Annotated in this window: 216 protein-coding genes, 8 tRNA genes and 1 riboswitch (1 of these 225 only partly in view); of the genes, 107 read left to right on the top strand and 117 right to left on the bottom strand. The window is 69.1% G+C overall.

Going from position 1 to position 225989, the window contains the following annotated elements; genetic code table 11:
* Window positions 1–221 precede the first annotated feature (221 nt).
* Entirely contained in the window at window positions 222–518 is a 297-nt protein-coding gene (locus tag ABZ434_RS03490; protein ID WP_073736427.1) for a type II toxin-antitoxin system VapB family antitoxin, read from the top strand.
* A gap of 144 nt (window positions 519–662) precedes the next feature.
* Window positions 663–1259: a LytR C-terminal domain-containing protein gene (locus tag ABZ434_RS03485; protein WP_359131878.1), complete on the top strand. Its 597-nt coding sequence runs from the start codon at window positions 663–665 to the stop codon at window positions 1257–1259.
* Window positions 1260–1418: 159 nt separating this feature from the next.
* On the opposite strand, the gene upp is transcribed toward ABZ434_RS03485, so the two are convergent.
* Window positions 1419–2054, bottom strand: coding sequence for a uracil phosphoribosyltransferase (gene upp, locus ABZ434_RS03480; RefSeq protein ID WP_359131778.1), 636 nt, complete (start codon window positions 2052–2054; stop codon window positions 1419–1421).
* Window positions 2055–2156: 102 nt separating this feature from the next.
* On the opposite strand from upp, the gene ABZ434_RS03475 reads away from it, so the two are divergent.
* From ABZ434_RS03475 to ABZ434_RS03455, 5 genes are all read left to right on the top strand, one after another.
* Window positions 2157–2366, top strand: coding sequence for a hypothetical protein (locus tag ABZ434_RS03475; RefSeq protein ID WP_359131776.1), 210 nt, complete (start codon window positions 2157–2159; stop codon window positions 2364–2366).
* Between the two features lie 248 nt (window positions 2367–2614).
* Entirely contained in the window at window positions 2615–3166 is a 552-nt protein-coding gene (locus ABZ434_RS03470; RefSeq protein ID WP_359131775.1) for a hypothetical protein, read from the top strand.
* Between the two features lie 93 nt (window positions 3167–3259).
* Window positions 3260–3688, top strand: coding sequence for a tRNA adenosine(34) deaminase TadA (gene tadA / locus ABZ434_RS03465; RefSeq protein WP_359131877.1), 429 nt, complete (start codon window positions 3260–3262; stop codon window positions 3686–3688).
* Window positions 3689–3766: 78 nt separating this feature from the next.
* A tRNA-Ser gene (locus ABZ434_RS03460) sits at window positions 3767–3851 on the top strand.
* 174 nt (window positions 3852–4025) lie between these two features.
* Window positions 4026–4742, top strand: coding sequence for a DUF4145 domain-containing protein (locus ABZ434_RS03455; protein WP_359131773.1), 717 nt, complete (start codon window positions 4026–4028; stop codon window positions 4740–4742).
* Between the two features lie 50 nt (window positions 4743–4792).
* On the opposite strand, the gene ABZ434_RS03450 is transcribed toward ABZ434_RS03455, so the two are convergent.
* The 10 genes from ABZ434_RS03450 to ABZ434_RS03405 all read right to left on the bottom strand — a co-directional run bounded on the left by ABZ434_RS03450 (window position 4793) and on the right by ABZ434_RS03405 (window position 13866).
* On the bottom strand, window positions 4793–6040 hold the full coding sequence (locus tag ABZ434_RS03450) for a site-specific integrase (protein WP_359131771.1): 1248 nt from the start codon (window positions 6038–6040) through the stop codon (window positions 4793–4795).
* An 11-nt stretch (window positions 6041–6051) separates the two neighbouring features.
* Entirely contained in the window at window positions 6052–6276 is a 225-nt protein-coding gene (locus ABZ434_RS03445; protein WP_359131770.1) for an excisionase family DNA-binding protein, read from the bottom strand.
* A gap of 182 nt (window positions 6277–6458) precedes the next feature.
* A complete protein-coding gene (locus ABZ434_RS03440; RefSeq protein WP_359131769.1) occupies window positions 6459–7664 on the bottom strand; it encodes a DUF3631 domain-containing protein in 1206 nt (401 codons plus the stop codon).
* 346 nt (window positions 7665–8010) lie between these two features.
* Window positions 8011–8904: a bifunctional DNA primase/polymerase gene (locus ABZ434_RS03435; RefSeq protein WP_359131768.1), complete on the bottom strand. Its 894-nt coding sequence runs from the start codon at window positions 8902–8904 to the stop codon at window positions 8011–8013.
* 202 nt (window positions 8905–9106) lie between these two features.
* Window positions 9107–10999: an FtsK/SpoIIIE domain-containing protein gene (locus ABZ434_RS03430; RefSeq protein WP_359131767.1), complete on the bottom strand. Its 1893-nt coding sequence runs from the start codon at window positions 10997–10999 to the stop codon at window positions 9107–9109.
* Between the two features lie 310 nt (window positions 11000–11309).
* Window positions 11310–11780 (bottom strand): hypothetical protein, encoded by a 471-nt coding sequence (locus ABZ434_RS03425; RefSeq protein ID WP_359131766.1) that lies wholly within the window; start codon window positions 11778–11780, stop codon window positions 11310–11312.
* Complete coding sequence (locus ABZ434_RS03420) at window positions 11777–12118, bottom strand: RRQRL motif-containing zinc-binding protein (RefSeq protein WP_359131764.1); 342 nt, start codon at window positions 12116–12118, stop codon at window positions 11777–11779. Before ABZ434_RS03420 ends, ABZ434_RS03425 begins: the two co-directional genes overlap by 4 nt.
* Window positions 12118–12975, bottom strand: a complete 858-nt coding sequence (locus tag ABZ434_RS03415; RefSeq protein WP_359131763.1) for a DUF2637 domain-containing protein — start codon at window positions 12973–12975, stop codon at window positions 12118–12120. The genes ABZ434_RS03420 and ABZ434_RS03415 overlap by 1 nt, the downstream gene beginning before the upstream one ends.
* The gene (locus ABZ434_RS03410; protein WP_359131761.1) at window positions 12972–13238 is read right to left on the bottom strand and encodes a DUF6284 family protein; all 267 of its coding nucleotides are present in this window, start codon (window positions 13236–13238) and stop codon (window positions 12972–12974) included. The genes ABZ434_RS03415 and ABZ434_RS03410 overlap by 4 nt, the downstream gene beginning before the upstream one ends.
* A 205-nt stretch (window positions 13239–13443) precedes the next feature.
* Window positions 13444–13866 (bottom strand): NUDIX hydrolase, encoded by a 423-nt coding sequence (locus ABZ434_RS03405; protein WP_359131759.1) that lies wholly within the window; start codon window positions 13864–13866, stop codon window positions 13444–13446.
* 535 nt (window positions 13867–14401) lie between these two features.
* On the opposite strand from ABZ434_RS03405, the gene ABZ434_RS03400 reads away from it, so the two are divergent.
* From ABZ434_RS03400 to ABZ434_RS03370, 7 genes are all read left to right on the top strand, one after another.
* The gene (locus tag ABZ434_RS03400) at window positions 14402–15268 is read left to right on the top strand and encodes a GntR family transcriptional regulator (protein WP_359131758.1); all 867 of its coding nucleotides are present in this window, start codon (window positions 14402–14404) and stop codon (window positions 15266–15268) included.
* The gene (locus ABZ434_RS03395) at window positions 15258–15971 is read left to right on the top strand and encodes an HAD family hydrolase (RefSeq protein WP_359131757.1); all 714 of its coding nucleotides are present in this window, start codon (window positions 15258–15260) and stop codon (window positions 15969–15971) included. The genes ABZ434_RS03400 and ABZ434_RS03395 overlap by 11 nt, the downstream gene beginning before the upstream one ends.
* Before the next feature lie 793 nt (window positions 15972–16764).
* On the top strand, window positions 16765–16929 hold the full coding sequence (locus ABZ434_RS03390) for a hypothetical protein (RefSeq protein WP_187285206.1): 165 nt from the start codon (window positions 16765–16767) through the stop codon (window positions 16927–16929).
* Between the two features lie 10 nt (window positions 16930–16939).
* The gene (locus ABZ434_RS03385) at window positions 16940–17233 is read left to right on the top strand and encodes a Dabb family protein (RefSeq protein WP_326737522.1); all 294 of its coding nucleotides are present in this window, start codon (window positions 16940–16942) and stop codon (window positions 17231–17233) included.
* 179 nt (window positions 17234–17412) lie between these two features.
* The gene (locus ABZ434_RS03380) at window positions 17413–18375 is read left to right on the top strand and encodes an RNA polymerase sigma factor SigF (protein WP_359131755.1); all 963 of its coding nucleotides are present in this window, start codon (window positions 17413–17415) and stop codon (window positions 18373–18375) included.
* Window positions 18376–18609: 234 nt separating this feature from the next.
* On the top strand, window positions 18610–19476 hold the full coding sequence (locus tag ABZ434_RS03375; RefSeq protein WP_359131753.1) for an RNA polymerase sigma factor SigF: 867 nt from the start codon (window positions 18610–18612) through the stop codon (window positions 19474–19476).
* 57 nt (window positions 19477–19533) lie between these two features.
* The gene (locus ABZ434_RS03370) at window positions 19534–20382 is read left to right on the top strand and encodes a hypothetical protein (protein ID WP_359131752.1); all 849 of its coding nucleotides are present in this window, start codon (window positions 19534–19536) and stop codon (window positions 20380–20382) included.
* 189 nt (window positions 20383–20571) lie between these two features.
* Here the strand turns inward: ABZ434_RS03370 and ABZ434_RS03365 are convergent, their stop codons facing one another.
* Entirely contained in the window at window positions 20572–20784 is a 213-nt protein-coding gene (locus ABZ434_RS03365; RefSeq protein ID WP_326737519.1) for a hypothetical protein, read from the bottom strand.
* A gap of 490 nt (window positions 20785–21274) precedes the next feature.
* Between ABZ434_RS03365 and ABZ434_RS03360 the strand changes: the two genes are divergently transcribed.
* The 5 genes from ABZ434_RS03360 to ABZ434_RS03340 all read left to right on the top strand — a co-directional run bounded on the left by ABZ434_RS03360 (window position 21275) and on the right by ABZ434_RS03340 (window position 26773).
* Window positions 21275–21796: a MarR family winged helix-turn-helix transcriptional regulator gene (locus tag ABZ434_RS03360; protein WP_359131751.1), complete on the top strand. Its 522-nt coding sequence runs from the start codon at window positions 21275–21277 to the stop codon at window positions 21794–21796.
* 23 nt (window positions 21797–21819) lie between these two features.
* Window positions 21820–24309 (top strand): MFS transporter, encoded by a 2490-nt coding sequence (locus ABZ434_RS03355; RefSeq protein ID WP_359131750.1) that lies wholly within the window; start codon window positions 21820–21822, stop codon window positions 24307–24309.
* 210 nt (window positions 24310–24519) lie between these two features.
* On the top strand, window positions 24520–25338 hold the full coding sequence (locus ABZ434_RS03350) for a YceI family protein (protein ID WP_359131749.1): 819 nt from the start codon (window positions 24520–24522) through the stop codon (window positions 25336–25338).
* Between the two features lie 26 nt (window positions 25339–25364).
* Window positions 25365–25835: a PPOX class F420-dependent oxidoreductase gene (locus tag ABZ434_RS03345; protein ID WP_359131748.1), complete on the top strand. Its 471-nt coding sequence runs from the start codon at window positions 25365–25367 to the stop codon at window positions 25833–25835.
* Window positions 25781–26773 (top strand): NAD(P)-dependent oxidoreductase, encoded by a 993-nt coding sequence (locus ABZ434_RS03340; protein WP_359131747.1) that lies wholly within the window; start codon window positions 25781–25783, stop codon window positions 26771–26773. The genes ABZ434_RS03345 and ABZ434_RS03340 overlap by 55 nt, the downstream gene beginning before the upstream one ends.
* Before the next feature lie 176 nt (window positions 26774–26949).
* Here the strand turns inward: ABZ434_RS03340 and ABZ434_RS03335 are convergent, their stop codons facing one another.
* A complete protein-coding gene (locus tag ABZ434_RS03335) occupies window positions 26950–27726 on the bottom strand; it encodes a TetR/AcrR family transcriptional regulator (protein WP_359131746.1) in 777 nt (258 codons plus the stop codon).
* 93 nt (window positions 27727–27819) lie between these two features.
* On the bottom strand, window positions 27820–29343 hold the full coding sequence (locus tag ABZ434_RS03330; RefSeq protein WP_359131745.1) for an MFS transporter: 1524 nt from the start codon (window positions 29341–29343) through the stop codon (window positions 27820–27822).
* Between the two features lie 140 nt (window positions 29344–29483).
* On the opposite strand from ABZ434_RS03330, the gene ABZ434_RS03325 reads away from it, so the two are divergent.
* Complete coding sequence (locus tag ABZ434_RS03325) at window positions 29484–30347, top strand: endonuclease/exonuclease/phosphatase family protein (protein WP_359131744.1); 864 nt, start codon at window positions 29484–29486, stop codon at window positions 30345–30347.
* Window positions 30348–30350: 3 nt separating this feature from the next.
* Here ABZ434_RS03325 and ABZ434_RS03320 read toward each other — a convergent pair whose 3' ends face one another.
* From ABZ434_RS03320 to ABZ434_RS03295, 6 genes are all read right to left on the bottom strand, one after another.
* The gene (locus ABZ434_RS03320; protein WP_359131741.1) at window positions 30351–32525 is read right to left on the bottom strand and encodes a glycosyltransferase family 39 protein; all 2175 of its coding nucleotides are present in this window, start codon (window positions 32523–32525) and stop codon (window positions 30351–30353) included.
* Window positions 32522–33868, bottom strand: coding sequence for a bifunctional glycosyltransferase family 2/GtrA family protein (locus ABZ434_RS03315; RefSeq protein WP_359131740.1), 1347 nt, complete (start codon window positions 33866–33868; stop codon window positions 32522–32524). The genes ABZ434_RS03320 and ABZ434_RS03315 overlap by 4 nt, the downstream gene beginning before the upstream one ends.
* A gap of 26 nt (window positions 33869–33894) precedes the next feature.
* Window positions 33895–35484: a HAMP domain-containing sensor histidine kinase gene (locus ABZ434_RS03310; protein WP_359131739.1), complete on the bottom strand. Its 1590-nt coding sequence runs from the start codon at window positions 35482–35484 to the stop codon at window positions 33895–33897.
* Window positions 35485–35488: 4 nt separating this feature from the next.
* A complete protein-coding gene (locus tag ABZ434_RS03305; RefSeq protein ID WP_136329682.1) occupies window positions 35489–36229 on the bottom strand; it encodes a response regulator transcription factor in 741 nt (246 codons plus the stop codon).
* A gap of 89 nt (window positions 36230–36318) precedes the next feature.
* Entirely contained in the window at window positions 36319–37194 is an 876-nt protein-coding gene (locus ABZ434_RS03300; protein WP_359131738.1) for an amidohydrolase family protein, read from the bottom strand.
* A 34-nt stretch (window positions 37195–37228) separates the two neighbouring features.
* Window positions 37229–38137 (bottom strand): DUF2797 domain-containing protein, encoded by a 909-nt coding sequence (locus tag ABZ434_RS03295; RefSeq protein WP_359131737.1) that lies wholly within the window; start codon window positions 38135–38137, stop codon window positions 37229–37231.
* 136 nt (window positions 38138–38273) lie between these two features.
* Here ABZ434_RS03295 and ABZ434_RS03290 point away from each other — a divergent pair, with 136 nt between their 5' ends.
* The 3 genes from ABZ434_RS03290 to ABZ434_RS03280 all read left to right on the top strand — a co-directional run bounded on the left by ABZ434_RS03290 (window position 38274) and on the right by ABZ434_RS03280 (window position 41987).
* On the top strand, window positions 38274–39671 hold the full coding sequence (locus ABZ434_RS03290; protein WP_359131734.1) for an FAD-binding oxidoreductase: 1398 nt from the start codon (window positions 38274–38276) through the stop codon (window positions 39669–39671).
* A 69-nt stretch (window positions 39672–39740) separates the two neighbouring features.
* Window positions 39741–40685 carry an RNA polymerase sigma-70 factor gene (locus tag ABZ434_RS03285; RefSeq protein WP_359131733.1) on the top strand — a complete coding sequence of 315 codons (945 nt, stop codon included), beginning with the start codon at window positions 39741–39743 and terminating at the stop codon, window positions 40683–40685.
* A 93-nt stretch (window positions 40686–40778) separates the two neighbouring features.
* Window positions 40779–41987: an FAD-dependent oxidoreductase gene (locus tag ABZ434_RS03280; RefSeq protein WP_359131732.1), complete on the top strand. Its 1209-nt coding sequence runs from the start codon at window positions 40779–40781 to the stop codon at window positions 41985–41987.
* Between the two features lie 190 nt (window positions 41988–42177).
* On the opposite strand, the gene ABZ434_RS03275 is transcribed toward ABZ434_RS03280, so the two are convergent.
* The 3 genes from ABZ434_RS03275 to ABZ434_RS03265 form a co-directional block, all read right to left on the bottom strand.
* Window positions 42178–42447 (bottom strand): hypothetical protein, encoded by a 270-nt coding sequence (locus tag ABZ434_RS03275; RefSeq protein WP_359131731.1) that lies wholly within the window; start codon window positions 42445–42447, stop codon window positions 42178–42180.
* 70 nt (window positions 42448–42517) lie between these two features.
* The gene (locus tag ABZ434_RS03270; RefSeq protein WP_359131730.1) at window positions 42518–43621 is read right to left on the bottom strand and encodes a cell wall protein; all 1104 of its coding nucleotides are present in this window, start codon (window positions 43619–43621) and stop codon (window positions 42518–42520) included.
* A gap of 371 nt (window positions 43622–43992) precedes the next feature.
* The gene (locus ABZ434_RS03265) at window positions 43993–44319 is read right to left on the bottom strand and encodes a helix-turn-helix domain-containing protein (protein ID WP_359131729.1); all 327 of its coding nucleotides are present in this window, start codon (window positions 44317–44319) and stop codon (window positions 43993–43995) included.
* Window positions 44320–44483: 164 nt separating this feature from the next.
* On the opposite strand from ABZ434_RS03265, the gene ABZ434_RS03260 reads away from it, so the two are divergent.
* From ABZ434_RS03260 to ABZ434_RS03245, 4 genes are all read left to right on the top strand, one after another.
* Complete coding sequence (locus tag ABZ434_RS03260; RefSeq protein WP_359131728.1) at window positions 44484–44864, top strand: hypothetical protein; 381 nt, start codon at window positions 44484–44486, stop codon at window positions 44862–44864.
* Between the two features lie 92 nt (window positions 44865–44956).
* A complete protein-coding gene (locus tag ABZ434_RS03255; RefSeq protein ID WP_359131726.1) occupies window positions 44957–45676 on the top strand; it encodes a hypothetical protein in 720 nt (239 codons plus the stop codon).
* A 23-nt stretch (window positions 45677–45699) separates the two neighbouring features.
* Window positions 45700–46734, top strand: a complete 1035-nt coding sequence (locus ABZ434_RS03250; RefSeq protein WP_359131725.1) for a VCBS repeat-containing protein — start codon at window positions 45700–45702, stop codon at window positions 46732–46734.
* Between the two features lie 174 nt (window positions 46735–46908).
* Window positions 46909–47346, top strand: a complete 438-nt coding sequence (locus ABZ434_RS03245) for a glutaredoxin domain-containing protein (protein ID WP_359131724.1) — start codon at window positions 46909–46911, stop codon at window positions 47344–47346.
* A 28-nt stretch (window positions 47347–47374) separates the two neighbouring features.
* On the opposite strand, the gene ABZ434_RS03240 is transcribed toward ABZ434_RS03245, so the two are convergent.
* Window positions 47375–47623: a hypothetical protein gene (locus ABZ434_RS03240; protein ID WP_359131723.1), complete on the bottom strand. Its 249-nt coding sequence runs from the start codon at window positions 47621–47623 to the stop codon at window positions 47375–47377.
* Between the two features lie 171 nt (window positions 47624–47794).
* Here ABZ434_RS03240 and ABZ434_RS03235 point away from each other — a divergent pair, with 171 nt between their 5' ends.
* On the top strand, window positions 47795–48235 hold the full coding sequence (locus ABZ434_RS03235) for a VOC family protein (protein ID WP_359131721.1): 441 nt from the start codon (window positions 47795–47797) through the stop codon (window positions 48233–48235).
* Between the two features lie 84 nt (window positions 48236–48319).
* On the opposite strand, the gene ABZ434_RS03230 is transcribed toward ABZ434_RS03235, so the two are convergent.
* From ABZ434_RS03230 to ABZ434_RS03220, 3 genes are all read right to left on the bottom strand, one after another.
* Window positions 48320–48760 (bottom strand): hypothetical protein, encoded by a 441-nt coding sequence (locus ABZ434_RS03230; RefSeq protein ID WP_359131719.1) that lies wholly within the window; start codon window positions 48758–48760, stop codon window positions 48320–48322.
* 238 nt (window positions 48761–48998) lie between these two features.
* Window positions 48999–49071 (bottom strand) — tRNA-Arg (locus tag ABZ434_RS03225).
* Window positions 49072–49312: 241 nt separating this feature from the next.
* Window positions 49313–49403, bottom strand: a tRNA-Ser gene (locus ABZ434_RS03220).
* 223 nt (window positions 49404–49626) lie between these two features.
* On the opposite strand from ABZ434_RS03220, the gene ABZ434_RS03215 reads away from it, so the two are divergent.
* Both ABZ434_RS03215 and ABZ434_RS03210 read left to right on the top strand, forming a co-directional pair.
* Window positions 49627–50085, top strand: coding sequence for an SSI family serine proteinase inhibitor (locus ABZ434_RS03215; protein ID WP_359131718.1), 459 nt, complete (start codon window positions 49627–49629; stop codon window positions 50083–50085).
* 213 nt (window positions 50086–50298) lie between these two features.
* Window positions 50299–54480: a PAS domain-containing protein gene (locus tag ABZ434_RS03210; protein WP_359131717.1), complete on the top strand. Its 4182-nt coding sequence runs from the start codon at window positions 50299–50301 to the stop codon at window positions 54478–54480.
* An 84-nt stretch (window positions 54481–54564) separates the two neighbouring features.
* Here ABZ434_RS03210 and ABZ434_RS03205 read toward each other — a convergent pair whose 3' ends face one another.
* From ABZ434_RS03205 to ABZ434_RS03170, 8 genes are all read right to left on the bottom strand, one after another.
* On the bottom strand, window positions 54565–56214 hold the full coding sequence (locus tag ABZ434_RS03205; RefSeq protein WP_359131715.1) for a long-chain fatty acid--CoA ligase: 1650 nt from the start codon (window positions 56212–56214) through the stop codon (window positions 54565–54567).
* 352 nt (window positions 56215–56566) lie between these two features.
* The gene (locus tag ABZ434_RS03200; protein ID WP_359131714.1) at window positions 56567–57211 is read right to left on the bottom strand and encodes a SigE family RNA polymerase sigma factor; all 645 of its coding nucleotides are present in this window, start codon (window positions 57209–57211) and stop codon (window positions 56567–56569) included.
* Window positions 57212–57406: 195 nt separating this feature from the next.
* On the bottom strand, window positions 57407–58573 hold the full coding sequence (locus tag ABZ434_RS03195) for a lipid-transfer protein (RefSeq protein ID WP_359131713.1): 1167 nt from the start codon (window positions 58571–58573) through the stop codon (window positions 57407–57409).
* Window positions 58570–58965 (bottom strand): MaoC family dehydratase, encoded by a 396-nt coding sequence (locus tag ABZ434_RS03190; RefSeq protein WP_359131711.1) that lies wholly within the window; start codon window positions 58963–58965, stop codon window positions 58570–58572. The genes ABZ434_RS03195 and ABZ434_RS03190 overlap by 4 nt, the downstream gene beginning before the upstream one ends.
* A complete protein-coding gene (locus ABZ434_RS03185) occupies window positions 58962–60248 on the bottom strand; it encodes an acyl-CoA dehydrogenase family protein (protein WP_359131709.1) in 1287 nt (428 codons plus the stop codon). The genes ABZ434_RS03190 and ABZ434_RS03185 overlap by 4 nt, the downstream gene beginning before the upstream one ends.
* Before the next feature lies 1 nt (window position 60249).
* On the bottom strand, window positions 60250–61248 hold the full coding sequence (locus ABZ434_RS03180) for a bifunctional MaoC family dehydratase N-terminal/OB-fold nucleic acid binding domain-containing protein (RefSeq protein WP_359131707.1): 999 nt from the start codon (window positions 61246–61248) through the stop codon (window positions 60250–60252).
* Window positions 61245–62420, bottom strand: coding sequence for an acyl-CoA dehydrogenase family protein (locus ABZ434_RS03175; RefSeq protein ID WP_359131705.1), 1176 nt, complete (start codon window positions 62418–62420; stop codon window positions 61245–61247). Before ABZ434_RS03175 ends, ABZ434_RS03180 begins: the two co-directional genes overlap by 4 nt.
* A 382-nt stretch (window positions 62421–62802) precedes the next feature.
* Window positions 62803–63114 carry a hypothetical protein gene (locus ABZ434_RS03170; RefSeq protein WP_359131703.1) on the bottom strand — a complete coding sequence of 104 codons (312 nt, stop codon included), beginning with the start codon at window positions 63112–63114 and terminating at the stop codon, window positions 62803–62805.
* Between the two features lie 304 nt (window positions 63115–63418).
* Between ABZ434_RS03170 and ABZ434_RS03165 the strand changes: the two genes are divergently transcribed.
* Window positions 63419–64297: a bifunctional DNA primase/polymerase gene (locus ABZ434_RS03165; protein WP_359131702.1), complete on the top strand. Its 879-nt coding sequence runs from the start codon at window positions 63419–63421 to the stop codon at window positions 64295–64297.
* Window positions 64298–64548: 251 nt separating this feature from the next.
* A complete protein-coding gene (locus ABZ434_RS03160; protein ID WP_359131701.1) occupies window positions 64549–65028 on the top strand; it encodes a hypothetical protein in 480 nt (159 codons plus the stop codon).
* 456 nt (window positions 65029–65484) lie between these two features.
* Here the strand turns inward: ABZ434_RS03160 and ABZ434_RS03155 are convergent.
* The 13 genes from ABZ434_RS03155 to ABZ434_RS03095 form a co-directional block, all read right to left on the bottom strand.
* Window positions 65485–65569, bottom strand: a tRNA-Ser gene (locus ABZ434_RS03155).
* A gap of 712 nt (window positions 65570–66281) precedes the next feature.
* A complete protein-coding gene (locus tag ABZ434_RS03150; RefSeq protein WP_359131699.1) occupies window positions 66282–67421 on the bottom strand; it encodes a tyrosine-type recombinase/integrase in 1140 nt (379 codons plus the stop codon).
* Window positions 67421–67642: a helix-turn-helix domain-containing protein gene (locus ABZ434_RS03145; protein WP_359131697.1), complete on the bottom strand. Its 222-nt coding sequence runs from the start codon at window positions 67640–67642 to the stop codon at window positions 67421–67423. The genes ABZ434_RS03150 and ABZ434_RS03145 overlap by 1 nt, the downstream gene beginning before the upstream one ends.
* Window positions 67636–69051: a replication initiator protein RepSA gene (gene repSA / locus ABZ434_RS03140; protein ID WP_359131695.1), complete on the bottom strand. Its 1416-nt coding sequence runs from the start codon at window positions 69049–69051 to the stop codon at window positions 67636–67638. The genes ABZ434_RS03145 and repSA overlap by 7 nt, the downstream gene beginning before the upstream one ends.
* A 91-nt stretch (window positions 69052–69142) precedes the next feature.
* Window positions 69143–69457, bottom strand: coding sequence for a SpdD-like protein (locus ABZ434_RS03135; RefSeq protein WP_359131693.1), 315 nt, complete (start codon window positions 69455–69457; stop codon window positions 69143–69145).
* Between the two features lie 27 nt (window positions 69458–69484).
* Window positions 69485–69640, bottom strand: coding sequence for a hypothetical protein (locus tag ABZ434_RS03130; protein ID WP_328895177.1), 156 nt, complete (start codon window positions 69638–69640; stop codon window positions 69485–69487).
* 12 nt (window positions 69641–69652) lie between these two features.
* Window positions 69653–69844, bottom strand: a complete 192-nt coding sequence (locus tag ABZ434_RS03125) for a mobile element transfer protein (RefSeq protein WP_003967784.1) — start codon at window positions 69842–69844, stop codon at window positions 69653–69655.
* Window positions 69845–69849: 5 nt separating this feature from the next.
* A complete protein-coding gene (locus tag ABZ434_RS03120; RefSeq protein ID WP_359131691.1) occupies window positions 69850–70035 on the bottom strand; it encodes a hypothetical protein in 186 nt (61 codons plus the stop codon).
* Window positions 70036–70053: 18 nt separating this feature from the next.
* The gene (locus ABZ434_RS03115) at window positions 70054–70707 is read right to left on the bottom strand and encodes a DUF2637 domain-containing protein (RefSeq protein WP_359131689.1); all 654 of its coding nucleotides are present in this window, start codon (window positions 70705–70707) and stop codon (window positions 70054–70056) included.
* Complete coding sequence (locus tag ABZ434_RS03110; RefSeq protein ID WP_359131688.1) at window positions 70707–70892, bottom strand: hypothetical protein; 186 nt, start codon at window positions 70890–70892, stop codon at window positions 70707–70709. Before ABZ434_RS03110 ends, ABZ434_RS03115 begins: the two co-directional genes overlap by 1 nt.
* A gap of 83 nt (window positions 70893–70975) precedes the next feature.
* A complete protein-coding gene (locus ABZ434_RS03105; protein ID WP_359131686.1) occupies window positions 70976–72331 on the bottom strand; it encodes an FtsK/SpoIIIE domain-containing protein in 1356 nt (451 codons plus the stop codon).
* A gap of 2 nt (window positions 72332–72333) precedes the next feature.
* Entirely contained in the window at window positions 72334–72693 is a 360-nt protein-coding gene (locus ABZ434_RS03100) for a hypothetical protein (RefSeq protein WP_359131684.1), read from the bottom strand.
* A 139-nt stretch (window positions 72694–72832) separates the two neighbouring features.
* The gene (locus ABZ434_RS03095) at window positions 72833–73612 is read right to left on the bottom strand and encodes a GntR family transcriptional regulator (protein ID WP_359131683.1); all 780 of its coding nucleotides are present in this window, start codon (window positions 73610–73612) and stop codon (window positions 72833–72835) included.
* Window positions 73613–73630: 18 nt separating this feature from the next.
* Here ABZ434_RS03095 and ABZ434_RS03090 point away from each other — a divergent pair, with 18 nt between their 5' ends.
* From ABZ434_RS03090 to ABZ434_RS03080, 3 genes are all read left to right on the top strand, one after another.
* Window positions 73631–74095 (top strand): NUDIX domain-containing protein, encoded by a 465-nt coding sequence (locus ABZ434_RS03090; protein ID WP_359131682.1) that lies wholly within the window; start codon window positions 73631–73633, stop codon window positions 74093–74095.
* Between the two features lie 399 nt (window positions 74096–74494).
* Complete coding sequence (locus ABZ434_RS03085) at window positions 74495–77164, top strand: tetratricopeptide repeat protein (RefSeq protein WP_359131875.1); 2670 nt, start codon at window positions 74495–74497, stop codon at window positions 77162–77164.
* Between the two features lie 44 nt (window positions 77165–77208).
* Entirely contained in the window at window positions 77209–77589 is a 381-nt protein-coding gene (locus ABZ434_RS03080; protein WP_359131681.1) for a hypothetical protein, read from the top strand.
* Window positions 77590–77909: 320 nt separating this feature from the next.
* On the opposite strand, the gene ABZ434_RS03075 is transcribed toward ABZ434_RS03080, so the two are convergent.
* From ABZ434_RS03075 to ABZ434_RS03055, 5 genes are all read right to left on the bottom strand, one after another.
* The gene (locus tag ABZ434_RS03075) at window positions 77910–78218 is read right to left on the bottom strand and encodes a hypothetical protein (RefSeq protein ID WP_359131680.1); all 309 of its coding nucleotides are present in this window, start codon (window positions 78216–78218) and stop codon (window positions 77910–77912) included.
* Complete coding sequence (locus ABZ434_RS03070; RefSeq protein ID WP_359131679.1) at window positions 78215–78958, bottom strand: GntR family transcriptional regulator; 744 nt, start codon at window positions 78956–78958, stop codon at window positions 78215–78217. Before ABZ434_RS03070 ends, ABZ434_RS03075 begins: the two co-directional genes overlap by 4 nt.
* Window positions 78955–79179, bottom strand: a complete 225-nt coding sequence (locus ABZ434_RS03065) for a hypothetical protein (protein ID WP_359131677.1) — start codon at window positions 79177–79179, stop codon at window positions 78955–78957. The genes ABZ434_RS03070 and ABZ434_RS03065 overlap by 4 nt, the downstream gene beginning before the upstream one ends.
* Complete coding sequence (locus ABZ434_RS03060; RefSeq protein ID WP_359131676.1) at window positions 79176–79379, bottom strand: hypothetical protein; 204 nt, start codon at window positions 79377–79379, stop codon at window positions 79176–79178. The genes ABZ434_RS03065 and ABZ434_RS03060 overlap by 4 nt, the downstream gene beginning before the upstream one ends.
* Before the next feature lie 323 nt (window positions 79380–79702).
* The gene (locus ABZ434_RS03055) at window positions 79703–79981 is read right to left on the bottom strand and encodes a hypothetical protein (protein ID WP_359131674.1); all 279 of its coding nucleotides are present in this window, start codon (window positions 79979–79981) and stop codon (window positions 79703–79705) included.
* Between the two features lie 78 nt (window positions 79982–80059).
* Between ABZ434_RS03055 and ABZ434_RS03050 the strand changes: the two genes are divergently transcribed.
* Window positions 80060–80815: a GntR family transcriptional regulator gene (locus tag ABZ434_RS03050; protein WP_359131673.1), complete on the top strand. Its 756-nt coding sequence runs from the start codon at window positions 80060–80062 to the stop codon at window positions 80813–80815.
* 165 nt (window positions 80816–80980) lie between these two features.
* On the opposite strand, the gene ABZ434_RS03045 is transcribed toward ABZ434_RS03050, so the two are convergent.
* Together ABZ434_RS03045 and ABZ434_RS03040 are read right to left on the bottom strand one after the other, a co-directional pair.
* Window positions 80981–81067, bottom strand: a tRNA-Ser gene (locus tag ABZ434_RS03045).
* A gap of 53 nt (window positions 81068–81120) precedes the next feature.
* The gene (locus ABZ434_RS03040) at window positions 81121–82605 is read right to left on the bottom strand and encodes a trypsin-like peptidase domain-containing protein (RefSeq protein ID WP_359131672.1); all 1485 of its coding nucleotides are present in this window, start codon (window positions 82603–82605) and stop codon (window positions 81121–81123) included.
* Between the two features lie 190 nt (window positions 82606–82795).
* Here ABZ434_RS03040 and ABZ434_RS03035 point away from each other — a divergent pair, with 190 nt between their 5' ends.
* The 3 genes from ABZ434_RS03035 (at window position 82796) to ABZ434_RS03025 (ending at window position 85509) form a co-directional block, all read left to right on the top strand.
* Window positions 82796–83641, top strand: a complete 846-nt coding sequence (locus ABZ434_RS03035) for a glycerophosphodiester phosphodiesterase (RefSeq protein ID WP_359131671.1) — start codon at window positions 82796–82798, stop codon at window positions 83639–83641.
* 175 nt (window positions 83642–83816) lie between these two features.
* Entirely contained in the window at window positions 83817–84401 is a 585-nt protein-coding gene (locus ABZ434_RS03030) for an ATP-binding protein (RefSeq protein ID WP_359131669.1), read from the top strand.
* A 142-nt stretch (window positions 84402–84543) separates the two neighbouring features.
* On the top strand, window positions 84544–85509 hold the full coding sequence (locus ABZ434_RS03025; protein ID WP_359131667.1) for a DUF5926 family protein: 966 nt from the start codon (window positions 84544–84546) through the stop codon (window positions 85507–85509).
* An 809-nt stretch (window positions 85510–86318) separates the two neighbouring features.
* Here ABZ434_RS03025 and ABZ434_RS03020 read toward each other — a convergent pair.
* On the bottom strand, window positions 86319–87041 hold the full coding sequence (locus ABZ434_RS03020) for a bifunctional DNA primase/polymerase (protein ID WP_359131665.1): 723 nt from the start codon (window positions 87039–87041) through the stop codon (window positions 86319–86321).
* A gap of 599 nt (window positions 87042–87640) precedes the next feature.
* Between ABZ434_RS03020 and ABZ434_RS03015 the strand changes: the two genes are divergently transcribed.
* Window positions 87641–89011: a PP2C family protein-serine/threonine phosphatase gene (locus ABZ434_RS03015; RefSeq protein WP_359131664.1), complete on the top strand. Its 1371-nt coding sequence runs from the start codon at window positions 87641–87643 to the stop codon at window positions 89009–89011.
* A 164-nt stretch (window positions 89012–89175) separates the two neighbouring features.
* Window positions 89176–90639, top strand: coding sequence for an aminopeptidase P family protein (locus ABZ434_RS03010; RefSeq protein ID WP_359131663.1), 1464 nt, complete (start codon window positions 89176–89178; stop codon window positions 90637–90639).
* Between the two features lie 41 nt (window positions 90640–90680).
* On the opposite strand, the gene ABZ434_RS03005 is transcribed toward ABZ434_RS03010, so the two are convergent.
* Window positions 90681–91244: an ATP-binding protein gene (locus tag ABZ434_RS03005; protein WP_359131662.1), complete on the bottom strand. Its 564-nt coding sequence runs from the start codon at window positions 91242–91244 to the stop codon at window positions 90681–90683.
* Window positions 91245–91501: 257 nt separating this feature from the next.
* Between ABZ434_RS03005 and ABZ434_RS03000 the strand changes: the two genes are divergently transcribed.
* The 9 genes from ABZ434_RS03000 to ABZ434_RS02960 all read left to right on the top strand — a co-directional run bounded on the left by ABZ434_RS03000 (window position 91502) and on the right by ABZ434_RS02960 (window position 101608).
* Complete coding sequence (locus ABZ434_RS03000) at window positions 91502–92305, top strand: hypothetical protein (protein WP_359131661.1); 804 nt, start codon at window positions 91502–91504, stop codon at window positions 92303–92305.
* Window positions 92306–92470: 165 nt separating this feature from the next.
* The gene (locus tag ABZ434_RS02995) at window positions 92471–93214 is read left to right on the top strand and encodes a YcnI family protein (protein WP_359131659.1); all 744 of its coding nucleotides are present in this window, start codon (window positions 92471–92473) and stop codon (window positions 93212–93214) included.
* 50 nt (window positions 93215–93264) lie between these two features.
* Window positions 93265–93918 (top strand): SCO family protein, encoded by a 654-nt coding sequence (locus ABZ434_RS02990; RefSeq protein WP_359131658.1) that lies wholly within the window; start codon window positions 93265–93267, stop codon window positions 93916–93918.
* A complete protein-coding gene (locus tag ABZ434_RS02985) occupies window positions 93915–94364 on the top strand; it encodes a copper chaperone PCu(A)C (RefSeq protein WP_359131656.1) in 450 nt (149 codons plus the stop codon). The genes ABZ434_RS02990 and ABZ434_RS02985 overlap by 4 nt, the downstream gene beginning before the upstream one ends.
* Before the next feature lie 14 nt (window positions 94365–94378).
* Window positions 94379–96334: a copper resistance protein CopC gene (locus tag ABZ434_RS02980; RefSeq protein WP_359131655.1), complete on the top strand. Its 1956-nt coding sequence runs from the start codon at window positions 94379–94381 to the stop codon at window positions 96332–96334.
* Between the two features lie 107 nt (window positions 96335–96441).
* On the top strand, window positions 96442–97689 hold the full coding sequence (gene efeB, locus ABZ434_RS02975; RefSeq protein WP_359131874.1) for an iron uptake transporter deferrochelatase/peroxidase subunit: 1248 nt from the start codon (window positions 96442–96444) through the stop codon (window positions 97687–97689).
* Window positions 97690–97834: 145 nt separating this feature from the next.
* Complete coding sequence (gene pheA / locus ABZ434_RS02970; RefSeq protein ID WP_359131653.1) at window positions 97835–98770, top strand: prephenate dehydratase; 936 nt, start codon at window positions 97835–97837, stop codon at window positions 98768–98770.
* Between the two features lie 754 nt (window positions 98771–99524).
* Window positions 99525–100814, top strand: coding sequence for a serine--tRNA ligase (gene serS, locus ABZ434_RS02965; RefSeq protein ID WP_359131652.1), 1290 nt, complete (start codon window positions 99525–99527; stop codon window positions 100812–100814).
* Window positions 100811–101608, top strand: a complete 798-nt coding sequence (locus tag ABZ434_RS02960; RefSeq protein ID WP_359131651.1) for an HAD family hydrolase — start codon at window positions 100811–100813, stop codon at window positions 101606–101608. Before serS ends, ABZ434_RS02960 begins: the two co-directional genes overlap by 4 nt.
* A gap of 86 nt (window positions 101609–101694) precedes the next feature.
* Here ABZ434_RS02960 and ABZ434_RS02955 read toward each other — a convergent pair.
* The 5 genes from ABZ434_RS02955 to ABZ434_RS02935 form a co-directional block, all read right to left on the bottom strand.
* Window positions 101695–101781: transfer RNA gene (locus tag ABZ434_RS02955), tRNA-Ser, on the bottom strand.
* A gap of 384 nt (window positions 101782–102165) precedes the next feature.
* Window positions 102166–102885 (bottom strand): ABC transporter permease, encoded by a 720-nt coding sequence (locus ABZ434_RS02950; protein ID WP_359131650.1) that lies wholly within the window; start codon window positions 102883–102885, stop codon window positions 102166–102168.
* Window positions 102886–102913: 28 nt separating this feature from the next.
* Window positions 102914–103825: an ABC transporter ATP-binding protein gene (locus tag ABZ434_RS02945; RefSeq protein WP_359131648.1), complete on the bottom strand. Its 912-nt coding sequence runs from the start codon at window positions 103823–103825 to the stop codon at window positions 102914–102916.
* On the bottom strand, window positions 103822–104730 hold the full coding sequence (locus ABZ434_RS02940; RefSeq protein WP_359131647.1) for an ABC transporter permease subunit: 909 nt from the start codon (window positions 104728–104730) through the stop codon (window positions 103822–103824). The genes ABZ434_RS02945 and ABZ434_RS02940 overlap by 4 nt, the downstream gene beginning before the upstream one ends.
* Complete coding sequence (locus tag ABZ434_RS02935) at window positions 104720–105754, bottom strand: ABC transporter ATP-binding protein (RefSeq protein WP_359131646.1); 1035 nt, start codon at window positions 105752–105754, stop codon at window positions 104720–104722. The genes ABZ434_RS02940 and ABZ434_RS02935 overlap by 11 nt, the downstream gene beginning before the upstream one ends.
* 253 nt (window positions 105755–106007) lie before the next feature.
* On the opposite strand from ABZ434_RS02935, the gene ABZ434_RS02930 reads away from it, so the two are divergent.
* From ABZ434_RS02930 to ABZ434_RS02915, 4 genes are all read left to right on the top strand, one after another.
* Window positions 106008–106859 carry a M24 family metallopeptidase gene (locus ABZ434_RS02930; protein WP_359131645.1) on the top strand — a complete coding sequence of 284 codons (852 nt, stop codon included), beginning with the start codon at window positions 106008–106010 and terminating at the stop codon, window positions 106857–106859.
* Entirely contained in the window at window positions 106856–108637 is a 1782-nt protein-coding gene (locus ABZ434_RS02925; protein ID WP_359131644.1) for an SDR family oxidoreductase, read from the top strand. Before ABZ434_RS02930 ends, ABZ434_RS02925 begins: the two co-directional genes overlap by 4 nt.
* On the top strand, window positions 108634–109605 hold the full coding sequence (locus ABZ434_RS02920) for a MerR family transcriptional regulator (protein ID WP_359131641.1): 972 nt from the start codon (window positions 108634–108636) through the stop codon (window positions 109603–109605). The genes ABZ434_RS02925 and ABZ434_RS02920 overlap by 4 nt, the downstream gene beginning before the upstream one ends.
* Window positions 109606–109755: 150 nt before the next feature.
* Window positions 109756–110298 (top strand): RNA 2'-phosphotransferase, encoded by a 543-nt coding sequence (locus ABZ434_RS02915; protein WP_359131640.1) that lies wholly within the window; start codon window positions 109756–109758, stop codon window positions 110296–110298.
* A gap of 215 nt (window positions 110299–110513) precedes the next feature.
* Here ABZ434_RS02915 and ABZ434_RS02910 read toward each other — a convergent pair whose 3' ends face one another.
* On the bottom strand, window positions 110514–111476 hold the full coding sequence (locus ABZ434_RS02910) for an LLM class flavin-dependent oxidoreductase (RefSeq protein WP_359131639.1): 963 nt from the start codon (window positions 111474–111476) through the stop codon (window positions 110514–110516).
* A 249-nt stretch (window positions 111477–111725) separates the two neighbouring features.
* On the opposite strand from ABZ434_RS02910, the gene ABZ434_RS02905 reads away from it, so the two are divergent.
* Entirely contained in the window at window positions 111726–112592 is an 867-nt protein-coding gene (locus ABZ434_RS02905; RefSeq protein ID WP_359131638.1) for an HAD hydrolase family protein, read from the top strand.
* A 138-nt stretch (window positions 112593–112730) separates the two neighbouring features.
* Here ABZ434_RS02905 and ABZ434_RS02900 read toward each other — a convergent pair whose 3' ends face one another.
* The 5 genes from ABZ434_RS02900 to hisC all read right to left on the bottom strand — a co-directional run bounded on the left by ABZ434_RS02900 (window position 112731) and on the right by hisC (window position 122057).
* The gene (locus ABZ434_RS02900; protein WP_359131635.1) at window positions 112731–114500 is read right to left on the bottom strand and encodes a GAF domain-containing protein; all 1770 of its coding nucleotides are present in this window, start codon (window positions 114498–114500) and stop codon (window positions 112731–112733) included.
* 62 nt (window positions 114501–114562) lie between these two features.
* Window positions 114563–118111, bottom strand: a complete 3549-nt coding sequence (gene cydD / locus ABZ434_RS02895; protein WP_359131634.1) for a thiol reductant ABC exporter subunit CydD — start codon at window positions 118109–118111, stop codon at window positions 114563–114565.
* A 46-nt stretch (window positions 118112–118157) separates the two neighbouring features.
* A complete protein-coding gene (gene cydB, locus ABZ434_RS02890; RefSeq protein ID WP_359131631.1) occupies window positions 118158–119159 on the bottom strand; it encodes a cytochrome d ubiquinol oxidase subunit II in 1002 nt (333 codons plus the stop codon).
* Between the two features lie 19 nt (window positions 119160–119178).
* The gene (locus ABZ434_RS02885; protein WP_359131630.1) at window positions 119179–120687 is read right to left on the bottom strand and encodes a cytochrome ubiquinol oxidase subunit I; all 1509 of its coding nucleotides are present in this window, start codon (window positions 120685–120687) and stop codon (window positions 119179–119181) included.
* Window positions 120688–120977: 290 nt separating this feature from the next.
* Entirely contained in the window at window positions 120978–122057 is a 1080-nt protein-coding gene (hisC, locus tag ABZ434_RS02880) for a histidinol-phosphate transaminase (RefSeq protein WP_359131629.1), read from the bottom strand.
* 370 nt (window positions 122058–122427) lie between these two features.
* On the opposite strand from hisC, the gene ABZ434_RS02875 reads away from it, so the two are divergent.
* From ABZ434_RS02875 to ABZ434_RS02865, 3 genes are all read left to right on the top strand, one after another.
* Window positions 122428–123540 (top strand): LacI family DNA-binding transcriptional regulator, encoded by a 1113-nt coding sequence (locus ABZ434_RS02875; RefSeq protein ID WP_219567042.1) that lies wholly within the window; start codon window positions 122428–122430, stop codon window positions 123538–123540.
* A gap of 173 nt (window positions 123541–123713) precedes the next feature.
* A complete protein-coding gene (locus ABZ434_RS02870; RefSeq protein ID WP_359131628.1) occupies window positions 123714–124772 on the top strand; it encodes a metallophosphoesterase in 1059 nt (352 codons plus the stop codon).
* 181 nt (window positions 124773–124953) lie between these two features.
* Window positions 124954–125778: a hypothetical protein gene (locus ABZ434_RS02865; RefSeq protein WP_359131627.1), complete on the top strand. Its 825-nt coding sequence runs from the start codon at window positions 124954–124956 to the stop codon at window positions 125776–125778.
* 50 nt (window positions 125779–125828) lie between these two features.
* Here ABZ434_RS02865 and thiC read toward each other — a convergent pair whose 3' ends face one another.
* Window positions 125829–127604 carry a phosphomethylpyrimidine synthase ThiC gene (gene thiC, locus ABZ434_RS02860; RefSeq protein ID WP_359131626.1) on the bottom strand — a complete coding sequence of 592 codons (1776 nt, stop codon included), beginning with the start codon at window positions 127602–127604 and terminating at the stop codon, window positions 125829–125831.
* Window positions 127597–127730, bottom strand: a riboswitch (TPP riboswitch). It overlaps the preceding gene by 8 nt.
* 71 nt (window positions 127731–127801) lie before the next feature.
* Here thiC and ABZ434_RS02855 point away from each other — a divergent pair.
* Window positions 127802–129142, top strand: a complete 1341-nt coding sequence (locus ABZ434_RS02855; protein ID WP_359131624.1) for a YibE/F family protein — start codon at window positions 127802–127804, stop codon at window positions 129140–129142.
* Window positions 129143–129222: 80 nt separating this feature from the next.
* On the opposite strand, the gene ABZ434_RS02850 is transcribed toward ABZ434_RS02855, so the two are convergent.
* From ABZ434_RS02850 to ABZ434_RS02835, 4 genes are all read right to left on the bottom strand, one after another.
* Window positions 129223–129660 (bottom strand): SsgA family sporulation/cell division regulator, encoded by a 438-nt coding sequence (locus ABZ434_RS02850; RefSeq protein ID WP_114245561.1) that lies wholly within the window; start codon window positions 129658–129660, stop codon window positions 129223–129225.
* Window positions 129661–129761: 101 nt separating this feature from the next.
* Window positions 129762–130532 carry a helix-turn-helix domain-containing protein gene (locus ABZ434_RS02845; RefSeq protein ID WP_359131623.1) on the bottom strand — a complete coding sequence of 257 codons (771 nt, stop codon included), beginning with the start codon at window positions 130530–130532 and terminating at the stop codon, window positions 129762–129764.
* 241 nt (window positions 130533–130773) lie between these two features.
* A complete protein-coding gene (locus ABZ434_RS02840; protein WP_359131621.1) occupies window positions 130774–130995 on the bottom strand; it encodes a DUF5326 family protein in 222 nt (73 codons plus the stop codon).
* 180 nt (window positions 130996–131175) lie between these two features.
* A complete protein-coding gene (locus ABZ434_RS02835; RefSeq protein WP_359131619.1) occupies window positions 131176–131493 on the bottom strand; it encodes a cupin domain-containing protein in 318 nt (105 codons plus the stop codon).
* A gap of 68 nt (window positions 131494–131561) precedes the next feature.
* Between ABZ434_RS02835 and ABZ434_RS02830 the strand changes: the two genes are divergently transcribed.
* The 6 genes from ABZ434_RS02830 (at window position 131562) to ABZ434_RS02805 (ending at window position 136311) form a co-directional block, all read left to right on the top strand.
* Window positions 131562–131939, top strand: a complete 378-nt coding sequence (locus ABZ434_RS02830) for a phage holin family protein (RefSeq protein ID WP_359131618.1) — start codon at window positions 131562–131564, stop codon at window positions 131937–131939.
* Between the two features lie 67 nt (window positions 131940–132006).
* Window positions 132007–133137: a cystathionine gamma-lyase gene (locus ABZ434_RS02825; RefSeq protein ID WP_359131616.1), complete on the top strand. Its 1131-nt coding sequence runs from the start codon at window positions 132007–132009 to the stop codon at window positions 133135–133137.
* Window positions 133138–133342: 205 nt separating this feature from the next.
* The gene (locus tag ABZ434_RS02820) at window positions 133343–134239 is read left to right on the top strand and encodes a LysR family transcriptional regulator (RefSeq protein WP_359131615.1); all 897 of its coding nucleotides are present in this window, start codon (window positions 133343–133345) and stop codon (window positions 134237–134239) included.
* Between the two features lie 63 nt (window positions 134240–134302).
* A complete protein-coding gene (locus ABZ434_RS02815) occupies window positions 134303–134782 on the top strand; it encodes an NUDIX hydrolase (protein ID WP_359131613.1) in 480 nt (159 codons plus the stop codon).
* A gap of 87 nt (window positions 134783–134869) precedes the next feature.
* Window positions 134870–135397: a DUF2269 domain-containing protein gene (locus ABZ434_RS02810; protein ID WP_359131611.1), complete on the top strand. Its 528-nt coding sequence runs from the start codon at window positions 134870–134872 to the stop codon at window positions 135395–135397.
* Between the two features lie 5 nt (window positions 135398–135402).
* Window positions 135403–136311 (top strand): GNAT family N-acetyltransferase, encoded by a 909-nt coding sequence (locus ABZ434_RS02805; RefSeq protein ID WP_359131609.1) that lies wholly within the window; start codon window positions 135403–135405, stop codon window positions 136309–136311.
* Window positions 136312–136393: 82 nt separating this feature from the next.
* Here the strand turns inward: ABZ434_RS02805 and ABZ434_RS02800 are convergent, their stop codons facing one another.
* The 3 genes from ABZ434_RS02800 to ABZ434_RS02790 form a co-directional block, all read right to left on the bottom strand.
* Entirely contained in the window at window positions 136394–137023 is a 630-nt protein-coding gene (locus ABZ434_RS02800; protein ID WP_359131606.1) for a hypothetical protein, read from the bottom strand.
* Window positions 137024–137096: 73 nt separating this feature from the next.
* On the bottom strand, window positions 137097–137522 hold the full coding sequence (locus ABZ434_RS02795) for a heme-binding protein (RefSeq protein WP_359131605.1): 426 nt from the start codon (window positions 137520–137522) through the stop codon (window positions 137097–137099).
* Between the two features lie 55 nt (window positions 137523–137577).
* Window positions 137578–138792 (bottom strand): MFS transporter, encoded by a 1215-nt coding sequence (locus ABZ434_RS02790; protein ID WP_359131603.1) that lies wholly within the window; start codon window positions 138790–138792, stop codon window positions 137578–137580.
* A 139-nt stretch (window positions 138793–138931) separates the two neighbouring features.
* Between ABZ434_RS02790 and ABZ434_RS02785 the strand changes: the two genes are divergently transcribed.
* Genes ABZ434_RS02785 through ABZ434_RS02775 form a run of 3 tightly spaced genes read left to right on the top strand, consistent with a single transcriptional unit; the run spans window position 138932 to window position 141073 of the window.
* Entirely contained in the window at window positions 138932–139390 is a 459-nt protein-coding gene (locus tag ABZ434_RS02785; protein ID WP_359131600.1) for a MarR family transcriptional regulator, read from the top strand.
* Between the two features lie 38 nt (window positions 139391–139428).
* Window positions 139429–139881: a GNAT family N-acetyltransferase gene (locus tag ABZ434_RS02780; protein ID WP_359131599.1), complete on the top strand. Its 453-nt coding sequence runs from the start codon at window positions 139429–139431 to the stop codon at window positions 139879–139881.
* A gap of 28 nt (window positions 139882–139909) precedes the next feature.
* Entirely contained in the window at window positions 139910–141073 is a 1164-nt protein-coding gene (locus tag ABZ434_RS02775) for a winged helix DNA-binding domain-containing protein (RefSeq protein ID WP_359131597.1), read from the top strand.
* Between the two features lie 76 nt (window positions 141074–141149).
* Here ABZ434_RS02775 and ABZ434_RS02770 read toward each other — a convergent pair whose 3' ends face one another.
* The 3 genes from ABZ434_RS02770 to ABZ434_RS02760 all read right to left on the bottom strand — a co-directional run bounded on the left by ABZ434_RS02770 (window position 141150) and on the right by ABZ434_RS02760 (window position 144645).
* The gene (locus ABZ434_RS02770) at window positions 141150–142532 is read right to left on the bottom strand and encodes a serine hydrolase domain-containing protein (RefSeq protein ID WP_359131596.1); all 1383 of its coding nucleotides are present in this window, start codon (window positions 142530–142532) and stop codon (window positions 141150–141152) included.
* 70 nt (window positions 142533–142602) lie between these two features.
* On the bottom strand, window positions 142603–143121 hold the full coding sequence (locus ABZ434_RS02765) for a pyridoxamine 5'-phosphate oxidase family protein (RefSeq protein ID WP_359131594.1): 519 nt from the start codon (window positions 143119–143121) through the stop codon (window positions 142603–142605).
* 57 nt (window positions 143122–143178) lie between these two features.
* The gene (locus tag ABZ434_RS02760; protein WP_359131592.1) at window positions 143179–144645 is read right to left on the bottom strand and encodes an MFS transporter; all 1467 of its coding nucleotides are present in this window, start codon (window positions 144643–144645) and stop codon (window positions 143179–143181) included.
* 141 nt (window positions 144646–144786) lie between these two features.
* Between ABZ434_RS02760 and ABZ434_RS02755 the strand changes: the two genes are divergently transcribed.
* Window positions 144787–145710 (top strand): LysR family transcriptional regulator, encoded by a 924-nt coding sequence (locus tag ABZ434_RS02755; protein WP_359131591.1) that lies wholly within the window; start codon window positions 144787–144789, stop codon window positions 145708–145710.
* Window positions 145711–145765: 55 nt separating this feature from the next.
* Here the strand turns inward: ABZ434_RS02755 and dnaB are convergent, their stop codons facing one another.
* Window positions 145766–147244 carry a replicative DNA helicase gene (gene dnaB, locus ABZ434_RS02750; protein ID WP_148019636.1) on the bottom strand — a complete coding sequence of 493 codons (1479 nt, stop codon included), beginning with the start codon at window positions 147242–147244 and terminating at the stop codon, window positions 145766–145768.
* Window positions 147245–147703: 459 nt separating this feature from the next.
* Here dnaB and ABZ434_RS02745 point away from each other — a divergent pair, with 459 nt between their 5' ends.
* Complete coding sequence (locus ABZ434_RS02745) at window positions 147704–149041, top strand: MATE family efflux transporter (protein ID WP_359131590.1); 1338 nt, start codon at window positions 147704–147706, stop codon at window positions 149039–149041.
* Between the two features lie 105 nt (window positions 149042–149146).
* On the opposite strand, the gene rplI is transcribed toward ABZ434_RS02745, so the two are convergent.
* The 4 genes from rplI to rpsF all read right to left on the bottom strand — a co-directional run bounded on the left by rplI (window position 149147) and on the right by rpsF (window position 150874).
* Window positions 149147–149593 (bottom strand): 50S ribosomal protein L9, encoded by a 447-nt coding sequence (gene rplI / locus ABZ434_RS02740; protein ID WP_311311380.1) that lies wholly within the window; start codon window positions 149591–149593, stop codon window positions 149147–149149.
* 18 nt (window positions 149594–149611) lie between these two features.
* Complete coding sequence (rpsR, locus tag ABZ434_RS02735; RefSeq protein ID WP_003967857.1) at window positions 149612–149848, bottom strand: 30S ribosomal protein S18; 237 nt, start codon at window positions 149846–149848, stop codon at window positions 149612–149614.
* 43 nt (window positions 149849–149891) lie between these two features.
* Window positions 149892–150509: a single-stranded DNA-binding protein gene (locus ABZ434_RS02730; protein WP_359131589.1), complete on the bottom strand. Its 618-nt coding sequence runs from the start codon at window positions 150507–150509 to the stop codon at window positions 149892–149894.
* Window positions 150510–150583: 74 nt separating this feature from the next.
* Window positions 150584–150874, bottom strand: a complete 291-nt coding sequence (rpsF, locus tag ABZ434_RS02725; RefSeq protein ID WP_359131588.1) for a 30S ribosomal protein S6 — start codon at window positions 150872–150874, stop codon at window positions 150584–150586.
* Between the two features lie 279 nt (window positions 150875–151153).
* Between rpsF and ABZ434_RS02720 the strand changes: the two genes are divergently transcribed.
* From ABZ434_RS02720 to ABZ434_RS02710, 3 genes are all read left to right on the top strand, one after another.
* Window positions 151154–151474 carry a hypothetical protein gene (locus tag ABZ434_RS02720; protein WP_359131587.1) on the top strand — a complete coding sequence of 107 codons (321 nt, stop codon included), beginning with the start codon at window positions 151154–151156 and terminating at the stop codon, window positions 151472–151474.
* Window positions 151475–151661: 187 nt separating this feature from the next.
* Complete coding sequence (locus tag ABZ434_RS02715; RefSeq protein WP_219569104.1) at window positions 151662–152780, top strand: peptidoglycan bridge formation glycyltransferase FemA/FemB family protein; 1119 nt, start codon at window positions 151662–151664, stop codon at window positions 152778–152780.
* Window positions 152781–152914: 134 nt separating this feature from the next.
* On the top strand, window positions 152915–153946 hold the full coding sequence (locus tag ABZ434_RS02710) for an alanine racemase (RefSeq protein WP_136330867.1): 1032 nt from the start codon (window positions 152915–152917) through the stop codon (window positions 153944–153946).
* Window positions 153947–153968: 22 nt separating this feature from the next.
* Here the strand turns inward: ABZ434_RS02710 and ABZ434_RS02705 are convergent, their stop codons facing one another.
* Both ABZ434_RS02705 and ABZ434_RS02700 read right to left on the bottom strand, forming a co-directional pair.
* Window positions 153969–155453 (bottom strand): glycosyltransferase 87 family protein, encoded by a 1485-nt coding sequence (locus ABZ434_RS02705; RefSeq protein ID WP_359131586.1) that lies wholly within the window; start codon window positions 155451–155453, stop codon window positions 153969–153971.
* Window positions 155454–155588: 135 nt separating this feature from the next.
* On the bottom strand, window positions 155589–158324 hold the full coding sequence (locus ABZ434_RS02700) for a transglycosylase domain-containing protein (protein WP_359131584.1): 2736 nt from the start codon (window positions 158322–158324) through the stop codon (window positions 155589–155591).
* 402 nt (window positions 158325–158726) lie between these two features.
* Between ABZ434_RS02700 and ABZ434_RS02695 the strand changes: the two genes are divergently transcribed.
* From ABZ434_RS02695 to ABZ434_RS02685, 3 genes are all read left to right on the top strand, one after another.
* The gene (locus ABZ434_RS02695; protein WP_359131582.1) at window positions 158727–159431 is read left to right on the top strand and encodes a PadR family transcriptional regulator; all 705 of its coding nucleotides are present in this window, start codon (window positions 158727–158729) and stop codon (window positions 159429–159431) included.
* Window positions 159432–159492: 61 nt separating this feature from the next.
* Window positions 159493–160575: an inositol-3-phosphate synthase gene (locus ABZ434_RS02690; protein WP_359131581.1), complete on the top strand. Its 1083-nt coding sequence runs from the start codon at window positions 159493–159495 to the stop codon at window positions 160573–160575.
* 123 nt (window positions 160576–160698) lie between these two features.
* Complete coding sequence (locus ABZ434_RS02685) at window positions 160699–161976, top strand: MFS transporter (protein WP_359131580.1); 1278 nt, start codon at window positions 160699–160701, stop codon at window positions 161974–161976.
* 87 nt (window positions 161977–162063) lie between these two features.
* Here the strand turns inward: ABZ434_RS02685 and ABZ434_RS02680 are convergent, their stop codons facing one another.
* Window positions 162064–163506 carry a CCA tRNA nucleotidyltransferase gene (locus tag ABZ434_RS02680; RefSeq protein ID WP_359131579.1) on the bottom strand — a complete coding sequence of 481 codons (1443 nt, stop codon included), beginning with the start codon at window positions 163504–163506 and terminating at the stop codon, window positions 162064–162066.
* 181 nt (window positions 163507–163687) lie between these two features.
* Here ABZ434_RS02680 and ABZ434_RS02675 point away from each other — a divergent pair, with 181 nt between their 5' ends.
* The 7 genes from ABZ434_RS02675 (at window position 163688) to trxA (ending at window position 173197) form a co-directional block, all read left to right on the top strand.
* Entirely contained in the window at window positions 163688–165982 is a 2295-nt protein-coding gene (locus ABZ434_RS02675; protein WP_359131873.1) for a DUF6049 family protein, read from the top strand.
* Window positions 165983–166031: 49 nt separating this feature from the next.
* Window positions 166032–168185 carry a murein biosynthesis integral membrane protein MurJ gene (murJ, locus tag ABZ434_RS02670; RefSeq protein ID WP_359131578.1) on the top strand — a complete coding sequence of 718 codons (2154 nt, stop codon included), beginning with the start codon at window positions 166032–166034 and terminating at the stop codon, window positions 168183–168185.
* Window positions 168186–168313: 128 nt separating this feature from the next.
* Window positions 168314–170029, top strand: coding sequence for a serine/threonine protein kinase (locus ABZ434_RS02665; protein ID WP_359131577.1), 1716 nt, complete (start codon window positions 168314–168316; stop codon window positions 170027–170029).
* Between the two features lie 72 nt (window positions 170030–170101).
* Window positions 170102–170812, top strand: coding sequence for an RNA polymerase sigma factor SigM (sigM, locus tag ABZ434_RS02660; RefSeq protein WP_359131575.1), 711 nt, complete (start codon window positions 170102–170104; stop codon window positions 170810–170812).
* A complete protein-coding gene (locus ABZ434_RS02655) occupies window positions 170809–171729 on the top strand; it encodes a hypothetical protein (RefSeq protein WP_359131573.1) in 921 nt (306 codons plus the stop codon). The genes sigM and ABZ434_RS02655 overlap by 4 nt, the downstream gene beginning before the upstream one ends.
* Window positions 171730–171862: 133 nt before the next feature.
* Window positions 171863–172825 (top strand): thioredoxin-disulfide reductase, encoded by a 963-nt coding sequence (gene trxB / locus ABZ434_RS02650; protein ID WP_148019650.1) that lies wholly within the window; start codon window positions 171863–171865, stop codon window positions 172823–172825.
* A gap of 42 nt (window positions 172826–172867) precedes the next feature.
* Window positions 172868–173197, top strand: a complete 330-nt coding sequence (gene trxA / locus ABZ434_RS02645; RefSeq protein WP_219569130.1) for a thioredoxin — start codon at window positions 172868–172870, stop codon at window positions 173195–173197.
* Between the two features lie 75 nt (window positions 173198–173272).
* Here trxA and ABZ434_RS02640 read toward each other — a convergent pair whose 3' ends face one another.
* The 9 genes from ABZ434_RS02640 to rpmH form a co-directional block, all read right to left on the bottom strand.
* Window positions 173273–173890 carry a GNAT family N-acetyltransferase gene (locus tag ABZ434_RS02640; RefSeq protein WP_359131571.1) on the bottom strand — a complete coding sequence of 206 codons (618 nt, stop codon included), beginning with the start codon at window positions 173888–173890 and terminating at the stop codon, window positions 173273–173275.
* 263 nt (window positions 173891–174153) lie between these two features.
* Entirely contained in the window at window positions 174154–175257 is a 1104-nt protein-coding gene (locus tag ABZ434_RS02635; protein ID WP_359131569.1) for a ParB/RepB/Spo0J family partition protein, read from the bottom strand.
* Entirely contained in the window at window positions 175254–176330 is a 1077-nt protein-coding gene (locus ABZ434_RS02630; protein ID WP_359131872.1) for a ParA family protein, read from the bottom strand. The genes ABZ434_RS02635 and ABZ434_RS02630 overlap by 4 nt, the downstream gene beginning before the upstream one ends.
* A gap of 291 nt (window positions 176331–176621) precedes the next feature.
* Window positions 176622–177338, bottom strand: coding sequence for a 16S rRNA (guanine(527)-N(7))-methyltransferase RsmG (gene rsmG, locus ABZ434_RS02625; RefSeq protein ID WP_359131567.1), 717 nt, complete (start codon window positions 177336–177338; stop codon window positions 176622–176624).
* A gap of 108 nt (window positions 177339–177446) precedes the next feature.
* Window positions 177447–177956, bottom strand: a complete 510-nt coding sequence (locus ABZ434_RS02620; RefSeq protein WP_148019656.1) for a R3H domain-containing nucleic acid-binding protein — start codon at window positions 177954–177956, stop codon at window positions 177447–177449.
* Between the two features lie 14 nt (window positions 177957–177970).
* Window positions 177971–179233, bottom strand: coding sequence for a membrane protein insertase YidC (yidC, locus tag ABZ434_RS02615; protein WP_359131566.1), 1263 nt, complete (start codon window positions 179231–179233; stop codon window positions 177971–177973).
* 3 nt (window positions 179234–179236) lie between these two features.
* Window positions 179237–179596, bottom strand: coding sequence for a membrane protein insertion efficiency factor YidD (gene yidD / locus ABZ434_RS02610; protein WP_359131565.1), 360 nt, complete (start codon window positions 179594–179596; stop codon window positions 179237–179239).
* The gene (gene rnpA, locus ABZ434_RS02605) at window positions 179593–179964 is read right to left on the bottom strand and encodes a ribonuclease P protein component (protein ID WP_359131564.1); all 372 of its coding nucleotides are present in this window, start codon (window positions 179962–179964) and stop codon (window positions 179593–179595) included. The genes yidD and rnpA overlap by 4 nt, the downstream gene beginning before the upstream one ends.
* A 21-nt stretch (window positions 179965–179985) precedes the next feature.
* Entirely contained in the window at window positions 179986–180123 is a 138-nt protein-coding gene (gene rpmH / locus ABZ434_RS02600; protein WP_010985740.1) for a 50S ribosomal protein L34, read from the bottom strand.
* A gap of 380 nt (window positions 180124–180503) precedes the next feature.
* Here rpmH and dnaA point away from each other — a divergent pair, with 380 nt between their 5' ends.
* The 9 genes from dnaA to ABZ434_RS02555 all read left to right on the top strand — a co-directional run bounded on the left by dnaA (window position 180504) and on the right by ABZ434_RS02555 (window position 193265).
* Window positions 180504–182306 carry a chromosomal replication initiator protein DnaA gene (gene dnaA, locus ABZ434_RS02595; protein ID WP_359131563.1) on the top strand — a complete coding sequence of 601 codons (1803 nt, stop codon included), beginning with the start codon at window positions 180504–180506 and terminating at the stop codon, window positions 182304–182306.
* Between the two features lie 976 nt (window positions 182307–183282).
* Entirely contained in the window at window positions 183283–184413 is a 1131-nt protein-coding gene (dnaN, locus tag ABZ434_RS02590) for a DNA polymerase III subunit beta (protein WP_148022051.1), read from the top strand.
* A 146-nt stretch (window positions 184414–184559) separates the two neighbouring features.
* Entirely contained in the window at window positions 184560–185438 is an 879-nt protein-coding gene (gene gnd, locus ABZ434_RS02585; protein WP_359131562.1) for a phosphogluconate dehydrogenase (NAD(+)-dependent, decarboxylating), read from the top strand.
* 86 nt (window positions 185439–185524) lie between these two features.
* Complete coding sequence (recF, locus tag ABZ434_RS02580; RefSeq protein WP_359131560.1) at window positions 185525–186655, top strand: DNA replication/repair protein RecF; 1131 nt, start codon at window positions 185525–185527, stop codon at window positions 186653–186655.
* Entirely contained in the window at window positions 186652–187200 is a 549-nt protein-coding gene (locus ABZ434_RS02575) for a DciA family protein (RefSeq protein WP_359131558.1), read from the top strand. The genes recF and ABZ434_RS02575 overlap by 4 nt, the downstream gene beginning before the upstream one ends.
* A 403-nt stretch (window positions 187201–187603) precedes the next feature.
* Entirely contained in the window at window positions 187604–189709 is a 2106-nt protein-coding gene (gyrB, locus tag ABZ434_RS02570; RefSeq protein ID WP_359131557.1) for a DNA topoisomerase (ATP-hydrolyzing) subunit B, read from the top strand.
* Between the two features lie 46 nt (window positions 189710–189755).
* Window positions 189756–192419 (top strand): DNA gyrase subunit A, encoded by a 2664-nt coding sequence (gene gyrA, locus ABZ434_RS02565; RefSeq protein WP_359131555.1) that lies wholly within the window; start codon window positions 189756–189758, stop codon window positions 192417–192419.
* Window positions 192420–192512: 93 nt separating this feature from the next.
* Window positions 192513–193112 (top strand): DUF3566 domain-containing protein, encoded by a 600-nt coding sequence (locus ABZ434_RS02560; protein ID WP_359131554.1) that lies wholly within the window; start codon window positions 192513–192515, stop codon window positions 193110–193112.
* Between the two features lie 76 nt (window positions 193113–193188).
* Window positions 193189–193265 (top strand) — tRNA-Ile (locus ABZ434_RS02555).
* A 429-nt stretch (window positions 193266–193694) separates the two neighbouring features.
* Here ABZ434_RS02555 and ABZ434_RS02550 read toward each other — a convergent pair.
* A complete protein-coding gene (locus ABZ434_RS02550; protein ID WP_359131553.1) occupies window positions 193695–194069 on the bottom strand; it encodes a DUF6344 domain-containing protein in 375 nt (124 codons plus the stop codon).
* A gap of 318 nt (window positions 194070–194387) precedes the next feature.
* On the opposite strand from ABZ434_RS02550, the gene ABZ434_RS02545 reads away from it, so the two are divergent.
* The 3 genes from ABZ434_RS02545 (at window position 194388) to ABZ434_RS02535 (ending at window position 197929) form a co-directional block, all read left to right on the top strand.
* Complete coding sequence (locus ABZ434_RS02545) at window positions 194388–194522, top strand: DLW-39 family protein (protein WP_003958712.1); 135 nt, start codon at window positions 194388–194390, stop codon at window positions 194520–194522.
* Between the two features lie 150 nt (window positions 194523–194672).
* Window positions 194673–196592, top strand: coding sequence for a VWA domain-containing protein (locus ABZ434_RS02540; RefSeq protein WP_359131551.1), 1920 nt, complete (start codon window positions 194673–194675; stop codon window positions 196590–196592).
* Window positions 196592–197929 carry a hypothetical protein gene (locus ABZ434_RS02535; protein WP_359131550.1) on the top strand — a complete coding sequence of 446 codons (1338 nt, stop codon included), beginning with the start codon at window positions 196592–196594 and terminating at the stop codon, window positions 197927–197929. Before ABZ434_RS02540 ends, ABZ434_RS02535 begins: the two co-directional genes overlap by 1 nt.
* A gap of 5 nt (window positions 197930–197934) precedes the next feature.
* Here the strand turns inward: ABZ434_RS02535 and ABZ434_RS02530 are convergent, their stop codons facing one another.
* The gene (locus ABZ434_RS02530; RefSeq protein WP_359131549.1) at window positions 197935–199242 is read right to left on the bottom strand and encodes a serine/threonine-protein kinase; all 1308 of its coding nucleotides are present in this window, start codon (window positions 199240–199242) and stop codon (window positions 197935–197937) included.
* A gap of 61 nt (window positions 199243–199303) precedes the next feature.
* Complete coding sequence (locus ABZ434_RS02525) at window positions 199304–199852, bottom strand: DNA-binding protein (protein WP_359131547.1); 549 nt, start codon at window positions 199850–199852, stop codon at window positions 199304–199306.
* Window positions 199853–200021: 169 nt separating this feature from the next.
* Here ABZ434_RS02525 and ABZ434_RS02520 point away from each other — a divergent pair.
* Window positions 200022–200094, top strand: a tRNA-Ala gene (locus ABZ434_RS02520).
* 77 nt (window positions 200095–200171) lie between these two features.
* On the opposite strand, the gene ABZ434_RS02515 is transcribed toward ABZ434_RS02520, so the two are convergent.
* From ABZ434_RS02515 to ABZ434_RS02460, 12 genes are all read right to left on the bottom strand, one after another.
* A complete protein-coding gene (locus tag ABZ434_RS02515; RefSeq protein WP_359131546.1) occupies window positions 200172–200339 on the bottom strand; it encodes a hypothetical protein in 168 nt (55 codons plus the stop codon).
* Complete coding sequence (locus ABZ434_RS02510) at window positions 200332–201117, bottom strand: aspartyl/asparaginyl beta-hydroxylase domain-containing protein (RefSeq protein ID WP_359131544.1); 786 nt, start codon at window positions 201115–201117, stop codon at window positions 200332–200334. Before ABZ434_RS02510 ends, ABZ434_RS02515 begins: the two co-directional genes overlap by 8 nt.
* Window positions 201118–201160: 43 nt before the next feature.
* Window positions 201161–201874 (bottom strand): 2OG-Fe(II) oxygenase, encoded by a 714-nt coding sequence (locus tag ABZ434_RS02505; protein ID WP_359131543.1) that lies wholly within the window; start codon window positions 201872–201874, stop codon window positions 201161–201163.
* Complete coding sequence (locus tag ABZ434_RS02500) at window positions 201871–202215, bottom strand: acyl carrier protein (RefSeq protein WP_359131542.1); 345 nt, start codon at window positions 202213–202215, stop codon at window positions 201871–201873. The genes ABZ434_RS02505 and ABZ434_RS02500 overlap by 4 nt, the downstream gene beginning before the upstream one ends.
* Window positions 202212–203522 carry an AMP-binding protein gene (locus tag ABZ434_RS02495; protein ID WP_359131541.1) on the bottom strand — a complete coding sequence of 437 codons (1311 nt, stop codon included), beginning with the start codon at window positions 203520–203522 and terminating at the stop codon, window positions 202212–202214. The genes ABZ434_RS02500 and ABZ434_RS02495 overlap by 4 nt, the downstream gene beginning before the upstream one ends.
* Window positions 203519–204790, bottom strand: a complete 1272-nt coding sequence (locus ABZ434_RS02490) for an MFS transporter (protein ID WP_359131539.1) — start codon at window positions 204788–204790, stop codon at window positions 203519–203521. Before ABZ434_RS02490 ends, ABZ434_RS02495 begins: the two co-directional genes overlap by 4 nt.
* Window positions 204787–205797 (bottom strand): radical SAM protein, encoded by a 1011-nt coding sequence (locus ABZ434_RS02485; RefSeq protein WP_359131537.1) that lies wholly within the window; start codon window positions 205795–205797, stop codon window positions 204787–204789. Before ABZ434_RS02485 ends, ABZ434_RS02490 begins: the two co-directional genes overlap by 4 nt.
* 30 nt (window positions 205798–205827) lie before the next feature.
* Window positions 205828–207036, bottom strand: a complete 1209-nt coding sequence (locus ABZ434_RS02480; protein ID WP_359131536.1) for a hypothetical protein — start codon at window positions 207034–207036, stop codon at window positions 205828–205830.
* Window positions 207033–207854, bottom strand: a complete 822-nt coding sequence (locus tag ABZ434_RS02475) for a hypothetical protein (protein WP_359131533.1) — start codon at window positions 207852–207854, stop codon at window positions 207033–207035. Before ABZ434_RS02475 ends, ABZ434_RS02480 begins: the two co-directional genes overlap by 4 nt.
* Before the next feature lie 30 nt (window positions 207855–207884).
* The gene (locus ABZ434_RS02470; RefSeq protein WP_359131531.1) at window positions 207885–209255 is read right to left on the bottom strand and encodes a radical SAM protein; all 1371 of its coding nucleotides are present in this window, start codon (window positions 209253–209255) and stop codon (window positions 207885–207887) included.
* A 151-nt stretch (window positions 209256–209406) separates the two neighbouring features.
* Window positions 209407–209697 carry an Os1348 family NHLP clan protein gene (locus tag ABZ434_RS02465; RefSeq protein WP_359131529.1) on the bottom strand — a complete coding sequence of 97 codons (291 nt, stop codon included), beginning with the start codon at window positions 209695–209697 and terminating at the stop codon, window positions 209407–209409.
* A 294-nt stretch (window positions 209698–209991) separates the two neighbouring features.
* Window positions 209992–211038 (bottom strand): LuxR C-terminal-related transcriptional regulator, encoded by a 1047-nt coding sequence (locus tag ABZ434_RS02460; RefSeq protein ID WP_359131528.1) that lies wholly within the window; start codon window positions 211036–211038, stop codon window positions 209992–209994.
* A gap of 71 nt (window positions 211039–211109) precedes the next feature.
* On the opposite strand from ABZ434_RS02460, the gene ABZ434_RS02455 reads away from it, so the two are divergent.
* The 3 genes from ABZ434_RS02455 to ABZ434_RS02445 all read left to right on the top strand — a co-directional run bounded on the left by ABZ434_RS02455 (window position 211110) and on the right by ABZ434_RS02445 (window position 212765).
* Window positions 211110–211379, top strand: a complete 270-nt coding sequence (locus tag ABZ434_RS02455) for a hypothetical protein (protein ID WP_359131526.1) — start codon at window positions 211110–211112, stop codon at window positions 211377–211379.
* 130 nt (window positions 211380–211509) lie between these two features.
* Complete coding sequence (locus ABZ434_RS02450; protein WP_359131523.1) at window positions 211510–211713, top strand: hypothetical protein; 204 nt, start codon at window positions 211510–211512, stop codon at window positions 211711–211713.
* 11 nt (window positions 211714–211724) lie between these two features.
* Entirely contained in the window at window positions 211725–212765 is a 1041-nt protein-coding gene (locus ABZ434_RS02445; RefSeq protein WP_359131522.1) for a ParB N-terminal domain-containing protein, read from the top strand.
* 108 nt (window positions 212766–212873) lie between these two features.
* On the opposite strand, the gene ABZ434_RS02440 is transcribed toward ABZ434_RS02445, so the two are convergent.
* Window positions 212874–213587: a DUF5324 family protein gene (locus tag ABZ434_RS02440; protein WP_359131521.1), complete on the bottom strand. Its 714-nt coding sequence runs from the start codon at window positions 213585–213587 to the stop codon at window positions 212874–212876.
* A gap of 380 nt (window positions 213588–213967) precedes the next feature.
* On the opposite strand from ABZ434_RS02440, the gene ABZ434_RS02435 reads away from it, so the two are divergent.
* Both ABZ434_RS02435 and ABZ434_RS02430 read left to right on the top strand, forming a co-directional pair.
* Window positions 213968–214495 (top strand): peptidylprolyl isomerase, encoded by a 528-nt coding sequence (locus tag ABZ434_RS02435; RefSeq protein ID WP_359131520.1) that lies wholly within the window; start codon window positions 213968–213970, stop codon window positions 214493–214495.
* 149 nt (window positions 214496–214644) lie between these two features.
* On the top strand, window positions 214645–215544 hold the full coding sequence (locus ABZ434_RS02430; protein WP_359131517.1) for a rhomboid family intramembrane serine protease: 900 nt from the start codon (window positions 214645–214647) through the stop codon (window positions 215542–215544).
* A 311-nt stretch (window positions 215545–215855) separates the two neighbouring features.
* Here ABZ434_RS02430 and crgA read toward each other — a convergent pair whose 3' ends face one another.
* Window positions 215856–216110: a cell division protein CrgA gene (gene crgA, locus ABZ434_RS02425; protein ID WP_136326732.1), complete on the bottom strand. Its 255-nt coding sequence runs from the start codon at window positions 216108–216110 to the stop codon at window positions 215856–215858.
* A 141-nt stretch (window positions 216111–216251) separates the two neighbouring features.
* Between crgA and ABZ434_RS02420 the strand changes: the two genes are divergently transcribed.
* The 6 genes from ABZ434_RS02420 to ABZ434_RS02395 are packed head-to-tail and all read left to right on the top strand — an operon-like array spanning window position 216252 to window position 220774.
* Window positions 216252–217019, top strand: a complete 768-nt coding sequence (locus ABZ434_RS02420; RefSeq protein ID WP_359131515.1) for a DUF881 domain-containing protein — start codon at window positions 216252–216254, stop codon at window positions 217017–217019.
* A gap of 25 nt (window positions 217020–217044) precedes the next feature.
* Complete coding sequence (locus ABZ434_RS02415; RefSeq protein WP_359131514.1) at window positions 217045–217755, top strand: class E sortase; 711 nt, start codon at window positions 217045–217047, stop codon at window positions 217753–217755.
* 56 nt (window positions 217756–217811) lie between these two features.
* Entirely contained in the window at window positions 217812–218000 is a 189-nt protein-coding gene (locus ABZ434_RS02410; protein ID WP_148019760.1) for a hypothetical protein, read from the top strand.
* Window positions 217997–218635, top strand: coding sequence for an aminodeoxychorismate/anthranilate synthase component II (locus tag ABZ434_RS02405; protein ID WP_359131512.1), 639 nt, complete (start codon window positions 217997–217999; stop codon window positions 218633–218635). Before ABZ434_RS02410 ends, ABZ434_RS02405 begins: the two co-directional genes overlap by 4 nt.
* The gene (locus ABZ434_RS02400) at window positions 218632–220011 is read left to right on the top strand and encodes a class E sortase (protein WP_359131511.1); all 1380 of its coding nucleotides are present in this window, start codon (window positions 218632–218634) and stop codon (window positions 220009–220011) included. The genes ABZ434_RS02405 and ABZ434_RS02400 overlap by 4 nt, the downstream gene beginning before the upstream one ends.
* A gap of 34 nt (window positions 220012–220045) precedes the next feature.
* Window positions 220046–220774, top strand: coding sequence for a class E sortase (locus tag ABZ434_RS02395; protein WP_359131510.1), 729 nt, complete (start codon window positions 220046–220048; stop codon window positions 220772–220774).
* Window positions 220775–220848: 74 nt separating this feature from the next.
* On the opposite strand, the gene pknB is transcribed toward ABZ434_RS02395, so the two are convergent.
* The 4 genes from pknB to ABZ434_RS02375 all read right to left on the bottom strand — a co-directional run.
* Window positions 220849–222837, bottom strand: a complete 1989-nt coding sequence (gene pknB / locus ABZ434_RS02390) for a Stk1 family PASTA domain-containing Ser/Thr kinase (protein WP_359131507.1) — start codon at window positions 222835–222837, stop codon at window positions 220849–220851.
* Between the two features lie 167 nt (window positions 222838–223004).
* Window positions 223005–224468, bottom strand: coding sequence for a penicillin-binding transpeptidase domain-containing protein (locus ABZ434_RS02385; RefSeq protein ID WP_359131505.1), 1464 nt, complete (start codon window positions 224466–224468; stop codon window positions 223005–223007).
* Complete coding sequence (locus tag ABZ434_RS02380; protein ID WP_359131503.1) at window positions 224465–225877, bottom strand: FtsW/RodA/SpoVE family cell cycle protein; 1413 nt, start codon at window positions 225875–225877, stop codon at window positions 224465–224467. Before ABZ434_RS02380 ends, ABZ434_RS02385 begins: the two co-directional genes overlap by 4 nt.
* Before the next feature lie 23 nt (window positions 225878–225900).
* On the bottom strand, window positions 225901–225989 hold the 3' end of the coding sequence (locus tag ABZ434_RS02375) for a Stp1/IreP family PP2C-type Ser/Thr phosphatase (RefSeq protein ID WP_359131502.1). Its footprint extends 1405 nt past the window's final position; only the last 89 of its 1494 coding nucleotides appear in the window; its start codon lies off the right edge, out of view; the stop codon is at window positions 225901–225903.

Raw genomic sequence — 225989 nt, 5'->3', positions numbered from 1 at the left:
TGCCGGCGCGCCCAGCGCTCAGCACGGCGATCACCGCCTCGCCGGTGCCGGTACCACCGCTCGCACCACCCGTTGCGCCTCCGGACGCGCCCGCGCCGGTGCTGTCACTCTCGTGCGTCACGGCCCCAATTCCGGAATGGACGCTTATATGCTTCCTTGATCAGCGTTGCAGTCGCGTTCCATGGCTGCGCCCGGAGGGTCTTGACCGGTAGGCTTTCCGTGTGATCTTCAAGCGCATCGGAAATGGGCAGCCCTATCCCGACCACGGCCGGGAAAGCACCCGGCAGTGGGCGGATGTCGCGCCGCGCCCGGTCCGCCTCGACCAGCTCGTGACCACCAAGGGCCAGCTGGACCTCGAAACGCTGCTCGCCGAAGACTCCACGTTCTACGGCGACCTGTTCGCGCACGTCGTGAAGTGGCAGGGCGACCTCTACCTGGAGGACGGACTGCACCGCGCGGTGCGCGCCGCGCTCCAGCAGCGCCAGGTTCTGCACGCCCGCGTACTCGAACTCGGCTGAGTCGCCGACGCACTCGCGTTCGACTCCGACGGGGTTCGTTCGGGTGCTTTCGTACCCGGACGGGTGCGATCCGTCGATCATCAAATAGTCATCATCTCCGGGTCGCACTACGCTGCGCCCATGAGCATGCTCACTCCCCCCGGCATGGGCGGAAAGTACCGCATCACGGGTGACAAGTACCCGCGCATGCGGCGCCCCCGCCGCCGCAGCAAACTGGTCCTCGCGGCCATCGCCTCCGTGGTCGCCCTCGGGCTCGCCGGATGGGGCACGCTGCAGCTCATCGATGTCTTCACGGGCGGCGACAAACAGGCCAGCGCCGCCGACCGCAAGGCGGACTGTCCGACCGCCAAGCCGTCCGCGCCCGCGAAGGCCCTGCCGAAGCCGGCGAAGATCACGGTCAACGTCTACAACGCGACACCGCGGGGCGGACTGGCCAAGGCGGCGGCCGACGAGCTGAAGAAGCGCGGCTTCACCATCGGCAAGGTGGGCAACGCCACCGCCGCGTACGACAAGAAGGTCGCCGGGACCGCGCTGCTGCTGGGCGCTCCGGCCGCGGCCAACGGCACCTTCCCGGTGCTCGGCACGCAGGTGCCCGGTGCCGCGACGAAGACCGATGCCCGCAAGGGCGCGGAGGTCGATCTGATCATCGGTACGAAGTTCAAGGCGTTCAGCACGCCGCAGGCGGCCGCCACCGCGCTGACCGCCCTGACGAAGCCGGCCCCGGCGCCGTCCTCCTGCTGAGGAACGCCCCGGGGCGGGCGGAACGCGACGGCCGGGGTGCTCGAGAGCGCCCCGGCCGTCGCCGTCCCACGTTCTGATTCCTGGGGCCCGTACGGTCCCGGAGTCCTCCACTCGGATCGGACCGGCTCCGTGAGCCCGGCACAGTCCGAGGAAGAGGTCCTAGTCGACGGTGCCGTACATGCGGTCCCCGGCATCACCGAGGCCGGGCACGATGTAGCCGTTCTCGTTGAGGCGCTCGTCGACCGAGGCGGTGACCACGGTGACCGGCGTCCCCGCCAGCTCGCGCTCCATCACCTCGACGCCCTCGGGCGCCGCGAGCAGTACGACCGCGGTGACGTCGTCCGCACCCCGCTTGATCAGCTCCTGGATGGCCGCGACCAGCGTGCCGCCGGTGGCGAGCATCGGGTCCAGGACGTACACCTGGCGGCCCGAGAGGTCCTCCGGCATGCGGGTCGCGTACGTGGACGCCTGGAGCGTCTCCTCGTCGCGGATCATGCCCAGGAAGCCCACCTCGGCGGTCGGCAGCAGCCGGACCATGCCGTCGAGCATGCCGAGGCCGGCCCGCAGGATCGGTACGACCAGGGGCCGCGGGTACGACAGCTTCACTCCGGTGGTGGGTGTCACCGGGGTCTCGATGTCGACCTGTTCGGTGCGCACATCGCGGGTGGCCTCGTACGCGAGCAGGGTGACCAGCTCGTCGGCGAGGCGCCGGAAGGTCGGGGAGTCGGTGCGCTTGTCGCGCAGGGTGGTGAGTTTGTGCGCGACCAGCGGGTGGTCGACGACGTGGATCCGCATGGCACCAACAGTAACCGCGCCTCCCGTACCCGTGCGCTGGCATCAACCGCACGTTCGGGGGGAAGGTGGGGGCATACGGACCCAGCTGGGGGTGAAGAGCCGATGCCGGACGGGGCGAAGCCGAAGCGGGACGGCCCTGACCCGCAGGACATGCAGGACGCGCCGGAGACCGACGCGCAGCGCCGCAGGCGCCGCGCCCAGTTCCTCCGCGAGCTTCACGAGGCCAAGGCGCTCCGCGACCGGGTCCAGCCGCGCCGGGTCAAGGCCGCCAGAATGCGCCAGGCCATGCGGATGCGCACCTTCCGCTGGTAGCCGTCCATCCGCCGGAGAGACCCCCAGGTGGCGGCGTCGGAGAGAACTGATGGCCGACGCAACGGCGGAACTGCTCTCGCGGAGCCCTCCTTTCTGCCACGATTCCGATGGGCGGGACGCAGGGCAGCCGGACCACCGACTGCCTCCCGCCGGACCGACACACCCAGGGTCTCTCGTTGGGATCGGATCCCGCTTCCTGATCCGCCCTGATCCGAACGAGGGCCTCCAAGACCAGTGGGAGAGTCACGGTGTATTTCGCCGCACTGCTCGCGCGCACCGAAGACGGGTGGGAAGCGAGCGACACGGAGCTGGACGATGTGGAGACCCTGTCCGATCTGACGGATCTCGCCCGTGAGGCCTCGGTGGACGAGGACACGGTGCTCGTCTTCATCGAGCAGGAGGACGCCTGGTTCGGCGTCGTCCGGGTGGACGGTGAGGAGGATCCGCGCATCTTCGTCTCCAACGCCTCCGCCGCCGCCCGCTCCTCGTACGGAGAGATCCTGCTCACCGATGAACTGCTCGGCCGCGAACCCGGGGCCGAGGACTCGATTGCCGCCCTCGAAGAGCTCGTCGGCCTCGACGGTACGGAGGACGGCGAACCCGAAACCCCCGACAATTCCACCGACGATGACGACGACGGGCCGGACCCCGACGCCGTACCGGCGGGTCCGCTCGGCGACACCGGGGTGCTGTCCGACCTCGGGCTCCCCGAGGCGGAACTGCTGATGCTGCGGACGGACGCCATGGCCGAGATCGCGGACGCCCTGGGAGCGGCCGAGGTCCTGGAGACCGTCCGCTAGGGTCCGCGGGTGACCGAAGCACCGCACGCGCACGACCCGTCCCCGGGGCAGCACCCCCTGCACGATCCCGTACGGGACCCGTGGCGGGCATCCATGCGCCGCGCCCTGGACGAGGCCGGGCTGGCGGCGGCGGCCGGCGATGTGCCGGTCGGCGCCGTCGTCCTCGCCCCGGACGGCGCCCTGCTGGCCACGGGCCACAACGAACGCGAGGCGACCGGCGACCCGACCGCGCACGCCGAGGTCCTCGCCCTGCGCCGGGCCGCCGCCGCCCTCGGCGAATGGCGGCTGTCCGGATGCACTCTCGTCGTCACGCTGGAGCCCTGCACCATGTGCGCGGGCGCCCTGGTGCAGTCACGCGTGGGCCGGGTCGTCTACGGCGCCCGGGACGAGAAGGCCGGAGCGGCCGGTTCCCTCTGGGACGTCGTCCGGGACCGCCGGCTCAACCACCGACCCGAGGTGATCCACGGCGTCCTGGAGACGGACTGTGCGGCCCTCCTGACGGCCTTCTTCCGGGACCGCTGACCTGCGTTCCCCGCCTGTGCGCGGCCGTGGCGGGAATCGGATTTCGACGGACGGCCGAGATGGTCTAAGCTCTCTCTCGGTAGCGTGTCCGAGCGGCCGAAGGAGCTCGCCTCGAAAGCGAGTGTGGGGAAACTCACCGAGGGTTCAAATCCCTCCGCTACCGCAGGTAGACGAAGGGACCGACCCATCTGGGTCGGTCCCTTCGCTGCGTTCCGTCTCAGTTTCCGTCTCAGTCGACCGGCCGGCGTGGTGGACGAACTCCCATCGAGGCTCGTGAGCCAAGCGGCCCTAGCAAAACACGGCGACGCACGAGCCAGCCCAGCGATACGGTCCACCCGTGACGAGTCGCTTCGCAAACCTCAATGGCTACCACCCCTCGAACCGTACGATCGGCGGAGAGTGCCCCCATTGCTTGCGCCATGCAACCTTTACTGTTAGCTCGCATGCGGACCTGAGCGGCAGCAGCCGCAAGGAAGAGGAATCGGACGGCATAGTCAGTAAATATCTGATGATCCTCCTCTGCCAGTGGTGTCGAAAGAACAGCGTGTACCTCCGCGAAGCCGTGTGTAGGCAGGTACCGACCGCACAAGGCACGCGCGAGGTCTTCACCACAATCGACATCGAGCAGGTCTGGCCTGGCAAGGCACCACGCGAACTGGCTTCGGAAGCACCGGAGGTCGTTCGGGAGGTGTTCGCAGAAGCCGCACTAGCCGAAACTGCGGGCGCCAACCGACTCGCTGGCATCGGATACAGGGCGACTGTCGAACAGATAGTCAAGGAGCGAGGTGCTTCCGGCAAAAATCTCTTCGAGCGCATCAGCGATCTGAAGAGCGTAGGAGCGACCGATGAGATCGTGGCTGCGTTCCACGAGGCGCGCTTCGTCGGGAACGACGCGGCGCATGACGCCCTCGCATACTCCACCGACGAAATCGCAGACGTCGCTGAACTCATCAACGAGGCGGTGCTCGTGCTGTACGTTCAGCCAGCCCAGCGAGCCAAGATGGCCGCTCAGCGTGCCGCACGACGGGCGGCGGCGAAGCAGTCATCCCCGTGAGTCCCAGCCGGGGGCAGAAGCGAAGTGCCTACCCCCGGCGCGACTACGTCCTAGCCTTCGGCCTCCTCGCGTCCGCTCCGCTCCCAGATGAGCCCGTCCACTTGTCGTGCCACGTCAGTGCGGACTGAGTCGACCATGTGCTGATACCGAGCCGCCATGGCGGTACTCGACCAGCCCATCAACCCCATTACTGCCCGCTCCGAGACTCCGAGAATAAGGAGGACCGTCGCGGCGGTATGGCGGGCATCGTGCAGGCGGCCGTCCCGTACCTTCGCGGCCTGCAACAGCTCCTTCCAGTCGTCGTAGTCCGTACGGGGGGACATGCCCCGGCCCGTCGCCGTGGCGAACAGCCAGCCCTCTTCCGTCCACTCGTCTCCGGCGGCGGCCTTTTCCACCTCTTGCCGCTTCCCGTGCGTACGGAGCAGGTCCACAAGCTGCTGCGGAAGTCCGACAGCCCGGCGGCCGGCACGGGACTTGGTGTCGGCCGTCTCCGGGTTGGTCCGCTGCCGCTGAGGGCAGTACCCGGCCTTGCGCCCGCACGTCTTGGCGTCCGCACAGCCGTGGGCGTACTGCGGTCGGCGTCGGCTACGCCGGACCATGAGAACGCCACGCCCAAGGTCTACGTCGGTCCACTTGAGTCCCAGCGCCTCGCCCTGCCGCAGTCCGAGCGCCAGCGCGACGGCCCAGCGGGCCGAGTTCCTCCGATCATCGGCGGCCCGCAGAAGCCGCTGCACCTCGTCAACGGTGAAGGGTTCGATCTCTTCTTCCCGCACCCGTGGCGCCTTGGCCAGGCGTACGGGGTTCTGTCCGAGGTGCCCCCGCCGCACCGCCTCGTTCAGGGCGGTGCGGAAGGTGCGGTGCACCTGATGTGCGGTCCCCGGCTTGCTGCCGGCCGCCATCATGCGGCTGTACAGGTGCTCGATGTGTTCGGGCCGGAGCTTGTCCAGCTTGTGCGCTCCGAGGCCGGGAATCAGGTGCTTCCTCACCGCAACCCCGTAGCCGACCATCGTGTTCTCGTTGACTCCAAGCGGGGCAATGTCCTCCACCCAGTGAGTCAGCCACGTGGTCACCGTCCAGGCCCGGCCCGGCTTGCGCAGCGTCTTGGCGTCGCGCTCCCGCTCCAGCGTCTTCACGGCTTCGGCCGCCTCGGTGCGGGTCTTTCGTTCGACGTGCCGGCGGTCCGGCTTGCCGTCGTCTCGGATGCCGACGGTCACGCGGCCGTGCCACTTGCCGTCCTTACCCAGGTAGATCGAGGATCGGCCATTCGGCTGGCGGGTCCGCTTCTTGTACTCATCCATGTGGTGGCCTCTCAGGCAGCGCTGGCGACAGGCCGGTTGGCCGTGCGGAGTCGGGTGACGTAGTCCTGAATGGCGTCGGCGGGAACCCTCCGCAGACGCCCAACGGGGACAGATTCGAGCTGACCGGTGCGGATCAGGCGGAAGCAGAGCGTTCGGCCGATCCCGAGGCGACGGGCTGCCTCTTCGACGGTGAGGAGCACCAGAGTCGAGTCAAAGAGTTCTGTGGCGGTACTCATGGCGTGCCTTCCTGGGGCAGCGAGGGGCCCGGGGCCCCTTCCTGTCAGGTCCGCTACCTCCGCTACCTCCGCTACCGCCCTGGTCAGGGGCATGATCGAGGTAGCGGCAGGGGTAGCGGTAGCGGATGGAATCCGCTACCGGCCCCGCCCCTGTCGGGCGCGGGGCCGGTAGCGGGTAGCGCTCAGGTAGCGGACGGGAAGAGCGTTGCCGCTACCTTTTCCGGGCCGCTGACCTGCGAGGTAGCGGAGGTAGCGGAGGTAGCGGCTCCTGAGGGGGGTGGGGGGCAGTACCGCTCCCATGCGTCGTGGAGATCGAGGGCGTAGTAGCCCTTGAGGACGGTCCCGGCGGTCTTGATGTTGCGTGCCTTGACCGGGGTGTTGTCGAGAGTCATGTACTCCCCGAGCATCTTGGCCAGGCCCCTGGAGTCGAGCGGCCGGCCACTCATCTCCGCCCACGGTGCTTCGTCCAGCGCGCACAGCCGGTCCAGGATCGCGACGGTCGGCATCCGGTCGATGCCCGCCATGACGTGATCGCGCAGATCGGTCAGCAGGCGGATACCGAGACTGCCCTTGTCGTCGGCCCTGGCCGCGTTAACCAGCTCCATGCACGCGGTGCGGGCCCGCTCGGGCCAGTCGCCACCGGCCGCGTCCGCGACGGACAACAGGGGCTCCCACACATCCGCCGGACGGTCGGTGACCCCGTCAGGCATCTGCGGCCACCGGCCCGCGATGTCGTCGCGGACCTGCTCGGCCCACTGCGCGAGCCGCTCTCGTAGTTCGTGGCCCTCGGCTTCGTGGAGCCTGGCCCGGAACGGCTCGGCTTTCTCGTTCCTGGCCCGGCGCCGCATGCGGATGATGACGGAACGGGTGGTGATGGTGTCCGGCAGGTAGCCGAGCCCGGCAACGGCAACGGCGGTGTAGGAAGGGAACTCGACGACCGTCTGATTCCCTCCGTCACCAACGCATCGGTAGGTGACTCCGGAGCGGCGGTGGCCGGCGTTCAGGAAGCCGCGCAGTTCCTCATTGTCCCCGGCCTTGGGACCGAAGACGGTATCGATCTCGTCGAAGAGGATCGTGGGCCGTCCGGCCGGGTCGGAGACGGACCGGAAGAGGGCGGCGGCCCGCGCGTTCACCGCCAGCATCGGGCGCGGCACCAGGGTCTCCACCACCTCCAGGGCCCGGGACTTGCCCGAGCCCGGTTCCGGGGAGAGGAACGCGAGACGCGGGGTGGAGTCGAACGCGTCCAGGAGGTGCGCGTGCGCGTCCCACAACACGACAGCCACGTAGGCGGCCTCGCGGGGGAACACGTTGAACCTGCGGTGGAACTGCTCCACCTCGTTGAGCAGGGCCGCACCGTCGATCGGGTCAGTGGTCTGCTGCGTGCTCATGCGGCGTTCCTCCTGTGCTCTACGGGGGCGCTGTGCGGGCAGTGCCCAACGCGTACGCGGGTGGTTAGTTCGGTGACGGCTTTGCGACCCCGGGCGCGTTCGTGGTGGCCGCAGGAGCACAGCCAGTCGGCGACGGGGAACCCACCGCGTTCCAGTCCCCGGATGTGAAGCCCGGGGTGGAAGCCGGGGGTGTGCGTGCGCGGGTCAGGGAGAACAGCAAAGGGGGCGGCCTTTCGGCCGACGACCTTCGGCGCTCCACTGCCGGATGCGCCCGGGGCCGGTTTGGCGATGCCGGGCCCGGTATGGGTGGCAGGAAGGCTTTTCAGGCCCCGGCGTTGCTGGGGGCTCATGCGGCGGTCGCCCTCGGCCGGCAGGTCCGGATGGACCAGTTGAGGGCGCTGCACACGGTGGAGCGGCACTCGGCAGCCGACAGTCCGGCCGACTCACCCGCGACCTGAAAAGCCTGCTCCACCACCTGCCGGGGGAGATCGCCCCATGCGACGAACCGGCCCACGGCGCGGGCGCTCCTGAGCAGTTGTGCGTTGCGGTCACCCTCCGGCGCAGTGGCGGCGGCCACGATCTCGCGTTCCAGGGCAACTTCAGCGGCCCGGCTCCCGCACCGGGGCAGATGGATGCGTACCGGTTGTGCGGGCTGCGGGGCGGGCTTGAGAGCGTCCAACAGCCATGCAGGGAGGTCGGCGACGGGGGCAGGGTCGGTGACCTCGTATGCCTGGCCGTTGACGATGCTGCCGGGGGCGACGACGTTGCCGCCCCATGCCCGGGTGTCGATCCGTTTCGCCAGCTTCCCTTTGCTGCTGGGGAGCCGGGCCGTGGTGGGGGCGGTGAAGTACAGGTGTGCTCCCCCGCTGGGAGTCCGCACCCGGTAGGTGGTGGGGACGGCCTGGCCGGCGCGCTCGCAGAGCGCTGTGAAGGAATCCACACCGGAAGGTGTGTCCGCATCGTCTTCAGGCTTGGGCAGGTCGAGGTCGACGACGACCAGCCCGGACGGGCCCGGCGCGATCCCGACGTTGAACTCCCGCACGGCCCACGCACCGCGAATGCGGTTCGCGTCCAGCGTGGCGCGCTGCTCCCACTTCAGGTGACCGGCAGAGCAGGCACCGGAGCGGGTGCATCGGTCCTCTCCGTGCAGCGCGGGGGCCTTGCCGCCAGGTCGCAGGGGGTGGACGTACCAACCGCGCTCAGCCGCGCTCAATGCGGCGGTCAAGAGATGGGCGCTCATGCCGCCACCGCGCCGCCGGCGCAGGAGAAGAGATCCAGTAAGGCGGGTCGGTGGTCGGCTGCTCGCCGGATGGGGGTGAGTTGGGACATGCTGGGTGTCTCCAGTTCTGTGTTGAGTGCTGGCAGGCGAGGGCGGCCCCGGACTTTGGCGAGACGGGGGCCGCCCTTGTCGTGCTGGTGAGGGCTTGGTCAGGGCGGGATGTTCAGGCGGCTTCCTGGCCGGTGTGGAGCATGCCGTCACCGGTCCTGCGGAGGGTTCCGGCGTTGGTGAGGGCTTTGATCTCGCGGGAGACGGTGCCCTTGTTGATGCCGGTCCGCTCGGTGATGTCGCGGGCGGTGCGGGCCCCGTCGTTGACGGCCTGCAGGACCCGTTCGCGGTTCGTCTCCGACCCGGCGGACGCCGTAGCGGCGGCCGGGTCCTTGACCAGACGGAGCGGGCTTGCGGCCGGGGTGGACTGTTCGCGGTGCCAGATCGGGCGGTCGGGCAGGGCGATCACGTCGGCCGGGGAAAACGCCCGGGTCATGATCGGGTGAGGCTTGGCCTTCGGCGCGGAGCGGAGCATGGCGACGCCGGGCATCGGCAGGTCGTGGGCGTGCCAGCCGCGCTCGGTGGCGTCCTCACCGAACACGACGCGGCTCTCGCCGGACGTGCTCAGCGCGAGCGCCGCGCGGTAGGTGATCTGCGCGCTGATCTGCGGGTCGATGCCGCCCTTGGCGTCCATGGTCGGCTTCTGCGTGGCCCAGATCAGGATGATCTCTGCCGCACGGGCCATGCGGGCGAGGGTGCCCAGGTTCTCCATGATCCGGGACCACTCCGGGCCTGCGGGCGACTCCTTGGTGGCCCGCTCCTGCTTCTTGCGCGCCATGGTGATGACCTCTGCGCCCTCGTCGATGAACACAGTGATCCGGGGGCGGCGGGTGCTGATCTCGATGGTGTCCCGGCCGCGCGGGACCTCCTTCAGCCGGTCGTGCATCTCGGCAACCAGCTCGTCGGTCAGGTCGAGGACGTCCTCGGCGTAGATGGCGACGCGGGCGCGGTGCTCCCAGTTGATGCCCTCCACGCGCTTGGGGTCGATGACGGCCAGGCGGTGGTCGGGCGACTCGGACGCCTCGGCCAGCAGGGCGCGGGTCGACCAGGACTTGCCCGATCCGGAGGTGCCCGCGATGAGCATCCGGCGCCCGAGCGGGACCATGACCGGTTCGCCGGTGACCGTGTCGACGCCCCACGGATCGCCGGGCTTCCAGCCGTTCAGGTCGATGCCGTCTGCGGCGCTGCGGGTCCGCAGCGTGATCGTGGCGCGGTCGCCATGAGTGCCGGGGCCGATCTCGATCCGCAGATCGGTCCGCGCCCCGAGCAGGGCCCGGACCTCGTCCGCCTTCGCCCGGAACGTCTTCGGGTTCCACCGCCCGTCCAGGCGCACGTGTGAAACGAGCCCGGCCGGGGTGAGCTTGGCCGGCGTCGGGACGGTCCCGGACAAGCCGCGGGCTTCCGCGTTCTGCACCCAGAACGACGGGTCCAGCCGCGATGCCAGGCGCCGTTCCTCGGCACTCATCGCGTCATCGAGCCGCACCGATGCCTGACGACGGCCCAGCCACAGACCGGCAATGTTCAACCCGATCAGCCCGGCAGACACGGACGCCGGCCACACCGTGAGCGTGTTGCCTGCCTCCGACAGCAGCCACGACGCGAGTCCGCCCGGAACCGCGTGCGCGGCGTGTGCCTGTACCGCACGGGCCACGAGCGTGGCGGGGTAGTTTTTGCGCGCCGCCTTCATGCCGGCACGCGCCTGACTGTGATGCTGGCGGGCCGCCTTGTCCGCAGTCCGTGCGGCACGGCGGTTGCCGGACAACGGGTTCTTCGACGCCTTGCGGGCAGCGCTGCGCTGATTACGTGCCATCGCGGCGGTGGAGCGGGCGGAGTTGTGTTCACGCTGCGCCGCCATGAGCGTCTTCAGGTTCTCCGGTGTCCGCAGCTGTGTACGCCGCTCCACGTCCCTGTCCCAGCGGTCCGCGAACGGTGCGCACAGCGGTGCGAGCGCATCGAAGGCTGTGTTGGTCGTAGTGGTGGTGGTCGCCCATGCTTGCTTCCAGTCCACGAAAGGGTCCTCCAAGACCGTGGATAGGGCCGGTGCGCCGTTGCGTGGCGCACCGGCCCGCTCGTAAGTGCCGTGGTTGCACTGCCGGTTGCGTCGGCAGCGCGGGTTGAGCCCCCGCAACCGCATGTGACCTGCGAAGTTGCAGAGTTGCGCCGTTCCTGGGGAGGGGGCCCTACGCGCACGCGCGCGTAGAGCGCCGGAAAACAGGCCCGTACAACCCCCTGACGGGGCCGTGGCGGGCCGTTCACGCCCCGGGGGGTCTCGACCCACACGTAAGGGGGGTCGGGGACTCTGAGGGGCGTTGGGCGATTCAGTGGATGGAGCGGCCGAACCACCGGTTGTTGACCGTGGTGTGGTTCACCGTGGCGGGCCGCCCCGTACCGAACACGGCCGGAGCTAGCCGGGAGGCGACCACCGCGATCGCGGCCCACATCACGACCGAGCCGAGACCGGCAAACGCGCTGACCACCTGGCCAGCGCCGATGAGGAGCTGACCGGCACCGAAACCGGCACCCCCTGCCAGCAGTCCGCCGGCCGCGAGGCGCTGGGCGCGCGGGTCGAACAGGGGCTGCGGCGTCAAGTCCCGGGGCTGGTAGACGGCCGGGGCGGTGGGCAGGTGCTCGCGCAGCACCGCGACCATCCGCCCGTCCGGCCCGGGAACGTAGACCACGGCCCCCTGCTCGCCGTGCAGCCTCACGGCGCCGGAGAGAGGCAAGTCCGGGACGGTCGGCCACCCGGGGAGGGGCGCCGCCGTGGTTTCGCGATAGTCGGGGGCGGTCACGGTGCAGTCCTCTCGTCGGTGGAGTCGTGGCAGGTCACACACATGCCGAGCGAACGCGGGATGCAGTACCCGGCGTCCGTGCGGCAGTTGGGGCAGGTTCGGCGGGCCCGCATGGCCTTGGCGAGCGCTTCCGCTCGGCCCGGTGTCATGGGGCGTACGGGCTTGGCGTCGTCGATGCGGTAGAGGTAGGCGACCAGCGGTTCCCGCCGGCGTCGCGGGCGGTGAAGCACGGCGACGACGTCCTGTCCGCCCGGCCGCAACCCCAACGCCCGCAACTGCCTGCGAGTGGCGTATCCGTCCGGGGCAAGGCGCCACCGGTATTCGGGGAGCCCGGCCACTACGCCACCGCGTCAACGGATGCGGCCGACCGCTCCGCGCGCAGGGTCTCGCGCAGCACGCGGGCCTTGGCGGGAGAGGTGCGGACTTCCTTGCGGATCGCCTCGGCCGTCAGGTCCCCGGCGGGCCAGTCGGCCGTAGCCGATCGGGCTTGGTCGAGCAGTTGTTCAGCGGTGCGGACCGGTCGGGGCGATCGGGCGGCATCCGGCACGCGGCCGATCACCGCACGCGGTCGGGGTGACTCGGCAGCAACCGCCCCCACGGGGATCGGCTCGATCCGCTTGACCAGGTCGACAACCACCGGGGCGGGCAGCGCCGCAGGGGGCTCGGCAGCTGGCACCGGGGCGGGGGTCGACTCTCCCAGGTCAGGAGTAGACCGTTTTGTTGCGGTATCGACCGGTGCGGCGATCGGGGCGGGATCGATCGGTCGGTGGTGGAGCACCTTGGCGACCAGGTCGGAGCCGAAGTAGATTGAGCCGACCGGCAGCGACGTGGCGAGCAGCACCAGCGCCCAGTTGGCGGGGTCCCAGTCGGCCAGTCGACCCCAGTCGACCGACCCGCCGTGCAGCTCGGGAACGAGCCCGTGCACGTAGTTCAGGACCAGCGACGCGAGCGTGTAGGCGGCCAGGACCCGCAGCGCGAACCGCTTGTCCGCACGGTCGGTCAGCACCAGCGTGGCGACCAGCGCCAGCGCCATCAGCCCATCGACGACGAACGGGTAGAGCAACGCGGCCGTGCTGTCCGCGCCGATCGCCCGGGCGACATCCCGCAGCGCGTTCCACGAGACGCGGAACGCCATGCCGACCACGGCGACCAGGGCCAGCACCAGGGCGGCGCGCCCCTTGCGGTGAAGGCTCATGCCGCACCACCCGTCCGGGGAGTCGTGGCGCGGTTGGTGAGGTCCCGCCGTGCGGCCATGACCCGGTTGCGGGCCCGGCGCACGCGTCGTACGTCCAGCTCGTTTGCCGGCCGGTCGATGGTCATGATCTGCGCGTCCAGCAGCTCAACTTCCGCCCGGATGAGCGGCATCTCCAGCTCGATCGCGTCCAGCTCGGCGGCCGACGGCTCGAAGTCGAGCGAGGCGGCCGTAACAAGGGTCTGAAGTGCAGCGATGGTCTTCATGGGTCGTTGTCTCCCTGGTAGGTGGAACGGCCCGAACAGCGGCCCCGGTGTTCCAGCACCGGGGCCGCGCGCCGTTCAGGGGATGGGCCACCACGCGGTGGTGGGCCCGGCCGCCAGAGCAGGCGGCGAGTGCCCCGGGCCGGATTCGATCCGGCGCCGTCACGACCCCGCCGGCAGGCGGCGGGACCGGGGCGAAGCGGGTAGGTCAGACGGTCGACGCCGCGACGGCGGCGATGATCTCGGCGTGGTCGAACGCCAGCGGCGGAAGGTCGGCCAGCGGCCACCAGCGGACGTTGACCGCGTCGTCACCGGCTTCGGCGGGCGTGCCGGAGATGACGGTGAGCTGATAGGCGACGGTGACGTACCGGCCGCGAGGGTCGCGGCCGGGGGCGTCCCAAGTTCCGACCTGGGTCAGCTCCTCCGGCGCCGCGTACACACCGGTCTCTTCGGCCAACTCGCGGGCAGCGGCGGCCCGGCTGGTCTCGCCGGGGTCGACGTGCCCGCCGGGCAGCGCCCACTGGCCGGCGTGCGGGTCCCAGCCTCGCTCGATCAGCAGGACGTACCCGTCGGTCGTAGTGACGACAACGTCAGCGGTGTAGCGGATGGTCTCGAACGTCTCGGTGCTCATGTCTCTCCCTTGGGCCACGGTTCCGGACCGCCCGGCTCCCCTCTGCCTCGCCCGTACGACCCCGAAAGGCCGGACGGGCGAGGGAGGCAACCGGCCGCAGCATGAGCTGCGGAAAGTGGGGCGCCATCTCTCTGCCTGGCGCTCAGCAGGGCAGTTCACTGCGGGTGGCACCGTGGGGTGTTCTCCAGTGCCGCAGGATCGTGCGTACCGCGCCGACGCGCCGTACCACTGCCGACGACTAGCCCGGTCGTCACGGGAGCGAGGGCTCTCACCTCGCTTCATTTCACTGTTCAGTTCTCAAGGAACGACCAGCTCAGGGCCCGCAGCGTGCGACCGAAGCCGCCTTCAAACGAGCGATCCCGAACCAGCCCACGCAGCGCCTGAGCTGCAACCACTGGGCACACCTCGCCCGACCTAGCCTGACTTACTTGGCTAGCCCGGTGGGCACAGGAACAACATAGCCAGCCTGGCTAGTCACGTCAAGACATGGATAGCCAGGCTGCTCAAATAGTCAGGTTGGGCGTAGCATCGAGGGATGACGTTCGCTCTTGAGCCCCTGGACCCGGACGACGACCGTCCGCCCTACGAGCAGGTGGCGCGCAGCCTCGGCGCAGCCATCCGAACCAGGAAGCTGGCCCCCGGCGAGAAGCTGCCGTCGCACGCGAAACTGACGGATCACTTCGGCTTCGCCAGGGCGACCATCCAGCGCGCTCTACGAGACCTTGAAGACGAAGGTCTCGTCGTGTCTCGCAAGGGCAGCGGCGTCTTCGTGCGCAATCGCACTGAGCGGCCGGCGGGTCTCCGTCCCTACGTCGAGCAAGCTTTCGCGAGCCGACACGTCTCCATCGACTTCGCCGGATTCTCCAGCGAGACCCTGCACGGAGCCCTACAGGAACCGCTCGACAAGATTCGGATTGGCCGCCTCACTCCGACGAGCATCAACATCCGAATCCTCGTGCCGGACATGGATGTGCCGCAGGCCGCGCCTGTACGCAGAGAAGACTGCTCGGACGATCCTCGGCTTCGCTCACGGATGCACAGCATCATGGTCAGCTACGCGCGCAGCATCTCCGATGCCATAAACGAACTGAGTCACCTCGGGCTCGTCCAGGAAAGCAACGTCAGCGTCCGCGTCCACAGCGGCACTCAGTTCTTCAAGCTCTACGTCATCAACAACGAAGACGCGTTCTTCGGCTACTACCCCATCCGCCCGAACAAGGTCGTGGCCCAGGGAGAAGCCATCGAGATTTACGACCTCGTCGGCAAGGACGCCACTCTCTTCCACTACTCGCTGAATGAGGGCGACGCGTCGAGCGGAGCACAACAGGTCGAACAGGCCCGTATGTGGTTCGACAGCGTCTGGGACACCATCGGAAGGGACTTCAATCCTGATGGTCACTGACCCGCTCGTCGCACTCATCGCGAACACCTGGGCCGTCCAGTTCGACTTCGACGGTCCCATCTGCGACGTCTTTGCCGGGATGCCTGCCCCCGGCGTTGCGCGAGAACTGGCGGAGATCGTCACACTGCGGGCCCCTGATCTCGCCCAGCAGGCAAAAACGACAGACGACCCCATGGAGATCCATCGCCTATCCCAGCTCGGCGGACCGTCCCTGCTCGCGGCTGTTGAGGGTGCCTTGACGGCAGCGGAGGTGGCAGCTGTTGCCGTCGCCGGCCCTCCCATCGCAGGCGCCGCCCATGCGCTCAGGGCGGCCCATTCCACACGGCGGAAGGTCGCCATCGTCAGCAACAACTCAGCCGAGTGCGTCAATGCGTTCCTTGCTCTGCACGGCTTGGAAGGGTTCGTGCACGAGGTAGTCGGCCGGCCCAAACTGAATCCCACGCTCATGAAGCCGTCCGCGCACCCCCTGCTGCTCGCGTCGGCCGCACTCGGCGTCGCCCCTGAGCGCTCAGTCCTCGTCGGCGATTCAGTGACGGACGTGGAGGCAGCCAAAGCCGCGGGCATGGAAGTCATCGGCTTCGCCAACAAGGTGCCCAAGCGCACTGCGCTGCCCGCTGCCGGGGCTCACATCGTGATCGCATGCATGGAGGTCCTCGCCAATGCCTTGGCCCGCCGGAGCCCCTGGCAGGCCGAAGCGCGCTAGTCAGGTCGACCTGTCGGTCGTCTCAGTTTCCGTCTCATTCACCGACGTACGCCACCGTTCACGGCCGTGCAACAGTCCCTCACCACTCAAGGTCAGGCCCCGCCCTGAACGGTTATGAACTGTGGCGCACAAGCCCCCGACCAGCAGGAACAGACCTCGAAAGCGAGTGTGGGGAAACTCACCGAGGGTTCAAATCCCTCCGCTACCGCTCTCACACCCTCCTGATCAGCGGAAACGCGGTCAGGGGGGTGTTTTGCGTGCGACACGGAAGCGTCGGCGAGGGCTGCCTCCGGGGTTCGGCCTGCGGACATGCCTCACCGAGCCGCTCCGGGACACGGCCTTCGGCGCGGAGGCGCGGGGCCCGTTCGTGAGGCGACCGACGCGTCCCTGCTGCCCCGGACACGGCAGCAGGCAGACAGCACAGCGGCCCCGGGCCCGACGGAGGCCGGGGGCGGGTGTGCGGTGTGGGTCGGGGGAAGCGGCATCGGGGGGACAAGCCGCTCCCCCCGATGAGAACAGGGCCTCCTGGCTCTCGCCGCGATCGGGGGAAGGCCGTGGCGAGAACCCCACAGACGAGGTCCTGTTCCTCGCCCCTCGGATTCCTGCCGGATCCGCTGGGCTCGTCCACCATCCTGCCGCTCCGCAGAAGCCGCGAGGGCGGGCAAAGGACCCCGATCGCCGGGTCCTTGGTCCTTAAAGACCGCATGAGTGATCGGAATCAGCAGGCCGATACGACCATGTGTGCGGATAGACTCGCCCGACTGCGCAGGGATCGAAGGGGAGTCAGGGGCTGATGGTGCAAGCAAAGAAGATCGCTCTCTACTTGATAGTCGTCTTCGTGCTCTACACGATCATCACGTCCCCCGCCCGGGCCGCGGATCTCGTCCAGGTAGGGTTCGAGGGCGTTTCGGACGCCGCACAGGGCGTCGGCGACTTCATGTCCGAGCTCGTGAAGTAGGAGTACCCCCATGATCCGCCATCTGGTCCTGTTCAAGCTGAACGACGGCGTCGAGCGGGACGATCCCCGGGTCGTGGCGGGCGCCGAGGCCTTCCGGGGACTGGCGGACAAGGTGCCCGGGCTGGAGTTCTGGGAGTGCGCCTGGAACATCACCGACCGGCCGATCGCCTACGACTTCGCCATCAACTCCGCGGTGGCCGACGAGGCCGCGCTGAAGAGCTACATCGAGCATCCGGCCCACCAGGCGGCTGCCGGTCAATGGCGTGAATTCGCCACCTGGGTGATCGCCGACTACCCGTTCTGACGCCTTCGGCCCTGCGAGCCCCTCACCACGACGGTGAGGGGCTTTTCTTTGTGTTTAAACCGATTCGAGGTCAACACGGCGCTATGGGGTGCTTGCACATAGTGGACATGTCTTGTGATGCTATGACCGCTTTTGACGGATGAGTTGACCGAAGTTGACCGCGAAGGGGTGGCGTCACCGTGCCGGCCAGTACAGCGCCTCAAGTGCCTCCCCAGACCGTCCAGGCCGTCCAGGCCGCCCGGACGACACCGGCGGCACAGACGCCCGCGGCGTCCCAGTCGTCCCAGTCACCCCAAGCGATCCAGACCGCCCAGGCGACCCAGGCGGTCCAGACGATCGAGACCGAGACACCCGACGACACCGTCACGCCCGCCAGGACCCGGGGCGCCGACACCAGGGCGCTCACCCAGGTGCTCTTCGGCCGCCTCCAGGGCCTGGAGCCGGGCACCACGGAGCACGGCCGGGTCCGGGCAGCACTGATCGAGGCGAACCTGCCTCTCGTGCGGTACGCCGCCGCGCGGTTCCGCAGCCGCAACGAACCGATGGAGGACGTCGTCCAGGTCGGCACGATCGGCCTGATCAACGCCATCGACCGGTTCGATCCCGAACGCGGGGTCCAGTTCCCCACCTTCGCGATGCCGACCGTCGTCGGCGAGATCAAGCGGTACTTCCGCGACAACGTGCGGACCGTCCACGTACCGCGGCGGCTGCACGAACTATGGGTCCAGGTCACCGGCGCCACCGAGGACCTGACGACCGCTCACGGCCGTTCCCCCACCACCGCGGAGATCGCCGCGCGGCTGAAGATCTCCGAGGACGAGGTGCTGGCCTGCATCGAGGCGGGCCGCTCGTACCACGCGACCTCGCTCGAAGCCGCCCAGGAGGGTGACGGGCTGCCCGGCCTGCTGGACCGGCTCGGGTACGAGGATCCGGCCCTGGCGGGCGTCGAACACCGCGATCTGGTCCGGCACCTGCTCGTACAACTGCCCGAACGCGAACAGCGGATCCTGTTGCTGCGGTACTACAGCAACCTGACGCAGTCCCAGATCAGCGCGGAACTCGGAGTCTCACAGATGCATGTGTCAAGACTCCTGGCCCGAAGTTTCGCTCGACTTCGATCCGCAAACAGGATCGAAGCGTAACCGGATCGGGTAGACCGGTCCTGAGGCGTTCCCCGCGGACCAAAAGCCGTACACCCCTTGTTAACTGGGCAGACTCCCCAGGAACTTGTCGACAAGTCACTACAGCGTGTTGCCGACATGTGACATTCTGCGGGAACCGCGTTTGCCGCAGCCTCCCCTCCGGTATTCAGGTGGAGGCTGCGTTCCTCCGATGGTCGCGGCCACCGCGACCGTCCGCGACCTCAAGGGGGTGGCATGTCCGCAGAACAGGGCAGCTCGAAGGTGCTCACGCTCACCAAGAGCGCACCCGCACCCGTTGTGCTCACCAGCTCGTCGGAAGCCATCGACACCCGCACGCTGTCCCGCTCCCTGTTCCTGCGGCTCGCCGCGCTGGGCCCCGCACCGGGTCCCGAAGGAACGGAAAGTCCGGAGCGCGCCTATGTGCGGGACACACTCATCGAGCTCAACCTGCCGCTGGTGCGTTACGCCGCGGCGCGGTTCCGCAGCCGCAACGAACCCATGGAGGACATCGTCCAGGTCGGCACGATCGGCCTGATCAAGGCGATCGACCGGTTCGACTGCGAACGCGGCGTGGAGTTCCCCACGTTCGCGATGCCCACCGTCGTCGGCGAGATCAAGCGCTTCTTCCGCGACACCTCGTGGTCGGTGCGGGTGCCGCGCCGGCTGCAGGAGCTGCGGCTCGCCCTCACCAAGACCAGTGACGAGCTCGCCCAGAAGCTGGACCGCTCGCCCACCGTTCCGGAGCTCGCCAAGGCACTCGGGGTCTCCGAGGAGGACGTCGTCGACGGCCTGGCCGTAGGCAACGCCTACACCGCCTCCTCGCTGGACTCCCCCTCGCCGGAGGAGGACGGCGGCGAGGGATCGCTGGCCGACCGGCTGGGGTACGAGGACTCGGCGCTGGAGGGCGTCGAGTACCGCGAGTCGCTCAAGCCGCTGCTGGCCAAACTCCCGCCGCGCGAGCGCCAGATCATCATGCTCCGGTTCTTCGCCAACATGACCCAGTCACAGATCGGCGAGGAGGTCGGCATCTCGCAGATGCACGTCTCCCGGCTGCTGACCCGCACGCTCGCCCAGCTCAGGGAGGGGCTCATCGCCGACTGACCCGGACTCCCGATCCCGGGGGTTCCGATATGACGGTCCGTCAGACACACTGTCGCGATGCGACGTCAGACATTCGGCCGGTCCGGCCGCCGGGGCACAGCGATCGCCGCCTCGGCGGCCGTGCTGTGTCTGGGCGGGGCCCTGGCGGGCTGCGGAGGCGCGGCGGGCGGCGACGGCGGCTACACGGCGGTCGGCGCGGCCGCCACGGGCCCGGGGAAGGCGCCCTCCGGGGCCGTCGCACCCTCGGGCAAGGTCACGCTGGTCCCGCTGGACGGGGCCGGGAATCCGGGCGGGAGCGGCGCCGGGGGTCCTTCGGACGCCTCGGGCACCTCGCCCTCTCCCGGCGTCCCGGATGCGACGCACGGGCCCGGCGGCACGGGCACCGCGGGCGGCTCCGGCACGGACGCGCGTCCCGGTGCCTCCGGGGGCGCGGCAGGGACCTCGGGAGGTCCGGGCGGCGCGGGCACCGGCGGCGCCCCGTCGAACGGCTCCGGTCCGGGCCCGGCGGGCGGCTCCACAGGGGCCACTGCCCCTTCGGGTTCCTCGGGCGCCACCGGCCCCGCATCGCCGTCCGCACCCGGCTCCACCGCCCCCACCGGGCCCGCCGTCATCGCGGTCGGCGCCCCTGTGCGCGCGGCGGCGGACGAGCGGTGGTGCGAGAAGGTGACCGTGGAGTTCCGTAACACCGGTGGCTCACCCGCGCGTTCGGGCACCGTCACCTTCGCCACGCACATCATCGGCGGGTTGGGGATCGACTGGGCGACCCGGGAATCGACAGCGCCGCTGCCCGTGCCCATCGGCGCGGGAGCGGCGCGGAAGATGACGTACACCGTCTGTGTGGACGCCTGGCGGGTGCCCTTGGGCATGCATGTCGATACCCAGGACGTGACCGCCGTCTGGAAGTGACGGGGGACCAGGGCCTTCCGTTCGGTCGGACCGGATCAGGAAGCGGGCTCCGGTGCCGTGCACCGCACGGCGGCGGAGGGTCGAGGGGCAGCCCCGACGACCGACGGCTACGCCGCGATGAGCGGCACCGGACCCCGTGAGCCCGGCCCGATACGGACGAGAGGCCCTGCGCGAACGCCGGAGGCCCGGTCAGCCGAGGGCGAGCCAGGCGACCGCACCGAGCACGACGATCACCGCGACGACGGCGGCGATCAGCCCGGTCCTCGGTCCGGAGGACACGGCGGCGGGCTGCTGCCGGCGCTGCGGCTCGCCCTCGTCGACGAAGGCGCGGAACATCTGGGTGTTGCCTGCCGGGTCGCTGTTGCCCTCGGGACCCTGCGGAGCGTGGGGATTGTGTGCCATGTCGCAGGACCCTAGCGAACATGGCGGAAGGGCCCAACCCCCGGGCGGTGAAGGGCCGCGGCCATACCCGGGGAACCGGTGAAGGCGGAGTGGGGAAGCCGCCCGGACAATCGCACGCCACACGTGCCCCGCGACGAGGCCCGCGCCCCAACATCCATGACCTGAACGTGTGTTGGCTGGCGCACCTCCTCACCCCGCGCACGCGCTCCCGTATGTACGTGCGAAGGGCGACCGCCCGCCCTCCCGAAGGAGCGAAGGCGCGGGTGTCCGCCCCGGGTGTGATCCGGAGCGCCGCCCACCTCCGCCCCCGAAGTGGCACAGGACACATCCGTCCCGCGCACACCGCACACGCTGGGCGTTTGACCCGCGCCCTACGCAGCCTTTTGTTTTCCTTTACTTCTGCAAGCCCCTTTTAGTTTGCCTGCAGCAACCAACGGCTTCTATGGTTGCCCTAAGCAACAAGATGACCGGTGAGATGTCTGGGGGTCCCGTGGCCGCGCGGAGTCAGTACGAAGAACTGGCCCGGCAGCTCAGCGCAGTCGGCGCCGTCAAACGGGGCCTGGCCCGCATCCTCCCGCCCGAATGCCCCGGCGGCTCGGCTGCCGTGCTGGCTCTGCTGAGTCAGCACGGGGAGATACGGATCAGCAGACTGGCCGAGCTCCTCGCCGTCGACATGTCGGTGACCAGCCGACACGTCGCTCACGTGGCGGAACGCGGCTGGATCGAGCGGTCCCCGGATCCGGCGGACAAGCGCTCCCGCATCCTGCGGCTGACTCCCGCGGGCGAGGGTGTGCTCGAGGAACTGAACTGCCGGACGACCGAAATGTTCGCCCACCATCTTCAGGATTGGTCCGACGACGAGGTCGGTCAGCTCAACACGTTGCTGGCCCGGCTGCGCGACAGCTTCTCCTGTCGCAGCTCCGGCGGGTGCGCCCCCGGAAAGCACAGCGGCGACTGCCGCTCCCGGTCCACCGACGGCCACGACGGCTCGTACACCCGTACACCCGTGTAACAGAAGCAAAGAGAAGGAATTAAATGGCTACGACCACACCAACCGGTGTGCGGGGCGGCCACGCCAAGCACGGAGGGCACGAGCCCTCCGGCGGCGCGCCGATGACACACCGGCAGATCATGGAAGCGCTCACCGGGCTGATGCTCGGCATGTTCGTCGCCATCCTGTCGTCCACCGTCGTCACCAACGCCCTGCCGGAGATCATCTCCGACCTCGGCGGCGGCCAGAGCGCCTACACCTGGGTCGTCACGGCCTCGCTGCTGGCCATGACGGCGACCACCCCCCTGTGGGGCAAGCTCTCCGACCTGTTCAGCAAGAAGCTGCTGGTCCAGATAGCACTCGTCATCTACGTCGCCGGATCGGTCGTCGCCGGTCTCTCGAACAGCGCCGGCATGCTGATCGTCTGCCGTGTGGTGCAGGGCATCGGCGTCGGCGGTCTCTCCGCCCTCGCGCAGATCGTGATGGCCGCGATGATCGCCCCGCGCGAGCGCGGCCGCTACAGCGGCTACCTCGGCGCCGTCTTCGCCGTCGCCACCGTCGGCGGCCCGCTGCTCGGCGGTGTCATCACCGACACCAGCTGGATGGGCTGGCGCTGGTGCTTCTACGTCGGCGTGCCGTTCGCGGCCATCGCCCTCGTGGTGCTCCAGAAGACCCTGAAGCTCCCGGTCGTCAAGCGTGAGGTCAAGGTCGACTGGACCGGCGCCTTCTTCATCAGCGCCGCCGTCTCGCTGCTGCTCCTCTGGGTGACCTTCGCGGGCGACAAGTACGACTGGATGTCCTGGCAGACCGGCGCGATGCTCGCGGGTTCCGTGGTGCTCGGGCTGCTCTTCGTCTTCACCGAGTCCCGGGCCAGTGAGCCGATCATCCCGCTGCGGCTGTTCCGTAACCGGACCATCACGCTCGCCTCGCTCGCCTCGCTGTTCGTGGGTGTCGCGATGTTCGCGGGCACCGTCTTCTTCAGCCAGTACTTCCAGCTGGCGCGCGGCAAGTCGCCGACGATGTCGGGTGTGATGACGATCCCGATGATCGCGGGTCTCTTCCTCTCCTCGACCATCTCGGGCCAGGTCATCACCAAGACGGGCCGCTGGAAGGCCTGGCTGGTCACCGGTGGCTTCCTGGTCACGGCGGGCCTCGGCCTGCTCGGCACCATCCGGTACGACACCGCCTACTGGCACATCGCGATCTTCATGTTCCTGATGGGTCTCGGCGTCGGCATGATGATGCAGAACCTGGTGCTGGCCACCCAGAACCAGGTCGACCCCAAGGACCTCGGTTCGGCCAGCTCCGTCGTCACGTTCTTCCGTTCGCTCGGTGGCGCCATCGGTGTCTCGGCACTGGGCGCCGTCATGGCGAACCGCGTCACGCACTACGTGAAGGACGGCCTGGCGGACCTCGGTCCCCAGGGCGCGGCCCTGGGCCACGGCGGGACCGGCGGCGGGGGCATCCCCGACCTGGAGACCCTGCCCGCACCGTTCCGCACGGTCGTGGAGTCCGCCTACGGGCACGGCGTCGGTGACGTCTTCCTGTACGCCGCCCCGGCCGCGCTGGTCGCCTTCCTGATCACGATCTTCATCAAGGAGGTCGCGCTGAAGACGAACGCGGCCAACGACGCCCCGGTTCCGGCCGAGGCCGTGGAGCTCGCCAAGGACCCGTCCGGCACGGCCGGCCAGGTCTCCGAGGCAGCCGCCGGCATCACCGCCGTCGACACCCTGGAGGACGCCCCGGCAGCCCCGGAGCCGACCGTGCAGGGCACCGCGGTCCGCGGTGTGGTGCGCGGCGCCGAGGGCGCACCCGTCGCCCGGGCCGCCGTCACGCTGATCTCGCTGGGCGGCCGGCAGCTGGGCATCTCGGCCGCACAGGCCGACGGCTCCTACGTGCTGGACGCCCCGGGCGCCGGTTCGTACGTGCTGATCGCGTCGGCCGACGGTTTCCAGCCGCAGGCGTCGACCGTGGTCGTCGGCGACCAGCCGCTCACGTACGACATCCTGCTCGCCGGTACGAGCGGTCTGGCCGGAGCCGTACGGGCCGCGGAAGGCGGCGCGACGGTCGAGGGCGCCATGGTCATCGTGACCGATGTCCGCGGCGACGTCCTGGCCACCGGCAAGTCCGGTGCGACGGGCGAGTTCGCCTTCGGTGAGCTGGTCCCCGGTGCGGTGACCGTCGCGGTCAACGCGGCCGGCTTCCGTCCGCTGGCGCTGCCGGTGGAGATCGGCGGCCAGGGTGTCACCCGCGTCGACGTCGCACTGCAGTCCGGTGCGCTGGTGCAGGGCGTCGTCCGGGCCGGTTCCGGCCGGCGGCCGCTGCCCGACGCCCGCGTGACGCTGGTCGACGCGGCCGGCAACGTGGTCGCCACCTCGACGACCGGGGAGGACGGGGCGTACGCCTTCGCCGACCTGGACGCGGGCGAGTACTCGGTCATCGCGACCGGCTACCCGCCGGTGGCCGGCGCCCTGACCGTGGCCGGTCGCGGCATCGACGGCCACGACATCGAGCTCGCCCACCCCGGCGAGTAATCGGTCCGGGTACACCCCGGACACGTAAGACCCCTGGCGGGACGGCACTTCGAGCGGAGAGTCTGTCCAGGCCGGCGGAAAATGGGCCCCGGCGGTGGGGACGGCAGGCAGGGGACGGCCTGCCGTCCCCGCCCCGGGGCCCGACTCATCGAGTGACCCGTTCCGGGAGCGGACGGGCCATTCAGCAAGGACGCAAGGAGAGAAAACGGGATGGGACTTCGCGCACAGGTACGCACGCGGGACGGCTGGGCCGTCCAGCACGCGGTCGTGACGGTCACCGACATGACCGGTACGCAGGTGCTGCGGGCCGCCGCCGACGAGGACGGCACGGTGCGGACCGACGCACTGCTGTCCGCCGGCGCGTACACCGTGATCGTGACGGCGGTCGGGTACGCCCCCGCCGCCTCCACCGCGCTCGTCACGGCGAGCGGCCGGGTCGAGGCCGGAACGGTGATACTGGCCCGGCAGGGGGGCGTGGAGCTTCCGCCGCCGGGTGCCTGGTCGCTGGATCCGGCGCACTCCTCGGTGGGCGCGGTCGCGCAGCACCTGGGCATCTCCAGCGTGCACGGCCGGTTCACCGACTTCGGCGGCCGGATCGAGATCACCGAGGACGTCCAGCACTCCCGCGTGGACGCGGTCATCAACGCGGCGAGCATCGACACCGGCAACGGCATGCGCGACAAGCACCTGCGGTCGCCCGACTTCCTGGACACCGACCGCTTCCCGGAGATCACCTACCGCTCCGGCGGACTGACTCCGGCGGGCCCCGACCGCTGGACCGTGCACGGCGAGCTGTCGCTGCACGGTGTGAACCGTCCGGTCGACCTGGACCTGAGCTACCTCGGCACCGGTCCGGACCCGTGGGGCGGCGTCCGTGCGGCGTTCAGCGCCACGGCCGAACTGCGCCGCGAGGACTTCGCCATGAACTACAACCAGGTCGTCCAGGCGGGCATCTCGGCGATCGGCACGACGCTGCGGATCGAACTCGACATCCAGGCGGTACAGGGCGATTCCCTGCCCGCCACCTGACGGCCCGCGGTCGTAGGGTCGGTTCCATGGCAACCAACATCGCGACCAACACCGCCGTGGAACTCGACGACTTGCTGGCGTTCGTACGGCCCCGGCACCGGGCGATCCTGCTGACCACCCGGTCCGACGGCCGCCCCCAGGGCTCGCCGCTCACCTGCGGCGTCGACGACGCCGGCCGGATCGTCGTCTCGACGTACCCCGAACGGGCCAAGACCCGCAACGCCAAGCGGGACGAGCGGGTGAGCGTGATCGTCCTGTCGGACGAGTGGAACGGGCCGTGGGTCCAGATCGACGGCTCGGCCGAGGTGATCGCCTCACCGGATTCGGTCGAGCCGCTCGTCGAGTACTTCCGGAACATCTCGGGGGAGCACCCCGACTGGGACGAGTACCGGGCGGCGATGGTCAAGCAGGGCAAGTCGATCATCCGGATCACCCCCGAGCGATGGGGGCCGATCGCCACGGGCGGCTTCCCCGCACACCTGGCCTCGGACAGCTGACCGGGGTGGCGGTCTCCCTGCCCCGGCCCGAACCGCTCGCCCGGGCCCGGCTGCTGGCCGGCCCCGAAGTGAGCCCCTCGGCGGCCGAGGCCCTGGGGCGGGCGGCCGGGCGGCCCGTGGAGCGCGACGGTTCGGCCGACGGCGGTCCCTTCGTGTACGTGGGGGCCTCGCTGCCCGACGCGCTGCGCGGGGACGGCCTGCTGTGGTTCCACAGCGTGAACGCCGGTACGGATGCCCTGCTGGGCGCCGGGCCGTGGCACGCCGGGGCGCTGCTCACCCGGACGGTGGGCCGGATGGGCGAGCGGATCGCGCAGTACGTGCTGGCCTGGGTGCTGGCCGAGTGCCAGTCCGTCCCGGAGTTCGCCGCGCAGCACGCCCGCGCCGAGTGGTGCCGCATCCCTTCGGAACTCGTCGCCGGACAGACGGCCGTGGTGCACGGCACCGGCCGGATCGGTTCGGCCGTCGCCGGGCTGCTGCGGTCGTGCGGCATCCGGACGGTGGGCGTGGCCCGCACCCGGCGCGCGGTGCCGCCGGGCTTCGACGCGCTGGCCGTGGCGGACGAGCCGGTGGCCGCCCGCTGGGTGGTCTCCGCGCTCCCGCTGACCGGGGCGACGGCCGGGTACTTCGGGGCGGCCCGGTTCGCCGGCATGGGCGGGGCCACGTTCCTCAACGTGGGCCGGGGTGCGACCGTCGACCTGGTGGCGCTGGAGGCGGCGCTGCACGCGGGATCGGTGGGGCGCGCGGTGCTCGACGTGCTGCCCGACGAGCCGGCCGCGCCCGGCGACGCCTGCTGGCGCCTGCCCCGTACGGTGATCACCTCGCACTCCGCGGGCATCACGGCGGACGAGGACATCGTCGCGGACTTCGCCGCCTGCCTGCGGGAACTGACGGCGGGCCGGGTTCCCGCGCTCACCGTGGACACGGACCGCGGCTACTGACGGGGACAGCTCCTAAGGGCTGTCCCGCAATTCCTGGTGGATCAGCGCGCGGCGTCAGATGCGGTGCATCGCAAGGCGGAGAGGCGCCCGCATGCTGGATGTATTCGGGCGTTTCGACAACGCGGCGAGGTGCCGTAGCTGTCGTCGTGCGCCCGCCAGGAATTGCGGGACAGCCCTTAGGCGTCCGCGGACCGCTCCCGCTCGCGCATCGCGTCGATGCCCGCGATGAGCAGGTCGAGCGCGAACGTGAAGTCCCGCTCGTACATCTCGTCCACGGTGTCGGCGCCCCGCGCCGTGATGAGGTCCTGCGAGGTCTCCACGATCCGGCCCAGCTGCGGCTGGCCCCGGATGGCCGACATCGCCTGCTGGAAGTACTCGTCCTGGGTGAGCCCCGCCTCGGCGCTGCGCTGAGCGAACTGGGCCTCGACGGTGCCGAATCCGTACACGAACTGGAAGACCGCGGAGAGCGCGCCGGTCTGCCGGCGCAACGGCAGACCGGTCGCGCGGATCGCGTCCTGGATGGCGTACGCCATGAGCATCGCGTGCGGACCCATGTTGAGGAACTTCCCGGTCAGCGGCGAGACCCAGACGTGCCGGACCAACAGCTTCCGGTACGTGGCCGCCAGCGCGCGCAGCCGCACCTCCCAGGGGCCGTCCTCCCCCGGTGGCTCGATCTCGCTGTAGACCGAGTCGAGGGCCAGTTCCAGCAGGTCGTCCTTGGTGTCGACGTACCAGTAGAGGGACATCGCCGTGACGTCGAGCTCGGCGGCGAGCCGGCGCATGGAGAACTTGGCCAGTCCCTCGGCGTCCAGCAGCCGGACCGTTGCGGCGGTGATCCGGTCGCGGTCGAGCCCCGCGGGCTGGTCCGATTTCCTGGCGCGCGAGGGTGGCCGGTGGTTCAGCCACACACTGGTCCGGGCAGGGTCCTTCGCGCGGTCGGCCGCGGACACCATGGCGCACTCCCTCGTCTCGCCGGTGGGGCACCCCGGACACATGCCCTCCACGCCGGAAGCGGAACAGTACGGTCCGGTGGGCCCCGTCCGATGCTATGCCGCTGCCGCGGCCGGTTCAGCCCGATCCGATTCTCCTCGCTCGGCCCGGCGCAGCAGCACCGCGGCCAGCAGGCCGCCGGCCAGCACGGCCACGGCCCCGACCAGCATGCTGGTCTCCAGGCCCGAGGAGAACGCGTCGGTGATCCGCTGCCGCTCTCCCTCTCCGCCCGCCGCGGCCAGGGCGGCGGGCAGCGAGGCCGCGCCGACGGCCGACGGGACGAGCGCCGCGAAGCGGGAGTTCAGGACCGCGCCGAGCACCGCGACCCCGAGGCCGTTGCCGCACTCGGCGAGGGTGCCGTTGACGCCGGCGCCGACGCCGGCCTTCTCGGGCGGGATGGCGCTCATGATCGCGTTGGCCATGGCGGGCATGGCGAGCGCGATGCCCGCGCCCATCACGACCAGCCCGAGCAGCGTCCCGCCGTAGCCGTCCCCTCCCAGCAGCGCGATCGCGCCCAGTCCCGCGGCGAGCAGCCCCATCCCGGAGGCGATGGTGACGGGCGTGCCGAGCCTGGGCACCAGCCGCGCGCCCAGCCCGGTGAGGTTGAGCGCGACGACGCTCAGCGCCAGCGGTGCCGTGCGCAGGCCGGCCTCCAGCGGGCCGTAGCCGAGCACGAACTGGAGCTGCTGGGTGAGCAGGAAGAGCGAGCCCCCCATCCCGAACGCGACCAGGATCGCGCCCGCGACCGCGCCGATGAAGCGCTGGTTGCGGAAGAAGTGCATGTCCAGCATCGGGTACGGGATGTGCAGCTCCCACAGCACGAAGCCGGTGAGGACGGCCACGCCGACGAAGGCGGTGAGCAGCACCCGGCCGGAGGTCCAGCCGTGTTCCGGCCCGGAGATGATCGCGTACACGACCGCGGCCATTCCGATGGTGGAGAGCAGCGCGCCGAGCAGGTCGGGGCGCTCGCCGCTCGGGTTCTTCGACTCGGGGACCAGCCGGGCCACGGCCACCAGGCCGATCACCGCGACCGGGATGTTGATCAGGAAGATCGCGCCCCACCAGAAGTGGTCGAGCATGACCCCGCCGATCAGCGGCCCGACGGCGAAGCCGAGGGAACTGACGGTCGACCAGATGCCGATCGCCTTCACCCGTTCGCTGTCGTCGAAGATCTGGACGACGACGGCCAGGGTCGTGGTCATCAGCAGCGCTCCGCCGATGCCCATGCCGGCCCGGGCGGCGATCAGCTGGGCGGACGACTGGGCGAGCCCGGCCACCAGCGAGCCGATCCCGAACAGGGCGAGCCCGGCGATGAGCATCTTCTTGCGCCCGTAGCGGTCGGCCGAGCTGCCCGCGGTCAGCAGGAGCCCCGACTGGACGAGCGAGTAGGCGTTGATCATCCACTGCACATCGGCGGTGGAGGCGTCCAGCTCCCGGGTGAGGGAGGGGATGGCGACGTTGAGGACGGTGTTGTCCAGCAGCACGGTGAGCTGGGCGAGGCAGATGACGCCGAGGATCAGCCAGCGCTGCGGATGGCTCGGCGCCGCGAGGCGGTTCGGCTCGGCGGAGGTCGCCGTCATACGGACTCCCAGGCGTTCGGTCGGCTTCTTATACGGTGTACAGGAACGAGATGTACACCGTATAGCTGTGCAGGGGACACATACAACCGGCTTTCCCGCGGTACGTTTCCGGTCGCTGATCCGACTAGGGCTGGAGTGGCATGTCACTGCGTCGTCGTACGGTGGAAGTCCTGCTGGCCGCAGGCCTGTTGGGGACGGCGATCGCGCCGCCCGCGGCAGCCGCGGGGCACGGTCAGGGGCAGCTGGTGCCCCTGCGCGTCGCCACGTACAACATCCATGCGGGGGCCGGCATGGACAACGTCTTCGATCTCGACCGGCAGGTGGCCGAGCTCCGCTCACTGGACGCGGACGTGATCGGGCTCCAGGAGGTCGACGTCCACTGGGGCGACCGCAGTCAGGGGCGGGACCTGGCGGCCGAGCTGGCGCGGCGGCTGGGCATGCGGGTGTCGTTCGCCCCGATCTACAGCCTCGATCCGGCGGCTGCGGGCGCCCCCAGACGGGAGTTCGGCGTCGCCGTGCTGTCCCGGCACCGGTTCGTGAGCGCCGAGAACCACGACATCACCCGGCTCTCCACCCAGGACCCGAACCCGGTCCCGGCGCTCGCGCCCGGCTTCGGCGAGGTCGTGCTGCGGGTGAGGGGGGTCCTCGTGCACGTGTACGCGACGCACCTGGACTACCGCGGCGACCCGTCCGTCCGGATCGCCCAGGTGGCCGACACCCGCCGGATCATGGCGCAGGACCAGGAGTCGGAGCGGCGGCCGGTCCACCAGATCCTGCTCGGCGACTTCAACGCGGCCCCGACCGCTCCGGAACTGGCCCCGCTGTGGGAGACGCTCACCGACGTGGAGCCCGGCGGCCCCACCTACCCGGCACTGAACCCGGTCCAGCGGATCGACTACGTGGCGGTCTCGAGGAACACCGTCCGGGTACGCGACGCGGCGGTGGCCGAGACACTCGCCTCGGACCACCGCCCCGTTGTCGCGGACCTGTTGCTGCGGCGCTGAGCCTCAGCTGCTCGCGGGCCGGGTCAGGTCGTAGAACGTGGCGCTGCCGACCGTGACCTCCTCGTAGGTCTTCTGCACCCAGGTGGAGATCTGCGACGAGGTGCCGCTGCTGCCGCCCATGCCGCCACCGCCGCCCGTGCCACTCGAGATGAAGTAGTGGATCCGGCCGTCCTCGGCGTACTTCTTGAACTGGGAGAGCGTCGGGGAGGGGTCGCTCCCGTTGAAGCCGCCGATCGCCATCACCGGGTCGCCGGTGGCCAGCTGGTAACTGGCGGCGTTCTGCGAGCCGATGGCCGCGGCGGCCCAGGTGTAGTCGTCGGCGTCCGTCTCCAGGAGCTTCTTGGCCTCGGCGCCGACGGATGCGCCGTTGAGCAGTCCGCCCATGCCGCCACCGCCACCGCCTCGGATGCCTTCACCCGTGCCGGGCACCGCTCCGGGCTGCTGCCCGTTCCGCGCCGTGCCGGGCATGCCCTGGTTCTGGCCCTGGCCGGGCGGGGTGACGGTCGGGGGCTGCCCCATGCCGCCGCCCTGCTGGTTGCCCCGCTGGGCGCCCTGCCCGGGAGGCTGCATGCCGCCACCACCGGGGCCACGGCCACCGCCCCCGCCGGGGCCGCCCATCCCGCCGGAGGACGGGCCCGCCGTGACGATCGAGCCCTGGTGTCCGGTGTTCAGCGTGCTCACGGTGTACGCGGTCGGGCCGGCCAGCGAGGCGGCGAAGCCCAGGCCCACGGCGGTGAGCGCCAGTTGGCGCCCCAGCCGGGCGACGAACAGCAGGCCCAGCGCACCGACGGTCCCGACCGCGAGCACCGTGGGCCGCAGCCACGGCTGGTAGTCCGGGGTCCGCCCCAGCAGCACGTAGGACCAGTACGCCGTCTCGCCCACCGTGACCGCGAGCGTGGCACCCGCCCACCAGCGGGACCGCTCCTCCCACAGGACCGTGGTGCCCATGCCGATCAGCGCCGCGAGGTAGGGGGCCAGGGCCACCGTGTAGTACTGGTGGAAGATGCCGGCCATGAAGCTGAACACGGCCGCGGTCATCAGCAGCGAACTGCCCCAGGCGAGAAAGGCCGCCCGGGCCGGGTCCGTCCTCCCCCGGCGCTTGACGCCTGGGAGGTCCCCCCCTGCCCGCCAGGTCAGCCAGACACCCGCGACCAGCAGGATCAGTGCGGCGGGCAGCAACCAGGAGATCTGGCTGCCGATCTCGGAGTTGAACATCCGGCCGATGCCGGTCTCGCCCCACTGCCCGCCCGAGCCGCCGCCCGGGCCGCCGCCACCGCCCACGCTGCCGGTCTCCTCGCCGTTGATCCGGCCGAGCCCGTTGTAGCCGAAGGTCAGCTCCAGGAACGAGTTGTTCTGCGATCCGCCGATGTAGGGCCGCGAGGAGGCGGGCCACAACTCGACGACCGCCACCCACCAGCCGCCGGCCGCGGCCATGGCCAGCGCCGAGAGGCCGAGCTGGCCGAACCGCCTGCGTACGGAGACCGGTGCGCCCACCGCGTACAGGACGGCCAGCGGCGGCAGGATCAGGAAGGCCTGCAGCGTCTTGGAGAGGAACGCCAGACCGACGGCGACGCCCGCCCAGACCAGCCACTTGGTGCGGCCGTTCTCCATCGCACGCAGCACGCAGTAGACGGTGACGGTCATCAGCAACGCCAGCAGCGCGTCCGGATTGTTGAACCGGAACATCAGCGCGGCGACGGGCGTGAGCGCGAACACCGCCATGGTGATCAGCCCGGCGGCGGCGCTGAAGCGGCGGCGTACGGAGGCGTAGAGCACGCCTGCCGTGGCCGCACCCATCAGTACCTGGGGGGCAAGGATCGCCCAGGAGCTCAGACCGAAGATCCGTACCGACAGCGCCATCGGCCACAGCGTGGCCGATGGCTTGTCGACGGTGATGGCGTTGGCCGAGTCCAGCGAACCGAAGAAGAAGGCCTTCCAGCTCCGGCTGCCTGCCTGCACGGCCGCGGAGTAGAAGGAGTTGGCGTAGCCGGACGCGCTGAGGTTCCACAGGTACGCCAGCGTGATGACCAGCACGAGGGAGAGGAAGGCCGGGCGCACCCAGCGGGGGTCCTCGGGCCGGCCGCGCCACACGCGGTGCGGCAGCGAGCCGCCCGTCAGCCCGTGGGGCGGCGAGCCGGCCGTCCGGGGCTGGGCCGGGAGGTGATCGAGCGTGGTCATCGGACGTTCCTCAGTTCGTGGTGGGTGTCGTCGGCCGGCCCGGCGGCCGGGCGGGGCGCCGGGGCGTCCGCCGGGCGCCCCGCGTCACCGCCCCGGTCGCGGTCCGGGAAGACCCAGGCGCGGAAGAGCAGGAAGCGCAGCACCGTCGCCGCGAGGTTGGCCGCGACCAGCACGGCGAGTTCGGTGCCGTGCGAGGGCGAACCCGAGGCCGCGCCCAGCGCGGCGAGCGAACCGCTCGTCAGGGCCAGCCCGATGGCGAAGACCACCAGGCCCTGTGCCTGGTGGCGCACCGCTCCACCCCGGCCGCGTACTCCGAAGGTGAGCCGCCGGTTGGCTGCGGTGTTGGCGACGGCCGACACGAGCAGCGCGCCGCCGTTGGCGAGCTGCGGGCCGACGCCCTGCCGGAAGAGCGAGTACAGGGCCAGGTAGACGAGCGTCGAGAAGGCGCCCACGACGCAGAATCCGACCAGTTGCCGGGCCAGTCCGCCCGGCACCCCGCCGATTCCACGGTCGCGCGGGTCGTCGCCGAAGGGCCGCGCCAGCCGGTCCAGCGGCAGTGCGCCGACGGCCAGCGCGCGCCCCACCCGCCACACGCCCTTCAGGTCCTCGGTGGCGGTCCGCACGATGTGCACGGTCGAGTCCGGGTCGTCGACCCAGTCGACCGGCACCTCGTGGATGCGCAGCCCGGCCCGCTCGGCGAGCACCAGCATCTCGGTGTCGAAGAACCAGCCGGTGTCCTCGACCATCGGCAGCAGCCGCTGTGCGACATCGCGCCGGATCGCCTTGAACCCGCACTGTGCGTCGCTGAAGCGGGCGGCCAGCGACGAGCGCAGGATGATGTTGTAGGCCCGCGAGATGAACTCCCGCTTCGTCCCCCGCACCACCCGCGAGCTGCGTGCCAGCCGCGAGCCGATCGCCAGGTCCGAATGCCCGGAGATCAGCGGCGCGACGAGCGGCAGCAGCGCGTTGAGGTCGGTGGACAGGTCCACGTCCATATAGGCGAGGACCGGGGCGTCGGAGTGCGACCAGACGGTGCGCAGCGCCCGTCCGCGGCCCTTCTCCTCCAGCCGGTAGGCGCGCACCCCGGGCAGCGCGCGGGCGAGGCGCTGTGCCACCTCGGGGGTCCGGTCGGTGCTCGCGTTGTCCGCGACGGTGATCCGGAAGGCGTAGGGGAAGGTGCGTGCCAGATGGTCGTGCAGCCGCAGCACGCACGGCTCCAGGTCCTTCTCCTCGTTGAATACGGGTACCACCACATCGAGTACGGGGGCACCTGCCGCACCGCCCGCGCCGGCCAGGAGGTGGTCCCGGGCCGGCAAGGTGCTCCAAGGAGTGTCTGTTCGCATGGCTTCGACACTCGCCAACCCCGCTGTCACACCCGTGTGGTGAGCCTGTGGTCCGACTGTGAGTAGGAGGGGCCGCCTCCGTACGGTGCTCCCGGCCCGCGGTCCGCCGGCAGATGGACGGCGAACACCGTGTCCCCCGGTACCGAACGCACCTCGGCGACCCCGCCGTGCGCGGCGGTGACGGCCTGCACGATGGCGAGCCCGAGCCCGGTGGACCCGGCATGCCGGGAGCGCGAGGCGTCACCTCGCGCGAACCGCTCGAAGACGTGCGGCAGCAGCTCGGCCGGGATGCCCGGGCCGTCGTCCTGGACCTCCAGGGTCACCCACGGGTGCCCGGCCTCCGCGCGCACCCGGGCCGTGACCGTGGTCCCGGGCGGGGTGTGCGTACGGGCGTTGGCCAGCAGGTTGACCAGCACCTGCTGGATCCTGGTCGGGTCGGCGCACACGGTCGCGGGCGACGCCGGGAGGTCGAGCCGCCAGTGGTGGGTGGGCCCGGACCCGTCCCCGGAGGCGGCCCGGCCCGTGACGCGGGCGTCGCTCACCGCGTCTACGACGAGCGGTGAGAGATCGGTGCTCTCGTACGAGAGCGGCCGGCCCGCGTCCAGCCGGGCGAGCAGCAGCAGATCCTCCACCATCCCGGTCATGCGCTGCGCCTCGGACTCGATCCGCCCGAGCGCGTGCCGGGTGTCGGGTCCGGCGTTCTCCCGCCCGCGCCGGGTCAGTTCGGCGTACCCGCGGATCGAGGCGAGGGGAGTGCGCAGCTCGTGGCTGGCGTCGGCGACGAACTGGCGCACCCGCATCTCGCTCCTCTGCCGCGCGTCCAGGGCCGAACCGACGTGGCCCAGCATCCTGTTGAGGGCCGCGCCGACCTGGCCGACCTCGGTGCGCGGGTCGGCCTCGGCGTCCGGGACCCTCTCGAAGAGGGCGACCTCGCCGCTGTGCAACGGCAGTTCGGAGACGCGCGTCGCGGTGGCGGCCACCCGTCGCAGCGGTCGCAGGGCGACGCCGACCATGGCGGCGCCCGCGATCCCGGCGGCGATGAGCCCGGCGCCGGTGACGCAGACCTCGACGAGGATCAGGGTGCTGAGGGCGCCGCTCACCTCCGAGGTCGGGATGCCGACCAGGACGGTCGTGCCGTCGCTCGCGGGGGCCGCGGCCTGCACCCGGTAACCCCCCAGCCCGGGCAGCTCGACGTCGTGCGCCCGGCCGTCCGCGGGGACGTGGGCCGCCTCCAGCGCGGCCTCCTGCGCACCGGTCAGCGGCTCGGTGTTCTCCGCGGTGTCGAAGCCGCCGGCCTTGGCGACCGCCGAATCGGTGACCTCGCCGTCCGCGGTGAGCGCCCCGAACGTCCTGAGCGGCTGGCCGCCGCCCATGCCGATGAAGCCGAGCGGATCCTTGGTGCTGTCCTTGGGCCCGCCGGGTCCGGGCGCACCCGGCACCCGGCCGGCCCGGATCGCTATGTCGCGCAGCTGGCCGTCCAGCTTCCCGTACATGTAGGTGTGGAAGGCGATGGCGGTGACCGTGCCGATCACGGCCGCGACGACCGCGATCAGCGAAACCGCCGAGACGACGAGCCTGGTCCGCAGCGTCCACGGACCCCTCCGCGGCCGTGTCACGCCGCTACTCACCGGGCTTGATGAGATACCCCGCGCCGCGCCGCGTGTGGATCATCGGCGTCCTGCCGGCGTCGATCTTCTTGCGCAGGTACGAGATGTAGAGCTCGACGACGTTGGCCTGCCCGCCGAAGTCGTAGTTCCAGACCCGGTCCAGGATCTGCGCCTTGCTCAGTACCCGGCGCGGATTGCGCATGAGGAAGCGCAGGAGCTCGAACTCGGTCGCGGTGAGGTGGATGTTCGCGCCGCCCCGGCTCACCTCGTGGCTGTCCTCGTCCAGCATCAGGTCACCGACGACGAGCGTCGACTCGCTGCGTACCGCCGCCGTGCCGGACCGCCGGATCAGGCCGCGCAGCCGGGCGACGACCTCCTCGAGGCTGAACGGCTTGGTGACGTAGTCGTCCCCGCCGGCCGTGAGCCCGGCGATCCGGTCCTCCACGGAGTCCCGGGCGGTCAGGAACAGCACGGGCACCTCGGAGAGCTCCCGGCGCAGCCGGCCGAGCACGGCGAGCCCGTCCGTGTCGGGCAGCATCACGTCGAGGATCACCGCGTCGGGCCGGAACTCCCGGGCCGTACGCAGGGCCCCGGCCCCGTCCCCCGCGCTGCGGACCTCCCAGCCCTCGTAGCGCAGCGCCATGGAGAGCAGCTCTGCCAGCGGGGCCTCGTCGTCCACGACCAGCACCCGGACAGGGGTCCGGTCCGGCCTGAGCAGTTCGGTACGCCCCTGGGGCGAGGTCGTCGTCGTCATGGCCCCACCCTGTGAGACGCCCCTGAGAGAGTTCTTTCCCGAGTCTGTGAATTCCCTGAGAAAGCCCGCGGGCGGCGGCCACTGCCGCCTCAGCAGTCGAAGAGCGCCTTCGCGTTGTCGTGACAGACCGCCCGCAGCCAGTCGTCCCCGAGCCCCAGCCGCTCCAGGGCGTGCAACTGGTGGGCGTACGGATACGGGATGTTCGGGAAGTCCGTCCCCAGCAGGATCCGGTCCCCGAGCGCCGCGAGCCGCCCGCGCTCCGCAGCCGGGAAGGGGGTGAAGCCCTCCGTGAAGTCGGTGAACGCCATCGTCGTGTCGAGCCGCACCTCCCGGTACGTCTCGGCGAGCGCCAGGAACTCCGCGTACTCCGGCATCCCCATGTGCGCCACGATCAGCCGCAGCCGGGGATGCCGGGCGAGCAGCCGGCCGACCGGTCCGGGCCCGGTGTGCTTCCCGGGAGCGGGCCCGGACCCGCAGTGCATCACCACGGGGACCCCGGCCTCGGCGAGCAGTCCCCACACCGGCTCCAGCAGCGGATCGTTCGGGTCGTACGCCCCGACCTGGAGGTGCGACTTGAAGACCCGTGCCCCGTCCTCGACCGCCTCCGCCACGTACTTCTCGACGCCCTCTTCCGGAAAGAAGGTCGCGGTGTGCAGACAGTCGGGCACCCGGCCGGCGAAGCCGGCCGCCCAGTCGTTCAGCCAGGTCGCCATGCCCGCCTTGTGCGGGTAGAGCATCGAGGTGAACCGGAGCACGCCGAACGAACGCAGCAGCGCGAGCCGTTCGTCCTCGTCGTGCCGGTAGGCGATCGGCCACTCCATCCCGGTCAGCGGCCCGACCGAGTCGAAGTACGCCCAGACCTTGCGGAGCACCTGCTCCGGCATGAAGTGCGTGTGCACGTCGATGATCCCGGGCAGTCCGAGGCGCTCCCGGAACCGCACCACGTCATCGCGTTCGTCACTCATACGGCGCTCCCTCGTTCGATCGCTCCTGACGATCTCAGAACAGCCCGGTCTGCGACGAGCCGCCCCCGACCACCACGGTCGGCACGCTCAGCCCGGCCCCCGCACCGGCCGCCGCCAGCGCCCAGCCGGTCATCAGCCGGGTGTCCACCACGACGATCCCGTTCGCCAGGGTCTCCAGATGCAGATCCGGCCCGGCCGCCGCGACCAGCCGCCCCGCGACCGTTCCCCCGTCCACCAGCCCGGTCACCGCCCGCACCACACCGCCGGGCCCCCAGGCCCCTCCCGTCCCAGCGGGAGCGTCGATCCCGAAGATCCCCGCATGGTCGACCGCCTCGAACGGCAGCCGCTCCAGCGCCTCGGGCCAGCCGCGCCCGTCGAGCGCCGCCGCCCGCCCGTACAGATCCGCCACCTCGGCGGCCCGCTCCTCCCGCGCCGGCAGATCCCCGCGCACCGCCCGTTTGCGCGCGTACGGAATCCGGTCCGGCACCCCGAGTGCGGCCCGCAGCACCTCCTCGGCCCGCCGCGCCGCCATCAGCGGCCCCCGCCCCAGCCAGCTGAAGACCACCGCCCCCTGCTCCCGCAGCCGGGCCGCACCCCGCTCCTCTGCGGTGATCCCGACCTTCACCATCCCGGCCCCGAACCACGCCAGGTACACGCGGTAGGTACGTGGATCGTCCGGAATCGTGTCGGCGGCCACCGAATGAGCCCGGTCGAGCCGCCCGCACTCCGCGCACCGCGCGCCGGTGCTGCGCTCCGGAACCGGGGCCGCCACCGGGCAGGCGTTGCCCCGCGCACCGACGCAGATCCGCTCCCCGGCAGCCCGGAACCCGAGCCCGGTCCCGTACGCCAGTGCGCTCGCCCGTGCCTGCGGCCCCTTCCGCCACCCGAGCACAGGGCCGCCCCGCTCGTCGGGCCAGCGAAGACCGGTGCACTGCCACCCCATGCGCGAACTCCCTGACTGCGGACGTGGATACGGGCGGATACGAACCCGCCATGTTCCCATATCTGGCCCACCGTTGTGATCTGCGTCACACTGGGATATGGCGGGTCGATCCCAGGATCTTCAGAGGTGTTCCACCATGACCAGCATCGACGGCACTGCTCTCGACAGCCTGCGCACGACGTTGCGGGGGGCTGTTGTCGCGCCGGGGGACGCGGACTACGACGAGAGCCGCAGCCTGTACAACGCCATGATCGACCGGCGCCCCGCGGCCGTCGCCCGGTGCACGGACGTGGCGGACGTACGGGCCACCCTCGCCTTCGCACAGGACGCGGGGCTCGAGCTGGCCGTGCGCGGAGGCGGCCACAGCGGGCCGGGCCTGTGCCTGGTCGAGGGCGGCCTGACCCTCGACCTGTCCCCGATGCGCGGGGTCCGCGTCGACCCCGAGGCGCGTACGGCGCAGGTGGGAGGGGGCGGCCAGCTCGGCGATCTGGACCACGCCACCCACAGCTTCGGCCTCGGCGTCCCGGCCGGGATCATGTCGACCACGGGCGTGGGCGGCCTCACACTGGGCGGCGGGCACGGCTACCTGACCCGTGCGTACGGCCTCACGATCGACAGCCTGCTCTCCGCGGACGTCGTCCTGGCCGACGGCACCTTCGTCACCGCGTCCGCGACGGACCACCCCGACCTGTACTGGGCCCTGCGGGGCGGTGGCGGCAACTTCGGCGTGGTCACCTCGTTCACCTACGGACTGCACCCGGTGGACACGGTCGGCGTCGCGGTCACCGTGTGGCCGGTCGACCGCACGGCCGAGGTACTGCGCTGGTACCGCGACTTCCTGCCCGCCGCTCCGGACGACCTGTACGGCTTCTTCGCCCTCCTGAGCGTGCCGCCCGCGCCCCCGTTCCCGGAGGAGATCCACGGGCAGAAGATGTGCGGTGTCGTCTGGTGCTACACGGGCGACCTGGCGGAAGGCCGCCTGGAGGAAACGCTCTCGGTGGTCAACGACCCGGCACCCCCGGCCTTCCACTTCACCAGCCCCATGCCGTACCCCGCCCTCCAGTCCATGTTCGACGGCCTGCTCCCCAAGGGGCTGCAGTGGTACTGGCGCGGCGACTTCTTCGACGCCATCTCCGACAAGGCGATCGAGGTGCACGCGAAGTACGGCCGCAACCTCCCCACCGGCCTGTCGACGATGCACCTGTACCCGGTGGACGGAGCCGCCCACCGGGTGGGCCCCACCGAAACACCCTGGGCCTACCGGGACGCCACGTGGTCCGGCGTCATCGCGGGCATCGACCCCGACCCCGCCAACGCCGGACCGATCCGACAGTGGTGCGTCGACTACTGGACCGAACTGCACCCCCACTCCATGGGCGGCGCGTACATCAACTTCCTCGGGGAGGCCGAGGAACCGGACCGCGTCCGGTCGACCTACCGCGGCACGTACGACCGCCTGGCCGCGGTCAAGCACACCTACGACCCGGACAACTTCTTCCACGCCAACCAGAACATCAGCCCGACCGCCGCGTGAAGACCCCCGGCGGGCCGCATGCCGCATCACTCCGGCCGCGCGCGCACCGAGCGCGTTAGGATCCGGGCCATGCGCCTGACCGTCGATGACGTGGAACGGTTCGAGGCCTCCAGGCCGCGCCTGGAGGCCATCGCCTACCGCCTCCTGGGCTCCGCGAGCGAGGCCGAGGACGCCGTACAGGACACGTTCCTGCGCTGGCAGGCCGCCGACGTGCACCGGATCGAGGTCCCCGAGGCCTGGCTGACGAAGGTCCTCACCAACCTGTGCCTCAACCAGCTCACCTCGGCCCGCGCCCGGCGCGAGACGTACGTGGGCCAATGGCTCCCGGAACCGCTGCTCGCCGGAGACCCGATGCTCGGCCCCGCCGACACCGTCGAACAGCGCGACTCGGTCTCGTACGCGGTCCTCGCCCTCATGGAGCGCCTCTCCCCCAACGAGCGGGCGGTGTACGTCCTGCGGGAGGCCTTCGGCTACCCGCACCGGGAGATCGCCGAGATCCTGGACCTCACCGAGGCCGCCGCCCAGCAGATCTTCCACCGGGCCAAGAAGCACATCGCGCACGGCACGGCCCGCACCGAGATCGACGAGGCGGCAGCCCGTCGGATCGTCGAGGAGTTCCTCGCGGCCGCCACCACCGGCCGGACCGAGCCGCTCGTACGGCTGCTGACCGAGGACGCCGTCGCGATCGGCGACGGCGGTGGCAAGGTCCCGGCCCGCGCCAAGGCGTTCGAGGGGGCGCTCGCCGTCGCGAAGTTCATGCGCGGTCTGTTCAAGCCCGGCAAGGCCCAGCGCGCCCTCGCAGGCGGCACGGTCGAGATCTACGTCACGAGCGCCAACGGCACCTCCGCCGTCCTGGCGGTCGTCGACGGGCGGGTCATCGGCGTCATCTGTCCGGAGATCACAGCGGAGGGCATCGCCGCGTTCCGTAGCCAGGTCAACCCCGACAAACTCGAACGCGCGACACGGCGCTGGGCGGCCTCCGACCATGGGGAACCGCTGTTCAGCGCCTTCTGAACCCCGTGTGACGCGGGTCACACCCTTCACCTGTCAGGAAACAGCGGGCTGCCCGGTTCAAGAGGCGAACCCGCGCGAGACAGGAGCAGGGAAATGCAGCAGCAGCACCGCATCATCGTCCTCGGAGCCGGATACTCGGGAGCCATCGCCGCCGGCCGCCTTGCCAAGCGGCTGCGTCGCGAAGACGTCGCCATCACCCTCGTCAACGCCGAACCCGACTTCGTCGAGCGCGTCCGGATGCACCAGTTGGCGGTCGGCCAGGAGCTGGAGCCCAGGCCGTTCAGCGAGATGTTCGCGGGCACCGGAGTCGAGCTGAGGTACGCGAAGGTGACCGGCATCGACGCGGACCGGGAGCAGGTCACCGTCGTGGACGCGAACGGTGCCGAGGAACTCGCGTACGACACCCTCGTGTACGCCCTCGGCAGCGGCTGGAACAGCCAGGGCGTCCCCGGTACCGCCGAGCACGCCCACGAGATCGCCGGCCGGCCCGGCGCACTCCGCCTGCGCGAACGCCTCGCCGGTCTCGACGCCGGTCAGCAGGTCCTCGTCATCGGCGGCGGCCTCACCGGCGTGGAGGCCGCGACCGAGTTCGCCGAGGCCCGCCCGGACCTCGACATCGCCCTCGCCGTCCGGAGCGGCCTCGGCGACACCCTCTCCCCCAAGGGCCGCGAGCACCTGCGGAAGGTGTTCGGCAAGCTCGGCATCACGGTCCACGAGCACACCGCGGTCACCGAGGTGACGGCCGACCACGTCACGACCGAGGACGGCACCGCCATCCCCGCCTCCGTCACCGTCTGGACCGCCGGCTTCGCGGTCCACCCGATCGCCGAGGCGACCACGCTGGAAGTCTCCGACAACGGCCAGATCGTGGTCGACGCCACCATGCGCTCGCTCTCGCACCCGAACGTGTACGCCATCGGCGACGCGGCCCTGGTGGCGGGCCTGGGCGACAAGCCGCTACGGATGTCGTGCGCCTCCGGCGTCCCCACCGCATGGCAGGCCGCCGACGCCATCGCGGCCCGCCTGACCGGCACGAAGCTGCCGAAGACCCCGCTCCGCTACTTCAACCAGTGCATCTCGCTGGGCCGCAGGGAAGGGCTCATCCAGTACGTCACCGCCGACGACCGTGCCGTGAGCGCGGCCCTTACCGGCCGCTTCGCCGCCATCTACAAGGAGTTGGTCTGCAAGGGCGCGGCGTGGGGAGTCGCGCACCCGACCCTCGGCGTCCCGGCCAGGCGCCGGCCGGTCGTCCGGACCGAGCAGCAGCGCCAGGCTGCCGCGGTCGCCAACGCCGAGGCCTGACAGGCGCAAAGACCGGCCGGAGACGGCCGGGCACAGCGGCTCACCGCTTCTGTGCCCGGCCGTTCCTGAGCCGACCGGTGCCCCTCCGTCCACACCGTCGTCGGCCCAGGCCGCGCGCCACCGCCGGGCACGCCCCTGCGGGCAGACCGCACCGGCCGGTCCCACTGCCGGGAACGTCTGTCCGGCGCGGTCATTCACGCCAGGTGGCGACCAGGCGCGCTGCCAGAGCCAGCACCAGCGCCGCCGCAAGGAGGTACATGCCCAGACGCTCCTCGGGCAGGAGCGGCGACCACAGCCGCCAGGCCGACGGCTTGGAGCCCTCGAAGTCCGTGGATCGGTACAGGGTCAGCGTGGGCCCCGCGCCGGTCCGGCTGCGCAGCCACAACAGAACGCCTATGACGGCGCAGGTCGCGCCTGCCGCGTTCAAGGCCGTGGCGCTGCGCGGGGTTTGTCTCTTCATGAGTTCTTCCTCGTCTCCGTCGGTGTGGTGTGGTGTGAGGATCCTCTCGCGGTCCCACCGGTCCCACCGGTCACACGAGGTCACGGTCACGACGAGGGCCGGTCCGCCCCCTGCGGGCCCCGGTGAACTCGTGCAGCACCACCTCGTCGACGAGCCGGTTCGTGTACAGCCGGCGCGTGTCCCGCTCACCGAGGTGCTCCAGGGCCGCGAGCACCAGCCCGGGGTCCCTAGCAGCCGCCGAGCGCAACCGGACGACCTCGCCACGGGACAGCCCTTCGATGCCGCGCGAGGGGTCGTCGGCACCCACCAGGGCCCAAGGCTCCCGCGTATCGGCCACGGCGCGGTGGAACTTCTCGGGCGGGTCCGTACGCCCATGAGCCACCGGTTCCTCCCGGTCCCGCCGCAGAGCGGCGGTGATCCAGGCCGCCGGGCGGGCCGGGCGCCATCCGGCGGACAGGCCGCAGAGCTCACCCGCGACGGCGCGTGCGTCGAGGCCCCGGTCGATGAGCGGGCGCAGCGCGTACGCGAGGCGGCGCAGGCCCTCGCGCTGGGTCCAGTCGACGAGCGGCCGCACCTGCCGGGCGATCGCGATGTCCCGGGCGACCTGGAGCGGGGACCGACGCGCCGCACGGCCGGGGGTCGCGCGCCTGCGCGGGGTGTAGTTCACCTTCCCACTCACATCAGCCTTGCGTACGTCGTGGTGGGGCCCGGAAGAATGGGGCGCACGCACGCCTGAACTGCGGTTCTCCACAGGCGGGTTGCCCACGGCCCCCGCGCCCGCCCGCACGGCCTCGACCGCACGGTCCCGGCCCGCGTCCGTCACCCCGCACACGCGCGCCCCGTAGCCGGAACCCTCGAGGCGGTGGCCCATCGCCGCGTCGTACACCGCCGGGACCGTCGCCGCGTAGACCGTCGCCGTGCCCGCGTACCGGCGGCCGGGCAGACGCAGGTTCCGCTTCGTCCCGTGCCGCCGCCACACCAGCGCGCCCAGCTCCCGTAACACCCGGACGTGCCGCTTCACCGTCGCCACCGACACCCCGCAGCGGGCAGCCGTGCCCTCCAGGTCGTACAGGACGAACCCGAGCCGGTAGTCCATCCGCCCGGCCAGATCCCGCGCGACGGCCAGCGTCGTCGCCCCCGCCCGCCGGTGCAGCCCCGCCTCGACGAGCCACACGACGGCCCGGAGCCACGCACGCGGCCGGGCGCGCCTGGAGGACGTCGTGCCGAGCTCCTGAAGGAGGCGGGGAACGGGGGTCCATGCCGGATCCGGGCATGACGGAGAAGCGCAGCACGAAGCCGCGCCGGTGGGAGGGCGCATCACATTCCGTGGGGTGAGGGGCGGCCGTCGGGCCGCTGGAAGCAAACGGGAATCACAGGGGGGCGGAGCGGTCTCGGACGGCTCACGGGCGCGGGAGTGGTCACCACACCGGCACCGGCCCTACGATCGAGCGCGAATCCTTCTGTTCAGGGTGGATTTCGGATCGGCGGAGTGATCATCCGCTGGTCACCACGGCCGGGCGGTCTCTACACCGCTCGGCCGTTCTGCTATTCGGCCGAGGTCTCGGGGTTCTTCTTGGGTCGGTTCTTCCCTGATCCGGAATAGCCCCGCTCGATGTCCTGCACGGTTCCGATCGAAACCCCCAGGCTCTCGGCGATCGCCCGGTACGTCACCTTCTGCGACCGCAGACGCAGCACGATCCTCCGGCGATGTTCCTTCAACCTCTTGGTGCGCTCGGTCTGGTCTCTGAGCAGGCGGCTGATGATCTGCGCCTTCTCTAGCGAGTCCTCCATCGACTCGACGGCGTCCAGGCCATCGAAGACACGCTGCACCTCCTCCCTTTCGACCGGCCCTTCGCTCTCTGTCTCGGCCATCCCGTTCCTTCGGATCGGGCGTGCCGCTTGACTTGCATTATGGGGGTCCCATAAATTTGCCGTCAAGTGGCGACGCCACCAGCAACAGAAAGGCCCCGGACCGGAGTTCGTACCTCCATATGGCCGGGGCCAGTCAGAACCCTGAGATCACCAGGAGACCGACCATGCGCCATCCTTCCACCCCGGACCCGCCGCCCGACAGGCGGCTCGTCACCCTGCCGCCGATCTCCGAGCTGTCCGCCCAGCAGCAGCGGGGCGTGCACTGCGTCTTCTGCGGCACCAGCCTGCATACCGGAGCGGTCCGCGACCTCGGTCCTCGACTGACCGAGGCGCACGGATCACAGGTCCGCTGGTTTCCGCGCAGCTGCCGCTCCTGCGCGAACGATCAGGTCGCTCCCCTGACGTGCGACCGCTGCGAGGAGCCGATCGCCGCCGGAGACGAGGAACGCGTGACGATCCACGGAGCATCGGGGGCGGGCGGCACCCTCACCGTGCACGCGGCGTACTGCCCTCCACCCCTGCCCCACCCGCACGACAGAACGTGAAGGTCTTGTGCCCAACGATCACGCGGAGGAGACTCACGCGGGGGCGATCAAGAGGTATGCCACGCCCCCGGAGATTTCTCCTTCTTCCTCTCATGGAGACCTTTTTGTCCATCCGCCACAGTCGCGTGGTGTCCCTTTGTGCGGCGGCCATCACCCTCACCGGCGGGCTGGTCGCAGCCGGACCAACTGCCACCGCCGCCGCCGGACCGCATTATTTTGAGGGCGACGTTGTCAGTCCTCCGAATTCCACCTGGTATGCGAACGCGTGGAACGTAGGCGATGACGTCGACGGGGATCTCATTTACGCCTTCTCCACCAAACCGTTGACCAGTACTGACGGCGATGGGGCCGGCCTCCCTGCGGGCGTCACCCGAATCACCGGCGACGTGGTTGATATACGTAACAAGTGTGTCGAACTTGGCGGGTTCACTGCGGTCTATCGCTGCCCGGCTACGCCCTCCTACCCGCCGGTTGGCATCGCATTCCGTGTCGCACCCGACGCACCGGACTCGACTGCGTACTTCGGATATGCATTTGTACCGAGCGGTGGTGATCTGACCGAAGGCATCAAGACCGCACAGACGGCAGGCGGACTGACCAGCATCACCTCGGGGATGGGCAGCCTGACCGTCAAAACACCCGCCCACGCAGCTGTGAACAAGGTGGAGTTCGAGACGCCTACCCTGGCTGCGGGGGGGGCTCGGCCCGCCACAGGCTGCGCCTCCAGGTGGCTGATGAAGGCCAGCTCCGAGTCGGCATCGATTCGGCCGATGGACAACCTTCACGAGACCTCACCAGCAAGGTCAAGCTGAGCAATCTCGCTACCAGCGCGGGCGTGGACTGCGGCGCCGGCCTCGGCACCATCGGTGGCGGCGCACTGCTCTGCCACGTGAGCCCTGGTGAGCAGACCATCGACTACACAGTGACAGCAGCGTCCGGCCTCGACGCCTGGCGCTTCGAGATGAATACGCGCTACAACATCTACACCGATGAGTGGCCGCCTCTATGGGATGAGTTCTCCACTCAGGGTGCTTTCGCCATGAGCGGAGAACTCCCGCGGCTCAACCACCGGCTGTTGGCACGCGACAACACCGGGAAGCTCCGGAACTACCAGGGCTCCGGAAGGGCTTCGGTGCCCTTCTACGGCAGGGGCACCGTCGGTTCCGGTTGGAATACCTACAACGCGCTGACCAAACTCTCCCCGGTCACCGAAGATCTCCGCTACGACCGTGGCGGCACCGCTTCCGCAGCTGAGCTCCGAGGCCGCGGAGACGTCGTCGGCCGCGACAGCACCGGTCATCTCTGGTACTACCACCGCACGTTCACCTCGTCGCAGTTCTCGCACCGCACACCGGTCGGGGCCGGCTGGCAGGTCTACAACGTGATCACCGGGGGTGGCGACCTCAACGGTGACCAGAACACCGACCTCCTGGCCAAGGACGCGGCCGGCGTCCTCTGGCTCTACAAGGGCACGGGCAACGCCTCAGCTCCCTTCACCGCCCGCACCAGGATCGGCGGCGGCTGGAACACCTACAGCCAACTCGCGGGATCCGCTGATCTGACGAACGACGGCAAGCCCGATGTGCTGGCAAGAGACAGGGCCGGCGCACTCTGGCTGTACAAGGGCACGGGCAACGCCTCAGCTCCCTTCACCGCCCGCACCCGCATCGGCGGCGGCTGGAACACGTACAACGCCGTCTCCGTCGTCGGGGACCTGACCCAGGATCGGAAGACCGATCTCGTCGCACGCGACGCGGCCGGCGTCCTGTGGCTGTACAAGGCACCGACAACGCCTCAACCCCCTTCACCGCCCGCACCAGGATCGGCGGCGGCTGGAACACGTACAACGCCATCCTCTGACCCGTCCTGATCAGCACGGCGGGAGTTGGGAGTGAAGTAGACGTGACGGATGCGGCCGAGGCGACCTCGGCGGCGTGCGCACGCGCGCACATCGCTCCCAACTCCGGGTTCCGGCTTGCGTCGAGCGCCCTCGTGAGCGGGCTGGTTCGAGATGTGGTCCGGCTCGCCGATAGCCTGCGCCCTCATGATGCGCACTTGGACCCTGTCGGCACTGTTCGCCCTCTGCGGCTTGTTCGTCGCGACCGGATTGGTCCTCAGCGGAAGCCCCGGTGAAGGTGCGGCACTCCTGCTGATGTTCGTGCTGCTCGCGGTCATGCACTCGCCCCTGGTCTTCCCGATGTCCCTCAGTGCGCCGGAGGCCCAACGCCGTGGCGCGGTCGACGGCCGGCCGATCGTCTACTGGCGTCCGGGCTGCACATACTGCCTTCGCCTGCGCTTCCGGTTGGGCCGTCGCTCCCGCCAACTGCATTGGGTCAACATCTGGCAGGACCCGGATGGAGCGGCAGCGGTGAGGGCAGCCAACGAGGGCAACGAAACCGTGCCGACCGTCGTCGTGACCGGCCGGTCCCACACCAACCCCGATCCTTCATGGGTGCGCGAACAACTCCCCTCCTCGCTCTGATCGGAGAGGTCCGCCCCATGTGCCGGACTCAGGGGGCAGGGCTGCCGGCGACGACCGCCGGCTCCGCGGCGCCCTCGGGAGTCAGACGGTAGAACCCGTGAAGGCTGACCGCGCTCTCGAGCCGCCCGTCCACCACGTACTTGAGAGCGCGGGTCCGACCTCGGCGGTTGCGCCAGGTAGGGCGCGCAAGCAGTTCACCGGGGATGGCCGCGTCGAAGCGTACGGGCGTCGCGTCCACGTGCACCGCCTCGGCTCCGCAGCCTTCGGCGCCGAGCATCGACGTGTGTCCATCCGGACGAACCTCGTCCCAGGAGCGACCCGGACTATTCGGAGTCCGGCGATCCGGGGATGTCGAGAACGTGCCACCGGCTCCGTCCCAGGAGCGTCAGGGGCCGCCACCGGCCGTACAGAGATCCACCGGCCGTACAGCGAAGAAGGAGAAGCCAGCATGGCGATTCAGCGGATGGACAATGTCGGCATCGTCGTCGAGGACCTGGACGCCGCCGTCGCGTACTTCGTGGAGCTCGGTATGGAACTGGAGGGCAGGGCGACGGTCGAGGGCCTCGTCGCCGACCAGTGCACCGGACTCGACGGCGTCCGCTGCGACATCGCGATGGTCCGGACCCCGGACGGTCACAGCCGGCTCGAGCTGGCGAAGTATCGGACCCCCAAGGCCACCAGCGAAGGGCCACGCAATCGGCCGCACAACATCCTCGGCACGCACCGCGTCATGTTCGCCGTCGACGACATCGAGGACACCGTCGCCCGCCTGCGCCCTCACGGCGCCGAACTCCTCGGCGAGATCGCCCGGTTCGAGGACAGCTATCTGCTCTGCTACGTCCGTGGTCCGGAGGGCATCATCGTCGGACTGGCCGAGCAACTGAGCTGAGGCTGCCAGGAAGCGATGGGCCCTCCGGATTTCGCCTGAGGGCCCCTGGGCTGCCGCCCGGCCTGCCCCCACGGCCCGTCGACGTCAGGATGCGGGACAGAGCGTCTTGCGCAGCCCGATGTTGAGGTGGTTGCCGTCGTCATCGGTCAGCGTGATGCCGTCGTAGGAGAACCGCTGCGCGGCCGTGTGGTCCGTGTTCGTGGCACCGCCGTCGAGGGCCGCGCACTGGTTGCGAGCCGCGTCGATGGCCTTGTCCTCGTCTTGGGTGAGCTTGCTGTTGACGTCCATGACGGCCGCAAGGACGGCGTCCCGCTCGGCGCCGGTGGGCTCGGGCGGAAGGCCGGTGTCCTTGGCGGCGCCACTGTCGTCCGCGCCGGTGTCACTGTCGTCCGCACTGCTCGAAGCCTCGGGCGCGCTGCTCCTGGTGGTGTCGTCCTTGCTGTCGCTGTCGTTGTCGCTGCTGCAACCGACGACGGTGAAGGCGAGTACGGCGGCGATGGCCGCGGTGATGGTACGGATGCGCATGGTCCCCCCTGGCGTGATGCGAGTAGGCACATGGTGAGGGCGGGATGGCGCCGGGGGCGTGGCGGTGACGGAGTCATGACATTCTGCAGACGCGTTTGGAACGATTCCCCTGTGCGTGGTGGTCGCTGTTGCTGGACCGAAGGTCAGCCACGAAGGCAGGAGGCGGGACCGCCTCCACTGCCGTCAGGACATAAGCGAGAGGCCCTCAGGATTTCTCCTGAGGGCCTCTGACCTGCTGTGCACTCGGCAGGATTCGAACCTGCAACCTTCTGATCCGTAGTCAGATGCTCTATCCGTTAAGCTACGAGTGCTTGTGCTTCCCGGGCTTTTTTCTGCCCCGTCGGCGTTGCGAGAACAACATTACATGACCTGCGCCGTGACGCGAAATCCATTGGCCGCACCGCTGCTGAGCTGCGAGATCACCGGTTCGGGGCACCCTCGATCGGCTCAGCCCAGGCTTCCCTCCCGCTCCCTTCCGGACCGGCCCAGGTAGCCCCGGACCCCGGGAACGACCGAAGCCCCGGCCAGTGGCACGGGGCTTCGGTGTTCAAGCGGAGGCGGAGGGATTTGAACCCTCGATGGGCTTTAAGACCCAAACCGCATTAGCAGTGCGGCGCCATAGACCGGACTAGGCGACGCCTCCAGCACACCCCGCGCAAGCGCGGGTGGTGCGTGCAGATGATGACACAGCTGAGCGTTGCGTCACCAATCGATGCCTACGGTACTAGGCAGTCGGCCGCGAGAGCAAAGCGCCTCCGGTTGCGCAACGCCGTGGCGTGCGGAGCGTTAGTCATGGCGGGGCGCCCGCCCTTCGCCTTCCTCGTCGCCGGCCGGTGCCGGCGACACGTACGACCACAGGAGCCCGCATGATGCGCCGTCTCGTCCTCACCGCCGTCGTGTCGCTGGCCGCGCTGTCCGCCGCGGCCCCCGCGGCAACGGCCGTGGCCGGTCCCCTTCCGTTGCCGTTGCCGCTGCCCGTGCTGCAGAACGACGAGGCCGGCACGCATCTCACCGTGGTCGTCTCCGGGTCGGGGAACCCGGAAGCCGACGGAACGTACGAGCTGGACTGCGACCCGGCCGGCGGCACCCACCCCGTGGCGCAGCAGGCCTGCGACCGGCTGGCGCAGCTTCCGGGCGAGAGCGCGGATCCGTTCGCGCCGGTGTCCCGGAGCGCGATGTGCACGCAGCAGTTCGGCGGCGGGGCCACCGCCCGGATCACCGGGACCTGGGAGGGGCGAAGCATCGACTCCTCGTTCGAGCGGACCAACGGATGCGAGATCGGCCGCTGGAACAGCCTGCGGCCGGTGCTCCCGAACGTCCGGTGAGCTGCGGCTGCACCCGTTCCCGGGCCGCCCGCGGGGCACGTAATGGGCCAGAGTCGTACACCGTATGCACAGAACCTTGGTGAGAGCTCCCCCTCATCCGCCGCCCCTTGCCCCTCCCCTGCCTTTAGACTCCTCCAGTGACAGCCTGAGGCCCGAGGGGCAAGATGGGGCCCGCTGTCGGCAAGGTGCAGTAATCAGGGAGGAAGCGTCGTCGTGAGCAGCAGGCCATCTCGAGGCGCTGCTCGCCTCGCAGCCATACTCGACGCCCTGCCGGACGGGCTTCTGCTCGTCAACTGCAACGGTACGGTCGTCAACGCCAACACCATCGCCCTCGAAATGTTCGAGACGCCGGGCACCGCGCTCGTCGGTCGCGGACTGCTCGATCTGCTGCCGGAGTTCGACTCCAAGCTGATCCCGGGGTCGATGCGAAGGCCGGAGGCTGCGGACGAGCGGGGCCGGACCAAGCCCACGCGGATGACCGCGCGGCGTACCGACGGCGTCGAGTACCCCGTCGAGGTGACCAGCGCCAGCCTGGAGGACGGGCAGGCGGCGTACACCGACGTCCAGAGCTCCTACGGCGGCAGCTATACGGGTGACGAGCTGCTGATGCTCGTCGTGCGCGACCTGTCGGGCACCGTCGACACCGAGGCCGAGCTGGCCCGGTCGCAGCGCCAGACCGAGATGATCCTGCGGGCCGCGTCCGAGGGCGTCGTCGGCACGGACACGGACGGCCGTGTCGTGCTCGTCAATCCCGCCGCCGCCCAGATCCTCGGCTTCCGCGCCACCGACCTGGGCGGCCAGGAGCTGCACCCCCTGATCCTGCACTCACGGGCCGAAGGCGAACCGTTCCCGTACGAGGAGTCGCCGCTGGCCGACACCCTCAAGTCGGGGCGCAAGCACCGGGTGCGCGGGCAGGTCCTGTGGTCCAAGAGCGGTGCGCAGGTGCCCGTCGACCTGACCACCGCGCCCGTGCGGGACGGCGACCAGCTGGTCGGCGCGGTCATGACGTTCACCGACCGCCGGCCGTACGAGGAGCTCGACAAGAAGCGCAGGAGCGAGGTCGCCGAGCTGACCGCGAGCCACACCGCGGAGCTCAAGGACCTCACCGAGCGGCACACCGCCGAAGTCACCGGACTGACGGAACAGCACGCGGCCGAACTGGCGGACCGCACCGAGCGGTACGCCTCCGAGCTGGAGGAGCAGGCCGAGCGGCTGGCCGACCTGTCCGCCCGGCACACCCAGCTGACCGCCGTGCTCGGCGAGTCGCTGCGCGGGCCGCTGGAGGAACTGCGCGGTGAGCTGTCCGTGCTCGCCGCCGACCCGGCCGGCCAGCTGTGGCCCGAGGCGAACCAGATCCTGCACCACCTGGCCGCGGGCTATGCCCGGATGACGACGCTCGTCGACAACGTGCTGAGCTACCAGCGCCTGGACGGCGGTTCCGAGGCGCTCGTCAAGACGAACGTGCTGCTCGACGGCGTGGTGACCGCCGGCATCGACGCCGCCGTCGAGCTGATCGGCCCCGGACGTGCCCAGTTCGCCGTGCACGCCCCTCCGATCGAGGCCGAGGTCGACGCGGGACGGCTGGTGACCGCGCTCGCGCATCTGGTCGCGGACGTCGCCGGGGTCGACTCGACCGGCAAGGCCCGGCTGGTGCCGGGTGGCGGGTACGTCGACTCGACGATCGTCGTGGCAGCGGCACAGCGCGGTGACGTCGTACGCATCGAGGTGCGCGGCCCGTTCGCCGGCGGGGACCCGGTGCACGAGCCGATCGTGCGCGGGATCGTGCGGGCGCACGGCGGCGTGCTCCAGACGCACGAGATGCCGGGGATGAGCGGCAGCGCGTACGTACTCGAAGTCCCGCTCGGCGCGGGTGCGGGGACCGTGATGCCCCCGATGGCCCCCGAGGCCGCCATGGTTCCGCATGCCCCCGAGGCCGCCGTGGTCCCGCCGGTCCCCGAGGCCGTGGGCGATGCCGGGGCGTCGAGTGATCTCGCGGTCCCCGAGGGCGGCAGGCGTGGACGCCGGGCGCGCCGGGGCTCCACGGATGCCTTCCTGGAGGCCCCCGTCGGCGGCTCCGACGGCACCGGCGAGCTCGGGGCGGCCGACACCGGGGCGGTCGAGCCGACCGGGCGCCGGCGTGCGCGCCGGGAGGCGGGGGCTCCCCCCGCGCCCGAGTCCGTCGAAGCATCCGCGAACGCGCCCGCGCCCGATGCGGTGGGCCCGCACGAACTCGTTCCCGCCCCGCAGGGAAGCGGCTCCGGCCGCAGGCGCGGCCGGCCCAGCCCGGCCGAGACTGGTGGCCCGGCCGGTGCCGGGCAGCAGGGGCCGGGCCAGGCTCTCGCCCTGCCCGCGGCGCCCGCGCCTTCGGAGGGATCCGTGGTGACGGCTGCCGAGGGCGCGCAGGGGGCAGGCGGCCGCCCGCAGCGCGGTCAGACCGTCCCGCCGCAGGGTGTTCCGGCCGAGGCGCCGGTGCCGGTGCCGGCAGGCGGGCAGCGGACGCACCGGGGCGGCGAGAACCAGCTGGCGCTCCCGGCCGCCGGCGCCACCGTGGAGGCCGCGGGCCCTGCGGCCTTCGCCGGCCAGGACGGAACCGCCCGGACGCACGGACAGTCGCCGCACGAGCAGGCACAGGCCGGTGCGCCCGCCCAGCAGCCGACCGGCCGTCGTGCCCGGCGCGCACTCTCGGCCGCCCAGGACCGGGCCGCCCAGGCCGAGGCGGGCCCGCGCGTCCCCTTCGCGCTCCCGCCGGCGGACGCCGACCGGGTGCCTCCCCTCGCCGGTGAAGCGGACGCTTCGCCGCCCGGGCGCCATGACGCGGTCTCCGCCGCGCCGGAGCACGACCACACCCCGCCGCAGGCACACCCGATCCCGACCGGGCGGCGGCGCGCCAGGCACGCCGACGCCCCTCAGCCTCCGCTGGAGCCTCAGGGCGGACCGGTAGGCCCCTCCGACCAGCCGTCCCCGCCCGCACAGCCCGGCGGCTGGGGCGCGGACGACACGACGGGGCAGGGCTTCGCCGCCCCGGAAGGGCCCGACGGTGGCCCCGTCCTGCCCGCGCCGGGCCCGACCACTCACACCACCGGCACGACCGCGGCCGGCAACGCCCGCGGTTCCGCTCCCGAGGGCGCTGACGGCGTTGCGGACCAGGCCGGCCCGGCGGACCTGCCCGCCCCTGACGGAAGCCGTCCGCGGACGCTCTCGCAGGGTCCGGACGCCCGGCGCCAGCCGCTGCCCGCCGAGGCGCCCATGCCCGGGTCGCCGGACTCGACACAGGGGCGCGCGTTCAGTGTGCGGACGCTGGGGCAGGGCGTGCCGTTCGCCCAGCACCTCGCCCACCAGCAGAACCAGACGCTCGGCGGGGCGGGCGGGGCCGGGCGGCGCCGCAAGCTCGCCGCGCCGCCCGAGGGTGACCGCAACGAACGCGCCGCCCTGCCGGCCGCCACGCCGCCCGCCACCGTCCCGCAGCCGCCCGCCCCGCAGACGGGCACCGGAGGCACCGTGCAGGGCCAGGGTTCGGGGCAGTTGCTCGCCGCTCCGGCGGCCGAAGGACGCGCGTACGCGATCGGGGCGCCCGACGAGGGCGCCGTCGAGGGACCGGAGCCCCTGGACGGACCCGGCGGCGCCGTCGAGGTCGCCAACCGCCCGTCCCCGCAGCCCGTCGACGACGAACTGCCCCCGGAGCCGCTGGACAACCCGCGACGGCTCCTGGTCTGGCCGGCCCCCGACGTCCCGACCCAGCAGGCACTGAGCGACCGCGGCTACCGGCCGGTGATCGTGCACTCGCGCGAAGAGGTCGACGCGCAGATCGCGGCGTTCCCCGCCGCGCTCTTCGTGGACCCGCTGACCGGCCCCATCACCCGCAAGGCCCTGCAGTCGCTGCGCCAGGCGGCGGTGGCTGCCGAGGTGCCGGTGCTGGTGACCGCAGGTCTGGGACAGGCCTCGCGGGAGGCCGCGTACGGCGCCGACCCCGCCGTGCTCCTGAAGGCCCTCGCCCCGCGCGACAGCGAACAGCACCCGCCGCGCGTCCTGTTGATCGAGGAGCACGAGGAGATCGCGATCGCGCTCACGCAGACGCTGGAGCGGCGCGGCATGCAGGTCGCCTGCGCCGCGACGGACAGCGAGGCGGTCTCGCTCGCGACCCGGATGCGGCCGAACCTGGTGGTGATGGACCTGATGCAGGTACGCCGCCGCCGCGCCGGCATCGTCGACTGGCTGCGCGCCAACGGCCAGCTGAACCGCACCCCACTGGTCGTGTACACCTCGGCCGGCATGGATCCCTCGGAGCTGCCGAAGCTGAGTTCGGGCGAGACGGTCCTCTTCCTGGCCGAGCGCTCGACGAGCGACGAGGTGCAGTCCCGCATCGTCGACCTGCTCGCGAAGATCGGCACGAACTGACCGCCTCCGGCGGCGGAGCACGGACATGACGAGGGCGGTACGGGTGATCCCGTACCGCCCTCGTCATGTCCGTGGGTCCTGGGTTCAGAGCTGGGTGATGTCCAGCTCGCCCGCCGCGTACTGCTTGCGGATGACCTTCTTGTCGAACTTCCCGACGCTCGTCTTCGGAACGGACGCGATGACCGACCAGCGCTCCGGCAGCTGCCACTTGGCGATGCCGGACTCGGCGAGGAACGCCTTCAGCGCCTCGTAGTCGGCGGTGGCACCCTCCTTGAGGACGACGGTCGCGAGCGGTCGCTCGCCCCACCTGTCGTCGGGGACTGCCACGACCGCGGCCTCGGCCACGTCCGGGTGCGCCATCAGTGCGTTCTCCAGCTCGACACTGGAGATCCATTCGCCACCGGACTTGATGACGTCCTTGGCCCTGTCCGTGAGCGTGAGGAAGCCGTCGGGGCTGATCACGCCGACGTCGCCGGTCTTCAGCCAGCCGTCCTCGCTGAACTTGTCCTCGGGCCGCAGCGCCTCCCCGTCGGCCCCGCCGTAGTACGCACCGGCGATCCAGGCACCGCGTACCTCCAGTTCACCTGCGGACTCGCCGTCCCACGACAGGTGTTCGCCGGCGGGACCGACCAGCCGCGCCTCGACACCGGCCGGGAAGCGGCCCTGTGTGATGCGGTAGGGCCACTCCTGCTCCTCGGTCAGCCCGGCGGGCGGGTTGGCCATGGTGCCGAGCGGCGAGGTCTCCGTCATGCCCCAGGCGTGGCAGAGGCGGACGCCGAGCTTGTCGTACGCCTCCATGAGGGAGGGCGGACAGGCCGCACCGCCGATGGTGACGTTGCCCAGCGAGGTGAGGTCGCGCGGATTGGCCGTGACCTCGGCGAGCAGCCCCTGCCAGATGGTGGGGACGGCCGCGGCGTGGCTCGGCCGTTCGCGCTCGATCATGTCGGCGAGCGGGGCGGGCTGCAGGAAGCGGTCCGGCATCAGCATGTTGACGCCGGACATGAACGTGGCGTGCGGCAGTCCCCAGGCGTTGACGTGGAACTGGGGCACGACCACCAGAGTGGTGTCCCGGTCCGTGAGGCCCATCGACTCGGACATGTTGACCTGCATGGAGTGCAGGTAGATCGAACGGTGGGAGTAGACGACCCCCTTGGGGTCCCCGGTGGTGCCGGAGGTGTAGCACATGGCGGCTGCCTGGCGCTCGTCCAGCTCTGGCCAGTCGTAGCTGGTGGGACGGCCGGAGATCAGTTCCTCGTACTCGTGCACCCGCACCGCGGCGCCGTCCAGGAGGGAGCGGTCACCGGGACCCGCGACGACCACGTGCTCCAGCGAGGTCAGCTGGGGGAGCAGCGGGGCGAGGAGCGGCAGCAGGGAACCGTTGACGATGACGACCTTGTCGTCGGCGTGCTTGACGACCCAGACCAGCTGCTCGGCGGGAAGCCGCAGGTTGAGGGTGTGGAGCACGGCGCCCATCGACGGGATGGCGAGGTACGCCTCCACGTGTTCGGCGTTGTTCCACATGAGTGTGGCGACGCGCTGGTCACCGTCGATGCCGAGTTCGTCGTGCAGGGCGTGGGCGAGCTGGGTGGCCCGCCGGCCGACCTCGGCGAAACTCCGCCGCTGCGGCTCGGGCTCTCCGGTCCAGGTCGTGACCTGCGACTTCCCGTGGATGGTCATCCCATGGCTCAGGATGCGGGTGACAGTCAGCGGTACGTCCTGCATGGTGCTGAGCACGGCGTCCTCCCGGTGGGCGCTACGCGGCAGTAAGGTTCCGCTGATTCTGCGCACATACCGCTCGGTATGTCACTACTCCCGGGGGAACGAATCGGTGTCGTCCGGCAAATTCACACCAGCCGGGCAGACTGGAAAGTGCTCCTCGACATGTCCGTGACATGCAGGTCAGCGATATGTCCGCGCGGCGTGCACGGCCCAAGGCGACCCGCCGATCACGCAGCAGGCCCTCGCACGCCCACCCGGCCCAGGGCCATCGGTCGCACACCCACCGGGCCCAGGGCCAGCGGTCGCACACCCACCGGGCCCAGGGCCAGCGGTCGCACGTCCGTCCGTCGCGGGGGGGGCAGTCGGGTCAGCGGACGGGCGCCAGCTCAGGATCCTGGCGCAGTTTGCCGAGCGCCCGGGACACCGCGCTCTTGACCGTGCCGATGGACACCCCGAGCACCTCGGCGGTCTGCGCCTCGCTGAGGTCCTCGTAGTACCGCAGGACGACCATCGCCCGCTGACGGTCGGGGAGCTTCAGCACGGCACGCCACATGGCGTCGTGCAGCGTCTGCTGCTCGGCCGGGTCGGGCCCGGGCACGCTCTCCTGTTCCGGCAGCTCGTCGCAGGCGAACTCGTCGACCTTGCGCTTGCGCCACTGCGACGTACGCGTGTTCAGCAGAGCCCTGCGGACATAGCCGTCGAGCGCCCGGTGGTCCTCGATCCGCTCCCAGGCGACGTACGTCTTGGTCAGCGCGGTCTGCAGCAGGTCCTCGGCGTCGCTGGGATTCGCGGTGAGCGAGCGGGCGGCACGCAGCAGCACCGGACCGCGGGCCTGCACGAAGGACGTGAACGACGGATACGGAACGTACGGCGCGCGTGCGCCGTGCGTCGAACGCGCGGTTACCGGGGTGCGCGTGGTGGCATGGGCGCGTGGGACCGCATGGCTCCGCGGGACGGCCGAGGTGGTGGCAGCGGCTCCCCTGGAGGCGCCCGTGCAGACTGGCGTGGTCATAACTCCACGCTAGGAGCGGGCGCCCCCGCGGGGATCGCCCCCAGGTCCCTAAACGGCGTCCGCCTCAGGGTGTAGGGGTAGGGCCACCTCCACCTCCTGTAGGTGGAGGTGGCACTCCTTCTGTCCTCAGGGTCGCCCCCGAGACCGCCGAACCGGGCCCCCGGCTCTTCCTCCACGGGCCCGGCCCGTCGCCGCTCACCCCGTCCGGCCCAGCACGAGACCCGAGGTCGGCACCCCCGTGCCTGCCGTGACCAGGGAGGTGCCCGCTCCGGGTATCTGGTTCACCGAGGTCCCCCGGACCTGGCGCACCGCCTCCGCGATGCCGTTCATCCCGTGCAGATAGGCCTCCCCCAGCTGACCGCCGTGGGTGTTCAGGGGCAGGGCGTCGGCGGCCACGAAGTCCGCGGCCTCACCCGGCCCGCAGAAGCCGAACTCCTCCAGCTGCATCAGGACGAACGGGGTGAAGTGGTCATAGAGGATCGCCACGTCGATATCGGCGGGGGCCAGGCCCGAGCTGCGCCACAGCTGGCGCGCGACGACGCCCATCTCCGGCAGCCCGGTCAGATCGTCGCGGTAGAAGCTCGTCATCTGCTCCTGCGCCCGCCCCGCGCCCTGGGCGGCCGCGACGATCACCGCGGGCGGCTGCCGCAGGTCGCGGGCCCGTTCCGCACTGGTGACGACGATCGCCTGCCCGCCATCGGTCTCCTGACAGCAGTCGAGCAGCCGCAGGGGTTCGACGATCCAGCGGGAATCCGCATGGTCGGCGAGGGTGATCGGCTTCCCGTAGAAGTACGCCGCCGGGTTGCTGGCCGCATGGCGCCGGTCGGTGACCGCGACATGCCCGAAGGCCTCCGGCGTCAGTCCGTACGTGTGCAGGTACCGCTGAGCCGCCATGGCCACCCAGGAGGCGGGCGTCAGCAGCCCGAAGGGAAGGTTCCAGCCGAGGGCGGTTCCCTCGGCCGTGGGCTCCCGCTCCTGGACCCCGGAGCCGAAGCGGCGCCCCGACCGCTCGTTGAAGGCCCGGTAGCAGACGACCACGTCGGCCACCCCGCAGGCCACGGCGAGTGCCGCCTGCTGGACCGTGGCACAGGCGGCACCGCCGCCGTAGTGGATGCGCGAGAAGAACGACAGCTCCCCGATGCCGGCCGCCTGGGCGACGGTGATCTCGGGGCTGGTGTCCATGGTGAAGGTGACCAGTCCATCGACATCGGCGGGCGCGAGCCCCGCGTCGTCGAGCGCCGCGTGTACCGCCTCGACGGCCAGTTTGAGTTCGCTGCGGCCCGAGGCCTTGGAGAACTCCGTCGCTCCGATCCCCGCCACCGCCGCCTTCCCACCGAGCGAATCGGACCTGCGCACGCTCATGCGGACCCCTCCGGGAGAGCGACGGTCACCGTGCCGGTCACATGTCTGCCGATCCCGTTGACGCCGACGACCGACACCTCCGCCGTCCCGTCGTCGGTCACCGAGGTGACCGTTCCGCTCAACACCATCGTGTCGCCCGGATAGTTGGGGACACCGAGCCTGATGGCAACCCGCCTGAGCACGGCGGAGGGCCCGAACCGGTCAGTGACGTACCGCCCGACCAGGCCGTTGGTCGTCAGGATGTTCATGAAGATGTCCGGGGACCCCTTCTCCCGCGCCAGCTCCGTGTCGTGGTGCACGTCCTGGTAGTCGCGGGAGGCGATCGCGCCCGCCACGATCAGTGTGCGGGTCACCGCGATCTCCAGCGGTGCCAGTTCCTCACCGGCCTTCACTTCGGTCCCTCCTTCACCAGTAGCTCACCGAGTTCCTGAAGTACCGTGCCGCTGCCGCCGAGATGGGCGTCGAGCTGACGCCCCCAGAGGAAGTGGCGGTGTACGGGATGGTCGAGGTCGGCACCGGTGCCGCCGTGCAGATGCTGGCCCGCGTGGACGACGCGCCTTCCGGCCTCGGACGCCCACCACGCCGCGTTGAGCGCCTGCTCCCCGTACGGCAGCCCCTCGTCGTGCCGCCATGCCGCCTCGTACGCCGTGACGCGGATCGCCTCGGTGTCCATGTACGCGTCGGCTGCCCGCAGCAGTACCGCCTGATTCGTCGAGAGGGGGCGCCCGAACTGCACGCGTGTGCCGGTGTGTTCGACCGCCCGGGCCAGCGAGCCGGCACACACCCCCGCCTGCACTCCGGCGAACGCCGTCCGGGCAGTGGCCAGCACCTCCTCGTACGCCTCCGGTCCGCCCAGCCGTTCCGCGGGTGCTCCCGCCAGCACGAGCCGCCCGGCCGACCAGGGGGCCGTGGTCTCCACGGGTTCCGTCGCCACCCCGGGGTCCGCGGTCCGCACGATCCACAAGGTCCGGTCCTCGGCCGCGACCAGGACGTGGGTGGCATCGCGCAGCCACGGAACCAGAGGAACACTCCCGTTCAGCCACCCACCCGGCTCCACGTGCACGGCGGCACTCACACCTCCGTCTGCCTCGGCGTCCGTGGCGGCACTCTGGCCACCGCGCGCTTCGGGGTGCGTGACCGCACTCCGGTCACCGCGCGCTTCGGCGTCCGTGACGGCACCCAGAGCTCCTCCCGGCCCCGGGGCCACGGTGACACCCCGGCCTCCGCCTGCCTCCGGGACCACGGCGGTACTCCGGCCTCCGCCTGCCTCCGGGACCACGGCCGCACTCAGACCTTCTCGTGTCTCCGCCTGCACGGTGCCGCAGGCCGGGAACGCCCCCGCCGCCACAGCCGTACCGTCCCGGAACGGTGCCAGCAGGCGTCCACACTGTTCGTCCGTACCGTGCTCGGCGACGGCGAGGATCCCGTACACACAACTCGCCACGAAAGGCACTTGCGCGGTCGTGCGGCCCTGCTCCTCCGCCAGCAGCACCAGCCCCAGGAGGCCGGTCTCCTCGACGGCGCCCGGCAGTCCGGCCGCGCAGAGTTCCTTCCAGAGCCCGGCGTCCGTACCGCTGCCGGCCGCCACCAGACGGTCGTGCGTCGACAGGTCCCCGAAGATCCGGGCAGCCAGCCCCTGCGCCGCAGCCTGTTCCTCGCTCGGCGTGAAATCCATGTCAGCCCTCACTTCCCCGGAAGACAGGAAGAATCAATTCCTGGTCCGCCCGCATGAACTCCAGCCGCACCGGCATGCCCACCCGAACCTTGTCGAAGGGCACGCCGACGACGTTGCTGACCATCCGGACGCCCTCCGCAAGCTCGATCAGAGCCACCGCGTACGGCCCGCCTTCGCCGTTCTCGCTGAATGCGGGGAACGGGGGGTGGTGCATCACGACGTGGCTGAAGACGGTGCCCTCACCCGAGGCCTCGACCGTGTCCCACTCGGGCGACCCGCAGGCGTTGCACCCGGGCAACCAGGGAAAACGCTTCGTGCCGCAGGCCGTGCAGCGCTGGATCAGCAGCCGGTGGGCTTGGACGCCCTCCCAGAATCCGGCGTTGTCCCGGTTGACCACGGGCCTGGACCGCAGCAGGCTTCCGTCCGACTTCGCATTCGCCTTCGCATTCGGCTTCGGCTTCGGCTTCGGCTTCGGCTTCGGTGGTGTCGGGCTCGGTGTCGGCTTCGCGGGGCGGTATTTGAGGATGCGGAAGCGGTGCGTCCCGGCGGGTTCGCCCTGGGCCCGGACGTCCATGCGTGTGGTGACGAAGTACCCCGTCCCCAGCTTCGTCGTCTTGCGCTCCGACACCGCCTCGATCACCGCGTCGAAGGTGATCCGGTCACCGGGCCGCAGGGGACACAGGTACTCCTGCTCGCTGTCGGTCGCGACCACGGAGGTGTACCCGGCCCCGTCGAGGAGTCCGAACAGTTCGTCGTAGGCCCCGCTCCGGTCCGTGTGCCCCGACAGCCCGCCCATCGTCCAGGCCTGGAGCATCGTCGGCGGGGCGACGGCGTCGGATCCCCCGTATGCAGGGTGCGCATCCCCCATCGCCTCGCACCAGTGCCTGATCATCGGTTCGTTGACCCGGTCCTTGCCGATCCCCTCCGTGGCCGCCGGACGGCCCTCGTACGCCCTGAGCCGCTCGTACAGCTCGTCCCGGACGCCCTCCCCGCCCGTCACCGCTTACCCCTCGCCATTCCGAGCCGCATCGTCGCGACGATCTCCCGCTGCACCTCGCTCACCCCGCCCCCGAAGGTGTTGATCTGTGCCGCCCGGTTCATCCGCTCCAGCTCCCCGTCCCCGAAGGAACCGGGAGAAGCACCCCGGATCATTCCGGCGTCGCCCGTCACCTCCTGGCAGATGCGATACACCTCCACGGCGCTCTCGGTCCCCGCGAACTTCACGCCGCTCGCATCGCCGGGAGCCAGTGCTCCCGCTCCCACAGCCCCCACCAGACGCCAGTTGAGCAGGCGTGTCGCCGCCAGGCGGGCGCACGCCTCGGCCAGCCGGGAGCGGACCCACGGCTCGTCGGCCGGCCGCCGCCCGGTCGCCGGGTCGGGCGTGCGGGCGAAGTCGAGCGCCTCCTCGTAGAAATCCTCGGCCTGCATGCCGATCGCGGCGAGCGCCACCCGTTCATGGTTCAGCTGGCTGGTGATCAGCCCCCAGCCGCCGTTCTCCGCTCCGACCAGGGCGGTCGCGGGCACCCGCACGCCGTCGTAGTAGGTGGCGGTCGTGGTCAGCCCGCCCACCGTCTCGATGGGCGTCCAGGTGAAGCCCGGCGCATCCGTCGGTACGAGAACGATCGAGATGCCCCGGTGCTTCGGCACATCCGGATCCGTACGGCAGGCGAGCCATATCCAGTCAGCGTTCTGCGCGTTGCTGGTGAAGATCTTCTGTCCGTCGATGACCCACGAGTCCCCGTCGCGTACGGCCCTGGTGCGCAACGCGGCAAGGTCGGTACCCGCCTCCGGCTCGCTGTAGCCGATGGCGAAGACGAGCTCGCCGGCCAGGATGCGCGGCAGGAAGTACTCCTTCTGCGCCTCGGTCCCGTACTTCATGAGCGTCGGACCGACCGTGTTGAGGGTGACCATGGAGACCGGGGCACCGGCCCGGTAGGCCTCGTCGAAGAACACGAACTGTTCATCCGCGCCGCGCCCCTGTCCCCCGTATTCGACGGGCCAGCCGAGACCGAGCATCCCGTCCGCCCCGATACGACGCAGCAGCCGCCGCTGTGCGTCCGGTCCCTGGGCTGCGGGGGCGGCGCGGCCACCGCCCGCGGGCATCACTTCGCCGAAGTAGGCGCGGAGTTCGGCGCGCAGCTCCTGCTGGCGCTCGGTCGGGGCCAGATGCACGGCGACTGCCTCCCGGGAACGGCACAAGAATCAGGGTTTCCGATCAGAGTTTCTGACTGTCCGTCAGATTCCGCTCGGCTGTCAAGGCACCGGACAGCCCCGCCTGCCCGGATCCCGGATCCCGTTCCCGCTTCCCAGCCCCCTCCGCCTACCTCCCGCCTACCTCCCGCCTTCCTCCTACCGCCCCCTTCCTCCTACGCCCCCTTCCTTCCACCGCTTACCTCCTCCCGCCTACCTCCTCCCGCTTCCCTCCTCCCGCTTCCCTCCTCCCGCACGACCCCGAAGGCCCAACGGCCCGCGTCCGCCACCGCAGTGGCGGCACGCAGGCCGCTGTTGCTCCCCGCCGTGACCCGACCCCCCGACCGGGCCACGGCAGCCCGGATCACCAGAGGTTGGTGAAGTTCACCGCCAGGTTGTGCGTGGACTGATCGATGTCCGTGAACGCCGAGCCGTTCACCTGCGCGGAGTTGCTCTGGTTCGACGCTCCGGAACCGGTGGCCTGCTGCTGCGAGGTGGACGAATTCCCGAAGTTGTCCCCGCCGACCCCGCTGCCGCTGATCGTGGCCACGCCCGCGTTCGATCCGTCGTTCGCGAACGAGCCGTTGTCGGCCTGGGCCACACCGCTGAAGAGAACTGCGGCCAGAGGCAGGGCGGCAACAACGGCGAGGGCACGAGCGGTACGGATGCTTGCCATGTCTATTCCTCCAGGAACCGAAAGTCACTCCGAACCCGGGCCAGTTGGCCGACCGCCCCGGTGATGGTCACGACGTCGCAAGATCAAAGCTGCCCATCGCCGCATCGGCGAACCACCCACACGACCCGATTCCCCCGCAAGCATGAGGAAGTGAAGGTAAACCCCCAGATCTCATGAACCCCCAGGTCAGATCGGTTCGCCACGAGCGCCCGTGCCCCAGGGGAGGAGAAGCGTTCCACCACCGAGCCACGTCCGCCCTCCACCACCCCTTCCCTTATTCGAACGTTAGTACGAACATAGAAGCATGGCCACCACCGATCGGCGTGCCGCCACCCTGGCCCTGGCCCACGCGCTCTCCGCCGCCGAGCACGGGCTCCCCGTCATACCCCTGTCCGCCACCAAACTCCCCGCCCTGCGCTCCCCACACCGTGACGAGAGCCCTTCGTCCGGCTGCCAGGGCGCCTGTGGCCGTCCGGGGCACGGCGTCCACGACGCCACCACCGACCCTGCCGCCGTACGCGCCCTCTTCGCCGCCGCCCCCTGGGCCACCGGCTACGGCATCGCCTGCGGACGGGCCCCGCACCACCTCATCGGCGTCGACCTCGACATCGACACCACCGGTAGGAACGATTCAGTAGCGGCCCTGCAGCAACTCGCCCTGCAGCATCTGTTCACCATCCCGCCGACCGTCACTGTGCTCACCCCCAGCGGCGGCCGTCACATCTGGCTGTCCGGCCCGCCCGACGTGTCCGTCCCCAACTCCGCCGGCCGCCTCGCCCCCGGCATCGACATTCGCGGCGTCGGCGGCTACCTGGTCGGGCCCGGCTCGGTCACCGCCCGCGGCGCCTACCGCCTCGTACCCGGCACCGGCACTCTCCCGCCCGCACCCTGCCCGAGCGCCCTCCTGCAGCTGCTGACACCCCCTGCCCGCCCCAGTCGGCACCCAGGCCATCCCGACCAGGGCCGCGGCCTGGTCCAGTTCGTCCTGGCCGCGGACGAGGGCCAGCGCAACACCCGGCTCTTCTGGGCGGCCTGCCGCGCCTACGAACACGGCTTCGGCGACACGTTGGCCGACGCCCTCACCCGCGCCGCCGTCCGCACCGGCCTCCCCGAACACGAGGCCCGGGCCACCATCGCCTCGGCCGCCCGCCTCACCACGACCCGCTGCGAGCCGCCACGATGAGCCCAGCCGCCCTCGAAGTCCGCCCGGAGCTGCTGGGCGGGATGCGGCGCGTCACGTCAGGCCGTCGTTCGCCGGTCGCGCGGCTTCAGGTCTCCCGCGCAGTTCAGAGGGGTATGAGGGCCCCAGTGGAAGTCATCGTCAACGATGGCATGAACGCTACGTGCGCCACGGACGTGATCGTGCCCGCTGACCGGAGATCGGCCTCTTGAATGCCCCGGACCGCGGCCCGTCGCGAAGGTACGTTGTCAATCATGGCCACCCAGATCTTCACCTTGGTCGGCGTCCTCATCGGCGCCCTGACTTCCTACTTCGCAACAACCGTGGCTGAACGGGCCAGGTTCCGCCGGGAGATGGCCACGCGGTGGGACGAGCGGAAGCTCGACACGTACATCGAATACCTGACGTGCATCAAAGAAATCCAAAGGGCCGCCATGGCTGCCGGGCGGGCCCGCGACCAAGGGACGGACGCAACGGACGCGTTGTACGAGATGGAGGAGAGCGAGAACAAGAGATCGATCCTCTTCGAGACCTTCGTCCTGCTGAGCAACGAGAAGGCTGCCACCGCTGCCCACTCGGTCAATCAGCGGACCTGGGAGTTGCTCCGCACGGCCCGGTCCCTCTCCAGCGGCGTAGCCGAACTCCGCCGTGTTCCGTTGGTAGAGGCGCTCAACGTGCTTCACGAGGCAGCGCGATCAGATCTGACGATATCGAGCAGCGCGACCGTCCAGTGAGTCCCCGTGAGCGACGCGCCACGTCCCCCACCACGTTCGTGGTCCGGGGCCGCTGAACCGAGTGAGTGGGGCGGGGACGTCAGTCCGAAGTGCCTTCCGCAGAGCCGCCACTTCTGGCGTCCGACCCGCTGACCAAAAGTCCGACGCCTCCGCCACTTGGTCGTCGCGGCCGGCGACCCGTCGGGCGTGCTGCCGGTGGTGACGCTCGCGTTCGAGTACCCGAGCCGGGGCGCAGCGGTCGTCACGCCGTACCGGTCCGCCGCCCGTGTTCCGTGCGAGACGCGGAGATCATACGGGTGACGGGCGGACCCCAACGGCTACAAGAGGCGGCGCCCAGCCGCCCCCGTGTCCCCCTGCCGAGCCCCGAGAGCGGGAAACCAGGGGGCAGCGGTGCCCGGCAGGGACCGGGCATGCCAACGGCCCCCGACCATACGTACTGGTCAGGGGCCGTTCACCTGCGGTGGGTGTGGGATTTGAACCCACGGTGACATCGCTGCCACGACGGTTTTCAAGACCGGTCGGCCATCGGTGGCGTCACCGCACAAGGCGCAGGTCAGCCCGCAACTAGCTCCTCGAATCCGGCACCTTGATTGCCGTCGTGCCCGCAGCGTGCCCCATGGGGCCGGCTCAGACCCCTTCGACGGGCTCCGACCATTCCATCGATCCGTGAGACACGGGGCGAACGAGTCGGACATACTTTTCGCGGGTCCATATCCCTCTCTTGAGCGCTCAGTTGACTCAACAAGAGAAGGGTTGTGCCATGCGCATCGCGCGAATGTGGCGGCGCCTCATCGAGGCGCTGCGATCCAGTTGGGCAGGACTGCGACAGCAGTTCGCTGAAGCCCTGAGAGCCATGCGCACACGACTGCGGTCTGAAACGACGAGCGACCGCGTGCAGCACTGGCTCTACCAGGTGTCGGTTGAGGTAGTAGGAGCTACCGCTTCCGCAGCCCTGGTCTGGATGCTGACACGCGGCCGCTGACTCCAACGGGCGGCCCCTCGCACTGCACTGACAGCATGGTCGGGGGGCACGTCCACTGTGGTGGTTGCCAAGCAACTGAAGCCTGGCCCACCCCAAGTACATCTGAGATGCACTCGATGTGACACGAGATTAGCGCGCCGAATTAGCGCGCACATAGTTTCGCGGGAATTAGTTGCCAATTAAGTGGTCACCTAATTGAGTGCACAAGTGTTCACTCAATTAGGTGACCAATACGCTGCTCAAGCGGGCCCAAGCGCCTCCGGAGCCGTTTTCACTCGTCCCCACCAAGCGTCCCGCGCTCGGGGTTGCACCCTATGAACCAGGAATCGGCAGCTTCTGCTACCTGGTCGTCGCGCCCGACTACCGGCCGAGCGTAGTGCCGGGTGGTCACGCTCGCGTTCGAGTGCCCGAGCCGGTGAGCTGCAGTCATCACGCCGTACCGGTCGGCAACCCATGTGCCATGCGAGGCGCGGAGATCATGCGGAGTGACGTCGGTCAGCCCGGCCGCCGCCACCGCAGGGTCGAAGTACGCCTTGCGCCACTGGTTGTAGCGCAGAGGCTTGCCACCGGGCGTGACGAAGAGGAGAGCCTCCTCTCCACCCGACAGCGTCTCCAGGTGCCGGCCGATCCGCGACGCGAGCGAGGGCCCGATCCGCAGGACTCGTTTCTGATGGGACTTGGGAGTGTCGAAGACGAGGGTGCCGTTCGCTTCCGCCAGGTTCTCGTCAACGACGACCAGGCCCCCGAGTACGTCGATGTCAGCCCGCCGCAGCGCGAACGCCTCACCGACCCGCAGACCCGCGTAGGCAAGCAAGGAGACCAGCAGGTCATGCGGCTTGGCCGCGCTCCGGACAACCCTCGAAGCTTCCAGCGGCGTGAGGATGTGTGGCTCGGTCTGCGGCATCCGAGGTAACTTCACGCCCCTGCACGGGGTCTGCCCGATCATCTCGTTGTCGACCGCTGCCCGCATGATCTGCGAGAGCACCCGGTACGCCTGCCTGATCCGCGACGCGCTGAGCCCCCGAGTCTTCATCGAGCCGACCCACTCGACGACGGTGATCGGCCGGAGGCTGGACAGCTCACGGTCACCGAGAGCCGGAACGATCAGAGAGTTGATCAGGGACCGATACGAGGCCTGCGTTTTGTGCTTCAGCTGCGGGGAGACAGCGGCGAGCCAGCGTGCCGACCAGTCGCGGACGGTGGTCTTTCCCTCGGCAGGGTCGAGCCAGCGGCCCTCTTCCATCTCTATGCGCTTCCGTGCCAGCCAGCGATCGGCGTCCGTCGTGGTGGCGAACGTTCGATCAGCGAAGCGCAGCACGCCGTCAGGCCCCGGGTATCGAGCCTGAAAGCGGCCGGACGGCAGCTTGCGGATCCGGCCGAAGGTGCGGCGGGACTTGCGCTTGCCGGCCATCAGGCTGCCCGCCGGTACGGCGAGGCGGGCCGCAGGATGATCGGTGCCACCGTGTGGGCACTGACGTACTCGTCCACGGCACTCTCCCGGATGCGGACGTGTCGGCCGACCTTGACGAATGCGATGCGACGTTCCTCGATGAGCCGACGCGGGAAGCGGAGACCGGTGCCGAGGCGTTCGGCGACCTGGCCCACGGTGAGCAGTCGGTCCACGGTCACCACTCCCCTTCGTCGGCGGTGCGACCGTTCAGTGCCTCGCGGGCGCTCTCACGGTTGGTCTGGAGATCACGGGCGATGGTGGCGGCAAGGGCCCCTTCGCCGGGGGTGTGCCCGTGGCCGATGTACTGCCAATCGGCCAGGACGAGGACGGTGTCCGGTTCGCGGTCGGCGAGGCCGAGGGCGGGCGCTTCCTGGGCGGCGCGGTAGTCGGCGCGTTCCTGGCGGAGGGCGCCGAGGGTCGTGGAGTACGTACGCGACTTCGACGAGAAGTGGCCGCGGAAGCCGAGCATGTGCGCCCATGCCCAGAGGCGCCGGTCCGGATAGAGGTGGTCGAGCTCACGGCATGCGGTGATGAGCCGACGGGTGTGATCGGGGACGCGGTGGCGGTCGAGTTCGGCGAGCTCGCCGATGCGGCGGTCCAGGGTGCCGGTGTTCTCGGCGGCTTTGGTGGCGTACTTGGCCACGTAGGAGGCGACTGCCTGTTCGGTGACATCGGAGCCGTCGCCGAAGGCTTTGACCGGGCGGACGTCGAGCTGTCGGCCCCAACGGAACGTCCGGGAAGGCTGGTCACAGGCAGCCGGGACCGAGACCGAGGTGTACGAGTGCGAGGCGGCGGCTCGTATCGCGTCGGTGAGGGCGTCGACCGTGGCCCAGGCGGGTGGCGGTGTGCCGGGTCCGTCCGGGCCGTCGAGGCGTACGACGGCGTGGAAGTGGAGGGCTCCGCGCTTCTGGAATTCGGCGACCTTGCCGAAGGAGACGCGGAGATGGTCGCCGAGCTCGGAGCGTCGGATGCCCGCACGGGTGGCGAGTTCGCGGCGGAGTCGGGTGGTGAAGCGCTGCCAGAGCTGCCCGGCATGGTTGTTGAAGAGCACGGCGCCCGCGTAGTCGTAGGAGTCCGGATCAAGGGCGGTGCCGAGGTCCGGGGCGTCGGTGGCGTGCGGGGTGCCGCAGCGGCAGGCGCCGCGGTCGGGGCGGTTGTGGACCGGGCCGAACGACGGGGCGGTGAGGGTGGCGAAGACGCGCGGGTGGTCGCGGACGGTGGCGGGGATGTCGCGGCGGTCGTCTCCGGCGAGGCCGGCGCGGATCAGGTGGTAGGTGTCGCCCGCGTAGGTCCACGCGCAGGAGGGGCAGCGGGAGGCGCGGCGGTTGCCACAGGCGATACGGAGGCGCCCGCCCGGTTCGTACGCGGTGGAGTAGCGGTGCAGGGTTTCGCCGCTGATCTTGTCTTTGTGGGTTACCCAGCCGCTCAGGTGGACCGGGTCGGCGCAGCCGCCGGTACGGCGAATCTGATCCTCCCAGCGGGTGTAGTCGGAGGCCGAGGCCACCCGGAGGACGTCCCCGAGGACGGCCGGGTCGAGCGTTGGGGCGGGCATGGACGGCTTCTGTGCCGAGGGTGAGGCCCGGTGGGCCATGCTGGGGATTCCTTCCGGTTGCGAGATCGATCGGTGGGGACAGCTCCCGGGCGGCGGATGCTTGGCGGTATCGAGGCCACCCGGGGGCCGGTCAGTGGCGTTTGGCGTCCGAGGCGATCAGGGAGGGCAGGACGACCGCGCAGACGGCGACCGAAGCGCTGGTGATGGCGACCGCCAGGAGCAGCGAGACCAAGACGACGCCCACGACCAGGACGACGGCGGTGCCTGCGCCGACGAGCGCGACCGCGGTGCCGGGGGTGAGCTGGACGACCGACCGGGAAGGCGCCGGGGCGGCAGCGGGTGCCGGGCCAGGCGTACCCGGGGTGATGGTGGTCGGCTGGATGGCGGCGGGCGGGGTGACCAGGCCGGTGGGCTGGGGCATGGTCGGGATCTTGGGCTGGAACATGGTTGGTTCTCCTCTCCCGGGTGCGGGCTACTTGACGGCGGTGTCGATGACGGAGGCGAAGAGGCTGTCGGCGAGGAGGTAGCCGCCGAGGAGGAGCACGCAGATCAGCCACAGCGGCGGGCGGAAGAGCTTGATGCCGAGGTAGCCGACAGCCAGCAGGGCGAACCAGAGGGGGACGTCCATGGACGCTGTCTCCTAACGGACGGTGCAGCGGTGGGTGCGAGCGGCGAGTTGGGCGGCGGTCCGGCTGGAGTAGTCGGCGGACCAGCCGCAGCGGTCGGCGGTGCAGACGGCGGCGTGGGCGGTGCGGCCGGTGCGGTCGCGGTGGGTGCCGATCTGCACGGGGCCAATCCGCATCACGGAGTGGAAGCTGTCGCGGGCGGGCATGCCGGTCAGCCCTTGTCGGTCGTGGGGTCGGGGTACTGGGCGCGAATGTTGCGGGCGGTGGCCGGGTCGTCGACGCGTCGTGCGGCTTCCTCGGCGAGCAGGTGGGCGAGGAAGGAGCGTCCGGCCGCGGCCATGTCCCGTGCTCCGTCGAGGTAGTCGGCCACGGTCAAGTCGGCGGGGTCGTTGGTCATTTCTGTTCTCCTTTGCGGTCAGCTGAGGCGGGCGGCGATGGCGTCGGCGAGGTGGGGCGGGACGCCGAGGCGGGCGCGGAGAGTGTCCGTGTCGATCGGAGAGCCGGTGCGCGTGCGGTACTCCTCGGCGACCTTGCGGGCGTGGTCGACCAGTGCGGCGGGGACCTGCGGTGCCGGGGGTGATGGCAGGGCCGGAGGCGTAGTGGCTTCCTCATCCGGGGGCGGGGCCGGGACGGCGTCAGGCGCAGGGACGGGCCCGATGTCCTCCGCGTCCGCGACGGTGGCCGGCGGAACCGGCTCCGACTCCCCCGACGAGTGCGCGAGGAGGGTGCCGCCGAGGAAGGCGAGCGCAGGCCATCCGGCGATGCCGAGGCGGAGTGGTGCGGGCGGGTCGGCCAGGTCGAGAAAGCCGGCGGTGGCGACGTTGGCACCGAGCGAGGCGAACAGTGCGACCAGGAACCAGCACCAGGCCAGCCGGGACGGTCCCTCACTACGCAGCCGACGCCAGGCGGCGACAAGGAGGAGGTCGACGCTGACCGGGTAGGCCCATGCCTTCCAGCCGTCCTGTCCGGCCGCGGCGGCGAGGTCGTGCAGGTGGGCGAAGGACAGAGCTCCGGCGATGACCGCCTGGATCAACACCGCGTCGATCCGGAGACCGTGCCGGGCGCCCATCAGGAGCCCTCAGCGGGGTCGGAGTCATCCGGGAACGTGCCCTGCGGCGGCTCCGGCAGCGACGCGGCGAGCGACGAGCTGACGGCGTCCGCGAAGTCGAGATCGGCGCCGTCCATGTCGGCGTACAGGGCAAGTTGACCGAGGAGGAGCACGGTCCGGGCGAAGTCGTCGCAGTCCGGGCACATGGCGGTTCTCCCTTCTTTGGGCATGGAGGGGGTAGGGACCCGGCGCGAGGACGGTCGCGCCTACCGGGTGGATCGGAGAGAAATCAGGCGGTGGCCGGAGAGGCCTTCGCCGAAGGCACGAGAGCGGTGACCGGAGCAGTCACGGCAGGCCGGAAGGGGGCCAGCTCAGCCAGGTCCGGGGTGCGGTCGGCGTACCGGTTGCAGAGGTTCACGGCCTGCCGGAGCGAGGTGTGCGGAGCGCGGATGCGGTGCCACCCGCCGGACGAGTCGCCCGCGATGGCGAGGCCCCGCATGTCGGCGGGAATCTGGATGGCGGCGAGGACCGCGTCCGGGGCGATGTCGCCGAAGGCCATGTTGGCGGAGGTCTCGTCGTTGAGCCGGTGGGCGGTGCGGCCGGTGAGTTGGGCGCGGAGCATGGTGATGCCCTTGCCGAGTTCGGAGCCGAAGCGCTGTCCGCAGATTTCGAGGTAGATGCCGGCCGCGCGGCCGAGCTGTGCGAGACGGACCAGGGCGGTGATGATGCGGTCCCGCCGCCGTTCCTCCTCCTTCGTTGCGTACAGGGCGAGTTCTGCCACCTCGTCGACCAGGACGACAACCGGGGTCGGGCGGAGCTCATCCGGCAGGTCCCAGATGTCGGCGGCGATCTCCGCGTCCGGCACATCGACGGTGATGCGCTGCTGGGTCCGGATGAGGCGGTAGACGTCTGCCATCCGGGCCACGAGTGCGTCGAGGAGTTCGGCGGCGGTGTCCGGGCTGTCGGCCAGCGCGGAGAACCGGCGGGCCAGCGGGAAGAGTTCGACTCCCTGCTTGCAGTCGATGCCGACGAGGGCAACGTCCATGGGTGCGAGACCGGCGACCAGGTTGCGTTGGTAGACGGACTTGCCTGACTCCGTGGCGCCGAGGGTGAGGGCGTGAGGTATCGCCCGGTAGTCGCGGTAGTGCACCGCCCCGTCTTCCCGAAGGGCGACGGGTACCCGCATCGGCCGGGTCTCTGTCTCGGCGGGCATCTGCACCCGCTTGAGCACGTCGTATCCGGTCATCCGCACCTCGACGACACCGGACCGCACTTCACGCGAGGTCACGCCGAACATCGAGAACGAGTGCCGGAGCCGGTCCGAGGCCGCGGCGATGTCGAAAGCGTCCTGTCCGGGACGGAGCTTGAGCCGCAGGACCAGACCGGTGCGCGTAGGCCGTAGCCGTCGAATGCGCGGCGGGCGGGGCTCAGGTATCGGCCGACTCGCGGCACGAGCCAGGGCTAACCGCCACCGCGCCGGCGGAACGGTCAACCCGCACGCGTCCATGACCGAGCGGTACCGGGCCAGGACCCGCAACGCGGCCAGAGTGACCCCGAAGGCCAGCCAGTACCAGGCGGGGCGCCGCCACCGCAGGAGACCCGCAGCGGCGACGACCAGCACCAGAACGACCGTGAAGGCGGTCATGATCAGGCCGCCTTCGACCCAGTGGCGGCGACGTCGGCGAGCGAGGTGACCGCGACCGCGCGGAACGCAATGCCGTGTCGCCGCTGGCCGTTGAAGTCGTTCTCCCACGGACGGGCCACCAGGCCGGTGAGCGCGACCGGCGTACCCATGGACAGCTCACCGCTGATCCCGGGCTCCGGAACGGTGACGGACAGGATCTCCACCTCCTCGTTCGCCGCGAACATCACGTCCACCGTCATGAGCTGAGCACCGGTCTCCATGTCGGTGGCGATCTCACCGGTACGACGGTCACGCACCTTGACCTGCGGAGTCTTGGCGACCATCACGACCGCACTGGAGGTGTCGACGGGAATCTGACGCACAGCAGATCACTCCTCTATAGATGCTGAACTCCGCCACTCATGTGTATGAGTGACATGAAGAAGAGTGCATCACTCCTGTACATGAGTCAACCCGCCGCGAAGAGGAACTCGCGACGGGTTGAGGGGAGTTGAGCGGGAGTCAGTCGCCGGCAGGGATCCGGTACTCGAAAACGAACTGGTCAGCGGCCATGAGCGTGTCGCACACCTCGACCACGCGACCCGCGGTCGTACGGGCCTCCCGGATCAGGTGAACCACGGGCGCACCCGGGCTGAGCGCCAGCTGCGACGCCTCCGACTTCGAGGCCGGACGCGCTTGCAGCGTCTCGACGAACTCCGCGAACTCATGCCCGTAGTCTTCGAGTCGGGCGTAGATGCCACCGCCCCCGGGGTTCTCGGCGAACAGCTCCGGGATCTCCTTCACCACGTCCCAGGGCAGATAGGACGAAGCGGTCTCGACCGGAGTGCCGTTACGGAAGTAGATGCGCCGACGAGCCAGCACCTGCGTACCGGCAGGGACGCCCAAGCGCTCGGCGGCATCCTCGGGCGCATCCATGGGGCCGATGTAGAGAACGCTGACCTTTGCGGTGGCGCCGGACTGTGCGGACTCTGCGAGGTAGGCGGCCTGGCCACCCTGCCGAAGGGAGCGCCGGAATCGATCGGAGGAGCGGTGCCGCACGGGAGGCCGGTTCTTCACGATCGAGCCCTTGCCGTGCCGAGTCTCGACGAGCCCACTCGCCCGCACCTCGACCATGGCCTTACGGATCGTCCCTCCGGAGACGCCGTAGCGGTCCACCAGCTCGGATTCACTCGGCACCATGTCGCCGGCCTTGAGAACACCCGCCCGGATCTGCTGCACGAGGTCGTCAGCGATCTGCACATACCGAGGCCCGGAACCGGCCCCTCCCGCCGCAGTTCCCATAGTCCTTCCCTGCCTCCTATGCTCCTCTACATGAGTCAACCACAGGAAGCGACACCCCCTCCCCTGCACTCCGTATCCGTAGCCGGAGTAGTGGTGCGCGAGGACGGCCGCCTCCTGGCGATCCGCCGAGCCGACAACGGCACCTGGGAGCTCCCCGGCGGCATCCTCGAACTCAACGAGACACCCGAAGCCGGCGTAGCCCGCGAAGTGTGGGAAGAGACAGGCATCCGCGTCGAGGTGGACCAACTCACCGGCGTCTACAAGAACACGACCCGAGGCATCGTCGCCCTGGTCTTCCGGTGCAAGCCTTCCGGCGGCACCGAGCGCACATCAAGCGAGTCGACAGCCGTCTCCTGGCTCACGCCCGACGAGGTCAGCGACCGCATGTCCGAGGTCTACGCGATCAGACTCCTGGACGCCCTGGACAGCAACGGCCCTCACGTGCGAAGCCACGACGGCAAGCAACTCACCACAACGGGATAAGACTTTCTCTACTTCATCAAGACCCGCGCACAGCGCGGGCGCGCGCCGCCGGGCGCGGCCTGCCTCCTGTCTCCGCCCCGGCTGGCCGCGCCCGGCGGCGCGCTCGGGGACTGCGGGCATGAAGTGGGGAGACACCCTCTGTGGCTGGGGCGGTCGGCTCCACGGCTTTAGCCACCTCCCCGGTTCGGGTCCCGCGTCGAGCAAGAACAGGGGGCCACTCGTTCAAATTCCGGGCAGGATCACAGCCTGCCCGAGTTGCCGGCCAGCGTACGGCCCCCTGATCATGCTCGACCCCAAACCGGGCAGGACACCGGCCAAACCCGCTCCGCCGACTCGGCTTCCCGTTCACGTTAGCCACACCTACTGCCAACTTGCTCGGTACGCTTACATGAGGTGCGCATGCGCACCTCACCCTTGCCGGGCCAGATCTCAGTAGCGGGGTCCTACATGCAGCAAGAAGAAGAGCGCACCAACCTCCGGATATCGGATCATGCAACCGTCGGCAAGGCTGTGGTGATCGAACACGCTGGCCATGTATCCCTGAGCGGACCGGAACTCAAGCAGCGCAGACATCCGCTACAGATTCCACGCGATATTCCTGAATTCACCGGACGCAAGGAAATATTCGAGAGGATTAACGAATCTCTCGCAATTAACCTCGAAACCCCGGCCATTTGGGTCATCTCCGGAATGGCCGGCGTAGGGAAAACGTCAATCGCCATCAGGACAGCGAATAGGCAGTCGAAAAGATTTCCCGACGGAATCCTCTATGCGACACTCGCCGGCGCAGGTTCCAATCCAGCAGATCCCCATGAGGTCCTGGTGCGCTTCCTAAAGGACCTAGGCGTCACGTTCGACGAGATTCCAGGCGATTACGAAAGTCTCGTGACCGCCTACAGGACACTAGTTGCGACCAAGGCGATACTCGTAGTCCTTGATGATGCAGCCGACACGGCACAAGTGAACGACTTGATTCCCACATCGCCGCGCAGCGCTGCACTGATCACAAGCCGCCGCCCATTAGCCATGCTTCCGGGAGCACAAAGCATCTCGGTTGACGTATGGAATTTGGATGAATGCACGCAGTTCCTCAAAATACTTCTTGGTGCCAACCGTATCGCAGACAGCATTGATGAAGCCCATGAACTGTCGGAGATCTGTGGGCGACTCCCACTAGCTTTGCGCATCGCTGGAGCGCAGTTGCTCAGGCGTCCACTCTGGCCATTGGCGCGAATGGTGAGTCGACTGCGAGACGAACAGAGGCGTCTAGAGGTACTGCGCGCTGACGATATTGCAATTCGATCAGTTTTCGCAACGGCCTACGAATCGCTAACTGATGTCCAATCGCGCATATTTCGCGCAGTAGGACTAACTCTCGGATTCTCATTCAGCGTGGAATCAGTCGCCAGGTTGACTGATGCCGACGAGTATTTTGTTGAAGATGCGCTGGAAGACCTAGCAGATCGCCATTTGATCAGTCCTGACGACATGCCCGACAGGTTCAAGATCCATGACCTGATGCGCCTTTTCGCGAAAGAAAGGGCTGTCGATCAAGACTCACCCGCGACTGTATCAGAATCTCTTCATCGCCTGCTTCAATGGCACCTCGAAGTCCTGGAAGGTGACAGTCCATCCATCCGTAAATGGGTGCGTCAAGAAAGACCAGGTCTTGTGGCTGGCGTATCGCTGGCCAATGAAAACCATTGGGATTACCTGTGCTGGAAAACAGCAGATCACCTAGCCAACTTCCATTCAGTAGAAAGTGATTATAGCGACTGGATTCTGTGCAACAAGGCTGGCCTAGCAGCCGCGCGCAGATGCGGGGCTCGCGAAGGCGAAGCATTGATGCTCGGAGGACTTGGCCAAGCAAGCAGGAATCTAAATCGGTTCAATGACGCCCGATCATATCTAGAAGACTCCTTGAAGGTCTTTCGTGAAATGAAGAACCTTGAACGTTGCGCCGACGTTCTATGGGAAATTGGTAAGACCTCAAGCGGCCAGTGGGACGTCGGTCGAGCCATGTCTGCTTACAGTGAATCTGTTGAGATATACGCTGCGCTAGGTCATTTGCCAGGCCAGGCTAGGGCCCTCCATGCACTTGGGCATTTGTACAGCGAAATTGGGCGCCACGACAAAGCGCTAAGGTATTTTCAGGAAGAACTTGCACTGGCCATAAAGGCTAGCGCCAACTCAAATTCCCTTAGCACCACCTACCAAGGCATGGCATCCTGTTTGGCCGCTGCAGGCATGCTCGAAGAATCGATCGACGCCTACGAAAAAGCAATTTTCGAAACGCGGGCCGCTAAGGATCAGAAAGCGCTTCAAATTCGGCTAGCGAGGAAAGCAGGTGTCCTCCAGCGCATGGGCAAGGCTGATGAGGCCAGCACGACTTACGAGGAGGCTTTGAGACTGGCACGTGAGCAGAATGACACGTCAGGAATTGCATGGATCCTGCATACTCTTGCGGACAAGCACGAAAAGGCGAAAGAGTACGAGGAAGCAGATTGTCTGTACGCAGATATTCTCAATACTGCCGGCATTGATGAGGTGCCGGAAGGCTTGATCAACACGCTGCACTGCTGGGCAGATTCCTACACGCGGCGTGAAAATTTCGGCCGGGCTATTGAATTGCTGGACAAAGCTCAAGATATCGCCCGCCAGCATGACAGGGTGCCTGAGCTGATAAAAGTGCTGCTCTGCCGCAGTGCAGCACTTCAAAAGAACGAGGACATTGACGAGGCGCTCTCCCTTGCCCGCGAGGCGGCAGATATTGCGACATCATACGGTTCGGCAAAGCATCTCGCGCAATGTCTACGCAGGGTAGGAGTGTCTCTGAGAGGACTCGATCGCATAGAGGATGCCGCGAAAGTATACACGGAAAAAATGCGTTTGGAAGTTCTCATGCAGCAACATGAGAGAGCACTCGAAACAGCACAAGAGCTTTCCTCTATCTGGACAGAACTAGGCGACACCGATAAGGCGGAATTTTATTCCGTTAGGGCGTTAGAATTTACTCGTGAGGCTGAGCGAGTCACCTCGGAAAAACGCAAGCCTCTGGAAAGTCATTAGATCGACCGACCCGACAACAACAACACAACACCGAAGGAAACACCATGGCTGATCCTATTTCCTTGACTGTAGCAACCTTGCTGGCTGGAGGATACCTGGCTGAGGCTGGAAGTGGGGCCTGGCGAACGACCACTCGTATTGCCGCCTTTCTGCGAAACAAATTCGGGCGGGATCAGCAAGCGCTCGATGCCCTGCAGCGCTGCGAAGATGACCCCTCTAGTGCATCGGCGCAAGCCGATGTACGTTCCGCGCTAGACCGCTATTTGGACAGCGACTCTGGATTTCGCAGTGACTTGCTGTCCGTACTGGAGACGCAGGGATACAGCCAGAAAGAGGTGCTGAACAGTCAAGTGACTGTGACAGATCAAGCCAACGTTGGAAAGATTGTAACTATTAAGGACGTACAGGGCGACGTAAGTTTCTAGGTTTAGAGCGCAAGCGGACTTATCGCTCTGCGGGTCACTACCTGAGCCCAGACAATCAGCACGAGGCAGGGTTGCGTGTCTAACTGCGTGACAACCCGCCCGCACACCAGCGGACAATCACGGAAGGATGTGAACCGTCAGCGCAGGTGAACCGCCCACCGGCCCAATGCAACGCTCCTGTCCAAGTTGCTTCGGGACGAAGCAGTCCTCAGGCCGTCCAAGGTCGACGGAAGTCGGCTGACAAAACCTGAAGCCCATGGCATCTGATCTGGTCAGATGCCATGGGCTTCTCTTGCCGTGCTGGTCGGCGTGGCCGTGGATCAATAGGCGGACCCACGCGGATCACTCGTTGCCCGGAGGTGGCCGCGGCTCGTTGCGACGCGGTAGACATCCCGCAAAGCCCCGGTCAGCTCTCTGACCAGGCACCGCATCTCGTCAAGGGACGCGTCCTGGTTGTCGAGAGCTTCTGAGGCTTCATCCAATAACTGGCTTGCCGTGCCGAGTTGGACGGCTTCGATGCCGTCCGCGAGGCGGGACATGTAGCCGTCCGGATTGTCAGTGCTCAGGTAGCAGGGCTTGTCCCCCGGGCCCGACCACGGGAGAAGCCGAAGTTCGTTCGGTGTCGTCATCCTTGGTTTGACCTCTCGTTGAGCACGTGGTGGGCGGTGAAGATGGCGTCGACTCGGTCTCCCGGAAAGGCCAGGAGCGCGGCTTCAACGACGCGACCGGCGGCGTCGGTGGCGATGCGCGTGATCGCGAGAACGGCCATGTTGTTGCCGATCCGGAGTGCCAACGCTTCGTCTGGGGTGGGAGAGCGGGCACAGACCGTCTCTCGGATGGTGGCCGGCGACGGGCCAAGGACTGCGAATCTCGTGACCGCCTCCCGCCACGCGGAGTCGTCGTCGAGCACTCCGGCCGGGGCCAGGTCGCGCGGGATGTAGATGCGGGCCAGGCCCTGCGGCGACCCATGTTCAAGGCTGAGACAGGAGTACTCCACGAGGGGGCTGCCCGTGGGCACCTTCAGCAACGTCGTCAGGTGCACGGAGGCCGGAACCGTGGTGCTGCGAACCGTGACGGGCAACGTTGGCTCAGCAGCGGTCCAGGGGTCCAGCGTGCCCCAGCCGCCGACATACATGATCTTGCGGCGTGGGCGGCGGACGTAGTTGCCCTTGCCGTGGATCTTCTCGACGAGGCCTTCGCCCTGGAGTGCGGCGAGGGCGCGTCGCAGGGTCACTGTGCTGACCCTGTACCGGGCGGCCAGGCCGGCTTCGGACGGTAGGCGCTCGCCAGGCTTGATGCTGCCCGTCGTGATCTGGTGGCGGAGATCGTCGGCGATGTCGTGGTGACGAGAGGGCACGGCGCCGGTCACCGCCTTCTCACCAGTCGTACGGCGACGAGCCGAGTACGAGCGTGTATGGCAAGCAGTTCGCCCGACTGGAAGACCAGTTGCTTAGCCCCTTGAGGGAGCTGGAAAAGGTCTCTCACCCGGCATGCCTGGCCGCCGAGTTGGATGATGTCGCCGCGCTGCACGGTGGCCGCCGTGACCTCGATGTGGGAAACCAGGGCACCGATGGGGACTTGAGGCCTCACAGCGTCACCTCCACGACCGCAGACAGCTCGGGGGTCGAGTGGCACAGGCAGTCGCACGACTCGTAGATCACCGGGACGTCGATCGGTGCCAAGAACGGGGAGGACTCAACGCAGGAGACGTGCGTGCCGATCCTGCACGCGATCGAGCGGTAGGGGACGGACGTGGTGTCCGCGCCGCGCGCCTGTCGACGAGGAGGCATCAGCGAACCCCCGCGAGGGCCGACCAAGCATCGGCCGGCAGACGTGGCGCGACGACCACCGCTCGCGTTCGTACACGCTCTTCCCACGCCAGCAGGTACGGACGGACAAGCGCGACGTCCTCACCCCTCAGGGGGCGACGGTGGACAGCGCCAGCCGAAGCCTGGCCCATGGCGATGGTTGACGCGCTAGCCGACGCGGCGGAGGTGGGAACGGCCAGCGGCCGGGAAGGCGGTAAGGGACGGCGGTGTCGGCCCTTGGGGAAGTACCGCTCTCTGGTGAGCGAGGCGGCACGGCGGATACGGTTGAGCATGCTGGTCAGCTCCTATCGCTGATAGCCCGGTCCCCCGACATCGCCCGTCGTGGGGACCGTTTTGCGTACGACCGCCCATAAGGTGCGGCCGTTCAAGCTGGTGGCCAGGAGTCCGAATCGATCGGCATCGGCCACCACGTCCAGGACCTCCCGCCATGACTCGGCGGAGAGCGTTTCCGGCACTTCCGCCTCGACCGTCGTGAACCGGTTGTGCTCCTCCACGCGCGTGGGGAGCCCGGCGGCGGACAGCCGGGCGGCGATGGCCGCCGCAGTCACTCCCGAAGCGGACACAGGGCAGCCTCCGTCACCGACAATTACTTTCAGTGAAGCTAGTTAACTAGATTAGAGCTAGTGGACTAGATTTTCCATATGTCTGAGCAACCGCCGTATCTCCGCATCGCCGACGAACTCCGGCAGCGCATCGCGGAGCACGTCTGGGAACCGGGGGACCGCCTCCCCTCCCGCGCGCAGATCGGCCAGGAGTGCGGCGTGGGCGAGAACGTGGTGCGCCGGGCGCAGGAGTTGCTGATCTCCCAGGGAGTGCTGGAGGGCCGAGCCGGATCGGGCACCTACGTCGCCGAAGCCCGGCAACGGGTTCGGGTCGTGCGGTCGTCCGCACGCGAACAGCCCACGGGGTCCCCGTTTCGCCAGGACATGAAGGCTCTCGGCAGGCAGAGCGACTGGGAGAGCCGGACCGAGGCGAAGGTGCCGGCCCCGACGAAGATCGCCGCGCGGCTGGGGATCGCCGAGGGCGAGTTGTGCGTGCGGACGACCTACGAGTTCCTGGCGGACGGCAGGCCGGTGCAGCTGTCGACGAGTTGGGAGCCGTACGACCTCACCGCCGGCACACTCGTCGTCCTCCCCGAGGGCGGGCCGCACGCCGGGGCAGGTGTCGTGAACCGGATGGCCGTGATCGGAGTGACCGTCAGCCATGCGGTGGAGCAGCCGGAGCCGCGGCAGGCGACCGCCGAGGAGGCGTCGCTACTCGGCATCCAGAAGGCCGCACTCGTGACGCACATCCGGCGGACGTACTACAGCGACCAGGGCCGTCCCGTGGAAACAGCAGACATCGTGGTGCCCGCAGCGCACTGCGAGATCGTCTACGAGATCCCGATCAGCCGCTGACAAGCGAACCCCGCCAGTTACAAAAGGCAGTGCCCAGCCGTGCCCCCCCGCGTGCCCCTTCCGTGCCCGATAGAGCGGGAATCCAGGGGGAACAGCGGTGACAGGCAGGGACCGGGCATGGCAACGGCCCCCGACCATACGTACTGGTCAGGGGCCGTTCACCTGCGGTGGGTGTGGGATTTGAACCCACGGTGACATCGCTGCCACGACGGTTTTCAAGACCGTTCCCTTAGGCCGCTCGGGCAACCCACCCCGCGTCAGCCGCCGGTGAGGACCGGATTCGACGCGGAGGACAGCCTAGCCGGTCAGCTGTCGCCCTTGCGCTCGCCCAGGGTGACTTCCGCCGTGGAGGTCTTCCCGTCGCGCTTGTAGGTGAGGGTGACCTTGTCGCCCGGCTTGTGGGTCCAGATCTCGCCGATCAGGGTCGGGCCGCTGTCGACGACGGTGTCGTTGAACTTCGTGATGACGTCGCCCGCCCGGAGACCGGCCCTGGCCGCGGGGCCGTCCTTCGAGACCGCTTCCGTGCCGCCCGCGCCCTGCTCCGAGATGACCGCGCCGCCGGTCTTCTCGTCCATCGTCACCGTGGCGCCGATGACCGGGTAGACCGGCTGGCCGGTCTTGATCAGCTGCTGAGCGACGTTCTTCGCCTGGTTGATGGGGATCGCGAAGCCGAGACCGATGGAGCCGGCCTGCGACTGTCCGGAGCTTCCGGTCGACTGGATCGCCGAGTTGATGCCGATGACCGCGCCACCGGCGCTCAGCAGCGGGCCACCGGAGTTGCCCGGGTTGATCGAGGCGTCGGTCTGCAGCGCGCTCATGTACGAGTTGCTGCCGCCGGAGCCGTCGCCGGAGGCGACCGGGCGGTTCTTCGCGCTGATGATGCCCGTGGTGACCGTGTTGGACAGACCGAACGGGGCGCCGATCGCGATCGTCGAATCGCCGACCGCCACCTGGTCGGAGTTGCCCAGCGGCAGCGGGGTGAGTCCCTGCGGCGGGTTCTTGAGCTTCAGGACGGCCACGTCGTAGCCCTGGGCCCGGCCGACCACCTCGGCGTCGTACTTCTTGCCGTTGGAGAACGTAGCGGTGAGCTGGCCGCTGTCCGCCGCGGAGGCGACCACATGGTTGTTCGTGAGGATGTGGCCTTCCTTGTCGTACACGAAGCCGGTGCCGGTGCCGCCCTCGCCGTCACCGCCCTGCGCGTCGATCGTGACCACGCTGGGGAGCGCCTTGGCCGCGACACCGGCGACCGTGCCCGGGTCACGCTTGAGGTCCTGGGGGGTGCCCGACGCGGCGACCGTGGTCGAACCGGAGGAGCCGGAGTCGTTGTTGCTGTCGGCGGCCCAGAAGCCGAGGGCTCCGCCGACTCCGCCCGCGACGAGTGCCGCCACGACCACCGCGGCCACCAGGCCACCCGCACCCCGCTTGCGCGGCGCATCCGGCGTCTGCAGCGGGTCGGGCCGACCCCACACGGGGCCGCCGCCCTGCGCCCCATGGGCGTACGACGGAACCGCCGGCGGGGGCGGGGGCCAGCCGGCGTCGGCTGCGGACTGCGGTGCGGGCGGGGGCGCGTACTGCGGCGCTGTCGGCGGGACCGGGGCCATGGGCGTGGTCGCCTGGTCCTGGGCAGGGGGGACCGGCTGCTGTGTGGTCGGCGCGTCCGGGTGCGGCGGGGCGGCGGGCGCGCTCCCGGGATGTCCCTGGGGAGCGTCGGCCGGCACTGGAGGTGCGGACGGGACGGACGGGGCGGCCTCGGCCGCGTTGCCCTCGTTGCCCTCGTTCTCTGTGCTCACAGCTTTTTACTCCTCGGTTCCACATCATGATTCGGCAAGAGATCCGCTGTGTACGTGTCTGGAGTCAGCTTTTCCCACGGCACGTCAGGCCACTGTAAGCAGGACCTGTGCATCTGTGCACGGCCCCTTACACCGGACAAAACGGTCGCACGTCACAAGGTGTGCGCGTCCGCGGCCTCCCGGTGACACCATGGCGCGGGTGACCCAAGCACGGCAGCAGCGCCCCAGCCAGCATCCCATCCAGGTCATCGCGCACCGGGGCGCGTCCGACGACGCACCCGAGCACACCCTGGCCGCATACCGTAAGGCGATCGAGGACGGCGCCGACGCACTGGAGTGCGACGTACGACTCACGGCCGACGGCCATCTCGTATGCGTACACGACCGCCGGGTGAACCGCACCTCCAACGGCCGCGGCGCGGTATCCACCCTGGAGCTCAACGAACTGGCGGCCCTCGACTTCGGCTCGTGGAAGGACCGCGAGGAGGCGGAGTCCCCGGACTGGGACCCGGTGCCGGGCGAGCTCGCCTCCGTACTCACCCTGGAACGGCTCCTCGAGCTCCTCGTCGAGACGAGAGCTGCCGGCCGCCCGCTGCAGCTGGCCATCGAGACCAAGCACCCGACGCGATGGGCGGGCCAGGTCGAGGAGCGGCTGCTGCACCTGCTGAAGCGCTTCGAGCTCGACGTGCCGCCGCCCGACGCCCCCTCGCCGGTCCGCATCATGAGCTTCTCGGCCCGCTCGCTGCACCGCATCCAGGACGCCGCGCCGGAGCTGCCCACCGTCTACCTGATGCAGTTCGTCTCGCCGCGGCTGCGTGACGGACGACTGCCTGCCGGTGCCAGGATCGCCGGGCCGGGGATGCGGATCGTACGCAGCCACCCCGGGTACATCGACCGCCTGCACCGCGCCGGTCATCAGGCGCACGTCTGGACGGTCAACGAACCGGAGGACGTCGAGCTCTGTATCCGGCTCGGGGTCGAGGCGATCATCACGAACCGGCCCAAACAGGTTCTGGCACAGCTGGGGCGCGGTTAGCGTCTTTCCCCCGACGGGAGCGGCACACCCCTCGCCGGTAGTAACAGGGAGTACACCGGCGCATTCGTGGCGTATCCGATCGTTACGAGTGCGTCACTCACAGGCCATTGGCCGGTTTCCGGTCCCGCCCAGGGGGGCATCCACTCCGTGGCGTGGGGCAAAGGAGGTCTCGGGGGTGGCGTTGGTGGTGGCACAGGAAGTGCCCACGTCGTCGAGCATGGCCGTACCCCATGGCCCTGCGGGCGTGGGCCAGGCACGGCACCGGATGCGTGAGCAGTTGCGCAGCCACGGGGTGTCGGATTCGGTCGTCGACGATGCTGTATTGATCCTTTCCGAACTGCTCAGCAATGCGTGCCGGCACGGCAGGCCGCTGGGCCGGCACACCGATGTGGGAGACGGCGACGTGCGCGCCGCATGGCGCGTCGACAGAACGGGCGGGCTGACCGTCGAAGTGACGGATGGAGGCGGCCCGACCCGGCCGGTTCCGGCCACTCCGTCGGTGACCGCTCGTGGCGGCCGGGGGCTCAACATCATCAGCGCCCTCGCCGAGGAGTGGGGAGTACGTGACGACTCGTCCGGCGAAGTCACGGTCTGGGTCCTGGTCAACGAGGGGCACGGCCCTTCCGGAGAAGGGCCTGCCGTACGGGGCAACGGCCGGACCCCGGGTGTGACAGGACTGCCCGGCGGCGTCTCGGGAGTGACCGGTGCGGCGGGTCTCGACGGGCTGGACTTCGCCGGCGCGTTCGACGACATGGGCTGAACCCGGGCGCCTCACCTCCACGGCGGTGCCGGAAGAGCTGCTCCTGGGAAGCTGCCTGCCGGGCCGGCTGTGCCCCCGTACCGCGCACGGACGGCTAGGCTCGCGGCCCAGACCGCACTGTCCAATCGGGAGAAAGCCCACCATGGCGAAGAAGCGCCCTCAGACCAAGGCCGGGAAGCAGCAGCTCACGGACGGCGAGATCCCGGTGGTCGGGGCTCGTGAGCCCTGCCCGTGCGGTTCGGGCCGCCGTTACAAGGCCTGTCACGGCCGCGCCGCTGCCCAGGCCGTGGCCGAACTCGTCCAGCGCCCCTTCGAGGGGCTGGCCGGCGAATGCGACTGGGTCGCGCTGCGCGAGCTGGTGCCGGCCGCCACGGTCGAGCTGACGCTGAAGGGCGGACTGCCCGAGGGCGTGCCGTCGGTGACGCTCGCGACCGTCCTGCCGATGGCGTGGCCCGCACTGCGTCGCGACGACGGCTCGGTCCTGCTCGCCCTGCAGAACGACACCTCGACCGGCGACCTCAGCCGCGACCTCGCCGACACCCTCCAGCGGGCGCTCGAGGCCGAGCCCGGCTCACCCGTCGCCGCCCGGCGCGTACCGGCCGAAGGACCTCGGCTCCAGGACCTCCTGGACGCCGACGCCCCGTTCGCACCCGTCGTGCACCCGGGCTTCGAGTTCTGGGTGCCGGACGCGGAGAACGCGACGGCCGAGGTCTCCGCGTCCCTGGAGCGCGCCAACGACGCGGCGCTCCCGACCGTCCTGCTCTCCGGGGTTGACGCCGCCTACTGGTGCGAGACGCCGGAGAAGAACCACCTGCGGTGGGTCATGCCGCACTCCGAGGAGCGGCTCCTCGACGCGCTCGCCCGGCTGCACGCCGCCGGCGCCTCGTCGCTCGGCGAGGGGACCCGGCTGGTCGGCTCCTTCCGCGCGCACGGCCTGGTGGTCCCGGTCTGGGACCTGCCGAGCTCGATGGGCGCCGAGGAGTGCGAGAAGCCCGCCGTCGCGTTCGCGGAGCGGCTCGCTACGGCGCTCGCGTCGGACGCGCCGCTCACCACCGAGGAGCGTCGGGCCCGTGGCGGGCTCACCAACCGCCAAGTGACCCTCAGCTGACAGTGACCATCGCCCGGGCCGTACGGTGACGCCCGTCACAACTCACCGTACTCACAGGTAAATCGCTGTCCGAATACGCGAGATCGAATTTGCGAACGGCAGATCTCTTGTTACCGTTCTAGAAGCCCGGTCGCTGGTGCATCCCCCGTCGCCAGCGATCGGGCATCCTCATGTCCGGGCACAGCGCACGGCGGCGCACCCTGCGGCGCACGAACCGCGCACAGGACCTGCACAGGCCCCGGTCACACTCCTCGGCCGATCCTCCGCCCCACGCCTCGCCACGACCTCCCCCTGACGGTCTTGAGGCGACATCAGCGTGGCCCGGCGTCAACCCACCCCCAGGGGCGCCCAATTGGACTCTTCGTCGACAACCGCTGCGCAGGTTCGCCCGACCGCTCGGTATCGGACAGAAGTGGCAGGACGGCCGCCATTCCGAATAGGCCGCGAAACAGCCCCGAAGAGATCTTCGAAGGCGGTTCGAACGGTTTCCGGAAAGCGCGTCAGAAAATCGGCCACCGACGGACTTTGCATCGGCAGACTTTGCATGACCGAATCGACTCCCACGGAATGACCGAAACGCCCCCCACCGATCACCTCGCCCGGAAGTGATACGCCAGAGATCCGACAGCACTCGGTAATGAAGACGGACCGAGAAGAACAGCTGCGGATCAAGAACGGAACCGGCACGGTGAACACCACTGCCGACCGGACACACCGTTACGGCCCGGCAGTCCGCTGATCGGCACGAGGTCCGGCAGCCCACCGGCCCCTGAGAGAGCCGGCAGCCCGCCGATCGGTACGCGCGCCGGTCAGTACGAGAGCCGGCTCCCACCGTCCGGAGCACTGCTGCTCGCCTCTACCAGCGCGTCCAGAACCGCCCCCACATCCGGCAGCCAAGGAGACGCCACCGCCCGGACCGGAGCTCCGCCACCGGTGTCCGGCCGGGAAGTCCGCTCCGGTGCCCGCTCCCAGCGCACCTGCCCCGTGCCGATCTCGGACGGCGGAAGGACGAGATAGCCGCCCTCGCCGTGGAACCGCAGCGAACTGGGCACCCAGTCCTGGGCGTGCAGCAGCTCCCCGAGCCGTTCGAGGGTGTAAGGGGCGACCAGGAGCGACCACCGGGTCGGGGTCGCCACCACGGGGCCCAGCCGCATGCCCATCCGGTCGAGCCCGGCCAGCGCACGGGCACCGGCCACCGCCGGGAGGCTGAGTGCGCACGGCGCTTGCCCGCCCGTGGCCAGGAGGACCGGCGCGGTGGGCCGGTTCGTCCACCACCAGCGCACCATCCGGGCGTCAGTGGTGGCGGCGAGCAGTCCGGGATCGAAGGGGTGCGCGCCGGGCACGGCGCACTCGGGGTCGGGACACGCGCAGCCACGGCCACGCTCACCACGGCTGCCGGCCGCCTGGAGGCCCACCCCCGGGAGCACGGGCCATTGCCATGCGGTGGCACAGGTCAGGGCCGCGTCGAGCCGGGCGGTCCCGCCCCTGCGTCCGAACCGGAGCCTGCGTCGCCTTCCGAGGATCTCGCGCATGAGCGCTCGTTCCTTTCCGTTGAACGCCGAGGGTCCACATCACACCACGCGCGCGTCACAACACGTGTGCGGATCTTCACTGTGTGTACATGCTCGTCGAGCCTGCGGTACGGGTTGATCGTCGGTACCGAGCCTGAGCTGTGCTGAGCCGAATCGAGCCGGTTCCGGTCGAGAATGTGGCGAGGTGCAGGGCGCTTACCGCGCCTGCCGTCCGTCGTACGACCCCGCCGGTCGGGGGTGGGGCGTGGCCGTCACAGGTGAGGACGTCCGGGCCCGCTGCCAGGTTCCGGAGGCAGGCGGAACCGCCTCTGGACATCTACCGAATCTACGTACCCAGCATGCCCGGAATGACGCTCCCCCTGGCACTTCACCCGGGGTCAACCCCCGGTCGAGCACACCCAGTCGACCGCAATTGACCGCCGCAGGGTGCATTTTTTGGCCAAGTTACTCGCCCCACGGACACCACAAATCCCGTGGGGACAATGCTGGACATCGCCTTACTTGTGCGTGTACATGTGGATGCACTGATAGCGGCGCAGAATGACATGGGGGTTTGCGATGCTATTCGACGAAACAAACCAGTCGGAAAGCCGGCGAACATGAGCGCCCCACACCTGCCGAAAGTGGCTGGAATCGATCCCACAGTTCCGGTTTCGGCGCACACTGCCGGGCCACTCTCCGAGGTTCCGGCCGCGCCCGGCGCCTTCATCCAGGACCGTCTGGCCGGCTGGGTCTCCGACCTCACCACGCTGCACGAGCTCACCGAACGGCTGGCCAGAACCAGCACCCTCGACGACGCCCTGCACGAGCTGCTCGACGCCGGAGCGGCACTCGTCGGAGCCCGCCGCGGACTGATCGCGTTCGAACCGTCCGATCACCGTGGGCCCGTCAGCACCATCGGCCTCGGGCTTGCTCATGCGGAGCTCGGCCAGATCGAGACGGTGCCGCGGAGCGCCACCTCCTACGGCCGCATCCTGGAAGGTCTGCCGAACGCCGACGGCCCGCTGGCCACCCCCGATCTGCTCGGCGACACGAGCCTGGACCCCCGCAGGCGTGAGGTCGCCGCCCGCCTCGGCTACGCCGCCAGCTACGCGCTGCCGATCACCACCGAGCGGACCGGACGGCTCGCCGCCGCCGTCTGGCTCTACGACGAGCCCGCCGAACCGTTGGAGCGCCAGCGCCATCTCATCGGGCTGTACGCCGGGTACGCCGCCGAGCACCTGGCCCGGCTCCTGGAACTGGAGCGGGCCAGGACCGACGTCGCCACCATCGCCGAGGAGCTCCTGCCCAGCCGGCTTCCCCGCGTCCCCGGCGTACAGCTGGCCGTGCGCCATCACGTCGCACCGCAGAGCGGCAGCGACTGGTACGACGCACTGGCACTGCCGGAGGGGGCGCTCGGCCTCTCCGTGGGCTCGGTCGGCGGTTCCGGACCCAGCGCCCTGGCCGCCATGGGCCGGCTGCGCGCAGGCCTGCGGGCGTACGCGGTCATGGAGGGCGAGGACCCTGTCGCCGTGCTCTCCGATCTCGAACTTCTGATGCGGCTGACCGAGCCGGCCCGCTCCGCGACCGCGCTCTTCGCCTACTGCGAGCCCTCCCGCCACAAGATCCTGCTGGCCGGTGCCGGGCACACCCCGCCGCTGATCGTGGGCGACCGGCGTACCGAGTTCGTCGAGACCACCCTTTCCGCCCCCCTGGGCATGCTTGCGTGCTGGGAGGCGCCGAGCGTGGAGATCACCCCGGCGCCCGGCGAGACGGTTCTGCTGTACACCGACGGTCTGCTGCGGCGCGCCGGTGACTCGATGGACCGGGCGTTCGCACGGCTCCACTCCGCCGCGGCGAGCGTCCCGAAAGCGCTGCGCCACGATGCCGGATCGGTCGCCGACCACGTGGTGCGCACCGTGCTTCCCGACGGAATCGACCGGGGCGACGGCACCGAGGACGTGGTCCTGCTGGCGGCCCGCTTCGACTGAATCCGCCCGCATCCGTCGGCAGCGGCGGGCCGTGAGCCGTAGCGGCCCCCTATGCCAAGGCCTCGTACAAGAGGTCTCCGGTAAGAGGTCTTCCGGCCCTGGGCCCCCTTCCGTACGCCCGTACGATGGAGGGGGTCCAGTGTCGTATCAAGGAGAGACAAGTCGTGTCTGAGGAGCTCACCCCGGAGAACCCGGAGACCGAAGAGACCGAGCCGGTCAAGCAGCGGAAGAACGGCCTGTACCCGGGCGTCTCCGATGAGCTCGCCGCGAGCATGAAGTCCGGATGGGCCGACACCGAGCTGCACGGCCTCGAGCCGATCGCCCAGGCCCGGCACACCGCCGACCGCCGCGCCGCACTGTCGGCGCGCTTCCCCGGCGAACGGCTGGTCATCCCGGCCGGCCGGCTGAAGACCCGGTCCAATGACACCGAGTACGCCTTCCGCGCCTCCACCGAGTACGCGTACCTCACCGGCGACCAGACCCAGGACGGCGTCCTCGTCCTGGAGCCGAAGGACGAGGGCCACGAGGCGACCGTCTACCTGCTGCCGCGCTCCGACCGGGAGAACGGCGAGTTCTGGCTCGACGGCCAGGGCGAGCTGTGGGTCGGCCGCCGGCACTCCCTGACGGAGGCCGAGAAGCTGCTCGGCATCCCGGCGAAGGACGTCCGCGAGCTGCCCGCCGCCCTGACCGAGGCCACCGGCCCGGTCCGAAACGTCCGCGGTCACGACGCCGGCATCGAGGCCGCGCTCACCGACAAGGTCACCGCGGAGCGCGACGAGGAACTGCGCGTCTTCCTCTCCGAGGCACGTCTGGTCAAGGACGCCTTCGAGATCGCGGAGCTGGCGAAGGCCTGCGACATCACCGCCCGCGGCTTCGAGGACGTCGTGAAGGTCCTCGACAAGGCCGAGGCGACGAGCGAGCGCTACATCGAGGGAACGTTCTTCCTTCGTGCCCGCATCGAGGGCAATGACATCGGCTACGGCTCGATCTGCGCCGCCGGCCCGCACGCCACCACCCTGCACTGGGTACGCAACGACGGCGCGGTGCGCTCCGGCGAACTGCTGCTGCTCGACGCGGGTGTGGAGACCAACGACCTCTACACCGCCGATGTGACCCGCACGCTTCCCATCAACGGCACGTTCACGCCGCTGCAGCGCAAGATCTACGACGCGGTGTACGAGGCGCAGGAGGCCGGCATCGCCGCGGTGAAGCCCGGCGCCGGGTTCCGCGACTTCCACGACGCCGCACAGCGCGTCCTCACCGAGAAGCTCGTCGAGTGGGGCCTGCTCGGCGACCGGACCGTGGACGAGGTCCTGGAGCTGGGACTGCAGCGCCGCTGGACACTGCACGGCACCGGTCACATGCTCGGCATGGACGTCCACGACTGCGCGGCGGCGCGGACCGAGTCGTACGTCAACGGCACGCTGGAGCCCGGCGTGTGCCTCACCGTGGAGCCCGGCCTCTACTTCCAGGCGGACGACCTGACCGTTCCCGAGGAGTACCGCGGCATCGGCGTCCGGATCGAGGACGACATCCTCGTCACCGAGGACGGAAACCGGAACCTCTCGGACAAGCTGCCGCGGCAGGCCGACGAGGTCGAGGCGTGGATGGCCCGGCTCAAGGGCTGACCGTCCTGCCCGTCGGACGGACGGCGTGAAGGGCGCCCTGCTCAGGACACCATGAGCAGGGCGCCCTCCCGCCATTTCAGGACCTTGTCGAAACTCACCACCGCGCCACCGCGCCCCGGCCGGTTGCCGAAGTGGACGTGATCGGCGAGCTCCTCGATGAGGCAGAGCCCTCGCCCGTCCTCGGCGGTGAGCGGCGGGTACTCGGCGTACTGAGGTGGGTACTGCTGCTTCGATTCGTAGGGCTGCTCTGTCTCGTGCTGCTGTGCGGCGGTGCGAAGTGCGCGCCTCGCGGGGAACCCCGGTCCGGAATCGGCTACTTCGATACGGCATTTCTCGCCGTCCAGATACGCGGTGACCCGGTACTGCCCGCAGGCAGCACCGGACGGCTCCTCCCAGGACTCCCAGTTCTCCGCAACCTCGCCCTGGTCCTTGTGGGCCCCGCCGTGTTCCACCGCGTTGGCACAGGCTTCACTCAGGGCGAGCGACAGATCGAAGGAAATGTCCGGGTCCACGCCCGCTGATTCCATCGTGCCGAGCAGGAACCGACGGGCGAGCGGAACGCTCGCAGCTTCGCGCCGCAAATGGAGTGACCACCAGATGCTCATGCTCCAGCCTCCTGGCTGCGGCTCGACATACCGATACGTATTGCCGCTCGAGGCCGGTTGTAAGCACGGGCGGGGTGTGAGACCGCTCATTCGGCGGATACCCGCGCTCGCCACACCTGTGCATCCCCGGCCCACAGAACCGTTCTGCCCCGTCAGTAACCGGTCCGAACGACCCGGGTCCCACTCATTCGGGCGGAAGACGACCTTCCGGACCTGCCGTACGAGGGCAAGGGGTGCAGTGGGATGATGTCCCGGCCATGACTACGTCTGTGGGACGCGCCGGAGCCGGTATGCGGCTGCTGAGGGCCGCGGTGTTCGCCGCGGTCTGTGTCGCGTTGTCCGCAGCCGGGCACGCGCTCGCCGCCTGCGCGACCGTCCCCTGGTGGACCCTGCTCGCGGGATTCCTGGGGATCCTCGCGGTGACGGCCCCCCTCGCCGGACGCGAACGCTCACTGCCGTCCATCGCCGCCGCCCTCACCGGCGGCCAGCTCGTCCTGCACACGCTCTTCGGCGTGGGTACGCACACCGCATCGCCCCGGGTACCGGCCGGCGAGGACGCGCTCATCCAGGTCGCGGCGAAGCTCGTCTGCGGTGCCGGGCCCGACGGGCTGAACGCCGCGGACGCCCACCGCATCGTCACCACCGCGGGCATCGACCCGACATCGGTGACCGGGCAGGCCCATCAGCACGTGGTGGCCGCCCCCTCCGCCGACGCGGCCGGCCTTGCCGGGATGCTGCCGGACCTTCCCATGGTGCTCGGTCACCTGCTGGCCGCCCTGGCTGCCGGCTGGCTGCTGCGGCGTGGCGAGGTCGCCCTGTTCCGCCTCGCCCGGCTGTCGGCGCACGGCGCCCAGCAGGTGGCGGCCGGGGCCCGGCTGCGGGCGTTGCGCGCCGCGCTCGTCCTCGTGGCCGCTCTGCGCGCAGGCCTTCCGGGCGGGCCGACGACTGGACCGCGCATCTCCCCCACTGCCATGGACGCACCGGCCCCGGCCACCGGGGATCCCTTGCAGCACATGGTGATCAGGCGCGGGCCGCCCTGCGTATTCACCCTCGCAGCCTGACGCGACGCCCTCCACGCGATGCCCGCGCGACCCATGCCACGCACCCCCGCGGTGCCGGTACGGCCCTCGTGCGCACGCCGCTCGTGAGGAAGCGGTGTCGCGATCCGGTCGTGCACCCGCGCGCCGGAGCACCCTTCCTTCGTCATCTGTGGAGTGATCCCTGCCATGAACGTTTCCCGCATCGCCCTCGCCGGCGGCGTCGCCGCGTCCACCGTTCTGATCCTCGCCGGTACGGCCTCCGCCCACGTCAGCGTCCAGCCGCAGGGCGAGGCCGCCAAGGGCGGTTACGCAGTCATCAACTTCAAGGTGCCCAACGAGCGCGACAACGCCTCGACGACCAAGCTCGAAGTCAACTTCCCGGCCGACCACCCGCTGGCGTCCGTCATGCCGCAGCCCGTGCCCGGCTGGGACATCAAGGTGACCAAGAGCAAGCTGGCCAAGCCGCTCGACATGCACGGCAAGAAGATCAACGAGGCCGTCTCCAAGGTCACCTGGACCGCGGACGGCAGCAAGATCGAGCCCGGTCGTTTCCAGCAGTTCCCGCTCTCGGTCGGCCAGCTCCCGGAGGACGCCGACCAGCTGGTGTTCAAGGCCATCCAGACGTACGACAACAAGGAGGTCGTGCGCTGGATCGAGGAGCAGAAGGACGGTGCCGAAGAGCCCGAGAGTCCTGCTCCGGTCCTCAAGCTGACCGCCGCCACCGGCGACGCACACGGCGCCGCCGCCGCCTCCGGCTCGGACTCCACCGACAAGGACGCCGCGGCCGACCACTCCAAGGACGAGCAGACCACGGCCTCTGCGTCCTCCTCCAGTGACACCACGGCGCGCGTGCTCGGCATCGTCGGCATCGTCATCGGCGTAGCGGGAGTCGCCTTCGGCGTCCTGGCCGGACGCCGCCGTACCGCCTGATCACCCCCAGGTCCCACCCGTTACACCGACCCACCAGGAAACAGAGCTCCATGGTTAAGAAGTCTGTGCTGGCCGCGGCGCTCGTCGCCGCGGCCGCGCTCACCCTGTCCGCCTGCGGCGGCAGTGACAACGACAGCAAGAAGCCGATCGCCGACGTCTCGGTGGAGGCGAAGACCCAGGCCGCGACGGTGCTCGATCAGCCGTTCACCAAGCCGAATATCGTCCTGACCGACACTCACGGCAAGAAGTACGACCTGCGCGAGCAGACCAAGGGCAAGCCGACACTCATCTACTTCGGCTACACCAACTGCCCCGACGTCTGCCCGCTCATCATGAGCAACATCGCGATCGCCAAGAAGTCCCTCCCCAAGGCCGACCAGGAGAAGCTCCAGGTCGTCTTCGTCACCACCGACCCGGAGCGGGACACCCCGGCATCGCTGGGCACCTGGCTCAAGTCCCAGGACCCCTCCTTCATCGGTCTCACCGGTGACTTCCCGACCATCCAGGCGGGCGCCCGGCAGATCGGTATCGGTATCGACGCACCGAAGAAGGAGAAGGACGGCACGGTCGTCTCGATGCACGGCTCCCAGGTCATCGCCTTCTCCCCGAAGACCGACAAGGGGTACGTGCTCTACAGCGAGGACACCACGCCCGAGGACTACACCAAGGACCTCCCCAAGATCGTCAAGGGGGAGAAGCCGTGAACCGCCGCACCACCCTCGCCGGCGTCCTGGCCCTTTCCACGGGTCTGACGCTGGCGGGGTGCTCGTCCTCGGACGGCGAACCGGAGCTGAAGGTCATGGGGGCGTTCATGCCGCAGCCCGTCAACGACATGGCCGCGGCCTTCCTCGTCGTACGGAACAACGGCGGCACCTCCGACCGGCTCACCTCGGTCACCAGTCCGCTCTCGGACGACGTCACGATCCACGAGACGAAGAACCAGGCCATGCGCATGGTGACGTCCTTCGACGTACCCGCGGGCGGTGAGCTGGATCTGGAACGCGGTGGAAACCACATCATGTTCATGAAGCTCAAGCAGCAGCCCAAGCAGGGCCAGACGGTGTCCGTGGAACTGCACTTCGAGAAGGCCGGCCCCCTCAAGGTCGACCTTCCCGTGAAGGAGACCACCCACAACCCGAAGAAGCAGTGAGGGACTGACACACCATGACAGCCACCGCCCCGCCCTTCGGGCGCTCCCCGTCCGCATCCGCCGCGCGCCGGCCGTTCGCCGTGGCCGGGTTCCTCGCTGCCCTGGCCGGCGTGGTGTTCGGACTGCTGCTGGCCGTCGCGGGCCCCGCGTCGGCGCACGCAGCGCTCACCGGAAGCGACCCGCAGGACGGGGCGGTGGTCGCCGCCGCACCCAAGGAGGTCACGCTCACCTTCTCCGAGCAGGTCGCCATGGGGGAGGGCTCCATCCGCGTCCTCGACCCCGCCGGAAAGCGCGCGGACACCGAGGGCGCCCCGCGTGATCTGCACAGCGGCTCCACCGTGAAGTACGGCGTCTCTCTGCACACCGGGCTGCCCGACGGTACGTACACGGTCGCCTGGCAGGCCGTCTCCGCCGACAGCCACCCCGTCTCCGGAGCTTTCACCTTCTCCATCGGCGCACCCTCCGAGACCACTGTCGCCCTCCCGGACGACGAGGCCGGCGGCGGTCTGGTCGGCACGCTCTACGGCATCGCCCGCTACGCCGCGTACGCCGGTTTCATCGTGCTCGCGGGCGGCGCCGCGTTCGTGCTGGCCTGCTGGCAGCGCGGGGCGGGCGCCCGTCCGCTGCAACGCCTCGTCGTCCGCGGCTGGATGACCCTCACCGCGGCCACGATCGTGATGCTGCTGCTGCGCAGCCCGTACACCGGTTCCGGAGAACTGGGCGACGCCTTCGACCTCGACGGCCTGAAGGCGGTGCTGGACACCAAGCCCGGCGCCGCGCTGGTCTCGCGGCTGCTGCTGCTCGGAGCCAGTGCGCTGTTCATCGCGGTGCTGTTCGGGACGTACGCGAAGCGCGAGGACGAACGCGAGAAGAAGGACCTCACCTTCGGTCTCGCCATCGGCGGTGCGGTGATCGCCGCCGGGATCGCCGGGACCTGGGCCCTCGCCGAACACGCGTCGACCGGGATCCAGCCCGGTATCGCCATGCCCGTCGACGTGCTTCACCTGCTGGCCGTCGCGGCCTGGCTGGGCGGGCTCACCGCCCTGCTGGTCGCGCTGTACCGCACCCCCGGCATCACCGTCGGCGCGGTACGCCGCTTCTCCCGGATCGCGTTCATCAGCGTGCTCGTCCTCACCGCGACCGGGATCTACCAGTCCTGGCGTCAGGTCGGCTCCTGGTCCGCGCTGACCGGCACCGGATACGGGCAGCTGTTGCTCGTGAAGGTGGGGCTCGTCGCCGTCCTCGTCGGCGTCGCCGGGATCTCGCGCCGGTGGACCGCCCGCCTGGCGACGGGCGGAGGTCCGGACGCGCCTGTCGAAGCCGGCACCGAAGGCGCGGACACAAAGGAGGACGCGGCCGACGCGGAACCTGCGCAGGCGGCTGCCCCCGAGGATCCCGCACGCGCCGCCCAGCTCGCGCGGCAGCAGGCCGCCGTGGCGACCGCGGAGAAGAAGCGGATACGTGACGCCGACCCCGACCGGTCCGGCCTGCGCCGCTCGGTGCTGGCCGAAGTGGGGGTCGCGGTGGCGCTGCTGGCGGTGACCACCATCCTGACCTCGACCGAGCCCGGTCGTACCGAGGAGGAGGCGGCGCGCTCGTCGGCACCGGCCGCCGCGCCGGCGGCAAGCGGCCCCGTCACCCTCACCCTCCCCTTCGACACCGGCGGCGAGAACGGCAGAGGCACGGTCCGCATGGACCTGGACCCCGGGCGCACCGGAGCCAATGTGGTGCACCTCTGGATCGACGACATCGACGGGAAGGCCATGGAGGTCCCCGAAGTGAAGCTCGCCTTCACCCTGAAGTCCAAGGACATCGGACCCCTGCCGGCCGTCCCCGTACGGTTGACCGAGGGCCACTGGACCTCCACCGGAGTCCAGATCCCGATCGCGGGCAACTGGAACGTCGCGGTCACGGTGCGGACCTCGGACATCGACCAGATCACGGTCGACAAGAACGTGAAGATCGGCTGAGCAGGACCGTGAGCGGAAACCGGACAGACAGCACAGACACGTCGAACAGCCCAGGCAGCCGGAGCAAGCGCCCGGGCGCCGACGCCGACGCACCTTCGACCGGCGCGATCTCCCGGCGGCGGTTGCTCGGTACCGCAGGAGCGGCCGGTGCCACCGGCCTCGTCCTCGGCGCGGCCGGCGGCGCCACCGGCTACGCCGCGACCCGGGACGAGGCGCCGGCCGCGCTGACCTCGGTGGGCTCCACCGAGGTGATGTTTCACGGGAAACATCAACCGGGGATCACCACTCCGCTTCAGGCGCGCGGCCACCTCATCGCCTTCGACCTGGCCCCCGGCGCCGGACGCAAGGAGGCGGCGGCCCTGATGCGCCGCTGGTCGGCCGCGGCCCAGCGGCTGATGGCCGGTGAACCCACCACCGGGGGAGCGGCGGACGGCACGGGGCACGACACCGGCATCGCGCTGGACGCCGGGCCGTCCTCGCTGACCGTCACCTTCGGCTTCGGCGCCACCTTCTTCGAACGGACGGGCCTGACGGGTCGCCGTCCGCCCGGGCTCGACCCGCTGCCACCGTTCTCCGCCGATCACCTCGACGCCCGTCGGTCCAACGGCGACCTCTGGGTGCAGATCGGCGCCGACGACGCACTCGTCGCCTTTCACGCGCTGCGGGCCCTGCAGAAGGAGGCCGCTTCGACGGCCACCGTGCGCTGGCAGATGGACGGCTTCAACCGCACACCCGGCGCCACCGCGAAGCCGATGACCGCGCGCAATCTCATGGGACAGATCGACGGAACCGGAAACCCCCAGCCGGCCGACAGCGACTTCGATCAGCGCGTCTTCGTTGCGGCGGGCGGTAGCGACACCTCGTACGACTGGATGGCGGGCGGCTCGTACGCGGTCGTCCGGCGGATCAGGATGCTGCTCGACGACTGGGAGAAGCTCCCGGTGGAACACCAGGAACGGGTCATCGGGCGGCGCAAGACGGACGGTGCGCCGCTCAGCGGCGGTACCGAGGCCACCGAGATGGACCTGGACAAGGCGGGCCCCGACGGCAAGTTGCTGATCCCCGACAACGCTCACGCCCGCATCTCCTCCCCCGAGCGCAACGGCGGAGCCGCCATGCTGCGGCGCCCGTTCTCCTACCACGACGGCATCTCCTCGGACGGCTCCCCGGACGCCGGGCTGCTGTTCATCTGCTGGCAGGCGGATCCGCTGCGCGGCTTCGTCACCGTGCAGCGCAAACTCGACCGGGGCGACGCGCTGTCACCGTTCCTCCGCCACGAGGCGAGCGGGCTGTTCGCGGTGCCGGGCGGCGCGGCGCCCGGCGAGTACGTGGGGCAGCGGCTCCTGGAGTCGTAGAAACTTTCGTCCGGACCCGGCGAGCCCGACATGATCCGGACGGATGGTCCTGGGCCGCAGCGGCGCTGCGGGGCCGCCGTCCACGGTGGGGTGGGGCCGGCCGGTACGCGAACGCCGTGCGGCCCCGGCGCATTAGGGTGACGGTATGTCCGCCACGCGCTACGCCTATCTCGGCCCCGAAGGCACCTTCACCGAGGTCGCCCTCCGTACGCTCCCGGAAGCCGCCACCCGCGAACTCGTACCGATGGTCTCCGTCCCGGCGGCGCTAGACGCGGTGCGCAACGGCACGGCCGCCGCGGCGCTCGTACCGATCGAGAACTCCGTCGAGGGCGGGATCACCACCACGCTCGACCAGCTGACCAGCGGCGAACCGCTGATGATCTACCGCGAAGTGCTGCTCTCCATCACCTTCGCCCTGCTCGTGCGTCCTGGCACCGAGCTGTCCGACGTCAAGACGGTCACCGCACACCCGGCCGCGCAGCCGCAGGTCCGCAACTGGATGGCCGCTCATCTTCCCGAAGCCGTGTGGGAGTCGGCGGCATCCAACGCGGACGGCGCCCGGCTCGTACAGGAGGGGCGGTACGACGCCGCCTTCGCCGGGGAGTTCGCGGCGGCGACCTACGGGCTCAAGCCACTGGTGACCGAGATCCATGACGCGGAGAACGCCCAGACCCGTTTCGTACTGGTCGGCCGCCCGGCCCGGCCGGCGGCCCCGACCGGGGCGGACAAGACGTCCGTGGTCATCTGGCTCGGTGACGACCACCCCGGCGCGCTGCTCGAACTTCTCCAGGAGTTCGCGGTGCGCGGGGTGAACCTGATGCTGATCCAGTCCCGGCCGACGGGTGCGGGCATCGGCAATTACTGCTTCGCGCTCGACGCCGAAGGCCATATCTCCGACCGCCGGGTCGGCGAGGCCCTGATGGGGCTCAAGCGAATCTGCCCGAAGGTGCGGTTCCTCGGCTCCTATCCGCGGGCCGGCGTGACTCCGGCGGACGTACGGCCGTTGCGAGCGGGCACGTCGGATGCGGAGTTCACGGAGGCCTCTGACTGGCTGGCCCGGAATCGGGACGGTCGGGCCTGACTGGTCCGGGACCGGGACGGCAATCGGGACGGTCGGGCCTGACTGGTCCGGGACCGGGACGGTAACCGGGACGGTCGGACCTGACTGTCACCGCCCGCTCTGCGACCCTCCCGCCCGCTCGCCCGACCGGCGCCGCGCTTCTACGCATGTGGTCGGCGGCTGCGCGTCCGCGCATGCAGCCGACCGCCGTCCGTCCGCCCATACCGCCGGTGCGATCAGCGGATAGTCACCGGCGAACAAGTTATCCACAGGGGCAGCCCTCGACCTGGGGACAAGTCGACACCGCAACGCGACATGGTCGACAAATCTTCCCACCTCGCTCAGATCGACCCACAGGCTCACGGGTCGGCAGTTGTCACCTAAATTCCATTGATCAACTCTTTAGGGCGAGGAATTCCCACCCGAACGAGCGTGTGAAGTGGGTTTGAACCGTGAATCCATGAGCCGGCATGCGGCTTTCGGAATGATCTCCTCCATGTCCACAGACCTTCCACACAGCCTGTGGATAACTTTGACCGCCCGCACATTCCTGTGGACAAGCAGCGACCAACTCCCCAGCCGGGCAAGGCCGATGCATCAAGGCGCGAAACCCTTCTGCCCCATATAGGGGAATAGGACCCTTTTCCCAGCCCCACCCCTCCACACCCGCCACGGATTACGCTTCCAGCATTCCCAATACCGGCAATTCGGGCAAAGTGACACGCTTGGCAATATCGGTTCGAGCTAGCGAAGCAGGCACCGGTAGCCTGGAGGGGTGATTGACCTTCGCCTGCTTCGTGAGGACCCCGACCGTGTTCGCGCCTCCCAGCGCGCCCGTGGAGAGGACGTCGCCCTCGTCGACGCCCTGCTCTCCGCCGACGAACGGCGCAGGTCGTCCGGGGTTCGGTTCGACGAACTCCGTTCCGAGCAGAAATCGCTCGGCAAGCTCATCCCCAAGGCCTCCCCGGAGGAGCGCGCCGAGCTCCTGAAGAAGGCCGAGCAGCTCAAGACCGACGTCAAGGCGGCCGACGCGGCACAGGACGAGGCCGACGAGGAGACCAAGCGCCTGCTGCTGCAGCTCGGCAACATCGTCCACACGGACGTGCCGGTCGGCGGCGAGGAGGACTTCGTCGTCCTGGAGACGCACGGCACCATCCGCGACTTCGGTGCCGAGGGCTTCGAGCCCAAGGACCACCTGGAGCTCGGCGAGTCGCTCGGCGCGATCGACATGGAGCGCGGCGCCAAGGTGTCCGGGTCCCGCTTCTACTACCTGACGGGCGTCGGCGCGCTGCTGGAGCTCGCCCTCGTCAACGCGGCGATCGCCCAGGCCACCGAGGCCGGCTTCATCCCGATGCTCACCCCCGCGCTGGTCCGCCCCCGCGCCATGGAAGGCACCGGCTTCCTCGGCCAGGCCGCGGCGAACGTGTACCACCTGGAGAAGGACGACTACTACCTGGTCGGCACCTCCGAGGTACCGCTCGCCGCGTACCACATGGACGAGATCATCGACGCGGACAAGCTGCCCCTGCGGTACGCGGGCTTCTCCCCGTGCTTCCGCCGCGAGGCGGGTACGTACGGCAAGGACACCCGTGGCATCTTCCGGGTCCACCAGTTCGACAAGGTCGAGATGTTCTCCTACGTCGACCCGGCGGAGGCCGAGGCCGAGCACCAGCGCCTCCTGGACTGGGAGAAGCAGTGGCTCACCGCGCTCGGGCTGCCCTTCCAGGTGATCGACGTCGCCACCGGCGACCTGGGCGCCTCGGCCTCCAGGAAGTTCGACTGCGAGGCGTGGATCCCGACCCAGGGCAAGTACCGCGAGCTGACCTCCGCGTCCAACTGCGACAGCTTCCAGGCACGTCGGCTGTCCGTCCGGATGCGGGACAACCGCGACGGCAAGAAGGTCCTGAAGCCGCTGGCCACGCTGAACGGCACGCTGTGCGCCGTACCGCGGACCATCGTGGCGATCCTCGAGAACCACCAGCTCGCCGACGGTTCGGTACGCGTGCCCGAGGTGCTCCGTCCGTACCTGGGCGGGCGTGAGCTGCTGGAGCCGGTCGCCAAGTGACCTTTCCCTACAAGCTCGTCGCGACCGACCTCGACGGCACGCTGCTGCGTGACGACGACACGGTCTCCGAGCGCACGCGCGAGGCACTGGCCGCGGTGACCGCGGCCGGTGCTGCGCACATCATCGTCACCGGCCGTGCCGTCCCGTGGACCCGGCACATCCTGGACGACCTGGGCTACGACGGACTTGCGGTCTGCGGCCAGGGCGCGCAGGTCTATCACGCCGGCGAGCACAAGCTGTTGACCTCGCTGACGCTGGACCGGCAGCTGGCCGGCCTGGCGCTCTCCAAGGTCGAGGCCGAGGTCGGTCCGCTGGCGCTGGCCGCAAGCCGTGACGGGCTCGACGGCGAAGTGCTGGTCGGCCCCGGCTACCGCGTGCAGGAGGGCCCGCTGCCGGCCGTCCTCGTGGAGGACCCGGCCGAGATGTGGTCGGCCCCGCTGAACAAGGTCTACATACAGCACCCCGATCTCGACGACGACGCGCTGGCGAAGGCCGCGCGGGCAGCGGTCGGCAATCTGGTGGACGTCGTCATGGCGGGTCCTGGCGTGGTGGAGATCCTGCCGCTGGGGCTCAGCAAGGCCACCGGTCTCTCGCTGGCCGCGCGTCGGCTGGGCGTGAAGGCGGCGGACACGATCGCCTTCGGTGACATGCCGAACGACATCCCGATGTTCGCCTGGGCACGCCACGGTGTGGCCATGGCCAACGCGCACGAGGACCTGAAGGCCGTCGCCCAGGAGATCACCGCTTCGAACGAGAACGACGGCATCGCCGTGGTGCTGGAGCAGTTGCTCTAGACGGCCGCCTCGGTGCTGGGTCAACTCTCCGGAGGCCAGGTGCCGGCTGTCCCGGGCGTACTACGCGCGGGACCGGGTGTTCGAGGCGGAGGATGCGCGGATCGAACGCGCGCGGGGTTACGGCCCCGACGACGGCTTAGCAAGCCGCTGCCTTACCACTCGGCCAATCCTCCGGGAGGCGGCCGCGCGCGATGCGCGGGACGGCCGCCCGGGCGCGCTGCGGGAGCGGTGGCGAAGCAGTCGCTGACTACTCCGGTGCCGGCTCGGGCACGCCCTGCTGGGAGCTCGACGGACTCGGACTCTCGGTCATCGCCGCGCTCCTCTCCCGGTCGGTGGTGCCGTTCCCGGCGTTCCGTACCGACAACTGTGCCGTGCCCCGGTGCCCGGTGCCACTCAATTACGGGCAGCACCGGACACCAGGGCGTCGACGCGCCCCATCTGTTCGACACGCATCGTGAACAACGCACGGATGAACTCACGTGTGCGGATATCACTGTCCTGAATGCGACGACCCCCGTCCGATGGACGGGGGTCGTCGCACGAGACCGAGCGCTTCCTCACTCCTCGCCGGCGAGCTTCAGCGTCCGTAGCTTCTGACCGGCGTACCAGGTCGCCACCACGGTGACGACCACCAGCAGCACCGTCGCGACCGGCAGACCGACGTCGGAGGTGATCGCGCCACCCCCGCCGATCTTCTCCGCCAGCGCCAGGGACCACTGCTGCACGCTGAGCGTGCGCGCACCGGGCACGAGACTGCCGAAGAGGGCCTCCCAGACAAGCGCGTAGACGAGTCCGAGGACGACCGCGTGCCGGCTGACCGTCCCGAGCAGCAGGAACAGCGCGCTGTAGGCGACCGAGGCGACCAGCGCCGCGATCGTGTACGCCACCGCGATCTGCTGGCCGTTGCCGTTGAGGACCAGGCCGGCGATCAGGGTCGGCACGGCCGAGAACACCATCGTCACCGCGATCGCCACAATCAGCTTGGTGAAGATGATCGTCGGCCGCTTCACCGGTTTGGCCAGCAGATAGACGATCGAGCCGTCGTCGATCTCGGGCCCGATGGCTCCCGTACCCGCGATCACACCGATCAGCGGCACCATGGTGGCGATGGCGAATCCGCCCAGCACGTCCGAGGCCACCTGGTCGTCCGCTCCGGCGAACATCCTTACCGCCACCGCGATGACGATCAGAAGCGCTGGCAGGACGAAGAGGATGGCGGCCCGGCGCCGGCCGAGCAGGGCCCGGTAGGTGAGCCGGGCGACTGTGGGGTCGTACATGACGTCACAGCTCCTTTCAGGCCACTACTCAGGCCGCTACGAGATAGGAAAAGACCGATTCGAGGGACTCGTCGGACGGCGAGACGGTCAGCAACCGGATGCCCTGATCGCGTGCCACCTTCGGCAGCAGCGTGGTGAAGCGTCCGAAGTCGACGGCCTGGATGCGCAGCGCGTTCTCACCGAGGTCGACCTCGATGCCGGCCGTCGAGGGGTCGGCGATGAGGGCCGCCGCCAGGGCACGGTCGTCGCTCGACCGTACGAGATAGCGGTGCGGACGGTCCGTCATCAGACGACGGATCCTGCGGAAGTCGCCGGAGGCGGCGTGGCGCCCTGCCACGATCACCTCAATGTGCGAGGCGAGCTGCTCGACCTCTTCGAGGATGTGGGAGGAGAAGAGAACCGTGCGTCCCTCCGACCCCATCCGTCGCAGCAGATCCATCAGCTGCATCCGCTGGCGCGGGTCCATTCCGTTGAACGGCTCGTCGAGCAGCAGCACCGAGGGGTTGTGGACCAGCGCGGAAGCCATCTTCACGCGCTGGCGCATGCCCTTGCTGTACGTGGAGATCTTGCGGTCCTGCGCGTACTCCATCTGGACCGTGGCCAGTGCGGCTGCCGCCTCGGCGCCCCCCAGGCCGTGCAGTTCGGCGTTGGCCACGACGAACTCGCGTCCGGTCAGGAAGTCGTACATCCCCTCCCGCTCGGGCACGATCCCGATCTGCCGGTAGACGGTCTCGTTGCGCCAGATCGCCTGGCCGTCAAGTGTGACCGTGCCCGTCGACGGGGCGAGAAATCCGGCCATCATGTTGATCAGTGTGGACTTGCCGGCGCCATTGGGGCCGAGCAGACCGGTGACCCCCGGGCCCACGGTCATGCTCACGTCGTTGACGGCGACCACGTTGCCGAACCAGCGGGAGGTGTGGTCGATCTCGATGGTGGTCACAGCCCGACCCTCCGGTAGCGGCGCATCAGTACGGCGTACGAGCCGGCGACGAGCGCGAGAACAACGATCAGATAGACCACGCCGGCCCCGGCCCCCGGGCCTTCCCCGCCGGGGAAGGCGGAGTCCGCACCGAGGAACGCGGTCTGCACACCGTCGATGAGCGTGATCGGGGAGAAGAGCCCCAGCCAGGGCACGGCGCCGGTGGACCCCGTGTCCCAGGCGATGCCCTGGATCGTGCTGACCGCGCCGTACGTGATCGTCAGTACGGCGATCACCGCTGCCACACCGAAGCCGCGCCGCGGGGTGAGCGCCGCCATCACGAGGCCGAGACCGGCGAAGAGAACGGACAGCAGTGCCACCGACACCATCCCCTGGGCGAACCACTTGGTCTGGTCGGCGAAGTCGAACTTCCCCAGCAGCGCGCCCACGTACAGGATGACGAGCGGTGCCGCGGTGAGGACGAAGAGCGCGGAGACCATCGCGGCGAACTTCGCCAGGACGTAGTCGTTCCGCTCGATCGGCCGGGAGAAGTAGAGCGGGATGCTCTTGAACCGGAGGTCCCTGGAGACCGACTGCGGTGCCTGCGCGGCGATGAACAGACCGATGACCGCCTGCAGGTAGATCGCGAACCTGGTGTACTTGATCGGCAGCTGCGTCGTGTTGGGAGTGGCGATGGCGAGTGCCACGATGACCGCCGCGACCAGGCACATCACGCCGAACAGCAGCATGGGCAGCACCTTGGACTTGGTCGATCGGCCGAGCCCGAAGGAGCCTCGCAGCGACTGCGAGTAGAGCGAGCGGCGAGCGTAGGCACGGCCCAGCCGCGGGCCGTCGTAGGCTCGGTATCCGATGTTGTGGATCCGGGAGGTCTCGCTCCCGGTCGCGGCGCCGGTCTCAGTGCTCATCGCGACCGCTCCCCTTCTGCTGTACGGTCCCGGCGGCCACGGACGCGGTTTGCGCCTCGGGATGTGCTGCCGGTGCCTCTTCGGTACGGAAGACCTCGGAGATGTGGTGGCGGCGCTGTTCCATCCGCACGAGGCCGAGCCCGAGGCCGGCGACGCTGTCACGGACGAGGTCGTACGTCTCGTCGCCGGTCGCCTCGATCAGCAGGATGTGGCCGGCCCCGGGCAGCCCTTGCGCGTCGAGCCCGTCGAGTCCGACCAGCTGGATCCCCGCGCCGGTGAGCGCCTTGCGCAGCGCGTCGGTCCCGTCGGGGTGGGTGTCGCTGTCGGTGACCTCGACAGCGAGCGTCGTGGTGGTCTGGGTGAAGTCGCTGGTGGAGCTGGAGCGCAGCAGTGATCCCCCGTCGATGACGACGACGTGGTCGCAGGTGCGTTCCAGCTCGCCCAGGAGGTGGGAGGTGACGAGGACCGAGATGCCGAAGTCGGTGTGGATCCGCCGGATCAGGCCGAGCATCTCGTCGCGGCCGACCGGGTCCAGTCCGTTGGTCGGCTCGTCGAGGAGTACCAGCTGCGGGTCGTGGACCAGCGCCTGGGCCAGCTTCACGCGCTGCTTCATGCCGGTCGAATAGCCGCCGATGGGCCGGTAGCGCTCCTCGTACAGGCCGACGTGCCGCAGCGTGTCCGCGGTGCGTTCGCGGGCCGCGGTCGGCGGGAGTCCGGACATCCGCGCCATGTGGACGACGAATTCGGTGGCCGACACGTCGGGCGGCAGGCAGTCGTGCTCGGGCATGTAGCCGACCCGTTCCCGGATGGCGGCTCCGCTGGTCGAGACGTCGAGCCCGAGCACCGCGGCCCGGCCCTCGGTCGCGGGGGACAGACCCAGCAGGATCTTGATCAACGTGGACTTGCCGGCTCCGTTGGCGCCCACCAGTCCGGTCACACCGGGGCCGATGTCCAACGAGAGCCGGTCAAGCGCGGTCACCCGGGGGAACCGCTTACTCAGGCTTTCGGTCGCAATGACTGTCACGTCAACGACGGTAGTGGCGCAGACCACATCGGTCGTCAGACCTGACGGCTGGATTCCCGTCAGCCTCCAGATGTACGGGCCCGTAGGGGGACCCCATGAAGGAGGACCACCTCACGGAACGACATCCGGACCGGCCGCCCGCGGACTTGTCCACAGGCGCGGCACACCCCTTGACGTAGCCGCCGGACATTGTCACATTCATCAGTGTCACGTTACGGGCACGTACCGCACACGGCAGGGAACGGACGGTGGCATGGCCTCGCGCGTCAAGGACGAACGGGACCCGCAGCTCCAGGGGTTCAGGGAAGTGCAGCGACTGGCGTACGCCTGCGCGGAAGCCGTCGCCGCTCGTCTCGAACCGGGAGTGACGGAGCGCGAGGCTGCCCGGATGCAGCGCGACTGGCTGTGTGAACGAGGGGTGCGCGACTGGTTCCACCTCCCGTTCGCCTGGTTCGGGGACCGCACGGCGTTCACCGGGTTCAAGGTGCCGCTGCAGTTCTTCCCGACCGGTCGGCGGCTGGAGCCGGGGATGCCTTTCATCCTCGACATGGCCCCGGTGTACAAGGGGTTCACGGCGGACATCGGATACTCAGGCTCCCTGGGCCCCAACCCGCTGCATGACCGGCTGCTCACCGACCTGGAGGCGCACCGAGCGCTGATCCTGCGCGAGGTGCGCGAGCGACGGCCGCTGCGAGAGATCTACGAGCACGTCGACTGCCTGATGATCAGGCAGGGTTACGCGAACCGGCACCGCGCCTACCCGTTCGGGGTCGTCGCCCACAAGGTCGGCCGAGTCGCCGAACGGCGTTGGTCACCGCAGGTGTTCGGGTTCGGGACGCAGTCGCTCAAAGGGCTGCTGAGCGATGTGGTGCACGGGCACAGGGACGGCTGGTCGCCGCTCTGGAGTCCGTACCGCTTCTCGGACCATCCCCCGCAACCGGGTCTGTGGGCGGTCGAGCCACACCTGGGATTCCGGGGCACGGGTGCGAAGTTCGAGGAGATTCTGGTCGTCACCGACTCGCGGGATCCCGAGCAGAGCGCCTTCTGGCTGGACGATGACCTGCCGCATGTGCGGCGCTGGGCCGAGGAGAGGGTGGCGGCGTGAGTCTGCGAAATCTGCCGGGAGCACGCGAGCGCCGCGTGACCACGGGCGGGATCGACCTGTGTGTCGTCGAACTGGGTGACACGGCGCTGCCCACGATCGTGCTGGTGCACGGTTATCCGGACAGCAAGGAGGTCTGGACGCAGGTCGCCCGGCAACTTGCCGAACAGTGGCACGTCGTTCTGTACGACGTACGCGGACACGGCAGGTCGACGGCTCCGGTGCCGCTGCGCGGCGGGTTCACGCTGGAGAAGCTGACCGACGACTTCCTGGCCGTCGTCGACGCGGTGAGCCCGGACCGGCCGGTGCACGTGGTCGGGCACGACTGGGGTTCCGTGCAGGCCTGGGAATTCGCCACGGTCAGCCGCACCGAGGGACGTATCGCCTCCTTCACCTCGATGTCCGGTCCTTCGCTGGACCACTTCGGGCACTGGATCAAGCAGCGGATGTCCCGGCCCACCCCACGCCGGGTGGGCCAGTTGCTGGGGCAGGGCGCCAAGTCCTGGTACGTGTACATGCTGCACACTCCGGTGCTGCCGGAGCTCGCCTGGAGGGGGCCGCTCGGAAAACGGTGGCCCCGCATCCTGGAGCGGCTGGAGAAGGTGCCGCCGGGCGACTACCCGACACCCTCCCTGCCCGACGATGCGGCCCACGGGGCCTGGCTCTACCGGGACAACGTCCGCTCCCGGCTGCGCAGACCGCGCGCCGACGCGTTCGCGCACGTCCCGGTCCAGCTGATCACTCCGACCGGCGACATATTCCTCTCGGAGCAGCTCTACGACGGACTCGACGCCTGGGTCCCGCAGTTGACGCGACGCTCGCTGCCCGCCAAGCACTGGGTCCCGCGGACCAGGCCGGACCAGTTGGCTTCCTGGATCGGCGAGTTCGTCGCAGCCAACGAGGCGGCTCTGCAAAGCGGTGAACCCGTGCGGGAGACCGCACCGAAGGGGGCGTACGCGGCCCGGTTCGGCGGGCAGCTCGTCCTGGTGACGGGTGCGGCCGGCGGGATCGGTCGGGCCACGGCCTTCGCGTTCGCCGAGGCCGGCGCACGAGTCGTGGCCGTGGACCTCGACGCGGAAGGGGCAAGCCGGACCGCCGAGCTGGCCCGGTTGATCGGTGCCCCGGCCGCCTGGGCCGAAGCGGTCGACGTCGGCGACGAGCAGGCCATGGAGAAGCTGGCCGCGAAGGTCGCCGCCGAGTACGGCATCGTCGATGTGCTCGTCAACAACGCGGGTATCGGGATCTCCGGTTCGTTCCTGCAGACGACCGCCGAGGAGTGGAAACGCGTTCTGGACGTCAATCTGTGGGGCGTCATCCATGGCTGCCGGCTCTTCGGCAAGCAGATGGCCGACCGCGGACAGGGTGGCCACATCGTCAACACGGCCTCGGCGGCCGCGTATCAGCCGTCACGTGCGCTGCCCGCGTACAGCACGTCAAAGGCGGCCGTGCTGATGCTCAGCGAATGCCTGCGCGCCGAGCTGGCCGAGAAGTCGATCGGGGTCAGTGCGATCTGCCCCGGCATCGTCAACACGAACATCACCGCGACCACGCGCTTCGCCGGGGCGGACCCGGCGGAGGAGGAGCGGCTGCAGAAGCGGACGAGCAAGCTGTACGGGATGCGCAACTATCCGCCGGAGAAGGTCGCCGACGCGATCCTCAGGGCGGTCGTGCGCAACCAGGCCGTCGTTCCGGTGACACCCGAGTCCCATGCCGCCCGGTTCCTGGCCCGGCTCAGCCCGGGTGCGCTGCGCGGGCTCGCCCGGCTGAAGCCGCCGCTGTGAGCGCCGACGGGCCGTCGGCGGCCGGCCGGACATCCGCCGAGTACCGCATCGAGGACCTGGCTCACGCCAGCGGCGCCACGGTGCGCACCATCCGCGCCTATCAGGACCGCGGGCTGCTGCCGACCCCGGAGCGGCGCGGCCGGGCCAACGTCTACCGGGACACCCATCTCGCCCGGCTCCGGCAGATCGCGGACCTGCTGGACCGGGGCTACACCCTGGCCAGCATCAAGGAGTTGCTGGAGGCCTGGGACACAGGACGCGGTCTGGGCGGTGTGCTGGGGCTCGTCGCCGAGGTGCACGGGCCGTGGACGGACGAGCGGTCCGATCGCCTCACCCGCGCGGAACTGGAGGCCAAGTTCGGCGGACGCCCCGACGACGAGGCAGTTGCCGAGGCTTTGGAGCTCGGGGTGCTCGAACGGATCCCGGGACGGGACGACGAGTTTCTTGTCCCGAGCCCACAGGAGCTGACAGTGGCAGTGGAGTTGTACGGGGCCGGGGTTCCGCTGAGCGCAATCTCCGGTCATCTGCGGGAGCTTCGCAGTCAGGTCGAGCAGATAGCCTCCCGTTTCCTGGAGTTCACGACGGAGCACGTCTTCGCCCGGTATCTGGGCCACCGTCCACCGACCGATGCGGATGCGGCCGAGGCGGCCTCGATGGTTCGCCGGCTCCGCCCCCTGGCCCAGCAGACGGTGGACGCCGAACTCGCCCGCGCGATGCGGACGTTCGCGACCCGTCATCTGGAACAGCACCTCTCGGCCGAGGGTCCTTTCACACCCCGGCTCGTCGAGCCTCCACCGGTGCCGGTCGCGCTACCGGCCCGGACCATCAGTGCTGTGGAGAGCCTGGTTGGGCGCAAGGACACCGCATCGTTCATTGCGGCCGCCACCGAACGGGAGGTGCAAACAAGGGCATTGGATGCACTGGCCCCATCTAGCCCCAAAGGAACAATAGTTGACCAAATGGGCTGATTCACAAAGGGCTTGTCCACAGGATCGCCAAATAGCCTGTGGATAACTTGAGTTGGCTGTGGATCAAACCTGTAGGGAAAAAATTCCGAGTGAACGCAGGAGTCGGAATTTCGGATGCGCCGGACAGGGCGCCACGGGCAGGCTGTCCGGATGGATGAAAGACGCGCCGTCAAGGTGTCCAAATACCTCTCGAAACACCTCCGGCATCAGCCCGAACGGATCGGCCTCACGCTGGACGCCAATGGCTGGGTGGCAATCGACGAACTACTGCGGGCCGTAGCCCGCCACCATTTCCCGCTCACCCGCGCCGAACTGGACCTCGTCGTCGCCTCCAACGACAAGCAGCGCTTCGCCATCGAGGGCGACCGGATCCGGGCGAGCCAGGGGCACTCCGTCGAGGTGGACCTGGGCCTGCCGCCCGCCGACCCGCCCGCGTACCTCTATCACGGCACCGTCGGCCGGTCCCTGGACGCGATCCGCGGCGAAGGACTGCGTCCGATGAACCGCACTCACGTGCACCTCTCGCCCGACCGCGAGACGGCGACCCGCGTCGGCGCCCGCCGCGGCCGTCCAGTCGTCCTGACGGTGGACGCGGGTGCCATGCACCGGGAGGGACACGTCTTCCACGTCAGCGCCAACGGGGTCTGGCTCACCGCCGCCGTACCCCCCAACTTCCTGTGCCTGCCCGGCTGACGCGGTCACCCGCGCCCCCGCCCCTTCCGGGCGCTGCGCAGGTGCCGGCCGCTAAGGGCTGTCCCGCAATTCCTGGTGGATCAGCGCGCGGCGTCAGATGCGGTGCATCGCAAGGCGGAGAGGCGCCCGCATACTGGATGTATTCGGGCGTTTCGACAACGCGGCGAGGTGCCGTAGCTGTCGTCGTGCGCCCGCCAGGAATTGCGGGACGGCCCTTAGCCCCCGAGCTGCGAAAGCGCCTGCGTCGCGATCTGCTCGAACAGCTTCTCGTCTGCCACCGCAGCGGAGAACTCGGGGCTGCCCTCGGGCACCGGTGCGTGGATCACGATCTCGGTGAAGCCGAGCTCCGCGTACCTGCCCGCGAAGTCCACGAACGCGTCCACGGATGAGAAGGGCCCGCCGCGGCCCCCGACGGAATCCGGGTTGAACTCCGGCGTGAAGCCGGTGAGCAGGATCTTGTCGAGCTCGTCCACGTCCCTGTCGCTCGCGGCACAAGCCTTGCCCAGCCTGGCAACCTGGCCACGGACGGCGTCGAGCGACTCCGCCGCACTGCCCGCCTCGTACAGTTTCGGATCCCCCGTGGTCACCCACGCCTGTCCGTACTGCGCGGCAAGCCTGAGCCCGCGCGGCCCCGTCGCGGCGACGGCGAACGGCAGCCGCGGCAGCTGCGCGCAACCCGGAACGTTTCTGGCCTCGTCGGCCGTGTAGAACTCACCCTCGACCGTCAGGCCGGCCGGCTCACGGAGCAGTCCGTCCAGCATCGGAACGAACTCGCCGAACCGGTCCGCCCGCTCGCGCGGGGTCCAGGGCTGCTCGCCACGCGGCAGGAGGGTCGTCGCGTCGAAGCCGTTGCCACCTGCCCCGATGCCCAGCGTGACGCGGCCGCCCGAGATGTCGTCGAGCGAAATGAGCTCCTTGGCCAGGGTGACCGGGTGCCGGAAGTTCGGCGAGGTCACGAGCGTCCCCAGCCTCAGGCGCGAGGTGGCGCAGGCGGCCGCCGTCAGGGTGGGGAGGGCGCCGAACCACGGCCGGTCGCGGAAGGCGCGCCATGCCAGGTGGTCGTAGGTGTACGCAGCGTGCAGGCCGAGTTCCTCGGCGCGCTCCCACTGCGAGCGTCCGCCCTCGTGCCAGCGGCGTACGGGCAGGATGACAGTGCTGAGGCGCAGAGGGGTGGTCATGGCTCCAGAGTTTACGGTGGCCACCGGGGGCCCCGCCTTCTCCGCCGTGAGACCTGACGGGGCGCCGGAACCCCTGAGCCGGGCGGCGGGGCAGCCTGTCGGCGCGTCCCGTGGAGCGGCCTCGTAGAGAACACAGCCCGGGAAAACCCCCGACATATGCCAGAGGAATGTTCCCCTGCTCAGGGGCGTACGCACTCAAATGTGCGCCCCTGCGCACGCCCGTGCACCCTCGTACGCGAGAATGGACCGGTGACCTCAGCTACCGAACAGCCCGTTCCTGCCGCTCCCCGGCTGATCGCCACCGATCTGGACGGCACCCTGCTGCGCGACGACAAGACCGTCTCGGACCGCACGGTGGCAGCTCTCGCCGCTGCCGAGGAGGCCGGGATCGAGGTCTTCTTCGTCACCGGCCGACCCGCCCGTTGGATGGATGTCGTCAGCGATCACGTGCACGGCCACGGCCTGGCGATCTGCGCCAACGGAGCCGCCGTCGCCGACCTGCACGCCGGCGGCAGGCTGCTGAAGGTACGGGCCCTTGAGCGGCCGACCGCACTCGACGTCGTGCACACGCTCCGCGCTGCCGCCCCCGGCACCTCGTTCGCCGTCGAGCTGGCCACAGGCATCCACTACGAACCGGCCTACCCGCCCTTCCATCTCGACCCGGGCGCGACGGTGGCCGTCGCCGAGAAGCTGCTGCACGAAGAGGTGCCGGGGACAGGGGCCCCGGTGCTCAAGCTCCTGGCCCACCACGGCCAAATGGCCCCGGACGACTTCCTCGCCCTGGCGCGCGGGGCAGCGGGCGACCGGGCGTCCTTCACCCGGTCCAGCCCGACGGCGCTCCTGGAGGTCAGCGGGCCCGGTGTGTCCAAGGCCAGCACGCTGGAGCTGTGCTGTGCCGAGCGCGGCATCTCCGCCGCCGAGGTCGTCGCCTTCGGCGACATGCCGAACGACGTGGAGATGCTGAGCTGGGCGGGTACGTCCTACGCGATGGGCAACGCGCACCCGGCCGCCCTGGCAGCCGCCTCGGGCCGCACGGCCACCAACAACGAGGACGGTGTCGCGGTCGTCATCGAGCGGATCATCGCCGAACGAGCCCGCCTCCGCGTGGATCTCTGAGGGGACGCACCGCCCGGGGGTGGAGCGCTGAGGGGACGAGCCGCCTGGCGTGAAGCGCTGAGAGGACCGCACCGCCTCCGCCTCCGCGTGAAGCGCCGAGTAACGGCTCCCCGCCCGCTCCCCGACCGGGCCCTGCGGTCAGAGCGGCGCCTGCCACACCACCGTCGTACCGGCGCCGTCCTCCCCGATTCCGGGCCCGAACCAACTGGCCCCGCCGAGTGATTCCGCCCGGCGGGCCAGGTTCCGCAGCCCGCTGCGCCGGCCGCCCTCCGGGATACCCACCCCGTCGTCGGCGACCGTGAGCCGCACCGCGTCCCGCCCGTCGGGCAGTGTGACGGTCGTGTCGACGACCACATCGATCCGATCCGCGTCGGCGTGCCGGAAGGCATTGGACAGCGCCTCCCGGAGCGCCGCGATCAGGTTCTTCCCGGTGAGCTCGCCGACCAGGGAGTCGACGGGGCCGAGGAAGCGGTGGGACGGTTTGAAGCCCAGCGGAACCGCCGCCATGTTGATCTCGCGCAGTACACGGGTGCGCAGTCCGGAGGGCGCCTCGGCCGGCTCCTGCTGCAGCGCGAAGATCGCGGTACGGATTTCCTGAATGGTCACGTCGAGTTCGTCGACCGCCCTGCCCACCCCGGTCTGCACCTCCGGCACGTCCGAACGGCGCTGTGCGCTCTCCAGCATCATCCCGGTGGCGAACAACCGCTGGATGACCAGGTCGTGCAGGTCGCGGGCGATGCGGTCACGGTCCTCGTAGACCGCGAGGCGCTCCCGGTCGCGCTGTGCCTCGGCCATCATGAGCGCCAGGGCCGCCTGCGAGGCGAACTGGGTGGCGAGGGTCCGCTCGGTCTCCGTGAACGGCCGGCCGCCTTTGGCACGCGGTGTGGCGAGCGCGCCGAGCACCCGGCCCCCGCTGTGCAGCGGGAGCATCATGCTCGGGCCGAAGCGGTCCGCGAGCCTGGTGATCATGCGGGAGTCGGTGGCCGAGTCGTCGATGAAGACCGCCTCACCGTGCAGCAGCCGTGTCACGACGGAACTGTGCGCCGGAATGATCACCCCGAGCGAGGCGGACGGGTCGTCCGCGGAGACGGCGACGATCTCCAGACCCCCGTCCTCTGCCGGCAACAGCACGATGCCTGCCGCGGAGCCGGCGAGATGGCGGGCCTGTTCGGCGACGACGGAGAGCGCGTCGTCGGCGTCCCCGCCGGAGAGCAGGGCGGTGGTGACCGCCACCGAACCGTCGATCCAGCGCTCGCGCTGCCTGGCCGCCTCGTACAGCCGCGCATTGCCGATGGCGATGCCGGCCTCGGTCGCCAGCACACGGACCATGTGCAGGTCGTAGTCGTTGAACTCGCCGCCGTCGGCCTTCTCCGCCAGGTAGAGATTGCCGAAGATCTCGCCCTGGACGCGGATCGGGACGCCGAGGAACGTGCGCATCGGGGGATGCCCAGCCGGGAAGCCCGCGAACCTCGGGTCGGACGTCAGGTCGGCCAGCCGCAGGGGCCGCGGGTCGTGGATGAGGGCGCCCAGCAGCCCTCTGTGCCCGTCCGGCCGGCGCCCGATCCTGCGCTCCACGTCCTCGGAGACTCCGTACGTGACGAAGTCGGAGAGCCCTTTGCCGTCCTCGTCCACCACGCCGATGGCCGCATAGCGGGCGTGCGCCAGCTCGGCAGCCGTCTCACAGATGCGGTCGAGCGTGGAGTGGAGTTCGAGCCCTGTGCCCACCGATCGCATCGCTTCCAGCAGCCGTGGAACGCGGGCGGTGAGTTCCGTGGACAGGCCGCGCAGGCTGCGGGTCGCCTCCGTCGCGGTATCGAGCGGGTCCGGCGGCTTCAGCGGTTGATCCGGGTGGGCCTGGGGCGTCGGCTCTTCCGCCTGCTCCGGATGGTTCGGGTCCTGCTCTGACATACCCAGAGCGTAGTTAGTACCTTTTGAGGGGGAAAGTCGAGCTCCGGGGACGGCACGGGCCCTCAGGCATGCGCACCCGTCCGTTCGTCGGCATCGGCCGTGGTCTCCCGTTCGCGCTTCAGCATCCGCCTCAGCGGCCCGTCCACCGCCGCGAGCACCTCGTACGGGCCGCGCTGTACGACGGCGCCCGCCTCCAGCACCACCACCTCATCGACGGCGTCCAGCCCTTCGAGACGGTGGGTGATCAGTACGGTGGTACGCCCGCGGGTTGCCGCCAGCAGGTCTGCGGTCAGCGCATCGGCCGTCGGCAGGTCGAGGTGCTCAGCCGGCTCGTCCAGGACCAGTACGGGGAAGTCCGCGAGCAGCGCCCGGGCAAGAGCGAGCCGCTGGCGCTGACCGCCGGAGAGCTGTGCGCCGTGCTCACCGACGAGCGTGTCCAGCCCCTCCGGCAGCGCCTGCACCCAGTCGATCAGCCGGGCCCGGCCGAGGGCGTCGCGCAGTTCCCCGTCCGTCGCACCGGTACGGGCCAGCCGCAGGTTCTCCCGGATGGAACTGTCGAAGATGTGGGCGTCCTGAGCGCAGAGGCCGACGAACCGCCGGACCGTGTCCCCGTCCAGCGCGGACGCGTCCACGCCGCCGATCCGGTACGTCCCCGTCCGTGCGTCCAGGAAGCGCAGCAGGACCTGGGCCAGGGTGGACTTCCCGGAACCGGACGGGCCCACGACCGCGATGCGCCGGCCCGCGTCCAAGGTGAGGTCGACGGAATCCAGCGCATCGTGCCCGGCTCCCGGGTAACGGGCGGACAGGCCCCGTACCTCCAGCGGAAAGGGCGACGCGGGGGCCTCGGCCGGGACGGCGGGCTCCTGCACCGGCACCGGCGCGTCCAGCACCTCGAACACCCGCTCCGCACTCCGCCCGGCCCGCTGCCGGTACTGCACGGCGAGCGGCAGACCGGCCACCGCTTCGAAGGCGGCCAGCGGGGTGAGGACGACCACGGCGAGTTCCACCCCGGCCAGCCGCCCGTCGGCCACCGCGGGGAGGGCGACGAGGGCGGCGGCGACCACGGTGAGACCGGTGATCAAGGCACCCAGACCACCTCCGAGCGCGGTGGCGGTCGCCGCTCGGGCTGCGATCCGGGTCAGCACTCCGTCAGCCTCCCGGGTCCGGGCCAGGCGTGCCGGCAGCGCGCCGGCGACGGTCAGCTCGGCGGTCCCACCGAGCAGGTCGGTGATTCGGGTGGCCAGCTCGGCCCGAGCGGGCGCCAGGCGGCGCTCCGCGTGCCGGGCGCAGGCTCCACTGACGAGCGGGACTCCGACCCCGGCCAGCAGCAGTCCGACGGCCAGCACGAGGCCCGCCTCGGGCAGCAGCCAAGCGGTGAATCCGGCGGCCCCCGCGCCTACGACGACCGCGGTCCCGGCGGGCAGCAGCCAGCGCAGCCAGTAGTCCTGAAGGGTGTCCACATCGGCGACCAGCCGGGAGAGCAGGTCCCCCCGCCGGGTACGGCGCAGCCCCGTGGGTGCGATGCGTTCCAGGCTCCGGTACACGCCGACGCGCAGCTCCGCGAGCAACCGGAGCACGGCGTCGTGCGAGACGAGGCGCTCGGCGTAGCGGAAGACCGCCCGCCCGATCCCGAACGCCCGGGTCGCCGTCACCGCGACCATCAGATAGAGCACCGGGGGCTGCTCGGAGGCGCGGGAGATCAACCAGCCGGAAACAGCCATGAGGCCGACGGCCGAGCCCAGTGCGAGGCTTCCCAGCAGCAGCGCCAGCAGCAGCCGGCCGCGCTGTGCGCCGGCGGCCTCCCTCACCCGGGCGAGCACACGCCCGGTCCACGCCGTCGTCTCCCTCGGCGCACCGGGTCCACTCGGCGGGCCGGTCGCCACGGCCGGTCTCCCGACATCCCCCCGCTCCGGCGCCACCTCGGCCGTCTGCGCGACCACCCGCTCCGCCTCCGCGGCCGGCACCTGCTCGGCCGCTCCGACCGGCGTCAGCGTCACCACCCGGTCCGCCACCGACAGCAGCGCCGGCCGGTGGACGACCAGCAGCACGGTCCGGCCCACCGCCAGCCTCCGTACCGCTTCGACGATGCCCGCTTCCGTCTCCCCGTCCAGGCTCGCTGTCGGCTCGTCGAGCAGCAGCACCGGCCGGTCGGCGAGGAACGCACGGGCGAGTGCGAGCCGCTGGCGCTGTCCGGCGGAGAGTCCCGCGCCGTCCTCTCCGAGGAGCGTGCGCGCACCGTCCGGAAGTCGGGCCACGAAATCGTACGCACCGGCGTCGCGCAGCGCGGCTGTCACCGCGTTGTCGTCCGCCCCCGGCCTGGCCAGCCGGACGTTCTCCGCGATCGTTCCCGCGAAGAGGTGCGGGCGCTGCGGCACCCAGGCGATCCGCTCACGCCAGCGCTCGGGGGAGAGGGTCGCCAGATCAGCCCCGCCGACTCGCACCCGGCCCTCGTCGGGCTCCACGAAGCCCAGCACCACGTTCAGCAGGGTGGACTTGCCGACACCGCTCGGGCCGACCAGCGCGACGGTCTCCCCCTCGTTCACCGCCAGCGTGGCCCGTGTGAGCGAGGGTTCGGCGCGACCGGCGTGCCGGACGGTCACCTCGTCCAGCTCCAGCCCCAGCGAGCCGGGGACGTCCTGTGTGCCGCCCGCGCGCGGCTCGGTCTCCAGGACGGCGAAGATCTCCTCGGCTGCCGAGAGCCCCTCGGCGGCCGAGTGGTACTGCGCACCCACCTGCCGGATCGGCAGGTAGGCCTCGGGCGCGAGGACCAGCACCACCAGACCGGTGTAGAGGTCGAGCTCGCCGTGCACGAGTCGCATGCCGATGGTGACGGCGACGAGCGCCACCGACAGCGTCGCCAGGAGCTCCAGGGCGAAGGACGACAGAAACGCGATCCGCAGGGTTTTGAGGGTGGCTTGCCGGTACTGCGAGGTGATGGTGCGAATGGACTCGGCCTGGGCCTTGGCCCGGCCGAAGACCTTCAGCGTCGGCAGGCCTGCGACCACGTCGAGGAAGTGTCCCGAGAGCCGGGAGAGCAGTCGCCACTGCCGGTCCATCCTCGACTGGGTGGCCCAGCCGATCAGGATCATGAAGAGCGGGATGAGGGGCAGCGTGACGACAATGATCGCGGCCGAGATCCAGTCCTCGGTGACGACCCTGGCCAGCACGGCGACCGGCACCACCACCGCGAGTCCGAGCTGCGGAAGGTAGCGCGCGAAGTAGTCGTCGAGCGCGTCGATACCCCTCGTGGCGAGAGCCACCAGTGAGCCGGTGCGCTGCCCGCTCAGCCAGTCAGGTCCCAGTTCTGCCGCCCTGGCGAGAAGGCGCCCGCGCAGTTCGGACTTGACGGCCGCACCGGCCCGGTAGGCGGCCAGTTCGGTGAGCCAGGAGACCAGGGCCCGGCCAAGTGCGACCGCGGCGAGCAGAAGGAGCGGAGTGCGCAGGTCCGCGCCGGTGAGCCCCTCCTCGAAGCCGCCCACCACCACCTCGGCCACGAGCATGGCCTGGGCGATGACCAGCGCCGCTCCGGCCACTCCCAGTACCACCACCGCTGCCAGGAACAGGCGGGTGGCACGGGCGTGGCGGAGCAGGCGCGGATCGATCGGTTTCACGTGAAACACCCCATGGGGCTCGACTCGGTCAAGGCACTCACTGCGTTCAGTGCGCGTCGGCGATGTGCTGCGTGCCGATCCGCTTACGGAACACCCAGTACGTCCAGCCCTGGTAGAGCAGGACGACAGGGGTGGCGATCCCCGCACACCAGGTCATGATCTTCAGCGTGTACGGACTGGACGAGGCGTTGGTGACCGTGAGGCTCCAGGCATCGTTCAGTGAGGACGGCATGACGTTCGGGAAGAGCGTCAGGAACAACATGGCAACCACGGCCGTGATGGTCACCCCGGAGAAGGCGAAGGACCAGCCCTCGCGCCCGGCCGCAATGGCTCCGATCGCCGCGACCAGGGCCACCACGGCTACGAGCATCGCGATCAGGCTCCAGCCGTCCCCGTTGTCGGCCTGGGTCCAGATCAGGAACCCGAGAGCGAGCACCGCGGTGACCGCTCCGAGCTTCAGCGCCAGCTTGCGCGCCCGGGCCCGGATCTCCCCGACCGTCTTGAGCCCGGCGAACACCGCTCCGTGGAAGGTGAAGAGGAAGAGCGTGACCAGTCCGCCGAGGATCGCGTACGGATTGAGCAGGTCCCAGACATTGCCCACGTACTCCATGTCCGCGTCGATCTTCACGCCACGGACGATGTTCCCGAAGGCGACGCCCCAGAGCAGAGCCGGGATCAGCGAGGTCCAGAAGATCGCGTGCTCCCAGTTGGTCTGCCACTTCTCCTCAGGTCGCTTGGCCCGGTACTCGAAGGCCACACCCCGCACGATCAGGCAGAGCAGGATGATGAGCAGTGGCAGGTAGAAGCCGGAGAACAGCGTGGCGTACCACTCGGGAAACGCGGCGAAGGTCGCTCCGCCGGCGCTGAGCAGCCACACCTCGTTGCCGTCCCAGACGGGTCCGATCGTGTTGATCAGGACCCGCCGTTCCTTCCGGTCCCGTGCCAGCAGCTTGGTCAGGACACCGATCCCGAAATCGAATCCCTCCAGGAAGAAGTAGCCGGTCCAGAGAACGGCGATGAGCACGAACCAGACGTCGTGGAGTTCCATCTCTCGGCTCCCTGTGTTCTCAGTAGGAGAAGGCCATGGGCCGGTCGGCGTCGTCGTGGTCGCCGCCGATCCTGGTGGGCGGGTTGAGGTCGGCGTCGGTGAGATCCGGCGGTCCGGCCTTGATGTACTTGACGAGCAGCTTGACCTCGATGACGGCGAGCACCGCGTAGAGCACCGTGAACACGATCATCGAGGTGAGCACCTCGCCCTGCGAGACGCCGGGGGAGACCGCGTCACGGGTCTGCAGGACGCCGTAGACGACCCAGGGCTGGCGGCCCATCTCGGTGAAGATCCAGCCCCAGGAGTTGGCGATCAGCGGGAAGAGCAGGGTCCACAGCGCGACGATCCAGTAGCACCTGGCGAGCTTCGGGCTGAGCGCCTTGTTCTTGAACAGGACCAGATGCGGTACCTCGTCCTCACCGGTGCGCATCCCCGGCGGCAGCATGAACTTCTTACGGGTCAGCCACAGGCCGAGGATCCCGAGTCCGAAGGACGCCATACCGAAGCCGATCATCCACCGGAAGCTCCAGAAGGCGACGGGAATGTTCGGTCGGTAGTCGCCGGGCCCGAACCGCTCCTGCTCGGCCTTGTTGATGTCGTTGATGCCGGGAACGTACGAGTTGAAGTCGTCGTCGGCGAGGAAGGACAGGACCCCGGGGACCGAGATCTCGACCGAGTTGTGCCCCTTGCTGACATCGCCGTACGCGAAGATCGAGAAGGGCGCGGAGTTCTGCCCGTCCCACAGCGCCTCGGCCGCCGCCATCTTCATCGGCTGCTGCTTGAACATCACCTTGCCGAGCTGGTCACCGCTGACGGCGGTGAGAAGACCCGAGATCACGATGGTGATCAGCCCCAGCCGCAGCGAGGTCCGCATCACCGGGATGTGCTTCTTGCGCGCCAGGTGGAAGGCAGCGATGCCGACCATGAACGCGCCGCCGACCAGGAAGGCCGCCGTGATGGTGTGGAAGAACTGGGCGAGTGCGGTGTTCTGCGTGAGCACATGCCAGAAGTCGGTGAGCTCGGCGCGCCCGCGTTCCTTGTTGATGCGGTAGCCGACCGGGTGCTGCATCCAGGAGTTGGCGGCCAGGATGAAGTACGCGGAGAGGATGGTGCCGATCGAGACCATCCAGATGCAGGCGAGATGGATCTTCTTGGGCAGCTTGTCCCAGCCGAAGATCCACAGGCCGATGAACGTGGACTCGAAGAAGAACGCGATCAGCGCCTCGAAGGCGAGCGGGGCGCCGAAGACGTCACCGACGAACCGCGAGTAGTCGGACCAGTTCATGCCGAACTGGAACTCCTGAACGATGCCGGTGACGACACCCATGGCGATGTTGATCAGGAAGAGCTTGCCCCAGAACTTGGTGGCCCTGAGGTACTTCTCCTTGTTGGTCCGCACCCAGGCGGTCTGCAGGCCCGCGGTGAGCGCGGCGAGAGAGATCGTCAGGGGAACGAAGAGGAAGTGGTAGACGGTGGTCGTTCCGAACTGCCATCGCGCCAGGGTCTCCGGCGCCAGAGCCAGCTCCACGTCGCCTTCTCCTTACGTCGCCGCCGTTTCATCGGCAGTTTGTCCATAAAATCCGACTGAACTCGGGAGGAATCCGGACGCGCTTGTGAACGCGTTCACATTCACAAGCTATTATGGCGCACAGGCTTTCGGAAGATACGACCGGGGCCCCCTCCCCGGACGTAGCGATCATTCCCCTCGAAGCAGACATCTCCCGGCCTGGCGTCCGCGACCTCCCGAGGCCACCTACGGAAACGGCCCCGCACCTCGCGTACGAGATACGGGGCCCGGCCGGACGAAGGGTGCCGGCGCTACAGCTCCTTGCGGTACGACTCCGTCACCTTCAGGAACAGGTCATTGGCCTCGTCCTCGCCGATGGAGACCCGCACACCCTCACCCGCGAACGGCCTGACCACCACGCCGGCCTTCTCGCAGACCGCGGCGAAGTCGGCGGTACGGTCCCCCAGCCGCAGCCAGACGAAGTTCGCCTGGGACTCGGGCACCGTCCAGCCCTGCCGCACCAGGGTCTCCGACACCCGCTGTCGCTCGCACACCAAGGAGCCCACCCGCCCCAGGAGTTCGTCCTCGGCCCGCAGCGAGGCCACCGCCGCGTCCTGGGCGAGCTGGCTGACGCCGAAGGGCACGGCCGTCTTGCGCAGTGCGGCTGCCACCGGCTCATGGGCCACCGCGAAGCCGACCCGCAGTCCGGCCAGTCCGTAGGCCTTGGAGAACGTCCGCAGCACAGCCACATTGGGCCGGTCCCGGTAGATCTCGATGCCGTCGGGAACCTCGGCGTCGCGGATGAACTCCTTGTACGCCTCGTCGAGCACCACGAGCACATCACCCGGCACCCGGTCCAGGAACCGCTCCAGCTCCGCCCGGCGCACCACGGTGCCTGTCGGGTTGTTCGGGTTGCAGACGAAGATCATCCGGGTCCGGTCGGTGATCGCGTCCGCCATCGCGTCCAGATCGTGCACCTCGCCGTCGGTCAGCGGCACCTTCACCGACGTCGCACCGCTGACCTGGGTGATGATCGGGTACGCCTCGAAGGAACGCCAGGCGTAGATGACCTCGTCACCCGGGCCCGAGGTGGCCTGCAGCAGCTGCTGGGCCACGCCGACCGAACCCGTGCCGGTGGCCAGATGGGAAAGCGGCACACCGAAGCGGTCGGACAGCTCGTTCATCAGAGCGGTGCAGGCCATGTCCGGGTACCGGTTGAAGTTCGCGGCCGCGGCCAGCGCGGACTCCATCACCCCCGGCAGCGGCGGATACGGATTCTCGTTGGAGGACAACTTGAACGCGACCGGTCCGCCCGCCGCGGCCGGCTTGCCCGGCACATAGGCGGGGACGCCATCCAGTTCGGGGCGCAGCTTGGGGCTCGTCTCGCTCACCGCAGGTCCTCCTCGACCGTCCGTACACATCAATACTGCTCACCTTATGAGGATTGAGCGCCGCTGCGAATGGCAGGCCGCGGATTCGCCGGGTGAGCCCCGGAATGAGGGGGAGCGCTCCCCACTGTGGCGCACGCCGGTGGCTCACTCCGTGGCGCGCGTCCCCCGAAGAGGTGAGTTGAGACCTCTTCGAGACATCCACCTTTCAGCAGGCCCATCCGGCCCGACGCATGACACATGACGGCTTGCCCCCGTAACACCCTTTATTAGCAAGGCGATTGATGGCCGATGACCATGCAGAAACGTGCCTGTCAACGTGCGCATATGCGACCAGGCCAAGTGCCCGCCCGAGCCCTACTATCGGCTCGCCATGACAGCAGCAGGGAAGCACCAGGTGAGCCGGACGGAGACCCCCCGGCGCGGCGGCCGACAGGGACGAGCAGGAATCCGGGACGTGGCCGCCGCCGCCGGGGTCTCCATCACGACCGTCTCCGACGCGCTCAACGGCAAGGGCAGGCTCCCGGACGCCACCCGCCGCCATGTCCGCGAGGTCGCCGAGCGGCTGGGCTACCGCCCCTCCGCCGCGGCCCGAACGCTCCGTACCGGCAAGTCGGGCCTCATCGGCCTGACCGTGACGACCTACGGGGACGAACCTTTCACCTTCACCGAATTCGCGTACTTCGCCGAGATGGCCAGAGCCGCGACCTCCGCCGCGCTGGCCCGCGGTTACGCCCTCGTCATCCTCCCCGCCACCTCACGCCACGACGTCTGGTCGAACGTCGCGCTCGACGGCACCGTCGTCATCGACCCCTCCGACCAGGATCCGGTCGTCACCGAACTCGTACGCCAAGGGCTGCCCGTCGTATCGGACGGACGGCCGGCCGGAACCCTTCCGGTCACCGCCTGGGTGGACAACGACCACCGGGCCGCCGTCCTCGACCTCCTCGACCACCTCGCGGCCGCCGGGGCCCGCCGCATCGGGCTGCTCACCGGCACCACCACGGACACGTACACGCGGCTCTCGACCACCGCTTACCTCCACTGGTGCGAGCGCGTCGGCCAGGATCCCGTGTACGAGTCCTACCCCGCCCACGACCCGTGCGCGGGTGCGGTGGCAGCCGACCGCCTGCTGGCCCGCCCGGACCGCCCGGACGCCGTCTACGGCCTCTTCGACCCCAACGGCACCGATCTGCTGGCGGCCGCCCGCCGGTACGGCCTGCGCGTCCCGGAGGACCTGCTGCTGGTCTGCTGCAGCGAGTCCACGGTGTACGCGACGACCGAGCCGCCCATCACGACGCTCTCGCTCAAACCTCGCCGCATCGGCACTGCCGTCGTCCAGCTGCTCATCGACGCCATCGAAGGCGTCGACCAGGACGGACCGGTGGAACAGGTCATACCGACGGAACTCATCGTCCGGACCTCCTCGCAACGCCGTCCGCCACGCACCACGGTCAGCGCGCCGCGCTCCCCCGCAGGGGACTGATCAGGCCAATTGGGACCAATCGACCGACGAACCTGGCGTGCGCGCGGATTCACCACCCCTGGTGCGTCACAGAGCACGATCCTCATTCCTATGATGGGCGCACGACACCGCGGACCACCCCGACCAGCAGGGCCCGTCAGGTGTACGGCGGCGCGACGGTGGTGGAGGGGTCGATGACACAGGGGGCCGGTCAGGAACCCGTGGTGCGGACGGCGACGTTGCGCGACTTCCGCGTACCGCCCTATGCGCAGTCCCCTGCGCCGCCCGCCCCACCCCATCCGGGCAACGGCTTCCCGGGGGGCGAGCCGCCGGAGGGGTACACCCCGACCGAGCGCGACCTCCCCGTGATCAGCCGCGAGGACACCGTCCAGGTGCGGCCCGTGCCCGAACCGCGGCCTGCACAGGAGTCGGGGCTGGGCCCGCTGTACGTCGTCGGTGACGTCCACGGCTATCTGGACGAGCTCATCGCGGCCCTCACCGAACAGAACCTCATCGACTCCGAGGGCAACTGGTCCGCGGGCAACGCGCGACTCTGGTTCCTCGGCGACTTCACCGACCGGGGACCCGACGGAATCGGCGTCATCGACCTCGTGATGCGGCTCTCCGCCGAGGCCGCGGCCGCCGGCGGCTACTGCAAGGCCCTGATGGGCAACCACGAACTGCTGCTCATCGGCGCCAAGCGGTTCGGCGACACCCCCGTCAACTCCGGCGCCGGGACCGCCACCTTCCAGGCCGCCTGGCTGCTCAACGGCGGCCAGAAGACGGACATGGAGCGGCTCCAGGACGTCCACCTCCAGTGGATGTCCCGGCTCGACGCCGTCGTCGAGGAGGACGAGCACCTCCTGATGCACTCGGACACGACGGCGTACCTCGACTACGGCTCCACCATCGAGGACGTCAACGACACGGTGCACGCCATTCTCACGCGGAACGACGCCGATGAATGCTGGGACCTCTTCCGCAAGCTGACCAAGCGGTTCGCCTTCCGCGACGAATCGGGTCCGCAGGCCGTACAGGAACTCATGGCGGCCTACGGCGGCCGACGCGTCGTCCATGGTCACAGCCCCATTCCCTACCTCCTCGGCGAGGTCGGCTCCGAGGACGGCGAGGACAGGTCGGGGCCGAGGGTGGACGGTCCGCACGTGTACGCGGACGGGCTCGCCATCGCCATGGACGGCGGAGTGACCATGGCCGGAAAGCTACTGGTCGTCCAGCTCCCGCTGCATGACTGACGTTCTGCGGGGAAGACGCATCCCGACCTGAACACGCGGACCACTGGGCCTATTTCCGGAAACCCCCTGTCACCCCGTGCCGTAGGCGCTCTACCATCGGCGTATCAGTAGCAGGCTCTCCTCCGTTTCCGCCCGACTGCCCGTTTCGAGCGGGCACACAGGCCCTACGGAGCATCGGGGGATGCACATGAACAGCGCTCCGCACCTGCTGACCGAGGACCGGCCCGAGTACGAGCGGATCCTCGACGACGCACTGCGTCACGCCCATGAACGACCGGATCTGGCCGCTGTCGGTGAACGGCTCAATCCGGTGCAGCTGCGCACCATGGCGATGGCGGCCACCGCGCTGATCACCGCTGCGGCCGCCACCGAGTACGAGCACTACGTGAAGGCACGCGAAGAGATCCGCGCCGCGGCCGCCGGCCAGGAGGGCGAGGGCGACCCGGACGCCGGAACGGACGGTGCCCGGCAGTCGGGTGCCGGCATAGGAGTCGTCATCACCGTTCTGGCGCCGGTGCTGGCAGGCACCGCCGCGGTGATCTTCCTGCTCATCGGCTACATCCTGAAGGCACTCGACCCGCCCCCCTCGTTCGCGCGCACCATGGTCGGCGCGGGTTGGTTCTTCGCGGCGGCGATGGCAGCCGCCATCCTCGTCGCCGCCGTCGGCCTTCTCGTCACGGCTCTGCGCAACGGCTCGACATCGGTGGCGGCCGAGGAGCAGGGCGAGGAGTTGCCGGAGGATGTTGCCCGTGCCAGAGAGGCCTGGCGGCACGCCCTGCTGGAACGCGGCATCCTGCCGTTCCTGCGGGACGCCCTCGCCGACCCCGGGGCCGCCCCGGCCGCGCGCACCCCGCACCGCTCGGCCAACCGCATCCCGAAGATCGGCTACAGCAGGCCTGACTTCTCCAGCCCGGACGACGGGCCGGCTGCCGCGCCCCGACCGTCGTTCACGAGTCCGGACTTCACCAGCCCCGACTTCGGCGGCCCGGAGCACGAGCTGGACTGACCGGGTCAGGGGTCCGGGAGGCCCGTCGCCAGGCCTCCCGGCTCCTGGAGCTACTCCGCGATGGGCAGATAGACCCGGTTGCCCGCAGCCGCGAACTCCTTGGACTTCTCCGCCATCCCCTCCTCGATCTCCGACTGCGAACCTCCGTGCTCACGCCGGATGTCCTGGGAGATCTTCATCGAGCAGAACTTCGGGCCGCACATCGAGCAGAAGTGCGCCGTCTTCGCCGGCTCGGCCGGCAGCGTCTCGTCGTGGAAGTCCCGTGCCGTGTCCGGGTCGAGCGCCAGGTTGAACTGGTCCTCCCAGCGGAATTCGAACCGTGCGTCCGACAGCGCGTCGTCCCAGACCTGCGCACCCGGGTGCCCCTTGGCGAGGTCCGCCGCGTGCGCCGCGATCTTGTAGGTGATGACCCCGGTCTTCACGTCGTCCCGGTTGGGCAGACCGAGGTGCTCCTTGGGCGTCACGTAGCAGAGCATCGCCGTCCCCCACCAAGCGATCATCGCGGCTCCGATGCCCGAGGTGATGTGGTCGTACGCGGGCGCCACATCGGTCGTCAGCGGGCCGAGCGTGTAGAACGGGGCCTCCTCGCAGATCTCCTGCTGGAGGTCGATGTTCTCCTTGATCTTGTGCATCGGGACGTGGCCCGGCCCCTCGATCATGGTCTGGACCCCGAACCTCTTGGCGACCGTGTTCAGTTCACCGAGCGTCCGCAGCTCCGCGAACTGGGCCTCGTCGTTGGCATCCGCGATCGAGCCGGGCCGCAGGCCGTCGCCGAGGGAGTACGTCACGTCGTACGAGGCGAGAATCTCGCAGAGCTCCTCGAAGTTCTCGTAGAGGAACGACTCCTTGTGGTGCGCGAGACACCAAGCGGCCATGATCGAGCCGCCCCGGGACACGATGCCGGTCTTGCGGCGGGCCGTCAGCGGTACGTACGGCAGGCGCACGCCGGCGTGCACCGTCATGTAGTCGACGCCCTGCTCGGCCTGCTCGATGACGGTGTCCCTGTAGATCTCCCAGGTCAGTTCCTCCGCCCTGCCGTCGACCTTCTCCAGTGCCTGGTAGAGCGGCACCGTGCCGATCGGCACGGGGGAGTTGCGAAGAACCCACTCACGGGTGGTGTGGATGTTGCGGCCGGTGGAAAGGTCCATGACCGTGTCGGCGCCCCACTTGGTCGCCCAGGTCATCTTGTCCACCTCCTCCTCGATGGAGGACGAGACCGCGGAGTTGCCGATGTTGGCGTTCACCTTCACCAGGAACCGCTTGCCGATGATCATCGGCTCGATCTCCGGGTGGTTCACGTTGACCGGCAGCACCGCACGGCCGGCCGCGATCTCCTCGCGGACGACCTCGGGCTCGACGTTCTCCCTGATCGCGACGTACTCCATCTCCGGGGTGACCTCGCCCCGCCGGGCGTACGCGAGCTGGGTGACGGGACGGCCGTCCCGGCTGCGCCGCGGCTGGCGGGGACGGCCGGGGAAGACGGCGTCCAGGTTGCGCAGCCCTCCGCGCGGAGAGGTGTGCTTGAGCCCGTCGTCCTCGGGGCGTCCGGGGCGCCCCGTGTACTCCTCGGTGTCGCCGCGGGCGATGATCCAGTTCTCCCGCAGAGGTGCCAGCCCCCGGCGGACGTCGGTCTCGGCAGAAGGATCGGTGTACGGCCCCGACGTGTCGTACAGCGTCACGTCCTTGCCGTTGGTGAGGTGCACCTGACGTACCGGCACACGGAGGTCCGGGCGGGAGCCCTGGACGTATCCCTTGTGCCAGCCGATGGACTTCCCGGCCTCGTCGCTCTGGTTGGAGGCAGGCGTGCGTGCATCCGATGTGGTCATGAGACCTACTCCCTACGCCGGCATTACCCGGTAACAGGTTCGGCGGTCGGCGCAGCGTGTCCCGTACGGACGTACGGAGATCAGCGCCCTCTCAGCCCGGTGCTCCGAGCTCCCGCGTGTGCAAAGGTGCCACCACGCTAGCGCCACTCCTGGCGAGCTGGCCAGAGGGCCCCTTCTCTTCTTGCGATGATCGGCCGGTGACGTCCCCTCATAGCGGGCCCGAACCACAGGGCCATCAGCACACGCACTCCCACAGCCACGGCCCGGCCGCGCCCGTCTCCAGCCATCTGCGCAAAGTGATCGCTGCGGTCCTGATCCCGTTCGCAGCAGCGGTCGTCGTCGGGCTCGTGGTCCTCTGGCCCGGTGGTGCGCCCGCGCACGAGCGCACAGGTGTCGGCTTCGACCGGCAGACCCAGCAGGGCAAGGTGGTGAACATCGACAAGATCGACTGCAAGGACGTGAACGCCTCCCAGTTGCCCGTCAGCGGCGAGACCCCGCCGCCCACCGGCGAGCGGGCCGAGAGGGACGACGGGGCCGCCCTCTGCGAGAAGGCCGCCGTCGAGATCACCAGCGGGCAGGACAAGGGCCGCACATTCATCGAGGTCGTCCAGCCTGACGCGCCCCGGCAACTGCGAGAGGGTCAGGGTGTGGTCGTCGCGTACGCCCCCGACGCGCCCCATGACCTCCAGTACTCGGTGACCGATGTGAACCGGAAGTTCCCGTTGCTTCTGCTGGCCGGGATCTTCGCGCTGGTGGTGGTCGCCGTGGGCAGGATGCGCGGGGTCATGGCGCTGGTGGCGCTCGCCCTGTCGTTCGCCGTACTGACCCTCTTCATCCTTCCGGCCATCCTGCAGGGCTCGAACCCGCTGGTTGTGGCCGTCGTCGGAGCCGGCGCCATCATGCTCATCGCGCTCTACATCTGCCACGGACTGACGGCCCGCACCTCTGTCGCCGTCATCGGCACCCTGATCTCACTGCTGCTGATCGGGCTGCTCGGCTCGCTCTTCATCGGATGGGCGAGCCTGAGCGGGAACACCGACGACAACACCGGCCTCATCCACGGCCTGTATCCGCACATCGACATGAGCGGGCTGCTCCTGGCCGGCGTCATCATCGGTTCCCTCGGGGTGCTCGACGATGTGACGGTCACCCAGACCTCCGCGGTCTGGGAACTGCACCAGGCGGACCCGACGATGAGTGCGAAGGATCTCTACCGGGCAGGGATCAGGATCGGGCGCGACCACATCGCCTCGGTGGTCAACACCCTGGTGCTCGCCTATGCGGGCGCCGCGCTTCCGTTGTTGCTGCTGTTCTCGATCGCCCAGAGCAGCATGGGGACGGTGGCCAACAGCGAACTGGTGGCGGAGGAGATCGTGCGCACACTGATCGGCTCGATCGGGCTGGTCGCCTCGGTGCCGGTGACCACCGCGCTCGCGGCGCTGGTCGTCTCCGCCGACCGCTCCAGGCTCACCGCGAATTCCGGAATTCCCGCACCCGTGCGCAGTGGCAGGGGGCGCCGTCGTCGGGTGAAGTCCTGAGCGCCCGGACACGGAGAGCGATTCACCCGTTCGGCAGGTGTGCTGTTCGACCGGCATGCAGGCCACGGACACGGGCTTCGTCAGCCGGCGTTCTGCTCCTCGGCCAGAATTCGCCCCAGAGCCTCTTCCAGATTGCCTTCGAAGTCACCCAGCGTGCACTCCTGCCCCAGCGGCACGAGCTTGTCCGTCCGGTCGAGGAAGGCCACGAGGGGTGCCGTACCGGCCCGGAAGAGTGCACGGTCGGCCCCCACCTGGAGCCGGATGTGGACGTCGGACAGCCCTTCGGGCTCGGTCGGCCCGATGTGTACATCGCCGTCACCACTGGGGCTGTTGAGGCCGTCGAGCAGCAGCTCGCGGCCGAAAGCCCAGGTGACGGGGGCGTCGCCGGGCAGATGGAAGGTCATCCGGATCGCGTACGGATCGCACACTTCGTACCGGAGCTCCACCGGGATACGGAAAGAGAGCTCCTCGGAGACGAGGAAGCTCATCATGACCTCAGCTTGAACCGACTCGCGCATCGTTCAACCCCGCAGTAGATGAATCTGGCCAGGAATGATCCCCCATGGCCCTATTGACGCCATCGTGGTGCACGCGATAGCAGATCACAAGGAGTGATTTTTCAGATACTGATAGAGAACACGAACGAACGCAAGAGGCTGGCCACTTCGCCACGTAGTCGTTCGACTGCGGGGAGCAACCGTTCTTCTTGGTCCAAGGGGACCGAAATGGCCATCGCGGCCGCCGTGAAGCCGGCCGTGATCGGGATGGCCGCGCAGACCGTTCCGAGCGCGTACTCCTGTCGCTCGATGACAGGTTCCATCCGCTCGATGGACCGCAGCCGCTCAAGAAGGGCCGGACGATCGCGCACGGAGTAGCGCGTCAGCGGGCGCACCGGGTGCCGGTCCAGGTGGTCCTCGCGGGCCTGCTCGTCGAGCTGGCTCAGCAGACACTGGCCGATCGCATGGGCGTGCCCCGTCTCGCCGAAGGCGGCCCATTCCTCCACCGCGGGCGCGGCCGGGGTGTCCGCGACCGCGACGAGTTCGATCTCACCGTCGCGGTAGACGGCGCAGTACACCGGGGCGCCGATGATGTCCCGCCACCGCCCCAGGGACTGGGTCATTCTGCTGCGGCGGTTCTGCAGCGCTCCGTCGTCCACCAGCCGCTCCGCGGCGGTGCCGAAGAGGAAGACGCCGTTCTCCCTGCGCAGATATCCCTCGTGGGTCAGCGTGCGCAGCAGGTGGTAGGCGGTGGGAAGGGGAAGGCCCGCTTCCCGTGCGAGCTGTTTGGCCGGTGCCCCGTCGCGATGGGTGCCCACAGCCTCCAGCAGCCTCAGCGCCCGCTGCACCGATCCGATCAGCGTCGGAACAGCGGTACTCGATGCCGTGGTCAACGGTCACCCCCAGGCATGGTGACGAGCGGTCAGCCCGCCTGTGGGGGCCGCCCCCACAAATCTGCCGCAGGCCTGGGGTCCAGAGGGCCGGATGCCGTACAAACCACTGGTCAGGGTGGCGACTGACGGTGTATTCCCAGGTGGCGGCAGCGGACTGCCACTGTATCGGGAGCATCCGGACCGGGTGCCGTTTCGCCTTCCGCTTAGCTCAGCTGGGCTAATCGCCCGGCCGGTCGTGCGGTTACCAGTCGCCTCGTGAGGAGGAAGAGGACGACATGAACTTCCGCACGACGAAGACGAGGCCGCCGATCAGGATCACGAAGACCAGGACCTTGAACAGCAGACCGATCACGAAACCTACGATGCTGGCGATCAGGCCGCCGAACACGACGATCGCGATGACGGGCACCGCGATCCACTTCACCCACCAGGGCATTCCCGCGAATATCTCCCGCACGGCCATCGTCCTTACCTCGTCTCTGTGAGTTCCTGCTTCGATGCTAGAGGGGGCGGGGCGGGCTGCGGGGGCTCCGATCCCTTGAACTCCCCTGATCGAACCCCTAGGGATCCCCGAGACGCGGCGCGCCCCCGGCTGGGGGGCGCGCCCCTCGGCGAGACCGCTCGGCCCTCGACGGGGGGCGGGTCAGCCCTCGGGCGGCGAGAAGACCACCATCACGCGCAGATCCTCCGTGATGTGGTGGAACTTGTGGGCGGTGCCGGCAGGTACGTACACGACACTCCCCCTGCCCACCTGCGTCGTTTCCATGCCGACGGTGATCGACGCGCGTCCGCTGACGACGAAGTAGACCTCGTCCTGATGGTGCGGCTGCTGCGGGTCGAGCTCACCGGCGTCCAGGGCGTACAGACCGACAGACATGTTCCGTTCGCGGACGAACTGGAGGTAGGCGCCATCGTTGGCGGCCCGTTCCGCCTCCAGTTCGTCCAGTCTGAATGCCTTCATGGCCCGTCCGCCCCTCGTCTCTGTCCAGCCGGTGTCCGCCACCGATCATGTCTGCCACGATCAGACACATGAAGAATTTCGTAGTCAAGACGATCGCCAACGCGGGTGCGCTGGCCGTAGCCATCTGGCTGCTCCACGACATCACGCTGACCGGCGGCAGCACCGGCCGCAAGATACTGACCCTGATCCTGGTCGCGCTGATCTTCGGTCTGGTCAACTTCATGGTCAAGCCGGTGGTGAAGCTGCTCACGCTGCCGCTCTTCATCCTCACGCTGGGGCTGATCACCCTGGTGGTGAACGCCCTGATGCTGCTGCTGACCTCGTGGCTGGCCGATGTGCTGGATCTGAGCTTCCATGTCGACGGCTTCTGGACCGCCGTCCTCGGCGGTCTGATCATTTCGATCGTCTCCTGGGCGCTGAACGTCGTCCTGCCCGACGAGGACTGACTCGCGGGCACCTGAAACAGTTACGGCAGGACCGGTGGCAGACCGGGGAGAGAATCGAGGACACGCAATGAGCACCATGGGCGACGGAACCCGGGCCGTACGCGCGGGTCTGCCCGAACCGCAGCAGTACGAGCCCACTCTCCCCGGCCCGGTCTTCGCCGCGCACTTCCATCTGTCCGGCGAGCCGACCGGGCCGTACACCTACGGCCGTGACACCAACCCGACCTGGACCCACCTGGAGCGGGCCATCGGCGAGCTCGAAGCTCCGGGCGAGGATGTGGAGACCACGGTCTTCGCCTCGGGCATGGCGGCGGTCTCGGCAGTCCTGCTGTCCCAGGTACGCACGGGCGACGTGGTCGTGCTGCCCGACGACGGCTATCAGGCTCTTCCGCTGGTGCGCGCACAGCTGGAGGCCTACGGCGTCGAGGTACGCACCGCCCCGACCGGGGGCGACGCCCAGCTGGCTCTCCTCGAGGGGGCGCGGCTGCTGTGGCTCGAGACCCCCTCCAACCCTGGGCTCGACGTCTGTGACGTGCGCCGGCTCGTCGAGGCGGCGCACGCGGGCGGCACGCTGGTGGCCGTCGACAACACCCTCGCCACCGCGCTCGGCCAGCGCCCCCTGGAGCTCGGCGCGGACTTCTCGGTGGCCAGCGACACCAAGGGTATGACCGGACACGGAGACATCCTGCTCGGCCATGTGACCTGCCGGGATCCCGAGCTGGCGGCGGGCGTACGGCTCTGGCGAAAGGTCGTGGGCGCGATCCCTGGGCCCATGGAGGCCTGGCTCGCTCACCGTTCCCTGGCCACGCTGGAGCTGCGGATCGAACGGCAGTGCGCGAACGCCCTCGTACTGGCGGAGACCCTGGCCAAGCACTCCGAGGTGAGCGGACTGCGCTACCCCGGTCTGTCCACCGATCCCTCGTATCCGAAGGCCGTACAGCAGATGCGGCGCTTCGGCTCCGTTGTGTCGTTCGTGCTGGCGGACCGCGGGACCGCCGAGCGGTTCCTGTCGGCACTGCATCTCGCCGAGGACGCCACGAGCTTCGGTGGCGTGCGTTCCACCGCCGAACGCCGGGCCCGCTGGGGCGGCGACGCCGTGCCGGAAGGCTTCATCCGCTTCTCCGTCGGAGCCGAGAACGCAGCGGATCTGGTCGCCGACGTGGAGCGCGCGATGGCCGAGGCCGTCACCGGGAGCTGAGTGTCCGCCGCTGCGGCACGGACGGTCCGAGCCTCCCCCCTCGTGGCTCGGACCGTCCCGGTTCTCCGCCTTCTCCGCGCGAATAACCGCCTCGACAAGGCTAGTTGACTCTGCGTCAGTGTCCAATCACAGTAGCGGCAGCGACCTATCGACATATTTATAGTTGTCGGGGTCGGACGGGTCGCACGGGTGAGAGGGAGCGGACATGGACCTGGCCCTGCTGCGCACTTTCGTCACCGTGCACCGCGCGGGCTCGTTCACCCGCGCCGCCGCCCTCCTCGGCCTCTCCCAGCCCGCCGTGACCTCACAGATCCGCACCCTGGAGCGGCAGCTGGGCCGCCCGCTCTTCCTGCGCCGGGCCCGCGGCGTGACACCCACCACCATCGGCGACGAACTCGCCCATCGGGCGGCTCCCCATCTGGACGCACTGGTCGAGATCGCCGAGACCGAGCTCGACGAGGAGTCGGGCGTACGGACGCTCCATCTGGCGGGACCACCGGAGTTCACCTCGCTGCGAGCCCTGCCCGCGCTCACCCCGCTCATCGCTCAGGGACTCGCCCTGCGCAGCTCGTTCTCCGCCGACACGGACGAGACGCTCGACGGGCTGGCCGCCGGGCACCATGACCTGGCCATCGTGACGGCCCGGCCGCGCGGCGGCCTGCTCACGGCCGCACCGCTCTGCGACGAGGAGCACGTCCTGGTCGCAGCACCCCGGTGGGCCGGACGTCTGGGACCGGGAACGCTACGGCGCAACGGCCCGGTGGTCCTGGAACAGCTGCCCGTGGTGGAGGTGCACGAGAGCCTGCCGCTCGTCTCCCGCTACTGGGCGGCGGTCTTCGACAGCCGGCCCGCGACCGCCGGGGCCGTCATCACGCCCGATCTGCGGGCGGTCCTGGAATGCACGGCGGCGGGTGCCGGGCTCGCCGTGCTGCCCCGGTATCTGTGCGAGGGCGCGCTGGAGAGGGGCGAGCTGGTGGCGCTCCTCGATCCCCCGGTTCCGCCTCTGCGTACGTACTTCCTGGCCGCGCGGACCGGCACGCTCGCACTGCCGCATCTCGCACGGGCACACGAGGTTCTGCTGCGGGCCGCAGCCGACTGGTGACCGCAGGACGGGCGGGAAGCCGCCGGGTGTTTCAGAACCGGTTCTGCGGGCCACTCTCTTGCCATGACCGAACGTCCTGTGGTCAAGCGCACCGCACGCGCCGTCCTGCTCGACGGCAACGACCTGATCCTCATCAAGCGCACCAAGCCGGGGGTGGATCCGTACTGGCTCACGCCCGGCGGCGGGGTCGAGCCCGAGGACGCGACCGTCGTCGATGCCCTGCACCGTGAGTTGGACGAGGAGCTCGGCGCCAAGATCATTGATGTGGTGCCCTGCTTCGTCGACACCGTGGAACATATCGAGGGCGGCGGCGTGAAGGGCGTCAAGGTCCAGCACTTCTTCGTCTGCCGTCTCGAATCCATGGACCTGTCCCTACGCCATGGCCCCGAGATCGACGACCCCTGCGGGGAGTACGACGTCGTACGGGTGCCGTTCAGCCGGGTCGGAATCGCTGCCGTGCACCTCGTACCGCTGTCACTGAGGCACTATCTGGACGGCAACATCGAGGGTGTCCGGGCGATGCACGCGCCCGACCTCGGATGACCCGCCTCGCCGTACGCCGAGACCAGTACGCGGGGATACTCCCCTCGGCAGATGACCGGCCACGCGGTCCGCTGCACTGTGTTTCACGTGAAACCACTCAAGCGCCCCATCCGCAGAACTCTCCTCGTCGCCCATGTGTCGGTATCCGTCGGCTGGCTCGGCCTGACCGTCGGCCTGCTGACGCTCGGCATCACCGCCTTCGCCACCGGCGATCCGATCACCGCTCAGGCCGCCACCCGAGCCATGAAGATCTTCGGTGACTGGCTTGTCGTTCCGGTCGCCCTGGCTGCCCTGCTCAGCGGCCTGGTCCTCTCCCTCGGCACTCCATGGGGGCTGGCCAGGCACCGCTGGGTCTGGACGAAGTTCTGGCTGACTCTGATCACGACAGGGCTGTCGGTCTTCTCGTTGCGCCCCGGCATCAACGAAGCCGCGGAGCGCGGCACCGCCGACATCAATCTCGTCATCGCTCCTTCGGTGGCCACTGCGACCTATCTCTTCATCACGGCGATCTCGGTACTGAAGCCCTGGGGGCCGACCCGGCGCGGTCGGCGCCTGCGGGTCTCGACCAGATCCGTTAAAGCGGTGGACGAGCGATCACTGCGTCGGACAGCCTGACTCCTATGCCCCCCTCATTGCCCCGCCCCCTCACCGGCCTACCCGTCCGGCGTCTCACCCGGGACGATCTGGTCCCGTGCGCCGACCTCAGCGAGGATCGTGGCTGGCCGCGCGATGAGCACCGGTGGGGACTGCTCCTCGCCGCGGGGAAGGCCTACGGCATCGACGATCCCGAGGGCAAGGGCCTGATGGCGACCTGCGTGGTGACTCCGTACGGTCCTGACCTGGCCGCCGTCGGCATGCTTCTGGTGGCCGGACGCCACGGTCGTCAGGGGGTCGCACGGCACTTGATGCAGCAGGTGATCGACTCGACCGCGGGCACCCCCCTCAGCCTGTATGCGACGCCCGCGGGCCGTCCCCTCTACGAGGAAATCGGATTCAGCGCGGTCGGCCTGACTCAGCGGATGGACGGGCGCTTCCGGCTGCCGGCGCATCCGGACAGCCAAGGAACAGGGTCTCGCCCCGGTCCGGCCGACGGTGCGGGCCTGACCATCCGTCCGGCGACAGCTGGGGATCTGCCCGCCATACTCCGCCTGGACTCGGAGGCCTTCGGCCTCGACCGGACACACCTCCTGGCCCGCCTCCCCGCCTTCGCCGACCATCTGAGGGTGGCCGAGGACGGCGAAGAACTCGTCGGGTACGCCGGATTGTGGCCCAGCGCGCAAAGCCATGTGGTCGGGCCGCTGATCGCGCGTGACACCGCCACGGCGAAGCTGCTCGTCTCCTCGCTCGCCGGGGCGACGGACCGGCCGCTGCGCGCGGACGTCGACGCCCGTCACGAGGAATTGCTGACCTGGCTCGAGGCGTGCGGTCTGGAGCCCGGATCGTCGACCACCGTCATGAGCCTCGGCAACCGCCCGTCGCCGGGGGACTGGACACAACATTTCGCACCGCTGAGCCTGGCGACGGGCTGACGCGCGCCTCCGTCCGCCCGCCTCGGGGGCTCATGCCCGGTGGGGGCCGCCTGGTGCACGGCCCCGAGCCCACCGTGCCTGCTCAGTTGTCGAACCACACAGTGAGCCGGACGTTCTCGTCCCCATGAACGGCGCCGAGGGCTTCCATGACAGACCACACCGGCTTCCACTCGCCCTCCGGTGGCACAGCCTCTCGCCGGGTCATCCGCTCCAGCCGGTAGAGGCGGTCGCCGTCGCGCCACTCGGCGCCCTCCGGCCAGTCTCTCCGGCCGTAGGGGTCGTCCCCGGCGGTCGAGGGCCCCGCCGGGAGTCCAGCCGCTCGGGCGAAGCGGGCGCTCCAGCCCGCCTTGCCGACGAGGACCCACGTACCGTTCACCTCTTCGTACTCGTGGATCCGTCGGTCCACCGTCTCGGCGGCCTCGTCCCAGTCGACACACTTCACTTCGCTCCAGCCGATCCAGCTGGGGCTGTGTGCGTCGGAGGCCCACTCGTCGAAATCCGCCCGTGCGGCATCGGAGATCAGCTCGGGCAGTCCGCGCTCCGCAGCGAGGGGGGCGAAGCCCGCGTAATTGCGCACGCCGAACAGACAGCCGAACGCGTCGTAGTCCCGGCCCAGGTACACAAGGTTGAGATCGACGGCTGCGGACCAGGTGTCCCTTGGCCCCGCCCACCGCGAACGGCACTCGATGAACCCATGAATGTCAGCTCCCATGGGCGGAGATTCTCCGGCCGCACGGGAGCCGACACCAACGAATTACCTGCACGGTCGCCGGGCGGACGGCACCTCAGACGAGGTCGGCCACGGCTTTGGCCGCGAACCCGTGATCCTGCTCGGGCGCACCGCCGCCGACCCCGACGGCACCGATCAGCCGACCGTCCCGATGGACCGGGACGCCTCCGGCGATGAAGAGCAGTGGCCGGTCCAGCGCGGTCGGCAGGGTGTGGAAGAGGCCACCCGGCTGGACCGCGTCGACGAGATCGGCCGTAGGAGCGTCGAGCTGGAGTGCCGTGTAGGCCTTGCGGGTGCTCGTCTCACCGGCGATGAGAACGGCGCGGTCGTCGCGCCGGAAGGCCAGCAGGTGGCCTCCCGCGTCCAGGACGGTGACAGCTGTCGCAACGCCCGCGGCCTCGGCGGCCGCACGGGCCGCCCCGATCAGCTTCTCCGCGTCCTCGGTGGTCAGGGGGGCTACAGCGGCGGTGAGCGCGCTCATGAGGGCTCCTTCATGTGGTGGGGTGATGGGTGCGGGATGGGGTGGCCAGGCGCGGTCAACGGCGGGAGGCCACGGGTACGGCCGCCGGCTCCGGAGCAAGTGCGGTCACCAGGTGGCTCCGGGCGGCGGTACGGCGCTCCAGAGTGCTGGAGACGACGGCGAGTACCAGGGCGGAGGCGGCGAGCGCCGCACCGACCCAGTTGGGTGCGGTGTAGCCGAGACCGGCGGCGATGACCATGCCGCCGAGCCACGCGGAAAGGGCGTTGCCGAGATTGAAGGCACCGATGTTCACCGCGGAGGCGAGAGTCGGGGCGCCGGCCGCCTGGTCGAGTACCCGCTTCTGCAGCGGGGGTACGGTCGCGAAGCCCAAGCCACCGATCAGGAAGATCGTGACGGCTGCCGCGATCTTGTTGTGGGCGGTCAGCGTGAACAGCGCCAGGACTACGGCGAGGGAGCCCAGCGACACGTACAGCAGGGGCATCAGACGGCGGTCGGCGAACTTGCCGCCGAGCAGGTTGCCTCCGACCATGCCGAGCCCGAAGAGCACCAGCAGCCAGGTGACGGACGAGGCCGAGTAGCCGGCGATCTCGGTCATCATCGGAGTGATGTACGTGATCGCGGCGAAGACTCCGCCGAAGCCCAGCACGGTCATCGCCATGGCCAGCAGTACCTGCACGTTGCGGAACGCGGCCAGCTCATGGCGGAGCCGGACGCCGTCGGGGCGGGGCTGGTCGGGAACGAGCCTCGCCACGCCGAGCAGGCCGATGACTCCGAGGGCTGCGACGACGAAGAACGTGCTCCGCCAGCCGACGCTCTGACCGATGTAGGTGCCCAGCGGCACACCGACGACGTTGGCGACGGTGAGGCCGGTGAACATCATGGCGATCGCGCCGGCCTTCTTATGCGGGGCGACCAGATCGGCTGCCACCACCGATCCGATGCCGAAGAAGGCACCGTGGGCGAGCGAGGCGATCACCCGGCCGGCGAGCATCACTCCGAAGACGGGTGCGGTCGCGGAGACCACATTGCCGACGACGAACAGTGCCATCAGGATCATCAGCATGCGTTTGCGAGTGACCCTGGTGCCGAGCAGGGTCATCAGAGGGGCCCCGATGACGACACCGAGCGCGTAGCCGGTGACGAGAAAACCTGCGGTCGGAATCGAGACCTGGAAGTCCGCAGCCACCTCGGGGAGCAGCCCCATGATCACGAACTCGGTCGTTCCGATACCGAATGCCCCGATGGCGAGGGCGAGGAGCGCGAGCGGCATGGGTTCACCTTCCCTGAAGATTGCGTCTGCACCTTACGAGCGTCCACAATAATTGCAGACGCGGGTTAATTGCAAGCGCGGGCTATTGCGCCTGTCGCCTATCCTGGACGCAAGCAGCTCCGGCACGGAGGAGAGACCCATGACAGCGACGGATCCGGCACTGACCGCCCTCTCCCAGGGGTGGTGCGCGCTCTCCCTGCTCCACGGGAAGATCGAGGCCCATATCGAGCGTGCCCTGCAGACCGGGCACGGCCTCAGCGTGCGGGAGTACTCCCTGCTGGACGTCCTGAGCCGGCAGCACAACGGAACCGGTGGACACCTTCAGATGAAGCAGGTGGCCGATGCCGTCGTGCTCAGCCAGAGCGCCACCACACGCCTGGTCACCCGCCTCGAGGACCGGGGTCTGCTGACCCGGTATCTCTGCGACACCGACCGCCGGGGCATCTACACCGATGTCACCGAAGCCGGTCTCGTGCTGCTCTCCGAGGCCCGGCCGACGAATGACTCCGCCCTGCGGGCCGCGCTGGACGAGGCTGCCGAGAACCCCGAACTGGCCCCGCTCGTCCGGGCGGTCGAGGAGCTGAAGGTCCCCGCGTAGGGGGCCCGGTCACAAGGGAGCGGCGTAGGCTGCCGATCATGAGCGATCTGGAAATCCGTCCCGCGGCCGTCGGCGATCTCTCCGAGATCGTGGCCATGCTCGCCGACGATCCGCTGGGCGCACGGCGCGAGTCGCCGGACGACCTCACCCCGTATCTCGCGGCCCTCCGGCGGCTGGCCGAGGATCCCCATCAGCATGTGATGGTCGCCGTACGCGCGGACCGCGTCGTCGGGACGCTCCAGCTGACCGTGATACCCGGCCTCTCCAGGCGCGGCTCGACCCGGTCGGTGATCGAGGGCGTCCGTGTCCACGCGGACGAGCGTGGCAGCGGTCTCGGCACGCAGCTGATCCAGTGGGCCGTGGACGAGTCGAGGCGGCAGGACTGCCAGTTGGTCCAGCTGACCTCCGATGCGACCAGGACCGACGCACATCGCTTCTACGAGCGGCTCGGCTTCGTGGCCAGCCATGTGGGCTTCAAGCTCACCCTCTGACCGCAACCCGGCGTCCTTGGGAGCCACAGTGCACCGCATCAGCGACGAGCAACGCCGCATCAGGATCGGCCGACGCCATCTCCTGGCCCCCTCCTTGCGGTCGGAGTCCCCCGTGGCCGTTGCCGACGCTGTTGTCGCCCTGCATGCCACCGACGCGGCCACCGTCTTCCTGTCCGCCTGCGCACGGCTCCGGGCGCCGGATGCCGCCGCCGTGGAGAAGCACCTCTACGAGGACGTCTCGCTGGTCCGGCTGCTCTCCATGCGCAACACCCTCTTCGTCGTATCGGACGAGATGGCCCCACGGGTCGAGGCGTCGAATGCGCGCGCTGTCGCCGCCAAGGAACGCCGGAACCTCCTCAAACACCTGGCGGAGGACGGCAACGGGCTGGACGAGCAGTGGCTGGCCGGCGCCGAGCAGTCCGTCCTCGCGACCTTGGCCGCCGGGGGTTCCGCAACGGGCAGCGAGCTCTCCGCCGCCGTACCCGCCCTCCGCACCAAGATCACCGTCTTTCCCGGAAAGAAGCAGGAGGCGGTGCAGGGCGTGGCCTCACGGGTCATCCGGGTGCTGGCCGCCGAAGGAAGGATCCGTCGGGACCGGCCACGAGGATCCTGGACCTCCAGCCAGTTCCGCTGGACGGCTTCCGGCCCCCGGCCCGAACAGGAAACGGAGCGCGCCCAGGCGGAGCTGGCCCTGCTCTGGCTCCGTGCCTACGGTCCCGCATCCGAAGGAGACCTCAAGTGGTGGACGGGCTGGGGTCTCGGCCAGGTCCGCAAGGCGCTGGCTGCCACGGGAGCGGAAGAAGTACAGCTCGACAGCGGCGCCACGGCCTGGGTCGCGCCACAGGACCACGGGTCCGATCCTGCACCGGAGCCCTGGGCCGCCCTGCTGCCCGCGCTCGACCCGAGCGCCATGGGATGGGCCGATCGCGGATTCCACCTCCCGGCCGAACACCGGGCAGCGCTCTTCGACCGTTCCGGCAACATCGGGCCCACCGTGTGGTGGAACGGCCGGATCGTGGGCGGGTGGGCTCTGCGCACCGACGGCGAGCCGGTATGGCGGCTCCTCACCGACACAGGGCGGGAGGCATCCGCGTCGATCGAGGCGGAGGCCTCCCGGCTCGCGGCCTGGGTGGGCGAGGCACGGATCACGCCGCGCTTTCGCACCCCGCTGGAAAGAGAGTTGACGGCCTGAGTGACGGCTCCGCCGTTTCACGTGAAACGGTGCCGCTCAGCTCCCCGGCCCGCCGTTTCACGTGAAACGGTGGGGCTCAGCTCCCCAGCCCGCGCCACCCCTCCTCGTCCACGCCACCGGGAACGGCCGCTGCGGGATCGTACGGTTCACGCGTGAACACGAACGACCCGAGATCCAGATGGTTCACGCTGCCGTCGTCGTTCCGCACGACCCGCAGTGTCTCCCCCGCGTAGTAACCGTCCAGCCCGATCCATGTGCCGTCCGGGCGTGCGGTGAACCGGGCACCGCGACCCTGACCGTTCAGGGTCTGCAGTTCCAGCCCCCGACCGGGGGTCAGTCGCAGGATGTTCGTACGCGTGCCCCAGTACCAGGGCCCCGTCAGCGCCAGAAGGTCCGCGTCCACTTCGGGCAACGGGCGCCATGGCTCCGGGATGCGAGGTTCGGCCTCGGCGACGATGTCCACGAGCTCGGCGACCACCTCCCCCACCAGCACGCCTGACGTGACGTTGGCGAACGCGACAGCGGCCACATCGTCGTCGGCGCTGAACCAGAGCGCTGCCAGGAAGCCGGGAAGCGACCCCGTATGTCCGATGAGTGTGCGGCCCTTCCTCCGGACTACCTGCAGACCCAGGCCGTAATGGCCGTCCCAGTCCCCCGACTCGGGCGGCGACGCAGGCTCCTTCATCTCCGCCACGGAGGCGGCCGCAAGCACCCGGTCGTCCCCGTCGGCAAGGAACGCGGCGAAACGGAGGAGATCGGCAGTCGTGGACCAGAGCTGCCCGGCCGGCGCCATCAGCCCGAGATCCTCGGTCGGTTCGGGCAACATGACGTCCGCCCACGGGTGGACCGCCCAGCCGCCTGCGTGCGGAGCCTGCGCCTGCGGGCTCGTACGGTGCATGCCCAGCGGCTCCAGGATCTCGCTGCGCAGTACCTCGGCCCATGAGGCTCCACGCACCGCTTCGATCAGTGCACCGAGCAGTGTGTAGCCGGGGTTGGAGTAATGGTGCCGACGACCGGGCGGGTGCATCCTGCCCTGATCCCCGAGGACGTCCGCAAGGCCGGGGCGCAGACTGCCGGAAGTCCGCTCCCACCAGGGTGCGGGCGACTCGGCCCCGAGCCCGGCACTGTGGCCGAGCAGCTGATGAATGGTGACGTCACCCGCACCCGTACCGGGCAGGTGCTTCTCCAGCGGGTCACCGAGATCCAGCAGCCCCTCGTCACGCAGCCGCAGGACCAGCACCGCGGTGAACGTCTTGGTCAGGGAGCCGATCCTGTACTGCGTATCGGAATCCGGGGCATGTCCGTCGACGCAGGTACGAGAGCCGTTCCAGACGACCTGGCCCTGCCGCTGCACGGCAGCGGCCAGGGAAGGGGAGCGGCCTTCGGCTTGCGCGGTGGCGATGCGGTGCAGCAGCGCGCGCCGCGTACTCGGGAGCAACTGTTCAGGAGAAGAAGTCATCGTCAACAACTACCTCCCGCGGATGCCCGTGGCGACTTCATTTCCCGGCCTCCGCATATCCGCTTCCGCGCTACTGCTCCGCGGCGGACGAGGTGACCGCCACGGCCGGTTCCTGCTTCCGCCACAGCGTGCTGCGCAGATCGGAACCACGGACGAGCTGGATGCGCCACGGATCGATCCGCAGCACGTGATAGTCGGGGTCGCCGGGGCCACCTCTCCAGTAATGGACCGGGTCGTAGCCCACACCCGACGGGCCTCCCCGCTTGTACAGCTCCCACGCATGCAGCCTGGTCGCCTCGTCTTCGGCCCAGGTGGAGACGCTGTCCACGAAGACCGCGTTCTGACGGGGATTCCAGTACGCGTACGTCGTGTGGGGGTTCTCCGCGAGGTGCGCGCTCTTGACCGGGGTCCTGTACGCGGCGAGCCAGCCGACCGGTTCCCCGGCCACGATCTCCCACACGGGCAGCAGCACACGAGCGCGCGGGCGGTGCTGACGGTCGACGGTGACCATGGTCGCGTACTTGATGTCGCGGACGTAGTCGAGGAAGGAGGCCTGGATCTCGGAGAACGCACGGACGGTGTCGGCCACGGGTCTGTCCTTTCTGGGACCAGGAGGGGAGACAGGAACGAGGGGCGGCTACGGGGATCAGCGTGAGGAGACAGGGGTGCCTGATCGCTCAGCGGCACCGCCCGGCGCGGTACCCACCGGGCCGGGCGGCACGGCACCCCGCCGGGAGAACAGGCCGAAGGCGCTGACGACGGCGGCAAGCACCGCGGCTACGAAGGGCACCAGCAGACCCGTCCGGTAGCCCTCCAGAAGCGCGGCAGGGGTCTCTCCCTGGGTGGCGGCCACGCTGACGGCGGTCACCGCGGAGAGCCCGAGTGCGGCGCCGAACTGGAAGGCGGTGTAGAGCAGGCCACCCGCGAGCCCCTGTTCCTCCTCGGCGATCCCTTCCGTGGCCACGATGGTGAGCGGGCCGTACGCGAGGGAGAAGGCGAGGCCCAGGATGATCAGGCCCGGGAACATCGCCGCGTAACTCCAGTCCGCCCCCAGCGGCAGGAACAACCCGTAGGAGAGCACGGCCAGCAGAAGTCCCCCGAAGATCACCGCTGCATTGCCGAAGCGGTGGACCAGGCGTGGCGTGAGGGTCGGCGAGAGGATCGCGTCGACCCCGATGACCAGCATCGCGAAGCTCGTCTGCAGCGACGACCAGTCGCGCAGTTCCTGGAGGTAGAGCACCACCAGGAACTGGAAGCCGAAGAACCCGGCAGCGAACAGCATCGCTGAGAGGTTCGCCCGCACCAGGGCGCCGTTGCGGAAGATGCCCAGGCGCACCAAGGGCTCGGCGGAGCGCCGCTCGATGAGGAGAAAGCCCACGAGGAACGCCAGCCCTGCCAGCAAGGTCACGGCGCTGACGATCACTCCCGAGTGGGCCGCACGCTCGACGCCCAGCACGATCAGCACAAGGGCGACGGTGACGGTCAGCGCGCCGCCGGCGTCTACGCGCTTTCCGGTTCTGTCCGGACGTTCCGACGTGGGAACGACGGCGAGTGCGGCGACGAGGATGAGGAAGGACAGAACCACCGGGGCGAAGAAGACCCACCGCCAGCCGACGGCGGTGAGCAGCCCGCCGGCGACCAGTCCGATCGTGAACCCTCCCGCGGCGGTACCCGAGTAGAGGAGCAGCGCCTTGTTCCGTTCCGGACCCTCGGCGAAGCCCGTGGTGATGACGGACAGGCCCGCCGGGGTCATGAAGGCCGCGGAGACGCCCGTGATGAATCGCGCGACGATCAGCATCCACCCCTCGGTGGCGAGCCCGCCGAGCCCGGAGAACAGCAGGAAGACGGTGAGCCAGAGGACGAACATCCGACGGCGTCCGAACAGGTCGGCCGCCCGGCCGCCGAGGAGCATGAAGCCGCCGTATCCGAGGACGTAGGCGCTCATGACCCACTGCAGCTCGCCGGTGGAGAGGCCGAGATCGGCTCGGATCGCCGGCAGCGCCACATTGAGCATGGCGACATCGATGCCTTCAAGGAAGATCGCACCGCACAGCACGAGCAGGATGCCCCATTTGCGCGCACCCAGCCCGTTCGACGTACTCAAAGCGCTCATGACGAATAACCCCTTCCGGAGTCCTGGCAGTTGGTGATGCCACCAGCCTTCTCCACACTCCGGAGGGGAACAACAGCGATGATCGCAACGTTCGTACAGCCACGCTTACCGATCCATGTCCTACGTGATCCGGAGCTGTACATGGACCAGAACGAGCTCACGTGCTTCCTCGTCCTCGCCGAGGAACTGCACTTCGGCCGGACCGCCACCCGGCTGCACCTCTCCCGGGCCCGGGTGAGCCAGCTCATCCAGAAGCTGGAGCGCCGTGTGGGAGCGCCCCTGTTCACGCGCACGAGCCGCAGCGTGGCGCTGACCACCCTGGGCAGCCGCCTCCGTGACGACCTCGAACCCCACCACCGCGGCATCGAGAACGCCCTGGCGCGGGCCGTCACCTCGGCGCGCGGCATCGAGGGGGTGCTCCACGTCGGCTTCTCGACGCCGCTGGCCGGAGAGATGGTCATGAAGGCCACCGAGAAACTCCGCACACTCCATCCCGAACTCACCGTCGAGGTGTGCGAAGTGCCCTTCTCCGATCCGTACGGGATGCTGCGCAGAGGAGAGTTCGACCTCCAGCTGACGGATTTTCCGGTGCACGAGAGCGACTTGACCCGCGGACCGACACTTCTCGCCGAGGACAGGGTGCTGGCGATCTCCACCGGACATCATCTCGCCGGGCGGGACTCGGTGACGCTGGAGGACCTGGCCGAGGTTCCGTTGCTGACCATCGCGGGAGACATTCCCGGGTACTGGCGGGAGCACCGGCTGCCGACGCACACACCCAGTGGAAGGCCGATCGCGTCCGGCCCGTCCGTCACCAACTTCCAGGAGGCACTGACACTCGTCGCGGGCGGCAACGGGGCCCTGTTGGCAGGAGCCCACGTCGCCCTCTACCACGGCCGGCCCGGCATCTCCTACGTTCCGGTGGAGGGGGACATGCCCCTCGGGTACAACCTGATGTGGCGGGCGGGCGGTGGCAACCGGGCGATCGAACTCTTCGGACGCACAGCACGCGAGGTCGCACGGGACATGGCTCCGGCCGATCCGAGGAGAGCGCTGCCCCGCTGATCGCCCCCGGGCCGGCGGTACGGGCCCCGGGCGATGTCGCCCAGCCCGGAGCCGGTCAGGTCTGCGCCATGTCCACGAAGCGTGAGTAGTGCCCCTGGAAGGCCACGGTGATCGTCGCCGTCGGACCGTTACGGTGCTTGGCCACGATCAGGTCCGCCTCGCCCGCACGCGGCGACTCCTTCTCGTAGGCGTCCTCACGGTGCAGCAGGATCACCATGTCGGCGTCCTGCTCGATCGAACCGGACTCACGGAGGTCGGAGACCATCGGCTTCTTGTCGGTCCGCTGCTCGGGTCCACGGTTCAGCTGGGAGAGCGCGATGACCGGCAGTTGGAGCTCCTTGGCCAGCAGCTTGAGGTTTCGGGACATGTCCGAGACCTCCTGCTGACGGCTCTCGGCGCGCTTCGAACCACCGGACTGCATCAGCTGCAGATAGTCGATGACCACCAGCTTGAGGTCGTTGCGCTGCTTGAGACGACGGCACTTGGCCCGGATCTCCATCATGGAGAGGTTCGGGGAGTCGTCGATGTACAGCGGGGCCGCCGAGACATCGGGCATCCGCCGGGCCAGCCGCGTCCAGTCCTCGTCCGTCATCGTGCCCGAGCGCATGTGGTGCAGCGCCACCCGCGCCTCGGCGGACAGCAGGCGCATCGCGATCTCGTTCCGACCCATTTCGAGGGAGAAGATCACACTGGGCAGGTTGCTCTTGATCGAGCAGGCGCGGGCGAAGTCCAGGGCGAGCGTGGACTTGCCCATGGCCGGACGTGCCGCGATGACGACCATCTGACCCGGGTGAAGGCCGTTGGTCAGCGCGTCGAGGTCGGTGAAGCCGGTCGGAACACCCGTCATCTCACCGCTGCGTGACCCGATCGCCTCGATCTCGTCGAGCGCGCCCTCCATGATGTCGCCCAGCGGCAGGTAGTCCTCACTGGTCCGCTGCTCGGTGACGGCATAGATCTCCGCCTGGGCGGAGTTGACGATGTCGTCGACATCGCCGTCGGCCGCGTATCCCATCTGCGTGATCTTCGTGCCGGCCTCGACGAGCCTCCGCAGCACGGCGCGCTCGTGAACGATCTCCGCGTAGTACGAAGCGTTGGCCGCGGTCGGCACCGACTGGACCAGGGTGTGCAGATACGGAGCTCCGCCCACCTTGGTGATCTCGCCGCGCTTGACCAGTTCGGCCGCCACCGTGATCGGGTCGGCCGGCTCGCCCTTGGCGTAGAGGTCGAGGATCGCCTGATAGACGGTCTCGTGCGCGGGCCGGTAGAAATCGTGGCCCTTGATGATCTCCACGACATCGGCAATGGCGTCCTTGGACAGGAGCATGCCGCCGAGAACGGACTGTTCCGCGTCGAGGTCCTGGGGCGGGACGCGCTCGAATCCGGGGGATCCGCCCTCCCAGCCACTGCTCTCCCGGCCCCGCTCGTGCTGCTCGCCACGGTCCCTGCTCTCGCCCCGGCGCTGGCGGGAAACGGGCAGCCGGTCGCTGGGGCCGGTGTCGGCCCAGGGGTCGTCCAAAGGCTCGGGAATGCTCATCCGGCCGCCTCCTCCCGTCCGCTCCGCGGACCTAGCCGTGCCACTCTTTCTTACGGCACGGCACCGACAAACAAGACGCCCGACTCCGGTTCCGGTGTGTCGGGTTCTGCGGGTTTCCAGGGCCGAAACGAGGTGGGGGCGCCGGACCACGGTAGGCGGCCCGGGACCGTCCGCCAATCTGGTTATCCACAGGGCATGTGGACGAAGGACCAGATGCTGTGGAGAACTCTGCAGAACCTGTGCACGGACCGGGGGACAGCACTGTGGACAAACTCATAGCTACGCCGCAATCAGCGCCCTGACCTGCAAATTCTCCATACACGGGCTGTGGGGGAGAAAAACTTTCCGAGTCGGCCCAAGATCGCGACAACTGGCACGTGCCAGAACGTCACTCCATGATATTTGTAAGGATCGCTAAGGTCTTGCATCCATTACCTGTGGAAGATTAGATTGGCTCCCATGATCCAGGCACCGGCGTCCCCGCCGTCTCGTCGCAGGCGACACGACCGCGAGATCATCGCGCTCGCCGTCCCCGCCTTCGGTGCCCTCGTGGCCGAGCCCCTTTTCGTCATGGTCGACAGCGCCATCGTCGGCCATCTCGGCACTCCGCAGCTGGCCGGTCTGGCCGTTGCCGCAGCCTTGCTGACGACCGCTGTGAGCGTCTTCGTCTTCCTCGCCTACGCCACCACCGCAGCCGTCGCACGACGCGTGGGCGCCGGTGATCTGTCCTCCGCGATCCGCCAGGGAATGGACGGCATCTGGCTGGCGATTCTGCTCGGCCTGGCTGTCATCGCCCTGGCGCTCCCCCTGGCCCCCTGGCTCGTCGAGGCGTTCGGCGCCTCCGACACCGCCGCTCCCCACGCCACCACCTACCTCCGGATCTCCAGCCTCGGGATCCCCGCGATGCTCGTGGTGATGGCCGCGACAGGCGTGCTCCGGGGGCTGCAGAACACCCGCACACCGCTCTACGTGGCCATCGGCGGGTTCGCCGCCAACGCCGCCCTCAACGTGGGCCTCGTCTACGGCGCGGGACTCGGCATCGCAGGATCGGCCTGGGGCACGGTGATCGCCCAGATAGGCATGGCGATCGCCTATCTCGTGGTCGTGGTCCGCGGCGCCCGGCGCCACGGTGCATCGCTGCGCCCCGACGCCGCCGGCATCAAGGCCAGTGCCCGAGCCGGAGTGCCCCTTCTGGTCCGTACGCTGTCGCTCCGCGCCGTCCTGCTCATCGCCACGGCCGTCGCCGCCCGGCTGGGCGACACGGACATCGCCGCTCACCAGATCATCCTGTCCCTGTGGAGCCTGATGGCCTTCGCGCTGGACGCCATCGCCATCGCGGGACAGGCCATCATCGGCCGCTACCTGGGAGCCGATGACACCGAAGGAGCCCGCGAGGCCTGCCGCCGCATGGTGCAGTGGGGCACCGCCTCGGGGGTGGTGTTCGGAGTCCTGATCGTTCTCGCGCGTCCGCTGTTCGTCCCGCTCTTCACCGGCGACCAGTCCGTGCAGGACACGCTCCTGCCCGCTCTGCTGGTAGTTGCGCTGACCCAGCCGGTCGCCGGGGTGGTCTTCGTCCTGGACGGCGTCCTGATGGGCGCCGGGGACGGGACCTATCTGGCCTGGGCCATGCTCGTCACCCTGGCTGTCTTCGCCCCGGTGGCCCTGCTGGTTCCCACCCTCGGGGGCGGACTGACCGCCTTGTGGGGTGCGATGTCCCTCATGATGCTCGTGCGCATGGCAACGCTCTGGCTCCGCGCCCGTTCCGGGAGATGGATGGTCACCGGCGCCACCCGCTGAACCCACCGCAGGGTGCCTGTTTCACGTGAAACAGGCACCCAGCAACGGCGAAGGGCCGCACCCTCGGGGTGCGGCCCTTCACTGTTCTGCTGAGGTGCGGCCCGATCAGGCAGCAACAACCTCGACGCCGAGCTTCGCAGCGACCTCGGGGTGCAGACGCACGGACACCTGGTGTCCGCCGAGCGTCTTGATCGGCGAGCCGAGCTCGACGCGACGCTTGTCGACATCCGGGCCACCGGCAGCCTTGATCGCCGAAGCGATGTCGGCCGGGGTGACAGAGCCGAAGAGACGGCCGGCGTCGCCGGAGCGAACGGCCAGACGGACCTTCACGGCCTCGAGCTTGGTCTTGATCTCGTTGGCCTGCTCGATCGTGGCGATCTCGTGGATCTTGCGGGCGCGGCGGATCTGCGCCACGTCCTTCTCGCCACCCTTGGTCCAGCGGATGGCAAAGCCACGCGGGACCAGGTAGTTACGGGCGTACCCGTCCTTGACGTCTACGACGTCGCCTGCAGCACCGAGGCCGGAGACCTCGTGGGTGAGGATGATCTTCATGATTCGGTCACCCTTCCCTTATCGCGCGGTGGACGTGTAGGGCAGCAGCGCCATCTCACGGCTGTTCTTGACTGCCGTGGCGACGTCACGCTGGTGCTGCGTGCAGTTGCCGGTGACGCGGCGGGCACGGATCTTGCCACGGTCGGAAATGAACTTCCGCAGCATGTTCGTGTCCTTGTAGTCCACGTACTGGGTCTTGTCCTTGCAGAACGCGCAGACCTTCTTCTTAGGCTTGCGCACAGGCGGCTTCGCCATGGTGTTTCTCCTGTGTGATCAAGAAGTGGGGGTACGAGCTGCCCTAGAAGGGAGGCTCGTCCGAGTAGCCGCCGCCAGAACCGCCGGAACCGCTGGAGCTTCCGCCCCAACCGCCTCCGCCGCTCTGCTGGCCCCCGCCCTGCTGGCCGCCGGCCGGCGCGCTGGTGGCCCACGGGTCGTCGGCGGGAGCACCGCCGCCACCCTGCTGGCCACCCGAACCGGGACCGCCGCCCCAGTTACCGCCACCCTGCTGGCCGCCGCCGTATCCACCCTGGCCGCCGCCCTGACCACCGCGACCGGTGGTCTTGGTGACCTTGGCAGTGGCGCTCTTGAGACTGGGGCCGACTTCCTCGACGTCCAGCTCGTAGACCGTGCGCTTGACGCCCTCGCGGTCTTCGTACGACCGCTGCTTCAGCCGGCCCTGCACGACAACGCGCATGCCTCGCGTGAGCGACTCGGCGACGTTCTCCGCCGCCTGACGCCAGACCGAGCAGGTGAGGAACAGGCCTTCGCCGTCCTTCCACTCATTGGTCTGCCGGTCGAAGATGCGGGGAGTGGACGCGACGCGGAACTTCGCGACCGCCGCACCGGACGGGGTGAAGCGCAGCTCGGGGTCGTCGACGAGATTGCCGACGACCGTGATGACGGTCTCGCCTGCCATGGGTGAACCTCTCGGCGGGGATTGCTTCTGGCTGCTTGCTGCTACTCGAACCCGATGACCACTGAGCTAGAAGCTCAGTGCATCTCGGGACGGAGGACCTTGGTCCGGAGGACCGACTCGTTCAGGTTCATCTGGCGGTCGAGCTCCTTGACGACCGCAGGCTCGGCCTGCAGGTCGATGACCGAGTAGATGCCCTCGGGCTTCTTCTTGATCTCGTAAGCGAGCCGACGACGGCCCCAGGTGTCGACCTTCTCAACCTTTCCTTCGCCCTCACGGACGACGGAGAGGAAGTTCTCGATCAGCGGGGAGACTGCTCGCTCCTCGAGATCGGGGTCGAGGATGACCATCACCTCGTAGTGACGCATGTGGAACCCACCTCCTTTGGACTCAGCGGCCACGGTCGTTCCGTGGCAGGAGGGTCGTGATGCGTAAGCAACAGTGTCTCCGAGTAAAACAGCCGCCACTGACAACGCTCTCCTTCGAGGAGGGGCTGACGGGGCTGGCCTGGGCAGACACAGGTGCAGACCGTACAGACTACCTGGAGACCGGCTTCCGGTTGAAATCCGGTGGTCAGGAGACGCAATCTGTACACATCGGGTGTGAGCGGCGCCACGATGCGCCGCCTTTCGGCCAGGAGGTACTCCATGGCACAAGCAATGCGATCCCGCTCCCGCTCTTCCGTCTCCCTCTTCGCGACGGACGGCAGGCCCCACCCCCTCCAGGACACCCTGGTGGCTGTGACGGTGGTGCTCGGCGTCCTCGCGTTCGTGACGGCGATGTTCCACAGCCTGCACCTGATCAGCTCGTGGGCCGGACTCATCGGAATCCTCACGGGTGGGTACGGGCTGTACATCTCCGCGACCACACGGGAGAGGTTCCCGCTGTTCGTCGGCCTGGGCGCCGCCGGCCTCGGCTTCTTCCTGGGTATGGCCCACGGCGGACTCTTCGGCGGCGTGGTGAGCTGACCGCGGCGCAGCACCGCCCCGGCAGCCTGGGGGCGGTCCCGTCCACGGACGGGGCCGCCCTGTACGCCGTACCGGGAATGCCCGGGCACGAAGGGGCCAGACCGCGCGCTTCCCGGTCACAGTAGGCTTCGGCGCGAGAGCCGGAGCCCCTGACCGATGGGGACACACCTGCCGAGGAGCGCCCCGCATGAGCCTGACCCTGAGGACCATCAGCCGAGAGCAGCATCTGGCGTACATCCAGAGTCTGCCCGCGGCCAGTCACATGCAGGTCCCGGCATGGGCGGATGTGAAGGCCGAATGGCGCTCGGAGAGTCTGGGCTGGTTCGACAAGGGCGGCCAGCTCGTCGGCGCCGGTCTCGTGCTCTACCGGCAGCTGCCCAAGATCAAGCGGTACCTCGCGTACTTGCCCGAGGGCCCGGTCATCAACTGGTACGCCCCCAATCTGAACGACTGGCTGCAGCCGATGCTGGCGCACCTCAAGCAGCAGGGCGCCTTCTCGGTGAAGATGGGCCCGCCGGTCGTCATCCGCCGCTGGGACGCCGCCGCCATCAAGGCCGGCATCCAGGACCCCGACGTGAAGCGTCTGCGCGACGTCGAGGCCACCCACATCGAGCCCCGGGCCTTCGAAGTCGCGGACCGCCTGCGGAAGATGGGCTGGCAGCAGGGCGAGGACGGCGGCGCCGGATTCGGTGACGTACAGCCCCGCTACATCTTCCAGGTGCCGCTGGCCAACCGCTCGCTCGAAGACGTGCACAAGGGCTTCAACCAGCTCTGGCGGCGCAACATCAAGAAGGCCGAGAAGGCCGGCGTCGAGGTCGTCCAGGGCAGCTACGCGGAGCTCGCCGAGTGGCAGCGGCTGTACGAGATCACGGCGGAACGCGACCACTTCCGGCCGCGTCCGCTCGGCTACTTCCAGCGCATGTGGACGGCCCTCAACAACGAGGACCCCAACCGCATGCGGCTCTACTTCGCCCGTCACGAGGGCGAGAACGTCGCGGCCGCGACCATGCTGATCGTGGGCGGGCACGTCTGGTACTCCTACGGCGCATCGGCCAACCACAAGCGCGAGGTCCGCCCCTCGAACGCGATGCAGTGGCGGATGCTGCGTGACGCGTACGCGATGGGCGCCACCGTCTACGACCTGCGCGGCATCTCCGACTCCCTGGACGAGACCGATCACCTGTTCGGTCTGATCCAGTTCAAGGTGGGCACCGGCGGCCAGGCCGCGGAGTACCTCGGTGAGTGGGACTTCCCGCTCAACAAGCTGCTGCACAAGGCGCTCGACATCTACATGTCCCGCCGCTGATCCGCCGAGCAAGGCTGACGAAACCGGCTTTATTCGTTTCAATGGTCTCTTCCGGAAGAGACCCGAGAAGGCTCTTCCGGAAGCCCGCACACCTCTGACACCACCGCAGCCACCAGAAAGGTTCCGGACCGGCCATGGCGCTCTCCCTGTACGTCGACACCGCGCGCTGGCGGGCGCACCAGAAATCCGTGCTCGACCAGTTCCCCGGCCTCGTACCGGTCTGCAAGGGCAACGGGTACGGCTTCGGCCACGAGCGCCTGGCCGACGAGGCGATCCGCTTCGGCTCCGACATCCTCGCGGTCGGCACCACCTACGAAGCGGCCCGCATCAAGGACTGGTTCAGCGGTGATCTGCTGGTACTCACGCCCTTCCGCCGGGGCGAGGAGCCGGTGCCGCTGCCCGACCGGGTCATCCGCTCCGTCTCCTCCGTGGACGGCGTACACGCCCTGGTGGGGGCCCGCGTCGTCATCGAGTGCATGAGCTCGATGAAGCGCCACGGCGTCAAGGAGGAGGAGCTCGGGCAGCTGCACGCAGCCATCGAGGACGTACGCCTCGAGGGTTTCGCCCTGCACCTCCCGCTGGACCGCACGGACGGCTCCGACGCGGTCGAGGAGGTCATCGCCTGGATGGACCGCCTCCGCGCGGCCCGGCTGCCGCTGCACACGATGTTCGTCAGCCATCTGCGTGCCGAGGAACTGGGCCGGCTGCAGCAGCAGTTCCCGCAGACCCGGTTCCGCGCCCGCATCGGTACCCGGCTGTGGCTGGGCGACCATGAGGCGACGGAGTACCGGGGCGCGGTGCTGGACGTCACCCGCGTCGTCAAGGGTGACCGGTTCGGCTACCGGCAGCAGAAGGCCGCCTCCGACGGCTGGCTGGTCGTCGTCGCGGGCGGGACGTCGCACGGTGTGGGCCTGGAGGCCCCGAAAGCCCTGCACGGCGTGATGCCACGTGCCAAGGGGGTGGCCCGGGCAGGGCTGGCCACCGTCAACCGCAATCTGTCGCCGTTCGTCTGGGCGGGCAAGCAGCGCTGGTTCGCCGAGCCGCCGCACATGCAGGTGTCGATCCTGTTCGTCCCCTCGGACGCGGAGGAGCCGCGGGTGGGCGACGAACTGGTAGCCCATCTGCGCCACACGACGACGCAGTTCGACCGGCTCGTCGACCGCTGAGGCGCCCGGGGCCGCCTGCCGCTCAGTCGGCGGCCGGCGTGCCCCACTCCACCCGCGGACCCGTCTCCGTGAATGCGGCATGGCGCGGCGGGTGCGCCGCGTGCCCCAGCACGAAGACGTCCTCGGCTCCGTCGAGCACCCCGCCCGACGGATCGTCCGAGCCGTCGCGCCGCACCACGTCGCGCTCCGGCATCAGGATGTCGCGTACGACCACGGCGCAGAGGTAGAGCGTGCCCAGCAGGTGGAGGACGATCGCCAGCTGATAGCCCTCCGTCGGCAGCCCCTGGTGCTTGTCCCCGCTCGTCGTGTAGGCGAGGTACATCCAGATGCCCAGGAAGTACATGACCTCGCACGCCTGCCAGATCAGGAAGTCCCGCCAGCGCGGCCTGGCCAGCGCGGCGAGGGGGATCAGCCACAGTACGTACTGCGGTGAGTAGACCTTGTTGACGAGGATGAACACCGCGACGACGAGGAACGCGAGCTGGGCGAACCGCGGCCTGCGGGGTGCCGTCAGCGTCAGCGCCCCGATCGCGGCGCACAGGCCCACCGTCGCAAGCGTGGAGACGGTGTTGACCGTGGAGACCTCGATGGATTCGCCGGTGCGCTGTGTGATGACCAGCCAGAACGAGCCGAAGTCGATCGAGCGCTCCTGGCTGAAGGTGTAGAACTTCTTCCAGCCCTCGGGCGCGAACACCATCACCGGCAGATTGACCACCAGCCAGGAGCCGACAGCGCCGAGTGCCGCCACCGAGAACTCCCGCCACTTCCCGGCCCGCCAGCACAGCACGAAGGCCGGGCCCAGCAGGAACACGGGATAGAGCTTGGCGGCCGTGGCCAGCCCGATCAGGATGCCGAACGCGAGGGGGCGGCTCCGGGACCACATGAGCATCGCCGCGGCCGTGAGGGCGACGGCCAGCAGGTCCCAGTTGATGGTGGCCGTGAGGGCGAACGCGGGCGCCAGCGCCACCAGCAGACCGTCCCAGGGGCGACGGCGGTGCGTACGCGCGACACACACGGCAATGACGGCGGTGCAGATCATCAGCATGCCGGCGTTGACGAGCCAGTAGGCCTGTTCCTGCTCCTGGATGGAGCCGCCCGGGGTGAACCAGGCGGCGATCTGCATGAACACCCCGGTGAGAACGGGGTACTCCAGGAACTGCATGTCGCCGGGCAGCCGGTCGAAGTACGGCACCAGGCCCTCGGCGAAACCGCGCCCGGCGAACAGGTGCGGGATGTCGGAGTAGCAGGCGTGGGTGTACTGGGAGCCTGCGCCTCTGAACCATGCCCAGTTGTAGCAGGGCAGCTTCTGCACCATGCCGAGCGCGAACATCCCGATGGCTACCAGCGCGACAGCCCCCACGGGGGTGAGCGCGGCGCTGCCGATCCGTGTCCAGCGCCCCGACCTCCCACCGATCAGCTCGCTGCCGGCCGCTGCGATCTCGTCCTGGTGCGTGGGCCGTACGACGGACCGTTCCTGGTGCACGCTCGTATCCTCTGCGCTTGGCATGCCGCACATCCTGCCGTACCGGACTGTGGAAACGACCAGGGCCGCCGCACCCTGGGGTGCCGCGGCCCTCGTCACACTCCTCGACTCTCCTCGGCCCGGTCTTGCGGACGCGCAGGATGAGTTGCCTGCCGGGCGCTACCCGGCCGGGCCACCGAAGACGTTGCCGTTCCCGTTCCCGTTCCCGTTGCCACCTGTGTCGGGTGAGGGACTGGTGCCCCCGGCACTGTCGCCTTCCGTGGTCCCTGTGGTGGTCCCGGCGTCCGTGCCGCTGGTCCCCCCGTCGGTCGTCCCGGCGTCGGTGCCCCCGTCGGTCCAGCCGGTGGAATTGCCGCCGTTGTTCTGGCAGTTCAAGTCCCACGTACCGCAGGTCGTCTGGGACGGGTCGGGCGTCGGGTTCTCAGGGGTGGGCGACGGCGTGGTGGTCTCTGTTTCGGTCGGTGTCGGCGTCGGCGTCGGGGTCGGCGTGGGTGTCGGGCTCTTGGCGCCACCGCCGTAGACCTTTTCACCGATCGGCTCCGGCTTCGGGAAGGACAGCTTCTCCTGGCCCTCCAGCGCGTCGGCCATGTAGTCGTGCCAGATCTGCGCCGGGAACGACGCACCGTGGATCGACTTCTCGCCACCGGTGCCGTACATCTTCTCGAACTTGCGGTCCTTGTTCTTCTCGTTGTCGTCCAGCCGGTACATGCTGATCGCTGTCGACAGCTGCGGGGTGTAGCCCACGAACCAGGCGGACAGGTTGTCGTCCGTCGTACCCGTCTTGCCCGCGACGTCCCGCCCGGGAAGCCTGGCGGGCGTGCCGGTTCCCTTGTCGACGACGTTCTTGAGGACGTCGGTGACGTTGTCGGCGATGATGTTGGAGAAGGCGCTCTTGGCGACCACCTTGTGCTGGTAGATCACCTCGCCGCCCTTCTTCACCTCGGTCACCGAGAACGGCTCACGCTGCTGGCCGCTGGCCGCGAAGGTGGCATACGCCCCGGCCATGCGGGTCGCGCTGGGCGAGGAGGTGCCGATGGAGAACGACGGGACGGTCGCGTTCGCCATGTACTGGTCGTCCTTGAGGCCTGCGGCGAGGGCCACGTCCTTCACCTTGTCGGTGCCGACGTCCATGCCCAACTGCACGTAGGGCGAGTTGGCGGACACCCGCATCGCCTCGCGAAGGGTGACGTTACCGAGCGACTCGTCCCCGTCGTTGACCTGGAGCCACTCCTCACCCTTCTCGTCGGTCCAGACGTCACCGTTGTACTTCTTGATCTTCAGCTCGTTGTTGCCGTTGTAGATGCTCTTCGGTGAGACCTTCGTACGCTGCGACTCATCCTGCTCGGGACCGCCCGAGGGATCCCGCTTGCCGTACTCCATCGCAGCCGCCAGCACGAACGGCTTGAAGGTCGACCCGACTGCGGCACCCGTGGGATCGGCGTTGCTGGTGTAGTGCTTCGTCGCGTCCACACCGCCGTAGATCGCTTCGATCGCACCGGTCTTCGGATTCACCGACGAGCCGCCGAACTGGACGTGGGTGTCCTTGTCGGGGCGCTTCTTGACGTCGATCTTCTCGTCGTAGACCTTCTTGACGGCCTTGCTGAGCTGGTTGACCTTCCGCTTGTCGAAGGTCGTGTGGATCTCGTAGCCGCCCTGGTCGAGCTGGTCACGGGTGATGTCGTAGTTGTTGAGGAAGTTGGACCTGGCCATCGCGACGAGGTAGCCGATCTGCCCACCCAGCTGCGCGTCCTTCTTCGGCTTGAGGGGCATCGGGAACTCGGTGTACTTGGCGCGTTCCGACTGCTCCATCCGGCCGTCCTTCACCTCCTCGTCAAGGATCCACTTCCAGCGCTTGATCGCCCGTGCCGTGTTCTTCTCCGGGGTGGCCTCGACCGAGTCGACCTCCGTGGCGCCTGCGGGGTCGTAGTAGCTGGCCCCCTTCAGCAGGGTGGCCAGGAAGGCGCACTGGCTCGCGTTCAGCTCCTTGGCGTCCTTGCCGTAGTACGTACGTGCCGCCGCCTGGATGCCCGAGGCGCCACGTCCGTAGTACGAGACGTTGAGGTACCCCGCCATGATCTGCTTCTTGTCCATCTCGCTGCCGACCTTCAGCGTGATGAAGAGCTCCTCGAACTTGCGGCTCAGGGTCTGTTCCTGGGAGAGCCGGGAGTTCTTCACATACTGCTGGGTGATCGTCGAGCCACCCTGGGTCTCGCCGCCCTTGGCCATGTTGAACACGGCGCGGGCGATACCCATGGGGTCGATGCCGTGGTCGGTGTCGAACGTCTTGTTCTCCGCGGAGATGACGGCGTTGCGCATCGCTTCCGGGATCTGGGCGTAGTCGATGATCTGACGGTTGACATCACCGCCGGTGGCCACCATCTGCGTGCCGTCTTTCCAGAAGTAGACGTTGTTCTCCGCCTTCGCGGCCGCCTGGACCTCCGGTTTGGCGACCATCGCGTACGCCAGGCCGGCGAGCCCCATCAGAAGACCCAGAAAGCCGATGCACAGGCCGGAGACCAGCTTCCAGGACGGCATCCAGCGCCGCACGCCGTACCTGTCGGCGCGCGGGTAGTCGATGAAGCGCTTCTTGGACGGACGCTGTCCACCGCGCCCACGCCCGCGACCGGGGCCCTCGTGGCCGCCGTCCCCACCTCCGCGACGCCGGCCACCCCCGCCGTCGGCACCACCGCGGCCACCGCCGCCGCGCTGGGCGGCCCGTCTGGCCGCGGCACGCCCGCCGTACGGGGTCTCCTCGCCGTACGAATCGGAAGGTGATTCTGATGTCACTCCGCGTGACGGTGCCGCGCGGCGTCCGGGGGACTGCTGGGCGGCTCGTCTGGCCGCGGCACGTCCGCCACCTTGCGGTTGCGGCATCTTGCGACGGTGCTCGCTCATCGAACGACTACTCCTCGGGCAGGCGAGAGCGCCTGGAAGCGGCAGTTGATATCCGGTCCCCCCGAATTACGGACCAGCCCCGCGAGAGGCTCATCCGCAGTGCGTCCGGCCAGTCCGCGAAGACTGACGCGCTCGGACGTCACACGGTTCCCGGTGGTCTGCATTCCGCACAGACTACGCACGGTCAAAACCCCCCTGGGGCCGAACTTCACCCCAAATTACGCAAGTCGGTTGCTACGAATTGGCGATGTGACGCCGCTCACTAAGGCCCCCCTTGTCGCAGCCCCGTCTCCGATCTATCGTGCTGATGTATCGAGTCGATACATCAGCTCGGTACATCGACTCGGTACATCGGCTCGGTACAGGGTCACGCGAGAGCACTCGAAGAAGGAGGAGGCGAGGTTGAGCAGACGCTCAGGCATCCTCGAGTTCGCCGTCCTCGGGCTGCTCCGTGAGTCCCCCATGCACGGTTATGAGCTGCGCAAGCGCCTCAACACCTCGCTGGGGATCTTCCGTGCCTTCAGCTACGGAACCCTCTACCCCTGTCTCAAGACGCTGGTCACCAACGGCTGGTTGATCGAGGAACCAGGGAATGCTCCGGCAGACCTTCCGCCCGGCACCGGCCGTGCGGTCGCCCCCGCCTCTTCGCTGGCAGGGCGCCGCGCCAAGATCGTCTACCGGTTGACGGCAGAAGGTAAGGAGCACTTCGAGGAACTGCTCTCGCACACCGGCCCCGACTCCTGGGAGGACGAGCACTTCGCTGCTCGTTTCGCCTTCTTCGGACAGACGGAGCACGACGTGCGGATGCGGGTGCTGGAAGGCCGTCGCAGCCGGCTGGAAGAGCGCCTCGAGAAGATGAGCGCTTCTCTGGCCCGCACCCGCGAGCGCCTCGACGACTACACACTTGAGCTGCAGCGACACGGCATGGAGTCCGTGGAGCGCGAAGTGCGCTGGCTGAACGAGCTCATCGAGAGCGAGCGGTCGGGACGGGATCAGCGACGATCCTCGCCCGAGGGCTCAGCTCAGCAGGACACCGCAGGAGAGCCGGACGGCCTGCCCCGGCGGGGTAACAACCCGCCGGATCCGTCCGGCGACACCGCCAAGTGAGTTCCCCGCAGATCCGCGGGGCCTCATCAGGAACATCCATTACACACAGGGAGCAACCGGAATGGGTTCGGTTCGCGTAGCCATCGTCGGCGTGGGCAACTGCGCCGCCTCGCTGGTCCAGGGCGTCGAGTACTACAAGGACGCCGATCCGGCCGGCAAGGTGCCCGGTCTGATGCACGTCCAGTTCGGCGAGTACCACGTGCGGGACGTCGAGTTCGTCGCCGCCTTCGACGTCGACGCGAAGAAGGTCGGCCTCGACCTCTCGGACGCCATCGGCGCCAGCGAGAACAACACCATCAAGCTCTGCGACGTGCCGAGCGCCGGTATCACCGTCCAGCGCGGTCACACCCACGACGGCCTGGGCAAGTACTACCGCCAGACCATCGAGGAGTCGACCGAGGCCCCGGTCGACATCGTCCAGATCCTCAAGGACCGCAAGGTCGACGTCCTGGTCTGCTACCTGCCGGTCGGCTCCGAGGTCGCTGCGAAGTTCTACGCGCAGTGCGCCATCGACGCCAAGGTCGCGTTCGTCAACGCCCTCCCGGTCTTCATCGCCGGTACCAAGGAGTGGGCTGACAAGTTCACCGAGGCCGGCGTCCCGATCGTCGGCGACGACATCAAGTCGCAGGTCGGCGCCACCATCACGCACCGCGTGATGGCGAAGCTGTTCGAGGACCGGGGCGTCGTCCTGGACCGCACGATGCAGCTGAACGTCGGCGGCAACATGGACTTCAAGAACATGCTCGAGCGTGAGCGCCTGGAGTCCAAGAAGATCTCCAAGACGCAGGCCGTCACCTCGCAGATCCGTGACCGCGAGCTCGGTGCAGACAACGTCCACATCGGCCCGTCGGACTACGTGGCCTGGCTGGACGACCGCAAGTGGGCGTACGTGCGCCTCGAGGGCCGCGCGTTCGGTGACGTTCCGCTGAACCTGGAGTACAAGCTCGAGGTCTGGGACTCCCCGAACTCGGCCGGTGTCATCATCGACGCCGTTCGCGCAGCGAAGATCGCCAAGGACCGCGGTATCGGCGGTCCGATCCTCTCCGCGTCCTCGTACTTCATGAAGTCCCCGCCGGTTCAGTACTTCGACGACGAGGCCCGCGAGAACGTCGAGAAGTTCATCCGCGGTGAGGTCTCCGACTGACTCACCTGACACGGTGCGTCGGCGCGGTGTGACGAGGAGCGGCAGCACTCCTCGACTCCCGCACCGTTGAGGGTCCCCGGGCAATCCGCCCGGGGACCCTCAACATATGTGACCCTTGCTCCCATGCCCGTCGTGCGTGACCTGCGCGTACTCCTGCGCCTTCGGAACTTCCGCCGCCTGCTGACCGTGCGGATCCTGTCCCAGTCGGCCGACGGCGTCTATCAGGTCGCCCTTGCGGCGCATGTCGTCTTCTCCCCGGAGAAGCAGGCGTCCGCCGGTGCGATCGCCTCCGCGATGGCCGTACTCCTGCTGCCCTACTCGCTCATCGGCCCGTTCGCCGGTGTACTGCTGGACCGCTGGCCGCGCAGGCAAGTCTTTCTCTACGGCAACCTGCTGCGCGCCGCACTCGCTTGCTGCACGGCGCTCCTGATCCTCGGTTCCGCCCCCGACTGGCTCTTCTACACCTCGGCGCTCTGCGTCACCGCCGTCAACCGCTTCGTCCTGGCCGGCCTCTCCGCCGCACTGCCACGCGTCGTCGAACGCGACCTGCTGGTACTGGCCAACTCCCTGTCACCGACCGCCGGCACCCTCGCCGCCACGGCAGGCGGCGGTCTCGCCTTCGCCGTCCGAGTGGTCCTCGCGGACTCCGATGCCGCCGTGGTGCTCCTGGGCGCCGGGCTCTACTTCGCCTCAGCACTGGCTTCCTTGAGTCTCGCCGCCGACCTGCTGGGACCGGACCGGCGTGAGAGCCGCCTTCACCTGCGTGCGGCGCTGGCCACCACAGCACGCGGCCTGCGTCACGGAGTGCGCCATCTGGCAGAGCGAAGGAACGCTGCCCGGGCGCTGGCCGCAATGACAGTGATCCGCTTCTGCTACGGGGCACTGACGGTCATGGTCCTGATGCTGTGCCGGTACGCCTGGACCGACAACGATTCCGACGGGCTGGCGCTGCTCGGCCTGGCGGTCGGGGTGTCCGGTGCGGGATTCTTCACGGCGGCCGTACTGACGCCCTGGGCCGCCGGCCGTCTGGGCAGATTCCGCTGGATGATGGTGTGCGCGGCAGCGGCCGCAGTCCTTGAACCGGCCCTGGGCCTCTGGTTCACGCCCGTCCCGATGCTCGTCGCAGCGTTCATCCTCGGACTGGTCACCCAGGGGGCAAAGATCGCGACGGACACCGTAGTGCAGACCTCAGTGGACGACTCTTTCCGCGGCAGGGTCTTCTCGCTCTACGACGTGCTGTTCAACGTGGCCTTCGTGGGTGCCGCCGCAGCTTCCGCGGTGCTCCTGCCCGCAGACGGGAGATCGGCAACGGTGGTGATCGGGGTCGCACTGCTCTACGCCGTAGTAGCCGTATTGCTGTCGCGATGGAGCAGGGCCGACCGAGGGCGCTGTTTCACGTGAAACAGCGCCCTCGGTGTATCCGCGGCCGGTCATGTTTCACGTGAAACATGACGTGCCGCGCAGGGGACTGAGCGGGCCTCAGCGACCTCAGCTCTGTGCCGCCCACCACTTCTTGAGCTCTGCCACCGCCGCGTCATGCTCCATCGGCCCGTTCTCCAAACGCAGTTCCAGCAGGAACGCGTACGCCTTGCCGATGACCGGTCCCGGTCCGACGTCGAGGATCTGCATGATCTCGTTGCCGTCCAGGTCCGGCCGGATCGAATCCAGCTCCTCCTGGTCCTGCAACTGAGCAATGCGCTCCTCCAACCCGTCATAGGTCCGCGAGAGAGCACTGGCCTTGCGTTTGTTACGCGTGGTGCAGTCCGAGCGAGTCAGCTTGTGCAGCCGCTCCAGCAGGGGCCCCGCATCGCGTACATAGCGGCGGACCGCCGAGTCGGTCCACTCGCCGTCGCCGTACCCATGGAAGCGCAGGTGCAGTTCCACCAGCTTGGCAACGTCCTTGACCAGGTCATTCGAGTACTTGAGCTCGGTCATTCGCTTCTTGACCATTTTGGCGCCCACCACCTCGTGGTGGTGGAACGAGACGCGCCCGTCCTTCTCGAACCGCCGGGTCCTCGGCTTGCCGATGTCATGGAGGAGGGCGGCGAGACGCAGAACGAGGTCCGGGCCGTCCTCCTCGAGGTCGATCGCCTGCTCCAGGACGGTCAGGGAGTGCTCGTACACATCCTTGTGACGGTGATGCTCGTCACTTTCCAGCTGGAGCGCGGGGAGCTCGGGAAGGACCTGCTCGGCGAGTCCCGTGTCGACGAGGAGGGCCAGCCCCTTACGGGGATGCGCGGAAAGCAGGAGCTTGTTGAGCTCCTCCCTCACTCTCTCGGCGGAGACGATCTCGATCCGGCCCGCCATCGCCGTCATCGCGGAGACGACGTCCGGAGCAACCTCGAAGTCCAGCTGCGCGGCAAAACGCGCGGCACGCAGCATGCGCAGGGGGTCGTCGGAGAACGACTCCTCAGGCGTTCCGGGCGTGCGCAGCACTCGCTCAGCCAGGTCCGCGAGGCCGCCGTGCGGATCGACGAACTCCTTCTGCGGCAGCGCGACGGCCATCGCGTTCACCGTGAAATCACGGCGGACCAGGTCTTCCTCGATGGAGTCACCGTAGGAGACCTCGGGCTTTCGCGAGGTTCTGTCGTACGCCTCGGACCGGTATGTGGTGACTTCGATCTGGTAGCCGTCCTTCTGGGCTCCCACCGTGCCGAAGGCGATGCCGACCTCCCACACCGAGTCCGCCCAGGGCCTGACGATCTTCAGTACGTCCTCGGGGCGCGCGTCGGTCGTGAAGTCGAGGTCGTTCCCCAGCCGGCCGAGGAGGGCGTCCCGGACCGAGCCGCCGACCAGAGCAAGACTGAATCCGGCATCCTGGAATCGGCGGGCGAGAGCGTCGGCGACAGGGGACACCCGCAGCAGTTCGCTGACTGCGCGGAGCTGCACCTGGGTCAGGGCGCTGGGGTTGTCTTCGTTGGCGTTCGGCACAACAGAAAAGGGTACGTGCCCGGACCGGCCCCGGCGTCATGGTTTCCGCTCACCCTGCGAGACTCTCCCGATCATGTGGCGGACTCCCCGGCACTTGGTCACTGCGCACCTCGTTACCATGCGGGGACGCAGCAACGGACAACGAGTGACAGCAGCTGACGACGACGAGGGACGGATACGCGTGGCCGAGGCGGCAGACATCCAGGGGATGAGTCCTTCTCCTGCCCGCCGGTGGCTGCGGCGCACAGCCACCGCGCTCGCCGGGGCTCCGCTCGTGGCCGCCCTGCTGGCGGGGGTGGCCGCTGCGCCTGCGCAGGCCGGCGGGACGAACAGGGCTCCGGAATCCAGCACCGTCTCGGTGACCCTGGACACCCTGACGCCTAGCGCCCCTGTGAAGGGAGACACGCTCACCGTCTCCGGCACCCTGACCAACAAGGGCAAGGAAGCTGTTACCGACGCACAGGTCGATCTACGTGTGGGCCCGCGGCTCTACGGCAGGACCTCGATCGACGCGGCGGCTCAGCGCACCGGTTACGTTCCCGGCACCGACCCCTATCCCGTCGGGGGCAAGTACACGGTCGAGATCGACAAGCTTCCTTCGGGCATCAGCCAGGACTTCACGCTTTCCGTGCCGGTCAGCAAGCTGGACCTCGGCGACGACGGGGTCTACCAGCTGGGCGTCTCGCTGTCGGGCCGGACAACTCGCGCCCAGTACGACCACGTGCTCGGCATCGAGCGGACGTTCCTGCCCTGGCAGAACAAGGACAGTGACTCCAAAACCGGGATCAGCTACCTCTGGCCGTTGATCGCGTCGGCCCATCTCACCGCGGAGACCGGATCCGACGAACAGCAGACCCCGGTGTTCGCCGATGACGACCTGGCGGCCGAGATCGCACCGGGCGGTCGCCTCGAGCGGATGGTGTCGCTCGGCAGCCAGCTGCCCGTGACCTGGGTCCTCGACCCCGATCTGCTGGCCAGTGTCGACGCCATGACCAAGAGTTACCGCGTCAAGTCGGGCGACACCACGGTCGCCGGGACGAATCAGGCCGTGGCCAAGAAGTGGCTCAGCTCGCTGGAAGCTGCGGTAGCCGACGCCAAGGTCGTCGCGCTGCCCTTCGGGGACCCCGACCTTGCTTCCATCGCGCACCGCGGCAAGAACGTGTCCGGCACGCTCAGCCACCTCCAGACGGCCAGCGAGGTCGCCGGGGTGACGGTGGAGACCATCCTCCACCTGAAGCCGTCGACCGACTTCGCCTGGCCCGTCGACGGTGCGATCGACCCGTCCATCGTGGATGTCGCGACCTCGACGGGCGCCCACAACGTGATCGCCCGCAGCGACAGCCTGCAGGAGACCGCCGACCTGGCGTACACACCGACCGCAGCCCGTCCGATCGGCGGCGGAACCACAGCGGTGGTGTCCGACGCCCGGCTCTCCACGGCTTTCCAGGGCGATATGGCGAAGGCCGGGGACTCCACGCTCGCCGTTCAGAAGTTCCTCGCGCTCACGCTCGCCCTGTCCGAGCAGGACACGGACAAGGACCGAAGCATTGTCGTAGCGCCCCAGCGCATGCCGACCATCGCCCAGGCCCAGTCGATGGCCCGTGCCCTGCACACCCTCGACGACGGCCGCTGGACGCAGTCCCAGACCCTCATTCAGGCAGCGACCGCGAAGCCGGACGCAGAGGCGACCACCGCGGTCCCCCGGACGTCCCAGTACCCGAAGAGGCTGCGCAGCCAGGAGCTGCCCACCCAGGCCTTCCAGGACATCAAGTCCACCCAGGCCTCCCTCGACAACTTCCAGGTCATCCTCACCCAGCCCGAGCGGGTGGTGACCCCCTTCGGTAACGCCGTCAACCGGTCCATGTCGACGTCGTGGCGGGGCAAGCCCCTGGAGGCCCAGCAGTACCGGGACTCGGTGCGCACCTACCTCCAGGGCCTCATCAACGAGGTCCAGCTCATCTCGAAGTCCGATGTCACCCTGTCCGGCCGCAGCGCCACGATCCCTGTGACGGTGCAGAACAGACTGCTCCAGGACGTCGACCACCTGGTGCTCCGGCTGAAGTCGGAGAATGCGACGCGCCTTGAGCTGAACGACGGCGGGGCCATGGCGGAACAGCCCATCCAGATCGGCGCCGGCCACAGCCAGTCCGTGAAGTTCGATGCCGCGGCCAACATCAACGGCCAGGTCCAGATGACCGCGCAGCTCTACACGGAGGACGGCAGGCCGTACGGCGCGGAGATGGCCTTCACCGTGAAGGTGTCCGAGCTCACCCCCACGGTGCTGCTCGTGATCGCCGGGGGACTCCTGCTCCTGGTCCTCGCCGGAATCCGGATGTATGCACATCGCAAGCGTGCCAACGCGGGCGGCGCGGCGGGCGACGACGGCAGTGAACCCGAGCAGCCGAGTGACCCGACGCCGGACACCGGTCCCGAAAGCGCGGAGCCGTCGGGCACGGGTGAGAAAGTGGACCGTTGAGCGATGTCTGTCGTGGCCGGTCGGCCGGGGACGATGAGGTGGGGTTTCGATGAACGCGCCGTACGACGGTGACCGCGGTCAGGGTACGGGCGGAGCTGGGTATCCCGGGGGGCCACCGGTGCCCCCCGGTCCGGAGCAGGAGCCGCCGGCCCCGGACCCGTATCTGCAGGCCGCGTACGACTACGACCCCTACAGGTCCCAGGACCTTTCCGCCCAGGACCCGGTGAGCGAGGCGCTGTACGACCGCGCCGCGCATCCGCCGCCACCCCCTGGCACCTACCAGCAGCCGCAGCCGCTCTACCAGCAGCCGCCGGCCGCCCAGTACCCACCCGACCCCCGGATCTGGGCGCAGACACCGCCCCCCGAGCCGGACGGCCCGTCGCGCCATCTGCCGTACGGGGACGACGCCGCGACCACCCAGTTCGTGGGCGTGGACGATCTCGTCACCCAGGCATCGACGAACCGCGAGGAGCCGGACGCGTTCGCGCACCTCTTCCGGGACCAGGAAGGCCCGGCAGGGGTCCCGGACCGGCCCGAGCCGTCCCCCGCCCCCGCGCCCCCGAAGTCCGGTGGCGGACGGGCATCCGGTCTGCTGAAGTCCAGCGCGGTCATGGCCGCCGGCACCCTCGTCTCACGGCTCACCGGCTTCGTCCGCAGCCTGGTGATCACCGCCGCGCTCGGCGCGGCCCTGCTCGGCGACAGTTTCACCATCGCGTACACGCTGCCGACGATGATCTACATCCTCACCGTGGGCGGCGGCCTCAACTCGGTCTTCGTCCCGCAGCTCGTCCGCTCGATGAAGGACGACGAGGACGGCGGTGAGGCCTACGCCAACCGGCTGCTGACCCTCGTGATGGTCGCACTCGGACTGATTGTCGCCGTAGCGGTCTTCGCCGCGCCCTTCCTCATCCGCCTGATGTCGTCGACGATCGCCTCCGACGCCGCGGCCAACAACGTGGCCACCACGTTCGCCCGGTACTGCCTGCCCACCATCTTCTTCATGGGTGTGCACGTCGTCATGGGGCAGATCCTCAACGCCCGCGGAAAGTTCGGCGCGATGATGTGGACCCCGGTCCTCAACAACATCGTCATGATCGTCACTTTCGGCCTGTTCATCTGGGTCTACGGCACCTCCCACGAGTCCCAGATGGGCGTCCAGACGATTCCGCCGGAGGGCATCCGGCTGCTCGGCATCGGTACGCTGCTCGGCCTGGTCGTGCAGGCCCTGGCCATGATCCCGTACCTGCGCGAGGCCGGATTCCGCTTCCGCCCGCGCTTCGACTGGAGGGGCCACGGCCTCGGCAAGACGGTGAAGCTGGCCAAGTGGACGGTGCTGTTCGTCCTGGCCAACCAGGCCGGGGTACTGGTCGTCACCCAGCTGGCGACCTCCGCAGGCAAGGCATCCGGTCAGAACGGGGCGGGCTTCCTCGCCTACTCCAACGCACAGCTGATCTGGGGCATGCCGCAGGCGATCATCACCGTCTCGGTCATGGCCGCTCTGCTGCCACGCATCTCCCGGGCCGCCCATGACAACGACCCGGGCGCGGTCCGCGACGACATCTCTCAGGGCCTGCGCAACTCCGCGGTGGCCATCGTGCCGGTCGCCTTCGCCTTCCTGGCCCTGGGCGTGCCGATGTGCACCCTGCTCTACGCTTCCAGCGGCCCTGAGGCCGCCCGCTCCATGGGATTCATCCTGATGGCCTTCGGCCTCGGACTGATTCCCTACTCCGTGCAGTACGTGGTACTCCGAGGGTTCTACGCGTACGAGGACACCCGGACGCCCTTCTACAACACCGTCATCGTCGCCCTCGTCAACGCGGCCGCCTCAGCCATCTGCTACGTCGTGCTCCCCGCCCAGTGGGCTGTCGTCGGCATGGCGGCCTCCTACGGGCTCGCCTACGCCGTCGGCGTCGGTATCGCGTGGCGCCGGCTGCGCAACCGCCTGGGCGGCGATCTGGACGGCGCCCACGTCCTGCGTACCTACGCCCGCCTGTGCCTCGCCGCGATCCCTGCGGCACTGGTCGCCGGCGGGGTGGGATTCGGTCTTCTCCACGCCCTCGGCGACGGTGCCTCGGGCTCGCTCCTGGCCCTGCTCTGCGGTGGCATCGTGCTGCTGGGAGTCTTCATCGTCGCGGCGAAGCGGATGCGGATCGAAGAGATCAACGGCATGGTCGGCATGATCAGGGGAAGGCTCGGTCGCTGAGGATCACCGGCCCGCACAACCATCGCCGGTCCCCGCGTGTCGTGCATGGTGCCGGAGTGTGGGCACAATTGGCGTGACTGTGCGGGGCTGGCTGGCATCGCCCAACGGATGGGGAGGCAGGAACGACGGTGGCGGAACGTAGCACGGCTGCCGTCGACGTGGCCGACAACAGTGGCGACGAGCCGCTGCCCGCGAAAGCGGACGAGGCCACGAGCGACGGTACGGCAGAAGCGCAGGATTCAACGGGTACAGGCCCCAAGGACGCGGAGAACGAGCCGAGCGGCTCCGGAATCACCGTGCCGACCCCTGATCTGCACAGCGGTCACAAACTTGCCGGGCGCTACCGGCTCGAGGAGTGCGTCACTCGCCTGGACGGGTTCAGCAGTTGGCGCGCCGTCGACGAGAAACTGCGCCGCGCTGTGGGCGTACACCTCCTGCCCGCAGACCATCCGCGGGCCCGTTCCGTGCTGGCCGCGGCCCGATCGTCCGCCCTGCTCGGCGACCCTCGCTTCGTGCAGGTCCTCGACGCCGTGGAGGAGAACGATCTCGTCTACGTCGTCCACGAATGGCTTCCGGACGCCACCGAGCTGACCGCTCTCCTGGGCGCGGGACCGATGGACGCTCACGACGCCTACCAGCTCGTCAGTCAGATCTCGCAGGCAATGGCTGCCGCGCACCGAGAGGGCCTGGCACATCTGAGGCTGACACCCGGAGCGGTGCTGCGCAGTTCCTCCGGCCAATACCGCATCCGCGGCCTCGCGGTGAACGCGGCGCTGCGGGGGATCACCTCCGACGGACCGCAGCGCGCCGACACCGAGGCGATCGGCGCCCTTCTGTACGCCGCGCTGACCCAGCGCTGGCCGTACGAGAGCGATGCCTACGGCCTCACAGGGCTCCCCAAGGGCGTGGGGCTGCTCGCACCCGATCAGGTGCGGGCCGGGGTCCACCGAGGCCTCTCGGAGATCGCCATGCGGGCGCTCGCCAATGACGGGGCCACGGCCTCCCGTCAGGAACAGCCGTGCACCACCCCGGACGAGCTCGCCAAGGCCGTCGCGGCGATGCCGCGCATCCGGCCGCCCGAGCCCACGTTCACCGCCCCGCCGGAGTACCAGCGAACCACGTACCAGCAGGGCACCTTCGGGCGCCCGGCCGGACCCGGCGCCGGCGTCCCCCAGCCGACCGTCGTCCCCCCTGCCCCGCTCCAGAGCCGCACCGGGAAAGCCCTCAAGTGGGCGGTGTCCGCGCTGCTCATCGCCGCCCTGGGTCTCGGCAGCTGGCAGCTCGCGGAGACGCTCCTCGACCGCGACAACGGCTCTGACGACCCGGGCACGACCCAGACCAACCCGGAGAACGGCGACGAGCCGAAGCCCCGTCCTGCCGTGCCGCTGAAGATTGAGGGTGCCTCGGAGTTCACGCCCAGCGGCTCGGGCATCAACCAGAACGATGCTCCGAACACCGCCGACGGCAAGCCGGGCACCTCATGGGTCACTCCGCGCTACAAGGGCTACCCGAATTTCGGCAACCTCGATTCCCGCAAGGACGGCAGCGGGATCATCGTCGACCTGGGCAGCGTGCAGGACGTCTCGGGCGTCGACATCACGATGTACCGCAGCGGGCAGACGGCCGAGGTCCTGGCAGCCGACGACAACGCCTCCGCGCCCTCGTCGCTCTCGGACTTCCCGCAGCGCCTCACCCAGCTGGGAACGGCGGGAAGCAGCCTCAAGGAGAGCCTCTCCAAGCCGGTGCGGACCCGGTACATCCTGATCCACATCACGGAGCTCGCACAGGACGACACCGGCAGTGGATACCGCGGAGGAATTTCGGAGATCTCCGTTCTCGGGTGATCAGCCCTCCCCCTGCCCACCTGAACCGTGATAGACAGACGCACCTTGAATCGGAGAGGGAGGGAGGGGGAGGTGGCCGCCGAGCCGTCCGGACCACTCAGCGACTCAGACCTCCTCGCTCGCCACGTAGCCGGCGACCCCGATGCCTTCGGTGAGCTCGTACGACGGCACCGCGACCGGTTGTGGGCCGTGGCGCTGCGTACCCTGGGAGACCGCGAGGAAGCGGCCGATGCCGTACAGGACGCCCTGATCTCCGCCTTCCGCGCAGCCCATACCTTCCGGGGTCAGTCCGCCGTCACCACCTGGCTGCACCGCATCACCGTCAACGCCTGCCTCGACCGGGTCCGCAAGGCCTCTTCCCGGAAGACCGCGCCCGTTGACGACCCGGAGCGGCTCGATCAGCTCATGGAGCCCCATGAGTCGGCCGAGGCTCCCGCTGAGCGCCAGGACCTTCAGCGCGAACTGCTCGCGGCCCTGGCCACCCTCCCCGCCGAACAGCGTGCTGCCCTCGTCCTCGTCGATATGCAGGGGTACCCGGTAGCGGAGGCTGCGCGCATCCTCGATGTGCCGGTCGGCACCGTGAAGAGCCGCTGTGCGCGGGGACGCGCCAGGCTGGCCCCTCAGCTCACCCATCTCCGGAGCAGCAACGGCGACGGCGAGCAGCCGCAGGCGGAGGCGGAAGGGAACCGGACGCCGAGAGCATCCGTCCCACCGGCGGCGGGACCAAGAGACGCAGCCAAGAGCGACCCAGCAGCAGTGAAGGGCGGAGGTGGACACGCATGACCTCGACGACCGATACGACCCAGCACCCGGACGTCTCGGAGATCTCCGACCTCACCGAGGGCCTGCTCTCCTCCTCCCGCACGGCTGACGTCCAGCGCCACGTGGACGGTTGTGAACTCTGCGCCGCCGTTCATACGTCGCTTCAGGAGATCCGCGACCTCCTCGGCACCCTGCCCGCCCCGGAGCCCATGCCCTCCGACGTCGCAGATCGCATCGACGCCGCACTCGCGGCCGAGGCCGCCACCGCCCGCGTGGTGCCCGAGGCGGCTGATGTTTCACGTGAAACAACGTCCTCCGAGATCGCGGACCGTCCCGCCGGACACGCGCGTGCCGCAACGGGTCCTGGCCGGCGCCCCGCGCGTCGGCGCCGCCGCACAGCCGTGCTCGGCGCCGCCCTCGGAGCTGCGGTGATCGGCGTGAGCATTTTCCTGCTGCAGAACGTCCAGCTGTCTCAGGGCAGCAACGACAGCACCGCATTGGACCGTGGCGCCGCCCTTTCGAAGGCCGGGCCACACGCGTTCTCCCAGTCCACGCTTGAGGAGCGAGTTCACAGCCTCTTGGATTCCGGCTCGGACGCCGCGAGCCCACAGGACTCCGGCGGCGAAGAGCGGGACCCGTCCGCGGACACGAAGTCCTCGGCGGAATCCACTTCTCCCCATTCCGCGTCACCCCAGAGCCCACTCCGCGCTCCCGCCGCTGCGGTCCCCTCCTGCGTGGAGCAGGGCATCGGCCGGGACAACCCGGCCCTCGCCGTCGAACGGGGCACCTACGAGGGGGCCGATGCCTTCCTCGTCGTTCTGCCGCACCCCACGGACCCCACCCGGGTCCAGGCGTACGTCGTCGACGCCACATGTGTCGGCGCCGAGCCCGCAGCCAAGGGGAAACTCCTGCTGACACACGTCTACGCGCGCCCCTGAGAATCACGCCGGATGGAGCCCCGGCACGTCGGGAATGCATCCCCCGTAGGATCCGTTGGGTGGGGTGAGAGTCGTTGAACCGACCCCAGTAGGCGTGGACAGTAGGCAGTCTGCAGAGACGAGGAAGAAACCCGTGAGCGACGTGCGTAATGTGATCATCATCGGCTCCGGCCCCGCGGGCTACACAGCCGCCCTGTACACCGCGCGCGCCTCGCTGAAGCCGCTGGTGTTCGAGGGCGCCGTCACCGCTGGTGGCGCGTTGATGAACACCACCGACGTGGAGAACTTCCCCGGTTTCCAGGACGGGATCATGGGCCCCGAGCTCATGGACAACATGCGCGCCCAGGCCGAGCGCTTCGGAGCCGAGCTCATCCCCGACGACGTGATCTCGGTGGATCTCACCGGTGACATCAAGACGGTCACCGACACCGCCGGCACGGTGCACCGTGCCAAGGCCGTCATCGTCACCACCGGCTCACAGCACCGCAAGCTCGGTCTGCCCAACGAGGACGCCCTCTCCGGACGTGGCGTCTCCTGGTGTGCGACCTGCGACGGCTTCTTCTTCAAGGACCAGGACATCGCCGTGGTCGGCGGCGGCGACACCGCGATGGAAGAGGCCACGTTCCTCTCCCGCTTCGCGAAGTCGGTCACCATCGTCCACCGCCGTGACTCCCTGCGTGCCTCCAAGGCCATGCAGGACCGCGCGTTCGCCGACCCGAAGATCAAGTTCGCGTGGGACAGCGAGGTCGCCGGTGTCCACGGCGAGCAGAAGCTTTCCGGTCTGACCCTGCGTAACACGAAGACCGGTGAGACGTCCGAGCTCCCCGTGACCGGGCTGTTCATCGCCGTCGGCCACGACCCGCGCACGGAGCTCTTCAAGGGCCAGCTCGACCTCGATGACGAGGGCTACCTCAAGGTCGCCGCCCCCTCGACGCGCACCAACCTCACCGGTGTCTTCGGTGCCGGTGACGTCGTCGACCACACCTACCGGCAGGCCATCACCGCTGCCGGCACCGGCTGCTCCGCCGCCCTCGACGCCGAGCGCTTCCTGGCCGCGCTCGCCGACGACGAAAAGGCTGCCGCAGCCACCGTCTGATCCACGCCTCACCCCACACCCCGCTTAGTTAAGGAGGCCGCCGTGGCCGGCGCCCTGAAGAACGTGACCGACGACTCCTTCGATGAGGTCGTCCTGAAGAGCGACAAGCCCGTGCTGGTGGACTTCTGGGCTGCTTGGTGCGGCCCGTGCCGTCAGATCGCCCCCTCCCTGGAGGCCATCGCGGCCGAGCACGGCGAGATCGAGATCGTCAAGCTCAACATCGACGAGAACCCGGCCACCGCTGCCAAGTACGGCGTCATGTCCATCCCGACGCTGAACGTCTACCAGGGCGGCGAGGTCGCCAAGACCATCGTCGGCGCCAAGCCGAAGGCCGCGATTCTCCGCGACCTCGAAGGCTTCATCACTGAGTAAGGCACAGCTGTCGTACCGCTGTTTCACGTGAAACGGGCCCATCCTCGCGAGGATGGGCCCGTTTCACGTAGGTGCTCACAACGGCCGAAGCGCGGGTTCTTTCTGTACGGCCCCCAGCAACCGGTCCAGTGCCAGCTCGACGTCTTCCTTCCATGACAGCGTCGTGCGCAGCTCCAGCCTCAGCCGCGGATGCACCGGGTGCGGTCGTACGGTCTTGAAGCCCACCGCCAGCAGGTGTTCTGCGGGCAGCACACAGGCGGGTTCCTTCCACCGGGCGTCCCCGAAAGCCTCGATCGCCTTGAACCCCCGCTGTATCAGGTCCTTGGCCACCGTCTGCACCATGACCCGGCCCAGCCCCTGGCCCTGGTATCCCGGCAGGATCAAAGCCGTCATCAGCTGAACCGCGTCGGGGGAGACAGGACTTGTCGGGAAGGCCGTGGCTCTCGGCACATACGCGGGCGGGGCATAGAGGACGAAGCCGACCGGCACATCATCGACATAGACCACGCGGCCGCAGGACCCCCACTCCAGCAGGACGGCGGAGATCCAGGCCTCCTTCTCCGGCTCGGCTCTGCCCCCTTTGACTGCCGCGTCCCCCCTCACGGGGTCCAGCTCCCAGAACACACACGAGCGGCAGCGCTGAGGGAGATCGGACAGGTTGTCCAGCGTGAGCGGTACGAGCCGACGCCCCATGAAGGCTGTTCCTCACTTCCCTCACCCACCGCATCGCGCGACGGACGGTGCACTCCGGTCACGGAGGTGGATCAATTGGATGTGCCCTACCAGAACGCATCGTATCCACCAAGGGATCAAGCCGACACCGTGAAAGAGCAAAGGGCAGACAGCCCTGGCCTCGCCCCTTCCCTTCCCCGCTCCGCCGCCCTCTCCAGAAAGCACAAGGCGGGCTGTACTCCGTCATCCACCGGAGTGCAGCCCGCCTCTCACCAGCCGGAGCCTCAGCCCTCGTCGTCCTCGGCCGTCTCCTCGGAGGGAGCTCGGTCCAGAACTCGGCCCTCACCCGGCGCGAGACTGCCGAGGATGCGATCCAGATCCTCCATCGAGGCGAACTCGACGACGATCTTTCCCTTCTTCTGCCCGAGGTCGACCTTCACCCTGGTCTCGAACCGGTCGGACAGCCGGGACGCCAGGTCGGTCAGCGCCGGCGACAGCCGACCGCCGGCCCGGGGCCCCTTGGACTTCGCGGCCTTCTCGGGCCTGGAGCTCATGAGCGTCACGATCTCCTCGACCGCCCGCACGGAAAGTCCCTCGGCCACAATGCGATGCGCCAGCTTGTCCTGCTCATCGGAGTCGTCCACCGAGAGCAGCGCCCGCGCATGACCTGCGGACAGAACCCCGGCGGCCACCCTGCGCTGAACCGGCGGCGACAACCGCAGGAGACGCAAGGTGTTGGACACCTGCGGCCGCGACCGCCCGATCCGGTCGGCCAGCTGATCGTGGGTGCACTTGAAGTCCTTGAGCAGCTGGTCGTACGCAGCCGCCTCCTCCAAGGGGTTCAGCTGAGCCCGGTGGAGGTTCTCCAGAAGCGCGTCCAGAAGAAGCTTCTCGTCGTCCGTGGCCCGGACGATGGCAGGGATCTGCTTCAGATCAGCCTCACGGCAGGCCCTCCAGCGCCGCTCGCCCATGATGAGCTCGAAGCGACCGGATCCCGCCTGCCGCACGACGACGGGCTGGAGAAGACCGACCTCCTTGATGGAGGTGACCAGCTCGGCAAGCGCGTCCTCGTCGAACACGTCACGGGGCTGACGAGGGTTCGGCGTGATCGAGTCGATGGGCAGCTCGGCGAAGTACGCCCCCGCCACCTCTGCCGGACCACCGGTCCCGTCGGATACGGAGACCGGTGCGCTCGGCTCCGGCACCACAGCGCCGCCCGAGCCCAGGGTGGTCACCTTCGCGACGGCCACGCCCCGTTCGGACGTCAGCACCGGCGTCGTTCCAGGCGCTGACGCACCCATCCCAGCTGCCGGAATCTGCTTCTCCTGCGGAGCGGCGGGGATCAGGGCACCGAGCCCTCGCCCCAAACCTCTACGACGCTCACTCACTGGATCCCCTCCGAAGTATTCTGCTGGCTGTTCCGACTGCCCGTCTGGGCATGCTGCGCCTCGTACTGGACGCCGACCCCGCGCAGCGCGATCTCACGGGCCGCTTCGAGATATGACAGGGACCCGCTCGAACCCGGGTCGTAGGTCAGCACCGTCTGCCCGTAGCTCGGCGCCTCGGAGATCCGCACCGAGCGAGGAATGCTGGTACGCAGGACCTCCTTGCCGAAGTGGCTGCGCACCTCCTCCGCCACCTGTGAGGCGAGCCTGGTCCGGCCGTCGTACATGGTGAGCAGGATCGTCGACACATGGAGATCGGGATTGAGATGCCCCCGCACCAGGTCCACGTTTCGCAGCAGCTGCCCCAGCCCTTCCAGTGCGTAGTACTCGCACTGAATCGGGATCAGGACCTCCGCACCGGCCACCAGAGCGTTGACCGTCAGCAAGCCGAGCGAGGGCGGGCAGTCGATCAGAATGTAGTCGAGCGGCTGCTCGTACGCCTGAATCGCTCGCTGCAGTCGGCTCTCCCGCGCCACCAGCGACACCAGCTCGATCTCCGCACCGGCGAGATCGATGGTGGCCGGCGCACAGAAGAGACCTTCGACGTCCGGAACCGGCTGGACCACGTCGGCGAGCGGTTTGCTCTCCACCAGCACGTCGTAGATGGAGGGGACTTCGGCATGATGATCGATACCCAGAGCCGTTGAGGCGTTCCCCTGCGGGTCGAGGTCGACGACCAGTACACGTGCACCGTGCAGTGCAAGTGAGGCGGCAAGGTTGACCGTCGAGGTGGTCTTGCCCACCCCGCCCTTCTGGTTGGCCACCACCATGACCCGCGTCTGGTCAGGCCGCGGCAGCCCCTCGCCGGCACGGCCCAGGGCCTCCACCGCCAGCTGGGCCGCACGACCGATGGGTGTGTCATCCATCGGCGGCGGAGTTTCACGTGAAACACCGTCCCCCACCGATTCGGTTCGGGGACCGGGGACCGGATCGGTCATCGGTCCCGCGATGTTGGCGTCGGACCGCAAGGATTCACTCTCCTCGACTTCAGGCTCGCAATGAGCAGAGCCTGCCATGGTTTCGGGTTCGTGAACCAGCGAGGCCCGCTCTTCTGTGGATGAATCCACTTCTGTGGACAACTCCGTAGCCCTAACGGGCCTGCGATGGCGAGGGGCGGCGGCCGCACGACCGCGGCCGATGATTCCATGCAGCAGAGAGCGACGTTTCACGTGAAACACGATGCCCCTGCAGCGTAGCTACAGGGGCACGACACTCCGCGCGGGGTACGTACAGCTCCATGACCGCCACATCACCGAGATGCGGATCAAATGGTAGGTAACGGTCAGACGCTCAACGTAATCGCGTTCTCAGCGGCGACGACGTGTCCGGCTGACCCTCGCAGCCTTGGCGCGCTTTGCGGCGAACCTCACACCGCCGGGGCTCTCGCCCACCACCACGCGCACCACGGTGGACATCGGGTCGACGATGCCCTCGCCGACGTGGAGCACCTCGGTCTCCACGACGCCGAGCTTACTGAGGGCCGCCCGCGCGCCGTTGATCTCTTCCTCGGCGGTATCACCCTTGAGTGCCAGCATCTCCCCGTAGGGGCGGAGCAGGGGCACTCCCCAGCCCGCCAGGCGGTCCAGCGGGGCGACCGCCCGAGCCGTCACCACATGCACCGGCTGAAGCGACCCCAGAACTTCCTCTGCCCGGCCACGGACGACCGTCACATGCTCCAGCCCCAGCAGCTCGACGACCTCCTGAAGGAAGTTCGTGCGACGGAGCAACGGCTCAAGCAGGGTGATCTTCAGATCCGGGCGCACCAGCGCCAGCGGAATCCCCGGAAGACCGGCGCCCGACCCCACATCGCAGACCGTGACACCCTCGGGGACGACCTCGGAGAGCACCGCGCAGTTCAGCAGATGCCTCTCCCACAGACGCGGGACCTCGCGCGGACCGATCAACCCCCGCTTGACCCCCGCATCGGCCAGCAGTTCCGCGTACCGGACAGCCTCGGGAAAGCACTCACCGAACACCTCCCGGGCCTCGTCGGGCGCCTGGGGAAGCGCTACTTCCTCCGTCACGGGAACCGTCCTTCCATACCGCATTACCGCACCATGGGTGGCTGACTATCAGGCTGACAAAGATCGGCCCCGTCTGCGAACAGACGGGGCCGACAGGAGAGGATCCGGTCAGGCCGGAAGGACGACGACGAAGCGCTGCGGCTCCTCGCCCTCCGATTCGCTGCGCAGACCTGCGGCCGCGACCGCGTCGTGCACAACCTTGCGTTCGAACGGCGTCATCGGGTCGAGCTTCACCGGCTCACCGGTGCTCTTGACCTCGTCCGCGGCCTTGGCACCCAGCTCGGCGAGTTCCGTGCGCTTCTGGGCCCGGAAGCCGGCGATGTCCAGCATCAGACGGCTGCGGTCACCGGTCTCCCGGTGCACGGCCAGCCGCGTCAGCTCCTGGAGTGCCTCCAGCACCTCACCGTCGCGGCCCACGAGCTTCTGCAGTTCACGTGCCGATTCACTGATGATCGAGACCGCGGCCCGGTCCGCCTCGACGTCCATGTCGATGTCGCCGTCAAGGTCGGCGATGTCGAGCAGGCCCTCGAGGTAGTCCGCTGCGATCTCACCTTCCTGCTCGAGGCGGGTCAAGGTGTCGCTGCCCTCAGCGGCCGTGGAGGTGGTGCCTTCCGTCACGGATGGACTCCTTCTTACTTCTTGGACGGATGCTTGGGCCGCTGCGGGCCCTTGCGCTGTCCGGACTTGGCTTGGCGTGAGGAGCCGGAAGCGGGCTTGCCCGCCGGCTTGGACTTGTCGTCCTGCGGTTCGCTCTTCTGCAGGGAGGTCTTGGACTCGGACTCGCTGGAATCGGTGTCCTTGGTCCCGCTCGGGTGACCCGCGGTGGTCTGGCGCTTCGCCTTCGTCTGCCGCTTGGGCTGCTGGCGCCGCTGCGCGGCTCCGCCCTCGGCCTCGGCTACGGCGGTGTCGCTCTTGGCCACCGTGCCGTCCTCCTGGGGAGCGAGGCCCAGCTTGGCCAGCCCGGTGACGAACTTCCGCTCGATGTCATTGCGGTCCGGCCCCTTGGCCACGATGCGCTTGACCGTGTTGCGCCGGGTACGGCCCCGCACCTCACCGTGGGTGGTGACGCTCTTCAGGAGGCGCCCGAGGTACTGCTCCTGCGCCTTGCTGCCCGGGGTGGGGTTCTGGTTGATCACGTACATCTGCTGACCCATGGTCCAGACGTTCGTGGTGAGCCAGTAGACGAGGACACCGACGGGGAAGTTGATACCCATGACGGCGAAGATCAGGGGGAAGATGTACATGAGCATCTTCTGCTGCTGCATGTACGGCGTCTTGACCGTCAGGTCGACGTTCTTCGTCATCAGCTGGCGCTGCGTGAAGAACTGCGAGGCCGACATCATCACGATCATGACCGCGGTGACGACCCTGACGTCGGTCAGCGAGGCACCGAGCGCCTCGACCTTCTCGGCGCTGTCCATGAACTTCGCGGCCAGCGGAGCACCGAAGATGTGGGCCTGACGAGCGCTGTCCAGCAGCGACTGGTCGATGACACCGATCTTCTTGTTCGACGCGATGGCCGAGAGCACGTGGTACAGGGCGAAGAAGAACGGCGACTGCGCCAGGATGGGAAGGCACGAGGACAACGGGTTGGTACCCGTCTCCTTGTACAGCTTCATCATCTCTTCGGACTGGCGCTGCTTGTCGCTCTTGTAGCGCTCCTGGATCGCCTTCATCTTCGGCTGGAGCACCTGCATGTTCCGCGTCGACTTGATCTGCTTGACGAACAGCGGGATCAGACAGATACGGATCAGCACCACGAGGGACACGATGGAAAGACCCCAGGCCCATCCTGTGTCAGGGCCGAAGATCGCCCCGTACAACTTGTGGAACTGGACGATGACCCAGGAAACGGGCCACGTGATGAAGCTGAACAGACTGGCAATCGTGTCCACTAATCAGGCTCCTTGAGCATTGGGCGAAGTCTCTGCGGCCGAGCCCGGGAGGTCGGTGGCCGACTTCCCGGAAGGCACATCAGCGGCGGAGTCCCCGCCCTTGTTGCCACGTACGGCACTACGCAGCAGTTCGTGCCAACGCGGACGTTTGCGTGGTGGAACGTGATCCACGCCGCCGGGTGACCACGGATTGCATCGCAGGATGCGCCACGCTGTCAGCGCCGTTCCCTTGATCGCTCCGTGCCGGTCGATCGCCGTATATCCATAGTGGGAACACGACGGGTAGTAACGGCAGACAGGCCCGAGAAGTGGGCTGATCGTCCACTGGTACAGCTTGATGAGAGCCAGCAGCGGGTACTTCATCGCGCGCCCCCTCCCAGCAGCCGCTGAAAGGCGGCATCCAGGTCTCGGGCCAGCTGTTCATGGTCGGCGTCACCCGAGCCGGGCAACGCGCGTACGACAACCAGGCTACCGGGGGGCAGCAGGGCCAGCCGTTCGCGGACCAGATGGCGAAGCCTTCGCTTCACCGCTGTGCGGACGACCGCACCACCCACTGCTTTGCTGACAACGAAACCCGCACGCGGCGGGGGAGCAGTCTCCCCAGTCACGTGCGGGTCCGTTGCACCGCTGCGTAGATGAACGACGAGTAGAGGGCGACCGGCCCTGCGTCCTCGTCGTACTGCGGTCGCGAAGTCCTCGCGCCGCCTCAGCCGATTCTCGGTAGGCAGCACGTCATGACGACCTGTACGCGATCAGGCGGACAGGCTGGCGCGGCCCTTGCCACGGCGGGACGCGAGGATCGCGCGGCCGGCACGGGTCCGCATACGCAGGCGGAAACCGTGGGTCTTCGCGCGACGACGGTTGTTCGGCTGGAAGGTGCGCTTGCTCACTCGGGGGCTCCAGAAATGATTCGTGTGTTGGCGGGACATCGCCTGGCTGTCACCGTGCGCCCACGAGAGACTCGCGTAAACGCCCTAGTGCACCGCTTCACAATCACAGATCGTGATCTTTGCCCATCGGAGGCAGGCGGCAGCAGCCATCGACAACTCGACCTGGTCACGGTACGCGCGGCTACGCCATCCGGTCAAACCGACCCTGTCGGACCCCCCATTGTGCACAGCCTGTGGACAACGACTTGAACCGCATGGGTCGGCCCGCCTACCGTGGCTGAACTCCGGTTCTTTTTCTTCCCGCCTGCCGGTCCTCACCCAACCCGACCCATACGTCCCGAGAACCACACATTCGTGGGACCAGCGAGAGAGCGTGCCTTGTGGCTGACGTACCTGCCGATCTTGCCGCAGTGTGGCCACGAGTGCTGGAGCAACTCCTCGGGGAGGGGCAGCAGGGCATCGAGCCGAAGGACAAGCAGTGGATCGAGCGCTGTCAGCCGCTCGCCCTCGTCGCCGACACCGCGCTGCTCGCCGTCCCCAATGAATGGGGCAAGCGCGTCCTGGAGGGCCGGCTCGCCCCGCTCATCAGCGAGACACTGAGTCGCGAGTGCGGACGGACCATCCGGATCGCGATCACGGTCGACGACTCCGCGGGCGAACCCCCGAACCCGCCGGCACCCCCGATGCACCAGTCCCAGCAGCCGCAGCAGCACCGCTACCAGGGACCTCAGCACGACGAGGGCCGGCACAGCGACGCCTATGACGGATACGGCCACCGCCCCTCGGACGACGGAATGCCGACGGCCCGGCCCGCCTACCCCGACTACCAGCAGCAACGTCCCGAACCCGGCGCCTGGCCGCGCACCCAGGACGATCTCTCCTGGCAGCAGCCCCGGCTCGGCGGCTTCCAGGACCGCGAACCGTCCGCCGAGCAGTGGCGCGAGCCGTACGGCGGCGGCCGCCCCCAGCAGCAGCCGCAGCACGACTACCGTCCGCAGCCTCCCGAGCGCCAGGGGTACGAGCCCCAGCGCCCCGAGCGCCACGACATGCAGGAGCCGCAGCGCCGGCAGGGCGCCGGTACCGGGCGGCCCGGCGGCGGCACCGGTCCGATGGGGGCGCAACCCTCACCCGCGCCCGGCCCCGGCGAACCGCACGCCCGGCTGAACCCGAAGTACCTCTTCGACACCTTCGTCATCGGCGCCTCGAACCGGTTCGCGCACGCCGCGGCCGTCGCTGTCGCCGAAGCGCCCGCGAAGGCGTACAACCCCCTCTTCATCTACGGGGAGTCGGGGCTCGGCAAGACCCACCTGCTGCATGCCATCGGTCACTACGCCCGCAGTCTCTATCCGGGCACCCGGGTGCGGTACGTGAGCTCGGAGGAGTTCACCAACGAGTTCATCAACTCGATCCGCGACGGCAAGGGCGACACCTTCCGCAAGCGGTACCGCGACGTCGACATCCTGCTGGTCGACGACATCCAGTTCCTGGCGAGCAAGGAGTCGACGCAGGAGGAGTTCTTCCACACCTTCAACACGCTCCACAACGCCAACAAGCAGATCGTGCTGTCCTCGGACCGTCCGCCCAAGCAGTTGGTGACTCTGGAGGACCGGCTGCGGAATCGATTCGAGTGGGGCCTGACCACCGATGTGCAGCCTCCGGAGCTGGAGACGCGCATCGCGATCCTGCGGAAGAAGGCGGTACAGGAGCAGCTCAACGCTCCGCCGGAGGTCCTGGAGTTCATCGCCTCCCGGATCTCCCGCAACATCCGTGAGCTGGAGGGCGCGCTCATCCGGGTCACGGCCTTCGCCAGCCTCAACCGTCAGCCGGTGGACCTCGGGCTGACGGAGATCGTGCTGAAGGACCTGATCCCCGGCGGCGAGGACTCGGCTCCGGAGATCACGGCGACGGCCATCATGGCGGCGACCGCGGACTACTTCGGGCTGACGGTGGAGGACCTCTGCGGATCCTCGCGCAGCCGCGTGCTGGTGACGGCGCGCCAGATCGCCATGTACCTGTGCCGCGAGCTGACGGATCTGTCGCTGCCCAAGATCGGTGCGCAGTTCGGCGGCCGGGACCATACGACGGTGATGCACGCCGACCGTAAGATCCGCGCGCTGATGGCGGAGCGGCGCTCCATCTACAACCAGGTCACCGAACTCACCAACCGCATCAAGAACGGCTGACGGCACCGCCGTAGGCCCACGCGCTACGGCACCGCCGTAGGCCCACGCACGCAGCCGAAGGGCGCTGTGCGGACTCGTCAGGAGTCCGCACAGCGCCCTTCCCCGTTCCCCGTGAGGCCGCTCCGCAACCCCTGCGCGGAGCGATGGAGGGTGCTCGCACGACTGTGGAAGGGCGCTCACGAGGGCTTTCGGCCCACGGCTCTGTTCGAATACGCCCGAGGACACGGCTGTTCTCCACAGATCTGGGGAGAATTTTCCCTCCACAGCCTGGGGATCCAAAAGTTGTCCATACTGCTTCCACAGGCGCGGCAGCCGATACCCCATCAGGCCAGCTCAGGGGCCTGGGGATTTGTGGTCAACAATGATCCACAGGCTGTGGACAAGTTTTTCGTCCACAGGGGGCCGCCGACGTTGTCCACCGACGGCCCACAGGCCGGCGGCCGTTTTCCCCAGGACGGGCCGGCTTCTCCACACCGCTGTCCACTGTTCGGCAACGCAACACCCGCTTTCACCGCACCGAGTGAAAGGCGTCACACCAAGAGGGTCGGTTGGGCTGTGGGGAACGTGGGTAAAGCTGGGGACAGCCCTGGGGAGAAACCCCCCTGCCCTGTGCATCGGGTGTGCACAACTTTCGGGTGTCCACAGAAACACCGGGTTGTCCACCGGTGCCACCCACAGGGTCGGTGGACAAAAAACCGGGCCTGACCTGGGAAAACGACGTTATCCACCGTTTCCACAGGCCCTACTACTACTGCCACCTATAGTTAGCCCGGAATCCGCTTCGAAGTGGGGCCTGTGCACAACTCGGCGCCGGAGCTCTCCGAACCTCTTGTCGCGACTTGACCCCGAGCAGCACCGAGTGTCGGTGCCGTACGTCAGACTGGTCCCCGGCGACCTCCCCCCGGCATCGGTGGAGCGACCCGACCAGACGACGAAGGCCAGCAGGGCGAGCGAGCAACAGCAGGAGGCGGTTCCGGTGAAGATCCGGGTGGAGCGCGATGTACTCGCGGAGGCTGTGGCCTGGGTGGCCCGTAGCCTCCCGGCCCGTCCGCCGGCGCCCGTTCTCGCGGGCCTTCTGCTGAAGGCTGAGGACGGCGCCCTCAGCTTCTCGAGCTTCGACTACGAGGTCTCGGCCCGGGTCTCGGTGGATGCCGAGATCGAGGAGGACGGCACGGTGCTCGTCTCCGGCCGGCTGCTCGCCGACATCTGCCGTGCCCTGCCCAACCGGCCGGTGGAGATTTCCACAGACGGTGTACGGGCGACGGTCGCCTGCGGATCCTCGCGGTTCACACTCCACACCCTTCCTGTGGAGGAGTACCCCGCACTTCCCCAGATGCCGACCGCGACCGGCACCGTGCCCGGCGAGGTCTTCGCCTCCGCGGCCGCCCAGGTCGCCATCGCCGCGGGCCGCGACGACACGCTGCCCGTCCTCACCGGTGTGCGGATCGAGATCGAGGGCGACACGGTCACCCTGGCCTCCACCGACCGCTACCGCTTCGCGGTCCGCGAGTTCCTCTGGAAGCCGGAGAACGCCGACGCCTCCGCCGTCGCGCTGGTGCCGGCCAAGACGCTCCTGGACACCGCCAAGGCGCTGACCAGCGGTGACACCGTCACGCTCGCCCTGTCGGGCTCCGGCGCGGGTGAAGGCCTCATCGGCTTCGAGGGCGCGGGCCGGCGGACGACGACCCGACTGCTCGAAGGTGACCTGCCGAAGTACCGCACGCTCTTCCCCACCGAGTTCAACTCGGTCGCGGTCATCGAGACGGCGCCGTTCGTCGAGGCCGTCAAGCGCGTGGCCCTGGTGGCCGAGCGGAACACCCCGGTGCGGCTCAGCTTCGAGCAGGGCGTCCTGATCCTCGAAGCGGGTTCCAGCGACGATGCACAGGCTGTGGAGCGCGTCGACTCCGTGCTGGAGGGCGACGACATCTCCATCGCCTTCAACCCGACGTTCCTGCTCGACGGCCTGAGCGCCATCGACTCGCCGGTCGCCCAGCTGTCCTTCACGACGTCCACCAAGCCCGCGCTGCTCAGTGGCCGGCCTGCCGTGGACGCCGAGGCGGACGATGCGTACAAGTACCTGATCATGCCGGTCCGCCTCTCCGGCTGATCCGGTCACCGGTCCTGCCGACGCTGCGACAGCGTGGCAGGGCCCGACGGGCATGTTCAGCGCCGAGCATGCCCGGCGTCCTGTCCCCTGCCGGGCGTAGGCTCGGACCTTGGGTACGAATCGGCACAACGCTTAAGGAATCTCTGATGGAGCTCGGTCTCGTCGGCCTCGGCAAGATGGGCGGCAACATGCGCGAGCGCATCCGCCGCGCTGGCCACACCGTCATCGGTTACGACCGCAACCCGGACGTCGCCGATGTCCACAGCCTCGAAGAGCTTGTGGGCAAGCTGAAGGGCCCCCGCGTCGTGTGGGTCATGGTCCCGGCCGGTGCCGCGACCCAGTCGACGATCGACGAGCTGGCCGAGCTGCTCTCGCCCGGCGACATCGTCGTCGACGGCGGGAACTCCCGCTGGACGGACGACGAGAAGCACGCGGTCGAGCTGGGAATCAAGGGCATCGGCTTCGTCGACTGCGGAGTCTCCGGCGGCGTCTGGGGCCTGGAGAACGGCTACGCGCTGATGTACGGCGGCGACGCCGGGCACGTCGCGAAGGTCCAGCCGGTGTTCGACGCGCTGAAGCCCGAGGGCCAGTTCGGTTCCGTCCACGCGGGCAAGGTCGGCGCCGGCCACTTCGCGAAGATGGTTCACAACGGCATCGAGTACGCCATGATGCAGGCCTACGCCGAGGGTTGGGAGCTCCTGGAGAAGGTCGACTCCGTCACCGACGTGCGCGAGGTCTTCCGCTCCTGGCAGGAGGGCACGGTCATCCGTTCCTGGCTGCTCGACCTGGCGGTCAACGCTCTGGACGACGACGAGCACCTGGACCAGCTCCGTGGCTTCGCCGCCGACTCCGGTGAGGGCCGCTGGACTGTGGAGGCGGCGATCGACAACGCCGTGCCGCTGCCCGCGATCACCGCGTCGCTCTTCGCGCGCTTCGCCTCCCGCCAGGACGACTCCCCGCAGATGAAGATGATCGCCGCGCTGCGCAACCAGTTCGGCGGCCACGCGGTCGAGAACAAGAAGTAGCCGCAGCGGAGCGCGGGCCGGGGCCGGACGGTCCGCCCCGCACTTACGAAGCACGGAGCAGGAAGCCGGGAAGGTCGGCGTACACCATGCATGTCACGCATCTGTCGCTGGCCGACTTCCGCTCGTACGCCCGGGTCGAGGTGCCTCTCGACCCGGGCGTCACCGCGTTCGTGGGGGCCAACGGCCAGGGCAAGACCAACCTCGTCGAGGCCGTCGGCTATCTCGCGACGCTCGGCAGCCACCGCGTCTCCTCCGACGCTCCCCTGGTGCGCATGGGGGCCGACAGAGCCGTCATCAGAGCGGCCGTCACCCAGGGCGAGCGGTCCCAGCTGGTCGAGCTGGAGCTGAATCCGGGCAAGGCCAACCGGGCCAGGATCAACAGGTCGTCGCAGGTCAGGCCCCGGGACGTGCTGGGGATAGTGCGCACGGTGCTGTTCGCGCCCGAGGACCTGGCGCTGGTCAAGGGCGACCCGGGTGAGCGTCGGCGGTTCCTCGACGAGCTGGTCACGGCCCGTTCGCCGCGGATGGCCGGAGTGCGCTCCGACTACGAGCGGGTGCTGAAACAGCGCAACACGCTGCTGAAGTCCGCGGCGATGGCACGCCGGCACGGCGGGCGTTCCATGGATCTGTCGACACTCGACGTGTGGGACCAGCATCTGGGCCGGGTGGGCGCCGAGCTGCTGGCACAGCGGCTGGATCTGATCGCGACACTGCAGCCCCTGGCCGACAAGGCGTACGCGGACGTGGCGCCGGGCGGCGGCCCGGTGACGCTGGATTACCGCAGCTCGGTGGGCCCGGAGGTGGAGCCCGCACGGACGCGCGAGGAGCTGTACGCGCAACTCATCGCGGCCCTTGCCGACGTGCGCAAACAGGAGATCGAGCGGGGCGTCACCCTGGTCGGCCCGCACCGTGACGACCTGGTCCTCGGCCTGCGCGGGATGCCGGCGAAGGGGTACGCGAGCCATGGGGAGTCCTGGTCGTACGCGCTGGCCCTGCGGCTGGCCTCGTACGACCTGCTGCGCTCCGAGGGCAACGAACCGGTGCTGGTGCTGGACGACGTCTTCGCCGAGCTGGACGCGCGGCGCCGGGAGCGGCTGGCCGAGCTGGTGGCCCCCGGCGAGCAGGTGCTGGTGACGGCCGCGGTGGACGACGACGTCCCCGGGGTGCTCGCGGGCGCGAGGTACGCGGTGTCGGCCGGCGAGGTGGAGCGGCTGTGAACGGCGACGGAGACGGCAAGGACCCGGCGAAGCAGCCGGAGCCCTCGGGAATCGACCTGGCGCGGGTGGCCCTGCGCGCGGCGAAGGAGCAGGCCAAGGCGCGCGGCGCCGCCGCGCAGCAGAAGAAGCAGGCGCGGCGGGGCGGCGGGCTGCGTTCCGGCGCGCGCGCGGACGGCCGGGACCCGCTGCCGCTGGGCGCCGCGATCAATCGTCTGATCACCGAGCGCGGCTGGGAGACGCCGGCTGCGGTGGGCGGTGTGATGGGCCGCTGGCCGCAGATCGTGGGTGACGATCTGGCCAATCACTGTGTGCCGTTGCGCTACGACGAGGACCCCGACGAGCGGGTGCTGACGGTGCAGTGCGACTCGACGGCGTGGGCGACGCAGCTGAGACTGCTGGCACCGCAGCTCGTGGCCCGGCTCAACGCGGATCTGGGGCACGGCACCGTCAGATTGATCAAGGTGCTGGGGCCGGGAGGCCCGCAGCGCAGATACGGTCCGCTGCGCGCGCCGGGGAGCACCGGCCCCGGCGACACCTACGGCTGACCCTTTCTGACCTGCTCTTCTTCCCCCGGCCGACGACGGTCTCGGTCCTGCACGCGCGAAGCGCGGTGCATGGGGTGCCCCTGTTGTCACCGATGACCGAGATGCCCCTGTCGTGCGGGTGCGTGGTGGTTGCAACCGTACGGCTGCGAGCAGGTGTCCCTCACCGTAGCGGGAGGCTGACAGGCCGAAGCGCTCAATGCCCGTGTGAGCCTCTTGAGGCCCCTTCCCGGATATGGGGAGTCGTCAGGCGCTCATTCAGGGCGGCACATGCGGACTCAGGTACCGGCAAACCCCCATTCGGGTCGGCGCTACCGGTAGACTGGTGGACAATCCCGCGTCCATGCGGGATTCGTCGATACAAGCCGAACGACGCAGCCGCTCCCGCCTGCCCGGAGAACGGCCTGTGCTGTGCCAGAAAGGGCGCTTCGTGGCCGATTCCGGCAACCCCAACGAGAACATTCCGTCCAACCCCGGTGAGAGCGGCGCTGCTCCCGCATCGGCCGAGCCGAAGGCCTCGGGTGAGGTGAAAGCCTCGTACGACGCCAGCGCGATCACCGTGCTCGAGGGTCTGGACGCGGTCCGCAAGCGACCTGGCATGTACATCGGCTCGACCGGTGAGCGCGGTCTCCACCACCTCGTGCAAGAGGTTGTCGACAACTCGGTCGACGAGGCCATGGCCGGGCACGCGGACACCATCGACGTCACGATCCTGCCCGACGGCGGGGTGCGTGTGATCGACAACGGCCGTGGCATCCCGGTCGGCATCGTGCCGTCCGAGGGCAAGCCCGCCGTCGAGGTAGTCCTCACGGTGCTGCACGCCGGCGGCAAGTTCGGAGGCGGCGGTTACGCGGTCTCCGGCGGTCTGCACGGCGTCGGTGTATCCGTCGTCAACGCCCTGTCCACACGCGTGGCCGTCGAGGTCAAGACGGACGGCTACCGCTGGACCCAGGACTACAAGTTCGGCGTCCCGACGGCCCCCCTGGCCCGTAACGAGGCCACCGACGAGACGGGCACGACCGTCAGCTTCTGGGCGGACGGGGACATCTTCGAGACGACCGAGTACTCCTTCGAGACGCTCTCGCGCCGCTTCCAGGAGATGGCCTTCCTCAACAAGGGCCTCACCCTCAAGCTCACCGACGAGCGGGAGTCGGCGAAGGCGACGGTCGGCGCGGACAGCGCCGAGGCGGTCGACGTTCCCGAGGACGAGCCGGCCCGGACGGTCACGTACCACTACGAAAACGGCATCGTCGACTTCGTGAAGTACCTGAACTCCCGCAAGGGCGATGTCATCCACCAGTCGGTGATCGACATCGAGGCCGAGGACAAGGACCGTCTCCTCTCGGCCGAGATCGCCATGCAGTGGAACACGCAGTACAGCGAAGGTGTCTACTCCTTCGCCAACGCGATCCACACGCACGAGGGCGGTACGCACGAGGAGGGCTTCCGTGCGGCCCTGACCTCGCTGGTCAACCGGTACGCGCGTGACAAGAAGCTGCTGCGCGAGAAGGACGACAACCTCACCGGTGAGGACGTCCGCGAGGGTCTGACCGCGATCATCTCGGTGAAGCTGGGCGAGCCGCAGTTCGAGGGCCAGACGAAGACCAAGCTGGGCAACACGGAGGCCAAGACCTTCGTGCAGAAGGTCGTCCACGAGCAGCTGACGGACTGGTTCGACCGGAACCCCAACGAGGCCGCCGACATCATCCGCAAGGGCATCGCCGCCTCGACCGCCCGCGTGGCGGCCCGCAAGGCGCGTGACCTGACCCGTCGCAAGGGGCTCCTGGAGAGCGCCTCGCTGCCGGGCAAGCTGAGCGACTGTCAGTCGAACGACCCGACGAAGTGCGAGATCTTCATCGTCGAGGGTGACTCCGCCGGTGGTTCGGCGAAGTCCGGCCGGAACCCGATGTACCAGGCCATCCTGCCGATCCGCGGCAAGATCCTGAACGTCGAGAAGGCCCGGATCGACAAGATCCTGCAGAACACCGAGGTCCAGGCGCTGATCTCGGCCTTCGGCACCGGGGTCCACGAGGACTTCGACATCGAGAAGCTCCGCTATCACAAGATCATTCTGATGGCGGACGCCGACGTCGACGGCCAGCACATCAACACCCTGCTGCTGACCTTCCTCTTCCGCTTCATGCGACCGCTGGTCGAGGCCGGGCACGTCTACCTCTCGCGCCCGCCGCTCTACAAGATCAAGTGGGGCCGGGACGACTTCGAGTACGCGTACTCGGACCGCGAGCGCGACGCCCTCGTGGCACTCGGCAAGCAGAACGGCAAGCGGATCAAGGAAGACTCGATCCAGCGCTTCAAGGGTCTCGGTGAGATGAACGCCGAGGAACTGCGTGTCACGACGATGGACGTCGACCACCGTGTGCTCGGCCAGGTCACGCTCGACGACGCGGCGCAGGCCGACGACCTGTTCTCGGTGCTGATGGGTGAGGACGTCGAGGCGCGGCGCTCGTTCATCCAGCGCAACGCCAAGGACGTCCGCTTCCTCGACATCTGAGTCGGCCGTACAAGCAAGCTGCCGCGCGAAAGGACTTTGACCAGCAATGGCCGACGAGAACACCCCTGCCCCCGTGACGCCCGAAGAGGTCCCGCCCGTCGAGGGTGTGGGCATGCGTGTCGAGCCCGTCGGGCTCGAGACGGAGATGCAGCGCTCCTACCTCGACTACGCGATGTCCGTCATCGTGTCGCGTGCCCTGCCCGACGTGCGGGACGGCCTCAAGCCCGTCCACCGCCGGGTGCTGTACGCGATGTACGACGGTGGCTACCGGCCCGAGAAGGGCTTCTACAAGTGCGCCCGCGTCGTCGGTGACGTCATGGGTACGTACCACCCGCACGGCGACTCCTCGATCTACGACGCCCTGGTGCGTCTGGCGCAGCACTGGTCGATGCGCATGCCGCTGGTGGACTCCAACGGCAACTTCGGTTCCCCGGGCAACGACCCGGCCGCCGCCATGCGGTACACCGAGTGCAAGATGATGCCGCTGTCCATGGAGATGGTGCGGGACATCGACGAGGAGACCGTCGATTTCAAGGACAACTACGACGGCCGCAACCAGGAGCCGGTGGTCCTGCCGGCCCGCTTCCCGAACCTGCTGATCAACGGCTCGGCGGGCATCGCGGTCGGTATGGCGACCAACATCCCGCCGCACAACCTCCGCGAGGTCGCGGCCGGTGCGCAGTGGTACCTGGAGCACCCCGAGGCGTCGTCCGAGGAGCTCCTGGACGCCCTGCTGGAGCGCATCAAGGGCCCGGACTTCCCGACGGGCGCGCTCGTCGTGGGCCGCAAGGGCATCGAGGAGGCGTACCGCACCGGCCGTGGCTCGATCACGATGCGCGCGGTCGTGGCGGTCGAGGAGATCCAGAACCGCCAGTGCCTGGTCGTGACGGAACTTCCGTACCAGACCAACCCCGACAACCTCGCGCAGAAGATCGCCGACCTGGTGAAGGACGGCAAGGTCGGCGGCATCGCGGACGTCCGTGACGAGACCTCGTCGCGTACGGGCCAGCGCCTGGTCGTCGTGCTGAAGCGGGACGCGGTCGCCAAGGTCGTGCTGAACAACCTGTACAAGCACACCGATCTGCAGACCAACTTCGGCGCCAACATGCTGGCGCTGGTGGACGGGGTGCCGCGCACCCTGTCGATCGACGCGTTCATCCGCCACTGGGTGACGCACCAGATCGAGGTCATCGTCCGGCGTACGAAGTTCCGGCTGCGCAAGGCGGAGGAGCGCGCGCACATCCTGCGCGGCCTGCTCAAGGCCCTGGACGCCATCGACGAGGTCATCGCCCTCATCCGGCGCAGCAACACGGTGGAGATCGCGCGCGAGGGCCTGATGGGCCTCCTGGAGATCGACGAGATCCAGGCGAACGCGATCCTGGAGATGCAGCTGCGCCGGCTGGCCGCGCTGGAGCACCAGAAGATCACCGCAGAGCACGACGAGCTCCAGGCGAAGATCAACGAGTACAACGCGATCCTCGCCTCGCCCGAGCGGCAGCGGCAGATCGTCAGCGAGGAGCTGGCGGCGATCGTCGACAAGTTCGGCGACGACCGGCGCTCCAAGCTGGTGCCCTTCGACGGTGACATGTCCATCGAGGACCTGATCGCCGAGGAGGACATCGTCGTCACGATCTCCCGCAGCGGTTACGTGAAGCGCACGAAGACGGACGACTACCGCTCGCAGAAGCGCGGCGGCAAGGGCGTGCGCGGCACGAAGCTGAGGGAAGACGACATCGTCGACCACTTCTTCGTGTCGACGACGCACCACTGGCTGCTGTTCTTCACCAACAAGGGCCGGGTCTACCGGGCGAAGGCCTACGAGCTCCCGGACGCCGGCCGTGACGCCCGCGGCCAGCACGTGGCGAACCTGCTGGCCTTCCAGCCGGACGAGCAGATCGCGCAGATCCTGGCGATCCGCGACTACGACGCCGCGCCGTACCTGATCCTGGCCACGAAGGGCGGTCTGGTGAAGAAGACCGCGCTGAAGGACTACGACTCGCCGCGTTCCGGCGGCGTCATCGCCATCAACCTGCGCGAGACCGCCGACGGCTCCGACGACGAGCTGATCGGTGCGGAGCTGGTCTCGTCCGAGGACGATCTGCTGCTCATCAGCAGGAAGGCCCAGTCCATCAGGTTCACTGCGACGGACGACGCGCTGCGCCCGATGGGCCGCGCCACATCGGGTGTCAAGGGCATGAGTTTCCGCGAGGGAGACGAACTGCTCTCGATGAATGTCGTCAGGCCCGGTACTTTCGTGTTCACTGCCACTGACGGCGGGTACGCGAAGCGGACCCCCGTCGACGAGTACCGCGTCCAGGGTCGCGGTGGCCTCGGCATCAAGGCCGCCAAGATCGTGGAGGACCGGGGCTCGCTGGTCGGTGCGCTGGTGGTCGAGGAGACGGACGAGATTCTCGCCATCACGCTCGGCGGTGGTGTGATTCGTACGCGAGTCAATGAAGTCAGGGAGACGGGCCGTGACACCATGGGCGTCCAACTGATCAATCTGGGCAAGCGAGACGCCGTTGTCGGTATCGCGCGCAACGCCGAGGCAGGTCGCGAGGCCGAAGAGGTCGACGGGACCGATGACGCCGAAGGCGAGTCGGCCGAGGCAGTGACAGCGGAGGCCACCACGGCCGAGGCGGCTGCCGAGAGCACGGTCGACGGCACAGTCGAGGGCAACACGTCCTCGACCGGGGAGCACGAGGAGTAGAGCGTGAGTGGAGCCACGGGCGCCGGTTCGGCCGCTTCCGAAGCCGGCGGGAACGGCGCCCGTGGCCCTGCCACGGACTCCCAAGGGGGCACTGTGACGGATACCCGGGGCCCTCAGCCCCAGTACGAGGGTTACGCGACCGGGCCGTTGCCCGGTGAGCGGGAACCCGCACCGGGCCAGGCGGGCCCGTACCACCCGCCGCAGGCCTATCCCTCGCCTCCGGGCGGGACCCAGGGCGGCGGCCGGTCCTACGGCGGGCAGCAGGGCGCAGGAACGGCCCAGGCGACCCGAAGGCCGCGGACGGGGGCGCGGACGACTCCGCGTACCCGCAAGGCGCGTCTGCGGGTGGCCAAGGCGGATCCGTGGTCGGTGATGAAGGTCAGCTTCCTGCTCTCCATCGCCCTCGGTATCTGCACGGTGGTCGCGTCGGCGGTGCTGTGGATGGTCATGGACGCGATGGGCGTCTTCGAGACCGTCGGCGGCACCATCAGCGAGGCGACCGGCTCCAACGAGGGCAACGGCTTCGATCTGCAGTCGTTCCTTTCGCTGCCGCGGGTGCTGATCTTCACCTCGGTCATCGCCGTGATCGACGTGGTGCTGGCCACCGCGCTGGCGACGCTGGGCTCCTTCATCTACAACCTGTCGGCCGGCTTCGTGGGCGGTGTCGAGCTGACGCTCGCCGAGGACGAGTAGCGGCGGCGGTATCGATTTTGGGACTGGCCCCGACGTGCGCTAATCTTCTGAAGTCAGCGCGACACAAAAGCGCGGCGGGGCTATAGCTCAGTTGGTTAGAGCGCATCCCTGATAAGGATGAGGCCACAGGTTCAAATCCTGTTAGCCCCACCAGCACGAAGACCCCTCACCGGTAACGGTGGGGGGTCTTTGTCGTAGACCCGAGGTGTCACGAACTCCGGCCGGAGCCGGGCGGGGCCGTGGCGGGTCCAGCAGGCCTTGTGCACGAGGGCCGTGGCGCCTGTCCCTGATCCCCTGTGGATCCCAGTCGGGTGTGCCGGTGCGGCGGCGGCGGCACGGGACGAAGCGGAACGGAACGGAACGTGAGTCTGCCCGCCGCCGTGCGCGGGAACGGCGCCGGTGCGCGGGAACGCCGAGGGTCTGTGCCGCGACGACCCCGGCCACCTACGGCGCGGCGACGGGCCACCGCCCGGAGGGCACCGGATACGGGGCGCGGTGTGCGGCGTGACGTCGGCGGGGCATGAAGAAGGCCCCTGCCGGGGATTCCGGTCCAGGGGCCTCGCGTTGTCAGGCGCGGTGCGCTCAGGGTGGCAGGGGGACCCCGTCCTGGGCCTGTGCGTTGCCGAGGGCGGTGCGGGCGCCGTGCGGGGCGCGGGCGGTGTCGGCGGTGTCAGGGGCGAGCTGCCGGGTGGCGGGTGAGGACCCGTGTGCCTCGGCGCGGATGCGCTGCTTCATCGTGGGAGGCAGCGCCCGGTCACGCGGGAGGGTCCATCGCACCGAAGGGGCGTTCGGAGTTGCGGCGGTCGCGGCCCTGTGCTCGTGGCTCGTCGTCGCCGGCTCCGTGACCGTGGCTTCCGTGGCCGCCGCGGTGGAGCTTGCGAGGCCCAGCGACGCGAGGAGTGCGAAGAACGCGGTGATGAAGGCGGTCCAGATGCTCTTGGCCTTGAAGCTGCTCATGGCCCCTCACTTTCAGGTGGTCCGGTTTGCTTACCTTTCTGATGATGTGGATCCGGCTCGCGATTTCGTGGACCGACGTCGCCGATATGCCGTTCTTCAGATGAACACCACTCGTATGGTGCAACCGGTCCCGAGATGCGGTGTCCGGCCGCCCTCGCGGGGTGCTGTCGGCGTCGTCGGCCACCGCTGCACGAACCGGCGGTGATCGCTCGCCGGCAGGCGCCAGTTGGGTTGCGGGGAGGTCACCGGTCGATATCGGCCGATGTGTATAGTCGGGCAGCAGAACTCCCCAATGCCAAGGAAAGACGAGGTAGCGCGGTGAAGAAGCTTCTCCTGGTCGCACTGGCCGCCATCGGCGGGCTCCTCGTGTACCGCCAGATCCAGGCGGATCGCGCCGAGCAGGATCTGTGGACGGAGGCGACTGACTCCGTGCCCGCAGGTTCGGGTGTGTGAGACAGAACAGCCTGTCGCGAGCCCCGGTCGCTGATGCGACCGGGGCTTCGTGCTGTTGCGGGACCGTGACGCCTGTGCTCTTGAGTTCCCTCAAGCAAATCATTAAGTTGCTTGAGCAAAGAAGCCGGGGTTTCGGTCGAGGGGGCACGGGTGAAGGCACGGAGGCAGCACCGCACCGTACGGGCGGGCGCATTGATCGGCGGGGCGCTGTTCGCCCTGGTGGCAGCCGCACTGCCGGCGTCGGCCGGTCCCCGGGCGGCCCCTGACGCACCGCGCGCGACGGGCGGGAGCGGCAGTCTGGTCATGGTGCTCGACTCGTCCGGATCCATGGGGGACGACGACGGCACGGGGCGCACCCGGATGGAGAGTGCCCGAGCGGCGGTCGGCACGGTCGTGGACGGCCTCCCCGACGGCCATCCGACCGGGCTGCGCGTGTACGGCGCCGATCACCCGCGGGGCTGTGCCGACACCCGGCTCGTGCGCCCGGTGCGCGCACTCGACCGGGCGGCGCTGAAGCAGGCGGTCGCGGCCGTACGTCCCCGAGGGGACACCCCCATCGGTCTGTCGCTCCGGAAGGCGGCGCAGGACCTGCCGGAGCCCGCGGGCGGCGCCATCGGTACCCGCACGATCCTGCTGATCTCCGACGGCGAGGACAACTGCGGTACGCCACGGCCCTGCGAGGTTGCCGAGCGGCTCGGCAGGGAAGGGGCCGGCCTGCGGATCGACGCCGTCGGCTTCCAGGTGAAGGGCGCGGCGCGCGAGCAGCTGGAGTGCATCGCGCACGCGGGCAACGGCCGCTACTACGACGCCCCGGACGCCAAGGCCCTGGCCCGTCAGCTCCAGCGGGCCTCCCAGCTCTCCGTCGACGCCTACCGCCTGAGGGGTGAGCGGGTGGCGGGCACGGCCACCGCGGGCGGGGCGCCCGTCCTCGCACCCGGGCAGTATCTGGACACCATCGGGCCGGGCGAGAAGCGGTACTACGCGGTCGCTCTGGACTCCGTGTCCACGGCGGACTTCGCGGCGACGGCGGTGCCGCAGCCGGGGGCGGCCGTGGACACGTTCGACGCCCTGAGCACCCGGATCGAGTACGACGAGCACGGCTCCTGCGGGACGCACACCGCGCGCTTCCTGCAGAAGGAGGGGGCCGTCCCGCTCACGTCGGCGGTCGCCCGCATCCGTTCGAAGGAGGGCGGCCGCACCTGCGACCGGGCCGGCCGGTACCGGCTGGTGGTCGAGCGGGAGAGCAAGCAGGGCTCCGACGCCGCGCGTTGGCCCATCGAGCTCGTGTACGGGACCGAGGCGCCGCTGACGAAGGACGTGACGCCCGCCCAGTCGCTCACGGAGTACGGCCGGGGCGGCAAGGACGCCGTGCTGCCCGCGGGCGATCCCCGTGACGTACGGGGCGGCACCGGGTTCAACGACGCCGAGACGATCGGCCGGGGTGTGTGGCGCGACCGGATCCTGCCGGCCCAGACCCTCTGGTACAAGGTTCCGGCCGGCTGGGGCCAGCAGGTGCGCTACGACGTGGAGTTCGCCAACGAGCCCACGGTGGGCCGCACCACGGCGACGTACTCGTACGGCTCCACACAGCTGTACACCCCGGCCCGCCACCCGCTCACCGGAGGCGGTGAGTTCCACCCGAGCGCGATGTACAGCGGACGTCCTTCCGCGGTCGCGATGGGCGGGGTCCCGGTCGCCTGGACCAACCGCTACGAGGACCGTACCGATGTCCAGCCGGTGCACGCGCGAGGCGGCTTCTACATCTCGGTGACGCTGGGCGCGCAGGCCGCGGAGATCGCGGAGAACCCGCAGATCGGTCTGGTGCTGCGGGTGTCGGTGCTCGGCGACGAACGGAGCGGTCCGGAGCACGGTGCCCCCGCGGCCGTGCCGGACGGGGACAAGACGGGCGACTCGATCGCGTCCGCAGACAGCAGTGGGGCGCGAGGGGCAGGATGGACCGGCATCGCGGCTGCTGCCGGGGCTGCCGTCATGGCCGCGCTGGTCGCCGTGTTCGTATATGTACGCAGCCGTCGCGGGGACGCCGCACGGAAGACGAGGGGAAGCGCGTGATGAGGCAGCGCAGCAGGGGCCGGGTGACGCTGGCCGCGATCGCGGCGATGTGCGCGGTGACGGCGCTGCCGGGAGCGGCGCACGCGGACGGCGCCACGGGCGCCTACACCTTTGACCCGGGTGCCGAGGCGGTGACCGGCGCCGAGGTGAACACCGACGCGGAGGCGCTCAAGGCCGGTTCGGTCTACAAGAGTTCGATCAAGGCCGGTCAGAAGCTCTACTACCGACTGAATCTCGACGCGACGACGAACGCGTACGTCTCCGCCGTCGCCGTGCCCGAGGCCGGCGGCAAGGTGGCCTACGGGGACGGTGTCACTGTGAGCCTCAGGAGTTCCTCGGATCTGCAGTGCAGTACCGAGGACGCCCGGTTCGAGTCCGCGGAGTACCCGCGACCGATCGCCGCGTACGCCTACCGGGTCGTGGCGAAGGACAGCAGCACCTGCCAGGGGCCCGGCACGTACTACGTCCTCGTCGAACGGGAGAGCAAGGCCACCTCGGGGCCGGGGGACTGGGAGCTGGAACTGCGGTACGCGTCGGAGCCGGGGCTCGCCGATGACGCCGCGATGCCGACCGAGGCGCCGGAGGACTGGCCGTCCGCCTCGCCCGCGCCGCCCACGCAGGCCACCGACAACCGCAGGCAGGGCGGGGCCGGTTACTACGACGCCACGAGCCTGGAGACCGGTGAGTGGAAGGACGGTATCGCGCCGGGGCAGACCCTCTTCTACCGGGTTCCGGTGGACTGGGGGCAGCAGATCTTCGCGACGGCCGGCCTCGGCAACAGCACCGCCTCCGACGAGTACATCAGCGGCGCGCTCGCGATGTCCCTGGACAACCCGGCCCTCGGCCACGTCGACGACGTGTCGCCCATGGCGTACTCGGGCAAGCCGGCCTCCGTCTCCCTGGACCCGGTGCCCCCGGTCGCGTACCGGAACAGGTTCGATCCGAGCAGCAGCGTCAGCGCCATGCGTTTCGCGGGCTGGTACTACCTGTCCGTCACGCTGAGCCCGGAGGTCGCCGAGGACTACGGCGACAAACCGTTCCCGCTGACGCTGTCGGTCAAGGTCGTGGGCAAGGCCGAGGGGACTCCGTACGCGGGTGACGCCGGGATCTTCGCGGTCACGGAGAAGGACAAGGACCTGGCCGAACGCGGCCAGAGCGGGCCGCAGGCGGCCGAGAGCGAGAGCGACACGATGAAGCTGGTCGGAGCCGCCGGGATCGGCGCGGGTGCCGTGCTGGTCCTCGCGCTGGGCGTGTGGACGCTGCTCGCGCGGCGGCGCGCGGCCACCACCGCCGGCGGCGGTCAGCCCCCGTACGGAGGGCCGCCGCAGGCCTGGTAGCGGGCTCAGGCCTGGGTCAGCGCCCAGATGCCCACGGCGAAGCAGATCAGCGCCACCAGCAGCACCGGGACCGCCACCTTCGGGGGCGGTCCCGGACGCGTTCGCGGTGCGTGCGGTGCCGGTGCGGGCACGGGCTGCACCCCCGGGGCCTGCGGGTGCCGGGCGGTGTAGGCGCGGGTGAGTGGCTGTTCGTGCGGGACGGCGGAGGTGGGGGCCTGCGAGGAGTCCGGCACGGCGGCGGGGAAGGGGGCCGTCGTGTGGGTAGCCGTGTGCGGGGTGAGGGGGTGCGAGGCCTGGGGTGTGGAAGGCGCGGGGGCCGTGGGCTGCGGGGGCGGGGGGAGGTGGAAGCTGCCCGTCTCCGACATGGCGGTCGAGGGCTGTGTGTACGGCTGTTGCCCCGTGGCCTGCTGTGCTGCCGCGGGCTGCTGGGGCTGTACGGGCCCTGCGGGGCCGAATCCGGCGGGCAGCGGGCCGATCTGGTCGAAGACCTCCACCGGCTCGTCGTCGGTCCCCGGCTCGGGCAGCATCTCGGCCGCGGCCGACAGGGCCTTGCGCGCGCCGGTGGCGGTACGGAAGCGGGCCTGCGGGTCCGGCTGCAGCAGCCCCGCGAGGACCTGCCACAGCGGCTCGGGGATGCCCTGCGGGGCGCTGGGTGTCCCGTACGAGGCGAAGTGCTCGACGAGCGCCTGGGAGTCGGGCTTCTGACCCTGGAGCAGGTAGAGGGCGACGAGACCGACCGCGAAGAGGTCCGCGGGGAAGTCCGGCTCGGCGCCCATCATCTGCTCGGGCGCGAAGTAACCCGGCGTCCCCACCACGTAGTTCGTCTCGGTGAGGCGGGGCTCGCCCTTGCGCATGGAGATCCCGAAGTCGGACAGCCGCAGATGCGGCCGGCCGGTGCCGGTGGCCTCCATCAGAATGTTGGCGGGCTTGATGTCCCGGTGCACGACCCCCTCGGCGTGCACCGTCGACAGCCCCGACAGCAACTGGTCGAGCAGCGTGCAGACGAACCTCGGCGGCAACGGGCCGTAATCGCCGATGACATGGGCCAGCGAACCGCCGCTGACCAGGTCCATGGTGAACAGGACCTTGTCGTCGTCCGCCGCCCAGCTCGCGGGGGCGAGCACGTGCGGGTGCTCGATCCGCAGCGCCTGCTCGCGGACGAAGCGCAGCAGCGTGTGCGCGTCGCTCTGCTGGAGGACCTTGGCCGCTACGTAACGGCGGCGCCGGTGATCCCAGGCACGCCAGACAGCACCGACCCCACCACGTCCGATCGGATCGATCAGTTCGTACCGACCAGCGAAGACCTCACCCATTGCGCTGCGCCCGCTCCCCGTTCCCGTCTCGGCCCGTGCCTGTGCCCGGTCTGTCCGTCGCCTAGTTCTGGTGGCCCTCGTAGTGCGCCACCGCGTCCGAGGTGCGTCCCGCGCCGTACACCTTGAGGAACTCTGCCAGTTCCGGGTGGGTCGGGGCGAGGGAGTCCGCCGCATCGATGATGTCGCCGGCGGCCGCGACGGACCGCAGCAGCGACTGGATCTCGCGAACCACGCGGCGCACGGTGGGGGCACCGCCGGTCGTCGTGGTCTGGCCGGTGCCGGTGAGCACGGAACCTCCCTGGGACTTCTTGATCTCTTCCATGCGGTCGGTCGCCTCTCCCGCGCTGACGCTGCCGTCCGCCACCTGGCCGGACAGTTCCTGGAGCGCCTGGACGCGCTGGACGACCGCGGGATTGCCGATCTTCGCCCGCTGGCCGCTCATGAGCTGGGAGAGCATGGGGGCGGACAGCCCGAGCACCGCGGCGAGCCTGGCCTGATTGAGCCCGAGGTCATCTATCAGCCGTCGGAAGAGCGCGCCGAGCGGCTCCCCGTACCAGCTGCGCTGAAGATCCCTGGCTCTGGCCGTTGCCTCTTGCTGCGCTGCATCCATGGCGTCTCCCCTTCGCTGCGGCTTCGCTGCTGCGAACCTCGACGTGCATCTTACGGAGAGTGGTTGCCCACCGGGAGTCCCTATCTTTTTGGAGGTTTCAGGGGGTCACCCGGTACTCTGGTCTGCGGTGGTGGCCACGACGCCGAGCGTCGGGTGCTGCTCCCTTTTCGGGGCCTTAGCTCAGTTGGTAGAGCGCTGCCTTTGCAAGGCAGATGTCAGGAGTTCGAATCTCCTAGGCTCCACAGTCAAATGCCCTCTGACCTGCGAAAACGCAGTGTCGGAGGGCATTTTTCGTGGGCGCTCGTGGCTGCCGCCGTGTTCAGGGCCGGTCTCCTTGGGGCCCGGCCTCGGCCCACGTGACCGGTCTCCTGTCCCGGTCGACGCGGCCACAGAGGGCGGCGGGCGCGGAATGGGGCCAGGAGAACGGGCCGCCGATGCCGCGGATGTCGCCGCGCGGCAGGCCGGGCGCCGGAGCGAGTTCAGGCACTCATGAACTCCTTGGACCAGAAACTGCGGTAGATCAGCTTTCGGGAGACATCCATGAGGTAGGTGATGGCCCGTACCTCGACCTCGCTGAGGTCGGGGTGCCAGAGGTCGAACAGCAGCACGGCACGCCCGGAGTCGCTGTCGTTCCACACCTCGTGCTCGAAGGAGTCGTCGAAGACGAACGTCCTGCCCTGCTCCCACTGCCTCGACTCGTCGCCCACGCGGATACGGGGGCCCTCCGGCGTGACGAGGCCGAGGTGGCATCGCAGATGGGCGTTCGTATAGCCCGTGTGGGCCGAGATGTGGGTGTGGGGGTCCAGGACCGAGAAGTACGTCATCCCGCACCCCAGGGCCCCGGGAATCGGCTCGAGGGCGGCCACGGTCTTCGGGCAGGCCTTGATGTTCTTGGGGTACGCCTTCGCCGTGTAGTACAGGTAGTGCGCGGACCAGCGGCCCTCGTCGGCGAGTTCGGTGGGATTGCTGCTCAGGGTCCGCTTCCCCTGCAGGCCGCCCAATGTCTCGAACTCGGCGGTGATGTCCGGCGCGGCGGCCTCCAGGCCGGCTGTCCACGGGAAGCGGTCGTTCTCCCACCACGGCACCGCGGAGAGGCCGGGGATGAAGAGGTTCGGCTGCTGCCCGCCGGTGGTGTGCTGGAGGACCTCGTCCCGGGCCGCGATGTCCAGGCCCTCGATGACGCGTGCGACGGAGGACCGGTCGATCCCCTCCTCGTCGATCCACCGCTCCAGGTAGGCGGGGCTCTGGGTGATCCACGGCTGCATGTGTGCCTCCATTCGTAGGGGTGCGGTGCGGTCGGTACCGCTTTCAGTCGGCGAGGATCGCCGTGAGCTTCTCGCGGGCGCTCCCGGGGCCCGCCGAGCGCTCGGGGCTCAGGGACACGAAGCCGGTGAGCGAGCGACGCAGGGTGTCCCCGGCGGTCGGATCCACCCGCCCGATGGTGTGGACGGTGTCCGACTTCACCAGGACGAGCCGGTTCGGCCGGGGCACGATGGCCACCGGACTGGTCGTGCTCCGTTCGATCCGCCTCTCCATCCGGAGGACCAGGTCGCTCTCCGCGTCCTCGGCGGCGTCCGACGGCTGCGGTTCCTCGTCGATCAGCTTGAGTTCGCCACCCCACGACGGTCGCCACCGGTCGTGGAGGAACAGGATGAACTCGCCCTTGCGGCCACGGCCCGCGTCGTTGTGCCAGCCGAGACGGCTGCCGGCCGGGTACTTCCAGAACGCGAAGGCGATCCTGTTCCAGTCAGTGCTCGCCTCGCCGAAGAAGTCGCTGCGCGCGCGCACCGCACGGCCCAGCTCCTCGTACGCCTTCGGCCGGCCGCCGACCTCCAGGGAGCCGAGCTCCTCCTTGAACCGCACGCCCTTGGAGCGGAAAGCCGGACCGTCCTCGTCCGATATGACGCTCTCCCTCCGGGTGAACGTCGCGCGTTCCATCAGGCCCTGGGCGGCGGAGAAATCCGGCTCACTCAGGAAATCATCGATGATGATGAAGCGCTTTCCGCGCTGAATCTCCCTCATGTGTCCCAGCCTTTCCGTCCATGCGTGTTCGTGTTCTCGTCCATGAGGTTCCGGGCGGCGAAAACCGCCTCACCCCATCCCGCCACACAGCGGCTCTCCGGCCGGACAAGAACCTGGTCGGGTATTTCCGTACCGCTGGCGTCCTCGATCCTGGAGGCGAGCGCAGTCCAGTCGAGGGAGTTCAGGCCGAGCAGGGCGAGGTCGAGGGAGCGCAGTTCGGCGTTCCCGACCAGCTCCCCGGCTTCCGGTGCGGATATGCCCCGTTCGGCCAGCGCCTGGACGACCAGGTCGGCGACCAGGCGTTCGCAGACGTCACGCCCGGGCGAACCGTGGGAGTTCATGCGGCCTCACTTCCCTTCCGTACCATGTCGGTCAATGCGTTCCGGTCAGGTTTTCCCACCACGGTGCGGGGCATTTCCCGGCACACGAGGACGCGCGGAACAGGTGACCCATCAGAATGTTCGGCCAGCGCCGCGACCAGATCCGTCCCGGCCGGATTCCCCTCGACCACCGCATGAAAGTCCTCGATTTCCGGGCTGTCGGTGCGGGGGAGGACGAGCAGAAAGACATCCCGTACCCCCGTGACGGCCTGCAGGGATTTCGTGATGCCGTCCGTACGGACAAATCTCCCGTTCAACCGGAGCGGGCCACGGACCCTCTGCACGAAATGCACGGAGCCGTCGGTGCCGTGCCGGACGATGTCCCCGCTGCGCCATTCCCGGGTCGGCTGCACGGGGTCGCAGAGGTAGCCCTCGACCGGTGCGGGCAGCCGCAGGACGAGCTCCCCACGCGCTCCCGGCGGGGGATGCAGGATGTCGACGCCGGAGACCGGCCGGCCCATCCCGCGGTCCCCGAAGAAGGTGCCGCCGGTCTCCGAGCAGCCGTATCCGCGCAGGAGCGGTACCCCGAACCGCTCCCGGAACGCGGCGTCGAGATCGTCTCCGATCCGGCCGGCGCCGGCCATCACGGCGCGCGGCCGGAACTCGCCCTGGCGTCGGGTGCCGGTCAGCAGCCGGGCCAGCGGCGGGGTGAGGGCGAGGACCGATACCTCGCCGGAATCGAGCCTGCGTGCCAGGGTGCCCGCACGGACGAAGGGGGTGACCTCGATGTCGGCTCCGGCGAGCATCGTGCTCATCGCGACTCCCCAGCCGAACGAGTGCACCAGCGGGACGGGCACCGCGACCCGGTCGCCGGGGGTGAGGGCGAGCCCGATGCGGTAGCCCTCGGCCTCGCAGAGCAGGCTCGCCACGCCGCGTCTGGTCGCCTTCGGACGGTCGGTGCTGCCCGAACTCAGGTGCAGGACGGCGGTGGTGGCAAGCCCGAGGTCCCCCTGCTCCCCGGTCCGGGGGACCACGGTCAGATCTTCGGTCACGCGGCAGGCGCCACGGGTGGCCCCCAGGGGCGGCTCCCCCGCCTCCGGCACCGGCAGGGGGACCGCGTCCAGCCGCCACGCCGCCACGGCGGCAGTCACCAGGGCCCGTCCCGTCAGGCCGTTGAGCACCACCACGTCGCCGGGTCCCACCCCGGCCGAGCGCAGACGGTCGACGAGGGGCTGGAGTGAGGAGCCTGCCGCGTCGAGGGTCTCATCGTTGACGCGCACACCCTGGGACAGGATGCGCCGGGCCAGTTCCGGACGGCCGCTGCTCATCGGATGCCCTCCACCACCGCAGGCCGCTCCCCGCCCACAGCGAGGACCTTGTCGATCGTGAGGATCGGCAGGACGGTGACGACGCTTCCGACCACCCCGATCCACAGCGTGGGAACGACACCGATCGCCGTACCCAGCCAGCCCGCCGCGATCGCGGCGACCGGCATGCTGCCCCACACGACGAAGCGGATGGAGGCGTTCATCCGGCCGAGCAGGTTCTTGGGGCAGAGCTTCTGCCGCAGGCTCACCTGGGTCACGTTGTAGAGCAGCGCCCCGACCGTGAGCCCGAACTCCCCGACCAGCAGGACCGCTCCGGCCAAGGCCTTGCTGGAGTCACTGACCAGGACCGCCAGCGGGCTGGCCGCGGTGAAGAACGCGGCGGTGAGCAGCCCCGCCGACATGATCGTGCCGAGGCTGAACCGCTGCCGGGCCCTGGGGGCGAGCATGGCTCCCAGTACTCCGCCGATGGCGCCGAAGGTCATGATCAGCCCGAGCATGAACGCGTCGAAGCCGATCGTGGTCATGACGAGGACGGGGACCAGGGTGGCCACCATCGTGGCAAAGAAGTTGGACACGCCCATGGAAACCGCGAGCCGTCTGATGACCGGCTGATCCCGGACGAAGCGCAGCCCCTCCCCGATGTCCGCCGCCAGCCGGCCCTTGGTCCGGGGCGCCAGATCGGACTTCTGCTCGCCGTCCTTGGTGGCCGTCAGACACAGGAAACTGAAGAAGTAGGCGAAGGAGTCCATCAACAGCACGACGGGCGCGCTCACGACGCGCATGAGCAGTCCGGCCAGCGCGGGCCCGGCCAGGGTGGACACCTGGGAGGTCGCTTCGAGACGTGCGTTGGCCGGAGCGATGTCCTCCTCCGGGACGAGGACGGGGACGTAGGACTGGTAACCGACGTCGAAGAAGACCGTCACCACCCCGACGACCAGCGCGACCGCGTACAGCGCCCCCATCCCCAGGCCCCCTGTGAACCACAGGAGGGGAAGCACGAGGACGGCCAGCGCGCGGACGAGGGCGGCCCACATCATCGTCCGGCGCTTGAACATCCGGTCCACCCACGCTCCCGCGGGCAGGCCTATCAGGAGATAGCAGACCGTCGAAGCGGCGCCGAGGATGCCCACTTCCCGGCTGTCCGCGTGCAGGAGCTCGATCGCTGTGACGGACATGGCGAGCGTGCCGATGCGCGCACCGAACTGGGAGAGCGTCTGCCCGAACCAGAACCGTCCGAAGTTCGTGGACGTCACGGAGTACGTGCTCACGAGGCGTACTTCAGCGCATCGCTGGTGGTGGGTGCGTCCAGGAAGACGGAGCCCCTGGTCCGCATGCCGGCTTGCGCGACCAGCTCCTGGACGTGCTGCTTGCGGACCACGTAGCGGTCCTTGCCGTAGATCAGGTAGCGACTGAGATCGGCCTCCCCCGTGAAGTTCACCGTCATGACGTTGGCGCCGGCGGCCAGGCCACGGGACTGGCCGCCCTGCGACGTCTTCTCCAGCGCGCTCACCGAAGGAATGAGCAGGGAGGGGAGATGCACCCGGAGTGCGGCGAGCGCGTTGAGCGCGAGCTCGTTGGATCCGATGGGGGCGAGCTGCAGGGGGGTGTTCGGGGCGGGCACGAAGGGACTCACGCTGCACATGTGGACGCCGAGCGAGGCCGCCAGCTCGATGTCGTCGACGATGCTGTCGAGACTCTGGCCCGGCAGGCTGGAGATGAGTCCGGTACCCACCCGGTAGCCGAGGTCCAGCAGATCCCGCATGCAGCGCAGACGTTCCTCCAGTGACTCGTGACGCAAGGCCTCGTGCAACCGGGGGTCGCTCGTCTCGTGCTTGAGGATGTAGCTCGTTCCGCCGAGCTCGCGCAGGCGCTCGTACTGTCCTCGGCGCATGTTCCCGAGGTTGAGCAGGATCTCCACGCGCCCGTCGAAGAGTTCCCGGATCCGGGGCATGGCCTCCTCGACGGCGGAGAGGTTGCGCGGGGTCTCACCACCCTGGACGAGGATGATGTCGATGCCCGCGTCCCGGATCTCACGCGCCCTTGCGACGATGTCGTCGCTGTTCATGAAGTAGCGGTCGTTGTCACTGGTGTTGTCGCGCCGCATCGGGCAGTAGTCGCAGTTCACCCGGCACACGTTGGTGATCTCGATGACACCGCGCAGTACGACGGTCGGTCCGAAGTGCTCCTCCCGGAGCCTTCGGGCCTCGGCGAACAGTTCTTCCTGGGCCGCGCCCCGGGCTGTCAGACACCCGCGGATCTCGGATCGCGTGAGCATGTCGCACCTTCTTCCTGTCAGTCTGTCGGTTCAGCGCTCGGGGACAGCGCAGTGCACGATCTGTTCGGCGACGAGACCCGGGTCCGCCGTGTCGCGATAGGAGTCGACGACGGTGGGCAGATCCGGAGCGAACCGCACCGACGAGGCGGCGCCGTTGACGGAGATCTCGCAGGTGGCTCCCGCGGCGAGCCGGTCACCACGGAGGTGGAGCGTGACCTGACGGGCCCCGCTGACCTCCACCTCGATGCGGTCCGCGGACGTCCGGACCGCGTGGACCTCCGCGGCCCGGCCCGGCGCGATGCCGCCGACTTGGACCCAGTGGGCGCGGCCGTGCCGGTCGTCGTCGGCCCGGTGACGTATCTCGTCCGGCTGTGCTGTGCGACGCGTACCGCCCAGCCATTGCTCGAGGCGGGTGAAGAGCGGGCTGTCCGGCTCGAGACCGAGCGTCTCCAGGCCGTGGCCGCCACCGGCCACCTCCTCGTACCGGAGGTTCTTGTGGCCGAGCGCGCGCAGGGTGTCGACGGACTCACGGTCGAAACGCGCGGGTATCTGCTCGTCGGCGCTGCCGTGGACGACGAACAGGGGCAGCGGCAGGGTGTTGGGAAGCAGGGCCCTGGTCCTCCTGTCGGTGCCGAAGGACTCCCAGACCGAAAGGGCTCCGTTGATGGGGACGGCGGCGGAGAAGGAGTGCCGAAACCGCATGCCCAGATTCCAGGTCGCCAGGCCCCCCATGGACACCCCGGCGAGAACGCACCGGTCCGGGTCGGCGTCGAGCGTGGTCCGCGCCCATCGCAGCGCCGCCGGTAGGAAGTCCGGGCCCGACAGGTCCCAGCGCGGCTTGTGGAACCGGCTGCCGAAGATTCCCGCGACGTCGAGGTTGTTCGAGGGCCGGGCGGGGAGCTGCGCCGTCGGGCAGAGGACGGCCAGGGACAGTCTCTCCCCGAGTGCGGCGAAGTACGGGAGTATCTGCTCCCCACTGCCTCCGACCCCGTGCAGGACGACGAGGACTCCCGGGCGCCGGCCCGCGGACCGGGGGACCCGGACGGCCATGTCCGTACGGCGGCCGTGGTCGTCGTGCAGTTCCACGGTCCCGGACCAGGCCTCCCGCGGGCGCTCCTGCGACCCCTCCAGCAATGCGCGCAGTGCGCTCGCGTCGATCTTCCGGTCCCGCAGTTCGGCGAGGACGGCTGCCCGGTCGGGAAGCAGGCACAGCGCGCGTGCTTCGTGCGGCGGCATCATCTCCGGCCAGCCCCTTCTGTGACGGCTCCGGGCACGAAGCGCAGGATTCCCAGGCGGACGGGGGTACGGCTCAGCCGCCGCGCCTTGACCGCTGCCAGACGGAGAGCGGCGGAGAGGTCCGCCGCCGGCATGGGGAACTCCAGGAAGCGAGCCCCTTGCGCCCGCGCCAGTGGTGCGGCGGCCGAGACCAGCTCTCCGAGGTCCGCGACCGACTCTCCGGGAAACCCGCTCAGCACCAGACGATGCCGGTCCAGGACCCAATGGACCCGGGCAGCACCCTGGGTGGGGCCGCGCTCGTCGTCATCGGCGACGGCATCGGCCACGAGAGGCGTCTGCGTCGCCCGCCCCGGCAGTTCGAGTACGCGGCCGGGATGTCCCGGTACCGGGACGTGTGCCGGCCGGTCCCCGTCCTGGACAGCGACCTCGAAGCGGTGGAGCAGGGGCCCGGAGGTCCGCAGACGGAGCATCCGCGCGAGGCCGGCTTCCGGCTTGTGCGGTTCGACCCAGGCGGCGACGCCGGCGTAGCCGCTGTCGCGTGCGTGATCCCGTATCGCGAAGCCGAGCTCCAGGGCGGCGCCGCTTCCGCGCGCTGATTCGTCGACGAAGACGCCCTTGAGCAGGAGGTGACTGCCCCATCGCATGCTGCGGTGAACGGCGCTCAGGCCACCGGCGGGTGAGGTGAGCCCCATCCAGAGATAGTCGTCGTCGACGGTCAGTTCCCGGGTCAGCACGGTGGCGTCGAGCCCCTCGAGCGTGACGATCCGGAGGATCTCGTCGGCGTCGGCCGGCGTCAGCCGGCGCACTCGGCCGGTGGTCATGAGCATTCACCTACAGATGCGTGGGGGCGGTCACACGAGCGGCAGTTGCCGGCTCAGCGCGAGGTACGGGAATTCCGTGGGTGCCGCGTCCTGCAGCTCCGGGGGGAGCGGGACCTTGGTCATCCGCTTGCTGGCGCTCCGCGCGGCCATGAAGTTGATCAGCACGCGGGCCGGCATGAAGCGCTTGTCGAGGTCCTTGATGATCCACGAGAACAGGTCGGGATGGAACGGGTAGAACGTCGGGTCCACCAGCTCGGGGTCGGCCATGCCGAGTTGCCGGGCCATTCCGGTCTGCGGCAGCACCCGGTATCCGACATGCATGACCAACTCGCCGTCCTCCAGACGCGAGTTGATGTACTCGGCGCTGTTCCGGATGCTCTCGCGGTCCTCACCGGGGCCGCCGAATACGACGTTCACCCGCGCGGGGATGCCGTGCCGTCGGCACCGCTCGAGGCACCGGTCGACATGGCGGGTTCCGAAGGTCTTGCCCAGGAGCTTCATGACGCGGTCGTCGAGGCTGTCGGGCGAGATGACGACGAATTCGACATTACTGAGCGCGAGCAGTTCGGCGAACTCGTCGTCGAACGGCTTGGGGGTGAAGTACGCGGACCACGTCAGCCCCGGCAGCTTCAGGTCGGTGATCAGCCGGACGACGTCCTTGGCATAGCGGAGTTCACTGTTGAAGATGCCGTCGGTGAAGAACACCCGGCGGATTCCCGATGCGTGGATGGCGCGGAGCTCCGCCGCGATGAGTTCCAGCGGCTTGAGATCGCCGGAGTTCTCGCCGGTGATGTACGCGTAGGGGCAGTAGACGCAGCCCTGGTAGCAGGTCTTACGGCGGGTCTCCACGCCGATCATGGCCTCGTCGAACCGTGTATAGGTTTCCATCAGCGACCGCGGGTGCTGAAGTTCTTTTGTCATGAAGGCGTCGTAACGCCGGCCGGTGAGGTTCTGGTGCGAGCCCCGGTACAGGTCGGGGGCGGCCAGGATGTCGAGCATGCTCTGCTCACCGGGGCCGACGACACCGACGTCGAACCCGAGCCGCTCCATCAGCTGGTCGGCGAAGAGGCTGTAGCCCGGCCCACCGCCCACCAGGAGGGGCTCGCGGCCGCCGAGCGCCTGGCGCACCCGGTCGAGGAACGCCTGGTAGTGCGTGACGTGGCCGTCGCAGGACATGTCGATGGGGTCGATGTTGCGGATCGTGAACCCGATGACGTCCCACGGCTCGGCCACCCAGGACAGATCCTCGACGGCCGCGGGGTTCTCGACGAAGTCGATCAGCCGGGTCTCGTGGCCCGCGTGATCGAGGGCATCCTGCACGCACCGCAGGCCGATGGGGAAGATCGGTTCATTGCCCGGCATGGGGAGACTGGCCAGATTGACGAGGGCGACGCGGGCCATCTTCGGTCCTCCGGAATTATTCTGCGAGGGACGGTCAGGTGAACAGCGGGGATAGACCGCAGAAGTGCGGCCTATCCCCGGCACAGGTGTTTTTCACCCTACGCATCGATCAATACTGAGAAATGATGCGCAGAATTTCTGTGACTTCAGGTCACGCGCAGGAAGGCGCGACCATCTGGTGCAGGAAGTCGGAGTCGACGAGGTCGAAAAGCGCCTCGCAGAGCTTGTCGAAGCGCTCCGGGTCGGTCGCCATGAGGACCTCGATCGCGTCCTTCTCCATCAGCATTCCCGCGCCGTCGAGAGCCTCACGGGGGTTGTTCGCCAGGCGGCTCGCGAAGTTCTCGTCGTAGCTGAGACGGCCGATCATCGCCTCCATGGTGTGCGCAGCCTTGTTCGCGTCAAGGATCTGCTCGGCGGTGTACTCGGCAACCTGCTGAGACATTTATGTCTCCTTCTCTTCCCCGAGTTCAGGGATAGGCGGGCTGGACGAGGAGAAAGCTGACACGGACGAAGGTGTTCAGTCAACGAATATCGTTCCGCAGGGATCCGCGTCCCGGCGGAGAAAAATTTGATGAACGGTTGAACAGGGGTTGTTCAACTGAAAGGTGTGAGCGGTTGAACGCCGGTGCTCAACCGCTCACACCTTTCGTTTGAACGGGCGCCTCGGCAACGGAAAGCCGTGCCCGGCCGGACGCATGGCGCCCAGCCGGACACGGCTTCGGTGATCCTTCGCCCGTCAGTCGGCGTGCTGTGCCAGGAGGCGCCGTTGCACGGCGTGGACGCCGGCCTGGAACCTGCTCTCCGCCCCCAGGTGGGCGAGCAGGCTCGCCGCGGTCCTGCGTACCGTCCGGGTCGAGACCCCCAGACGGTGGGCGATCGCCTCATCGGTACGGCCCTCGGCCATCAGGTGCAGTACTTCGGTCTGCTGCTTGGTGAGCCCCGATTCCGATCTCGGCTCCGGACGCACACCAAGGGGTCGCGCAGACTGCCATACGCTGTCGAAGAGCGTGCACAGGAGCGTGATCGTTCCCGGGTTCTCGACCAGGACCGCGCCTGTTCCGGTGTTCTCGCTGTCAGCCGCTATGAGGGCGGTGCGACGGTCGATGACGATGAGCCGGTTGGGCAGTGTGGGAGTGGTGCGGATGTGAGCGCCCTGATTTACCAGCCATTCGGCGTGGGCTACCGTGTGTGCATCGCGCCGAATGCTGTCGAGATATATGGTGCGCATCCGCACCCCTCGGCTGAGGAGTCTCATATTGAGAGGGCGGGAACACGCCGTGTTCTCCGGGGTCTGCGCACCACCTGGAGCGAACGTCAAGAACTCTTCCCGGACCTGATTGTTTATGATTTCGAGCTGCTCCCTGATGGCTTCTATTCCAGAAATGTACTGGAATCCTGAGCCCGCCCCGGGAGCGTGATTATGGGCGTACATGGCAATGGCGTCCGCGACCGCCGCACGGCTGGATTCGACATGCTGCTGATGCGCTGTCAGCTCTGCCTGCTGCCTAGCGAGCAGGGCCTCCAGGCCCAGAAGGGGATTGACCGCACGTATCTGTGTTCGATATGCCGTCGATTGCTGGACCAGTGCGAGACGGCTCAGTCGGTCCAGTGCTTCGCGTGCTTCGTGCTCCGTGATTCCTAGCGTGGCCGCCCAGTCGGCGACATCCGCTTCCGGGTGGGTGAGCATGGTCCTATACACGGCTTCTGCGGTCGAATCAATACCCAAGTCGGATAGCAAGTGGAATCTCCCCCCGGGGAACACTGTCCATGTGAGCTCACTCAAGTTTGCATGCTACATGAACCCCTTATTAGTGCGGAGTGAGAGAAATGGTCTATCTCGTTCATATTCATCTTGTGCCGCATCCGGCCGGCGCCGGGCTCCCCTCGGACACGGCCGCGGCCATTGCCGCGGCCCTTCCCGATGACATGGGGATCCGCCATATCTCCGTACACTCCTCGGAAGGCGAGGCCCCGGTCGTGGGCGTCTACCTGGAGTCCCGGACGCTGGCGCTTGCCGAGTCCTCGGCGCGCGCCCTGTGGGCAGCCGCGGCCGACACGCTGCTGTGGCTGCGCGAGTGGCCCCTTCTCCACGCGGAAGTACCCCTGATGCCCGCCGCGTACTGAGTCCTTGTCCCTTTGCGGACATGGCCGCTTTGCTCACCCCCGAAGCCGTTCTCTTCACCCTTGGCCGAGGCCAGACTTGATCACAGTTCGAGCAGCGAACGAGGGCTTCCGACTCAGGGGGAAGAGAACGATGACTGCACGTCGAATGGCGCTTCTCACGGCAGCGATTGCGGCCGTCCTGTCCGTGGCGGGCGGTGCGGCGGCCACCCAGTCGGCGCACGTGGAGACCAGCCTGGCCGACTCGGGCTGGCAGGCACCGGTTCCCGCGATGCATTCCGCTTCCGCCGAGCAGGACCCGGCCGTGGTGCCGGGAGACGACTCGGGCTGGCAGTAGTGGCCGGGCCGGTGCGGGCTCAGGAAAGCGATTCCGCTTATCTGCTCGGGCTGCGGGACGGTCTGCACAGGATCCCGGTGGTCGATGTCCCCCTGCGGGATCTGAGGGTCGAATCCTCCCCACGCAGCCGCGTGGAGACCCCGGAACACACCCGCACCCTCGCGGAGGCAGGAGAGGACCTGCCGCCCGTACTGGTGCACCGTGCGTCGATGACGGTCATCGACGGCATCCACCGCCTGCGAGCCGCGCAGGTGCGGGGCGCGGCCAGTATCGCCGTCCGCTACTTCGACGGGAGCGCGGAGGACGGCCTGCTCCTGGCCGTGGCCGTGAACGGCACGCACGGTCTGCCCCTGTCGGTCAGCGAACGGACCGCGGCTGTGAAGCGCATCGTCACGGCGCATCCGGAGTGGTCGGACCGGTCCGTGGCCAAGCTGGCGGGTCTGTCCCCCGCGAAGACGGCGGAGATACGACGCACTCAGTGCGGGGACGTCCCGCCCGGTGTCGCACGGGTGGGACGCGACGGTCGTGTCCGGCCCCTCGACTCGGCGCGGCGCCGTGAACGGGCCGCGGAGCTGCTGAGGGAGAGCCCGGAGGCGTCCCTGCGGCAGATCGCGAAGAAGGCGGGCATCTCCCCCGCCACGGTCGCCGACGTCCGGGACCGGATCGCGCGGGGCGACCCCCCGGTCGCACCGGTGCGTGGGCCCCGCACCGCGGTGACCACGAGCGGCGCCGCGCCGGTCCCCGCCGAGGCGGCGCCCGTGGACCCCGTGGAGATCTGCAGCCTGCTGCGGCGCGACCCCTCCCTGCGGCTCAGCGAGGCCGGCCGCGCCATCCTGCGCCTGCTGGACGCGGGGGCCGTGGTCGCGAGGAACAGAGAGGACATAGCCGCCGGTCTGCCGTCGCACTGCAGGGCATCGGTGGCCCGGCTCGCCCAGGTCTACGCGGAGAGCTGGCAACTCTTCGCCGCCGAACTGCAGCCGGCGGACGCCCGGCCCACGGGCAGCCGCTTTCGCCGGGGCGACGAGCCTGTCCGGGGCGCGCGGGCGTCGTAGGGGAACGCCGGACGGGCGCCGGAGGACCCGTGAGGTCCTCCGGCGCCCGTCCGTCCGGCGATTCGTCCGGCTGTGGAGATGCCGGGCCGGCCACTGTCCGGCGGCAGGTCAGGGGCGGTCGTCCGGGTCCTCGTCGTCCACGATGCCCTCGGCGTCGGCCTGCTTGGCCTGGACCTCCGGGTCCAGGATCGAGCGGTCGCTGCCGTCGACCGAGGACAGCGGGTCGCGGTCGTCGACCTCGGTGGGGGCCGGGGGCTCGACCAGCCAGTCAGGATTGGCCTGCTTGTCCCACCACCGCCAGACGGCGTAGGCGCCGCCCGCCAGGATTCCGGCCACGGCCAGCCCCTTGAACGCCCGGCCGCACTTGGCGCGCCGGTCGTGCTTCCGGGCCAGCTTCCTGATCTCCTTCGCCGTCACCTGCCCGCGCAGGGCGGCCAGTGCGGCCGCGCTGCGGGCCGTGGCCTCCTCGGCCACGGGCTGCGCGGTGGCGAGGGCGTGCTCGAAGCGGGGGACGGTGTAGTCCGCGGCGCTCCGAGCGGCCTGGCGGGTGCGCAGTGCGGCGCGCTGCGCGGCCTCGTCGACCTTGGGCGGCACGTGTGCGAGCGCGCCTTCGAGACGGGGTGCGAGGTGCGCGTCGTACTGGATGCGGGCCTGCTGGGCTGCCTTGGACATCTTCGGCGCGAGCAGTGTGCGAGCCTCGTGCGCATAGTGAACGGCCTGTTCCCTGGCCGAGTCGGCGTAGGGCGCCACCACTACCGCGGCGTGCTGCACGCTGTCCCTCGCCGAGTCGGTTGCGGCGCGCACGCTGTCGATGCGGGTCACGGGATCCTCCTCCTTGGTGGCGGGTAGATACTCCGCCTTTCCACCCAGATCGAGATCATGCCTGCACGGGACCTATGCGGCACGTGGGGCGGGCATCCGGGTCATTCGGGCCATCAGGGATGCCCCAGGGCAAGCAGGTGCAAGGGGAGCCTGCCGACGACAATGCCACGGTTCGGTCCGCCACGCGCTGGTTCGTCACGCACTTGGCCGCATTTGTTCCTGTGCCGTTTCCGCCCGCCGGTGGGGAAGCCGCAGGCAGGCGGCCTGTGTGGGGGAGGAATGGTGCGTGGGCCGTGTGGGGCGCAGCCGGGCCGGGCGCCGGGCGGGGTGGACCGTGCGAGGATCGGCTGACGTCAGATCAGACTTACGGAAGGCAGATCGTGGCCGAGCAGCTTTACGCCACCTTGAAGACCAATCAGGGCGACATCGAGATCCGGCTTCTGCCGAACCACGCGCCCAAGACGGTCAAGAACTTCGTCGAGCTCGCCACCGGTGAGCGCGAGTGGACCCACCCCGCGACCGGGGCCAAGTCCAAGGACCGGCTGTACGACGGCACCGTCTTCCACCGGGTCATCAGCGGCTTCATGATCCAGGGCGGCGACCCGCTGGGCAACGGCACCGGCGGCCCCGGGTACGAGTTCGGTGACGAGTTCCACCCCGACCTCGCCTTCACCAAGCCCTACCTGCTGGCGATGGCCAATGCCGGCCCGGGCACCAACGGCTCGCAGTTCTTCGTGACCGTGTCGCCGACCGCCTGGCTGACCGGCAAGCACACCATCTTCGGTGAGGTGGTGGACCCGGCGAGCCAGAAGGTGGTGGACGCCATCGCGGCCATCCAGACCAACGCGCGCACCGACCGCCCGGTGCAGGACGTGGTCATCGAGTCGGTCGTCGTCGAGAAGCGCTGATCGCCCGACGTCACCTGCCGGTCACTCTCCGGTCCTCCCGCCGGGAACCAACCGCCCTGTCTGTCCGTACTTGATGAGAGACGCGGACGCGCAGGGCGGTGCCGTGTTCGCCACGACGAGGACCGAGGGGACCGGGAATGATGGGACCGATGGACCAGCAGCCGCCGGGCGGCCAGGACCCGACCTCGCCCGTCGACGGCCCGGTCAGCTGTTACCGCCACCCCGGCCGTGAGACGGCGATCCGCTGCACCCGCTGCGAGCGGCCGATCTGCCCCGACTGCATGGTCAGTGCCTCGGTCGGGTTCCAGTGCCCGGACTGTGTGCGCCAGGGGGCCGGTACGGGGCACCACCCGGCTGCCGCCCGGCCGCGCACGCTTGCCGGCGGCTCGGTCGCGGCCGACCCCCGGCTGATCACCAAGATCCTGCTGGGGATCAACCTCGCGGTGTTCGTGGCGGGGCTGGCCAACAGTGCGCTGGTCGACGATCTGGCCCTGCTGGGCCGGGCGAACTTCTACTACGGCGGTCCGCCCGAGGGTGTCGCCGAGGGGCAGTGGTACCGGCTGGTGACGTCGATGTTCCTGCACCAGGAGGTGTGGCACATCGGCTTCAACATGCTGGGGCTGTGGTGGCTCGGTGGACCGCTCGAAGCGGTGCTCGGCCGGGTCCGCTATCTCGCGCTCTATCTGCTCTCCGGGCTGGCGGGCAGCGCTCTGACCTATTGGCTCGCTGCGGAGAACCAGCCCTCGCTCGGTGCTTCCGGCGCCATCTTCGGTCTGCTCGGCGCCACCGTCGTCCTCATGCGCCGGCTGAACTACGACATGCGTCCGGTGTTCATGCTCCTCGCGCTCAACCTGGTCATCACCTTCAACCCCTGGGGCGGAATCGCCTGGCAGGCGCATGTGGGCGGACTGGTCGCGGGCGCGCTGATCGGGATCGGCATGGTGCACGCGCCCCGCGAGCGGCGGAACCTCGTGCAGTTCGGTACCTGTGCCGTGGTGCTGGCCGTGGTGATCCTGATCGTCGCCGCGAGAACGGCCTCGCTGACGTAGCCGTGCACAAGCGTCAGCCCGATATGGACCGTTTGTGATCGAAGTTGTCCACAGCCTGTACCCGATCTTGTGTATTCCGCGGGTACAACTGTGCCCCTTGCCGCTGAGCTGGGTTTTTCCAGCTTTTTCCAGCTAGGACAAGGGGCGTGCCACCCGCTTCGAAGGGTGGCTGCAGTCACACCGGCGTCAACGACCGAGGAGTTATCCACAGATCGTCTGACCTTTTCCCCCGCCTGTGGATAACGCTGTGGGTAACTCAGGGCAGGGGTTGCGGGGCCGGTGCCCGCTGTGGTGCTAGGCGGTCTGCGGTGCTACTTCCACTGGGTCGATACGCCGAAGCCGCCGGCGATGAAGCCGAAGCCGACCACGATGTTCCAGTTCCCCAGCGAGTCGATCGGCAGATCGCCGTCGGTCACATAGAAAACGACGATCCAGGCCAGGCCGATCAGGAACAGCGCCAGCATCACCGGCGCCACCCAACTGCGGTTGGTCAGCTTTATGTTGGTTGCCTGCTTCGCCGGAGGGGGCGTGAAGTCGGCCTTCTTGCGGATACGTGACTTCGGCACGAGGAACTCTCCTGTCGATGCGCTGCGTGACCGCGCAGGGAACTGTGGCTGGCGCCGGGGCTGGGCGCGAGGGGGAATGCTGCCTCCCCCGGGCGTCCGTTAGCGTAGTGCTTCCGTGGCGCCGAAGGAGATAAGGGTACGTTGAGCAATTCTGCCGACTCTCCCCCAGGCCCGGTCCGGCGCACCTTCCGGCATCCGGCCAAAGTGCTCACGGCTGCCGTTTTCGCCCTGGCCGGCCTCATCTTCGTCACCAGCGCCAATACGGCCAAGGGCACCAATATCCGTACGGACTCCTCACTGCTGAAGCTCTCCGATCTCATTCAGCAACGCAGCGAGAAAAACGCAGCTCTGGACGAGTCCGCCGCCTCCGTGCGCGACGACATCGACACCCTCGCCCAGCGCGACGACGGCAGTACGGAGGCGGAGGACGCCAAGCTCAAGGCGCTGGAGCGCGCGGCCGGCACTGCCAAGCTCTCCGGGCGGGCGGTCTCCGTCACGCTCGACGACGCTCCGCAGAACGCCACCGCGAGCCCCGGTTACCCCGAGCCGCAACCCAATGACCTGGTCATTCACCAGCAGGACCTCCAGGCCGTCGTCAACGCCCTGTGGCAGGGCGGTGCCCGCGGCATCAAGGTCATGGACCAGCGGCTGATCTCCACCAGTGCGGTGCGGTGCGTCGGCAACACCCTGATCCTCCAGGGCCGGGTCTACTCCCCTCCCTACAAGATCACCGCCGTCGGTGATCCAGGAAAGCTGGAGCAGGCGCTCGACGGCTCCCCGGCGATCCAGAACTACCTGCTGTACGTGAAGGCCTACGGGCTCGGCTGGAAAGTCGACGAGCACGGGGCGGTGACTCTTCCCGGGTACTCGGGCACAGTGGATCTCCACTATGCGGAGCCGGTGAAGTAGCGAGCAGCTGCGGGGAGGCCGCCCGGTGTCGGTGCGACTGATCGTCAGGACGTTCAGCGAGCTGTGCATCACCGTCGGCGCTCTGATCATCCTCTTCGTCGTCTACGTCCTGTTCTGGACCGGGGTGAAGGCCGCGGGCGCGACCGAGGGGCAGATCGGCGATCTGCAGAACGAGTGGGCGCACGGGACGGTGGCCGCACCCGCGCCGCCGGACTCCGCGAAGGCCCCGGAGCCGACGGCCCCGGCCGCCGCCCCGAGGACGTACCGCGACGGGAAGCCGTTCGCGATGCTCTACATACCCCGCTTCGGGAAGGACTGGGAGTGGCCCGTCCTGGAGAACACCAAGGTCAAGACCTTGCAGAAGGGTCTCGGGCACTACCGGGGCACCGCGGCGGCCGGCGCGACCGGCAACTTCGCGGTGGCCGGGCACCGGCGCACGTACGGCGATCCGTTCAAGGACTTCCCGAAGCTGCGGCCCGGTGACGCGGTGATCCTGACGGACGGGACGACGTGGTTCACGTACCGCATCGACAGGAAGCCCTACCGGACCGTGCCGAGCGATGTCGGGGTCATCGACCCGGTTCCCCGCAAGTCGGGCTTCGACGGCCCGGGCCGGTATCTGACGCTGACCACCTGCGAGCCCGAGTGGGGCAGCAGCCACCGGCTGATCGCCTGGGCACACCTGGACGCGACCCAGCCCGTGACCGGCGGCAGACCGGCAGCTTTCCACAGCTGACCCATGACGATGCCCCAGGCCTTTAGTCTGGTCCCGTACCGAATGAAGGGGTCAGCATGTACGGCTGGATCTGGCGGCATCTGCCGGGCAACGCGTGGGTGCGTGGGTTCATTTCGCTCGTGCTCGCCCTGGCGGTTGTCTATGTCCTGTTCCAGTACGTCTTCCCGTGGGCGGAGCCGCTGCTTCCGTTCGGCGACGTGACTGTGGACGGGGACGGCACGAGCGCGATGGGGGCCGGCCGATGAGCGCCCGCATCCTGGTCGTCGACAACTACGACAGCTTCGTCTTCAACCTCGTGCAGTACCTCTACCAGCTGGGCGCCGAGTGCGAGGTCCTCCGCAACGACGAGGTCACCACCGCCCACGCCCAGGACGGATTCGACGGAGTCCTGCTGTCGCCCGGACCGGGCACCCCCGAGCACGCGGGCGTCTGCACCGACATGGTGCGTCACTGCGCGGCGACCGGCGTCCCGGTCTTCGGTGTCTGCCTGGGCATGCAGTCGATGGCGGTGGCGTACGGGGGCGTGGTGGACCGCGCCCCCGAGCTGCTGCACGGAAAGACGTCGCCGGTGATCCACGGGGGCAGAGGCGTCTTCGCCGGTCTGCCCTCGCCCTTCACCGCGACCCGCTACCACTCCCTCGCAGCCGAGCCGGGCACGGTGCCCGAGGAGCTGGAGGTCACGGCGCGGACGGCCGACGGCATCATCATGGGGCTGCGCCACCGGGAACTGGCGGTCGAAGGGGTCCAGTTCCACCCGGAGTCGGTGCTGACCGAGCACGGCCATCTGATGCTGGCGAACTGGCTGGCGCAGTGCGGTGACGCCGGGGCCGTCGAGAGGTCGGCGGGACTCGCGCCGGTGGTGGGCAAGGCCGTCGCGTGACCCCACCCCGCCACGGATCCGACGCCGGACAGGACGGCCCGTACGAACCGGGCGGGTTCGAGGGCGCCGGCGCGTTCGAGGCGGCGGTGGACCACCTGGCGGACCCACTGAACGACCCGCTCCCGGGGCGGCACGCGTCGCCCTGGTTCCTGGCGGAGAGCGCCCCCGGCGAGCAGGCGGCCACGGACGGCCGTGGGGCCGGGGAGCCAGGCGTCGACGTGGCATCGCCGCAGGCGTCACACGGGCCTCAGACGGCCCAGGACCCACCGCGCGAGTGGTACGACCCCGAGGGATACGAACGGGACTGGTACGGCCACCAGGAGCCTACGCAACCCCCGCCCGCCACCGCTTCGCCCGCCCCTCCCGCCGAGCCGCTGCCACGCCACGACGAGACCGTCGCGCTGCGGAAGGCGGAACCCCGGCGCGTGGTCGTCACCGACCAGGCGGTGACAGCGGTCCTGCCGGTGACCACGATCCCGCCGCAGCCGGACCGCGATCGCGATGCCGTGACGGCGGGCGCCCCCGAACCGGAGGTCTCGGGTCCGGCCACCGGCGGACGGGCCGAGCGGCGTCGCGCGGCCAAGGGCAGGGGGCGCAGGCGGGTCGACGGGCAGCCGGAGACCCCGGCTGCCGACGGCCGGGACGCCGTACCCCCGAAACCGATGTCGCGCGTCGAGGCACGACGGGCGGCCAAGGCGGCCAAGGACAGCCCCGCGGTCGTCGTCAGCCGGGTGGTCGGCGAGCTGTTCATCTCGCTGGGCGTGCTGATGCTGCTGTTCGTCACGTACCAGCTGTGGTGGACGAACGTGCGCGCCGACCAGATCGCCGGCAAGGAGACCCACAAGATCCAGAACGACTGGGCCAAGGGCAAACGCAGTCCCGGTGTGTTCGCCCCGGGTGAGGGCTTCGCCATCATCCACATCCCGAAACTCGACGTGGTCACGCCGATCGCCGAGGGCATCAGCAAGGAGAAGGTCCTCGACCGCGGCATGGTCGGGCACTACGGCGAGGAACCGCTGCGCACGGCGATGCCCTCGGACAAGCAGGGCAACTTCGCCCTGGCCGGCCACCGCAACACACACGGCGAGCCGTTCCGCTACGTCAACCGGCTGAAGCCAGGCGACCCGATCGTGGTCGAGACACAGGACGCGTACTACACGTACGAGATGACGAGCGTCCTTCCGCAGACCTCGCCGTCCAACGTGTCGGTCATCGGCGCGGTACCGCCGCAGTCGGGGTTCAAGAAGCCCGGCCGCTACATCACCCTGACGACCTGTACGCCCGAATTCACGAGTACGTACCGTTTGATCGTCTGGGGCAAGATGGTCGACGAACGGCCGCGCAGCAAGGGAAAGCCCGACGCGCTCCTGGACTGAGCGGGCCGAACGACTTCACGACAGGGACGGTGCGGTGGCAGCGAGGACCGAGGACGAAGAGCAGACCGGCGAGTCCGCGCCCCCGGTGCGGCCCCGAGGCCGTCATCCCGTCGCGACCGCTGTCAGCGTCTTCGGCGAACTCCTGATCACAGCGGGCCTGGTGCTCGGGCTCTTCGTCGTCTACTCCCTCTGGTGGACGAACGTCCTCGCGGACCGCGAGGCCACCAAGCAGAGCCATACCGTCCGAGACCGCTGGGCCGGCGGGCCTGGTGAGCTGGACACCAAGGACGGCATCGGGTTCCTGCACGTTCCGTCCATGAGGAACGGTGAGGTGCTCGTCAAGAAGGGCACCGACACCGAGACCCTCAACGACGGCATCGCCGGCTACTACACCGATCCGGTGAAGTCGGCACTCCCTTCCGACAAGGAGGGCAACTTCACCCTGGCCGCCCACCGCGACGGCCACGGGGCGAAGTTCCACAACATCGACAGGGTGCGGACCGGGGACGCGGTCGTCTTCGAGACCAAGGACACCTGGTACGTCTACAAGGTCTTCGCGGAGCTTCCCGAGACGTCGAAGTACAACGTCGACGTGCTCCAGGCGGTCCCGAAGGGCTCCGGTGCGAAGAAGGCCGGCCGCTACATCACGCTGACGACGTGCACCCCCGTCTTCACGTCGAAGTACCGCTACGTCGTGTGGGGCGAGCTGGTGCGTACGGAGAAGGTCGACCGCGACCGGACGAAGCCGGCGGAGCTGCGCTGACCCGTACGGCGAAACAGACACAGGGCCCCGGTCACCGTTGAGGTGACCGGGGCCCTGTGCTGTGCCACGACTGCCTAGTGGCCGTTGTTCCCGCCGAGGAGGCCGTTCCCGTTCCCGCCCATCGTCGTGAGCGTGATGACGGTGGTGGCCGGGTCGGCCTGGGTGTTCGGCTGCGGGTCGATGTTGACCACGGTGGCGTTGTCGTCGGGCGAGCTGCCGTCGGCGAACCGGATCTGTGTGAAGCCGGCCTGGGCCAGGATCTGCTTGGCCTCGGACACCTTCTTCGTCCGGACCTCCGGGACGGGCACCGTCGCGGGCTGCGTCGGGCCCTTGGACACCTTGAGGATGATCGCGGTGTCCTTGCCCACCTTCTCGTTGGCCGCCGGGTTCTGGCCGACGACCTGGCCCGCGGGCTTCTCGTTGTCGACCTCGGACTTGCCGACATTGGTGAAGCCGAGCTGGGTGAGCTGGGCGAGCGCTTCGTCGTACGTACGGTCGGTCACCGGAGGCACCGTGATGAGCTTCTCCGTGGCCACCGAGAGCTTCACCTCGGAGTTCTTCTCCGCCTTCTCGTTGCCCTTGGGCGTCTGGTCCAGGACGGTCCCCGGGTCCGAGTCGGCGGACTCCACCGAGTTGACCGTGACCGTGAAGCCCTTCTCCTCAAGGATCTTGCGGGCGTTCTCCTCGGACTTCTCCGTGACGTCCGGCACCTCGATCTTCGGCGCACCGCTGGAGACGAAGACCGTGATGGTGTCGTTCTCCGAGACCTGCTGGTCCTTCGTCGGCGTCTGCCGGCAGATCTTGCCCGTGGGCTGCTCCTCGCACTCCTCCTTCGGGCCGACCTTGAGGATGGTGTTGGTGTTGTCCGCGAGGCGCTGCGCTTCCTTGACGGTCGAACCGATCATGTTCGGCGCGCTGAACGTGCCGTCACCGCTGTCGCCGTCGCCGCCGAAGACGGCTTTGCCGATGAGGATCGCGCCGATCAGCACCAGGATGCCCGCGACGACCAGGAGGATCGTCGAGGTGTTGCTCTTCTTCTGGCGCCGGCGGTCGGGGCGGTCGTCGTAGCCGTAGCCGCCGTCGTCCGGGTTGACCGGCGGCAGCATCGACGTCCGCTCGCCGTTCTGGTCCGCTGCCCGCAGGGCGGTGGTGGGCTGGTCGTTGTCGTAACCGCCGTAGCCGCCGTAACCGGCCGCGCCCATCGCCGCGGTCGCCGCGACCGGCTGACCGTCGAGGCAGGCCTCGATGTCCGCGCGCATCTCGTCGGCCGACTGGTAGCGGTAGTCGGGGTCCTTGGTGAGGGCCTTCAGCACGATCGCGTCCATCTCGGGCGTGATCTCGGGGTCGAAGTTGCTGGGCGGCTGAGGCTCTTCCCGTACGTGCTGGTAGGCCACCGCGACGGGTGAGTCCCCGACGAACGGCGGCCTGACGGCCAGGAGCTCGTAGAGCAGGCAGCCGGTGGAGTACAGGTCGGAGCGCGCGTCGACCTGCTCGCCCTTGGCCTGCTCCGGGGAGAGGTACTGGGCGGTGCCGATGACGGCCGCGGTCTGGGTCATCGTCATGCCGGAGTCGCCCATGGCGCGGGCGATGCCGAAGTCCATGACCTTGACCTGGCCGGTGCGCGTCAGCATGACGTTCGCCGGCTTGATGTCGCGGTGCACGATCTGGGCGCGGTGCGAGTACTCCAGTGCCTGGAGGATCCCGACGGTCATCTCGAGGGTGCGCTCGGGCAGCAGTCTGCGGCCGGAGTGGAGCAGTTCTCTGAGCGTCGACCCGTCGACGTACTCCATCACGATGTACGGGATCGAGACCCCGTCGACGTAGTCCTCACCGGTGTCGTAGACCGCGACGATCGCCGGGTGGTTGAGCGAGGCGGCGGACTGGGCCTCACGGCGGAACCGGGCCTGGAAGGACGGGTCACGGGCGAGGTCCGCCCGGAGCGTCTTCACAGCTACGGTGCGGCCGAGCCGGGTGTCGTGAGCGAGGTAGACCTCGGCCATGCCACCACGGCCGAGCACCGAGCCCAGCTCGTACCGGCCGCCGAGGCGACGCGGCTCTTCCATAACTGTTCCAGCCCTCTCCGTCAGTCCTGACCGCACCGGTGTGCGGTCCGGCGGTGTGCTGTTCGCGCATACGCTACCGGCCGCGCACTAGCTGATCGGCCCGCAGGCAATACCTGATATCCGACCGGTATCCGCTGGGGCGGATTTGGGGCCAGGTGTGAGCGGTGTCACTTCTTGCTGTCGATGACGGCCTTCATGACGTCCTTCGCGATGGGTGCGGCCAGTCCGCCACCGGAGATGTCGTCACGGTTGGCGTTGCCGTCCTCGACGACCACGGCGACGGCCACGGGGGAGCCGCTGTCGGTCTTCGCGTACGAGATGAACCAGGCGTACGGGTTCTCGCTGTTCTTGAGACCGTGCTGTGCGGTACCCGTCTTGCCGCCCACGGTGACGCCGTTGATCTTGGCGTTCGTTCCCGTGCCGGTGTTGACGACGGTCTCCATCATCTGCTGGAGCTTCTGGGCGTTCTCACCCGACATCGGCTGGCTGAGCTGCTCGGTCTCGTGGGTGTAGATGTCGTCGAGGCTGGGCGACTGCCGCTTGGCCACCATGTACGGCTGCATCAGCTTGCCGTCGTTGGCGACCGCCGAGACCACCATGGCCATCTGGAGCGGGGTGGCACGGTTGGACGCCTGGCCGATGCCGGCCATGGCGTTCTGCGGACGGTTGTCCTTGGGGTAGACGCTCGCAGCGGCGCGGGTCGGAGTGAAGATCTCCTTGTTGAAGCCGAACTTGTCGGCCTCGTCGATCATCTTCTGGTTGCCGAGGTCATCGCTGATCTTGCCGAAGACGGTGTTGCAGGACATCCGCAGCGCTTCGCGGAGCGAGGCGTTCTCGCACGGGATGTTGCCTTCGTTGGGCAGGGGCTGCCCGGTGGTCAGCGGGAGACGCCAGGGCAGCGGCGACTTCGTGTCCGCGTCGATGTCGGTGTAGAGCCCGTTCTCCAGAGCGGCTGCCGCGGTGACGACCTTGAAGGTCGAGCCGGGCGGGTAGGTCTCGCGCAATGCCCGGTTGAGCATCGGCTTGTCCTTGTCCTTCTGGAGCTTCTGCCAGGCCTTGGAGTCCTTGTCGGAGTTGCCCGCGAAGGTCGAGGGGTCGTACGACGGGGTGCTGGCGAGCGCCAGGATGGCACCGGTCTGCGGGTCGAGGGCGGCGACGGCGCCCTTCTTGTTGCCGAGGCCCTTGAACGCGGCCTTCTGGGCCGCGCTGTTGAGGGTGGTGACGACGTTGCCGCCCTGCTTCTCGTCCCCGGTGAACATCGACATCGTGTTGTCGAAGAAGAGCTGGTCGTCGTTGCCGGTGAGGATGCCGTCCTCGATGCTTTCGAGCTGGGTGGCGCCGAAGGCCTGCGAGGAGTAGCCGGTGACGGGCGCCCACATGGGGCCGTCCTTCCAGACCCGCTTGTACTTGAAGTCGCTGTCCTTGGTCTCGGCGGACCCGGTGATGGCGTTGCCGCCGTCGACGATGATGTTGCCGCGCTCGTGTGCGTACCGCTCGATGCGGACGCGGCGGTTCTCGTCGCGGGTGTTGAGCTCGTCGGCCTTCACGTACTGGAGGTAGTTGGTCCGTGCGAGCAGGGCGAAGATGAGGACGCCGCAGAAGATCGCGATCCGGCGCAGGGGCTTGTTCACGGTCGGACCACCTGGGTCATCTCGGCATCGGAGGTCGGGGCGGGGGCGGGGGCCGGGCGGCGGGCGGTGTCGCTGATCCGGATCAGGATCCCGATCAGCGCCCAGTTGGCGATCACGGACGAACCACCGGCGGCGAGGAACGGCATGGTCATACCGGTCAGCGGGATGAGACCCATGACACCGCCGGCGACGACGAAGACCTGGATGGCGAAGGCGCCGGACAGACCGATCGCGAGGAGCTTGCCGAAGGGGTCGCGCGCGGCGAGGGCCGTGCGGACACCGCGTTCGACGATGAGGCCGTAGATCAGCAGGACGGCCATCATCCCGGCGAGACCGAGTTCCTCACCGACGGTGGAGAGGATGAAGTCGGCGTTGGCGGCGAAGCCGATCAGGTCGGAGTGGCCCTGCCCCCAGCCGGTGCCCAGCGTGCCGCCGGAGCCGAAGGACATGATGGCGTTGCCGATCTGTTCACACGCGCCGTCCGTCGCGTAACAGGCGAACGGGTCCATCCAGGCGTCCACACGCTGCTGCACATGGGACTCGAAGGTGGAGACGCCCACTGCGCCGACCGCGGACATCAGCAGGCCGAAGACGATCCAGCTGGTCCGCTCCGTAGCGACGTACAGCATGATCACGAAGAGGCCGAAGAACAGCAGGGACGTACCGAGGTCGGTCTCGAAGACCAGGATCAGGATCGACAGCGCCCAGATGACGAGGATCGGGCCGAGGTCGCGTCCACGAGGCAGGTACATACCCATGAAGCGACGGCTGGCCAGGGCCAGGGCATCACGTTTCACCATGAGGTAGCCGGAGAAGAAGATCGCGATGATGATCTTCGCGAACTCTCCGGGCTGGATGGAGAAGGGGCCCAGGCTGACCCAGATCTTCGCGCCGTTCACCGCCGGGAAGAACATCGGCATGATCAGCAGGATCAGCGCCGCGACCATCGAGATGTAGGTGTACCGCTGCAGGATGCGGTGGTCCTTGAGGATCACCAGTACCCCGACCATCAGCGCGACGCCGATCGCCGAGTACATCAGCTGCTTGGGGGCGTCCGGGGAGTACGCCCCGTACAGGGTCTCCGCGCGGTTGATGAGCCTCTGCGACTGGTCCAGCCGCCAGATCAGCACCAGCCCCAGCCCATTGAGGAGCGTGGCCAGGGGCAGCAGCAGCGGGTCCGCGTACGGGGCGAACTTGCGCACCACGAGGTGGGCCACACCGCCGAGCAGGATGAGGCCGAGGCTGTATCCGAACATGCCGGAAGGCAGCGAGCCGTCGATGGCGAGGCCCACGTTGGCGTAGGCGAACACCGAGATGGCGATGGCGAAGACCATCATCATCAGTTCGGTGTTGCGCCGGCTCGGTGCGTCGATCGCGCCGATCGTGGTCGTGTTGGTGACAACGCTCATGGTGCTGAAGGCCCCCTACGGCTTTACTGCTTACCGCACTGCGGGACCAGCTTCTTCTCTTCCTCCGAGAGGCTGGGACCGGGAGTGGGAGTCGCTGAAGTCTGCTTGGTCT

Source organism: Streptomyces sp. NPDC005761 (assembly GCF_040630635.1).
Classification (GTDB): domain Bacteria; phylum Actinomycetota; class Actinomycetes; order Streptomycetales; family Streptomycetaceae; genus Streptomyces.
This window is presented reverse-complemented; position numbering and strand designations above follow the sequence as displayed.

Bases quoted from the DNA above. Each gene is read 5' to 3' on its own strand.
- ABZ434_RS03485 (WP_359131878.1), top strand. From the start codon at position 663: ATGGGCGGAAAGTACCGCATCACGGGTGACAAGTACCCGCGCATGCGG.
- upp (WP_359131778.1), bottom strand. From the start codon at position 2,054: ATGCGGATCCACGTCGTCGACCACCCGCTGGTCGCGCACAAACTCACC.
- ABZ434_RS03475 (WP_359131776.1), top strand. From the start codon at position 2,157: ATGCCGGACGGGGCGAAGCCGAAGCGGGACGGCCCTGACCCGCAGGAC.
- tadA (WP_359131877.1), top strand. From the start codon at position 3,260: ATGCGCCGCGCCCTGGACGAGGCCGGGCTGGCGGCGGCGGCCGGCGAT.
- ABZ434_RS03450 (WP_359131771.1), bottom strand. From the start codon at position 6,040: ATGGATGAGTACAAGAAGCGGACCCGCCAGCCGAATGGCCGATCCTCG.
- ABZ434_RS03445 (WP_359131770.1), bottom strand. From the start codon at position 6,276: ATGAGTACCGCCACAGAACTCTTTGACTCGACTCTGGTGCTCCTCACC.
- ABZ434_RS03440 (WP_359131769.1), bottom strand. From the start codon at position 7,664: ATGAGCACGCAGCAGACCACTGACCCGATCGACGGTGCGGCCCTGCTC.
- ABZ434_RS03435 (WP_359131768.1), bottom strand. From the start codon at position 8,904: ATGAGCGCCCATCTCTTGACCGCCGCATTGAGCGCGGCTGAGCGCGGT.
- ABZ434_RS03415 (WP_359131763.1), bottom strand. From the start codon at position 12,975: ATGAGCCTTCACCGCAAGGGGCGCGCCGCCCTGGTGCTGGCCCTGGTC.
- ABZ434_RS03410 (WP_359131761.1), bottom strand. From the start codon at position 13,238: ATGAAGACCATCGCTGCACTTCAGACCCTTGTTACGGCCGCCTCGCTC.
- ABZ434_RS03405 (WP_359131759.1), bottom strand. From the start codon at position 13,866: ATGAGCACCGAGACGTTCGAGACCATCCGCTACACCGCTGACGTTGTC.
- ABZ434_RS03400 (WP_359131758.1), top strand. From the start codon at position 14,402: ATGACGTTCGCTCTTGAGCCCCTGGACCCGGACGACGACCGTCCGCCC.
- ABZ434_RS03395 (WP_359131757.1), top strand. From the start codon at position 15,258: ATGGTCACTGACCCGCTCGTCGCACTCATCGCGAACACCTGGGCCGTC.
- ABZ434_RS03390 (WP_187285206.1), top strand. From the start codon at position 16,765: ATGGTGCAAGCAAAGAAGATCGCTCTCTACTTGATAGTCGTCTTCGTG.
- ABZ434_RS03385 (WP_326737522.1), top strand. From the start codon at position 16,940: ATGATCCGCCATCTGGTCCTGTTCAAGCTGAACGACGGCGTCGAGCGG.
- ABZ434_RS03375 (WP_359131753.1), top strand. From the start codon at position 18,610: ATGTCCGCAGAACAGGGCAGCTCGAAGGTGCTCACGCTCACCAAGAGC.
- ABZ434_RS03370 (WP_359131752.1), top strand. From the start codon at position 19,534: ATGCGACGTCAGACATTCGGCCGGTCCGGCCGCCGGGGCACAGCGATC.
- ABZ434_RS03365 (WP_326737519.1), bottom strand. From the start codon at position 20,784: ATGGCACACAATCCCCACGCTCCGCAGGGTCCCGAGGGCAACAGCGAC.
- ABZ434_RS03355 (WP_359131750.1), top strand. From the start codon at position 21,820: ATGGCTACGACCACACCAACCGGTGTGCGGGGCGGCCACGCCAAGCAC.
- ABZ434_RS03350 (WP_359131749.1), top strand. From the start codon at position 24,520: ATGGGACTTCGCGCACAGGTACGCACGCGGGACGGCTGGGCCGTCCAG.
- ABZ434_RS03345 (WP_359131748.1), top strand. From the start codon at position 25,365: ATGGCAACCAACATCGCGACCAACACCGCCGTGGAACTCGACGACTTG.
- ABZ434_RS03340 (WP_359131747.1), top strand. From the start codon at position 25,781: ATGGGGGCCGATCGCCACGGGCGGCTTCCCCGCACACCTGGCCTCGGA.
- ABZ434_RS03335 (WP_359131746.1), bottom strand. From the start codon at position 27,726: ATGGTGTCCGCGGCCGACCGCGCGAAGGACCCTGCCCGGACCAGTGTG.
- ABZ434_RS03330 (WP_359131745.1), bottom strand. From the start codon at position 29,343: ATGACGGCGACCTCCGCCGAGCCGAACCGCCTCGCGGCGCCGAGCCAT.
- ABZ434_RS03325 (WP_359131744.1), top strand. From the start codon at position 29,484: ATGTCACTGCGTCGTCGTACGGTGGAAGTCCTGCTGGCCGCAGGCCTG.
- ABZ434_RS03320 (WP_359131741.1), bottom strand. From the start codon at position 32,525: ATGACCACGCTCGATCACCTCCCGGCCCAGCCCCGGACGGCCGGCTCG.
- ABZ434_RS03315 (WP_359131740.1), bottom strand. From the start codon at position 33,868: ATGCGAACAGACACTCCTTGGAGCACCTTGCCGGCCCGGGACCACCTC.
- ABZ434_RS03305 (WP_136329682.1), bottom strand. From the start codon at position 36,229: ATGACGACGACGACCTCGCCCCAGGGGCGTACCGAACTGCTCAGGCCG.
- ABZ434_RS03300 (WP_359131738.1), bottom strand. From the start codon at position 37,194: ATGAGTGACGAACGCGATGACGTGGTGCGGTTCCGGGAGCGCCTCGGA.
- ABZ434_RS03295 (WP_359131737.1), bottom strand. From the start codon at position 38,137: ATGGGGTGGCAGTGCACCGGTCTTCGCTGGCCCGACGAGCGGGGCGGC.
- ABZ434_RS03290 (WP_359131734.1), top strand. From the start codon at position 38,274: ATGACCAGCATCGACGGCACTGCTCTCGACAGCCTGCGCACGACGTTG.
- ABZ434_RS03285 (WP_359131733.1), top strand. From the start codon at position 39,741: ATGCGCCTGACCGTCGATGACGTGGAACGGTTCGAGGCCTCCAGGCCG.
- ABZ434_RS03280 (WP_359131732.1), top strand. From the start codon at position 40,779: ATGCAGCAGCAGCACCGCATCATCGTCCTCGGAGCCGGATACTCGGGA.
- ABZ434_RS03275 (WP_359131731.1), bottom strand. From the start codon at position 42,447: ATGAAGAGACAAACCCCGCGCAGCGCCACGGCCTTGAACGCGGCAGGC.
- ABZ434_RS03265 (WP_359131729.1), bottom strand. From the start codon at position 44,319: ATGGCCGAGACAGAGAGCGAAGGGCCGGTCGAAAGGGAGGAGGTGCAG.
- ABZ434_RS03260 (WP_359131728.1), top strand. From the start codon at position 44,484: ATGCGCCATCCTTCCACCCCGGACCCGCCGCCCGACAGGCGGCTCGTC.
- ABZ434_RS03255 (WP_359131726.1), top strand. From the start codon at position 44,957: ATGGAGACCTTTTTGTCCATCCGCCACAGTCGCGTGGTGTCCCTTTGT.
- ABZ434_RS03245 (WP_359131724.1), top strand. From the start codon at position 46,909: ATGATGCGCACTTGGACCCTGTCGGCACTGTTCGCCCTCTGCGGCTTG.
- ABZ434_RS03240 (WP_359131723.1), bottom strand. From the start codon at position 47,623: ATGCTCGGCGCCGAAGGCTGCGGAGCCGAGGCGGTGCACGTGGACGCG.
- ABZ434_RS03235 (WP_359131721.1), top strand. From the start codon at position 47,795: ATGGCGATTCAGCGGATGGACAATGTCGGCATCGTCGTCGAGGACCTG.
- ABZ434_RS03230 (WP_359131719.1), bottom strand. From the start codon at position 48,760: ATGCGCATCCGTACCATCACCGCGGCCATCGCCGCCGTACTCGCCTTC.
- ABZ434_RS03215 (WP_359131718.1), top strand. From the start codon at position 49,627: ATGATGCGCCGTCTCGTCCTCACCGCCGTCGTGTCGCTGGCCGCGCTG.
- ABZ434_RS03200 (WP_359131714.1), bottom strand. From the start codon at position 57,211: ATGACCACGCCAGTCTGCACGGGCGCCTCCAGGGGAGCCGCTGCCACC.
- ABZ434_RS03195 (WP_359131713.1), bottom strand. From the start codon at position 58,573: ATGAGCGTGCGCAGGTCCGATTCGCTCGGTGGGAAGGCGGCGGTGGCG.
- ABZ434_RS03185 (WP_359131709.1), bottom strand. From the start codon at position 60,248: ATGGATTTCACGCCGAGCGAGGAACAGGCTGCGGCGCAGGGGCTGGCT.
- ABZ434_RS03170 (WP_359131703.1), bottom strand. From the start codon at position 63,114: ATGGCAAGCATCCGTACCGCTCGTGCCCTCGCCGTTGTTGCCGCCCTG.
- ABZ434_RS03165 (WP_359131702.1), top strand. From the start codon at position 63,419: ATGGCCACCACCGATCGGCGTGCCGCCACCCTGGCCCTGGCCCACGCG.
- ABZ434_RS03160 (WP_359131701.1), top strand. From the start codon at position 64,549: ATGGCCACCCAGATCTTCACCTTGGTCGGCGTCCTCATCGGCGCCCTG.
- ABZ434_RS03150 (WP_359131699.1), bottom strand. From the start codon at position 67,421: ATGGCCGGCAAGCGCAAGTCCCGCCGCACCTTCGGCCGGATCCGCAAG.
- repSA (WP_359131695.1), bottom strand. From the start codon at position 69,051: ATGGCCCACCGGGCCTCACCCTCGGCACAGAAGCCGTCCATGCCCGCC.
- ABZ434_RS03135 (WP_359131693.1), bottom strand. From the start codon at position 69,457: ATGTTCCAGCCCAAGATCCCGACCATGCCCCAGCCCACCGGCCTGGTC.
- ABZ434_RS03130 (WP_328895177.1), bottom strand. From the start codon at position 69,640: ATGGACGTCCCCCTCTGGTTCGCCCTGCTGGCTGTCGGCTACCTCGGC.
- ABZ434_RS03125 (WP_003967784.1), bottom strand. From the start codon at position 69,844: ATGCCCGCCCGCGACAGCTTCCACTCCGTGATGCGGATTGGCCCCGTG.
- ABZ434_RS03120 (WP_359131691.1), bottom strand. From the start codon at position 70,035: ATGACCAACGACCCCGCCGACTTGACCGTGGCCGACTACCTCGACGGA.
- ABZ434_RS03115 (WP_359131689.1), bottom strand. From the start codon at position 70,707: ATGGGCGCCCGGCACGGTCTCCGGATCGACGCGGTGTTGATCCAGGCG.
- ABZ434_RS03110 (WP_359131688.1), bottom strand. From the start codon at position 70,892: ATGTGCCCGGACTGCGACGACTTCGCCCGGACCGTGCTCCTCCTCGGT.
- ABZ434_RS03105 (WP_359131686.1), bottom strand. From the start codon at position 72,331: ATGACCGCCTTCACGGTCGTTCTGGTGCTGGTCGTCGCCGCTGCGGGT.
- ABZ434_RS03095 (WP_359131683.1), bottom strand. From the start codon at position 73,612: ATGGGAACTGCGGCGGGAGGGGCCGGTTCCGGGCCTCGGTATGTGCAG.
- ABZ434_RS03090 (WP_359131682.1), top strand. From the start codon at position 73,631: ATGCTCCTCTACATGAGTCAACCACAGGAAGCGACACCCCCTCCCCTG.
- ABZ434_RS03085 (WP_359131875.1), top strand. From the start codon at position 74,495: ATGCGCACCTCACCCTTGCCGGGCCAGATCTCAGTAGCGGGGTCCTAC.
- ABZ434_RS03080 (WP_359131681.1), top strand. From the start codon at position 77,209: ATGGCTGATCCTATTTCCTTGACTGTAGCAACCTTGCTGGCTGGAGGA.
- ABZ434_RS03075 (WP_359131680.1), bottom strand. From the start codon at position 78,218: ATGACGACACCGAACGAACTTCGGCTTCTCCCGTGGTCGGGCCCGGGG.
- ABZ434_RS03060 (WP_359131676.1), bottom strand. From the start codon at position 79,379: ATGCCTCCTCGTCGACAGGCGCGCGGCGCGGACACCACGTCCGTCCCC.
- ABZ434_RS03050 (WP_359131673.1), top strand. From the start codon at position 80,060: ATGTCTGAGCAACCGCCGTATCTCCGCATCGCCGACGAACTCCGGCAG.
- ABZ434_RS03035 (WP_359131671.1), top strand. From the start codon at position 82,796: ATGGCGCGGGTGACCCAAGCACGGCAGCAGCGCCCCAGCCAGCATCCC.
- ABZ434_RS03025 (WP_359131667.1), top strand. From the start codon at position 84,544: ATGGCGAAGAAGCGCCCTCAGACCAAGGCCGGGAAGCAGCAGCTCACG.
- ABZ434_RS03020 (WP_359131665.1), bottom strand. From the start codon at position 87,041: ATGCGCGAGATCCTCGGAAGGCGACGCAGGCTCCGGTTCGGACGCAGG.
- ABZ434_RS03015 (WP_359131664.1), top strand. From the start codon at position 87,641: ATGAGCGCCCCACACCTGCCGAAAGTGGCTGGAATCGATCCCACAGTT.
- ABZ434_RS03005 (WP_359131662.1), bottom strand. From the start codon at position 91,244: ATGAGCATCTGGTGGTCACTCCATTTGCGGCGCGAAGCTGCGAGCGTT.
- ABZ434_RS03000 (WP_359131661.1), top strand. From the start codon at position 91,502: ATGACTACGTCTGTGGGACGCGCCGGAGCCGGTATGCGGCTGCTGAGG.
- ABZ434_RS02995 (WP_359131659.1), top strand. From the start codon at position 92,471: ATGAACGTTTCCCGCATCGCCCTCGCCGGCGGCGTCGCCGCGTCCACC.
- ABZ434_RS02990 (WP_359131658.1), top strand. From the start codon at position 93,265: ATGGTTAAGAAGTCTGTGCTGGCCGCGGCGCTCGTCGCCGCGGCCGCG.
- ABZ434_RS02980 (WP_359131655.1), top strand. From the start codon at position 94,379: ATGACAGCCACCGCCCCGCCCTTCGGGCGCTCCCCGTCCGCATCCGCC.
- pheA (WP_359131653.1), top strand. From the start codon at position 97,835: ATGTCCGCCACGCGCTACGCCTATCTCGGCCCCGAAGGCACCTTCACC.
- ABZ434_RS02950 (WP_359131650.1), bottom strand. From the start codon at position 102,885: ATGTACGACCCCACAGTCGCCCGGCTCACCTACCGGGCCCTGCTCGGC.
- ABZ434_RS02940 (WP_359131647.1), bottom strand. From the start codon at position 104,730: ATGAGCACTGAGACCGGCGCCGCGACCGGGAGCGAGACCTCCCGGATC.
- ABZ434_RS02930 (WP_359131645.1), top strand. From the start codon at position 106,008: ATGGCCTCGCGCGTCAAGGACGAACGGGACCCGCAGCTCCAGGGGTTC.
- ABZ434_RS02915 (WP_359131640.1), top strand. From the start codon at position 109,756: ATGGATGAAAGACGCGCCGTCAAGGTGTCCAAATACCTCTCGAAACAC.
- ABZ434_RS02910 (WP_359131639.1), bottom strand. From the start codon at position 111,476: ATGACCACCCCTCTGCGCCTCAGCACTGTCATCCTGCCCGTACGCCGC.
- ABZ434_RS02900 (WP_359131635.1), bottom strand. From the start codon at position 114,500: ATGTCAGAGCAGGACCCGAACCATCCGGAGCAGGCGGAAGAGCCGACG.
- cydB (WP_359131631.1), bottom strand. From the start codon at position 119,159: ATGGAACTCCACGACGTCTGGTTCGTGCTCATCGCCGTTCTCTGGACC.
- ABZ434_RS02875 (WP_219567042.1), top strand. From the start codon at position 122,428: ATGACAGCAGCAGGGAAGCACCAGGTGAGCCGGACGGAGACCCCCCGG.
- ABZ434_RS02870 (WP_359131628.1), top strand. From the start codon at position 123,714: ATGACACAGGGGGCCGGTCAGGAACCCGTGGTGCGGACGGCGACGTTG.
- ABZ434_RS02865 (WP_359131627.1), top strand. From the start codon at position 124,954: ATGCACATGAACAGCGCTCCGCACCTGCTGACCGAGGACCGGCCCGAG.
- thiC (WP_359131626.1), bottom strand. From the start codon at position 127,604: ATGACCACATCGGATGCACGCACGCCTGCCTCCAACCAGAGCGACGAG.
- ABZ434_RS02850 (WP_114245561.1), bottom strand. From the start codon at position 129,660: ATGCGCGAGTCGGTTCAAGCTGAGGTCATGATGAGCTTCCTCGTCTCC.
- ABZ434_RS02840 (WP_359131621.1), bottom strand. From the start codon at position 130,995: ATGGCCGTGCGGGAGATATTCGCGGGAATGCCCTGGTGGGTGAAGTGG.
- ABZ434_RS02835 (WP_359131619.1), bottom strand. From the start codon at position 131,493: ATGAAGGCATTCAGACTGGACGAACTGGAGGCGGAACGGGCCGCCAAC.
- ABZ434_RS02830 (WP_359131618.1), top strand. From the start codon at position 131,562: ATGAAGAATTTCGTAGTCAAGACGATCGCCAACGCGGGTGCGCTGGCC.
- ABZ434_RS02825 (WP_359131616.1), top strand. From the start codon at position 132,007: ATGAGCACCATGGGCGACGGAACCCGGGCCGTACGCGCGGGTCTGCCC.
- ABZ434_RS02820 (WP_359131615.1), top strand. From the start codon at position 133,343: ATGGACCTGGCCCTGCTGCGCACTTTCGTCACCGTGCACCGCGCGGGC.
- ABZ434_RS02815 (WP_359131613.1), top strand. From the start codon at position 134,303: ATGACCGAACGTCCTGTGGTCAAGCGCACCGCACGCGCCGTCCTGCTC.
- ABZ434_RS02805 (WP_359131609.1), top strand. From the start codon at position 135,403: ATGCCCCCCTCATTGCCCCGCCCCCTCACCGGCCTACCCGTCCGGCGT.
- ABZ434_RS02800 (WP_359131606.1), bottom strand. From the start codon at position 137,023: ATGGGAGCTGACATTCATGGGTTCATCGAGTGCCGTTCGCGGTGGGCG.
- ABZ434_RS02795 (WP_359131605.1), bottom strand. From the start codon at position 137,522: ATGAGCGCGCTCACCGCCGCTGTAGCCCCCCTGACCACCGAGGACGCG.
- ABZ434_RS02790 (WP_359131603.1), bottom strand. From the start codon at position 138,792: ATGCCGCTCGCGCTCCTCGCCCTCGCCATCGGGGCATTCGGTATCGGA.
- ABZ434_RS02785 (WP_359131600.1), top strand. From the start codon at position 138,932: ATGACAGCGACGGATCCGGCACTGACCGCCCTCTCCCAGGGGTGGTGC.
- ABZ434_RS02780 (WP_359131599.1), top strand. From the start codon at position 139,429: ATGAGCGATCTGGAAATCCGTCCCGCGGCCGTCGGCGATCTCTCCGAG.
- ABZ434_RS02770 (WP_359131596.1), bottom strand. From the start codon at position 142,532: ATGACTTCTTCTCCTGAACAGTTGCTCCCGAGTACGCGGCGCGCGCTG.
- ABZ434_RS02760 (WP_359131592.1), bottom strand. From the start codon at position 144,645: ATGAGCGCTTTGAGTACGTCGAACGGGCTGGGTGCGCGCAAATGGGGC.
- ABZ434_RS02755 (WP_359131591.1), top strand. From the start codon at position 144,787: ATGGACCAGAACGAGCTCACGTGCTTCCTCGTCCTCGCCGAGGAACTG.
- dnaB (WP_148019636.1), bottom strand. From the start codon at position 147,244: ATGAGCATTCCCGAGCCTTTGGACGACCCCTGGGCCGACACCGGCCCC.
- ABZ434_RS02745 (WP_359131590.1), top strand. From the start codon at position 147,704: ATGATCCAGGCACCGGCGTCCCCGCCGTCTCGTCGCAGGCGACACGAC.
- rplI (WP_311311380.1), bottom strand. From the start codon at position 149,593: ATGAAGATCATCCTCACCCACGAGGTCTCCGGCCTCGGTGCTGCAGGC.
- rpsR (WP_003967857.1), bottom strand. From the start codon at position 149,848: ATGGCGAAGCCGCCTGTGCGCAAGCCTAAGAAGAAGGTCTGCGCGTTC.
- ABZ434_RS02730 (WP_359131589.1), bottom strand. From the start codon at position 150,509: ATGGCAGGCGAGACCGTCATCACGGTCGTCGGCAATCTCGTCGACGAC.
- rpsF (WP_359131588.1), bottom strand. From the start codon at position 150,874: ATGCGTCACTACGAGGTGATGGTCATCCTCGACCCCGATCTCGAGGAG.
- ABZ434_RS02720 (WP_359131587.1), top strand. From the start codon at position 151,154: ATGGCACAAGCAATGCGATCCCGCTCCCGCTCTTCCGTCTCCCTCTTC.
- ABZ434_RS02715 (WP_219569104.1), top strand. From the start codon at position 151,662: ATGAGCCTGACCCTGAGGACCATCAGCCGAGAGCAGCATCTGGCGTAC.
- ABZ434_RS02710 (WP_136330867.1), top strand. From the start codon at position 152,915: ATGGCGCTCTCCCTGTACGTCGACACCGCGCGCTGGCGGGCGCACCAG.
- ABZ434_RS02705 (WP_359131586.1), bottom strand. From the start codon at position 155,453: ATGCCAAGCGCAGAGGATACGAGCGTGCACCAGGAACGGTCCGTCGTA.
- ABZ434_RS02700 (WP_359131584.1), bottom strand. From the start codon at position 158,324: ATGAGCGAGCACCGTCGCAAGATGCCGCAACCGCAAGGTGGCGGACGT.
- ABZ434_RS02690 (WP_359131581.1), top strand. From the start codon at position 159,493: ATGGGTTCGGTTCGCGTAGCCATCGTCGGCGTGGGCAACTGCGCCGCC.
- ABZ434_RS02685 (WP_359131580.1), top strand. From the start codon at position 160,699: ATGCCCGTCGTGCGTGACCTGCGCGTACTCCTGCGCCTTCGGAACTTC.
- murJ (WP_359131578.1), top strand. From the start codon at position 166,032: ATGAACGCGCCGTACGACGGTGACCGCGGTCAGGGTACGGGCGGAGCT.
- ABZ434_RS02655 (WP_359131573.1), top strand. From the start codon at position 170,809: ATGACCTCGACGACCGATACGACCCAGCACCCGGACGTCTCGGAGATC.
- ABZ434_RS02640 (WP_359131571.1), bottom strand. From the start codon at position 173,890: ATGGGGCGTCGGCTCGTACCGCTCACGCTGGACAACCTGTCCGATCTC.
- ABZ434_RS02630 (WP_359131872.1), bottom strand. From the start codon at position 176,330: ATGGCAGGCTCTGCTCATTGCGAGCCTGAAGTCGAGGAGAGTGAATCC.
- yidD (WP_359131565.1), bottom strand. From the start codon at position 179,596: ATGAAGTACCCGCTGCTGGCTCTCATCAAGCTGTACCAGTGGACGATC.
- gnd (WP_359131562.1), top strand. From the start codon at position 184,560: ATGGAGCTCGGTCTCGTCGGCCTCGGCAAGATGGGCGGCAACATGCGC.
- recF (WP_359131560.1), top strand. From the start codon at position 185,525: ATGCATGTCACGCATCTGTCGCTGGCCGACTTCCGCTCGTACGCCCGG.
- gyrA (WP_359131555.1), top strand. From the start codon at position 189,756: ATGGCCGACGAGAACACCCCTGCCCCCGTGACGCCCGAAGAGGTCCCG.
- ABZ434_RS02550 (WP_359131553.1), bottom strand. From the start codon at position 194,069: ATGAGCAGCTTCAAGGCCAAGAGCATCTGGACCGCCTTCATCACCGCG.
- ABZ434_RS02535 (WP_359131550.1), top strand. From the start codon at position 196,592: ATGAGGCAGCGCAGCAGGGGCCGGGTGACGCTGGCCGCGATCGCGGCG.
- ABZ434_RS02530 (WP_359131549.1), bottom strand. From the start codon at position 199,242: ATGGGTGAGGTCTTCGCTGGTCGGTACGAACTGATCGATCCGATCGGA.
- ABZ434_RS02525 (WP_359131547.1), bottom strand. From the start codon at position 199,852: ATGGATGCAGCGCAGCAAGAGGCAACGGCCAGAGCCAGGGATCTTCAG.
- ABZ434_RS02510 (WP_359131544.1), bottom strand. From the start codon at position 201,117: ATGCAGCCGTGGATCACCCAGAGCCCCGCCTACCTGGAGCGGTGGATC.
- ABZ434_RS02505 (WP_359131543.1), bottom strand. From the start codon at position 201,874: ATGAGGGAGATTCAGCGCGGAAAGCGCTTCATCATCATCGATGATTTC.
- ABZ434_RS02500 (WP_359131542.1), bottom strand. From the start codon at position 202,215: ATGAACTCCCACGGTTCGCCCGGGCGTGACGTCTGCGAACGCCTGGTC.
- ABZ434_RS02495 (WP_359131541.1), bottom strand. From the start codon at position 203,522: ATGAGCAGCGGCCGTCCGGAACTGGCCCGGCGCATCCTGTCCCAGGGT.
- ABZ434_RS02485 (WP_359131537.1), bottom strand. From the start codon at position 205,797: ATGCTCACGCGATCCGAGATCCGCGGGTGTCTGACAGCCCGGGGCGCG.
- ABZ434_RS02480 (WP_359131536.1), bottom strand. From the start codon at position 207,036: ATGATGCCGCCGCACGAAGCACGCGCGCTGTGCCTGCTTCCCGACCGG.
- ABZ434_RS02475 (WP_359131533.1), bottom strand. From the start codon at position 207,854: ATGACCACCGGCCGAGTGCGCCGGCTGACGCCGGCCGACGCCGACGAG.
- ABZ434_RS02470 (WP_359131531.1), bottom strand. From the start codon at position 209,255: ATGGCCCGCGTCGCCCTCGTCAATCTGGCCAGTCTCCCCATGCCGGGC.
- ABZ434_RS02465 (WP_359131529.1), bottom strand. From the start codon at position 209,697: ATGTCTCAGCAGGTTGCCGAGTACACCGCCGAGCAGATCCTTGACGCG.
- ABZ434_RS02450 (WP_359131523.1), top strand. From the start codon at position 211,510: ATGACTGCACGTCGAATGGCGCTTCTCACGGCAGCGATTGCGGCCGTC.
- ABZ434_RS02430 (WP_359131517.1), top strand. From the start codon at position 214,645: ATGGACCAGCAGCCGCCGGGCGGCCAGGACCCGACCTCGCCCGTCGAC.
- ABZ434_RS02410 (WP_148019760.1), top strand. From the start codon at position 217,812: ATGTACGGCTGGATCTGGCGGCATCTGCCGGGCAACGCGTGGGTGCGT.
- ABZ434_RS02405 (WP_359131512.1), top strand. From the start codon at position 217,997: ATGAGCGCCCGCATCCTGGTCGTCGACAACTACGACAGCTTCGTCTTC.
- pknB (WP_359131507.1), bottom strand. From the start codon at position 222,837: ATGGAAGAGCCGCGTCGCCTCGGCGGCCGGTACGAGCTGGGCTCGGTG.
- ABZ434_RS02380 (WP_359131503.1), bottom strand. From the start codon at position 225,877: ATGAGCGTTGTCACCAACACGACCACGATCGGCGCGATCGACGCACCG.